This is a genomic window from Flavonifractor sp. An9 (assembly GCF_002161245.1).
Classification (GTDB): domain Bacteria; phylum Bacillota; class Clostridia; order Oscillospirales; family Oscillospiraceae; genus Flavonifractor; species Flavonifractor avicola.
Window position 1 is genome coordinate 1 of record NZ_NFHC01000004.1, and the last position, 163,967, is coordinate 163,967.

The window sequence follows — 163,967 nt, forward strand, 5'->3', positions numbered from 1 at the left end:
TACCATCTGGCTGGCCGCCGTTTTAATTTTGAGATGCTCAGCGGCTTGATTTTGTATTGCATTTTTTCGCCTCCCTAAAAATCTGAAATTTCTACTTGACTTTTATTAGCAGGTCTTTCGCTCACATTGTAGAGAGAATGGCCCATTGCCGCAAGCAACGCAGATTAACATGGTCTATTTCAGCAATTCCTTCCGCAAATCGTCCAGATACCGCTTCTGCTGCCGCTTCAGATAGCCGGGAACAAAGGGGCCCATCCACCAGCGTTTGGCGCGAACTGTCTCGGTACAAGTCAACCAGGTTCCGCCCTCTGCCGCCTGGAAGGCCCCCTCCCAAGCGCCGGACATATTTCCGTTCTCCATGGTAAAAGCCCAAAAATGGAATGGCTCACAGGCCGTGACGGTAAATTCCGTCGCATAGCCACTTTGGGTGTGCTCCACAAAGTGGGTTTCGTCCAGGACTTCCACCCGGGCCAAATCACTGCGCCAGGCGGTATGGGTAAGATCGGTCACTGTGTTCCACACCTGCTCCACAGGGCATGGGAAATGAACCTTTAACCTGGAAGTCGCCATAGGATCACCCCTTCCTCGGTTTCTTGTTCAGTTTCAGACTGATGCTCCGGCGGTCAGCCGCCTCCTGAAGCAATTCCACAGCAACGCGGGCCCGTTCCTTGATCTCCTGCTGCCCCAGTTCCGGTCGGTTGTCCAGCGAAGTCATCACAGATTGCAAATCCTCCAAAGGCAGGCGATAGACGGCTGTATTGAAAAAAGTCTTGCGGCGGCCATCGTTGTAATGGGCCAGAAATTCACCCAGAATCGCCCGTTTTTTCTCCAGCTGAACAAGGTAAGCGTCCAGTCCCAGCGCCTGGATCTGAGCAATATCCTGCTGCCGGTTCCGGTGCGGGACAAAGGAATCCCCATCGTCGAAGCCCTCATAGTAGGGGCAGGGATACTCCGGGCACTCCCAACAGAACGGAACGCCGCCGTGCTCCAGGGAACAGCGGGCTTTCGCGCAGCTCTGGTTTCCGGCTCCTCCGCCGCATCCGGGGCAGTAGCCGCCCAGGTGCATGGAGCATAGAGCACAGTTGAGTCCGCACAGGGAGACACGGGTTTCTGTACGAGTAAAACCTTTCATGGTACCCTCCTGATTGGATGCCGGATGACGGTTTTCAACCGCTCTGGTTTGCACCGCCGCACATCGCTTAAATAGATCTCGTGGTGGAATCGCCCCTCCCCGAAATTCTCCTCATAACCCTGGGCCTTGGCATATTCCTCCATGGCAGCCACGGTGGCAGGCTCGTCGTCATAGGGGCCGATATGCATACACTGGACGCACAGGCCCTCCTCCCAGGAGAAAAACTCCACCGGGGAGAAGTCTTGCTGCTTCTTTTCTGTGGCCTCCCGGATGGCCCAGTCAAACACCTCTTTCGTTACAAACTCCGGCAGGCGGATGAGGGAGATCCATTGGAAGTCTTTCTTATGGCTATAATCCACCCCGTGGATGCCCTCCTGCCACCACAGACCCTCTAGGGGCGGCACCACATAGTCAAAGTAACCCTCCAGCTTGTGCTTGCCCAGCTTACTCATTTTGATGGCGAAGGCTACGGCGTAGAGCATCCCCAGGGCCTGCTTGTAGGCTCCATTCTCCTCGTTGGGATCACCATGGCCCCACACTGCCAGAAAGTTCATGGCGGGCACGGTAACGATGCCCGGCGTCCTGGGCGGCAGATAAAATTCCTTGTATTCTTTCTTATAATCAAAGGCCATGGTCATTTCCTCCGTTTTTTAGGCTGGGCCTGGAGTGCCAGGCAGGTAATACGGGTAAGAGCGGTCATGGTGTCCCGGTCGTCCACATCCTCCATCCAGATGTAGTCCCTGGCTCCCTCGTAGGGTGGAGCCTTGGGCAGGTCGGGAAAGGCCGCTTCCCCCTGAGGGGTGATCTTGACAAAAAGCTGGTCGTCGCAGATGACGGCGAAGAACACATCATCGCAATAGAGGCCGTATTCACCGAACATCTTCCGGCTGCGGATGGTACCGGCTTCCCGCAGCTGTTCGGCCACATAGTCCACAAAATCCTTATGAGAGGCCATGCTAATCCCTCCTGTAACGTTCGGCCAGTGTTTCGGTCAGTTTCCTCAACTGTTCCCGTAATTCTTCCGGTTCCAGTAGTTCCGCCTTGTCTCCGAAGGTCAAAATCCAGCTCAGGACGCTGTCCGCATCGGGGAAACCGCCGGTAAAGCGCAGTTTGCCGTCCGGCTCCACGGTAAAGCGGTCCGCCCCGTACTCCTCCACCAGCCGCCAGCGGCAGGTGGGATCAAAGAGAACGGTGACTTGATATTTTACCGGAAAGACCCTCTCCGGCTCCAAGTCAGGCAGCGGCGCAGAACGAGGGGCAAACGGCTCTCCGGTGGTGAACTCCGTCATGCGGTTGAGCTTAAAGAGGCGGAAATCCTTTCGCATCCGGCACCAGCCCCACACATACCAGGTGGACCAGTGAAACACCAGATAATAGGGCTCTACGGTGCGCACCGATTCTCCTTTGGGGGAGTAATAGATAAAGTGGATGGTGCAGTGCTGCTCGATGGCTCCCTGAATGAGCTCAATCTTGGGCGGCAGGCTGGTTTTGTACCAGGAGGAGAGGTCAATGAGCATATGGGCACCGCCGGGTACCAGTCCGCCCGTTCCCGCGGACAGCTTTTCCATCAGCTGGGCATAGCGCCGGGTGCCGCTGACACTGTCCAGGCTCCGCAGTCCTGCCAGGATTGCCTGCATCTCCGGATCGGTGAGCACAGTGCGGTCCACCCGGTAGCCCTCCATGATGGAGATGCCGCCGCCCGCGCCCTGGGCAGTGGAGATGGGAATTCCCGCCCGGCACAGAGACTCGATGTCCCGCTGAATGGTCCGGCGGGATACCTCAAACTGCTCCGCCAGCTCCGGAGCGGTGACCTTTTCCCGCTGGAGCAGGATGGACAGGATGCCGATGAGCCGCTCCATTTTCATACAGGACTCCCCTTCCCTCTTTTCCTGCATTATATCATAGGAACGCGACAACTGTCTGTCATGTTTCTCGGAGCATTGCAGCGGTACGCATAGTTGTGGTATCATAAGTCCAATCAAGACTGCCCGGCAGAGGTGGACCATCCCATGGAAATCAGAAAAGTGGAAACAGATCAAAAGAGATACCTGGATTTACTGTTGCTGGCGGACGAACAGGAGGACATGATTGACCGCTATCTGGAGCGTGGGACCATGTATGTGCTGGAAGACGGCGGTGTCAAGGCTGAATGCGTGGTGACCGACGAGGGTGATGGCGTTCTGGAGCTGAAAAACATTGCCGTAAAACCGGACTGTCAAGGCAGGGGGTATGGGAAGGCCATGGTGGACTTCCTCATCCGAACCTACACAGGACAGTATACGGTGCTGCAGGTGGGTACCGGGGACAGCCCCTCCACCGTTCCGTTTTATGAATCCTGCGGCTTTTACAGGCATCACCTGGTCAAGAACTTTTTCACCGCCCACTATGACCACCCGATCTATGAGTGCGGTGTTCAGTTGGTGGATATGGTGTACCTTCAAAGAGAGCTATAAAAAGTGGAGTGTCCATTGGGACACTCCACTTTTTCAACATTTGGGATGTATTACAGCTTCAGCCCGTCCACCCAGGTCTTCAGCTCCGCCTCATTCAGGCGGCCCTTGAGCATCCGGCCATCCAGAATCTTGGCGCCGGGGGCGCTGACCTGAAGCCCAGCCGCCGACTTGCCCAAACCACTGCCGCCAGAGGTGGCGAAGAGAACAATGGTTTTTCCGGTGAAGTCATAGGCCTCCAGGAAGGTGTTGAGAATGGTGGGAGCCACATACCACCACACGGGGAAGCCCAGGAAGATCACATCGTGTTCTGCCACCGGGGCGTTGGTGTCGGCCAGAGCAGGGCGCGAGCGGGTGTCCTTCATCTCCACGCTGGAGCGGGAACCTTTGTCCATCCAGTTCAGATCGGCGCTGGTGTAGGGCACAGCAGGTTTGATCTCATAGAGTTCCCCTCCCACGGCGTTTGCCAGAGCCTTTGCCGCTTTGGCGGTAGTGCCGGTAGCGGAAAAATAAGCAACCAATGCGTTCATACGAACAACCTCCTTACGCATCTTCTGCCCTCATTGTAAATCCGACACGCAGGAATGTAAAATGCTCATTTTCTATTTACCGCTATTCTGACAAGGCATTTCTGCTTTTCTGCCGGGAAGCTCCCTGTATTTTCGCTCAAAATCAATAGTGCGTAGAGATCTCATCCGTACCGATACCATAGAGGCGGCAAAATTCCTCCAGGTCGCCGGAGGTGCGGATCAGCATGATCTCGGTAAACTTCCCGGTGTGGATGTCCTGAAATCCTGCTACCTTTTCCCCAGTACAGATGCTGGAGCGGATCACCGGCTTCTGGTTTTCCTGGTCATAGGTGCGCTTCTCCTGCTTTTTCTTGAAAAACATCCGGTGCCCCTCCTCAATTCTGAGCATCAGCCGGCCACAGAAACGCTTTTATGGCAGCTACCGTCTGAGCCTGCTGCTCCTGAGCGGAAATAGTGGCCGGGGGATCGCCTTTCTGGTGTCCGTAGTTGCCGAACTGAGCGTGGTTGCCCCCTTCGATCTCCACAATGTTCTCCGTGTAGTCGATATGGTCCTCCACACTCTGGTTGAGGGAGCCGTAGATGGTGAGCGTCTTTTCGTCGGGATAATCGCCGTAGATATAAGCACCCATCAGAATAAGCCCTTCTACCTGGTCAGGATGGTCCGCGGCAAACTTGGATGCCATAGCGCCGCCCATAGAATGGCCAGCCATATACCAGTGCTGGACCTCAGGAAACCGGGCAATTACGGCTTCTGCCGCATTGGCATCAAATATTGCCATGTTAAAAGGCATATGTACCAAAATACAGGTGACCCCAGTCTCTCGGATTTGATCCAGCAAAGGCAGGTAAGCCTCTGCCTCCACTTTGGCGCCGGGATAGAAAATGATGGCGGTGTCCGTGGGATAAGTCGGGGATAAGATCGTCAGATTATCCTGTACCGTGATGCCGCTGTCCTGGGACATCACCTCCAGGGCAGTTTCGTCCGCTGGATAATAGTCGGACACATACCAGAAAAATAGCCCCGTCAGAATGGCCAGGATCAGAAGAACGATTCCTCCAGCGATGAGCCATTTTTTATGTCGTGGCATTCGCTTTGTTTGCATGGATGAATCACCTCATTGCTCATTCCGGGGCAGATGCGCCCGGATGGTGTAGCGACGTCGCCCAGTTGTGGACTGATCACCTGCTGGGGGCATTCGTTGATACAGCGCAGGCACTGGTACCGGGAGCAAAACGGCCCCAGATCGAGAAAATTCGTTTCATCTGAGTACCTCCAAAAGGTTCGCTGCAAAGGCTCTGTGGCCCTGCTCTGTAAAATGGACTCCATCATAAGCAAGGGAAATATTCCATTCCCCGGCATCGGCAAAGCGGATACCAAGCTGCTGGGCAAGTCTGCGGCAACACCCTGCAAAAGTGCGGGAATGGTCAATCAGCTGCTGACTGGGCACCCACTGCCCCGGAGCCATGGGCGGCGGTACGATCAACAAAATTTGATTCGGTTTCAGCGACAGTTGGGAGAGGACGTGCTTCAGTTTGCCGGCAGCCTGCTCAGGACTGCATCCTTGGAGCAGATCGTTGGTACCCAGCATGAAAATCAGCAGGCCGGTGTCTGCTGGAAGGTCAGGCGCTGACCTGGGAATCTCCCGACCATTCTCTCCCATGTTGCAGACTTCCCAACCGGTTTCCGCGGCCAGGATATCCACCCACCGGCTATCCACATCATACCGCCCGCCCAACCAAGAGCGTGGATCATAGCCATAGGTGTTAGAATCGCCAAAACAGACAATCTTCATCCAAGTTCTCCTCTTTGCATATTACTGAGCGCTTGTAAATGTACACGATAAATGATAGTACGTTATGTTTCCTCGGTCAAATTGATATTCAAGCTTCTCTAAGCAATATGGCATAGCCTCCGTTCCGGAGCCCTGTCAATCAGCTATTTTACCGCGGCAAAGCAGCCTTTGGTACCAGCCAGCCGAGAGAAGTACAAAACATTATGATTTTAATATAGTAAATCTAACATATGACAAAAGCAATAGGTGAAAAAATCCCACCTGCTGAAATCCATAGATCTCAGCAGGTGGGATTTCCATGATACAATGCGTCCCAATCTGAGCGCTAAACAAAGAAAAACCGTCTATAAGACGGTTTTTCTGAGAAAACTGGTCCGAGTGGGGCGACTCGAACGCCCGGTCTCTTGATCCCAAATGTGTGTCTGAACCTTCAGCCGGAACTCTATCGCCCTCTTTGGCCCTTTCCTCTGCTCCGGCAGTTCCTCTTTGACACTCTTTTGACCTGCTTGTTTCAAGAAAACCTTTCGTCTTTTGGGATTTGTGTGGGATTGGATTCTGTGTATTAAAAGATGTTCCGCCCGGTTTGAGGGGGAGATGACAGACCAATCACCTCAGAGGAGCGGCGCAGGAATTGCGCCGCATAAACAAAGAATAAAGCTCTTATAACATCTTTTGTTCACTATCTCAGTCGTATGAGACTTTCGAAAATTAATTGTTATTCACCAGAGCACCATTAGGAGGCGGAACATCATTTGCATCGATGCCATTGATTTTACAGAAGTGCTCGAAAAATCGCTGGGCAAATTCCTTTTCCTTTTGATTGCTCTTGACAGTAACGATGTCCCGTAAGATTTGCGCAGCCTGCTCGTCAGTTAAGTACCGATGAAGCCCAGACCCAAAGACTATTTTTTGTGGAGCGTTTCGGTTGATGTAATAGTTCCAAAAAAGTATTTTATGAGCTTCTGCTGGAACAAGTTCAATTTTCCATTCAGAATTTGTCGTTACATAACCTACATCTCGGTTATCACCTTCATAACTCTCATCAACGAGGAATACTGCAAAAACAAACCGTGATTCGTCTGAAGCGGCATTAGGTTCTCGTGTGGTCAAAACCGCGAGACTGTTTTTCTGTACTTTCAAGAGACGCATTGGTTTTCCTTTGTCGGTCCCAGTCTGGACAACCCCAGCGCTTGCCATCCAGTCTCGCAGCATATGACTCTCATAGCAGACAGAATCCAGGCCATGGCCGCCACTCATCATAGATTCCAATTCTTTTCTGGTAATTTCCCCATCTAAGTACCAACGACAAGGAGAGTCTTCGGAAGAACACCAAACATGGCGGGCTTTCTCAATATTGAATCTTAATATAGAATCAGAACAAACGCCTTGGAATCCTATATGATTCTGCTCTTTCCCTCCATCACAGTAATTGCATTTGAACGCTATATTAGAGCGTTCTACTTTTTTGGCATGCTTCTGTGACCGCATCTGCGGCTGTGTTGGTGTTGCAGATAGGTGATTGGCAGACAGAACAGAATTTGAGTGGGCAGATTTTTTGGATTGGATATCTTTATCAACCTGTTCCATAAGTTCCGGATCTGTACTCGTCAGGTATTTTTCAAATGCATCCGGGTAGACAAATTTCTTTTCGCTATCCCCAAAATTGACGGTGAGATACGCACTTGTGAGTTCAGTAATTGTTCCACATCCAAAAACCTTGTGGTTCACTTTTCGCCCGAGCATATCAGCACCTCCTTTTGTTAGACATTTTATCATCTGCTATCAAAAAAGGCAAATTGCAACAAATGATATCAGCAGTTCAGCATCGTTAGAATGTAGTTAAGGCTTCCACTCCAAAAGAATTCCGTTCTTTCCAGTGGCTATTTCTCTCTTTCTGTGATATTGTTCGTTTGCCAAAAGGAGGCGACGATATGCAGAATGAGAACAATTACACGGTAGGCCAGTGGTGCGACCGCTGGTTCTGCGAGAACCAGGGCAGATGGAGCGGCAGCACCGTGGGCGGATACCGCAACCTGATCTACCGCCACATCCTCCCCGGAATCGGGGATATCCGGCTGGCGGAGCTATCAGAAGGCACCGTCACCAGTTTCTATGATAGCCTGCGGAGCCAGGGACTGAGCACCAGAAGCGTCTGGTGCGTCCATCTGCTCCTGCGGCGCTGCATGGACGAAGTGGCCCGCGACCAGCGTATCCCCTACAATCCGGTGCGGCTTTGTCAGGAGCCACAAGCAGAAGCGTATAAAACTGCTCCCTTGCGCCTGGGGCAGCTCCAGCGGTACCTGAACGCGGCGGAACAACTGGGCGCACTCCCTCTCATCTACACAGGACTATCCAGCGGTCTGCGACAATGTGAACTCATCACCTTGTCGTGGGCCGATTTTCATGTCCGCTGCCGGTACATACTCAAGGGACAGCGCCTGCTGACCCTCAACAGCAGGGCGGAGCATCTTCTGGAACAGATACCGGAAACCGGCTACCATGTGTTTCTCAACCCCAAGACCGGAGCACCGTACCAGCTCCACGAGTTTTACTATCTGCACAAGCGGATTCTAAAACAAGCAAGGCTTCCGTGGGTGGCCTTCCGGAACCTGCAGCGCCAGTGCATGGAGGTGGGGATATGACGCTGAAAGACTATATTCTCCGCTGGCAGGAGGTCTACGACAAGAACCAGAGCCGTCCGACCACATACGCAGCTCATGGCTACCTCTTCAAGAACCACATTCTCCCCGGACTTGGGGAGATCCTGCTCTCTGAATTGACCGTGGAGCAGGTGGGAGATTTCCTGGAGGAGCGAAGGCGCTTTGGCGGTCACCGCCCGAAAAGCCCCGAATACCCAGGGCTGGGGGAGCATACCATGCGGCACATCCACCGGCTGCTCCAGCAATGTCTGGATCAGGCGATCCGAGATGGGCTGATGGCGGATAACCCCGCCCGAGCATTTCACTACTCCAAGCCCAAGAAGATCAGCGCCAATGTACTGACGGCATCAGAAGTGGAGGATTATCTGGACGCGGCGGAACGGCTGGGCCACCTCCCCATGTTCCTGCTGGCGCTGACAGCGGGACTTCGGCAGGGAGAACTGATCGCGCTGAAGTGGAATGACCTGGACGTGGCGGAACGGACGCTGACCATCTCGGAGAACCGCTCGGTGGAACGGCGGGAACTGGTGGAGTACGAAGGTGGCACCAGAATCGTCAGCCTGACCCCGGAAGCGGTTGAACTCCTGCGCCTGGAACACGCCAAACACCCAGGAAGTCCGCTCATGTTCATGCGCCCGGCGACGCAGAAGCCCTACTCCCCCCAGATGGTGCGCCGGATGCATAATGAGATCATCAGAGAGGCGGGGCTGGATCACATTCGGTTCGCTGATCTCCGGCACACCTGCGCCGTCCTATCGCTGCAAAATGGAATGGACACGAAAGAGGTTTCTCAGAAGCTGATGTCCGGTGAGATTGACATTTGCCGTGGGGCTTTGGGTTCTCGACAATGGACAGTCCGTTCTCAATGCAGATGGTGTCGCTCAATCGACGAACGGCTTTTGTGCTGCCCCAAAAGTTGCGGAATTTCCGGTCACAGTCCAGGTTGACCGAACTCCAAATGATATGATTATGGACATGGGCCTTGTCAATGTGGGTACAGACGATAAAGGCGTGTTTGCCCTTGGTGAACCGCTTGGCAAATTCCACGCCCAGCCGGTTGGCTTCCTCCGGGGTGATCTCCCCAGGACAGAAGGACTGGCGAACATGGTAGGCGATTACATCGTCCACGCCACGGACCCGTCCGGTGGCGGCAATATACTGGCGCTTAGCCAGCATGAACTCGGCGTCGGCTACACGGCTATCGCACTCATAACCGGTGATAAGCCTGCCGTGGTCAGTCTTTTGCGGGTTGGCCACATAGTCGATAATCTTGCTGATGGCTCGGCTCTCGGTCCGGCCCTTGCCGATGTGCAGCGGCATGATGCGTGTGGTTGCCATGAAGTTTCCCTCCCTTCAAAAAATGGGCAGCCTCAGCTGCCCATTTCGTCACGGTATGAAATAATCTGTTTCTTTTTCTGTCTGGCGCACCGCAGCGTTGTGGCAGCTCCGCCCCAATCATGGAGGACATACGCTACTACCACATCGGCGGATTCTACCATCCAGCGGTTCCTATGAGAAATCGCAAAACGGCGCGGGACAGTTTCCAACGGCGGATACACGGTGCTGTCGTAACCGGAAGTGTCTCTCCCGGTGTTTAGATAAGCTAAGACAAGGATCAGCTCAATCTGCGGATGCTGCTTTTTCTGCATTCTTAGAACAGATGCTGCCAAGCTGTCAAAAGCTCCATAGCCGCCTAGGTAAAAGGTAGTCGCCCCTTGTTCAATCAGTTTTTGCGTAACATCGTATAACCATTTCTCTATTTTCTCGCTCTGCGAGATCTGTGCATGACCACAAAAGGTTACAGTCATAGATAACACCCCCTGACCCATCATAGCGCAAATAGTGGCATTAGTACAGGTACAGGGACTAATTTTCACACGCCTGCCCATATAATAACTTTAGTACAGGGACAGGGACGGTGAGTGCGATTGAAGCTAAATCAGGCGGTCAGCAGACGCCTTTCAGAATTGCTGGAGGAGCGGAAGATGACGCAGTATCAGCTGTATATGAAAAGCGGCGTTCCCAAGTCCACCATTGGCAATATCATCAACTGTTCTTACGATTCTGTAAAGCTGCGAATCATCCATGAGATGTGCCAGGGGCTGGGAATTGGAATAGACACCTTTTTTGCTTCGCCACTTTTCAAGGAAGATAATCTGGAACCATAAGACCTCCGACGAGCTTCGCCGGAGGTCTTATCATAAGCTGAACACCCTCTCCGCCAATGGGAGAGGGTGTCTTTTTAGCCGTAAACCAAATCCTGAATTGCATATTTCAAATCCTGGACTTTGCCCAGCAGCCAAAAGGCCAGCTTCGGCAGCCCAAAGGGGCTTATGAGAAACGCAATCACCAGCAAAATAAGGCCGTTCTGCGGGGAGTATGTCACCAAGACAGCCACGCCCAGTAGGGCGATTACCGTACTGAGCAGCCCCAGCACCAAGCCGGATACATAGACCAGCCCCACGCAAATCCAGATGGCCAGCGTAAGAAGAAGCACCACCGGCGCAGTCACGATTTTCAAAATCAGCTTTAACAACCCCAATATCGTTCCCACGGAATTGTCACCTCCAGCTTTATTCTAATTCTATTATGAAATATTTTCTGTCAAACAGCAAGGATGCGGGCAAAAGAAAAAGCGGAGGAAGGCGCGGCGAAAAGAACGCCGTTCCTCCCTCCGCAGATGGGGTGTTTATCCCTGTTACGAAAGTTTAGAGAGCTGGGTCAGGATTTCTCTCACGCCCTCCCATAGCTGTTCCTGCCGCTGGGCTATATCTTCCAGGTCAGCGTCGTAAACACGCCCGGTCTCATGCACTCGGCGAGTGAGCTGGTTCAGGTTGTTGCTGCTCCGGCGCAGCAGGGATACCAGTTCCTTCAGCTCCGGCAGGTCCAGCTGCACCACATAACCGTCTAGGGCCATCTTCCGCAGATAGGCTTCCCGGTTCTTCGTCCCAACTTGGGACATTTTCTGCTCAATCAGCGCCAGCTCCTCCGAGGTGACACGGAAATTCACCTGAATATTTCGTTCACGCTTTGGACTGTTCATCGCTGCTGCTCTTGCTTTTTCGGGGCGGCGGCCTTTCGGATCGGCGGTTCTTTCTTGAGCTTTTCTCGTACCGAAGTCCGAGGCAGCCCTGCCTTTTCATCCTTGGTGCAGCTACGCTGCTGTTCTTCCCTCACCAGATCAATGAATCCGTTCAGAACAGCAGGGTGGCTGTTTACTGCATAGCCGCCCCGGACAGAATCTGAGTTGTAGTTAGGGATATCCATGTTGCCGATGATGGTATCGGCGTTGTCCTTGTAGATGGCTTTCAGCTGGGACTGCGCCTGCAATACCAGACAGGCGGAAATCTCACGGCTTCGGATGGTGGCGACCAGTTTTTCCAATTTGGGAATCTGGCCGATGTTGGCGCACTCGTCAATGAGGCACCGCACATGGACCGGCAGCCGCCCACCGTACACATCGTCGGCTTTTTCACACAAAAGATTGAAAAGCTGAGTGTAGCACATGGAGATCAGGAAGTTAAAGCTATCGTCCGTGTCGCTCATAATGAGGAACAGGGCGGTTTTCCGGTCTCCCAGGGTGTCCAGCTCCAGCTCGTCGTAGGAAGTGACCTCCCGCAGCTCCGCAATATCGAACACGGCAAGGCGCGCACCGCAGGAAATCAGGATGGATTTTGCGGTTTTGCCAGCTGCCAGCTTGTACTTTTTGTACTGGCGGACTGCGAAATGGTTGGGCTTCTCCGCCTCCAGCGCGTCAAACATCAGGTCTACGGGGTTCTTGAACTCCTCGTCATCCTCCCGGACCTCCATCGCGTTGATGAACTCGATGAGGGTGGAGAAATTCTGTTCCTCCACCGGGGCCTCGTAGTGGATATACCCGATGAGGGCGCAGTACAGCAGCGTTTCTGCCTTGACCCAGAAATCGTCCCCGGCCTTGCCCTCGCCCTTGGTGTTGGCAATCAGCGTCGTAACCAGTTTCAAGATGTCCTTTTCGGAGTGGATGTAGGCAAAGGGGTTATAGTGCATGGACTTCTTGAAGTTTATGGTATTGAGGACCTTAATCCGGTACGGCTCATAGATGACCTTGCCGTGCTTATCCTTCATGGGCTTGCCGTCCTTGCCCAGTTTGGGTGTGCCGCGCTGGAGCATTTTACCGCACTCCACCAGGATGGTGCCCTTGGGGTCTGTTACCACATAGGACGAGTGCATCTGCATCAGGTTCGGTTTCAGCCAGAACCGGGTTTTTCCGGAACCGGAGCCGCCAATTACCAGTACATTTTTGTTTCGCGCCGTCTTGGGGTCCTTGGGGCGACTGTTCATGGTCAGGCTCTCGGTTTTGGTCAGAATCACATTGTTCTGGAACACCGGGTCAATGTAGGGTGCAATATCCTCATGGGTTCCCCAGCGGGCGGAGCCGTACTCCATGCCATGCCGGTACTTCTTGGCGTTCTTGCTTTTGAGATAGACAGCAAGCCGCAGGCCACCGCCGCAGCACAAGCCCACCACCAGGTCGAGCGGGTGCAGGCTGGGCCACCAGCTGGCCAGCGCCACCGGCAGCGTGGAGAAGAACGAGAGCATTTTTGCCGAAGCATCTGCACCCACGGCCATCCGCCATGCTTCTCCAAAGTTGGTGGCGAACAGCCCCATCAGGATGTAGGGCATATTCAGCAAAAGGAGCTTTTTGATGTCAAGCTGCTTGTTCATCGTTCCAGCTCCTTTCGCTTGATGCGATCCACCACGGCATTTTTGACCAGTTCTTTGAACTGATTGAGCTTTTCCAGCACAGACGGGCGCTCGGTGTTCTGCGCTTTCTGCGCCTTCTTAATCATTTTGTTGGTGTACTCAGTAAAGGCTGAGGTCAGGGCATCCGCATCCCGCCCCTTGAAAAAGATCAGGTACTTGGGCGGGGAGCTGCTGCGGTCTTTCTTCACTGCATAGTCCACACCATACTTCCGGGCAATCTTCTCAAACTCCTTGATGGAGGGGTCGGTGATCTCGATGTTGGACACGCCCTGGTTCTGACCAATCAGCTGTTTCACCGTTTGCTTGCCGTGGGGAATCACGGGAGCATCCCGGCTTTTCTGCTTTTGCAGCTTCTTTTCCTTGCGGTGAGCAAGGTACTTGGTAATAGCAGCTTTCAGCAGCCGTCCGGTGAACTTGGAACCGCTGACTACCAGCGTCAAAGTCCTGTTTTCCACTTCTTCCTGCATTGTTATCGCCTCCTTTTGTGGGATTTAGCAGGGGGTGGTGCTTGATACTAAGGCGGGACCACCAGCCGCCTCAAAAGATAACGGGTCATCATATCATCAGCAGGATGCTGTCACGCAGCTGAGCAAAATACAGCTTGCCCTGGGGCGTTACCAGCGTGTAGGAGCCGATGTGTCCGTGGTTGCAGTAGTCTTTGACACAGAACAGGCCGTCGTTGGAGGGCTTTGCATAGGGAAGTACATTCCCGGATGCCGTGCGATAGACAAACCGCTGTTCCAGCAGGAACCGGACAAATCGGCGCTCCGGCACAAGCAGCTCTTTGGCAGTGGTGCGGAGATTGGTGCTATGCTTCATGTCGATGAACAGGTCAAAAAAGGCGGCCTTGCCTTCCAACAGAGCGTTTTCCTCCCGCAGCACCGCATTTTCTTCACGCTCAGCCAACAGTTCGGAGCAGAGCTTCAGCAGCGCCTCCGGGGAAGTGGCCACTTCCCACAGCTTTTCCCTGGTCATGTAAGCTCCGTGCTTGCGGATGGTGGGCAGCACCTCAGACGTGACCCACCGGCGAAACTGCTTTGCTTTGGGGAGCTTACTGGACAGCACCAGGGAATAGAGGCCGCTCTCGTTGATGAGCGTGATGGCGGTTCCGTTGACGGTGAACGAATCGTTCACCGTCCGATCTTCTGCATCCACATGGTCCCGAATCGCTTTCTGCGGATTGGTGTACCCCAGCGCCAGGGATACGTCCTTGCCCACCAGCCAGGGTTCGCCATCAATCTCTACGGCGCGGATGGCTCCAAACTCCGGGTTCTTAAAAATTTCCATCTGGTTCATGTTGTTCCTCCTTTGGCATGAGAAAAGGCGGCTCTTACCAGCCGCCTGCGTTCATATCGTGATTCACTTGTGCGGTGTAATAATTGCTGATGGTGGTGGGCGCATTGAACAAGACGGTCAGCAGGTATTGCTTCATGTTGCGGACCTCGGTGGTGTTTTTCTGCATACAGTCCATAACAAACCGGATATGCTCACTGGTCAGCTTCAAAAACCGGGAGCGCACGATCTCGTGTGGAAAGTCGCTGCCAGCAATCCGGGTGGTTTTCCGTTTGGCGCAGACGGTCTCCACCATCAGCTCCACAATCTCGTCCAGGTCCTCCCGATAGGTGTCAAACTCTCGGCACAGATAGTCATACTCGATGTTCTCCAGAATCAAATCCCGATAATTTTCTATCTCTGAGACAGGCATCGCATCCCTTCCTTTCCGTTCCGGCGGTCTTGCCGCCGCTGTTTCCCGGAAGGGAATGGAATCGGTACTTGATCTATGAGTAATTGATTTTTGAGTATTTGATTTCTCTATATTTAATTCTGCGGGCTTTTCCGTATCCGGTTTCACCATATCTGGGTTTTCCGTATCTGGTGAAGCCGTATCCGGCTGGGGCGTATCCGGGTTCTTCGGCTGTGGCTGCTCGTAGATGACATACTCGGTGTCGCTGATCCGGCCCTGCCGGTCCCGCAGCTGATGGCGGACAATGTACCCGGCAGTTTCCAGCTCGCGCAGCGCACCGCCGATGGCGTCTACGCCCTCCTTGCAGATTTTCGCAAGTCCTCTGGTGGTATAGTTCCAATCCTCCGGCAAGGACAGCATCATGGAAAGCAGTCCCTTGGCCTTGAGGGACAATTTTTCGTTTCGCAGGTGATGGTTGCTCATCACGGTATAATCTCTGGTTCGCTCAATGCGAAATACGGCCATTGACCTCACTCCTTTCTTGTTTCAGGGCATGAAAAAAGCCACAATCTTTCGTAAAAAGACTGTGGCTTTCAGCTGTTTTTGTTGTTCTGCCAGGGCCGGTAGGGACGCTTATGCTTCGGCGACTGACTGAACGGCGAATCATGCTCCGAAAACGGGAGGGTCTGCAAAACCTGGTCAATGTCGGTAGATTCCATATCATGCTGGGACTGACAGTTTTCCCGGATGGCATCTTTGATGCTCTGGACAGTACACATATTCATTCCTTTCCTTTCGTAGTGATGATGGGGTTACGGGTGGCGGCGCTTGTCCGGCTTGAAGTCGAGGACATGGCCCTCAATGATACGGGCATACCGCTTGATTTTGATTTCCCGGCGCTTCTGGCTGTGAAGAGCGGCCTGATACCCGTCCTCCGTGAGAAACAGCCGCATTTCATCGCCGGGGCTGCCGTAGGAACAGGGACGCTGAACAGAAAACTCGATCATCCAGCGGGTGTTGTCCTGAAAACGCTCCACGGCGAGAATGTTGTGTCCTTTCAGCTCACGGGCTGAAATATCCCTCATAGGCGGCTCCTTTCATCGTTCCTGGTCTCTCTGGCGCTTCTTCTGCCACGCCTCCAACAGTTTGATAATGGTTTCCTGCATCCGCTGGGGCGTGTAGCTCTTGGGAAAATACTTCCGCAGGGTGTCGGATGTGAAAGTTACCCGGTCCAGATCGCTTTTCTTTTCTTCGCCCATGATGACGCGCATCATATCGAGGGTCAGATGCCCTTCCTGGCTGTATTTTTTGAGCCGCTGTGCCTGGGAGAGAGAAGGGGTAGACTGTTCGCTGTCCATCGCGTCCAGCAAGTCCCGCTGTTCCTCTTTTTTGAGAAAGGACAGCTCATAAGCCGGGTTGAAAGCGATTTTTCGTTCATCGACCATATCCAGCAGTTCAGGGATCAGCTCTGTCAGACGGATATAGCGTTGCACCTGGTTCCTACTCGAACCGGCCTGCTGCGCCAACAATTCATCTGCCCGCAACTTCGTCCCAACTTGGGACGAAGTTAAATCGCCACGCGCACCTTGATGCTTCATTGCTTCCAGCTTCATTTTGTAGGCAAAGGCTCGCTCGCTGGGGAGCAGACTTTCCCGCTGTAAGTTGCTGTCCACCATGATGATGGTGGCGGCATCATCGTCCAGGTCTCGGACAATGACAGGCATGGTTTCTTTCTCAGCCAGTTCACTGGCCCTGTGCCGCCTGTGTCCGGCTACCAGCTCATATCCGCCCTCCGGGTCCGGCCGGGCAATCGCCGGAACCAGAATACCGTACTGCCGCACACTGTCGGCGGTCTCCAGCATAGCCTCGTCATCCTTGACTTTGAAGGGATGGTTCTTGAAAGGATGCAGCTCAGACAGCGGGATCTCCCGTACTTTTTCCAGCTTGGCATCCTGGCGGCTTTCCTCGGTGGAAAACAAGTCATCGTATAGAGCCAGCTCTACTTTTTTCGCGCTGCTTTTCAAGTTTTATCACCTCCTTGGTCAGATTTTTATACCCCTCGGCAACCTTGCCATTGGGGTCATGGGCAAAAATGCTTTTGCCCTCGGCGCTAATTTCCTTTGCCCGGACGGAATGGGGAATCTCGGTGCCGAACACCTTGATTTTGCTGCCGTAGGTCTCCCGCAGCAGGGCGGCGATCTCCTTGGCGAAGTTGGTGCGGTTGTCCACCATCGTCAGCAATATGCCGTCAATCTGGAGCTTGGCATTGATCTGCCGCTTCACCTTATTGACCGTCTGGAGCAGCTGTTCCAGGCCCTTGGCGGGCAGATACTCTGCCTGGACGGGGATTATGACCCTGTTGGCGGCGGCCAGGGCATTGACCGTGAGCATACCCAGGGAGGGCTGGCAGTCAATTAGAATATGGGAATACTGCCCCTTGAGCGTGTCCAGATACTGCCTCAGAATGGTCTCTCGGCTCATGGCGTTCACCAGGGAGACCTCCATGCCGGAGAGCTGGATGTCGGCAGGCATCAGGTCAACGCCTTCCGGGTGGTGCAGGATACCCTCGCCGGGGCGCAGCGGCTCGTCCATCAGGATACGGCCCATTGCGTCGGACAGGGTAAAGGGCAGCTTGTCCGGCTGGGGGTGGCCTAGGCTGATGGTCAGGCTGCCTTGCGGGTCCCCATCGATCAGCAGCACTTTCTTTCCGGCCTGCGCCAGCCCAATCCCCAGGTTCGCGCAGGTGGTTGTCTTGCCAACGCCGCCTTTCTGGTTGGCGATGGCGATGATTTGCGTGTTCATAACAATCACCTCGTTTCTGATTGGTGTTGTCATGTGCCTGCACAGCAGTCCTGGAAATGACAAAAGCCGCCACTTGAAACAAGTGACGGCTTCGCATAAATCCAATATTCTACTGTGTTTGAAATCAAAAGGCTTTGAGTTCCTTTCTGCTATTCATTTGTCGTTAATGAAACACCTCCTATAATTCGACTTATTTCAGTATGATTTTTCGGTTTGGAAAAGGATGAAAAACCAGACTGAAAACCTCAAAACCCTTGATCCTACGGGGCTTTTCCGGTTTGTCGTAATTATACCGTAAGGGCATACTTTCGCCACCATGGCACTCTCCAGCGGCGTGGATGTGAAGACATTGTCCAGCATGCTGGGCCACTACAGCGCTGGGTTCACCCTGGACACCTATACGCACATCACCAACGATATGCAGAGAGGTGCGGCGGAGAAGATTGGCGGCTTCATGGAAACGGCCACGGCCAAACCGGAACCGGAGCCTCCCGACCCGCCGGAGGAGAGCCGGTGTAAGGTGATACCGTTCGAGAGAGTAGGGTGAAAGAATTGAAGCCCAAGGGACAGCACCGAGTCCCTTGGGCATCTGTTTTGTTGCGCAGAAAAGCAATGTTTCACAGAGTGAGGCGTTTGCATTACTAATGACAAATAAGACTCTACGCACAGAATAAAAGGAAAGAGCGGGTGGCCACCCGCTCTTTTGTCGTTTACGCAAGAATCTTATTGCTCTTTGTACGGTTGCACTTCCAGCACAGAGTCTGCAGATTTGCCTCTTCCGTGCGGCCACCCTTTGAGACGGGGATGATATGGTCAATCTCCAACAGGAGGTTGGGCTCTTTGTGGGTGGAATTGCCACAGTTGCAACAGGTGAAATCGTCGCGGGTCTTGATGGCTTCCCGCAGTTTCTTGGTCATCATGGTGCGCTGCTCTTTAGCAAAGGCACTTGCTGTGAGTTTGCTCTCAAGAGTTTTAATCAGCTCAGCAATCGTTTCTTCTGTCATAGGAACGGTAAAGGAGCGCTGGGCCATTCCGCCGCCGGAAGTATAGGCAAACTTATACTCAACGGTCAGGACACTCTCGTCAATGTTTGCAAAGCCCAAGCGGGAGTAAAATCCTGCTTCATCATTTTCCATGACATACGCCGGGACATCGCCAAGATACTGCTGATAATCAGCCTTATAGTTTTCAATAATCTGCTTTGCCTCTCGCAGAGTCTGGAGCTCCTCAACCAGATGATAGAGCTTCTGAATCTGGTCAGGATACGCACTTTTGTTGGGGTAGAAGTTCTTGACGATATAGTCAAGAGGATTGTTCTCAGCACTGGCAAAAACAGTGGCAGACACTTCCGCAGTGAAGGGGGTGATGGTCTTCTTATATGGCCGGATGTAGTTGTATTCATCCTCGTTTACCGTCTCATTGCGGACGACCCGAGTTCCAAAGAGCTCGGAAATAGAATGAACTTTCTCATTGATGTACTCGTTGAATTCTCGTTGAGAACTCATAAGCACTTCACAAGTCTCCTTAATCTTTTGGAAGTCAGGGGACGCATAATAATCAAGGATACGCTGATTTGAAGCAACAATCCTCTCGATATCCGCTTTGAGGCGAGTTATGAAGTCTTCAATAAGGCCCCATTCCTCGCTGTCAAGGGATTTAATTTTCTTAATGCTGTTTACCGTGCGGTCGAACAGCTGTCCAATTAAGCTATCCAGCTGTTCCTGGCTTCCTTTGATAATCAGAGAGTCGCGGTTGTTGTTGGCATAGTCAATGATGGCATTGACCTGGTTGTAAAAATCATGCTGCTTCTGGGCAAGAGCTTCTTTTTGCTGCTCCTTAAGGAATTTGTTGTACTCGGTTTTCCCCATCAACAAAGAAGGGTCTTTCTTGAAGCTGTCGATTCGATACTGCCCGACATGGATATCCTTAGAACCAAGGTTGTTGCCGGCGGAGGATATATAGCTGACTCTGATGCGGTAAGAGGCAGCATTATTCAGAACCTCTTCAACCTGCTTTTTCAGTTTCTTGTACTGAGGACGCGATTGAAGTTCGTTGCTTTGGAGAAACTGTGTCAGGCGAGAAGAAATCTCACTCTTGCGCTGTATCATTGCTTCTGCACGGGGTAGCTTCTCCTTATTCTCCTTGAAGAACTTTATATCATCATACTTCTCCAGGGTTTGCCGGCTCTTTACAGTGACATACTCGTCAACATAGGAAATAATATTCCAGCTTGAAAAGCCCAAGGAAAGTAATGCCTCGGCTTCAAGATTCTCGTACTGCTTCTTCCGCATAATCTTGAATGCCACAATGGCAACAACAATTGCGATGAAAACTATCATCTCTAACTCCCTCTCTTTTTGTGTGGCTCACCTCCGAGAGCCGATTTCAGATGTTGCCAGTATAGCATGCTGCCTTATTTTTGACCAGCCTTTTCCGTTTAGAATTTTTGATTTGCAGTCTGGATAGGTGCAACTATGGGGGCCTTTTAACAATGCCCGTACTACAGGAGCTGCACGGAGATAGGGATGGGTTAGGGATTTATCTATTTCTGCCGCTACGCTCACTCAGGCCCCCACCGCTGTTCCGTCCCTGGAGCCACAGCAAAACAGCAATCGTCGAAACTGCAAAAATCGAACCAAAAACGCAGAAAAACCGCCTAAAAAAGCGGTTTTTCTAAGAAAGGTGGTCCGAGTGACAGGATTCGAACCTGCGGCATCCTGCTCCCAAAGCAGGCGCGCTACCAACTGCGCTACACCCGGATATGAAGTTGTGAGGTTGCTGGGCGTCTCCTCCCAAATCAAGCGCGATACCACCTTCGCTACACCCGGATATGTGGTTTACCTGCATAACAGGTATCATTATAATATATGCCGCCAAGGATTGCAAGTATCCAATCAAATATGTTATGATGCCCTTTGTGAGGTGAATAAATCGATGCGAATGAGAAAAAAGCCCAACCTGGCCCCCCGGATGGAGCGGTGTGCCCGTGTTCTGATCTCTGATCCTGCCGCCCTGCGGGGCCGCTGGATGAGCCTGATGCCCCAGGCAAGCGTTCTCTACCTGGAACTGGGCTGCGGTAAGGGCCGTTTTACTGCCGAGACCGCCGCACAAAATCCTCAGGCCCTCTACATTGCGGTGGAACGGGTGCCTGACGCTATGGTCATCGCCATGGAGCGGGTGTGCGCCATGGATCTGCACAATGTCTTCTTTATCGACGGCGACGCCGCCGGCCTGACCGAACTCTTCGCCCCCAGCGAGGTGGATCGCATCTATATCAATTTCTGTGATCCCTGGCCTGGCAACCGGCACGCCAAGCGCCGCCTGACCCATCCTGATTTTCTTCTGCGCTACCGTCAGGTCCTTTCCCGGAAGGGTGAGATCCACTTCAAGACAGACAACCATGACCTGTTTGAGTGGTCCCTGTTCCAATTCCCCAAGGTTGGGTTCCAGCTCTCTCAGGTCACCCGTGATCTCCATGCCAATGGTATCTGCGGCGTCATGACCGACTATGAGGAAAAATTCCACAACCTGGGCACTCCCATCAATCGGTGCGTAGGTTCCATTGCTCCCCTGCCTGTCTCCCACAAAAATGCAGAGTCATAACCATCAGGGCCTGCCGCTTGTTGCGGCAGGCCCTGATTCCTTTATCCACGATAGCGGTGGTAACCACGTCCCTTTTGTCCTCCATAACGGCGGCGGCGTCCTCTGGTGGCAATCCGGTAGACAATAAATACGATCAGAGCCAGCACTACAAGGCAGACTACAAGAGCGATCCAGCCTACCAGGTTCAGCCCTTTCAGCAGGCTCACCGGATTCAGGGACGCCTCCTCCACCTTCCGTCCCTCTGGTGCGGCATAACGCTGGTCCACCGTACCCATGGACTGGAGGTAAGTGGCCAGCGCATACCACTCCTTCAGTTCCGAGCCATTTGGGGTATAAATGATCTGGTCCTCAAAATTGGTCACCGGGTTACCTTGGGCATCCTTGGGCGTTATGGTCAGAATACCAAAGGACTGGTCATTGACGGTACCCAGCATCTGTCCGGTATACAATCCGGTCACCACTCGGTAGAGCTTGTCATCCTCCAGCGGCACGGTAGTACCGTCAGGCAGCACCTGGGCATAGTCATTTACCCGATTGAGGATGATCCGATAGGGGTTCCAGGTCCAGGTCATTCCCGAACCATAGATCTGGGCGGCGGGCATCAAGCCGGTCACAGACGCGTCCACCTCAAAGGCATCCCGCAGTTCCCGGCCGGTGACCCACACCGAGATCAGCGGATAGCCTGGGGTGCCGTCGGCACCGGAGCCCAGAGAGGAGACGTTAAACACATCCGATGTGGTAATCTCTCCCGCAGAGAAGGACTCCCGGATCACGCCCGCTGCCACCACGGCGAAATCCACCGGCACATAGTCCTCCCCCTCTGCCTGCTGCACGGCATAGATATAGGAGTCGGCAATGAGATTGCCCAAAGTATCCTCTTTATGCTCCTTGCCAAACTGGGAGATTGGGGTGAAGTCAAACTCCGACCGGGCCAGCACCTGATCGAAGGTCAGTCCGAACTGGGAGAGGTACTCCTCCTCGATGATGGGCTGGAAGGACTGGGCCAACCGCTCCATCTCAGTATTAGCCGTTACTGTCTCGTCCACCGGCACCAGCCGGTAATCATAGTCCGTGACAGTACCGGCATCGTCCAGCTCCAGAGCCAGCACACCCAGATTGGTGGTATACTCTCCGCAGGAAACAATCAGGGTATCATTGACCTGAATCGGCTCCTCCAGGGTGGAGTGGGTGTGGCCGGAGATGATCACGTCGATGCCGTCCACCGCCTTAGCCAGCTCATAGTCCTCCCCTTTTCCACCATCGGTGCCGGTGTGGGAGAGACACACAATCACAGAGGGACCTTCCAGCTGGGCCAGTTCCTCCTCCAGGGCCGCCACCTCTCGCCGGGCAGCATCGGCCACAGGCTCAAATTCCATGCCCGACATGGGAGCGCAGGCATCCGCGTCCTCCCCCATCAGGCCAAAAATACCGTAGTTGATGCCACCCCGGGTGAGGATCATATGGTCCTGCACTCCATAGGCCTCCATAGCGGCCCGCAATTCCTCGGCGCCTTCCCCGTCCAGCACCGTGCCGTTGGACTGCACAATGGCAGGCACCTGACTGCCGCTGGCGGCTGCCGTCTCCAGCATTTGGGCCAGGCCCGAGGCACGGTAGTCAAACTCATGGTTGCCCAGGGTGGTCACATCATATCCCATAGCCCCCAGTGCCTTCAGCTCCGGCGCCTGGGTGGCATAGATGGTCTGAAACAGCGTTCCCATGGAAAAGTCGCCGCCATCCACCGTGATGGCATCGGGATATTTTACCCGTTCCAGCGCAAGAAGGGTCGCCAGCCGGGTATAGCCACCATATTCCCCGCCATCTTCCGAGGGCGCAGGATAAAAATGGTCATGGGTATCGTGGGTGAACAGAATCACTGCGTCGTGGCTGTTCTCCACCGCTCCCCAGGCCGGACAGACGGAGATCAACAAAATAAGGGTCAGGACTGTTAAAAAGAGCCGTTTCAGGCCATGATGCACCATAATACTCCCTCCTTGCCCCCATTCTGCCATAATTCTAACGAAAAGGAAAGCAAAAAATAGTCTGGATTTTTTCTTCCGTTTTCTACTTGACATTGTATCATTCCTTTGATATACTGTTTGGGCAAAATAAAGCAGGAAGGTACCTCCGTCCTCACCTCCAGCATCAGCAAAGAGGTCAACATGGTCAGCGGCGCGCCGTATGTTCGGCGTGGCTGTTCTGTTGTGGCGCGGGTACCGGAATGCGGTAACCGCGTTTTTGTATGCAGCAAAGAATTGGAGGTGCTTTCGTATCAGCAAACAGGGTCATCAGATCAACGAAGAGATCCGCGACAAAGAAGTCCGGCTCGTTTCCGACAGCGGCGAGCAGCTGGGTATCATGTCCGCCCGTGAGGCGCTGGAGCGCGCCATCGAGCAGAACCTGGACCTGGTGAAGATCTCTCCCAACGCCGTGCCCCCCGTGTGCAAGCTCATGGACTATGGCAAGTACAAGTTCGAGCAGACCAAGCGGGAAAAAGAGGCCCGGAAAAATCAGCACGTCGTGGAGATCAAGGAAGTCCGTATGTCGCCGGGCATTGACGTGAACGATTTTAACGTCAAGCTCCGTAACGCCCAGAAGTTCCTGAGCCAGGGCAATCGGGTGAAGGTCACCGTCCGCTTCCGCGGCCGCGAAATGGCCCACACCGATATCGGCAAGGGCCTGCTGCTCAAGTTTGCGGAACAGTGCAGCGAGGTGGCCGCGTTGGATAAGGACCCCAAGCTGGACGGACGGCATATGTCCATGTTCCTCTCTCCCAAGGTTGCCAAGGACGGCAAGAAATCCTGAGCAATCCCCTGAAATCCAAAGACAAAGGAGTTAACCACCATGCCTAAACTGAAAACTCACTCCGGCGCGAAGAAGAGATTCAGCCTGACCAAGTCCGGCAAGGTCAAGCGCGCCCATGCGTTCAAGTCCCACCTGCTCAACGGCCACGGCAAGGACACCAAGCGTAAGAGAGGCCTCCGCGCCGGCGCTTATGCGGACAAGACCAACGAGCCCGCCATCAAGCGCATGATCCCCTACAAATAAGATAATTCCGATTTTACCTTAACATAGGAGGCTTTTTACAATGGCTAGAGTTAAAGGCGCGATGATGACGCGCAAGAGAAGAAATAAGATCCTCAAGTTGGCCAAGGGCTACTGGGGCGCCAAGAGCAAGCACTTCAAGATGGCCAACGAGCAGGTCATGAAGTCCCTGACCTACGCCTACACTGGCCGTCGGCTGAAGAAGCGTGACTTCCGCTCTCTGTGGATCACCCGTATCTCCGCCGCCTGCAAGATGAACGGCATGAACTACTCCACCTTTATGAACGGCCTGAAGAAGGCTGGTGTGGAGATCAACCGCAAGATGCTGGCCGAGCTGGCTGTCAACGACAAGGCCGCTTTCACCGCTCTGACCGAGATGGCGAAGGCTCAGCTGGCCTGAGTTTGAATCCAAAATTCCTGTGTTCCTCTTTGGAACACAGGAATTTTTTTATGTCCTTGACAAAGCCTGTCTAATAAGATAGACTACAAGCAAGAAGTCTATCCCATTAGACAAAGGAGGTCCCTATGGAGACGCCCAAAATCTTTGAAAGCGAATACCGGTTCTGTCTCATTCTCTGGGAGCACGAACCGGTAACGACCACAGAATTGGTAAAGCTGTGTCAGGCCCAGCTGGGCTGGAAACGCACCACCACCTACACCGTCATCAAGCGGTTGGGGGAACGGGGCGTGCTGAAAAATCAGGACGGGCTGGTGACCGCCCTGATCTCCAGGGAGGACGCCCAGGTGTCCGAGCTGGACGAACTGATGGAGAAGAAGTTCCAGGGCTCCCTGCCCGCCTTTTTGGCTGCCTTCGCCCGCAGGCAGTCTCTGACTGAGAAAGAGGTAGAGGAAATCCGCCGCATCATCGAAAAATAAGGAGGTCCTGCCATGGAAGAGCTGTTCCTGACCCTGGTCAACCTCAGCCTCACCGCCAGCTGGCTGGTGCTGGCTGTTCTGGTGCTGAGACTGCTCCTGCGGAAAGCTCCCAGGTGGAGCTTCTGCCTGCTCTGGGGCCTGGTGGCCCTTCGCCTGATGTTTCCCTTTTCCCTGGAAAGCCCTTTCAGTCTGGTCCCCAGTACCCACCCTCTGCCCCGGGAGATCCTCCACACCGCCACGCCTCAGATCCAAAGCGGCATCCCTGCCGTCAACAGTGCTGTTAATCCCATCCTGCAAGAAGCCCTGGCGCCGGCTGCAGGAGCCAGCGTCAATCCCACCCAGGTCTGGTCCTTCCTGTTGTCCCAGATCTGGCTGGCGGGAATGGTGGTTCTGCTGCTCTATGCGCTGATCAGCTGGCTGCTGTTGAAGCGGCGGCTGGCCACCGCCACCCTGCTGGAGGACAACATCCGGCAGAGTGAGCAGGTGGGTTCCCCCTTTGTACTGGGGCTGTTCCGCCCGGTCATCTATCTGCCTTACCACATTCCGGAGCAGGACCTGACCTATGTACTGACCCACGAACGGGCCCATATCCGCCGTCTGGATCACTGGTGGAAGCTGCTGGGCTTTGTACTGCTTGCAATCTACTGGTTCAATCCCCTGATGTGGGTGGCCTATCTGCTGTTCTGCCGGGATCTGGAGGGAGCCTGCGACGAGAAGGCCGTCCGGGCTTTGAACCAGGAGGAGCGGCGGGGTTATTCCACCGCCCTGCTGAATTGTAGCATCCGCCGCCGGCCCGTGGCGCCCTGCCCCCTGGCCTTTGGAGAAGCGGGGGTAAAGAGCCGGGTGAAGGCGGTGATGCACTACAAAAAGCCCGCTTTCTGGATCGTGGTTATCGCCCTGATTGCCTGCGGGGCTGCCGCTCTCTGCTTTCTGACCAGCCCCAAGGAGCCCACCGTTTACGATGTCTTAACTCAGGACGGCTATGAGGTTCTGAGTCAAAAGCAGGTGGATCTGACCCTGACCATCCCCAAATCCGCCCTGACTGACGACTGCTATACTGGCGAGGGCCACACCTTTGCCGACGGCCAGGTAGTGGTCTGGCAGGATGACGTCACCACCATCTATCTCCACGATGTAATGCTCTCCAACGAGAGCGATGAGCTGCTGTATATGACCTTCGACTGCTCCTACCGTTTCTCCAACTACGGCAGTTTTGTCACCCCGCTGCAGGCCACAGAAGATTCCTCCGTCAGCCCCCAGATCCTTTTGAGAAGCAAGATCCTCAAAGACGGGACCACCACCTACCCAGACGCCCTTAGCCTGCGCGGTTACGGCCCCGACGCCAAGTTTACCTTCTATGTGTCCAAAGATGCCTGCATGGCCGCCCAAGATACTTTGATGATCGACATTATATGCAACCAGGTTCAGTATACGAAAGAAGGCTATGAAACATCCGGGGGTCAGTTCTCCCCCGCCGGGCTCTACCTCTATGAGGGGGATGGGTTCGGAGGTGATTTTACCATCACCCTCCGGGCGGACGGCTCCTTCACCTACTATGAAGGGGGGTTAAGCAGCTATATCGGTGCAGGCAAGTGGTCTGTATCCGGCGATGTTCTTACCCTGGAGGATGAGACCGGCGTCCCCAAAGTCAACCACTTCCGCATGGAGGGGAACAATCTGATCTTCCAGGCAAACGGTTCCACCAATTTCATCTATGTAAAGGTGGCAGATGGGGCGGTCTTCTCCAAAAACAGCCAAATCCCCGTTCCGGCGGCCACCGCCACCAAATGGTTTGACTATACCACCGCCCCCAGCGAAATGGATTGGGATGGGGAACTGACCATCACCCACACGGCCTTCCCCGATGTGACCTTCCGCTATACGCCAGAGGAGATCACGGCACAGCAAAAGCGAGAGGAAACACCGGTCCAGCTGATTTCCGGTATGCCCATCTGGAACGCCTATTTCTGCGACCTGAACGGCGACGGCCTGCCGGAGCTGTGCGCCACCCTCAGCATGGGGTCCGGCATCGTAGATACCCGGATCGCGGTCTGTGACTACGCCAACGGCCGCACCTATGAGCTGGAGGACCGGATGAACTATGACTATGCCCTTCGGTTTGACCCGGACAGCGCCCTGCTGTATGTGGACAGGACGCCGTATGAAGGCCGGGAACCCGATCAGTCCGGCCTGTTGATGCTGGAGGACTCCATCCTCACATATGAGAATCAGGGCCCCAACTAGGGGCAGAAAACGGCCTGCAAGTGATTTTACTCACTTGCAGGCCGTTTTCTTATGCCAAATTCTGTACCCGTGTACACAGCTTCTCCATCAGGGGGCTGTTATGGCTGACGATCACCAGCCCCAGGTTCCGCTTCTCCGCCTGGTCCAGCAGAAAGGTCCAGATCTGGGCCTGGGTGATGAGGTCCAGCATGGCGCTGACCTCGTCGCACAGCAGATAGCGCACCCCGGGCCGCAGGGCACGGGCAATGCAGAACCGCTGAAGCTCACCGCCAGACAGTTCCGTGGGATACCGCTCCAGCCAGGCGGGCTGGATGTGAAGGGCCTCCAGCAGTCCCTCCTCCACGGGCCCACCTTCTTTTAGCGTATCCCCCAGCTTCATCAGCGGGTCCACTGCCGTCTCCGGGTGCTGCCAGATCATCTGTACTGGGCAGATCCCTCGGTACTCCTTCAAAGGCTTGCCGTCCACCAGCACCGTGCCGCTGTCCGGCTTCTCATAGCCCGCCATCAGTTTACATAAGGTTGTCTTACCCCGTCCGCTGGGGCCCAGCAGCCCAAGCCGCTCCCCCGGCTCCAGCGTCAGGTCGATGCGGTCCAGCACCGGCTCTTTTCCTTTCCGGCGATAACCGAAAGTCAGTTGTTTTGCCTCCAGACTCACGGCTGTTCCCCTCCTTCCGGATATAAGCAGCGCACCAGGCCGCCGTCCAGCTCCCGATAGGCTACCGGGCCCAGACACTCAGGCCGCCCCTTGGGGCAGCGGGGGGCAAAGGGGCACCCCTCCCCCACCTCGCCCGGCCCGGGCTGGGCGCCGGGAATGGGGACAAAGCCATTCTGGGGCAGGGCATTCCACAGAGCTTTGGTGTAGGGATGCCGTAGTTTCCCCGCCTCAAAATCGGCGGCGTTGGCCTCCTCCACCGTCTCACCAGCGTAGAACACCGCCACCCGGTCGGCAATGGTGAGGGCCAGCTCCAAGTCGTGGGTGATGAGAAGCACCCCCGCGCCGCTGTCAGCCAGCTCCCGGAAGTGACTCAGTACCCGTTTCGCCGCCCGGGCATCCAAACCGGGAGTGGGCTCGTCGGCGATGACCAGCTTGGGGGTGGCCGCCGCCGCGGTGGCGATGAGTACCCGGCGGGCCATGCCGCCGGACAACTCAAAGGGATAGCGCTCCTCGGTATCCGCCCCCAGGCCGTACCGCTCCAGCACCGCCCGACTGGCCTCCCGGGCACTCTGGTCCCGGCGGCCCTTGCGGATCTGGGGCCCCACCTTCATCAGCGGGTCCAGGTAGGTCACGCCCTGGGGCACCAGGACAATCTCTTTGCCCCTCACCTTCTCCGCCCGTTTGGGGGTAAGGGGCTGGCCCAAGAAGGAGATCTCCCCGGCCATATGGCTGTTATAAGGCAGGATACCCAGGATTCCGTGGGCCAGCAGGCTCTTACCCGAACCGCTGGAGCCCACCACCGCCACCACCTGGCTGGGCCGGATGGTGAGGGACAGATCCTGAATCACCGGCAGCAGCACCTGTTTTGTGCCCCGTCCATACTGGGTGAAGGAGATAGACAGGTCTTTGACTTCCAAAATCGGTTCCAACTCCATCCCTCCTCACATATGTACGCTGGCAGGGTCCAGCAGCTTGCGCAGCTGCTCCCCCATGGCGGCAAAAAGCACTACCACCAGCACCAGGCTCAGGCCGGGGAACACCGCCAGCCACCACTTGCCGGTGGTAAGATAGCTCATGCTCTCCGACAAAATCACGCCGATGGCAGGCTGCTCCGGCGACAGGCCAAAACCAAGGAAGGTGACGCTGGCCTCGTGGAGGATGGCATGGGGAAACTGGAGCACCAGTCCGGTGAGGAACTGGGGCAGCAGATGGGGCAGCAGGTGCCGCCGGGCAATGGTCAGCCGGGACACCCCCAGCTTTTCCGCCGTACGGACATACACCGCGCCTCGCAGCTGGAGCACCTCACCCCGGATGACCCGGGCCAGAGAGGGCCAGTGGCTGAGGGCCACGCCTGCCACCACGCCTACAAATCCCTTGCCAAACGCCAGAGAGATGAGCATGACCAGCAGGATATGGGGGATACCCATGACCAGATCGATGCACCAGGAGATTACCGCATCCACCCAGCCCCCCAGGACGGCGGAAGCCACACCCAGCACCAGGGCAATAACGGCGCTGACGGCGGCGGTCAAAAGGCCGATGCGGATGCTGAGGGACAGGCCGGTGAGGGTGCGGGAGAGCATATCCCGGCCCATCCAGTCGGTACCGAAAAGGAACTGCCCGCTGGGGGCCAGATTCTTGCGGGTAAAATCGGTTACCATGGCCTGCCCGCTGAGCAGACCGCCGGCCACCGCCACAGCGCACAGCACCACAGCAGCGGCAACCAACAGAAAGAGGGCATTTTTTCGCCCGTTCCAATGTCTCATTTCCGGGCCACCCCCCTTCTGATCTTGGGATCCACCACGCCGTAAAGCAGATCGGCAATCAGATTGCCGCCGAACACGATGGCGGCACTCACCACCGTGATGCCCAGCAGTAGGGGCAGGTCGGAACCCAGACCGGCGTTGACGGCAGCCTGGCCCAGGCCGGGGTAGGAGAATACCTGCTCCACCAGCACCGAGCCGCCAAAGATCTCGCTGATGGAGGCAAATTGCAGGGTGATGGCGGGCAGGGCCACGTTGCGCAGACCGTGGCGCAGCACGATGGAGCGCTTGGACTCCCCTCTGGCCCGTGCGAAGAGCACATAGTCGCTCTCCATAATGTCCGCCATCTTCTCCCGGGTGTGCATGGCGATGTTGGCCACGCCGGTGATGCTCAGGGTAAGGGCGGGCAGGAAGGCGTGGTAGAGCCGGTCGGCCAGAGTGACACTGGATGCGTCCGCCCCAATGGGTACCGACAGGCCGATGGGAAACAGTCCCAGCCACACTGAGAAGACCACCAGCAGCACCAGGGCCAGCCAAAAGGCCGGGGTACTGGAGATCAGCCAGCAGTAGCCTCGGATCAACTTATCCACCAGCTTCCCCCGGTTGGCACCGGCAATGACGCCCAGGGTCAGTCCCAGCACGCCGGAGATCACCCAGGCGAAGGCCATGAGCCACAGGGAACTTTGCAGCCGCTGGCCGATGACCTGGCTCACCGGCTGGCGGTAGAGCAGCGAGGTGCCCATGTCCCCTCGGACAAAGTCACTCAGCCAGCCCAGATACCGCTCCACCGGCGGGGTATTGACTCCCCAATATTCCTCCAGCTTGGCAATCTGCTCCTGACTCATGGTACCCAGGGCGGCCTGGCCCACATTGGTCTGGAGAGGGTCCAGAGGAGAGGCCGACATGAGCAAAAAGGCGGCCAGGCTGACCCCCAACAGCAGCAGCACCACGCGGATCAATTTTTTGCCCGTGAACATCAGGCGGTGTTTCAAGGGAATTCCTTCTTTCCAGTGGAATATCAGCTCCAGCTCCACCGGTCCACGTTGTTGACGATGGACCAGCCGTGGCCGTGGGGGTGGATCTTCTGCTCGGCCACCTGGAGGCCATCTTTCACCCAGTACAGGTGACTCACATTCACCAGCCACACCCAGGGGATATCCCCGTCCTGGGTAACGCCGGTGGTACCGTCCCACTGAGCCTTCTGCCACAGCTCATAGGACTCCTCCAGATCGGAGTACTGGAGGGCCTGATCCATGTAGGAATCCACAGTGGAATTGGCATAGGGGGAATACTGAGCGGTGCCGGTATCCCCGATGGTGTGATAGATGTTATAGAGCTCCATGGGAGTATGGGCGCCCCAGCCCCAGATGAGAGGCTCGGTCTGGGCCCGGTCATAGGCGGTGTCCCAGCCAACGCCTTCCATGGTGCAGGAGATACCCAGCTCTCCCAGCTGGTTAGCGAAGTCGGCGCACAGGGCCTGACGCACCGAGTCGCTGGTGGGATAGAGCAGGTTCAAGGTGGCCTTTACGCCGTCCTTCTCCCGGACGCCGTCAGCCCCCATAATCCAGCCAGCCTCATCCAGCAGGGCGGCAGCCCCTTCCGGATCGTACTCTACTTCGGAAGCCAGATTGTACCAGGGCATCTGATCGCACACGCTGTAGGCTGGGGTACCGTAGCCGTTGAGCACGTTGTCGATCATCTCCTGCCGGTCGATGCCGATATTGATGGCACGGCGCACCAGCACATCGCCGGTGAGGGTGCCTTCGATCACCGGCAGGTTGAAGCCCCGGTTATCCACACTGTCGTAGGCCGCCAGCGTATACCCGGTAGGGCTTTGGTCCGCATAGGTAGCGGAGGTATAGGCCAGATCTACCTGACCGGCCTGGACCGCCAGGAATGCGGCGTCCTCCTCCATGAAGAGAATGGTCACCTGCTTCATTTCAGGAGCCTCGCCATAGTAGTCCGGATTGGCCTCCAAAATCACCTGCTGGCCTTTGTCCCACTGCTTCAGGATGTACCGGCCGGAGCCGATGGGGCTCTGGCCGTAGGTGGCGGGATCGTAGGCGTGCTCAGGCACGATGCCCACGATGGCCATGGTGTAGGGCCAGATGGAGAAGGGGGTAGCCATATGGAATACTACGGTGGTGTCGTCCACCGCCTCGGCGTTGTCCAGCATGGTAAAGTCGTTCACCGAGCTGGCCGCCTTGACGGTATTGTAGGTGAAGGCCACGTCGGAGGCGGTCAGGGGCTCCCCATCGGTGAATTTCACATCGTCCCGGATCTTGACCGTCCAGGTGAGGCCATCGTCGCTGACCTGGACGTCGGTGGCCAAGTCGTAGCCGATGGTCAGGTCGGTGTTGGTCACCGTGAGCGTGGACTGGATCAGGGGCTCATGGACGTGCTCGCCGGCTCCCCAGCCGTAGGCGGGGTCGAAGCCGGCCTCCGGCTCGGAGGTGGTGCCCATTGCAATAATCACACTGTCCTTGCTGCCGGTCTGAGGGGTGGTGGTGGCAGCCGTGTTTCCGCCGCCGCAGCCCGCCAGCATACCGGCGGTCAGGGCCAGGCTCAGAATCAGAGTCAGAATTCGTTTCATGGGTGTCTCCTTTCCATTACAGACCCTTTTTCACTTCTTCCAGCACCGCCGCCAGGGGCAGTCCGTTTGCACGGGCCAGAGCGGCGGCATCCTCATACTCCGGCTTGGCATGGGAGATGCCGAAGCCCTCCGCCGTCTTGACCCGGACAGCCCCCCAGGGGGTATCCACCGTCTTACTGCCGGGAGTGAGGAAATACTTCTCGCACCGGCGGACCCGCAGGCCGTTGGTAGTGGTGTGGCGCAGGACAGCCTGAGCCAGTTCCCGCTCTTTGCCTGCATCGCACAGCACGGTGAGCACATGGCCGGGACGGCCCTTCTTCATGGTACCGGGAACGGAATACACATCCAAAGCACCTGCCGCCAGCAGCTGCTCCCCGGCAAAAGCCAGGGCCTCGCCGGTCATATCGTCGATGTTGCATACCAGCTCTACGATCTCCCCGTTGCCGCCCTCCTGGCTCTCACCCCAAAAGGCCCGGACACAGTTTGCCTGCTCAAACTGGCGGGTACCCACACCGTAGCCCACCTTTTCCACATTGAGTACCGGCATGGAGCCGAAGGACTGGGCAAAATGGGTCAGCAGAGCGGCCCCGGTGGGGGTACACAGCTCGCCTTTGATCTCGCCGCCGTAGGTGGGCACACCGGAGAGCAGGGCAGCGGTGGCGGGGGCAGGCACCGGCATGATACCGTGAGCACATTTTACCGTGCCGCTGCCCACATGGATGGGGGACACCACGATCTTGTCAGGCTTCAGCAGATAGAGGGCATAGCACACGCCGGCCACATCGGCCACCGCGTCCAGAGCACCCACCTCATGGTAGTGGACATCGCCTACCGGACAACCGTGGGCCTTGGCCTCCGCCTGGGCGATGGCGTCATACACCGCCTTGGCGTGGGTCTTGACTTCCTCCGGCAGGGGCAGATGGTCGATCAGGTGGGCAATGTGGCCGGGGGTGGCGTGGTGATGGTGGTGGTGCTCATGGTCATGGTCATGGTCGTGATGGTGGTCATGATCGTGCTCGTGATGATGGAGGTGCTCGTCCTCTTCCTCGCCGTGGACGGTAACCTTCATATGGGTGCCGCTGATGCCGCTGGTGACAGCGGAGGCCGCCTCCAGATGAACGCCAGGCAGGCCCAGGCTGTTCATGGTATTCAGGAAGCCCTCCTTGTCCTCCAGCAGTTCGTACAGAGCGGACATGAGCATATCCCCCGCCGCACCCATATTACATTCAATATATAAGCTTTTCATTTTAATCCCTCCATCTGATTGATCATGCTGGCCAAATAGCCCGCGCCGAAGCCGTTATCGATATTGACCACGCTGCACCCGGAAGCGCAGGAATTGAGCATGGCCAGCAGGGCGGACAGACCACCAAAGCTGGCGCCGTAGCCCACGCTGGTGGGCACCGCCACCACCGGGCAGTCCACCAGACCGCCCACCACGGAGGCCAGGGCCCCCTCCATGCCCGCCACCGCGATAACGCACCGGGCGCTCATCATGACGTCCAGGTTGGACAGCAGCCGGTGGAGTCCCGCTACGCCCACGTCATACAGCCGGGTAACCTTGTTGCCCATTACCTCAGCAGTGAGGGCGGCCTCTTCCGCCACCGGCATATCGCTGGTACCACCGGTGGCCACCACGATGTGTCCCAGCTCCTGCCGGGGGCCGGGGAAGGCAATACCCAGTTTGGGGATGGGACGGTAGTCCAGAGGGACCGACTGCTCCACGAAGCGGGCAGCTTCCTCCCCCATGCGGGTGATAAGGATATTTTTACAGCCCCGCTCCCCCATGGCGGCGGCAATCCCGGCAATCTGCTCCGGGGTCTTGCCCGCACCGTAGATCACTTCCGCCGCGCCCTGGCGCACCGAGCGGTGGAAGTCCACCTTGGCGTACCCCAGGTCCTCAAAGGGCTTGGTTTTCAGTTCCAACAGGGCGTCCTCCGGACTGGTGTTTCCCGCCGAAACCGCCCGCAGCAGCTCCAGAATGTCATGCTTGTTGTCCATTTGCTTACCTCCCCTTCAGATCCAACAGGACGGCGGAGAAATCCCTCTCCAGCGCCTTGGCAATGGTATCATGCAGCTGAACGGCTCTCTCCATCTGTGCCTCCGGCAGCTGGATGCGGGCGGCGTCCCCCATCAGCCGCACCCGGAAGTCGGTGAATCCCAGTTTGAAGAGGGCGTCCTCTCCCCGCTCCACCTTCTCCAGGGCCTCCCGGGTAATGGCGGTGCCGGTGGGCACCCGGGTAGCCAGGCAGGCGTAGGCCGGCTTGTCCCAGGTAAACAGCCCCGCCTCTTTGGACATCTGCCGCACCTGATCCTTGGTGATGCCGCACTCCCGCAGGGGGGAGCGCACCTCCAGCTCCCGCAGGGCCTGCATCCCCGGCCGGTCTCCGGCGTCATCCGAAGCGTTGGTGCCGTCCAGCAACACGGTATAGCCGTCCTCTGCCGCCCGCTTCCACAGGGTGGTAAACAGGGCCTTCTTGCAGTAGTAGCACCGCCGGGGTCCGTTGGCCGCCGCCTCAGGCACCGCCAACACGTCGGCCTCCACCACCGTCATGGGCACCTCCAGCTCCTCCGCCAGCTTTTGGGCGTCGGCCAGCTCAAAGGCGGGCTGAAAAACGGTGTTGACGTAATAGGCCCGCGCGTCACAGCCGTAGGTCTTGGCCGCCCACAGCAGCAGGGCCGAGTCCGTCCCGCCGGAAAAGGCCAGAGCCGCCCGGGGGACCTCCTTGAAAAACTGTTCCAGCGTCATATCCGCGCTCCTTTGCAAAAAAAGAAGGTATCCGCTCCCCTTGGGGGAACAGATACCTTCCTAGTATCCCTACACAACAAATCAAATCATGCACCAGGCTCGTTTCTGCGTGTGTCCCGACTCTGGTCGGGTGCTCCGGCTTCCTGCCGGAATATTGGCCGCACTTTCTGGTACCGGTATAGTTTACCATACCAAGGCATTCATTGCAAGCATTTTTTGATCATTCTGCCCCTTCTTCCAGATCAGACGGGGTCAGCTCACCCAGCACCTCCCTCACCAACGGGAAGATATGGGTCCCTTTCAGGTAAACCAGGCTGAATTCCCGGGTTTCATCCAGGCAATCCAGGTGGAAAAAGGCCAGTTCCGGTTGACCTGCCGCTACCGGCTCATAGGCAAAGGTGATGCCGCACCCTTCCGCCACAAACCGGGTAATGAGGGAAAACTGGTTGGCGCAAATTACCCGGGAAAACAGATCCAGGGAATACCCTCGCTCAGCCAGCACATTCTCCAGAATACCCCGGGTCCCCGATCCCTCCTCCCGTACCACCAGGCACTGGCCTTCCAGTGCCGTCAGTGGAATTGTACGGCCAGCAAAGGGATGGTCCCTTCGACATAAACCTACAAATTTGGACCGGCGAAACAGGCGGCTGCCGAACCGACTTCGGTCGAAGGCCCCCTCGATGAGGGCAAAATCCAGCTGTTCATGCTCCAGCTGTCCCAGCAGGGCGGCAGTATTATCCACGGAGATTTTCAGATTGCTGTCAGAATGGCAGATATACCGGCTCAGGGCCTCCGCCACCACAAATTCTCCGATGGTTTTTGTAGTTCCGATCCGTATCTCCCGGACCTTTGTCTCCACCAGCTCCTGCTGGAGGCGCTGCTCATTGTAAAGGGCCGTACGAGCGTACTCCGCTACCCGCTGGGCCTGAGGGGTGGCATGAAGCTGTCGGCCATCATATACAAACAGCTTGCAGCCGTACTTATCCTCCAGGCCCCGGATCTGCTGGCTTACCGCCGGCTGGCTCATGCACAGCTTCTCCCCTGTTTTCCGGTAATTCATGGTCTCGTACAAAGTCAGAAAGGTCCGGATGCGATAGTCCACCATGGTCCGTCACCCCTATAATTTTTTTCGATCAATCAATAAGTTTTAAAAACTTTATTTTATTATACTGGGGTGCTATACTGATTACAAGCGTGACACAAAAATTTGTCAATAAGGACGGGGAACAAAGATGCGTATTCTGGTCATTGGCGGCGTGGCCGCCGGTACGAAGGCCGCTGCTAAAATCAAGCGGGAGGACCGCAGCGCGGAAGTCATCATTCTGAATAAAGGTCAGGACATCTCCTACGCCGGCTGCGGCCTGCCCTACTATGTAGGCGGCGCCATCGGCAGCCGTGAGGAACTGATCGTCAACACTCCCCAGAAATATGCCGGACTCACCGGCGCTCAGGTGATCACCGGCTGCGAGGTCACCCATGTTGACCCCGCCGCCAGGACGGTAAGCGGTCTGCGGGACGGCCAGAATTTTACCGAGCACTACGACAAGCTGATCGTTGCCACCGGCGCTGCTCCTGTGGTGCCCGATATGCCTGGCAAGAATCTGCCCGGCGTGTTTCCCATGCGCACCCCCGACGACGCGGTGGGCCTGCGGGACTATGTGGCCACCAACAACTGCCGCCGGGCCGTGGTGGCGGGCGCAGGCTTTATCGGCCTGGAGATTGCCGAGAACCTGCTCTCCCAGGGCCTGGACGTGACTGTGGTGGATTTTGCCGACCAGATCATGCCCAACGCCTTTGACCCCGAGATGGCCGACTTTGCCCGCCGGAAGCTGAAAGACGCCGGCATTCGCGTGATTACCGGCCAGCGCATCCAGTCCGTTACCGGCGTTGACAAGGCCACCGGCATCGTCACCGACGGCGGCGCCATTGCTGCTGACGTGGTAGTGCTTGCCATCGGCGTGCGCCCCGCCACCGACTTCCTGAAGGACACCGGTATTGAGCTCTTCAAGGGTACCGTGGTGGTAGACAAGGAGATGCGCACCAACCTGCCCGACATCTACGCCGCCGGTGACTGCGCCATGGTGTACAACCGTCTCACCGGCAAGCCCCAGTGGTCGGCCATGGGCTCCACCGCCAACATCACCGCCCGTGCTCTGGCCAAGACCATCACTGGCAGCGACACCCCCTACGGCGGCTGCCTGGGCACCGGCGTGGTGAAGCTGCTGCCGCAGCTCAACGCCGGACGCACTGGTCTCACCGAGGCTCAGGCCAAGGCCGAGGGCTTTGACCCCATTACCGTGGTGTGCGCCTGCGACGACAAGGCCCACTACTATCCCGGCGCCTCCAGCTTCCTCACCAAGCTGATTGCCGACCGCAACACCCGCAAACTGCTGGGTATCCAGGTCCTGGGTGCCGGCGCGGTGGACAAAATGGTGGATATTGCTGTTGTCGGTCTGTCTGCCGGTCTGACCATTGACGCCTTTAACGATCTGGATCTGGCCTATGCGCCCCCCTTCTCCACCGCCATCCACCCCTTTGTCCAGGCCTGCTATGTGCTGGAAAACAAGCTGGCCGGCGTGCTGGAGTCCTTCACTCCCGCCGAGTATCTGGCCGGCGCCGCCAAGGACTACAAGGTGATCGACGTGATGCCCACCTCCTCGATCCCCGGCGCCCACTGGGTGGAGCTGGGCAAGGTCAACGGACCTCTGGAAGGCATCGATAAGGACGAAAAGCTGCTGCTGGTGTGCAACCGTGGCAAGCGTGGCTACTTCCTCCAGAGCAAGCTGAAGTTCTATGGCTACACCAACACCAAGGTTCTGGAAGGCGGCGTCACCTTCAATCAGGTGAAGGTCCCCCGTCCCGCCGGTGCTGCTCTTCCTCCCACCGAGGTCAAGCGCCTCAAGGGTCTGGGCTGCCTGTGGGATAAGCGTACCCCTGACTGCTTCAATGTCCGGGTCATTACCCGCAACGGCAAGCTGACCGGTGCCGAGCACGCCGCCGTGGCCGAGGCCGCCGAGAAGTTCGGCTCCGGCGAGGTCACCATGACCACCCGTTTGACCCTGGAGATCCAGGGTGTGCCCTACGAGAATGTGGAGCCCCTCATCGAGTTCCTCAGCGCCGCCGGTCTGGACGTGGGCGGCACCGGCTCCAAGGTACGTCCGGTGGTTTCCTGCAAGGGTACTACCTGCCAGTACGGCCTGATCGACACCTTCGCTCTTAGCGAGAAGCTCCACGAGCTGTTCTACAAGGGTTACCACGATGTGTCCCTCCCCCACAAGTTCAAGATTGCCGTAGGCGGCTGTCCCAACAACTGCGTCAAGCCCGACCTGAACGACCTGGGCATCATCGGCCAGCGCCTGCCCGAGCCCGATCTGAACAAGTGCAAGGCCTGCAAGGTGTGCCAGGTCGAGAAGGCCTGCCCCATCCACGCCGTGTCCATGAAGGACGGCAAGGCCGTCATTGACACCAGCGAATGCAACCACTGCGGCCGCTGCCTGGAGAAGTGCCCCTTCGGCGCCTACACCGAGAGCACCTACGGCTACAAGATCTATCTGGGCGGCCGCTGGGGCAAGAAGGTTGCCGCCGGCCGGCCCATGTCCAAGATCTTCACCAGCGAGGAGGAGGTCATCGCCCTGGTGGAGAAGGCCATTCTCTTCTTCCGGGATGAGGGTCAGACTGGTGAGCGTTTCTCCGACACCATCGCTCGCCTGGGCTTCGACTATGTGGAGGACAAGCTGCTCCACGGCTCCATTGACAAGGATACTATCATGAACAAGACGGTCATCGGCGGCGCCAGCTGCTAATTGCCACTCTTACAAGGGCCTGTTGCAAAATAGCTGTTTTGCACAAGCCTGTCATTGCGAGCCAGTGCGCACACTGGCGTGGCAATCCGTTTCCCCGGCAAAAGGGGCGGATTCCCACGAAAAACGGCCGCCCACCGGGCGGCCGTTTTTCTCGGAATGACGGGTCTTTGTACGAGCTGCGCATTTTGCAACAGGCCCTTCTGTTTCAGGCAAAAAAATGGGCTGCTGCAGGTTTGCAGCAGCCCATTTTTTACAATCAATAAAGCTTGGCGCCAGCGGGGATGTGGTCGTCCACCATCAGGCAGTGGAGCTTCTCCTGGCCCTCCTCATAGTGGATGGCGGAGATGATCATGCCGCAGGAGTCGATGCCCATCATCTTGCGGGCGGGCAGGTTGGTAATGGCAATCAGGGTCTTGCCCACCAGTTCCTCAGGTTCATAGGTGTCGTGGATACCGCTGAGGATCACGCGGTCGGTGCCGGTGCCGTCATCCAGCACGAACTTGAGCAGCTTCTTGCTCTTGGGCACCGCGGTGCACTCCTTCACCTTGACGGCCCGGAAATCGGACTTGGAGAAGGTGTCGAAATCCACCTCGTCCTTGAACAGGGGCTCGATCTCCACCTTGGAGAAGTCGATAGGACCGGCCTCGGCCCGGGGCACGTCCACAGAAGCGGCGGGAGTAGCGGCGGCCTTGGGAGCCTCCACCTTCTCCAGAGGCTTCATGGTCGGGAACACCCTTCTACCCTCTTCATCCGGTTTCATCACGCCTTGTACGGTCGAAAAAGTGCCGTTTTCACGAGGTTTTTCTAACTTTTTGGATTCCATAGTGTGTCCTCCTGTGCCGTCTGGTTCGGGGCAAAAGTTGTAAAAAAGTTGTGGAAAGTTGTATTGGCACGAAACCGGCTCAATGACGACTCAAAATTGGCACAACGAATGGCTACATTGTTTTCAAAGACGCCATTGTAGAATTGCCCCATTTGTAGTAAAGCCTGTATGAGTCCCGCGCAGGATTATCTTGCGGATTCATACAGAGACAAGTATAGCATAAGCCCCCAAGATGTTCAAGTCAACGATTTTTTCGTTGGCCCTTCCAATTTCATACCTTATATATAAAAAGGAGAAAGCCATGCCAACCTATCAATTACAAATTAAACAGATTGTGGATTACCCACGTTGCCGGATATACCGGCAGTTCGTCCGCTTTCTGATGGAGGACCGGAGCATTCGCGTAAGCGGCGGCTCCGGCCTTTTTTATTTTACGATACTTTGCAGCTACGCAAACTTCCGCACCTCATACCGCCGCATCGACGGCATCAGCTATACCGTCTACCCTGGCGAGTGGGTCTGCACCCTCAAGGAGCTGTCCCAATGGTTCCGCACCCGATTCCAGTGCCAGGCGCTGGCCGTACTGGAACGGCTGCAGAAGCAGAACCTTATTTCCTTTCAGGCCCTGGGCCGCGGAAATGTGGTTCGCTATAAAATCTGCGACTGGGCGCGGCATAACACGGTTCTGGAGTACAATGCCCCCTGCCAGAAGGACACCGGCTTTTTCTTCCTGCCGGTTTCGGTTGCCACTGATCTTATCAGTTCAGACCGCTGCTCCGAGATGGACATTGTGCTGGACCTGTGGATCTCCGCCATCTACAACGACAATCAGGTGCAGGGATCAGACCTGGGGCCAGTGGTCTATTTCCGCAACGGCACCGGCAATCCCCTTGTTACCTACACGGAGCTGGCTGCCCGCTGGGGGCTGTCCCGGGCGACAGTCGGCCGTGTCCTGAAAAAGCTGGCCGCGCTGGACTATCTCTCCCTCATGTCCTTCCCGGGCCGGCATGGCAGCGTGATTTATCTGCAAAAATATCTGTCCACCATGTTTGAGATCTCGGATGTGATGGTAGATAAAGAGGAGGTCGCTATGACGCTTAACATTCGCCTGGAGTTCCCGAAGGAGGATAGTGCAGGTCTTGACGCCCCTGCTTTGGAGCATGAGGTCATCGTTTCAGATGAACTCGCCAGCGTTTCAAAATCGCACATTGAAATTATCCTTCAGAAAATGGCGCAAATCCTGATGGCACAAGGGATTTCGTGCTTTGGCTGCCCGCTCTCTCGCTACAAGTTATATCCCTTATCGGGCGACTGCCGGGAAGATTTACTCCCCCGCGCGCGAGAGCAGTCCCTGATGCGTTTTGGCCTTGCTGTTCTGTGTGGGAACAAGCAGGCCGCCACTTTTGAACTTACACTCTCTCCCTCGGTGGAGAATTGAACAAGGAGGTCTTACCATGAAGAAATTTGTTGAAAAAGATGTCGCAGAGAGCCCTCTGTACCATGATACCTGGAAACTGCTGAAAAAATACCGCGATGTGGTTTGGAGCTTGGAGATTTCCGTCCAGCATGTGCGGGCCAAGTTCGAGATCGAATACGGCACTTCCATCGAGGAATTTCTGGATTCCGTCTACCTGGCCGGCGCAGACCTGAACGGGAGCGACATTGAGCACCATGCCAAGTGCATTGAGCGCAGCCACAAGATGCTGAAGCTCCTGGATTCGGCAGTCGAATTGCTCCGCACCCGCCATAAGAACGGCGAGGCGTATTACTGGCTGCTGTACTACTCCTTCCTCTCCCCTCAGCAGTTGAAGAATGTGGAGGAAATCATCGAGAACCTGCGCCCACATATCCGAGACATCTCCTTCCGCACCTACTACCGTAAGCGGCGGGAGGCCATTGAAGCCCTCAGTTCTGTGCTATGGGGCTATACCTCCAAGGACAGTCTGGATGTGCTGGAACAGTTCTTCCCGGAGCCGAAATTCTCCGGGAAACAGGCGGGCAAGTAATTGGCACAATTCGGGACTGAAATTGGCGCGTTCCTGCCCTTGAGCCGTAAATCCCTATGTGTTAGACTGAATATGCTCAAACTTGCGCCCAAAACTGAATACAGGCAGTGAACAGCACCTTTTTCGAGGTGCTTTTTTGCTGCCCAAACGGTCTTTGGCCTGAGAAGGAGTCCACATCTGCACAACGGATGCGGGCTCCTTCTTTGCTTTTTGAGCAATGAACATCACATTTGGATTGGAGGTCCGCAAAATTGAAAAAACTGAAAATTCCTCAACAGCAGCGGCGGGAAGATGACAGCAGCCCGCCTCGTCGAGTTTCCATCGGCCGGATCGCCTATACGGCGTTCCTCTGTGTGATGATGGCGATGATGTTCTGTCAGCCGGCATTTGCTGCAACCGATGTTTGGACGAAGGCCAAGGAAATTATGCAGGATGTCTACACGCAGATTCTCGCCATCTCCACCATTGCGGCCATCGTGACCGCCTCGGTGGCGCTTCTGCTTATGAACTTTTCGCGCTCCGGCCGGACAGTCGATGAGAGCCGGGCGTGGCTGAAGCGCATCTGCATTACCTGGGCCGTCCTCAATGGTCTCGGATTCATCATGGCTTATGTGACGCCTCTGTTCTCTGGTGGTCAGTGGACAGGCTGATGGCCGCCGCAATATACCCACTGGAAGGAGGCGTAAGCTATGGGTATCCTGGATGGCATCGTTGAATGGATCGCGGAGCAGGTAATGGCCGGCCTTGACCTGGTGACCACTTCGGTTTTGGGCGCTCTGGGCTGTGACATGGCTGTTTTTCTGCGGTACTTTCCCGCTGCCGAAACGATGTATAGCGTCTTTGTGGCGCTGGCTGTCGGCATTATCCTGCTGAATTGGGTCTGGCAGCTGTTCAAAAACTTTGGCCTGGGCGCAGGAATTGAGGCGGAAGATCCGGTCAAGTTGAGCATCCGGTCGGTCATTTTCATCCTGCTGGCGCTCTTTTCCGATGAAATCGTCAACATCGTCCTGACCATCGGCGGCACGCCGTACCGCTGGATCATGGATTCGGAGCTGCCGCCCCTCAGCTTTGCCGATTTTAACTCGGTCATGCTGGTGATCATCGGCGTCTGTGCCAATGGCGCTGTTGCGCTGATCACCCTGATCCTCGTCATCATCTTGGCCTGGAATTATCTGAAATTACTGCTGGAAGCGGCGGAACGGTATGTTCTGCTGGGTGTGCTGGTCTATACGGCGCCGGTCGCTTTTTCGATGGGCGCAAGCCAGACTACATCGAATATTTGGAAATCCTGGTGCCGGATGCTGGGCGGGCAGATTTTTCTGCTGATTATGAACGCCTGGTGCCTGCGCCTGTTCACGAGCATGGTTGGCTCTTTTATTGCCAATCCGCTCTCTTTGTAAGGAGGGGCGTTTTGAAAAAATTCAAGAAAATTTTGTTCCTTGCGCTGATGGTTGCTGCCCTCTCCTGCCTGTTTTGTCAGCCTGCTTTTGCCATCTCCGAGGAAGAGGTGCAGGCTCAAGTGGACGCTGTAGGTAAGGAGACGGTTTCCGGCAATGTCCTGATCTGGTTCATGTGTGCGATAGGCTTCTTGAAGGTATCGCAGAAAATCGACTCGTTCATGGCAAGCCTGGGCGTCAATGTAGGCCACACCGGCGGCAGTATGCTGGCTGAGGCCATGATTGCGGCCAAGGGTATCGGCGGCTTTAAGAACTTTTCCAGCCACCACTTTGGCGGCGGCCGCAGCAGCAGTTCCACCCATGTCAATGCCAATGGCGGCGGTGGAAAAAGCGGTGCCGCCGGATTTGGCGCAGGCTTTGCCAGCGGCGGTCTGGCAGGCGTAATCAAGCGGAATGTCACGAACAACGCCATCAAGACGGCCACAACGCCCTCGGACGCCAAACCTTCAGGTCTCGGCGGTCTTGTGGGTGGTGCTGCTGGCGGTGTCGGCGGCCACATTTATTCTTCCTCGGTAAGCAAGGGCGGCAGTTTCGCCAATAATGTCATCGGTTCCGTGGCTACCGGGAACATCACTCAAATGGGCTCGATCACCGGCGAAAAGGCCGTTGAAGCCCTACACTCCTATATGGGCCACACGGCACTGGGGGCTGGAGCAGAGAATATCCCCACCTATCAGAATGTCGAGATCGGCGGCGGTCGCATCACCGGCACGGAGGTCACTCCGGAACACCCGGAGGGCATTGCCTTCGGTATGTACCATGCGGACCAGTATGTTGCGCCGGAGGGCCAGTACACGACCGTTCATGCAGTAGACGGTACCGCTTGGTATAAGCAGTATGCAGTGGACGCTGTGGACAAGACGCCCTACATGGCGCCGGACGGTTTGATTGCCTACAATGAGTCCATCGTAAAGAAGCTGCCGCCCACCCCCAAACGAAAGGATAAGATCTGATGGCTGAAGAACGCAAGGACAGCTTTGCTGAAACGGTAGACACTGCGGCCTCCGCAGCGCACACGGTCAAGGGCGCCATCAAAGCCGGCAAGGCGATTTCCGGTGCGGCCAAGGGCGCTGCTGCCGGCGGTCCCTATGGGGCTGTGGCCGGGGCAGTCTGGGCCGGACGCAAGCATATCGGCAAGATCGTTGCCGTCATTGTCATTTTGCTTCTGTTGCCGGTCCTGTTTGTTTTGATGCTTCCCGGGCTGATTTTCGGCGGTTTGATCAACGCTTTTTCACCGTCGGACACAGAGCAGCCTGTCCTCAACAGCGAAACTGCAATCGTGGAGAACGCCAACGACATCACTTTTACCATCAACTCCATCTTGGGCGAAGCGCTGGACGATGTGATGGCCCGCATTGAAGCGGACTTTGCTTCTTCCGGCGCTGACCAGATGGAAGTTAAAAATCCCTATTCCTCCGGCCCTGTCTACAACGCCAACCTCATCGTCTCGCAGTATTGCGCTGCCCGGGATGAGGATTTTGAGAGCATTTCGCTGGATGATCTGGCCGCTGTCCTGCGGGAGAACAAAGAGCATCTCTACTCTTATACCAGCGTGCGGGAGAGCCGCGAGGTCACATCCGAAGACCCGGAGACCGGGAAGGAAACCACAACCACCGAGATCTGGATGGTCTACACCATCCGCTACAACGGCGAGTCCTATCTTGCCGACCATGTTTTCGCGCTTACGGATGAGCAGAAAGAGCTTGCCTCCGATTATGCCTCTAACCTGAGCATGTTCCTGGGGGACGGCCTGCTGCAGAACCTGACAGAATGGACTGGAAACAGCATCCCCTCCCTGGGCGATGTGACCTTTACAGACGGCGTGACGCCGGTGGTCTATTTCAACCAGCTGGACGAGCGTTATGCCAGCCAGCCCTACGGCACCGACAATATCGGCGGCTACGGGTGTGGGCCTACCGCCATGTCCATTGTGGTGTCCTCCCTCACGGACGAAACTGTGGACCCGGTTGCGATGGCCCAGTGGTCCTACGAAAACGGCTACTGGTGCAAGAGCAGCGGCTCCTATCACGCATTGATCCCCGCCGCCGCTGAAGCATGGGGCCTGCCGGTATCCGGCTGTACGACTTCCGAACCCCAGCGGATATTGGACGCCCTGGCTGAAGGAAAGCTGGTGGTGGCGATTATGGCAGAGGGCCATTTTACTTCATCCGGGCATTTTATCGTTCTCCGTGGCGTGAAAGACGGTCAGATCATGGTGGCGGACCCGGCCAGCTACAAGCGCAGCGAACAGCTCTGGGATCTATCCATCATCCTAAACGAAGCAAGCCGCCGTGCTGGAGCAGGCGGTCCTTTCTGGATCATAGGCTGACCTGCCCCTCGGCTGCGGAAACGAGGTAATACATGAGCAACAAAAACGACCATGATACTTATATCATACCGCCGAATTTTATAGAAACAGGCACTTTTTTCGGCGGTATGTTCCGTGCGCGGAATGTGATCGAGGCCGGCATCCTGGTGTTTGCCATCGGGGCGCCGGTTTTTCTGTTCCTTCCGTTTGGGCTGACCACCCGCATCATCATTTTGTGCCTGACCGCTCTTCCGGTAGGGCTGGTCGCTTTGATCGGCATATCCGGGGAGAGCCTTTCGCAGTTCCTGGTCACCTTTTTGAAGTACCTGCGGAACCGCCGCGTTGTCGGCGGTGACGGTGAGCAGCCGGAGGATAAGGCGGCGCCCTCCAAATCGGCCGGCAAGCATCTCAAGCAGCGGCCTCCCAAGGAGAAAAAGCCAAAGGCCCCGAAGCGTCGGCGGTCTGGTGAGGCAGATTTTCCGGCCGAGTTTGATGAAGTGCGCAGCTATGAGATCCGTGAAAAGCTGCGGCCCAAGAAAAATGCCAAAAAGGAGCGTCCTGCCAAGGCTAATAAGGCAAAAAAGAAAGCAAAGAAGCGCCCTGAAAAGGGGCGCCTGCCTAAACGCCCCGCCCACATCAAGGAGCAGAAGCCCACCTGCCTCAATCCGGTGGCGGATTATCTGCCCATTGAGAAGGTGGAGAACGGCATTATCTATACCAAAGACCATCGGTTTGTCAAGGTGGTCGAGGTTGTCCCTATCAACTTTATGCTGCGGAGCGCCCGGGAGCAGAGAAATATTATCTACTCCTTCGTTTCGTACTTGAAAATCTCGCCCGTCAAGCTGCAAATCAAGGTCCTGACCCGCCGTGCGGACATCAACCGCCACCTGGACACGGTGCGCCGGGAGATGGCCTATGAGGAAAACGAGCAATGCCGCTTGATGCAGGAGGATTACCTGAATTTTGTGCAGCAGGTCGGCTCCCGTGAGGCTGTTACACGGCGGTTCTTTTTGATTTTCGAGTATGAGCCCTGGGCCAATACCCGGCGGTCGGAGCAGGAAGATGAAGCGATCCAGTCCCTCCAGAGCGCCGTCCATACGGCCTCCAACTACCTGCGCCAGTGTGGGAACGAGGTCATCGTCCCCGAAAACGAGGACGAATTTACCGTTGATGTCCTCTATAACCTGCTGTGCCGGAATGAGAGCGCCGTCAAGCCGCTGTCGGTACGGGCGCAGGAGGTAGTGGCGCAGTATATGGAGCAAGGCCGGGAGAATGAAATAGACCATATCCCGGCGGCGGAGTTTGCCGCCCCCCGAAGCATTGATTTTTCCCATGGACGCTATATCTGCATGGATGGACTGTACTATGCCTATCTGCTGATTCCTTCGGACGGGTACAAAACGCAGGTGCCCGCTGGCTGGCTGAGCCTGATCGTCAACGCCGGCGACGGCATCGACATGGATATGTTCCTTGCCCGCCAACCCAAAGAGCGCATCATCCAGCGGGTGGGCCAGCAGCTCCGTATCAACCGCTCTAAAATCAAAGACGCCAGTGACACAAACACCGATTTTGATGACATTGACGGCGCCATCCGGAGCGGATATTTCTTAAAGGAGGGCCTTGCCAACAACGAAGATTTTTATTACCTGAATCTGCTGATTACTGTGACAGCCCCCTCTGTGGAGGATTTGGAGTGGAAAGTCAGCGAAATGAAAAAGCTCCTGCTTTCGCAGGATATGAATGTCAGCGCCTGCCACTTCCGTGAAGAGCAGGCGTTTCTTTCTGCCCTCCCGCTGGTCTCTATGGAGAAAGGGCTTTATGAGCGCGGAAAGCGCAACCTGCTGACGGGCGGCGCGGCCAGCTGTTATCCTTTCACCTCGTTTGAGATGTGCGATGACAACGGCATCCTTTTGGGAGTCAACAAATATAACAGCTCCCTGATTATCGTGGATATTTTCAATTCCTCGATCTATAAGAACGCCAATATGGCGATCCTGGGCACCAGCGGTGCCGGCAAAACCTTTACCTTGCAATTGATGGGGCTCAGGATGAGGCGCAAGAACATCCCCGTTTTTATCATTGCGCCGCTAAAAGGGCACGAGTTCCACCGGGCCTGTGCCAATGTGGGCGGAGAATTTATCCAGATTTCCCCAGCAAGCCCGCATTGTATCAATGTCATGGAGATCCGCAAGGTGGATCGGTCGGTCAATGAAATGCTGGACGGCCCCGGTATCCAACTCTCGGAACTGGCGGCGAAGATCCAGCAGCTGCACATTTTCTTCAGCTTACTCATTCCCGATATGAGCCATGAGGAGCGGCAGCTTCTGGATGAGGCGCTGATCCGCACCTACAACGCCAAAGGCATTACCCATGACAACGCCTCTCTGGAAGACCCGGCCAATCCGGGCCACTACCGGGAGATGCCGGTGCTGGGCGACCTGTATGAGATTTTGAAGGCCGCCCCGGAAACCACCCGAATGGCCCATATCCTTAACCGCCTGGTGAACGGTTCCGCCAGCACCTTTAACAAGCAGACCAATGTGCGGTTGGATAACAAATACACCGTACTGGACATTTCCTCCCTCACCGGCGACTTGCTGACTGTGGGGATGTTTGTCGTGCTCGACTTCGTGTGGGACCGCGCCAAAGCCGACCGCACCGAGGAAAAAGCCATTTTTATCGACGAGTGCTGGCAGCTTCTTTCCGGCGCCGGCGCCACGGGCACCCGGCTGGCTGGTGATTTCGTGTTGGAAATTTTCAAGACCATCCGCGGCTATGGCGGTTCAGCGGTCTGCGCCAGCCAGGACTTGAACGACTTTTTCAATCTGGACGAGGGCCGTTTTGGGAAAGGCATTATCAACAACAGCAAGACCAAGATCATCCTCAATCTGGAGGATGACGAGGCGGAACGGGTTCAGGAGACTCTACACCTGTCCGACGCGGAAACGATGGAAGTCACCCACTTTGAACGCGGCAACGGCTTGATTTCCACCAATAACAATAACATCATGGTGGAATTTAAGGCCAGCCCGCTGGAAAAAGACCTGATTACCACCGACCGCCGAGAACTGCGTGAAATTTTGGAGCGCAAGCGCCGTGAGCAGGAATCTGCATAGGTTCAAATGATATATGCGAGGTGAATCCCATGTTTTGATGTGCTGCGCTGGGTGTGCGTCTATATGACGCCTTCCATGAAGAAAAACGCCGGTTTGACGCCCGGATGGCGTCTTTCCGGCGTTCCAATATTCGATAAGGCGTTCCGATGACGCCTTGATGACGCCATTTGATAAAGGAGGTGAGCCCCCATGAAGACCAGGGCTGAAATCTATGGAAATGAGGCTGCGGACTTGCTGCGGACGGTAACAATGTACCCTGGCCTCAGTGAACAGCAGCTTCTTTGTTTTCACCCTGGCAAAGAAGATACGGCAAAGGCCCTGCTCTCCCATCTGGAGAGGCAGGGCCGCATTTTTCAAACAGAGAGCGGCGGCTATTTCCCGGCCGGCCAGTCAGCAAAAATTGACCGGGCGCTTGTCCGGGCAGTATGGGTCCTGCTGGACTTCATTCAGCGGGCCGATTACCATGCTCCCGCTGATTTTCCTGTCAAGCTCGTTTTCTTTGCCGATGGCGAACTCTACGAGGTGGCCTGCGTTGAGGACGGGCAGGAGGCGCTTGTCTGCCATGCCCTTCGGGGCAACAAGGGCGGCAGCCGCCGCATTGTTCTGGTCGATTCACCGGCGCAGATCGCCAAAATCGACTGTCCCGGCATTTCCGGGTTCTGCACCGTAGAGGAAAACGGCCAGACACACTATTTCAAGAAAGCAGGAGGCACATGATTGGACCGAAAACTTATATCCCGCCGGATCGGGAGCATTCTTGACGATATTTCCCGGCTGAGCAACGCGCTGTATGCCATGGATACCACCGACATCCAGCGTTATCCCGATAACTATGAGACCCTTTCCACCGATGCCGCACTGCGGGCAGAGCGTATCGCCTGCCGGCTGCGGCATTTGATTTATTCCAGCACGACTATCCGCAAGGGCGATTACCTTAAATCCGCCAGTGTGATGCACGGTATCACCATCACCTATGAAAACGAGGTGCTTGCGGTGACGCTGCCCAGCCTTCTGCCAAAGCGCAGGCAGCGGCAGAGCGCCGAGTTTCTGCTGGACCCCCTCTATTTTGCCCTGGAGCAGTACGCCAAAGAGAACACTTTGCCCCACTACCGGGAATGTGTTGTCTGCTTCGCCCAGGTGTATGACCAGGCGCTCCCCACCAGGCGGGTGCGCGACTATGACAACCTGGAGGAAAAGCAGATTTTAGATCTGCTGTCCTCTTTTGTTATGGCTGATGATACCGGGCTGTTGTGCGATGCCTATAACACTGCCGAGCTGGGCGAGCAGGACTGCACGATGATTTTCGTCATGGAGAAGCACCGCTTTCCCGGGTGGCTTGCAGAGCATAAATCAAGCCTGAAATCCATCTCGGATTTTTGAGCATTTTGGGCCCCTTGCGACCCGACATCCCGCGAAGCCGCTGAAAGTCCCGGATTTTCGGGCTTGCGGCCACTTGGGAGAAGCTTTATTTTACCGAAGTTCTCAGTCATTACGGTAAGAATCCAGCACCGACAAAGGAGGTGATCCCTTGGGAAAAGCAGCCGCACTTTTCCACAGCCGGATACGCTCCCGTTCCGGCTTTTATCGCTGACCGCCATCTCTGGAGAGTTCCCAACCAGCCAGCTGAACCGTCTCCCGGCCAGCCCCTACTATTTGGAGGCGGTCGTGACCTCGCTCAAAAAGAGCGGGCTGTTGCGTACCTACTACCGCGACAGGCTCCGGGGCTATCGGCTGGGGGCAAAGGCCAAGGCCGCCCTGCTGGACGGCTGGCCGGAGCGTTTCTCTCCCTACCTGACCGGCGACACCGACACCAACCGCCTCAAGAGCGAGGTGAACCGGCGGCTCCGGCTCCACCGCCTCGCGGAAACCTATGTCACGATGGACAATGCGGGGATCGGGCTCTTTCAGGATGAAAAGCCGAAGGTTTTTTCACCGCAGGGCTATTGTGGCGAAGCCATCGAGTATCCCGCCTTTTACAGTTCCCGTGAAGTCAAGGAAATGGGGATCGACACCACGCAGGTGCGAAGTTCCCGGTTCGCAGGGGTGCTTCTTGCGCCTACCGGCATTTTTGTCACCTACAACAGCGGCGCTGCTCTGATGAAATGGCGCTGCAAATCCGAGATGCGGGTAAAGGCGCTGATGTGGAGCGTCCTGTGCCAGCAGCGTTTGGCCGGGCAGTACCGCGCCGAAGATGTGCATGGGCTGGTGCTGGGCGACAGCATGGAACTGGCATACCAGATGCTCACCAGCACCGGCGGGGCCAAGCACGACTATTTCATGCTGGACGGCAGCTACGACCATTTTTATTTTCTCACAAATAACCACCAGGGGGAGGTGATCCTTGCTTTACTGTGTGATCCCTTGAAAACCGCAGAACTTAACCGCATTCTGTCCCAGGGCTTGATTGCCGGGAACACCGGAAAGGCCATTGAGCAGGATGCCGCGGAGCAGGACGGAACGCCGGTGCTGTTCGGCTACTCCTGCGACTTGCCCCGGATCACACGCTTCAGCACCTCCCTCGACCTGATGGAGCGCCCCGGCACGCTGATCTGCTTCGACTTCCAGGCAGATGTGCTGCGCCGTTACTGCGGTAGCTGGGTCCGCTTTCAAACCATTGATTTCACAAAATTCGAGGGGAGGTTGTTCCCATAGATAAGAAGAAACTCATTGCAGGCCTGATCGCTGCGCCGTTTGCCATCCTTGCGATTCTCTACGCAGGCGGCTTTCTGGGGCAGATATTGGGCAACTACGCGGCATGGAAACAGGGCGGCGGCATCCCCGGAGACTGCACATCTCCGGCGGCAGCGTCGCCAGATTTTATTACCTGCCTGACCTCTGTGCTCCATCCCCCCTATGGGGTGTACGGAGTGCTGATCTGCATTGGCCTGCTGGCGGTTCTGCTGCTCATGGTCATGCGGATGGGCTACAGTGATACCGGCGAGTATGACACAGACCGGAACTTTGTCTATTCGGCCAAGGGCACCTATGGCACCTCCGGCTGGATGGGCCGCAAGGAAATGAAGGGTGTGCTGGATCTGGTGCCGGATCTGCGCAAGCATAAGGGCATTGTGCTGGGGATGCTGGACGGGAAAGCCGTCTGTATTCCTGAAAATCCCCGCATCAACGGCAACCTCGCCGTGTACGGCTCGTCAGGCAGCATGAAGACCCGCTCATTTTGTATGAACCGCATCCTTCAGGCGGTGATCCGTGGGGAATCGCTGATCATTTCAGATCCGAAAAGTGAACTCTATGAAAAATCCAGCGAATACCTGCGGGAACAGGGCTATTGTGTCAAGGTTTTCAACCTGGTGTTGCCGGAAAATTCAGACAGCTGGAACTGCCTTTCCGAAGTGGAAGGGCAGGAACTGATGGCTCAGCTTTTTGTGGATGTCATTATCAAGAACACCAACAGCACCGGCAAGGGCGACCACTTCTGGGACTCCTGTGAGATGAACCTGCTGAAAGCCCTTGTCCTCTATGTGGACCAGAGCTATGCAAAAGAAAACCGGAATATCGGCGAGGTGTACCGGTTGCTGACGCTGAACGGGGAATCCGACCTGGACAACCTGTTTGATGTTCTGCCGCCCACCCATCCGGCCAAAGCGCCCTACAGCCTGTTCAAGCAAGCCAGCGACACAGTGCGCAGCGGCGTCATCATCGGCCTTGGCTCCCGGCTGCAGGTGTTCCAGTCGGAGCTTATCAAGAAGATCACCGCCCGGGATGAGATTGACCTGGAACTGCCCGGCCAGGAGCGGTGCGCCTACTTCCTCGTTACCAGCGACCAGGACAGCACCTTTGATTTTCTGGCAAGCCTGTTCCTGTCCTTTTGCTTTATTAAGCTGGTGCGGTATGCAGACAAGAACTGTGAGGGCGGCAAGCTGCCGGTTCCCGTCCATATCCTGGGGGAAGAGCTCACTGCCTGCGGGACCATTCCGGACCTCTCCCGCCGTCTCAGTGTGATTCGATCCAGAAACATATCCATGAGCTGCGTCTTCCAAAACCTTGCGGGTCTCCAAAACAGATACCCGCTCAATCTCTGGCAGGAAATTTTGGGAAACTGTGATGCGCAGCTGTTTTTGGGCTGCACAGACAGCCTGACGGCGGAATTCATCTCCGAGCGCACCGGTCTGGCCTCTGTGTCAGTGTCCAGTAAATCCAAGCAGCTGGGCACCTGGCGCATCTCCAATTATACGCCGGAATACCGGGAGACCTCCGGCGTCGGCAAGCGGCCTGTCCTCACCCCGGATGAAGTGCTTCGTCTCCCGATTACACAGGCGCTGGTTATTATCCGCGGCCAAAAGGCCCTGAAGGTAGAGAAGATGGACTACTCCAAGCATCCGGAATCCTCCAAGCTCCGCGACTGCAAAGCCTCCGCGCACATTCCTGAATGGCGCGAGTTGGAGGAACAAGCGCAGCCGAAACCTGCCGCCGCGCCGCCCCCGGCCCCCAAGCCGAAGGAAAGCGCCCCCAAGAAGCCGGCGGCAAAGAGAAAACCGAAATCTTCCGGTACGCCGGCTGCCCCGAAATCGCCCCCGTCACCGCCTGCTTCCGAGGCCCCGGACGGGATCATCACCACAGACAAGGACTCGATCCTTTCTTAAATTCACAACATAAGGAGGTTTTTACTTATGGCAACCAAGAAAAAAGAATTGCTTGAGCAGGAAAATACCGCACCTGAGACCACGGTTACCGTGGAGAACGCTCCGCCCCCTGATGAAGCGCAGGCTGATATGGCGGCACCCGCTGATGGCGGCGATTTGAATGAGCTGCTGGCCTCTATGGACCAGCCGGATGAAGAAGCACCCACCATTGAGGATGACGGCAGCCTCCCGGAACTCACCGAAAGCGAGATGTTTGGTGAGATGGACACCGATGCTACGGTGGCAGACGCCCTTCCCGGCGATGATGACGCCGCTCTGACAGAGGGCTCTGACAGTGATGATGGCGAAGGTGCCTCTGCTGTTCCCGCTGATGATGGTGCAGCCGATGTCCCCAGTGAGCCTGTTTCTGGAGCGGCTGAGGAACCGGAACCGCCCAAGCCCAAGCGGGCCACCCGCAGGAAAAAGACCGCACCGGCTGAGAGTACGGAGCCGGCGGAAGGAGTTCCCGCAGAAGCAGAGCCTCCTGCGCCGATGGCTCCTACTGGGGAAGATGCGCCGTCTGATGACGGTGAGGCGGCTGCGGCAGAAGTTCCTGCCTCGCTGGCCGAACCGCTGGCAGAGGCCGCCCCTGCTCCCACTTCTACTCCCAGGCGCACCGCCGCTCCCCGCCGCAGTGAGCCCTCGATCCTGACCATCCGCAGCCGGGAAGATGTGGAGACGCAGGAAGACCGTGAGGACATCATCTGGCATGAGATCCACAACGCCTACCGCACCCGCCGCATCCTCACCGGCAAGCTGGGCGGCATTGAGCAGCTGGACAACCGAAAGACGGTGGCTGTGGTGGACTACAAGGGATTCCGCATCATCATCCCCCTGAAAGAAATGATGATCAATCTGGGCCGCAGCCCCTCCGGCCAGGAATACACTGACCTGATGCTGCGCCAAAACAAGATCCTGGGGAATATGCTGGGCGCCGACATTGACTTTGTGGTGCGGGGCATCGACTCCAAGACCCGCAGCGTGGTAGCCAGCCGCCGGGAGGCCATGATGCGCAAGCGCCAGACCTTCTATTTCGACCTTGACCCCGATGGGATGTACCGCGTCTACGAGGGCCGCATTGTCCAGGCCAGGGTCATCGCTGTGGCGGAAAAGGTCGTCCGTGTGGAGGTGTTCGGCGTGGAATGCTCCATTCTGGCCCGCGACCTTGCCTGGGACTGGATCGGCGACGCCCATGAGCGGTTTGCTGTGGGCGATGAAGTGCTGGTCCGTATCCTCAGTGTACGGCGCAACAGTCTGGAGGACCTGGGCATCCGGGCCGACATCAAGAGCACTTCGGAAAACACTGACCGGGACAACCTGCAGAAGTGCCGCATCCAGGGCAAGTACGCCGGAAAGGTCACAGATGTTCATAAAGGCGTGGTCTATGTCCGGCTCGCCAATGGCGTCAATGCGGTAGCCCACTCCTGCTACGACTACCGGATGCCCGGAAAGAAGGATGACGTTTCCTTTGCCGTCACCCGTCTGGATATGGAGCGGGGCGTGGCCGTGGGCATCATCACGCGGATCATCCGGCAGAACCTGTAAAAGCAAAAGTGCCTGGAGAGTAGTAACGAACTGCTCTCCAGGTTTCTTTTTTGTCATTATCAGATCTACCGCTGTATATCTTTATCACATAGGCTTCCTTCCAAATTCCCATTTCAAAGAATTTATTTTGCGTTTGCGTTGATTTTTCACAAAATACGGGCTATAATATATAAATGAAAAGGTTTAGGAGGTCGCTTATGCTGATTCAATTTAGTGTGGAGAATTTTCTATCCATCAAAGATAAGGTTGTATTATCCCTGCTGGCCAGCAAGGATAATGAGCATCCAGAGCATCTTATCATGGATGGAAATAAAAGCTATTTGAAGTCTGCTGTCATTTACGGAGCCAATGCTTCGGGGAAGTCCAATGTCCTAAACGCGTTCTGGTTCATGGTAAACTATGTGCTGACCTCACATAACCAGCAGCTTCATAAGACCATTGGCCGTTCGCCTTTCAAGTTTGATCCGGAAACGCCAACGCGCCCCAGCAGCTTTGAGGTCATCTTTACCACTGAAGGTATCCGATATGCGTATGGTTTTTCTGTGACAGATAAGGCTGTTACAGAAGAATACCTATATTACTATCCCAACGGCAGACAGGCGCTTATTTTTGAGAGGAAAAATACCAAAGATTTTCGTTTTACGGTGGATATAGATGAACAAAACACGCTCAAGGAGCGCACTTCTGCGAACAAACTCTACTTGTCAGTTGCATCAAACTGGAGTTACTCTAAAGTGATTCCGGTTTTGGAGTGGTTCGCTTCTTGTCAGATTATCACGAAGAATTCCGTGGCGGACGCTTATGGGCTTGAGGCAGAGCAGCTGAAAGATGATGATTACCGGCGTGTGATCGCATCTATGCTGCGTGTTGCAGATTTGGGAATACAGGCTTTGCAAATGCGCGATGCAGAGCCTGCTCCTTCGCAGCACGGTGACAGCTTTGCAAATATTGAGGCCATTCACACGGTACAGGATACCAATGGAAATGCATTATCCTATGCGTTAAATATGGCAGAGGAATCTGACGGCACCAACAGTTATTTCAAACTGATCGGCGTTGTGAAAAAGGCTTTAGACCAGGGAACGCTTCTTGTGGCTGATGAGATGGACGCACATCTGCATCCTCTATTGACCAGGCATCTGGTATCCTTGTTTGACAGCACAGAATTCAATCCAAAGGGTGCTCAGTTGATCTTCACATCTCACAGCACCAATCTTCTTGATTTGGATTTGTTGAGAAGAGATCAAATTTGGTTCACAGAAAAAGACGAGCAGACAGCAGCCACCGATCTGTTCTCCCTTTACGATTTTTCTGTTCGCAAAGACACTAAAGTAGAAAAGGGTTATTTGATCGGCCGTTTTGGTGCGATTCCCTTTATCAAGGGAGGGCTGTAAAATGGCACGCGGACAAATTGAAAAGCGTGGGCAGCGGCGCAGAAAACTAAAACCTGTCATTCTGATTGTGACGGAGGGTTCTCAAACTGAACCGAAATATTTTGAACATTATCGCAGCCGCCAGACCAATATTGACATTCGTGTAGTCGGCAGCCGCACCAAAGGAGGTGAAACCGATTACCTTGGCCTGATTCGGAAAGCCGTGGAATATCAAAGTAAAAATCAGATTTCTGCATCAAATGGGGATGCGGTGTGGGTCGTTGCTGACGGTGATGTAAACTATAATAATCCTGATCCTATCGCCGCCAAAGACAACTTACTCTCCAGAGCAAGGAAACTGGCAGATGCAAAGGGAATTCACATTGCGATCTCGAATCCTTGCTTTGAGTTTTGGTATCTGCTGCATTTCCAGTACACAACAAAATTTTTCAAAGATTACCCTGCAGTGATGACAGCCTTGACCGCCTACCTCCCGGATTATGAAAAAGCCGGCGATGTGTATGCGCAGTTATCTGAACATACAACTGATGCGATTCAGAACGCCAAGCGTGTAGAACAATACCATATTCAAAATGACTGCAATAAACCGTTTGGGATTGCCGTTAATCCATTCACCGACATCTATCAACTGATAGAATCACTACTGTAACGGTACTCAGGATTTGAATTAAAGGCCGCATGGGATGCAAAAGCCCCACGCGGCCTTTATGTTTTGCCCTTGAAATCAAATCTCTATGAGTCTGATCTCTCGCCCTTGAACATGGGCATCGCGCAGCGTGAACAGCGTCCCCCCTTTGTCCCGTCCATCATACACCGCAATCACACGCTGCGACTGGGCAACCATATAGCGATTGCGGTTCATGTAGCACGAGGGAACATAGTGGTCGGAGATCACTTTCACACCAGCGCAGGCAGCCAGCAGTCTATGAAAGTCTTTGTTCTTCGTCTTCAGCCGGCCGGCATAGGGAATCGCCGCTTCTAAAAACAATCCGTCATTTTCTTTTTTTGCTTCGGCAACGACTGCCGCAAACATAAGATCGGCACCTTCGGCAAATCCGGAAATAAATCGAGTGTAGCCATCCTCAATCGCCGCTGCTACCTCCTTCCGCAATTCTTCTTCCACAAATTTCTTCTTCTCCGCTGGAATATCTCTGTGGCCCGTTATACAGCAGGTTTTCGTTACGACTTCCATCCTGTTTCCTCCCATGCTCTTCACTTTATGCCATTCTTGTATAGGCAATATTGCCTATAACGCTACTCCTCCATTATAGGCAATAATAGAGATATGTAAAGAAGGAAGTGGAGGAAACGACCAGGAATGATCTCATACGAGCCCTTGTGGCAAACCATGAAGCGGCACGGTGCAACCACATATACCTTGCAGGCCAAGGCCGGTATCAGCAGTTCGACCATCCGCCGGATGCAGGCGAACGAATCCGTCTCCACCAATACCCTGGATACGCTCTGCAAGTTTTTTAACTGCGAACTGGATGACATCGTAAAATTCCAACCAGACGAAAAATAGCACGGAGAAATGGTGATTGCCGTTTCTCCGTGCTTTTTTTGACCCTTGGCATACGAAGCAAAGAAATTTTGGAAACCTGCTTCAAGATCTCTACTCATTAGCTCCGCCAGTGGGCGACAAGTATTCGATTTTAAAGGGGTGGATTAGCCTTTAGACTCCTCAATGTCCCTCCCGAGATAAATGCTAAAATCAAATTACAGAATTGGAATACACGATTCACAATAAAAAGCGCCCAAACGGCAAGGAGCAATTTGGGCGCAAAAGTGTAGCATCCGTTATAATGAATCGGTTTGATGAACAGTTTTAGCGGTATCACAAATATCGTTTGAATTTATCAAATACTTGATAAAAGCCCTTACGCCACTCGATGCTTACAATAAGACCGTATCGCCAAAAAGACGAATACAGGAATTTCAATCGCTGCTGAAATAAGAATAATGTAGGGTGTCCAAAAGCTCATATCTCCAACATACAAGAAATTAAAACCGTAAAGCTGATAGAGGAAGTTATTTTGCAGGCCAATACCAGAAGATGGTAAAATCGTGGAAAGCCATACGGAACTGCCCAATGCGGTATAAATGATGGTCGGTAAGAGCATAACGGCAAGTGAAATCAATAACGAACTTAACGAGTCCCTGCACTTTGCAGATAAAAATAGTGTGCAACTAATACTTGCCAATATAGATAAAAGCCCGGCCAATACCAAAATCACTTGTAATTGCCCCAAATTGATATTGGGAAGATTTATGATGGAAAATAGCATTTGGAAAGATGTTTTCAAACACTCTGTCCCAAAAGCAAGGTTGATAATGGACAAATGGATCACCATACCCAAAATGAACACTACCACAAAAATACAGCCAGCAGCAAGTATTCTGGTAACAGCAAATTTCACACGTCCATTTTTTGTGCAGCGCATAATGCTGTCGCTTCCAGTTTGATACTCATTAGCAAATGTAGGTGCCGCAATCGCAACGCACAAAATGGAAAGAATGAAAATATACAGCTCAATATAGTCAAAGGCGTCCCGGCTCAAACCCGGATAAAGCTGGAATGGTTTATCAACTTCGGAATATTTTTCTGTTGCAAATTCTTTTGCTGATGGATAATCTTCTTGTTCAAGGTTCATTATATCGTTTAGGTGGGACGCAAACTGTTCATAAAGGCTTTGCTCTACTACATCTGGGTCAATCTCCATTAGATCAGCACCTATGCCTGTATCGGGATCGGCAAAGGCTTCTGGTAAGCGGTCAAGAAGTGGCCGGATAGCCGTGATATTTTCCGTATAAACATCTAACGGAATATCATCTACTGTACCATATTCCTGCACATATTTCTGATATGTGCGTAAGGCATCTGCGACTTTCTCCGGTGTAACTTCTCCATAAATTTGCTGCCTGTATTCCCGCTTAAATTGAATAGCATCTAAGCCATTCAGTTCTATTACAGTACCGTTTTCGCCGGGACGGTTGATAGACTCAAAGCTGATGGGCAGATAAGCCATAATGACAGCCAGAAATAATGCTACTGCAAGCAATATCAAGGTGCGGCGTGATTTCAAAATCCTTTTTACTTCTAAACAAAATAAGCGCATATCAATTTCCCTCCTTTGAAAGATCGGCTTGAGGGAATAGCCAGAGGTATAAATCCTCAAGGCGCGGTGATATGGTGATCGAACCCTCAATTTCGGATTTATCAGACAGATACCGTATAGATACTTGGTTGTTATCTTCCCCGCGCTGGTTGATTATTCGCAAGCGCATTTCATACTTGTCTAAATCTCTGGCCGGAATAGTGCAAGTCCAGACCTTTCCCTCGATCTGCTTCACCAGTTCGTCTGTTGTACCTACATCAACAATTTTTCCATCTTTCATAATCGCATTTCGTGTTGCAATATACTCTACGTCAGAAACAATGTGCGTGGAGATCAACACAATACGGTCATGGGAAAACTCGGAAATAAAATTACGAAAGCGTACCCGTTCTCCGGGGTCAAGTCCTGCGGTCGGTTCATCCATTACTAAAATTTTCGGATCGTTCAACATGGCTTGGGCAATGCCTACACGCCGTTTCATACCGCCAGATAGTTTTGCTATCTTTTTCCGCTTCACATCCGAAAGCGTAAGAATATCCAGCAGATGATTGATTTTCCTTGATGTTTCTCTTGCCGGAACATCCTTTAATGCTGCCATATATTCGAGATAGTCTTTGACCGTGAAATCACGAGAATATCCAAAATCCTGCGGCAAAAAGCCAAACAACTCTCGATAGGCTTTCCCCATTTCGTGAATGTCTTGGCCATCATAATAAATAGCCCCATTGGTTGGCACCATAATATCAGCAATCATCCGCATGAGAGTTGTTTTCCCTGCTCCGTTTGCACCGAGCAGGCCCCAAACTCCACTTGTCAGTGTCAGGCTTACATCATTGACAGCGGTTTTATCTTTGAACCGCTTACTTAAATGCTCAATTTTCAGTTCCATAATCATCACTCCTTTTCTTCCTCAAAAGCAAAGCCCCTGTTCAGTATCTATTCTACCGAACAGGGGCTTTGCAATCTCTAATTTTAATGTGGAATACTCCTAAGAAATTCCTAAGATTTGTTTGAAAGAGGCAGCGTTACCGTAAATGTAATTTCTTCCGCTTGGCTCTGTGCCGTGATTTCTCCGCCATGTAGGTTTACAATTTCCTTTGCAATCGAAAGACCTAAGCCAGCGCCGCCTGTATCGGATGTTCTGGCTTCATCCAAACGGCTGAATTTATCAAAGATTGTGCTTAATTGGTCTGCCGGAATAGTTGGCCCATGATTTTTGAAGATCACGACAGCATGATTACCTTTCTTAATCGCAATTATGTCAATTTCAGTGTTTGGATAGCAGTAAGATGCTGCATTTCTCAATAAATTGTTGAACACTCTGGCAAGTTTTTCTGGATCACCCGTGACGGTTAAACCATCCTGCATAGATATTTGGGTTGTATTTCCTTTTTCAGAGAGTGCGGGGTAAAAGTCATCAATGACTTGGGATAGTAAGGCATACAGATCAACCGGCAGCTTTTTCACTTGAACGGTATTTGTATGATAACGTGTGATTTCAAAGAGTTCATTGATTAAAGTTTCCAATCGCTCTGATTTATCCAGTGCAATCCCGATATATTTTTCTTTCTGTTCCTCCGGCATATCGGGCGCTTCATTAAGCAGACTCAAATATCCGATTACAGTTGTTAAAGGTGTGCGAATATCGTGGGCCAAATACATCACCAACTCATTCTTCTTTGTTTCCGCCTCCTTTGCGGCCTGCTGGCTCAAAAGGACAGACATTTTAATCTGGTTCATCTGGCTTTCAACTTCCCGTAGTGGTTCAGACAGTTCAATCGCATGGTCGTTCTGCTCATAAACAATCTCCGTTGCGCCGATAACCTCGTTCAAGTATTCCCACGGCTTTTTCCAATAGAAATAAAAAATGCCTACAAAGCCAAAGATAAGATAAAGGGCAAAGATTACATCCAGCCGCTCTAAAATCCATGTGCTAATGGGCGACGGAAATAATGCTAAAACATAATCAGAAAGCAACATAATGACAAAACCGATTACCGTATATAAGGACAGAAGAAGGAACAGCCGCAACCGAAGCCGTTTTTCTATGGAATAGCAGTTATTCTTCAATACTTTTCACCTCCATCAGTTTGCTGCAAGCAAGAGCAGCAGTCCTCCACCAACTATTACTGTTACAATCGCGGCTGAAATAATAATTACTTGATCTACCCGTTTTTTGTTCCGAAACAGTCTGATTGCCGCTTTATATAGAATAATACCGAATAGACCGCCACAAATATTTGTAATAAGGTCTGTAATATCTGACCGGCCAATCGCTAAGACATACTGACAGATTTCCAGTAGCAAACTCACCACGGAAATCAAAAGCAATTTCACGCCAAACCGACTTTTAGGAAGTAATAAACACAGATATATTCCAAAGGGCATAAAGATCAACACATTCTGTAAAACTTCTGTTGCGTGAAAAGTAACCTCATGCTCATAATAAAATGGAATTAGATTGATTTCCCGTACTCGATCTAAGTCGAGGATAGAAAATTGCAGCTTAAATAAGATAATCCATATCAAGAGTGCCAGATATAATAAAAATAGAATTGGCACAGTATAATTTATCTTTTCTTTTTTCTTCATTTCAATCTCCAATCACGGGCGGGCTATATCTTATATCCAACACCCCATATCGTTTTAATGTATTGTGGTTTCTCTGTCGTGTCCTGCAATTTTTCTCTTAAATGCCGGACATGGACAGTGATTGTGCTGCTGTTTTTGCTGTAATATTCGTCTTTCCATACCAAATGAAACAAATCTTCAAGAGTGACAACAGTTCCTTGTCTTTCAAGCAAAATACGCAAAATAGAAAATTCCGTCGGGGTCAAAGATATAGGTGTCCCATTCAATTCACACTCATACGTTTGCGTGTCAAGCATTAGCTTTTTGTATGTGAGTTTGGGTGTAGAATGTTTCTCAATCTGTACTGGTGTGTATTTTTTATATCTTCGCAACTGGGCTTTCACTCTTGCAATCAATTCAAGCGGGCGAAAAGGTTTTGTTACATAATCGTCCGCTCCCAAAGTCAGACCTGTAATTTTATCTGTTTCCTCATCCTTTGCCGTCAACATAATAATGGGATAGGTATATTTCTCCCGTATTTTCTGACAAAGAGAAAAGCCGTTAATGTCCGGCAGCATTATGTCAAGAATAGCCAAATCTATTTCTTGATTTTCAATACACTCTAAGGCTTCTTTTGCCGAATAATATTTATAAACATCATAGTTTTCATTTCGCAGATAGACTTCTAATAAATCTGCAATATCGCGTTCATCGTCTACAACTAAGACTTTTTCAGCCATCTAATCCATTCCTCTCACAAAATATAACTCTTTTATAGCATACCAATATCCTTTAGGAAAATCACAATGAATTGCATCAAATTTTATTAAGATTTTCCTAAGCCCTCCAATAAAAGTGCAGCGCACAACTTGAAATAGGACCAAATGTTTTGTCATCTTCAGGAGTTCAATTACCGATATTTCATTATACTTTGTCTTATTATGACATTGCAAGGCAGAGAATGTGCTTGTGTTGTTATAATATCAAGCAGATACTCAAAAGCAGTCTTTTGTTCTTGATGAAGTCTCTTGGTAGTGATAATACTCTTGGCAGCTTTCCGGTAAATTGGCACAGGATTGCCCATACATTGGCGCAGTCCTGCCCTTTCGCCGTAAATCCAAATCTGCTATACTTGGTACAGTCAAAACTATGTAATGCAGCCGTTCCGGTCGGGACGGCTGTTTTTCATTTGTAAGTAAAGGTGGTGGTTCACATTCATACTTTCCTGCAAAAAGTCCGCAGGACATTGAAGAGCGAACGGGGCGAGGCCAACTATTTCTCTACGGTGGTGTTCATCTTCATCGCCGTCATCCTGCTGGCCTTTATCATTGACCTGTTCGGCATCATCTCCACAAAACAGGAGTTAGACCATGCGGCAGATCAGATGGTCAAGCAGATCCAGCTGTCCGGCGGCATCAACAGCGAGACCGACTCGCTCTTTGACTTCCTGTGCTCGGAGATTGAGGGCGCGGAGAATATCACATACTCCATCGATGCCACATACAAGACGCCTACGCCGTCCGGGATGTCCCGGGCCATCCAGCTGGGGACGCCCTTCTATATCACCATTGAGGGCGAGGCCAAGCTGGGCGGCTTCTGGAACCTGGATCTGGTCAACATCACGGTGGTTGCCCGCGGCTCCGGCGTCAGCGAGCACTACTGGAAGTGAGGTGGCCTATGAAGCGTTTTCTTTCACGGCTGCGCCGGCCGCTTTGCAACGAGCGAGGCGAGATCACTTTCTTTGCCTGCTTTTTTGTAGTCGGGGTCGTCATGCTCATCTCTTTCCTGCTCCTGTACGCCTCGGTGCGGATCACCTGCATCAACATCCGCAACGGCGCCAAAATGGAGCTGAACAACCTGAGCGCCACCATCTATGCGGACACCTACCGCTCCCAGCGAGAAACCAACTTCGAGGAATACCTGCGCACCCTCTATTCCAGCAATGACTATACGGAAATGCTGGAGGCCACTGTCGCCGGCGGCCTGGCTGAGAAGATCCCGCTCTCCACAGAGGACTATGAGGTATCCGACATCAGCCTGGAGTTCAATGTGGTGGGCGACCGGGTGGAGTACATCTTCTATTGTGATGTGGAGTTCTATGTACGCATGTTCGGACACAGTTATCCCACCATCACCCAGCGGGTGGAGCTGACCGGCTACCACAACACCAAATTTTAGCGGCGCTGTTGAAATCCAGTCAGCTCCGCAGTATAGGCTTTATATAACAGCAAAAAGGAGTGTGGACACACATGAAGAAGTTTTTTCAATCCAAAGGCTTTATTGTTTCGGCCCTGGCCGTCCTCTGCGTTGCCATTCTGGGCATCTGCTGGTTCGTGAGCCGGGACCGCACGGAAGAATTCCGGCCGAATGAATCCCCGCCCAGCAGCACCAGCAGCGACTGGTCGGATGGCGGTGTGCAGTCTGGCGACGGGAGCGGGGGCGCAGACGCCTATGCACCCGGCCAGTCTTCCAGCGCCGAAGAGGAATATCCCAAGGTGACCTCGGAATCCGAGGGCGAGGTTGAAATCGACTTTACCGATACGGAAAAGCCGGAAGAAACGCCTCCCCCCGTACCGGAAGGCAAGACGGAAATCGAAGACCCCGGCGAAGAGCATGAGGTCAATCCCGATCCGGCAGTACCGGAAGTCACTGCTCCTCCCGCAGAGGAATCCACTTCCAGCAATGAGCCGGCCCCCGGCTCCAGCAATGGCAGCGGCGCTGTCTATGATCCGGTATTTGGCTGGGTAGTCCCCGGCGATGTGCAGCAGTCCACCGGCGACAGCGACGGCGATCTGAACAAGCAGGTCGGCAACATGGGCGGCTGACCACCTACAACTGAATATGGACCTGAAGGGCCGTCACAGGATTGTGGCGGCCTTCTTATTTTCAAGAAGAACGGAGCGTGATGTATTTGAAACGACTTCTCGCCCTCTTATGCAGCCTCGCCCTGGTGTTCTGTCTCGTCCCTTCCACGGCATTTGCATCAGGAGGCAACGGGAACATTGACGGTGGCGGCGGCGGGATGGGGCAAGGCACATCCTCAAACTTCTGGAATCCCGGCAACGATGGCGTGCGTATCACGGTTGTAGATGCAGCAAGCGGTGCTGCCGTGTCCTCACCGCTGGACTTTTCCAACCGGACGCAGAAAAGCAGCATCCTCCATTTTGGCAAAGTCAACAAACTGCAGTACCTGAGCGGCACTGGCCTCTCCCTCCAGTCCGGGGTGGCCTATTCCTGCATCAAGCCCGCGCAGTCCATGCCCACCATCGTCAGCAGCAAGGGCCAGAGCAACATTGACGCCATCAAACGGTACTTCTGCTCGGAGTACGCCTGCATGATGGTTGCCCAGGCTGCGGGTGTGGACTATGAGCGGATGATCGCTGGAGAATATAAGCTGCTGATCGAGCCCATCGCCTACTTTACCCACAACGGCCAATATTACTGCATGACGGCCACCGAGGCTGGCCTTTACGATCAGATGTCCGGCGGCAATCTGCGCCGGACCATGACCTCGCTGACCCATAAGAACCTGCCGCTGGCAATGTTTTTGGAGTTCAGTGACCTTGGTATTTCCGCCTGGACCGGCAACACCACCGGGACGCAGAACAATTCCGACATCATCAATACACTGGGCGTCGGCATTGTCTGGTTTGATGAAGCCCCGCCCGAGGGGGATATTGAAGCCCCCGATGTGGAGTACCGGGTAGATACCGATGTCATTACCTCTGTCACCCTGCGGACGGATACCGACCTGACGCCGGATAATCCCGCTTCGGTGACCTTCCACATCCTCGGCACCACCTACCGAGTCAACGATGTGGTGATCCCCGCAGGTGACAGCCAGGTGGTCTGGGTCAAGTGGCATACCCCCACCACACCGCAGACAGTCACCATCACGGTATCCGTCAGCGGGGCCTATACCGCCCAGGATACCTTTGTGGCGGAAATTGTGGACCTGAATGAGCATATTCCGCCTGACCCGGTGGCGACTGATACCAACCCCGGTTATACGGTACCGTCCCTGCCCAACGAAACGCAGAAGCTCACCGCTAACTGGGGCGTCTGGAGCTGCTATTGGGTGCCGGTATGGGTCTGGTGCGACCATGGGGAAGACGGCGGGCACTGGGTCGATGAAGGCTATTGGGAATATGAGTACACCGGCTATTCTGCCTCCATCAGTGGCGTTATGTCCCTGATGCCGGACGATATCGTACCGACAGCCTCCGGAAAGTCCATGAAGAGCGGGTACGGCGTCAAGCAAGATGTGACAGCCACGCTCTCCACCGACGCGCCCACCAGCCACATCACCCATCCGCAGACGGCCTTTTCGGTGTTCCCGGAGTTCCAGTATGAAACCTATCTCCGCCTGCTGCAGCGGGTGTCCAGCGGCCGGAGCGCCAAATTCACCTTCCAGCCCAATGAGTTCTCTACTTACAGCCGGGAAGTGCACTTTACCCCCATCTGGTTCCCGGATGCGACGAACTACACCGTCTTCACCCAGGTCTGGGATACCTGGACGCCGGACGGGATGCTGAGTATCAACCTGAATGACTATGTTTCCATTGACGGGAGCCTCTATGATGACTGGTACACCAATCGAGAGTAATGTGTGGATGGCATACCTGCTCACTGTTTTTCTGGTGGTGACGGGTTTTGCCGTCTACGACATCCTATACAGGCGGGTGCCCGACCGGGCGCTCGTCTTTTTTATCCCCCTGGCCGCGCTGGCCCCGCTGATCCAGGTCTGCTTCATTCTGGAGTATGACCGGACGCCCATTTTCATCTGGCCCGTTGTGGCCGAGGCTCTGGTGGGTGCGCTGCTGGGCTTCTGCATTCCGCTGGCCGCTGCTATGGCGACCGGCGGCAGCGGTATGGGAGGCGGGGATATCAAATTCTGCGGGGTACTGGGTCTGGTCTATGGCCCCTCCGGCATGGCCCTGGTATTTTTGGTAGCCGCCGGCTTCGCCATGCCGGTGGTGCTGCTGTATCGGCGGCTCTTGCGGGACAAACAGCCCACCGCGATCCCGTTTTTACCTTTTCTGGCCTGCGGCTGCTCTGTGGCGACGCTGGCTGAACTATTTTTATGACAGGAGAGATGCTTATGAAACTCAACAACCGATTTATCTTCGGCATTCTGTCCCTGGTTCTGGCGGCGGTCATCGCATTTGTGGCACTGCCCACCATTGCCCGGCAGACCAACGGCAAGACGGAGATCGTCCGCATCACCCAGCCGGTGCTGAAGGGCGAAAAGATCACCAGCGACAATGCCGAAGTCGTAGAAGTGGGCGGGTACAATCTCCCGTCCAATGTGGCCCACAGCATGGAGGATGTGGAGGGCCTGTATGTAACAGCCGACCTGGCCGCAGGCGACTATATCCTCACCAGCAAGGTCAGCACCGTACCTGTTTCCTCGGATGTGGCGCTCAACGATATTCCCTCCGGCAAGGTCGCCATCTCGCTGACTGTAAAAACGCTGGCCTCCGGCCTGTCGGATAAGCTGCAGCCGGGCGACATCATCCGCATTTATCACTTCCTGGAGACGGCGGAAGAGGTGCCGGAACTGCGCTTTGTCAAGGTGCTGTCGGTCACCGACTCTGACGGTATCAATGTGGACAACACCAAGGAGCCTACCGAGGACGAAGAGCCGCAGCAGTCTGCCACCATCACTGTGCTGGCAAGCCCGGAGCAGGCCCGTATCATTACCGAGATGGAAAATGACGGCGTGGCCCATGTGGCGCTGATCTCCCGCAACAACGACCAGCTGGCCGAGGAACTGCTGGCTGAGCAGGACAAGACGCTTCAGGAGATCTACTTCCCCGAAACACTGGTTGAAGAAAATGCTGAAAGCCAGGATGGCGGAGAAACTGCTGAAGGCGCCGCAGATAGCGAGTCCACAGGCGAAGCGGGCACCGAAAATACGGAAGGCGGTGTGGAAACAACTCCTGCGGACAGCATCCCGGAAGACGGCGAATAAAAATGGGCGGTGAACAGATTCACCGCCCGATTCCTCACTGCTGGGTAGAAAGATGATCCTCGTTAATCAGGAAAAGCTGTGGATTTTCTTTGCCCAAGTCAACAAGACGCTGGGTAAAACCGCTTTTAGAAAATATCCCAAAAATAGGCTGATAGCCTTTCCATACCTTTTGGATTTCGCCAGAAGCCTGCACCTTATCGCGGAGAGCAAAAAAGACAGGCGCATCCACCGGCTTATTGTGGTATTTGCACTCGCCGGCAAAGAATCGCTTGTTTTGATGGTCCACCGCCATCACATCAATTTCCGTATCGCTGTCCAAATCATTCAGCCAGTAAGCTCCGATCCGCGAGGGAACAAAGTCAATGGCACCTTCCCTGCAAAGGTCTGCAAAAATGGATCTGCAGACATCTTCATAGGCGAAGGCCACAAACTTCTGTACGAAGTCTTTTCGGATTTCATCCAGAACAATCTGCGTATTGTCCAGTTCCAGTTCCCCTTTATATGGATAGACATACCGGAACCAGAAACGCACAAAGTTATCAGAGATGAAATAAAGGCCTTTACGGGACTTCTCCGGATTTTTCTCCGTAACCGGCGTTTCCTTCACGACAAAGCCAAGGTCGCTGAGCGTGGAAAGATATGGCGTCAGCGCGGAAGTTTCTGTCCCCAGAGCTCCCGCAATTTTCCCCAGCTTGTGGTTTCCATCCGCCATCACGCGGATAATGGAAAAATAGTTGACAGCGGATACCACTTCATCTTTCAGCAGAAAGTTTGGTTCTTCATACAGAAAACCGTTCTTCGAGAGAACCGCAGACTCCACCTGTTCCAGCAGTCCTTCCTGATCGTTGAAAAACTCCAGATATTTGGGTACGCCGCCGGTAATCGCATATTGCTCCACCGCACGCTCAAAAGAAAGATGCTGAGCGGCATACACATCCGGGAACGACAAAGGCGCCAACCGGATCTGTGCAGTCCGGCGGCCATACAGGGGGCTGTCATAAGACAGCGCGTGTTTTTGCATCATTCCAATCAAGGAGCCGCAAAGAATCAGCATCACATTGCTGTCCTTGAGAACTTCGTCCCATGCGTTTTGCAGAATAGACGGGAACGCCGGATTGGACTTAACCAGATAGGGAAATTCATCAATAACCAGGACTTTCTTTTCCTCCGGCCGGAATTCCGCAATGATATGGAACAAATCCAGCCAGTCGGAAAAGGCTGCACGCTGCAGCAACGGATTCCGTGTTACCCGGGACACAACACCAGACAGCCGTTTTATGCTTTGTGATTCCACTTCCTCCGTTGCGAGAAAGTAGAATGCCAGCTTACTCTTGATAAATTCTTTAATTAGTGTTGTTTTTCCTACACGCCGCCTGCCGTAAATCACAACAAAGCTGCTGTCTTTTTGGTATTCCCTTTCAAGAGACTCCAGTTCTCGTTGTCTGCCGATAAACTTCATGTTAACGCCTCCTTTATCATAATCTATTTTATGATAATCTACCTTATATTATACATTTGTTTTGCAAAAAGTCAAGGGCATTCCGCCCTTGGGAAAGGAGCTTCCTATGGGAAAAGTCATTACCGTCTGGGGCAGTCCGGGGAGCGGGAAAAGCATGTTTTCCTGTATCCTGGCAAAAGCCCTGACCCGCGACAAGCGGAAAGCCATCATCATCAATGCGGAAATCAGCGTCCCCATGCTCCCGGTCTGGCTGCCGGAGCAGATCATTCAGACCAATGCCTCGGTGGGGCAGGTCCTGAGCAGCGTAGAGATCGACACCTCTCTGGTGGCAAGCCATGTCACGGTGCTCAAAAGCTATCCCTTCATCGGCCTGATGGGTTATTCCGCCGGTGAGAATCCGCTGAGTTATCCGGAAATCAAATACGCCATGGTACTCCAGCTGGTCAACGCTGCCGCAAAGCTGGTGGATTTCGTCATTCTGGACTGCAGTTCCAACATGACCAATGTGTTCACCCCGGCGGCGATTGAGTCCGGTGATCTGGTCATCCGCCTGCTTACCCCCGACTTAAAGGGTGTCAACTATCTGAAAGCCCATCAGCCCCTGCTGGTAGATGGCCGGTTCCATTATGACCGGCACATAACTTTTGCCGGCATGGCCCGCCCCTTCCACGCTCTGGATGAAATGGGCTATATCATTGGCGGCTTTGACGGCCTTCTGCCCTATGGTAAGGAGATCGACCGCTGCGCCACCGAGGGCGGGATGTTCCAGGCCATCAAATACTGCAATCCCAAGTACACCGCCTCACTTAACAAGGTGCTGGACGCCCTGGAGCAGATGGAGCTGGCCGAGCAGGCGGCAGAGGATGCGGACGACGAGGACGAGTTCGAGGAGGATGACGCCGATGAATAATCTCAACGACATATTCTTCACGCCGGCGGCCAACCAGGACCTGACCTATGACCAGGTGCTGGAGGATGTGCAGCGGTATTTTGCTGAAAATCACGCCTCCACCATTGCCGAGGCCGGCGAGGGAAACGCCGAGCGGGCCACCACACTGCTCAAAGAGCTGATGGTACAGTACATCGTCAAGCGGAAATACGCCATTGAAGGGCTGACCACCGAGGAACTGTGTGAAAAACTCTACGAGGATATGGCCGGTTACTCCTTCCTCAAGAAATGGATCTACAAGCCCGGCATTGAGGAAGTCAACATCAACGCCTACAACGACATCGAGGTGATCGAGGCCGGCGGGCGCAGCATCAAGATCCCGGACAAGTTTTCCTCCCCGCAGCACGCCATTGATGTGGTGCGCCGTATGCTCAACGCCTGCGGCATGGTCATTGACGACACCATGCCCAGTGTGGTGGGATTTCTGGACAAAAATATCCGTATCTCTGTGGACAAGACGCCCATTGTGGACCCGGATGTAGGGATCAACGCCTCCATCCGTATCGTCAACCAGCAGACAGTCTCCGAGCAGAAGCTGCTGGATTCCGGCAGCGCCACCGCCGAGATGCTCCACTTCCTGATGGCCTGCATCCGGTATGGCGTCAGCGTGTGTATCGCGGGCTCCACCGGCTCCGGCAAGACCACCATCATGGCATGGCTGCTCTCCAATGTTCCCAACAACCAGCGCCTTATCACCATTGAGGAAGGTAGCCGCGAGTTTGATCTGGTCAAGCGGGATGAAAACGGAAATATCTTGAACTCCGTCATCCACCTTCTGACCCGGCCCAGCGAAAATCCGGCGCTGAACATCAACCAGGACTTCCTTTTGGAGCGGGTGCTGCGCAAACACCCCAATGTCATCGGCGTCGGCGAGATGCGGTCCGCCGCAGAGAGCCTGTCGGCCGCCGAGAGCTCCCGCACCGGCCATACCGTCTGCACCACCATCCACTCCAACTCCTGCAACAGCACTTACCGCAGGATGATGACCCTCGCCAAGCGCAAATACAGCATGGACGACGCCGTGCTCATGGAGATCATGGTGGAGGCCTATCCCATCGTGGTATTTACCAAGCAGCTGGAAGACCGTTCCCGTAAGATCATGGAGATTCTGGAGGGCGAGGACTACCGGGACGGACAGCTCATTTCCCACACGCTCTACAAATTTGAGGTGGAGGACAATGTGACCGATGAAAAAGGAGAGATCCATGTGGTGGGCCATCACCGGAAGGTGGGCCTGATCTCGGATACTTTGAAAAAACGGCTCCTTGACAACGGCATCTCCAATAAGGAGCTGGCGGAGTTCATGGACGCCCCGAAGGAGGTGGATTAAAGGTTGCAGTGGATCTACATCATTTGCTTTGCGCTGATCAGCGCGGGCCTCCTGGCCCTGTTCGGTGTGCGGCCGGGGGATTTTATCGACGCCCTGTTCCGCTCCCAGCGCAAGGCAGCTACCTTGTCTGACGAACTCAATGTCCTGATGGGTACGCCCGCCAAGGGCTTCTTCAACCAGGACTATGAGCTGAAACAGATTTTGAAAGGCACCGGCCGCTCCGACCGCTATGAGGCGGTCAAGCGGCTGTCGCTGATCCTGTTTGCGGTGGGCGCTGTGCTGGCGCTGCTCATCAACAATGTGTATATGGTGCCGATCCTGGGCATTGGCTTTTCGCTGGCCCCCATCTGGTATCTGCGCAGCACAGCCGCCAGCTACAAGAAGCATCTGAACGAGGAACTGGAGACCGCTATCTCCATCATCACCACCTCCTACCTGCGAACAGAGGACCTGATACGGGCGGTCAAGGAAAACCTGCCCTACATCAATGAGCCGGTGAAGGCCAACTTCGAGGCATTTGTGTACGAGGCGGAACTGATCAACGCCAACCTGACCAGCGCCATCAACTCGCTGAAGATGAAGGTCCCCAACCGGGTATTTCATGAGTGGTGCAACATCCTCATTCAGTGCCAGTCTGACCGCTCCATGAAAAACACACTGCCCACCATCGCCCAGAAGTTCAGCGATGTGCGAGTGGTGCAGTCTGAACTGGAGGCCATGATGCAGGGCCCGCGCCGTGAGGCCATCACGATGATGTTCCTGGTGGTCGCCAATGTGCCGCTGCTTTACTTCCTCAATGAAGACTGGTTCCATACGCTCATCTTCACCACACCCGGCAAAATTGCCCTGGCGATCTGCGCAGCCATCATTCTCTTTGCCCTGACGCAGATCATGAAGCTGAGCAAGCCCATTGAATACGGAGGTGACGGCGCATGACCCTTTTGGCACTTGTGGCGATCATCTTCTTTGGTTTTGCCACCTACAACCTGACCTGCGCCTTTGTGGATATTCCCACAAAGAAGACCTCCCGCATGATGATGCTGGCCCGCAAGCAGCAGGGCGTAAAGTCCGAGAAACTGCTGGATGTCTACATCACCAAAATCGCCGGACTGATCGCCCCGTACCTGAAACTGGATAAACTCAAACGGAACAAGCTGCAGCGGGCGCTGGATATTGCCGGTCTGGAACTGACGCCGGAGGTCTACACAGCCCGGGCTTGGGTCACGGCAGGCGCCGTCGGCCTCAGCTCTATCCTGATGGTGTTTCTGGTGCCGCTGATGGTTCCCGTGCTGATCGGGCTTGCGGTGGCGCTGTGGTTCTCGACCTATTACAGCGTCTTCGATTTCGTTAAGAAGCGCCGCAAGCTCATTGAAAGCGAGATCCCCCGGTTCGCCCTGACTATTGGGCAGAACCTGGAGAACGACCGGGATGTGCTGAAGATCCTTACCTCTTACCGCCGGGTAGCGGGCAAGGACTTCGGCGCGGAGCTGGACCAGACCATTGCCGACATGAAAACCGGCAACTATGAGAATGCCCTGATCCGTTTTGAAACCCGCATTGGCAGCCCCATGCTGTCCGATGTAATCCGCGGCCTGATCGGCGTGCTTCGCGGCGACGACCAGCGGATGTACTTCAAGATGATCTGCTTTGACATGAGGCAGATCGAGCAGAACAATCTGAAAAAGGAAGCGGCCAAGCGCCCCAAGAAGATCCAGCGTTACTCCATGATGATGCTCATTTGCATTATGATCATCTATCTGGTGGTCCTCTGCACCGAGGTCATGAGTTCCCTGGGCGCTTTCTTCGGCTGACAGGTATCCGCCCACGCCTCTGGTGTGGGCTTTCCATATACCCGCTCCCATCCGGGGGCGAATCTACGATGGAGGTGATGTTTTGTACCGCAGTGGGTTCCCATAGCAGCCGCTATGCCGGCTGCCTTCCATCCATTTCCCCAGGGCCGACCTGCTCTCAGGCCGGTCCTGAACCTATCGTCTGAACAGGAGAAATCCATGTCGAAGAAAAAATATATTCCGCCTGACGGCGAAGATGTGCGGCGGCGCCGGTTCCGGTGGCTTTTGCGCCAGAAGCCGAAAGCGTATCCGGACAGGCCCCGCTCCAACAAAAACAGCCTGCTCAAGCCTATCCGCCGGTCCTGACCGGCCATAACCATACCCAAATCCAATATCACATTTACAGGAGGTATTTCCATGAAGAAGTTTACCAGCTGCATCTGCAGCAAAGCGAACGGCCTCGCGCTTCGGGCCCGTATGGCGCTCTCCAACCAGCGCGGCGATTTCTACATCTCTGATGCGGTCAAAATCATCATCGCCGTTGTGCTGGGCGCCCTGCTGCTGGCGGCCCTGACCCTCATCTTCAACGATACGGTCATCCCCCGGATCACGCAGGAGATCGAGGGCCTGTTCGGCGCGGCCAACTAAGGGCTTGTTCGCTTAAATGCCGTCAGCGGGGATCAGCTTGTGGACATCCACAGCTGGTCCCCGCTTTTTTATTTTCTCAAAAAACGAATAACGGAGGTAGAGGATGAAAACATCCTGCAAATTTTATTCCTTTCTGCGGGCCGTCCGTGGGAACTGGCGCAATGCCATCTTTGTCAGCTGTGGCTGCGATGCCTGTATGTATGGCCGGGAGAAGCCCTGTTCCGGATTCCTGCTGACAGTGGATGAGTGTGGGCAGGTCATGCTTCTGCCTGCGGAAACCGTACATGAGCTGACCGGTGAGGAAGTAGAGCCCACCGAGTGTAGCGATGTCCTGTCGCACCGCTCTTTTGACGCCGCTTTTTCCAAGTACATCGAATGGCATGCGCCGAACTCTTCCGCATGTACGCTCAGGCAGCTTTGTCTGGACCCCAGCTGCAGCCAGAACAGCTGATTTTTACACAGAAAGACGCCATCGCGCCGCCTTTGGCGCGTCTTTGGAGGTGATGATTTTATGATGAAGCAAAAACAGATCAAATGTCCTTATTGCCATGCCAATGCCTCTCTCCGCCCTGCCAGCGTGGTTTACGGCTTGAACCGCCGGTCCCAGGGGAAATTTCTCTATCTCTGCGACCGCTGGCCCGCCTGCGATGCCTATGTGAGCGCCCATGACAGGACGCACCGGCCTATGGGAACTTTGGCAAATGGAGATCTCCGACACAAGCGCATTTTGGCGCACCGGGCATTGGAGCAGCTGCAGCAGAGCCGGCACATGGAAAAATGGGAGGTCTACATCTGGCTCCAGGCAAAGCTGGGGCTGGATGAACGGCAGGCCCATATCGGCCAGTTTTCCGAATGGATGTGCGATGAGGTCGTCCGCCTCTGTAGGCAGGCCTCAGCTCCTCCCGCCGCCGGACAGGCGGCAGCCTGACGGGAGGTGAGCAAATGACCAGCCTGACAAAACAGCAGCAGGAACTCGTTGCTCAAAACCTGCCAGTGGTGCATTGGGTGATCTGCGACTATATCCATGTGAATCCGACTATCTGCGGCCTGGAGTACAGCGATCTGTTCCAGGAGGGGTGCGTCTGGCTCTGCAAAGCCGCGGCCACCTATAAGGACGATGGGCGGGCACAGTTTGCCACCTACGCCAAAACGGTCGTAAAAAACGGGCTTCTGTCCTATTGCCGGACGATCTGCAACAGGGGCAAGATGTTCAGCCGGCTCATTATTGGGGAGCATGGGGAACTGGCCGCCGACGGTGAGGCCCTGGAGCCGCAGTCCGACGCTTTTGACGCCCAAGTGTCCCTGATGGAAACGCTGTCGCTTCTGGAGACCAGCAAGCAGGACTATGACGGTGTGGCCCGGCTTGGGATTGAGGCTCTGGCGCTCAAGCTCCAGGGGATGCGGGTCACGGATATTGCGGAACTTTACCAGGTTCCGCCCTCCCATGTGGGTGCATGGATCTCGCGCTCGGTCGCCAAGTTGCGCAGTGACCCCCGCTTTCTGGCAAGCCTGCTTTGATTTTGTTGAAAACCACGGCCTTCCCGCAGTAAAGGATATATATAAGGAGGCATTGATCGATGGAACAGAAAAACTTATATACTGCAATCGGCCGTCTGGAGCGGGAAACAAATGGCTGCGGCCGGTCCTGCCCGGTCATCCGCCTTGGCGGTCAGCCCTACATGGTGGATATGCAGGAGCTGGTCGTTTGGACTGCCCTGAATTGGCGGATCTCCAAGTGGGAGGATATTTCTTTTCAGTGCGATAAGCTAGCTTCATCTATGGGCGGTGCTGTCAGCCGGCCCTGGGATGACTGCGTGAACCGTCTGCTTACCCGCGGCCTGCTGGTTTCCGGCTGCGGGGAGACCGAATATGATGCGCTGTATGATCTGTTGAGTTCCCTGGGCATCATCCCCACCAGCGGCTCTGCCCTGGTGCGCGGCGTATCGTTTATGAAGCTGGTATTCAGCCGTCGCGTTTCAGTCGGGCAGGCGCTGAAGCTGTTTCGCAAAGACCGCCGAACCGACTATGAATCCCGCGTCATGCGGCTTTCCCGGCAGGCCCTGCTTTCCACTGCGGAGATCATCAAATGTGTGGAGCAGGATGTCTTCTCCCTCCCCAGCGAGCGGGTCCTGATGGAGAAGGTGTACGGCGACAGCGAAACCACCTGCCAGAATATCGCCAGCCTGATGAAGAACAGCCGGAGCAGCCAGGCGGTAACGCTGGCCGTTGCCAACCTGTATCTGCGCCAGCAAATCATTTTTGAAAGGATCAGTACATGAAATACCAATGGAGCCAATTTCCCTTTGTCCTGCGGCGCAAGATCCTGCTGACATTCCTGGCCGGGATCGCCAGCATAGCAGTCAGCCTTGTGATCTTCACTGTCACCGCAGACCGCATCCTTCTGGTGCTGGGTGGACTTATTTTTGCCGCTTCTCTGGTGCTGGGCAGCAGCCTATGGCGCACCGCCGCCCGGGGCCAGTACGAAGTGGTAGAAGGGATCTGCGCCGGCGTCAGCACCCCTATGCTGCGTCGTTACCGCAAGATCCAGCTGATTGATGAACAGGGTGCGGAGCGCACCTTGCTGTTGAGCAAAACTGCCAAGTTCCAGATCGGCGCCCGCTACCGCTTTTATTTTCAAAAAGGGAGCCGGCCTGCCGTCGGAAACGACTATCTGGACACCGCTCTCTCCACCAACAGTTTCCTTGGATACGAGGTATTGGAGGGCATAGCCTCCTGTGATGAAGAGATGGAAAGCAAGGAGCAAACACCCCATGAGTAAGAAATATGCGGCACCGTAACTAACTCGGTGCCGCATATCGTTTACAGAAACTCAATAGGAGCTACAAATTGATCGTACACATAATTTAACTTTACATCTGTTCAATGAGTTGAATTTAATTCCTGAACTGTACCATAGTCTTTTAATTTGCTTTCTTCAAATGTTGCCTGTACTTCATTTACATCTGCAAACAATATATTGCCGCTTGAGATCAATGGTAGCAAACATGTGTCGATTTTTAGCGTTTCTGAAGGCGTATTCACTAAAATTACCAATGAATTTTGGGCTTCGATTGGCTCCGCCGCTCCCAATGTTACATTGACAGGGAAAGCGAGTAGCCCATCGCCATCATATTTATATAGCTCTATACCAGTGGGTAATGCCTCTCCAGTAACGGTTAATACGCTCATTTGGGCTTCCAAAAATTCCTGCATTCCACTAGATAAATTCTTATATTCAACAGGTTTTAGTTTATCCATATTTCCAAAGCGTTCAATCCATTGAGGATTTGTCATAATTAAGTGTTCATAACTGCCAAGTTCTTCTGAGATTTCAATATTGCTGTCAACTACATAAGAGAGCAAGAGGTTAGTATCTACTGATGATAAAAAATTGTCCCCCTCTTGAATCAGCACTGGATCTTCACAGATTGTATCAATATCTGTGTATGCAATGTATCCAAGACCATCTGTTTCATATGAGCTTAACTGATCAGTTTTCCCACACCCTGATAAACATACCATCAATGCGAAAATGTTTAATATCAACATTTTCTTTAACATAAATCTTTCTCCTCGTTTCTTAAACTTAATGTACCGCCTATTGCCGCCTCAATCCCTTATGGGGCATCTTGGTCTGAGTCTTTATTTACTATTTTATCCTCAGTCGATACCCATGTCCTCGTACCGTCTCAATAGTGTCTGGTCCCAGCTTGCGTCGGAGTTTATAGATCATGCTAGAGATTCCTGTCCAACCGACATCAAAAGAATCTGTTGCGACGGCCTCATAGATTTGCCGGGCGGAAAATACCTGCCCAGGTCGGTGGGCCAGTAAGAGCAGTATATCAAACTCCATCGGGGTTAATTCAATCTTCACGCCCTGTTGATACACCAAACGCTGCCGTGGAACAATTTGCAAAGTTCCATGCAAGAGTGGCGTGTCATCAGAGGCGTTCATTGTTGAGAAATATTTGATAGAAGAGAGTGCTGCTATAGAATCAACAAAGGCATCTTCCTCATCATTATTAAAAGATAAAATTATAAACTTCCCATGTGTACCACAACCTTCCTTCTTCATACTTCAATTACGTTCATCAACCGTTTCAAAAACTTTTAGCCAAAATATCAATAGTCCTTATTTCTTGGTTTTTCTTAACGCAATTGCAATGAAAATCAACAATGCACAGACTACAAAACTGCCTATAATATATGTCCAACCAAAGAATGATAAACTGAATATATTGGGTGCCGCCGGATGAGTGAAGAAATTGGTATAAGGTTCGTTTGACGCAATTCTTTGCAAGGCACTGCTAACATTCGCAGGATCTACGCCATAGAGAAATGCTCCCATAAGATACAGGACGATTTTCTCTATAATGTTTGGCAAAGCAATTCCCAATAGATATATCCAGATATTTGTTGTCCTTGTTGACTTATAAAGATAAATCGTGCTTATAAGGTATGGGACAAAGGCCAAACAACCGCCTAAAAGACCGGCATATAAATGGAAACCAAATATGATAAATATAAGCCGCAGCAAAAAATAGGTGCCTAAAATAATCAACCAGCTTATGGCTAAAGAAAGAACGGGGCTTTTCACCTTTGCTGCGTGTGTATTAGTTATTTGCTGCATCACTACACCTCCTAACAGATGATTTTACTTTCGGGAATATCAAAGATACTGTTGTTCCACACTTCAATTCTGATGTGATTTGTAAATCTATTGCTAAGTCCGTCGCCATTTTCTTTACCAAATACAATCCCATACCTGTTGACCGGCTCATATAGCTGCCTCTGTCGCCGGTAAAACCTTTTTCAAACACAAATAGCAGGTCGGAGTTTGGAATGCCGGGGCCATTGTCGGTAATTGAAAGAACGATTGTTTCCTCTCCAATATTTTCTCTAAGTTGGAACAACAATGTAGGTGACGATGTTTTATCGGCATATTTAACACTGTTATTGATAAGCTGTCCCAAAATAAACATCAGCCCTTTTTTGTCAGAGAAAACATTGCAGTCATGTCCCCCAAAATCAATCGTAAATCCCGCTTCTTCCAACAAAGTCTGATTGTCGGAAATGGCCTCTTTGCAGACAGTGAGAACGGAAAGCGGTTCCCAATAATAATCCTTGTGAGTTGCCCCCAATCGGGAAAAGTAAAGAATTTGTTCCACATCTTGCCGTATGTGGTCGCGTACATGGAGCATACGAGAATAAACAAGGGGCGACAATTCTTCTTTTCGATTATCTAAAACAAGCGTCATCAAGGAAAGCGGCTTTTTGATCTCATGTACCCAGTTTTCGATATAACTTTCATAGTCTACAAGTTGAACACCGCTATTATCAATCTCTGCTTGTCGGGATCTTAAATTATCACCCAATTCATGGATAAAAGGGTGCATAGATATAGGGGCAGCTTCACATAAAGCGTATTCGTTCGCTTCGTCCGGCTCCGTAAGAAAATGGTGAAATACGGTTTGCAGCTTGTGGTGCCGTTTCACTAAAATAAACAGTGGGATAAAGGATGTCCCAACGGAAACGGAAATCATCAACCATATAAGGCTGTAAAATTCTTCTGGATATGCAAACCATGCAAAAAAGATAAACAATACATTGGCACAAGCTAAGGCAATCAACCATATTTTACAGGATGAAATATACGCTAATACTACTTTTAGTGTTTTCATATATCCACCTGCTCTTTCAAACGATACCCCTCTCCGCGCACTGTTTCTATGCGATCATCAAGTCCATAATTCCGCATTGTTTTCCGTAAACGGGTAAAATTAACTTGCAGGGCGTTTTCATCTATAAATTTATCAGTTCCCCATAGCGCATGAAAAAGTTCTTCTTTTGAAACTGTACGGGGATAGTTCATTAAAAGAGTCAGTAAAATTTTCCCCTCATTAGGTGGCAGCACATACGAAGTTTTTCCCACATAAATAGTGAATGTATGAGGATCAAGTAAAAATCCATTCCCCTTTAGCAAATCATGTTGTATCTGCTGCTGTTCTGTCCGCCGCAGCAAGGATTTTATGCGCGCCAGCAGACGTTCCATATTGCAAGGCTTAGTTAAATAATCATCTGCTCCCAAACCTAATGCGTGTATTTCATCCTGTAATTTGTCCCGTGCGGTCAATACCAGCACGCCCCCGATCCCTTTCGCTTTCAATTCCCTGCATATATCAAAACCCGATTTGTAAGGAAGATTGATGTCCAGCAATATGAGATCCGGCGCAATAGCCTGAATTTGGGAAACAACGTCCTCAAATTCCGATATAGGAAATGTATCGTAACCGGATTTACTCAAAAGGTCAATTAGTTCCTCTCGCATATATAAATCATCTTCTACAACAACAATTTGTGCCAATATGACCGCCTCCTTTCTTTCATTTTATTTCCCATCAAGAGTTGGGCTTCCAGTTTAGTTTTGCAATTTCCCGGTCTGCGGTTCTGGCAACCGCAATAGCGTACACTGCCAATATCAAAATGACAATTCCAGCCATGATGCCTGCCAATAAATAAAACGGAGCATCGCTCGCCACCGAAGGGGAAAGGTATTTCTGCATAACGTAAAGGCCAACAGTGCCGCTAACACAAGCCAGCCCCAGAGGTAAAAGAAAATAGTATAGCACTTGCCTGTGCATTGACTTTTTCATTTGTTCACGCCTTGCCCCCAGAAGTGAAAGCGTGAGATACCTTGCTTTTGTTGCCTGCATTTGCGTCAAAAATTGTAACGCGAGTAATGCACAAGCAATAATCAAAAGCATAAAGCCCATATACAGGGTAGTATAACTACTGGACACGATATAAAAGAGCTGCCGCCCGAAATTATTTAGGTAGCTTTCAAAGACTAAACCAGATGGCCGCAAAATATCGTTTACTTCCATAATCGACGCCATTAAACCATCTGCTTCAACTCGATCTTTCGGAATACAAAAATTCCATGATACCGTAATGCTATCTGGGTTTATATAGCTTTCAAATACATTATCAGATACAATGAGCGCAGTAAAAATACGAATGTTTCTATCCGCAGTCAATCCTTTCATCGGCACAGAGGGAACCAGAGTAAATTCCTGCCCATCAATATAGATGAGGGGCTTTTCTTGTGAGGCACCGATTATTTGGTTCAACAATTTTTCCGCCTCTGCTTGCGCACTCCCAAAGAAATCTGGATTGAGATACAAAATAGCCTCGTTATCGTTTAATGTTAAAGTATCTTCCCCCGAAGCCTCCAAAAGCTGATTATAAGAAGAAGCCCGCAGAAGGTAAGGGGCTGATCCACTCGTATCAATCAACGCTAATAGATTAAGGGCTGCCGGATTATCGGCGTCAATCTCATAGCTGACAGCGCCTTGTGTGGCCGGATCTTCCACGTTACTTGGCAGAGCATGAACAATCTCCTTGCGAAGCAGTGACCAATCCATATAAGAGCTTAGTCCACCGTCTGGCCGTTTCATAACCCCCGTTTCCATACGGTTTACATGAGAAACATAGGGGGCCATTTTTTCAGATGTTAAATATTGCTCCACTGTCTGATCTTCACCGGATATAGTAAAGTCATAAACAGAGGCCCCCCGTGTCAGTTGGTCGCTGGATGACATAATACGGACAGAGCCATCCGCGATCAACATAATCGTCAGCATCATCAAAAGAGAAGCAACGGAAATGGATACGAATTTATTTACTATATTTTCCTGCAACTGCCGTAGAGTGAAAGTATAAAGCCCTTGTGTAGATTTCTTTTTATTAGAGCCTGCCAACAAGCTCAATAATCTTGCCAGTCCGCGTATAAAGAGTATTGTCCCCATAATGCCTAAGAGAACCGCCAAAAACAGCATTGCCCCTCCTGCGGCCATAAAATGGTTTAATACGAGCCAATAGGCAAAAAGCAAAAGTACCGTGCCGAGAATAAGAGTGACGATACTGCCGCCGGTTTTTCCTACTTTCTGCTTTTTTGCTATTTCGCCATAAAGAAGCTGATGGATTTCTTGACGGCATAACCGGCCACCCAAAATAAACAGGGCGATTGCCTGAACAAGCATAAATCCCAATACTGTCCAGACAACAGCGCTCACGGAAAAGCTGGACTGGTGAGAAATAATATCCTGACCTACTAATCTGGATGTCGCAAGGCTGATGATCTCTGACAGAAATCCGCCGCCAACAATCCCGCCACAAAGAGCTAAGATAGAAGTAAAAAGCCCTTCCATCAAGAGTTGGAGAAAGAGCCGCCTTCTTTTCATGCCAAAGAGCAGATAAAGCCCCAGCTCTTTACTGCGACACTCAAGTTGATATTTGTTTGCAAAAGTCACAAGAAAAAACACAAATAATAGTGCGCACAGATATACTGCAGGCATCATTGTCGTAAGCAAACGATTGACAGCATCACTCTCAATTTCTGCCAGAAACCGTATTACATCTTGTTTTTCCAAAGAGAGCATAATATAGAAAGCTGCAACGGCAGTTATCATTGTTAGAAAATATATCAAATTTTCGCTGCGATTTCTCTTGGCATTTCTCCATGCAATATTAAAGAACATTCGCACTTCCTCCCCCCATTTGCGCCATTACTTGCAGGATACGTTCATAGAACGCTTCCTGTGTTTCCGTTTGGATTTGTTTCCTGATTTCGTGAAATATCACTCCATCTTGTATAAACAAAATTCTGGTACAAAAGCTGGCAGCATTGGGGTCATGCGTCACCATTAAAATTGTCCGCTGTTGTTTTTGATTGATTTCCTGCAATTTTTCCATGAGCTGACGCGCCGATTTGGTATCTAAAGCCCCCGTAGGCTCGTCAGCCAAAATAATTGAGGGGTTGGAGATCAGGCAGCGGGCCGCAGCGACACGCTGTTTCTGGCCGCCGGACATCTGGGACGGAAACTTTTCAAGTACATCCCTAATTCCCAAAAAATCCGCAAGGTCAAACAATTTCTTTTCGGCAGTAGACGCAGCTACGTTATGAATGGATAAAGGCAGAAGAATATTTTCCTTTCCTGTAAGATTATCCAGCAAGGCGAAGTCCTGAAAAAGATACCCTATTTTAGTGCCACGGTATTCTGCCAAATCACTTCCGCTAAATGCGCTAATATTTTCGCCAGAAAGCATGATTTGGCCGGAAGTTGGTTTTATGATCGTTGCAATGCAATTTAGCAGCGTTGTTTTTCCCGAACCGCTGGCCCCCATTATTCCCAAATACTCACCGGGGAAAACGTCAAAAGTAATGCCATTCAAAGCCTTGGTCGGTACGCCGTCTTTGTTATAAAACTTTTGAAGATTGCGTACTTCTAATAATTTTCCTGTATTCATAGTAAGACACCTCAAATCTTTTTTGCCACCGTCACTGGTTACAAATTTATTATACATAACCGAGGTGAGCGTTACTACTTACATTACTTGTAAGGTTAAAATCCCGCTGTTTGTAGCATGGCGAGTGTTCTTATAGCATTTGAAACGCTGTAAGAACACTCGTCTTTTTTTGTTGTTTTCATCCGGCGATGGTGGATGGGGCGTAGTTGACGACTACGCCCTTTCTTGTGTTTACGGACACCTCCGGGGCGGGCAGCGGGATGAGGTCGGCGATCTCGATGGCGCCCACGCAGTTGTAGTGGATACGGAGCCGTTGCTCCCACACCCCATCTACCTTCTCGGCGTTGAATACCTCGATTTTCTCGATGAGCTCGTTGAGCATTCTGGGCGTTAGCTTGCGGGCGCGGGTGTATTTGCGGACCAGGGAGATGAACATATCCGTGGTCATGGACTGGCTGTTCTGCTTGTCAATCTCGGCGCGGAGCGCCTTGATTTTCTCTGCCAATTCCTTCTGCTCCTCCTCATAACGCCTCGACATTCTGGCGAAACGGTCATCGGAGAGTTTGCCGGAAACATTGTCCTCATAGATCCTCTCGAACAGGCCATCCAGTTCCTCATCGCGGGCTTGCAGGGCTTTCAGCTCCTTCTCCTTCAGTTTTCGGTCGGTGGCCTCCGCCTGCTGGGAATGGCCGATCACAGCCTTCACAAACTCATCCTCAAACTGGCTGGCAAACTTAGTCAGCCGCCGGATCTCGCCTAACACCACCTGCTCCAAGAAGTCCACACGGACATAATGGGTGGAAGTACAGGTCCCACGGTTGCCCTTGTAGTTGGAGCAGTTAAAATACTTGATGTCGGGGTTGCCCTGATTGAAATGAAAGTGTAGGTTGTGTCCGCAATCAGCGCAGACCAGAAGGCCGGAGAACATATTGCGCTCCCCTTCGTGGGTGCGGCGCTTGCGGATCTTGCCGCGCTTCTGCTGGACCTGTTCAAAGACCGCCCGCTCAATGATGGGTTCGTGGACATCCTGGAAGATGACCCAGTTTTCCCGGTCGTTGGCAAGCCGCTTTTTGTTCTTGTATGACTTGGAGTAGGTCTTGAAGTTAAGAATATCACCGCAATACTCCTGTAAAGAAAGAATATGAGTGATGGTGGAGCTGTTCCACATATACGGTCCGCGGAGTTTGCTTTTCCCAGGACGATTGACGCCCTTTTCACGCCAATAGGCGATGGGGGTAAGGATTTTCTCCTCGGAGAATATTGTGGCGATCTGCTCCGTTCCATAACCATCCAAAGTCATTCGGAATACTCGGCGGACTACCTGGGCGGCCTCCTCATCCACGATCCACCGTTTGGGATCGTCGGGGTCTTTCTTGTAGCCATAAGGCGGCGGCCCCATCGGCTCACCGGCATTGCCCTTGATCTTGTTGCTGATCCGGCGCTTCTTGCTGATGTCGCGGGCGTACCACTCATTGAACAGGTTGCGGATAGGCGCCAGCTCGTTCTCGCCCTCGGCGGTGTCGATGTTGTCCGAAACCGCCACCAGGCGGATGTCGTGCTCCGGGAAAAACTCCTCGGTCAGCCGCCCCACCTCAATGTAGTTGCGGCCCAGCCGGGACAGATCCTTCACAAACACGGCGGCGGCCTTGCCGGCAGCAAGCTGCTCCATCATGTCGTTGAAACCGGGGCGGTCCATCGTGACGCCGGAGATGCCGTCGTCCAGGAAGTGGACCAGGTTGGTGTATCCTTTTTCCTTCGCCACCTTGGTCAGCAGTTTCTTTTGGTTGCCGATGCTGTAACTCTCGCCCTCCAGGTTGTCATCGCGGGAAAGCCGCTCATAGAGGAACGCGGTCACATCACGGGATTTGCGGTTGTTCGACTGTCTCATTCAGTCCTCCTTCCTCCGGGACAGCCGAATAGCAAATATAACTTGTCTATGTTCATTATACCGCCGTCCGCCGTCCCTGTCAGCCGGGTCCGGGAGATTTACTTTGCTTCGCTCTCGGACTTCATCAGCCGCAGAAGGATGCTGCCCAGGGTATCCGGGCCATCTTGCCGAAAAACAGGTTCAACGACAAACGACCTATTGCCGAAGCGATAGGTCGTCTTTTCATCTAATGATTTATTGGATGTGCCGGTCTTGCCGGCAGCAGTTTTTTCTTGCATAGAATGCCCCCCCTTTCGCAAGAAAGATCAATACGAAAGAGGCAGAAAACGGACGGCTGCTGGCACAGCTCCACGGGAATTTCACCCCGGCCCATGCTGATGGGTGCGGCGCGCAATGCTTTGTGGGCGTTCAACGCGCGAGTATCTTTAACCTGCCCTGTATGTCATCGCCCGCAGGACGCCACGCCTGCTTTGCGGTCAGTGTTGATCGCTCGCTCCCAGGGGAGGTCATGGCGCACCGGCCGTATGGCTCGATACAGGGCAGAACGTATCCGTCTGCCTTATGCTGCGCCGGCGGCCTCCCGTCGGGCTTTCTTTGTCAAGGTCCGTCAGACTTCATGCCGGACCGTCGGGACAGGGAAAGGGAGAACCTGTCCCAAAGGTTTTAGACCGGCTGTACCTTGAAGCCTGTTACAATGCTGTAGATCAGCTTTGCTTCAAGCCTGAGCCGCATATCTTCATCGACGCACAGATATGTATTACCGTAATCGTCTTTCAGCGGCCTAGTTGCAAGCGCCCGGATGTAACTCTGATAGTGGGCGACTACAGCGGCAAGGGCGTCCTCGTCGCCGTTCACAGCCGCCAGGATCACAGGAACCGGGATGGGCTTTACTCGTCCGGCCATTCAAATCCCTCCTTCACCAGATATTTGCGCAATTCTTTCAGCGTAGCGCGCCGCCGCTTCGATACGGTCTGATGGACGATGTTCAGCTTTTCGCTGATCTCACGGTCCGTCATATCCAGGAAGTAAGACAGCAGGATCACATCCCGCTTGCCTTTCGGCAGCTGCGCTAAGGCGTCGGCCAGAATGTTGCCGTTCACGACAACCGGGAGTCCCTGCACGTCAAAGACATGTTCGTCCATAAAGTGCCTGTCCCATACGGCGGTCTGCTCCAGCTCGGAAGCTGTCAGCTCGCCCAGGGATTTTTCCTGGTCCCGGAGGCGGGCATATTCACGCTGGATATGCCGGGCCTCATTCTTCAAAACCTTGACACAGAAAGCGCCAAACTGATTCTGAATATGCTGCTCATAGGAGTCTTTCATTTTCTCACCTCCCTTCGCAGCCCGCAGGTGCGGGGGTGGTGATCTTCTCCCTTTCGCCTCAGTAATCCAGGGATGGCAATTTTGGCAACCGCGAAAGGAAAAAATTTTTTATGAAAGGCTCCGCAGTATGGCGGAGGCTCGCATAAACAGAAAAAGGCGCCCTCCTGCAGAACGCAGAAAGGCGCTGATGAATTATTCCTGGTATTTACATGATTGTACAGTTCATCATTATGAACATGGTGGCTCCTGGCGGCGGCCGGGCTTTTTTTGACGGCTCAAATCCAGTCTTATTTTGTCGAAACGCTCTTTGCTTCATGGCGGCTCCCTCCGTAAGCCGCCGTTCTCGCCAGCGTCAGGGCGTCGTTCCTATGAGGGCATAAAAAACGGCGGCCTTGATCTCTCAAAACCGCCGATGGGTATAAATGCAAAATGAGCGCACAAAACTACCTGCCCCAGCAACGGTTTTTTTCTTTCCCCGTCAGGCGGGGCAGGATGGTTTCAAATATTCAGTTTAATCTTGCTCCTGTGTGGCTGCCTCTTTCAGCCGTGAAAAGCTCTCATCGCTGATAATGTGTTCAATCCGGCAGGCATCGGCCTCCGCAGTTTTGGGGTCAACGCCTGCGGCGATAAGCTGCTCGGTAAAGAAACAATGGCGCTCATAGATTTTTTCGGCAACCTCGCGGCCCACATCGGTCAAATGGAGAAAGTGATCCTCGTCCATTGTGAGAAAACCACCATCCCGCAGGGTCGCCACCGCATGGCACACGCTGGGCTTTGACACCTCCATGTGCCGGGCCACATCTACGGAGCGTACCATACCGAGTTTCTTTTGGAGAACAAGGATGGTTTCCAGGTAGTCCTCCCCGGACGCATGAAGTTTCATAAATATTTCCCCTAATTGATTTGCCAACCGGCTGTAGTCTGCTGAATATCCCACAAATGCCGGTATAGACCATGATTATCCATCAGTTCCTTATGTGTACCCACTTCTTTTACCTCGCCCTGATCCAATACAATAATTTGATCGGCCCCGGCAATCGTTTTCAATTTATGGGCAATCATTACCACAGTACGGTCTTTCACGAGTTCTTCGATAGCCTGTTGAACTTCTACTTCATTCTCCGGGTCAAGAGAAGAAGTTGCTTCATCTAATAGCAGTACAGGGGCGTCTTTCAAAATTGCGCGGGCGATGGAAATTCGTTGTTTCTCGCCGCCTGACAACGTGGAGCCGCCTTCGCCCACCATTGTGTCATAGCCATCCGGCAGAGCCATGATGAAGTCGTGACAATGAGCCAGTTTTGCGGCTGCTTCAATTTCTTCCTGCGTGGCATTTTCCCGGCCATAGCGGATGTTGTTTCCAATCGTATCTTGAAACAGGTACACATCCTGAAATACAACGGAAATTTTTGACATCAGTTTTTCCGGATCTACGGTTGTTTCATCTATACCGCCAAAACGAACAGTGCCGCTTTGTGGGTCATAGAATCTGGCAATCAGCCGCAGCATTGTACTTTTTCCACTTCCAGACGGGCCAACTATGGCGGTCATGGTGCCGGATGGAAAAGACGCGCTGACATTATGCAAAACCATATCTTTCCCATAGCCAAAGGTCACATTCTCAAAGGATATATCGTGATTTTGGGGGGCTTCCCCATCTCCCTGCATGATAGGTTCATCCAGCAGATCAACAATCCGTTTTCCGGCGGCTGTCTGATAGACAAAAACAGGAAGCTGGATAATTGCGCCAACCAGCGGGTCAAAAATACGGGTTCCAACCAAAAGGAACATAACAAAGATGGTAATATCCAGCGTTCCACCCATAAGCAAATAGACGCCCACCATTGTTATCAAAGACAAGCCGCATTGTAGGAAAGAAACAGCCACCAAATAGAACGGGCCGGAAACACATTCCAACTTGATGCACTCTTTCATAAAGGTGTAAAACGCCCGTTCCAGCCGTTTGAAATTTGTTCCCCTGAGATTATAAGCCTTAATCACTTTCATTCCCGACAGATATTCCTGCAGCCGGTTTGCCTGTTCAATTCTCGCTCTTGTATGCGCCGCGCCGCGCATTTTATCAATCACCTGCACACCAAGCAGAATTAAAAAAGTAATCGGAAATCCTGCAAACATGGCAAGGGACAGCCGCCAGTCAATAAAAGACATCGCTACAAATCCGAGAACGGCGGTAATAAAGCCTCCGATCAACTGCGGCAGAACATGGGTAACAGCTTCCTCGATTTGTGCGAAATCATTCATCATTGTGTTGCCCAATTCGCCGGGGTCTTTGCTCATAAGGAAGCCCAGCGGCAATTTTCTGATATGTTCCGCAAGCTGGACGCGGCCCTTTGCGCTGGCATCATAACCATCGTGATAAGTGGCATGAACCGCTTTCCGTTCAAACAGATACAAAATGATTGCAAGGATAACCATGCCACCCCAGACAAGCCAAAGCTGTTTTGTGTTAAGCGTGTCACTCGTTCCACCAAAGTATAAATAAATGCTGCTTACAACTAAGGTCAGACAGCCAAAAGGGAAAAGGTTGACAAGATCAGCAAGGACAGTCCAGACAACAGGCTTTATCAGCTTTTTCGGGTTTCCTGCGGTTATACAATAAAGGGCATTGGTCTTTTTCATGCCTGCGCCACCTCCTTTTTCTTTGAAATCTGCCAATCAGAGGAAAGCGTATAGGCATCCCACATAGCAGAATAGGTCTTGCTCTTTTGCAAAAGCTCGTCGTGGGTTCCCTCTGCTTCGATTTTTCCCCCGTTGATAACCTCGATCTTATTTGCGTTTTTGATCGTAATAAGCCGGTGTGCAATAATCAGAACGGTTTTATTCTTTATCAGTTCTTGTAGTGCCAACTGCATTTGATATTCATTCTCCGGGTCAGCGTATGCTGTGGCCTCGTCAAGAATCAGGATAGGGGCGTTTTTCAAAATGGCCCTGGCAACGGCTACACGCTGTTCCTCGCCGCCTGAAAGATAAACACCGCCCTCACCAATCAGCGTGTCATAGCCTTTCGGTAGTTTTTCGATGAACTCATGGCACTGGGCAGCTTTCGCAGCAGCATACACTTCTTCTTTTGTCGCGCCGGGTTTTCCTACTGCAATGTTATTATAAAGCGTGTCAGAGAACAGAAAAGAATCCTGAAATACAAAGGACATCGTATTCATTAAGTCCTCGGTTTTTATATCCCGGATGTCAACACCGCCGATCAGGATTTTTCCTTGTGGAACATCCCAAAAGCGGGGAATAAGCTGTGCAATCGTAGATTTTCCCGAACCGGACGGCCCGACTAAAGCGGTGATCTGGCCTTGTCCGGCTTCAAAAGAAACATCTTTCAGAACAAGCGGACTGTCTTTTCCACCATAAGAGAAAGAAACATGATCGAATGAGATTGCATATCCATCCGGTTTTTTAGGGGCGCTCGGCTCTGCAATCGGGACTTCGCTCATAATCTCGTCAATACGAATTACGCCCTCGGTAATGTTGTTCATGCTGGAACCCAAACTGTTAAATTTGAAAACAGGGGTAGCAATTCCTGGCGCAAAGATCAGGAAAAACAGCAGAGTCACGGCAAAAGCCACGTTCTCCGGGTCGCCCGAAAGGAAGAAGATACCGGCTGTCAGAATAAAGGTCGCTAAAGACAGCACCAGCACACGGAAAACACAATACACCGGCTCGTAATTGTCCGCATATTTCGTACTGAAATCCCGATAGCTCATAATGTCCTGGTAGAATTTGCGGAAAGAATGAACCGTCTGCCCGAAAATTTTAATTGAGGGCATCCCACGTACATACTGTACGGACGATGTGCTGATATTTTCCAGCGCGTCGTAGTATTCCTTTAAGCCCTCCTGGGCTTTGGAACCGAACATCATAGAGAATTGGGCTGTAAAGCCTACGATAATAGGAATGATGCAGGCAAGCGCCAGCCACACATTCAGCCGGAACATGATAATTACCATGACGATTAGCATTGCAATGGTATTCACCATATCAGGGAATTGGTGAGCAATAAATTTTTCAATCTGCTCTACATCCTGTTCCGCAATTTGCTTGACTTTCCCGATTGCATTTCGATTAAACCACCCAAGAGGCAATTCGCTGATATGTTCAGACAAACGGACGCGAATACCGTAGAGCGTGCGATAGGCAGCAGTATGGCCTAACATACCGCCAAAATACATAAATACATAACCGATCAGCAGGCCAACAATGCCCTTTACAGCCCATGACACCATAAATCCCGTATCTGCATTTGTGAGATCAGATGCGTTTTTCAGCAATTCAACCATAATGTTATATACGGCCAGGAACGGGACTAACTGAAAGAACACATTTGCGGTTGAGAGAATGCACCCCCACACCATTAAAGTCTTTTTTTCTCCCGCCAGCTCCAACAGCCGGGGAATACCACTCTTTTTCTTATTTTCTTTTGCCATTGTCGGAACCTCCTTTTGCAAGCCTCTTTGCCGCTATCTTTTCGCCCCACAGGTAGCCTAAGATGGCGCAGAGGATCGTAACAATCGTGAGGACAACTACAATAGGCGTGTTAATCAGCTCCATGCTGGCATTTGCCATGTTCCCGGTAATCCGTTCTGCATAAAAAGCCTTGAAAGCGTCCTGCATATAGCACAGCGGTATGTATTCACCGAGCGCAAGGCCAAGCATGGGGCAGACCACACCAATGATTTTACCGGCGTGATTGTTCTTACCCACAGTATCATATAGAATCTCACCGATAATGCCGCCAACGAAAGTGCAGATAAACATAAGGCCGTAGGGGGCCATAGAAAACAGGCAAATACCGAACAGGAATGAAGAAATCAAAATTCCGCCCCGGATGGTGATTTTAGAAAGCATGACAACAAGAATCAGCGCCCCGAAAATCGCGAGAATACAAGGCAGGGCCAGCATGATAGGCGGGAAGAAGCCTACCGTACAACCGATAATCCAGCCCGCTGCAATCCATAAGGCGCTAAAAACGCCCACGCGAATCAGGTCACGAAGTTTTTTACTCCCTTTTGTTTTTGAACTCATACGTTATTCCTCCAATTCAAAGATTTTTGATAGTGTTTCTGATCTATATTCGTCAGGAGATATTCTTTTTATGGAATGATCGTCCTGTACTACTAATAGCGACGTAAATAAGGATGCTGCAAATTCGTAGTCATGGGTAATGACAAATGCGATTTTACCTGCAGCCGCCTGTTCTGTAATTGTTTCACTTACCAGCTTCATGTTTTCGGCATCCAGTCCACTTGTGGGTTCGTCAAAGTAAAGGAAAGGAGCATCACTCATACAGGACAATGCGATAGAAAGCCTCTGCTTTTGTCCCCCTGATAGGGTCGAGGGGTGGACATTTTCGTATCCCTCCAAAGAAAACTTCCTTAAAATCTCTCTGGCCCGTTCATAGGCGGTGGGGTTTTTCTCAAAACCTGTTACCATTTCGGAAATGACACTTCCGGCAAAAAACTGATAATCCACATCCTGCATAACATAAAACGATTTGTGGCGACGCTGCTGTTTAGAAGCATATTTACCGGCGATACTGATTTTTCCGCTTTTCGGCTTTTCCAAGCCCATGAGAACGCGGATTAAAGAGGATTTCCCCGTTCCATTTTTACCGACAATTCCAACAATATCTCCACTCTGGCACTCAAACGAAACATCTTTCCAAAGAAGCTGTTTTGACTGATACCCAAAAGATAGGTTTTCAGCGCGGACAGAAACTTGCTCACGGGTAGCTGCTTTCACAGAGGCGGGATTACAAACAATATCCTTTAGATTTACTTGCCGCAGCCCATTGTCATGAAACCAATTCGTGGACTGTGCTTTGAACTCATTTCCTGACAAAATCGTGTTGATCTGCCCGTCCTTTAGAATCACAACACGATCAGCCAAATCCTTTAAGTAGTACAATTTGTGTTCTGAAATGATGATTGTGCAGCCCTGTTCCTTTAATTGCCCCAACAGCTTTTTGAGCTGCTTAGTTCCCTCCCAATCCAGATTAGCGGATGGCTCGTCAAGGACATATATCTGAACATTCGCTGTATAAATGGACGCAATCGCAACCTTTTGTTTCTCGCCGCTGGATAACTCGAATATGCTTTTCTTTAATAGATTGGATATATTAAGCTGCTTCACGGTATTTCGGAAACGGTCTTGAATGACAGGTGATGGGGTTCCTAAATTTTCACTCGGAAAAGGAATCTCTGTTTTTACATGGAGCGTGAAAAACTGTGAACGCGGGTCTTGAAACACACTACCAACATAAGAGGAATAGTCCCCTGTTTCATGTTCCGATATATCCATGCCGCATACCCGGCAAGAACCTGTGATTGTTCCTTCAAAGAAGTCAGGTATCAATCCGTTTATACAACGGGTCAATGTTGTTTTTCCGCAGCCGCTTTTTCCTGTGAGAACAATAAATTCTCCCTCCTGAATTGTCAGGTCAATGTCGTGGATGCCGAAAGTATTGCTATCATAGGCAAAAGAGAATTTGTTGCATATTACTTTTTCATTCTGCATACATTCACCTCCTAAAAATTCAAGAAATCAAGATACAATAAGCCACAGATCACGACTGCCATGCCTAACAAATAGAGAAAATCAGCAAGAGTTAATTTAACTTCGGTGCAGCAAGAACGGTTACGCTCTACGCTCAATCCCTTGCACAAAGAGGCCGCGGACAATTCTTCCGAAAGTTTTTCACTCCTGAACAGCAATGGCACCATGTAATTTTCAATGGTCGGTATCAGGTGCTTCAAATTCCTGACAGATAGATTTAGCCCCCGCATTTTCAGGCTTTCATTCACATAGCAAAATTCCTGCAATATCGTAGGGACATATCTATATACCACCATCAAGGGAATGGACAACGATTTAGGAATATGCGCTCGCCGTTCTCGTCAATGTCATATTCCTTTTTGGACTTCGCCGCCCATGCGCCGCGCTCGTCAAGGGGGCGCATAGTAAGCATGATATGACAATGGGGGTTGCCGCTGTCGGTGTCGTGAATGGCAAAATCAACGCACATTCCTCTGGAAACAAATTGAGAGGAACAGTATTCCCGGACAAGCCGGATCTGTTCCTCTCTGGATAATTCTATGGGGAGTGCTGCGTCAATCTCTCTGGCAAGCTGGGCGTTCCCGGTTTTCTCGTAAAGCTCCACACTGTTCCATAGGGTAGCGCGGTCAGAGAAAGAGGGCGGGGCATGGGGCGGCAATAGGATTTCCGTATGGACAACGCCGCGCTTGCGGGTGTAGTCATGGGTCATTCCGTCCCACTCGTTTGTGATTTTCTCGCCGCTTCGGTAGGTGGCTGCGGCAACGGCTGACTTGCCTTTTCCTCGGCTCACAATGCCGATGTTACAATGGTAAATAGCTATGGGTATCACCTCCCGGATAGGATAATAAAACCCGCAAAAATAGTACAGACGCGCAAGCGGGTGTACTGTTTTTGTGGGTGTGCAGGGATAGCCGCGAAGCGGCGCAAGGGGTGCAGCCCCTTGTTGCGGCAAAGCCGCCATATCGGAGCGCGGGGAAAGTTCCCTGTGCGGAGATAAGCCCTCGGCAGAGCGCACACGCCCGCAAGGGTGTATAAGTGCGCCCTTTGTTCCAAAGGGATTATTTCGCGTTCCCGTTCTCGGCTCGCTTTTTCAAAAACTCCTGTGCTGGCTCGCTCGTCAAGGCAAGACGTAAAAAGGCTTTCGCGTCCTCGTCCGGCATGGTAATCAGCTCCGGCACAAGGCTCTCCATGAAGCCGCCGCGCTTGCAAAGCCTGTGGTTTCTCGCCTTGCGTTCCTCAACGGATAGCTTCTGCTTGATGATTTTCTCCCGGTTTTCAAACTGCCGGATTTTCTTTTTGTTTTCCTCAATCTCGGCAGTCAATTCCTCGCGGGTTTTCTCTCTTGGTTTCGTCATGGCTGGTCGCTCCTTTCTGCTCATGGGCAAAAGAAAAGAGCAGCCGTTTCTTTGATTGAAAATAGCTGCTCTCGGTTTGTGTATTTAGTTGTGAACTCGGTAGTTATCTGCTTGAAAGTTGTAAATTACCGCAACGGCTTTTCTCTTTCTTGCACTAACTCGCTTTCAAAAGTGATTTCTATTGTAGCTTGGTTGATTTTTGTCCCAGTAAAACATACGACATATTCATCATCTTTTTTAAGGTCTTTTAAGGAAATTGTAAAAGTTTCCGGCTTAACATTTTCCTCCCATGAATTACTCCATAAGACTTCATTTGTTTTATTATTTTTTACTTCCAAAATGCCACTTTCGCCGTCCATTTCAAAAGTTACCTCGGCGGTTAAAGTGTCTAAATCTTCTGATACACAAAACAATCTTTCGTTGATAAAGGGGTCTGTATCGTCGTAGTTTTCATCTAATTTCATTTCAATAGTTACTTTATCTTCTGTATCAGGAACATTAGCATTGGCATTCATGCACGATGTCAAGCTAACCATACCTATAAGCGCAATACATAAAGCTGCTAATTTTTTCACAAAATCGCCTCCGTAAATTTAATGTTCTAAGCGTCTTTTCAAGACTTAAGCAAAAGTATATCACAAGTCTATGAACAAATCTATATCATTTTAGCCTGCTGGCGGAATTATTCTCTCTGGCAAACCGCCGCGCTGCTTCCCGGCGTTCCTCACTGTATGGGGCGGTCAGACGGAAAGAGAAGCGGCCTTTCTCAATATCAAACTCCATGCAGCCCGTTTCCGGGTCTGCGTCGGTCTGCTGGCAGATCGCCGGATAACGGCGGCTGTATGCAAGCAGACGCTTTTTCAAGGCGGTGTTGTGGGTGCGGATATGGATAAGGGGGTCTTTCTCGTCAAACCAAATATCAGTGGTCTTTTCCTGCTTGGTAAGCCCTGTTCTCATGCAAGCTCCTTTCTGCGCCCCTGTTACGCAACAGGGGCATTTTTCGGGTGTTTTCTCCGGCTCTTGACTTGGAGAAAACGGCGTTTTTGACGATAAAAACCGCCCGGACGGGGAATGGTTCGTCGGGGCGGCTGTTATCGCAAGATTTCTGTTTTTTCCGGCTCTTGACCGTCAGACGCGGATAAACGCGAACTGTCGGCAAGTATCGTCTTGAGCAGCTTGTCGCGGAATGTTTCTGTGCTGCTGTGATTGAAAAATAACTCCGCAACAATGGTCTGCCCGTTCCTCTGCGTCGTGATGATACTGTCGGGGTTCCGGGGTTCGGTGGGCGTCCCGTTCTGTTCTGCCATAGTCGGCTCCTTTCTCCGGGCGCGAAAAAGGGGATTCCCCGTAGTTGGAAAATCCCCTCTCGGCTGTCGGTTATTCTGTTTTACTGTGCGGGCTGTGCGGCGGCGGTCTGCGCCTTTCTCCTTGCCCGGTATTCCCGCGCCTTGATACGGTCATACTCCCGCTGCTTTTCAAGGTTTCGCGCCCGGTACTCCCTTGAATACTGCCGGTGGTAGGCGCGGCTCTTTTTCTTTTTGGCTTCTTCGATTTCCTCCCGCATTTGCCGGATTTCCTGCTCGGTCGGCTCTGCAAGCTGCGTTACTTCGTTCTCAAACCTGCCGATATAGTTGAAATATATGCTGATGTGCTGGATTGCGTATCTCGCCCTTTTCTGGTCGCGCTCATGCACTTCAATCCTGCTGATAAACTCGTTGAGAATGGCGGGGGTGAGGTCGGTAAAGGCGGCATGGCGTTCCGTCAGCTTCAAAAACTTCTGCGCCCGCCCTCCCGCGTTCTCATAAGCGGATAGCTGCTCTTGGAGTCCCGCAAGCTCCGTTTTCAGTGTGTAGTATTCTTCCGAATACTTCTGCGACATTTGCTCATAGCGGTCTTGCGGGATAGTGCCGAGGGCGTTGTCCTCATAGAGCTTATTCAGCACCTTGTCAATCTGTTCAAGGCGTGTCGTGATTTGCGGGATACGTTTCTGCTGTTTCTTGGTCTGGTCGGTCTGCTGCATGGCAAGGCTCTTTTTCACTAAGGCTTCAAACTCCGCCCGGTTGCTGATAGAGTAGTCCTCGATTTTCTTCAGCACTTCCGCGACGGTCTGCATAAGCAAGTCAGCGTCAATGATGTGTGGGGAATGGCACTTGGGGTTTTTGGCTTTCCCCTTGTGGTACTCGCTGCAATAGGCAACGTGCCGCTTGCCGCCGTTTCTGTAATCTATGCGGATGTGCATTTTTGCGCCGCAATCCTTACAGAAAAGCAAGCCCGACAAAGGGTGGATTTCCCCGTCCCCGTTGGGGCGTCTGACGGGCGCGTTTTCCAAAATCCGCTGTGCGGTTTCAAAGTCGGCGCGGTCAATAATCGGCTCATGCACATTTTCGGTTATCTGCCATTGGCTCCGGTCTACATAGTGGTTCCGCTTGTCCCGGAAATGCTTTGTAGTCTTGAAGTTGACTACATCGCCGCAATACTCCTGCCGCGTAAGGATATGGGTCAAGGTGGCTTTGTTCCACTTGTAGCGGTTATCCTCATTGAGCGCCTTGTTTTTACACGTTCCCCGTCCCCGGTCTTTCATGTAGAAAGTGGGGGTAGGGATTTGCTCGTTTTTCAGATATACGGCGATTTGGTTGCGGTTCTTCCCGCCGATAAACAAACGGAAAATAAGGCGCACAACCTCGGCGGCTTCCTCGTCGATTATCCAAAAATCCTTGTTGTCCGGGTCTTTGACATAGCCGTAGGGGGCTTCGGTGGCAATCGGCTTTCCGCTCATGCCTTTGGTCTTAATGCCCGTTTTCACTTTCTTGCTGATGTCCTTTGCGTACCACTCCGACATGATGTTGATAAAGGGCGCAAACTCCAATGTGTCGGGCTTCTCGCTGTCAATGCCGTTGTTGACCGCGATAAAACGCACGTTGTTCCGTCTGAATATCTCCATAGCGTTGCCGACTTGGAGATAGTCGCGCCCCCAGCGGGTAAGGTCTTTCATAATGCAAACGCCGATTTTCCCGTTTTCAACGTCCTCCATCATGCGGGAGTAGGCAGAACGGTCAAAAAATCTGCCGCTTTCATCGTCGTCGATGTAGTGCCGGATATTCGTCAGCCGCTGCCCTCTGGCGTAGTTCTCCAAAAAGATTTTCTGGTTCTGTATGCTGTTGCTCTCGCCGCCGTCCCTGTCCTCGTCCCCTACGGAAAGACGGGAGTAAAGGGCTGTGATTTTGTTGTAATCATTCATGTGCATATCCTCCTGTGCGTCCATGTAGAGTTCCTTTACACTTAAGATTATGCACTCCAGCGGGCGCTGCCGTACTCGATCCCCCGGCGGTATTTCTTCGCGTTCTTGCCTTTGGAGTAGACCACCAGCCGAATCAGCACCGCGCCGGCGGCGCCCACACACAGGTCCAGCAGATGGAAACTGGGTGCCAAACTTGCGAAGGCCGCTGAAAAGCCCTGCCTGATATGGAGCAGCTTCTCCGAGGCGTCAGCCCCAGGAGCCAGCCGCACGCCCTGGCAGAGCTTGTCAAAGAGATACACAAAGACGAGATACGGAAGATTGAGGATGAGCTGCTTTTTCAGCTTATCGGTCATCGCGTCACCTCCCGGTCCTTGGTCTTGACCTTCTCCCGTTCCCGATGTTTGGTCTTGGACTGTTCCTGAGCCTGGGCCAGCCTCTCCCGGATGGTGGGGCGCTTCTCCCGATCCAGGGTCATGGCGGTGAACTCCTTGAAGGCCGGCTGGAGCTGGTCTTTATCCTTCGCCTTGAAGAACACATAGTAGTGCGGTGGGTCGGTTGTGGGGTCCTTTTTCAGGGCATAGTCGATGTCATACTTCTTCGCCACCGCCGAAAACGCCTTGATGTTCTGCTCCGTGATCTCAATGTTGGTCAGGGAGGCCCCATGCTGTTTGAGCTGGTGCAGGGTCTGTTTTCCCTGGTGTAAGCTGCGCTGGGAGGGCTTCTTCTGCATCTCCTCCAGCACCTTTTTCACAGCCTTTTGGAGCAGGTCCGCCGTCATCTTGCCGGCCTCCACCGAGAGGGATACCGTCCTCTGCGTGATTTCTTCCTGCACTCACATCACCTCCGTTCTCCGCTGCCGTACATATCGTGGCTCACCAAGGAAGTGTAGTAGCTGTCAATGGTGGCCGGAGCGTTATACAGGGCGGCCAGCAGGTATTTCTTGATATTGCGGACATAGGTGGTGTTCTCCCGCATACGGTCCAGCACATACTCGATATGGGAACTGTTCAGCTTGAGGAACCGGGACTTTACCACCTCCGCCGGGTAGTCATCCCCGGCGATGCGGATCATCTCCCGGTTGGAACACACCGTATCCACCATGAGCTCCACCAGCTCGTCCAGACGGTCCCGGTCAAGGCGGTGGTTCTGGATGAGGCAGTCATACTCGATGTTCTCCAAAATCAATTCCCGATAACTTTCCCGCTCCCGCATCCGGTCCCGTCCTTTCCGGTCCGAGCCCCTGGGGGTTTGGGGGATTGATAGGACAGGATTTGATCCTTCCGTACTGAGTTCATCTTTTTTTGATTTATCAGGATTGCTTTTATCTTTATTTAATTGCGGTCGGTTTTCCAGACCTGGAGTATCCATATCCGGGTTTTCCGTATCTGGATGTTCCGTATCCGGCTCATCCTCACACGGCCCGTCCGGCTCCGGGGGATGGGGCGTTTCGTAGATGACATACTCCACGTCCACGATCTTGCCCTTGCTGTCCCGGAGGCGGTTGCGGACGATGTAGCCGGCCCGCTCCAGCTCCTTCAGGGCAGAGCCGATGCTGTCCGTACCCTCCTTGCAGATCTTCGCAAGGCCCCTGGTGGTGTAGTTCCAGTCCTCAGGCAGGGACAGCATCATAGAGAGCAGCCCCTTGGATTTCAACGACAGGTCCGTATCCCGCAGATGGTGATTGGACATCACCGTGTAATCGCGGGTTTTCTCAATGCGGAATACCGCCATGTTGGATACCTCCTTCCTTCGGTTTTGAAAAAGTGTTCGTTTTGGCAGGTTTACGCCCCTGTACCGCCGCCCGGCCTCCCATGGGGGAAAGGGATATGGGCGGCCTCGTTTGCGCCGCCCACAGGCGAAAAAACAAGGGATTTCCCACCCTAAAACGCACACTAAATTTGGGGATAGAAAAAGGGCGACTGTTAAAAAACAGCCGCCCAAAAGGGGGTCTAATACAAGTTATTTGCTATCCGGCAAGCCCGGAAACCGTTGATATTACGGGATTTTTTGAAAAGTTCTGTATCGCCATTCGTACCAGGGAAATTCCGGGGCAAGACCAACAGACTTTGCAACTGGCATTTTCTTAGGAGATAAGAGTATCAATATAGGTTATTAAGGGGTGCAGTTGCTTCTTTTGAAACATATTTAGCAGTTTGTCCTGATTTACCCATTGCACATCCACGACTTCTGTTTTTTGTAACACCATTTCCTTGATGTCAATATCTGCATGGAATAACCACACGTCATAAAAATCCTGCATATCCTCCCGGCGAAATTGATAGATAGGTTTTCCCTGTTCAGGGGCAAGCGTTATTCCTAATTCTTCTTTTACTTCTCGGACAGCTCCTTGTAAACTATTCTCACCCGAAAGTACAGCGCCGCCCGTACACTCCCAATAAAGAGGGTATTGCTTGTCTGGATGGCGCTGGGACAAAAGATACTGTCCCTGCTGATTAACAATCCATGCACTCACAACCAAATGATACAGCCCTTTGGGGATATTTTCTCCGCGCTGCATAGTAAGCCCTGTTTTTTCGCGTTTTGCATTATATAAGTCCCATTTTTCCATTGTCACACCCCTTTTCGTGGTATGGGAGCCAGTTTGAAATCAAGTAGGTAAATATCTGCAATCTTTTCGATTTCTCTGCGCTGATCCGCAGAATATTTATCATATACACCGCCTGCCAACATCTTAGCCTGTTTTGCACTTCTAATTGCTGGGAGAACATCGTCAAAGACAATACAGCGTTCAGGAGCAACGCTTAACTTCTGGGCGGCATATTCAAAAATATCAGGATATTCTTTCCCACGATGTACTTCATCTGTTGAACATAAGGCGTCAAACAGCCCCAGAATAGAGTTGTTCTTTAAGCATGGGACATATAATTTCTCTGGCAAACCGGTGGCAACTGCAAGTTTTATCCCTTGTGTTTTTAGCTGTGTTAGATAATTCAGCGCATACGGAAGCAGTTTAACGTGATGGGCATATTCATAAAGTGCCATATCGTTCCATTCATCAATGATACTATCTACACTTTCCGGTAAGCCGAAAAGATCAATCGTGTATTGTGCAGCTTCTTCAAAACTCCGAGCGCAGATTTCTGTTACATAACCGTCTGGAACAGGGATATTTCTTTTTTGCAAAAACTGAATGTCTATGTGTTCCCACACATCCATTGAGTCTAAAAGAGTCCCGTCTAAATCAAAAATTGCCGCTTCAAAATCCATTTTTGCTTTCCTTTCCTGAAAATATAGCTTTTAGTTCCTCTGCGGCAACTTTTATATTCGGCTTCGCTAAAATAGCTGAAACAACGGCCAGTCCATCAATCCCTGCGGTCTTAAAGCAATGGGCATTATCCTTGTTGATACCACCAATTACAACGATTGGCAATGATACGGCTGTACGGATTTCTTTTAATTTCTCCATTGATACAAAATCTGCGTCTGTTTTTGTTCCAGTAGGAAACATCGCACCAACGCCTAAATAATCCGCATCGTCCTGTTGTGCCTTTATCGCCTGTTCAACTGTGGAAACAGAAACGCCTAATAACATATCCTTACCGATCATTTTTCGTACAGCCGCCGCAGGAATATCATGCTGCCCAATATGCACCCCATCCGCCTGAACAGCCATTGCAATATCTACACGGTCATTTATGATAAGGGGAATGTGATAGCTGTCCGTGATCTGCTTGATTTTTATTGCCTGCCAATAAAAATCCAATGAGGACAGTTCCTTTTCTCGGAGCTGAACCATTGTGCAGCCTCCTAATATTGCTTGTTCAACTGCTTCTGCAAGTGTTTGCTTGCCCATAAATCGGCGGTCTGTAACAAGATAAAGGGAATAATCCATTTTCACACCTTCCTATTCTTCCGACAAACCGTGTTGATACAGTTCATAAAAATGGTGTGTGGGGCCACAGCCTTTTCCAATAGCAAGGGAATGTTCAATCGCCATTGTGACATAAGTTTTGGCAGCCTTAACAGCGTCGGGGACGCTTTTCCCTTTTGCAAGTTGAGAGGCGATTGCAGAAGAAAAGGTGCATCCTGTACCGTGAGTATTTTTTGTATCAATACGGGCAGTTTCAAAATGATAGAAATTCCTACCGTCAAATAAGACATCGACAGCGTTTCCAATATGATGCCCGCCCTTAACGACAACTGATTTGCAGCCCATAGAATGTATCTTCCTTGCCGCCGTTTCCATATCGGAAACAGTAGAAATCTGCATATCCGCTATTTTTTCCGCTTCTGGAATGTTGGGGGTAAGTACATCTGCAAGCGGAATAATAGTTTCAATCAAAGTAGATACAGCAGTGGGTTCCATAAGAGGACAGCCATTTTTGGCATACATAACAGGATCGATCACAACATTTTCCGGCTTGTACTGTTTGACTTTTGCTGCAACTGCTTTCATACATTCTGGCGTGGAAAGCATACCAATTTTCACAGCGTCCACCTCAATGTCCTCAAAAACAGCGTCTATCTGTTTTTCAATCATATCCGGGGTAACATTTTGAATATCAATCACTCGGCTTGTGTTTTCTGCAACAACCGAAACAATTACACTCATTCCAAATACCCCATGCGCAGAAAATGTTTTCAAATCAGCCTGAATACCAGCACCACCGCTGCAATCTGATCCGGCAATAGACAACACCTTTTTCATTTTTCGTTTTCCTCCATTTCTTCATTTTTATAAGCCATCATCCAGAAATCCAGCTCCAATAAACTTGCCTTTTCAAAAATATCTGCCAGATTTTTTTGCTTCATTTCCGGGATCTCATTACATTTTTGATCTGCAAAAGCGCACCACTCTCGACAACTATCTGCATACTTTTCATCGGCATAATCCCTAATAAAGTCCCAATATCTTGATTGCCTGCTTTCGGGTTCAGCAGCCAATTTGCGGAAAATATAGCTGTAACTAAGCATACATGGAAGAACAGCCATCAGTATTTCCTCGTTTTTCCCATGTTCCGCAACCTCAAACATAAAATCAATATACCTTTGATTTTCTGGAAGGGGAGCGATCCCTTCTATATCATCGTCAGTCATACCAAATTGCTTCAAATAGTCTAACCGCACTTCGGACTCTGTATCGTTCACAAAGTTCAGCATGGAATAGTAAAGTTGAATTTCTTTTAACGTATCCGCATGAAATATTGCCTTTCCGTATATGCGGGCATAGTTTTTTAGATAAATGCTGTCCTGTATCATATAAACCTTGAATTTTTCAAAAGGCAGCATTCCGTTTTGCATTTCCCGCACAAAAGGGGTTGCTGCACATTGCTCCCAGATGGGAATGTTGTGAGCCAATATGTTTTCCATGAATGTCATTTTCATTTCCTCCTAAGATAAAAAAATAGAGCCTCTAAAAATTAGAAGCTCATTCAGACGCAATACAAGCGTAAGAAATTGCTTCCCTACGCCGGTATTAGCCGACAGGTCAAGAGGTCAGGTCTTACCTTTTTCAACTTGTTCAGTTCCCTCGCAAACACATATCATACATATTCAATTAAAAAGGACATTCCCAAAACAGAGAATGTCCTAAAAATACGATACTGTATTCTTAAGCTCCCTGCGTTGGTATTAGCCAACAGGTTCAAAGGGTCAGGTTTTAACCTTCTCAACTACGAGGTAGTCCCCCTGCTCATAGAATATTATAATTTAGCACATCCAGAAAGTCAAGTTCTCACACTTCCATTCAATAATGAAGCGCCAGACAAATAGTACCAAAATCTCGTATTGGCTTCAATAAGCAGCCTATAGCCAAATACCTTGTCTAAATATGAAACAATAATCTTTTGAAGTAGCATCTACTTTGCAGAAAAAAATAAAAAATGCCCTATTTAATAGGCGGAATACTTAAAAGGAGGTCCACCCCAATGTATAAGCCCCATACCATTGAGCAATACAAGATCCAGCGTTTTCTGGACGAAACCTTTGCGATGGAGCATTTCCTGGTCTCACCGCTGTCCCGCACCTCGCTCTTGCTGGAGGATGAAACCGGCGAGCAACTTGCTTTCGGCTTTTTAGATGACGAAGTGCGTGAGATCCCGCTCCCACCGCCGGCCGCCCCGGAAGAAATCAAAGATTTCATCCGGCGTTTCCGGGCCCTCAATCCCAAACCGCGTCTGCGTACCTTTGAAGATATTACCCGCTGGTGGCTGGACCACCCCAATCCTCTGACCTACCAGCAAGCCCTTGGGCTGTCGGACGAGCTCTACCGCCATTTTCTTTCCCACTCCATGATCGAAGAGGAAGACGCTTATCGTCTGGCTTCTTCCGGTCTTATCAGTGAAGATGATTACCGGGATATTCAGCTCTGGTATCTCAACGGCAACACCGCCGCCCGCTGGCTCGGTCCACTCGGCGTAGATGGGACAGGCAATCTCTATGGCCTGACATTCGGCTACGGGACACCGGCAGCCCGTACACTCAGATTCTATCTGCTGGATGATTACTACCGCTACATGAACCATATATTGTGATTCGCCTTGCTCAAATATCTATATATAGTATTATGCTACTTGACAAATACAAGATATAGTGTTACACTTACTTTGTAATTGATTTTTGTGCGTTCCCCATGTGGGATACAGACTAAGCTTCTGTACCGCAGATTAAAAATCTGCATTGCACACGCAGTCAAGGTTGTATGCTGTATCAAGTGTCAGTGGTATTGCCGCGCCCTTTCGGGGCTGGTATCTGCTGGCACTTTTTATATATAGATATGAACGCCAACGGCGAAGAAAGGAAGTGTTATGGCACAAATCGTTGTATTTGGCCGAGTCATGCACGAGCTTGTCCCGAAAGAGGGCCAGTCAAAACAGCAATATGTCTGTTTCGACCTGATGGAGCGTTCCGGCAACACCCCGCCGGACTACTACCAGGTATGGGCCCGCGGTGACGATGTTACCCGGCTCATGCGGCTCAAGGTCAAAAAGGGAAGCATGATCTGGCTCACCGGATCGCAAAAACTGGTGGATGTTCGCCAAAAGGACGGAACCACAGTCAAGAAGCTGAAGATATGGCTGACGGACTTTGGATTTCTCCCCGGGCAGTCCTCCAAAGCAAAATCCGAAAGTGAACAGCATGACCCTGACGAAGCGGCGCCTGTTCCGTCACCTCCCGAGGTGATGAATGGCGACCGCGAACCCCTGCCGGAATAAAATCCGGCGCAGCAGAGGGACCGTATCAAGTTTTCAGAATGATCTGAAGCTTGGTGCGGTCCCTCTTTTTTTGTTTTCAGGCAAAATCTAAAGGAAGGACGGTAAGAAAATGAGTAATGACAAGGGACTTTTGAGCGGCAGCATCACCATCTTGATCGGTGCTGTCATCGCCATCATGGCTCTGGTGCGCGGGCCGTGGCAGGCGTGGCTGCTGATTGGGGTATTCACCCTTTGGGGGCTTTGGGTCGTTTTGATCCTCCTGCTCCCGTATATGCAGCAAGCCAAACGCCGCCGGCAGCGCCAACAGAGAGAACGCCGGCTACTCGCTGAAGGCATTGCCCAGAGCACATTCCAGGTCCCGGAACTGGAGGAACCTGTTTCAGACGACCTGCTGCTCCGCTATGCCAACCACCGGATTCTGACCTATCTGCGCTCGTCGTATTCTGACGCCTGCTTTGAGTGGTGTGAGAAGCGGCCGGCAGAGCTGATCCGCACCAATGGCACTGGGCGCATCCGGCTTCACAATGTAGATGGATTCGACCATGCAGACATCACATTTGGCCAGGACGCAACCATCAAATGTGACCTGCTCAAAATCGTGCCTCTGTCCAAAGCAGGTACAGAACAGGACGATGAGGCCAATATCCCGCCCAACAGGCGCCCCATCGATCCGCGCGTTTGGTATGAAAACTGCGGGCGCGAAATCATGGAAACGCTGATCGCCGACCTGAATTCCCGTGGGCACAGCAAGCTCACACTGCGGGAAAACGGCGACATCTGCATCCAGCAGGACGATGAACTGGTACCGCAGGAACATCTTTCGAACTTTCCCGCGAGGGTCTACTGGCCCTGCTTGGTGGAAGTGTTTGAAAGCACGGGCCTGTCGGCTGAAACCACGGCGCAGGGCATCCAGGTCTCCTGGTGACCGCCATCACCCAGAGAGGGGAGTGAAATAACAATGAAATCAGGGATCAGTCTTGTAGACATGGCAAAGGAGATCCAGCGCCAGGCTGATTTGAAAGCCGACTATATGCTGGACACCCGCAGCCTTCGTCTGGAGCCTTTTGACTCGAAGCTGTACCTCAACGCCTATGACCAATCCGGTGTCCCGGCGCTTGAACCGCTGGAGGTCAATTCCATTGCCCACCGGCAGATTGGCACACACCTGAAGATCCCGGCAGCCTACTATGACAAGATGCTGGAGAAATATCCCCAGCTGCTGGCGCAGAATGTGAACGCCTGGTTCCAGCGGGAGCCCTCTGTCCGTATGATCCGCACCATTGAGGGTACGGCACGGGCATTTTTGAGCAACCGCTACCGGCGCATTGACAACCTTGATATTGCGAGCATCGTCCTTCCTGTCCTTCAGGATATGGAGGGAATGCACTTTGAGAGCTGCCAGCTCACGGAAAGCCGCATGTATATCAAGGTAGTCAACACCCGCCTGGAGGCCGAGGTCGTGCCAGGCGACATCGTTCAGTCCGGCATCATCATCAGCAACAGCGAGGTGGGACTCGGTTCGGTGAACATCCAGCCGCTGGTCTACCGGCTGGTGTGCAGTAACGGAATGGTCGTAAATGATGCTCAGACACGCCGCACTCATGTGGGCCGCGTCAACGAGGCTTCGGAGAACTATCAGCTGTATTCGGAAAAGACGCTGGAAGCAGACGACAAAGCCTTTGCCATGAAGATCCAGGACACGGTGCGGGCCGTGGTAGACGAGGTGCGCTTTACCCGTGTAGTCAACATGATGCGGGAGGCCAAAGATGCCCGCATGAATACCACCGATGTCCCCGGCATTGTCAAGCTGGTCAGCAAGGACTTCCACATAACTGATGAGGAAAGCTCCGGTGTGCTGCAGCGGCTGATCGAGGGCAACGACCTGACGCTCTATGGTTTATCCAACGCGGTGACCCGCCACAGCCAGGATGTCCCGGACTATGACCGGGCGACTGCGCTGGAGGGCATCGGTTACAACATTCTCTCCATGCCGGCAAGGCAGTGGAGCCGTATCAACCAGCTGGCCGCCTGAGTGGCTGCCAACCATCCAATTTTAAGGAGGAACTAACTATGTACGAACAGAACACTTCTATGATGAACACTCCTGAGCGGAACACTTTCCTGCTCCCTGCGATGGTGGAGGGTGATTTCAGCAGCGATGAGATCGCAGAGGATGCGGACGGCCTGCAGATGATGAGTTTCCAGCGGGTGAAAATTCCCGCCGGCGGCGCCCTGCAGTTTGAGATCCCCACGGAAGACCCCGACAATCCGGATTATGCCCGGACCCTGGAAGGAGTCATTCTCTACAATCATTCTGCCTATACCCTGTGGCCGGAAGGCAGCGAGTATGACGAGGACACCAAGCCTCTCTGCTCTTCTGTGGACGGCAAGACCGGCATCGGGGAGCCGGGCGGCGCCTGCGCCACCTGCCCGATGAACGCATACGGTTCGGCCAGAGACGGCGGCCGCGGCAAGGCCTGCAAGAATATGCGGGACATCTACCTGCTGCGCAGCGGCGAGTATATGCCTCTGCTGATTTCTCTGCCGCCTACCAGCATCAAGCCGTTCAAGGAGTTCCTGAACCGGGCCTTTGTCTACCGCCGGCGCGCCACCTATGGCAGCCTGATCCAGATCGGGCTCAAGAAAGAGAACAATGGCAGCAACGACTACAGCGTTGCCACCTTCCGACTTTTACGCGACTTTGAGGGCGAGGAACTGGCTCAGATCCGCGCCTATGCCAATGGCTTTAAGGAGCAGATCAAGGCCATCAACATCCAGCGGGCTCTGATCAACGAGGAGCAGCGTACCAACGACTGTGACTATGTGATCCCGGAGTCCGCCACAGCGCCTGGCAGCCCCGATGGGAGCTATATGGTCGGCGAGATCAACGGCAGCTACGAGAAGCTGCCTGCGTAATTGAGTTTTGTTGCGGCCTCAGCCGCATGACATGTCATCAAGGGATACCTTCGGCTCTCGCCGGGGGTATCCCTTTTTTGCTTTAGACTGGAGGAAATATATATGTTATGTGAAGTACCGTTAACGAAGGAGCAACAGGAGTTTGCCGCTGAACATCACGGCTTGGTCTACAAATTTTTGAACGACAACCATCTGCCGGAAGACGAGTTTTATGATGTGGTCATCTTCCCTTACCTGAAGGCGGTGCGGGATTATTGCGATAATACATCTGCCCAAGAGTATTCTTTTAGCACAATCGCCATAAGGCAAATGAGGTTTCGCCTCTATGACTATTTCCGTAGTCAAGAACGCCGCAAGCGCAACGCTGAAATCCTCAGCATTCACATTGGCCTGTACCCGGACGGAGTGTCCCTGGAGGAACTGCTGCCGGCGCAGGATGATCTGATGCAGGAATTTGAGATGAAGCAGCTGCTCCATGACCTGGCCGTCCGTGTTTCCAGGCAGCAAATGAACATCGTCCGCATGAAGGGCTACGGCTACGGCATCCGTGAGATCGCCAGCCACGAAAAACTCCCCATGAAACGCATCAAGGAGCTTCTGGAAGAGGCCCGCGCGGTGTTTCTGGAGTTGTGCTATGAGTAAATGCCTGCTGTCCCTGGCAGGCCAACAACAAAACTGAATGGAGGCTGATTATTATGACGAAATCGAAAAAATCCATTGTAATGCACGGAACGCTTCTGGCTCCGCTGGTTCTCGGCCACTGTGCCTACCTGCGTGCCAACGGCTCTGACTACCGGACCTCGCCCGTTGTGGCGATCCACGAGCAGTCCGGGGATCTGGTGCATTTTGAAACGCTCAACTCCAACTACTTCCTTTCGATGGACCCTTTCCCGCTGGCGGCCGCCAGCCCGCTCCCGACGGTTCTGGCCGCGTGCGCGTAGAGAAGTCAAAACAATAAGGGGTAATGCCCCATAGGTCCCGGCCGTGGCAGGCACACTTGTCTGCCGCGGCCTTTTTTATGGAGGAATGTATGGAACAATCCAAAACTCTTGCTGTTTCCGTAAGCGCCAAGGAGCTTGTCACATACCAGTGCAGCCAATGCGGCCATTGCTGCCGCCGCATAGAGGGCTGTGTCATGGTGGAAAGCCTGGACGCCTACCGAATCGCAAAATACCTTCGAGTCCAGCATTGCGGCGTCAGCAGCACGGATGATGTGCTTCTCCAATACTGCGAGCCCACACCGCTCACCGATGAAGGGTATCCCATTTACACACTCAAAACGGTTGGATCAGAAGCATCCTGTGTTTTTCTGCAGGGAAACCAGTGCAGTATCTATGCCGCCCGTCCTCGAACCTGCCGCCTTTACCCATTTTCAGTGGGGCCCGGTGAGCGCGGCCGGGATTTTGAATACTGCCTCTGTTTTGATGATAACCAACAGTATCACTTCAACAGCGGGAAGGTGCTTGTCAAAGACTGGCTCTACCGCAACTTCTCCCGGGAAGATAAGGAATTCTTAAAGCTGCAGTATCGGATCATCCCGGAAATCGGCAAGCTGATGCGCCGCATACCAGAGGAACTGCGCCGGGCATCTGTGTTCAAGGTCCTGTTCTATCACTACTACAACTTCGACCTGGATCAGCCGTTCCTGCCCCAGTATGAGCAGAACAACCGCAGCCTGCTGCATGATCTTCGTCAGCTGGCGCTTCTGGACTGAGGAGGCGCCTATGCTGTATGCACTGGAACACTTTTCAGCGCAGGCAACCGGCGGCCGCCCATGTCGATGCTGGGTGCAGTACGCTATCTGCGGAAAACATGAAACTTTAGAAAAAGTCTGCCAAAACCAGCGCCGGCCGGAGGAATGGCGGGTAATTCCTCTGGCAGCAGGCGTACCAGAAGAAAGGAGTGCCGCATGAGTACCAACCAATACCAAGAGATGCGCAACCGCCAGCAGGCGGAAGTAAACGCATTTCCCATGTTCTTTGCTTTTAATAAACAGCAGTTTGCTGAAGGAATGCGCAAGCTGGGCTTGTCCCCCTCGGACACCCGCCAGGTATGCAGCATTTTTGGAGGCGGCTACTGCCGTAAAAGCGATGTCGCAAAACTGAATGAAATGTTCACCCGACACCGAAAAGAGCTGGAAGATGCCATTGCCGGCGACAAAACCGGGCAAGGTTTTATCTGTGATATGTTCCTCCAGGAGTTGGAGAACCATGAGTACAGTTATACCGGCGATGTGCAGGAAACTCTTGATGCTTTGGGCATTACGGCCCAGTATATGGAGGCTGTTCCGCAACTGCTGGATGGCCTGGCTCTGGCCTGTGAAAAGGCTATGCAGCACGATTGTTTCGACTGACCCAGAAAGAAACCATGCCCCACCGGGGTCCGAATCAACAGCCGCCGCAGCTCATATGCCGCCGGCGGGCTTTTCATTGACAGGAGGTGCAATCTTTGAATTTTCACGAAACGATATGCGGCCGCCGCTTTTTTGACGCCCAGCTGCCCCATCTCATCAAGGCTCTGGAACGCATTGCCGATGGCCTTACCCAACCAAAAATGTCTTTGCCGCATGGCATGACTATTGAGCCCAATTTCCTGCATGACCTCTATTACGGCGAGTACGAACCGAGTGTTTTTAAGGAGCAGGACAAAAAGCAGCAGGTACTTAACCACACAGTATCTGCGGCTGAGACCGCCCTACGCGGGGAACTCTCCAAAACTCCTGCAGCTCTGGCAGCTTTCGAGGTGTACCAAACGGCCGCCGGTGAGCGCAACAGCGCTGTGATTGAACAGGCTTTTGAGTCTGGATACCGTACTGCCATGCAAATGCTTTTTGCTGGGCTGGTATCTGCTCCGCCGGAGGACCACGCCAATGGATGAACAGCAGCACAACGCTTTAGAATTGCCAAAAGGATTATACGAGCCTGTGCTCCGGCAGCCGATGGAGTTAGACTTCCTGCTGGGGCAGGAACTCTCCCTTTGCTTTCATGATTTGGACGGCTCCCATGTGTTCAAGACCTGCTATGGCGATATCTGCAAAGCAGTCAATGCCTTACGGGACTATGCACGGCTGCTGGAGATGGCCTGTGAGCAATGGGACCTGACTGGTTTTCATCGTGCCGTTTATGAGTATCATGCGGAAAAAATGAGGGAAATTGCAGGCAAATTTCAGGCCGGCATCGGCTATGACTATGACGCTGCCATGGAAAAATGCCGCAGGAAAAAGAAACGCAAGAAGAAGGAAGATGATTTTGGTGAGGATGCTCTTGTTCTGGCCTTCAAGCGGACAAAGCAACCCGCCGAGCAGATGAAGGAGGCAGATACTGATGTTGATGACTCTCCCTGGGAAGAGGACGAAGACGAACAGGAAAGTGACGACTGATCACAACACGACCCGCCCCAGCGGGTATCGGGATCGCCAGTCTGGTAAGCTGCAAGCCTACCGCTCTTTTGCTGCCACTCATTTGCATGTGTATGAGCGGTGCCGCCATTTTCGTCGCGGATAACTGAACGATTTTTGATCTGCGGGGCTAGGGCATTGTACCCAGCCCCACCCCACAAAAAGGAGGGAGCAATGATGATTTATCATCAGCCTGGAGAAGAATTTTGGCATGAGGGCGTCTGCTACAAAGTCGGCGGGCGCATTGTCGCCAATGGAGCAAGCGATTATGCAGGGCTCTTCGGAAATATCCTTGAAATCCGCACCGAGGATGACCGGGAGACTGACAACGACACGCCGGACATCTACTGCGCGTTTGAAGCGCCGGTGCTCTCTGTGAATTGCCTTGCGCTGGAGCAGACCTTTTCACAGCTTTACCGTGAGCAGAAACACATCGAGGATCTGGACCTGGATATGGTCATTATGGGGCCTGAAATGATTGTTCCCCTTGAGCATCCTGCCCAGGTATATCCCACAGGGACGCTCTATGTAGTCGCCGTCCACTGGGCTACCGATGGGGAGTTTGGTTCCTATGAAGTGATCTTCACGGAGCGCACCGATGCCTTACATCAATTTCACAATGACCTTCGGGAAGAATTTCTGGTTGGAAGCATTCCGCGCTGGAAAGAAAGCAGCCAATTCGTCGAAGAAGAGTCTGCCAGCAGCTATGAGTGCTATCTGGACGGCGAATACTGTGAAAACCATTTTTCGATTACGCTGGAACAGCGGGCGCTGCCTCTTTCCCCTGCATTTTGCCGCAGCACGGCAGAATTGTACCGCGCAGAATGCCTGCGGGATGATTTCAGGGAGCATATTGAGAACTGTGACGATTTTCAAGAGCTCTCTGACACACAGAAAGAAGCACTACTGCGTTCTCCCAATTTGCCGCAGCGGATCGCCAACCAGCTGGAACACAGCTGCGCCTACGGTGAGGCTTACTGGCAGGCGGTGTCCGATGTGGCACGCACTCTGCTGAAAGAGTTGCGCCAGCAATCCGCAGGACATAGCCCCTGCTGACGCTGTGACACATAAATCATAATAGATTGGAGGTTTGACTACATGGACGAAAAAGAAAAGAAACTGCGTGAAGACCTGGAATTCCATCTGGATACGCTCCGGCGCAACCTGGAGGTCGTTTCGATGGAAGATCTGAAAGCGAAATACGCAAAGCCATTCAAAGACCTGAAAGATAACATCTGTAAGACTGCCACCGCATACACTCAGTACATTTCCCTCGGTGGTATCCGCGTCAAGAGCCGCTACGGCGACGAGGCCGTGAAATACATAAATGAGGCAATCAAAGATACTCCCTACCTGAAAAAGATCTCCGAGGCCGCCTTTGAGCGACAGGACATGGATGAGATCGCGGCACTGGCAAGGCAGCTCCGTGAAGTAGTTTTGCAGAGCCTGCATGTGTTCAGCCTGCCGCTTTTCTGCCTGTATGTTCCTACGGAGTGTATGAATGACTACCACACTCCCCCGGAGATCTATAATGATGTCACTTCGCAGGTCTTGCGGAACGGGGAATGGCTGCTTGCGGAGCATATCCGCCCCGGCGAACTGATTCCTGTGCAGATCATTTATGAGGTGCCTGCGCCGTCTGAGGAAGCGGCATGAAGCGGCCGCAAAAATACTTGAGCAGCGAGGCTCACGGCTATTTGCGGGAGGCGGAGGCCTGCTCCCTGGTCCTCAAAGACCTGGAGCGCATATCCGCCAAACTGCAGCGGCGAATCGATAAAGAGGCCGCCGCAAGGCAGGCTGACTTTGAAGCCGCCATGCAGTACCACAGCGAGGCGGAAATTCAGGATGCTTACGGCTGGGAGTTCATCACCGAGGCACAGTATCATGCCTATTTAGATCTGTTCCGCCGTGGCAGAGAAGCGATAGAGGATCATCCTCCCACCATCTCCGAAATGGCGCTCTCCATTGTGCGGAAGGTCATTCGTGATTTAGAGGCGGACAAACGGGAATGTGAGTTTTCCGCTCTCACACCGGAGCAGCAGGTCGTGGAACTGCAGCGTGCAGAACGGGCCCGAAAGGAATGGAAGGCACATATTGCCCAACTGCGGGAAAAACAGGGCCGTGTACTCAAATCCGAGGATTTGGAGGCTTCACAGTCTTAGTTTTCCTGCGCCTGCCAATGGGCAGAGGCCATCACTACAAAGGGATCGGCAAACCGTACCGCTATGGTCTGCCGGGCCCTTTCTTTATAAAGGAGTAGAATATGAAGAAAAAACCATCTCACCCAATGCTGAGGAAATACACCGTAACGATTGAAGAACAGATCGTTCAGGAGTTTCCCGTGGAGGCTTATGACCTTTCCCATGCGCTGGAAACAGCCGAAGCTGCCTACAAGCAAGGGGGATTGGTGGTACAGCCCTCAGCACCGACTACCCGCCTGATCATGGCGCGACACAATAAGACTGGGAAAACGACCGGGTGGAGAGAATTTTAGCCATTACCACAAGGGAGAGATAAGCATGAACTTATGGCATGACAAGTCCTATATTGCGCCTTCAGGCCCGAACTGGGTCGAACGGGGCTACGCTATGTACGATGTTCATTCCGTGCGCTTTCAATTCGTCTATACGGAAGAACAGAAAGAAGCCAACCGCCGTGCGCATACAGTGTCTGATGAGGGCCAAGCCCTGGTTATGGCTGCTGAGGTACGAAATTCTATTATGGAGCCCGTTATGGACGCCATCGCCCAAAATTTCGTCTGCTATCAGTATGAGGATACCGAGCCGGCGCCTTTCGGGAGCTGTCAGTGGGATCTCTTCTTCTGGTGCAATGATTTCAGCAATACGCTCCACGGCTGTGGCCTGTCCGGACGGGATTATTCCTACTTTACATTGAACTTCAACGAGAACCAGACTGTGGAAAAGCGTGCCGAGGTCTGCTGGCGGCTGCTGCAATTTCTGGAACACCGCTGCCGGAAAAACCGCAATCTGGATGTTGCCGTCCAGTACAGCATCTGGTACGACCATGAGAAGATCGAAAAAGATGCTGACCGGATGAAATGTCTGCTGGCGGGCTGCAGCTGCACCTATGGCAGTAAGGACGGGAAATTCCTGTTTGATGATGGCATTTTCTGCTTCCGTCCCAAGTACGCCAAGCGGCAGCTCTATCGTGTTTCTGATTCCGAGGTTCTTGCCCTGTGCTGGAAACTAGGCCTGACAGACGATGCTGCTGATGGCAGCCCTCTCGCAACGGGGAGGCACAGCGCATGAAGTACAGAGAAATCTATGCCGCATTGGCAAAGCAAAGGATGGATGTCCCGGGGTTCCGCTTTTTTGAAAGCACAGTTGATGCGGCCTGATGATTGCATCAAAAGGGCAAGCAATGCCCCAATACCATTTTAGACTTCAAAGAAAACGGGGGCGTTTTGAACGCCTCCTACACACTGCCCTTACAGGCAGGCTTATCACGAGGACCGGCAGGCTGCTCTTTGCGGCCTGCTGGTCTTCGTTCCGGGGGAAATCATGAAACCAATACCATTTAACATGAAAGGAACGGAATATGCCCTGACTCTCAAAGTTTCCACCTATCCGGAAGGCAATCTTGCCATCAAACTCTATCAGGAAAGCTTAGGCCAGTTGGTATTCTGGGACAGCCTCACGGTCAATCTGAGCGGCCTGTGTCCCAAAGATTGTGGATATATCAACACCAGATCTGCAGGCAAACGTTTTTACGCCTGGATCAAGCGCAATGGTCTGGGGGAGCGCACCGGCCAGGTTCGGCTGGAGGACGGCGTGGAATATGTGGAATACCTCTTCAACGCCAAAAAGCTGAAAAAGCTGGACCCAGACGGCTACACCTACTATGAACGGCGCTTGAAGGGAGAACTCGGCCGGCGATATGAGCGGCTATATTTGGCGCTTCGGCGGCTGGCAAACCACATTCCGGATTTCCACTACACAGATTATAGCGGGTGGCGCAGGCTGCAAAATTCCTTTGACATACCCCCGCTGCGGGTCGAGGCCGAAGATCCGGCACATCACCGGCGCTTCACCTTTGAGCACCGCGGGATCATCCTGCGGACTACGATCACAGACTGTGACACCAATATTGCGCTAAGCAGTCTGTATCGCCGCCGGGAAGATATGGCCGCCGATCTGCTGGCGCTGTTCCAGGACGAGCTGCCTACTTTTATGCCCTGGTCTGAAACACGCCGCAGAGAAAGCGACGCAAGGCATGACCCGCCCCTTGCTCAGACATTCAAAGAAACAAGCGAAGTCCGCCAAAAGGCGTCAAAAAAGAAATCCAGAAAAAGGAGCACAAAATCATGAAGATCAAATTATATCCCAAAGACCTGTTGGAAACTACCTGGCGTAAAGACAAGACGCTGTATGCAGACGGCGATGCTGCAGAGCCGCCCCGATGCCTGCGGTGCGGCGCCCCTCTGGCCGCCCACCTGATGGTCAATGCCCTCAGCCGCTATGCGGATGTGCAGATCTGTGAAGCCTGTGGCATGGATGAGGCCCTTCGGGATGCCGTCCACGCCCCTTTGCCCCTCACAGAATGGGATGCGGTGAAGCGCGGCAAACTTCCGGCATCTGAAAAAGGGCGCGTATGCTACCTGAATACTACCTGCACCTTCGAGGAAGTATTCCGGCACACCGATACACCGCCCATGCAGTTCACTGGCCGGCCTGTCAGTGAGATCGCCTACTCCCGCTCGGATTATGACGGCCATCGGTGGTGGACAACCTGGCACGATGGGCCTGAGAAAAAGACAGCGCCGGAACTGGTGAAGGAGATCGACAAGTTCCAGAATGCCCTGTTCAAGCTGCCAGCCTTCAAGACGCTGGACACCATGCGGCGGTTCTGCAGGTATGCGCAGGCCACCAGCGAAACGACGGAGTTCAACCTCTATTCCGAAACCGATCACCTGTATATTTGGATTCGGATGATCACCCGGTTCCGGGATTACAATGTCTATGTTCACTATTACGATAAGGCGGCTGTTGAAGGCAAGTGATGCGGCTGAGATACTACGACAAGCATGGTGCAGAAATTCAAGTCGGAATGCTGCTGCATCATGATGACGGCGCTATCGAGCGCGTTCTGGAGGGCGTCAGCAGCAACGGGGATATTACGCTTGGCTTTGAGGCGTCTGCCTCGGAAATTTATCCGCTGAGTGAGTTCAATTTGAGAGAATGGGAAATTGCGGCAGAGTAATTTTGCCGCAGTGAGGCCGCAGGTTGGGGATTTCCCGGCCTGCGGCTTTTCAGTTCTTTTGTGATTCCTTGTATTCTTGAAAAGGAAAAAATAATACGCTGTAGCCTCCATGACAACAAGCTCTTTTTCGTTCATGGAGTCTAAAAGTACATCAATGTGTTTCCGGCAACTGTCTCCGCCACGGTTGCCCTCCGTATAGAAAAACTGGTCTACGGATATATCGAACAGCGTGACGAGCTTAAAAAACAGGTTGAAGCTGGGGTGCTGGCCTTTGTTCTCAATGTTCATAATGGTTTTGTCAGTCTTGCCGACCAATTCCGCAACATAGGCTTGCGTCCAGCCCTTTGCCTCTCTGGCCTGTTTCAGTGCCAGACCGAGCCCATGAAAGTCAAACCTTCTTTCATCTTGGTACATTTTCATATCACCCTATATCATTGTACATTTCGGGTTGAATTATGAAAATGAAGTGAAATTTGATATGAGGTGATATTTTATTTCCCGTCAGAGGGAGGTTCGCCCTTGTCCTATTTCAGACCAGGAATTATAATAGAAACATCTGATAATTGATTTATAGATTATGTCGGAAAGGAAAACCGATTGGCAAGGAGCATAGACATGGAAAAAATTTTTAGTATTTTAATCATCGAAGATGACGTGCCACTCAACGACATGACAAAGCGACTTCTCACCCAACACGGCTATTATGTAACTTCTGCCTACTCGGGGAGCGAGGCGCTTCTGTTGATGGAGAAAGGCACTTTTGACTTAATTTTACTTGATCTGATGCTGCCCGGCATACCGGGAGAAACAGTATTGGAGAAGATAAAAAGTGCGATGGATATTCCGATTATCGGTGTGTCCGCTAAAACGGATATAGACAGCAAAGTGAACCTCATACGAAACGGCGCAGATGATTACATCACAAAGCCTTTCGACAATCAAGAGCTGCTGGTTCGGATTGAAGCGGTGCTGCGGCGCTTTCAAAAATCCTCCGGCCTCAATAATGGCAAGACGCTTCATTTTAAGGACTTGTCCCTTGATACAGAAGCTATGGAGGCTAAAATCGGGAATACCCCCATTGCTTTGACACGGTATGAATATCTGATTTTACAGCTTTTGATGTCCGCACCCTCAAAAGTATTCACAAAGAACAATATCTTTGAAAGCGTGTGGAATGAAAATTTTATCGGGGACGATAACGCAATCAATGTCCACATTGGAAATCTCCGCAAGAAGTTTGCCAAAGTCAATCCAGAGGAAAAGTATATTCAGACGGTTTGGGGCCTCGGTTTCAAAATGCAGGGCTAATCCTTAGAGAAATCTTATAAAATTTGCACGCCGATCTGCTACAATAAGACGATGTGGAAAGGGGATGATTTTTTGGGGGCTGCTTTGGAAACGGCCGGGTTGACCTATGTTTTCCCGGACGGAAACGGGATTAAAAATATCACATTTCAGGTAAAGCGTGGAGAAATCTATGCACTGTATGGCGGTCATAACGCCGGAAAATCTGTACTGTTGCAGGCCATTATTGGCACACTTCGACCTCAATCTGGTACGCTCAAATTATTTGGCAATATAGACTATCAGCAGGAGCGCCGCCGGATTGGATTTGTACCCCAAAAGCCTGTGACAATCGGCTCTCTGTCACCGGCTGATATGCTGCACTATTTTTCTTCTGCTTTCGGAAGCACAGAAAGCCGTTTTTTAGATATATTGCATCTGAACCTGAAAGAAAAAAAGGCGGTGCGGCGATTGCCATTATCGACCCAGCGTTTAGTGAATTTGGCGGTTGCCCTTTTGGGAAATCCAGATATGATAATTCTGGACGACCCTTTTTCCGGGCTGGATAAGGGGGAATGTGAACACCTGCTTTCTGTTCTGACCTATCTGCATGAAATGAACCATACCACGCTTCTCATCTCTGGACAGGACTATACGCTGCTTTCCCGGCTTGCATCTAAATATGGTGTGATGGCAGATGGCAAGCTGCTTTGTGAGCTTACGACTGGGGAATTGAAAGAGAGCTGCCAGAGGTGCATAAAGATAAGAACCCCGCAATTAGAACGGGTTATTACGATTTTAAGCCAGCAGTTCCCGGATTTTGAAGTGTTGGGCCATGACCTGATTAGAATTTTTCATTGCAATGAGCAATCCGGGGAAATCAATACGCTGCTGGTTCGTTCCGGGATAGAGGTATCGGAAATCTGGCTTGCCGGTATGGAGCCGACCGACTATCTTTTGAAAATGACAGGAGGTGCAAAGAGTGATCCAGACGATGCAAAGTGAGTTATTTCGTATCCGCAAAAACCGCCTGTTTTGGGTCTGCCTCGCACTGGCTGCTTTTTTTGTCTTTGCGCTTGCCCTGACATTTTATCATAATTCGGTAGATGCTATGCTTCCGGCTATATCACTGGTTTCGTTCACGGAGTTTCTATTTTCAGATTACAGCCTGATCTTTCCGTTGACGCTTTTTTTGTGCCTGTACTTTACAGAAGATTTTCATACCGGCACATACAGTATCGCACTTTCTAAAGGAACAAGCAGAGTACATCTATTTTTTGGAAAACTACTGGCCTCATGGATTGGCGTTTTGTTTTTTCTGTTTGTATGTTTTGGTGTTGCATATTTGTCCATTTTGATAATGGGAGCATCCCGGTATGACATAGACTATTCGTTTTCTGCAATCGGAGCCTTTCTTCTGCTTCAATGTCTGTGCTTTTTAGGGTACACCGCATTTCTCAATCTGCTAAGTTACCTGCTCCGGCATCGGATAATTGTCACGATTGCCGCATTTTTTCTGCTGGGGGTTTTGTATCTATATCTCACAAAGATAAGCACAGCATTGGATATGGATTATTCGCTCTACAAGTATTGGGTGGTAGGGCTTTCCCATAGCTTGCAGATCAATACCTTTGGGGAGAATTTAATGCCCATTTTGATTACGCTGGTAGTATATTTGTTTTTACCGACAGCCGTTTCGTTCTCCTTGTTTCAAAGGCTGGATTTGCGCGGTTTGGAAAGGCGGTGATGGCCGCATGATTGTGTTATGTATCTTGCTGGCAATGCTTTCCCTGTTTTTGTTTCTGAAACTGATTTATCAGCGGAAACTGGTTCGGAAAATCAAAAAGCAGATTGATTTTTTGACAGACCGGGATACGCAAACAGAAATCATGGTGGAAAAAACGGATGGGCCAATACAGGATTTGGCTACAAGTATCAATCATCTTCTCGAAAAATATCGCGGTATGAGGCAGGAAATCGAACGGAGCGACGCCCTGTTCCGGGATACTATTACCAGTCTGTCCCACGACTTGCGAACGCCGCTGGCAACAGCAAACGGCTATATCCAGCTCTTACAGGAACAGGATTTAACCGGGGAGCAAAAAGAATATGTAACGATTGCGGGAGAACGAATTTCCGCTGTAAAGCTACTTCTCGACCAACTGTTTGAATTTGCAAGGATTGAGGCCGACGAGCTGAAATTGAATTGCAGGAATACAGATATACACAGTGTACTTCGGGATGTTGTTGCCTCATACTATGGCGATTTTGAACAGAAAAAATGCGTCCCCAATATCGTTATCCCAAATTCACCGGCTATCATTTGGGGCGATCCAGATGCCTTAGCCCGGATCTTCTCAAATGTGGTTTATAATGCGCTTGTTCACGGGGAGGGAAATTATCAGATCACCGCAGCGTTAGAAGAAGCTCAAACGGTTATAACCGTTAAAAATGCGTCGAGCAGTATTCAGCAGGAAGATATTCCCCATTTGTTTGACCGTTTTTACACCACCGACCAGTCACGGGCAAAAAAGACAACCGGGCTGGGGTTGGCAATCGCTCAAAGACTTGTGACCCGTATGGGCGGGCAAATCTCGGCTTCTCTGCAAAACGGTATCTTTGCAATTCAAATCGTGTTTCCCATTGTCAATTTCTAAAGGGCTGCTTCGGCAGCCCTTTTTTCATCCTTAGACTTTCCTTAGACTTTTCTCAAACAAATCCTAAACCTCTTTGGTAAAGTATGAGCCATAGGAGGTACAAACAATGGTTAAGGTAGCTTTAGTAATTTCACTCATCGCTTTGGCAGTGTGCCTGCTCATGGCCTTGCATGGTATATTGAGCGATGGCCTAAAAGGGTTAAAACAGAGAACAAAACCCATTGGGATTTCATTTTTGATTTATGCTGTGGCCTTTTTGCTTTTCATCTTTTTTCAATAACGGAGGAATTTCATGCTGGAAATCAAAAATGTAAATCTGAATGTTGGAAATACCGCCTTGCTGTCCAACATCCACCTGACTTTAGAGCAAGGAAAAATCTATGGTGTTCTGGGGCCGAACGGGGCCGGTAAAACAACACTGTTTAAGTCCATGCTGGGACTGACTGCCTTTTCGGGAGAAATCCTCTCGGATGGACAACCCGTTTCCAGTAGATGTTTTGGAAGTTTGATTGAATACCCGGCTTTTTACCCACGGCTCACCGTAGAGGAAAATTTGAAGCTCCACGCGCAGTATTTAGGTTTGAAACGGCCAAACATCGAAGCAGCGCTCAAACAAGTAAACCTGCTGGATGCCCGGAAAAAGCTGTTCTCTCAACTTTCTTTGGGAATGCGCCAACGGCTGGGAATTGCCCGCGCCTTTTTAGGCAATGTTCAATATTTGCTGCTGGATGAACCTACCAATGGCCTTGATCCGATGGGGATAAAGGAAATCCGGCTGCTTCTGAAAGAACGCCTGAAATCTCCCCAACACTGTATTTTGGTATCAAGCCATAATCTGACGGAGATTGCCGCTGTCACAGATGTTCTTATTTTCATTCGTGGCGGAAAAATCATCAAGGTTGTAGAAAACGACTATAACGAAAAGGAACTGGAAGCACTGTATGAGGATATTATGACTTCCGGCCAGAGGGAGGAAGCATAATGGGAGTGTTGATTAAAAATGAGTTTTACAAGTTGAAGCGGGAATGGTTTATGGTGTTTCTTCTGCTGTTGTCGCTTCTTCCCATCCTTACCGGCGGAGCAGGAGCAGTTTTTAACAACAGCACAAAATCACTTGCTGACCTGTTCTTCTTTATGAATAACCAGTTTTCCATGTTCTTCCCAATGGTGATCTTCATTTTGATAGGTTCGCTATTTTATCAGGAATACAAGAACAAAACTTACATCAACTGGATTACCTACGGTTTTTCAAAGAAGAAGCTCTTTCTATCGAAAGTCGCTGTCAGCATCGTTATCGGCTTCGGCTTCGCGGCCGTCTTATTTATCGCTTTTGGCCTGCTTGTGGCGGTACTCAATGGAGCTGGCAGGTTGACCGGGGGTGTTTCCCTGTTCCTCAATCTGGCAATCGGGTTTGGAATTGAAGCTGGTGTTGTCGTTTTGATAACTACCTGTTTAGGGGCAATCGTTATCAACCTGAGCCGCAATATCATTGTAACAAGCGTCGTAGGGGTTATATATGGCTTTGCATCCTGCCTGTTCATCGGTTCAGAAAGTGGTTTTATCATTCCGGGCAGCTTCGCATATCGTGTGTCCATGTTCTTCTCGGATAAATCTACTTACTATGAAGCCCCTGTACCGGCCACCATCGGCGGATGTATCAGCATTGTACTTTGCCTTATCGTGATGTTTCTGGTTGGATTGATTGTCTTTTCCCATAAGAAAAAAATCGAAAATTAACTGCTGCCGGACGACGGCAAAAGAAAAAAAGCCGTCGTTCAGCAGTCTTTTCCCCTGCGCCTAATACACTACGACGGCTCATAAGGAGGCGTCAGGATGGAAAAGACCATCATTATTCGAATAACGAATCCAACAAAGGCACAAGATGCTTTGCTCCAGCGGCTCGTGCGGGCATTTCGGGCAGAACATATTGAGGTTCAAGAAAACACTGCTTTTACTTTATTGTCTGGAAATCTACAAATCGACCCGCAACGCAGGCTGGTATGGCAGTCCGACCAGACGGTGGACCTGACCCCGATGGAGTTTGACATTCTGCTCCTGCTGGCCCGCCGGCCAGGGCAGGTGTTCTCCGCCCGCCAAATCTATGAGGCTGTCGCTACGGACTCTTTTGATGCCAGCTGGACCGGGATCTCCAGCATGATCTACAAGCTCCGGCGCAAGCTGGGGACTGGCATCATAGAAACAGTGCGGGGACACGGTTACAAATTCATCGTCCCAGGCACCTCACCAAAATGAAGCAAGCGCACAACGGATTTTTCTCCGCTGTGCGCTTCTTTTTGTGATTACTTTCTTTTCTCCATGATAAATTCACAATCCCATGATATACTTCGATTGGGTGATTACAAATGAAACGCATTTTAATTGTGGAAGACGAGCCGGATATTCAGGAGCTGCTGCGCGCCTACCTGGAGGATGCCGGCTACCAGACTGCCGTGGCTGGGGATGGCGTGGCAGCCCTGGCTCTGTTTGGCGGGCAGACCTTCGACCTGGTTCTATTGGACCTGATGCTCCCGAAAATCGACGGCTTTGGGGTCTGCGAGCTGATCCGCCAGCAGTCCCAGGTCCCTATTTTGATGCTCACCGCCCTGGATGGGGAAGAATCGCAGCTCCGGGGTTTCGGTATGGACATCGACGACTATGTGACCAAGCCCTTCTCCATGCCGGTGCTGCTGGAAAAGATCCGGGTCATCCTCCGCCGCCGTGGAACCGCCGGGGAGGACAGCCGCCTGCGGTACCGGGACCTGACTTTGGATCTGGACACGCGGGAGGCCCTGCTGGACGGCCGGCTCCTGGACCTGACCGCCCGGGAGTTTGAACTGCTCCACACCTTTCTGGCCGCGCCGGGCCGGGTGTTCACCCGGGAGATGCTACTGGCAAAACTATGGGGCTATGACTTCTATGGGGACGAACGGGTGGTGGACAGCCACATCAAAAACCTCCGCCACAAGCTGGGGCGGAACTATATTGATACTGTAAGGGGGGTGGGCTACCGTGCTGCGAAAGAGGATCACTGAAAGCCTGACAGCCCGGATCTTTCTCATTACCGCCGGCGTCCTGCTCGCGGCCGGGGCGGTCACCTTCAGCTTTATCGCCTGGGCCTCCCCCAGCACCTATACCGCCGTAGTAAATGATGACCTTACCGCTCAGGTGGATGCCCTGGTGGGGAAACTGGCGGACACGACTCCTGCGGACTGTGGCGAGCTGCTGGATGACTTTGTGCTTACCTCCGGGGCCAACGCCATGCTGGTGGGGCCGGACGGGCGCCTGGTGGACACAGGGGCCAAGCTGACGGTGCAGGCTGTGTATGAGGATGATACCATGATTGTCACCACCTCAGAGCAGGAAAGCACCGTCGGTTATCACAGCCAGGACATCCGGGAAGGCGATACGGTAGCGGTCACCATGTCGGAGCAGGCTACCATTACCGCCGAGGTGGTGTTTGCAGGCCAGAACGAGAGCTATACCCTCTATGTCACCCCGCGGATCGAAGTGGAAAATCTGGCGGTGCGGGCGCTGATCCAGATAGCCCCCTGGCTTTTGATGGTGTTATTGGTATTTTCTCTGCTGTGCGCCTTGATTTACTCCCGATACATCACCCGGCCTATCGTGCGCATGAGCGGGATCGCCGGGAAAATGGCGGAGCTGGACTTCCACTGGGAATGCGGTGAAAAGCGCAAGGACGAGATCGGCAAGCTGGGCCGCAGTCTGGATCAGCTTGCCCGGCGGCTGGACACCGCTCTCACCGACCTGGAGAACGCCAATCGGGCGCTCCGGGGTGAGGTGGAACGGGAACGGGAGCTGGACCGCCAGCGGATGGCCTTCTTCAACGCCGCCTCCCATGAGCTGAAAACTCCGGTGACCATTCTGAAGGGGCAGCTCTCCGGCATGCTGGAGGGGGTTGGCGTCTATCAGGACCGGGACAAGTACCTGCTTCGCTCGCTCCGGGTAACGGGACGGATGGAAAATCTGGTGCAGGAGATGCTGGCGATCTCCCGTATGGAAAGCGGCTCTGTGGCTGTGAAGCGGGAGCCCGTGGAGCTGTCCGCCTTGATCGAGCGCCAGCTTGCCCTGGACGCACCTCTTCTGGAGCAGCGGAACCAGCGGCTGGTAAAGGATCTGACGCCGGGGATCGTTGTCATCGGGGACGCCTCTCTGCTGGGCCGGGTGGCAGGCAATCTGCTCTCTAACGCATCCCTCTACTCGCCGGAGGGGGCGGAGGTGCGGGTGTGGTGCGGCCTGCTGGACGGCCGCCCAGCTCTGACGGTGGAGAACACCGAGGCCCACATCTCGGAAAAAGCCCTGCCTCATCTGTTTGAGGCATTCTACCGGGAAGAAACCTCCCGGAACCGGGCTACAGGTGGCAGCGGCCTGGGGCTGTATCTGGTGAAAATGATTTTGGCCCGGCATGGAGCGGAATGTACCATCGAAAATACAGAGGACGGGGTGCGGGCTGCGGTGCGGTTTGAAACGGACGCTGTTTCTGGACTTGCCGCCGGGAATATGATAGGATAAGCATAGATGATCCAATGAAAGTGAGGGTGCCTGCGGAACAGACGATTTTGATTCACACCTGTGGCTACAAGGCAGATATCTGGAAAAAAACATCTCATTTTTGGATTGCCGGAAAGGGCATCCTGCGCCCGGTTCATTGAGGAGGTGAACGAATGAAGCGCGGACTTGATGCGGCTCCATGCAAGGCTTGAGCTGGATGGCTTGTATGGAGCAAACGGAAATACCCCATCCCAATGGCCTTGCATGATGAAACGGAAAAACAATCATGCAAAGGAGTATTGAGATGAATTACAAAAAGGTTGATTTCAGCACCTGGCCGAGAGGCGATCTGTTTCAGTTTTATATGGACCACATGCGAGTGGTCATGAGCCTGACGGTGGACATGGATGTGACGCCGCTGGTCCGGTTCGTCAAGCAGCGCGGCATGAAGTTCTATCCGGCCATGATCTGGGTGGTATCCCGGGTGATCAACGCCCATGAGGAGTTCAAACTGGGCTGGGACCAGGATGGAAACCTGATCCGCTGGGACTTTGTTTCCCCCAGTTATGCCCACTTCCACCCGGAGGACGGGAACTTCACCAAGCTGGTTACGCCTTACATGGAGGACCTGCCGGCATTCCACGCCCGTTTTCTGGAGGACCGGGAAAAGTACCGGGAACTCCGGGGCGTGGTGGAAGGGCAGCCAACGAATCACTTCGATGTGTCCTGTCTGCCCTGGGTTCGCTACCGCCACTTCGATGTCCATGTGTTTGACCAGGGGGACTTTCTGGCCCCGGTGGTCACCTGGGGCAAGTACGAGGCGGAGGGCAGCAGGCTGGTCATACCGCTGACCATGAACATCCACCACGCGGTGGCGGACGGGTTCCACCTGTCCCGGTTCTTTACCGAGGTACAGGAACGGATGGACCGTATGGCCGCAGACAGTCCACAGGCTGAGGACGGAGGTGAACAGGTTTGAAACGCGCAATTTTATATGTCCACGGCAAAGGCGGCAGCGCCGGGGAGGCAGACCGCTTCCGGGCCGTCTGCCCCAGTTTCGACGTGCTGGGGGTGGACTACCGGGGGGAGCTTCCCTGGGAGGCGGCACCCCAGATCGCGGCCGCCTATGACGAGGCCCGCCGGCAGTATGAGCACATCATTCTCCTGGCCAACAGCATCGGGGCCTATTTCACCATGCTGGCCCTGGGGGATCAGGCGCCGGACAGGGCGCTGTTCGTGTCGCCGGTGCTGGACATGGAACGGCTGATCCTGGACATGATGGCCTGGGCCGGTGTGTCGGAGCAGGCGCTATGCGAACGGGGAGAGGTCCCCACAGACTTCGGGGAGACCCTGTCCTGGGCGTACCTGTGCTATGTGCGGGAGCATCCCATCGCTTGGCAGGTCCCCACGGAAATCCTCTATGCCGGGGCGACCATCTGGTGTCCCGTCAGAGTGTGGAGCAGTTCGCGGCGGAGCACGGCGCCGGTCTCACCGTCCTGGAGGGCGGTGAGCACTGGTTCCACACAGAGGAACAGATGGCCTTACTGGATAGCTGGGTGAAAAAACATCTTTTATAGTGTTAGAACGGGGCAGGCCGGTGGCCTGCCCTGTTTTCTGCCTTTCTCCATACAAATCACAAATTCCCTCCATCTTCGCTCCATATTGCCCTGGTATTCTTTCCTCATCCCAAGCAGAAAGGAATCCAACAATATGGAAATCAAGATTCAAAATGTCAGTATGACCTACCCCAGTGGGAAGCAGGCCTTAAAGGGGCTGAACCTGGAGTTAAAATCCCCCAGCCTCATCGGGCTGCTGGGCCCCAACGGGGCGGGCAAATCCACCCTGATGAAGCTGCTGGTGGCGGCCCTGCAGCCCACCGGAGGGAACATCCTGCTGAACGGGGTGCCGCTGGCCAAGGTCGAGAGCCATCTGAAAGCCAGCCTCGGCTATCTCCCCCAGGACTTCGGTTTGTTCGATGAATTGACGGTCACCCAGTTTTTAGACTACATGGCCGCACTCAAGGGGATTGCGAATCCCAAGGCCGCGATCCAAAAGACAATCCAGGCGGTCAATCTGGAAGAAAAGGCAAAATCCAAGATCCGCACCCTCTCCGGCGGCCAGCGCCAGCGGGTAGGCATCGCCCAGGCCCTATTGGGGAATCCCCCCTTCCTGATCTTTGACGAGCCCACCGTGGGACTGGACCCGGAGGAGCGCATCCACTTCCGCAACCTGTTCTCCCGCACAGCCGAGGAGCATCTGGTGCTTCTCTCTACCCACATCATCGAGGATGTGCAGTCGGTGTGCGACCAGATCGTGGTCATCCACCACGGGACCATCCTGTTCACCGGCACGCCGGAGCAGTTGATCCAGTCGGCTGCCGGCCATGTGGGCATCTTTTGGGAGAAGGATGAGACGCTGGAGCAGGGGCTGCACATCACCGCCCGGGTGAACACCAGTCAGGGCATCCGCTGCCGGGCCGTGGCGGACAAGCTGCCGTCCTATGCCCAGGCGGAGGAGCCCTCTTTGGAGGATGCTTACCTCTATCTGATCTCCAGGGAGGCGGTACAATGAAGACAATGCGGCTCTTTCCCCTGGAACTGAAGCGGCTGCTGCAAAGCCGCCTGACCTGGCTGATGATGGCTTTGGCGGTCCTCTCCCCGGTGCTGGGGCTGGTACTCTACAAGCCCGCCACATCCACCACCATGCTCTCCATGTATCTGGCAAACCCCGCGATTGCCGGCGGTGTGGCCGGCGCCATCCTCTTCGGCCTGCTGACCATCTTTGAGCTGGACCGGGCCTGCCGCAGCCGGGTGGACATTCTCACCGACGCGGTGGTGTCCCCTCTGACCACAGCCCTGACCCGACTGCTGGCCCTGCTGACGGCCGCGGTGCTGACAGTGGGCCTCACGATGCTGGTCTGGCTGCCCATCAGCGCGGGGCTGATCGGCGCCGTGTTCACCGGCGCAAACTATGTGCTGGCCTATCTGCTGTTTATGGGGCTGGCGCTGCCCCTGGGCATCCTGGCGGCGGCCGCAGCCTACCAGTTCACCCGGCGGGCGGATCTGTCCATCGTCCTGTTTATCGCCTTCTGCGCCCTGAGCCTGACGGTGTGGGCAGCGGAATGGCAGTTATGCTGGCTCAACCCCTGCGTGTGGGCTTTGTCCGATGATTTCTCCAACCTCCGTGTGTTCCGGTCGGTGGCCTGGATGCGTTTCACCTGGCTCCTTGCACTGGCCGGGGTCTGGACAATCTCCTATCTCTGCATCCGGCAATATGGGAAGGGCGTGTTCGGCTCCCTGGCCCGGAGCGCCCGGCGGCTCTACCGCCCGGTGATCGCCCTGGCGCTGCTGATCTGTTCCGGCGCCGCCTATGCCGCCCAGCCCTTTATCGACCACAGCAACCCGGATTTAACGGTGATGTCCTTCTATGAGATCCCCTATGCCGAGGGCGTTACCTTTGTCCGCCGCACCGCTCAGGTGTTTCCGGACACCGATGCCGGCACCGTGACGGGCCGGGCCTCCTACCAGTTCCGGAACACCTCCGGCCAGGAGCAGAGCATTTCCTTCGGCGTCAACCCGGGCTACGCCATCTCCAATGTGAAAGCCAACGGCGCTGACGTTCCCTTCACGGTAAGCGACTACCAGGAGTATAACGAGGCTCTGCTGGAAGTCACCATTCCCGCAGAGGAAGAAGTGGAGCTGACCATGGAGTACAGCGGATTCCCCCAGGAGAGCATGCCCACCATGCAGGGCGGCAAGGAGCTGAGCCGCGAATACCTCTGCCTGGAGAACTCGGCCCTCTCGCCCCGTGTGATGAATGTCATGCCCGGAGATGCCGGCTATCCCGCTGAAATTGAGATCACCCTGCCGGAAAATATGCTGGCGATTCCCTTCGGCTCCAGCGCGGCGGAGGTCGTCGCGGAACACGAGGACGGCACCAGAACATGGCGGTATGAACACAACGGCGCCGGCGGCATTCTCTACGCCGGGGACTATATCCGGGAGGACATTGAGGCCGGCGGCATGACCATCCAGTTCTACTACGGTCACAAGCATCAGGCCGTCATGGAGGCCGCCAAAGCCGTGGACGCGGTGAAGGAAGTGGTGGACTACTGCACTGAGCACTATGGTTCCTTGTCCTTTGGTACAGGTGAAACGCTCAAGCTTATCCAGAGCCGGGTGGCCGGCGGCGGCTACGCCACCACCGGGGCCAGCCTGCTGGATGGGGCGGACTTTACCGCCGCCAACCTGGGGAACACCGAAAAGGGCGGGGGCGCAGGCGAAGTGATGATTCACGAATTGGTGCACCAGTGGTGGGGCCTGGGCAACATGTTTGATACCTCCGATCCCACCAGCCCCTGGTCTGCCGAGGGACTGACTGTCTACACCACCTACCGTATCGTCAAGGATCTGTACGGCGAGGAATATGCCCAGGAGCATTATGTGGATCAGTGGCAGAAAGCGGTAGATGACTACTACCTGAACTTCTATGTGCGCAATCCCGAATATCTGGAGATGCTGCCGGCGCAGGTGCAGCTTGCCATCTCCAACAGTCTGTCTCAGGTTCGGCAGTACAATGAGATGCCCCTGAAAATTTGGAAAGCGGAGCAGTTGGTGGGCGGCGAGGAGGCCATGGATCAGATCCTCCATGACCTGTTCAACCGGGAGCTGGACCCCATGTATCCCTATCTGACCTACCAGGAATTTTTGGATGCCTGCGGGCTGACGGAGGAGGATTTGAACCTTGCGTAAGATTTTTCGATATGAATGCCGCAGGCTGCTGTGGAACAAGTTTTTTATCGGGCTGGCGGTTGTGCTGCTTCTCTACGGGGCGCTGGTGCTCCATGCCGTGACCATCCTGGGGGTATCCCACACCGCCCCCTTCTCTCCCTGGAGCTTTGGGGATTATCTCTCCCGCATGCTGCCTTTGCTGTGGATCGGGATGCTGTTCTTTCTGACCTTCTATACCTCGCCCAAGGCCCGGCGGGCGGCAGTTCTCATGGACGCTACGCCGATGCCGCCCAGGCAGTACGCTTTGGCCCGGTGCGCCGCGGCCCTGACGGGCGGCGTGCTGCTGAGCCTGCTGTGCATGGGAGAGGCGGCGGTGTTCTACGGCCGCATGTTCCACTGGTACGGCTGGGGGAGTCTTCTGCTCCCGGCTCTGGCGACCCTTCTGCCCGCCCTTGTGTTCGCACTGGGGAGCGGCTGGCTGCTGGGGCAGATCCGGCCCTGGCTGGTGTATGTGTGGATGGCGGTACCCTTCCTGTGTATGGCCTTGCCGCTGCCCGACGCCCTGGGAATCTGGAACGGACATTTTTTCAGCAAGTACCCTCTAGCACTTGGTACTTTAGACCCCGCCTTCTCTATGCCGGCCGCAGTTCTTATCGTTCAGTGCATACTGTTGGCCGCGGGCATCGTCCTGTTGATGGTTCGCCCCGCACGATCCAAAAGATAATAAGCGGGCGAAGTTTGAATGACTGGAGGTGAGCTGCTTGGGAAGTTTATAATTCTATCGTTTAGGGACGATGAAGAAGCCCTTTTTAGCAAAGCAATATCGGCCTTTGCTTCAGTCGCAGACTTGTCCACGGTGGCCGCCTCCGCAGACGCCCCGCTGCTCTTTGGCTCTCTGCAAATCGACCCGCAGCGCAGGCTGGTCCGGGAGGCCGGCCAGACGGTGGACCTGACGCCGATGGAGTTTGATATTCTGCTCCTGCTGGCCCGCCGGCCAGGGCAGGTGTTCTCTGCCCGCCAGATCTATGAGGCCGTTGCAGCGGACTCCTTTGACGCCAGTTGGACGGGGATCTCCAGCATGGTCTACAAGCTCCGGCGCAAGCTGGGGGCTGGCATCATCGAAACAGTGCGGGGCCACGGCTACAAATTCGTTGCCCCAGGCACCTCACCAAAATGAAGCAAGCGCACAACGGATCTACTTCCGCTGTGCGCTTCTTTCATTCCTCACGCCAGTAATACGGCTCCGGCACACAGGGCTCCTTCTGGTGTTTGTGAATTCGATTTGAAAGATGGGGAATTGCTGTGAAGCAGTTTTTTCTCTTTGCAAAATTCGTATTCCCAATTTATGAATGAAAATTATTCATTGACATTTTCACAAATGGTGCTATACTTATTGATAGAAGGAGGTTGAGCCATGAATACCATAAAAGAAAACTCAAAAGCAGCGTTTAACCAACAGGCCGCCACCTACGATAAAGATATTAAGGGCCAGCACGCCCGCTCCCTTTATCCTATTCTGCTGGAAAAGCTGTCACACATTCCTTTCCACTCTGCTCTGGATTTAGGATGTGGGACTGGTGAAATGCTGAAACTCATTTTTCAGAAGGATACCCATAAAGAATTGTGCGGCATCGACTTGTCGGAGGAAATGCTTGCTGTTGCTAAGTCAAAACTTCCGGAACAAGTCAAGCTGTTACTGGGAGATAGTGAGTCACTCCCTTTCCCGGATAACACTTTTGATGTTGTGTACTGCAATGACTCTTTTCATCATTACCCAGCTCCGCAGAATGTATTAAAGGAAGTGCATCGTGTTTTGAAGCCGGAAGGGACCTTCCTGATGGGGGATTGCTGGCAACCATTTGTAGGGCGCGTGATAATGAATTTCTATATGCGCCATAGCAAAGAAGGCGATGTGAAGATATACTCTGAAACAGAAATCGTTTCGATGCTTTCAGAATATTTTCATAATGTGTCGTGGGAGCAGATTGGAAATACGGCCTGTATTGCTATGGCTCAAAAATGAGTGATATTCAATCATTGATTCTTTAGCGTGGGCGTGCTATTATAAAAAGAAAGGAGGCTCGGACTATGCGGATTACAAAAGAACCAGAAGCACGCAAGCAAGAGATCTTGGATACTGCCCTCAAATTGTTCGGGGAAAATGGATATGAAAAAACCTCGATTACAGATATAGCAAAAGCAATCGGCGTTGCTCAAGGTCTATGCTACCGATACTTTCCGTCCAAAGAGGCGCTATTTGACAGCGCGATTGAACAGTATGCAGATGTTCTGGTGGAACAGCTTGTTGGCTTTGAAAAGGACGATCACAAGTCCCTGCGGCAGATCATCGAAGATATGCCTGCCACGATGGAAGATCGGGACACAAAGTACTATTCAGTTTTTCACCAGGCCGAAAATAAGAAATTCCACGATCAGCTTTCTCTAAAAGTATGTGAGAAGTTGGTTCCGCCTGTGGAAAAGCTGCTACAGCGGGCCCAGCAAAACGGTGAGATCCAGATTGATGATTTGCAGGCTGCTGCGATGTTTTGTGTATATGGACAGCTTGGCATCCTGTTGGCGGACGAACTGACACAAGAAGATAAATCAAAGCGGATTCGAGAATTTCTCATATATGCGCTTCGCCTTTGAAAAATATCCCCTGCTATCGGGCGGGGGATATTCAAAGGTCAATAACTGAATAGTTTTCATTCACATACGGAGGAGCTATAATGAATGACCCTTCATGCTTTACAAACTTACATGAATATTACACTTTCATTTATGCCATAAGCTACATGATGTTAGTAGAAGTTGGAATCTGGATCTACAATTTTAGGGGCTGGTTGAGAAGGCTGGATAAGAAAAATAGTGATTATGGAACGCTTCTGATTGTTATGTTGGGGTGTTGGGGAAGTTTTTACTTCAGCCCTTATTTCAGGAGCCAACAATTTACGCAAATAGCTGGAGAAATACTTCTCCCTCATATTTTTTACTATGTGGGTGTGGCTTTAATTCTAATAGGCACGACATTGCGTGCTTTTGCGGTCTGGAGCCTGCGGCATTCCTTTACGCTTGCTGTCAAAACAGGCAGCAACCAGCAGTTGGTTACAACCGGCGTTTACCGATATATCAGGAATCCCGCTTATGCCGGAACAATGTTGAGTATGCTTGGAAATGCTTTTTGTTTCCGTTCTGCTTTTTCGCCCTTCATTGTGTTACTAATTTTGGCAGTCTGCTATGGAATTCGGATTAAGGTAGAGGAAAAAGCATTATATGAGTGCTTCGGAGAAGATTTCAAAAATTATTGTTTCCGTTCATGGAGACTGATACCTCTTATTTGGTAACTGGCTACTGTTTTAGTAGCCATAAAATATCATTCAAATATGAATGTTCTTCATTCAATTATAGAAAGGAAGTTTTTATCATGCCAACAAAAATTGATTTTGTAGGTGGGAATACAAAGCGTTGCCTTATGGCGATGGCGCTCCCGATGATTGCCGCCATGTTCCTCAATATGATGTATAACCTTGTGGACAGCCTGTGGATCGGGAACTTGCTGGGAGAAACAGCCTATGCCGCATTGACAAACTCCACCCCCATCATCCTGATCTTGACTTCCGTTGCGATGGGCGCAACTAACGGTGTATCAATTCTGATCTCCCAGGCGATTGGCGCGAAGGACAAGAAAAAGACAGAGAGTTTGATTGCCACATCCTTCTGCGTTGCGGTAGCTTTCTCCCTCCTTGTGACGATTCTGCTTGAGGCGTCTCTTCCTGCAATTTTGAAGGCGCTGAATACTCCGGCCGAAACTTATGATATGGCATACAGCTATTTGGCCATCTATGTACTTGGGTATCTTGCAGTTTACCTTTACCTTTACTTCACCGCTGTTTTGCGGAGCTTTGGCAATTCTATGTTTCAAGCAGTAGCCATGCTGGTGTCAACAATTTTGAACGCGATCCTCGATCCTATTTTTATTCACTTTATCGGATTTCACGGTGCGGCGATTGCTACACTTCTTTCTCAGGTCATCTGCCTGCTGTTTATGCTGATCTATCTGAAAAAGAAAAAGCTGTTTGCATTCAAAATTTCTGCGTTTGACAGAAATGCTGTATTACCCCTGATTCAGAAAGCAATCCCTTCTGTCATCCAGCAAAGTATCCCTGCAATTAGCACGACTTTCCTCACGGCGCTTGTCAGCACCTATAGCGTCACCGCAATAGCAGCTTATGGAGTAACGGGAAAACTGGAAACCATTCTTTTCTACCCGGCAATGGCACTGAACATGGTTTTGACCACTATTATTGGACAGTGCGTTGGTGCAAACCGTTATGATCGGGCCAAGGACTATCTAAAGTGCGCTTTGGGATATGGCTGTGGCCTGCTCGTAATTCTTTCCGTTGTGGTGGTCGGTTTTTCGAGACAGCTTTCCGGTCTATTCGTCCGCAGTGAGGATGTGGCCGCTATTGTTGGAACATATTTTTTGATCGTCAGCATTGGGTATATTCTTAACACCGTCACAAATTGCTATTTAGGTTCCCTTAACGGGATGGGGAAACCGTCAAAGAGTATGTTTCTGATGATTTTCTATTACATTGTAGTCCGGATGCCCTTGGCGTACTTACTTTCCTATCTGGGGTTCGGCCTAAATGGAATTTGGGTTGCGGTATTGATCAGTCATGTGGTAGCCAGTGCCGCCGCAAGTATTTCTGGAACTATCTCTTTCAAGAAAAGGCTGACTGCAGAATAGGAAACTTATTATATCGCAGTTCTAACTATAGGGAGGTGATTCGTTTGGGAAGTTGGTAATCCTGTCTTTTGATGATAACGATGATGCTGTCTTTAATAAAGCAATCGCCGCTCTTTCTTCTATTGCAGATTTTTCCACGGTGGCTGCCTCCGCAGACACGCCGCTGCTCTTTGGCTCCCTGCAGATCGACCCGCAGCGCAGGCTGGTATGGCAGGCTGGCCAGACGGTGGAGCTAACGCCGATGGAGTTTGATATTCTTCTCCTGCTGGCCCGCCGGCCAGGGCAGGTGTTCACCGCTCGCCAAATCTATGAAGCTGTTGCGGCGGACTCCTATGACGCCAGCTGGACCGGGATCTCCAGCATGGTCTACAAGCTCCGCCGCAAGCTGGGGGCCGGTATTATCGAAACAGTGCGGGGCCACGGCTACAAATTCGTTGCCCCAGGCACCTCACCAAAATAAAGCAAGCGCACAACGGATCTTCTTCCGCTGTGCGCTTCTTTTATTCCTCACGCCGGTAATGCGGCTCCGGCACATAGGGCTCCTTCTGGTATTTGCGATATTTTTCCGGTACTTCGGCAGGCTCCTCCAGGCTTTCCGCACTGTAATCAATCGGCTCATCACAAACAGCGTCCAGCAAAATGCGCTCCAAATGCTCAAATTCTGAAAACTGATCCAGGGAGGCCATCACAAAGGAGTCGCGGACATAACCGGCACTGGCAGCCATCAGCTCCTGATCCATAAAGTATCCATGATACTCCACAAAAAAGGTCATCATCATTACAACCGTTCGGGTATTTCCCTCCCGGAAGGGATGCACCTGCCAGATTGGCGGAAAGAGGCTGGTAAGCTGATGAACAAATTCTTCCCGGCTGATGCCATCCCAGCGAGTATTTCTCAGCCGCCTAAAAGCCTCGTCGAGATCTTCCTCTATCCTGTCATCGTTGCTGTACCAAACGCTTCGACCTGCCAGCAGTTTCTCCCGCTTTTCGATATTGATGATGCGGTACTGGCCGGCCCATTCGTAAATGTCGCCAAACAGGCATCGGTGGATCTCCCGTAGGCCATTTGGAGAAAAGTCTTGAAAGCCCTGTTCGTATAACAGCATCATATTGGCTCTGGATTGCTCGGCCTCGATGCGATCCAGTGTTTTCTCATTTTTGATGTCCAGCTTGTTTTTCAAGACAGGCACATCTTCATACAGGTATGGATCAGACACGGCTCTGACGCTCCTGCTCCGCGATCCGGCGGTGATGTGCCAGCAATGCCTGCTTCATCTGTTCGCCCGTCAACTCACCGCGTGCCCAGCTGGCAGACAGTGACCGTGCATAGCTGGAAATCGGCGCACCCTCAATGGCGTTGATCGCGTCAGCCGTCTTGACCGCTGCAATCCGTTTCTTTTCCAATGGACTCATCGCGCCTTCACCCCCTTCATTGATTTTAGTATAACACAGAACAGGCCTGTTTCCAATAGGCCAGACCAATGCGAATCTTTCTGAATTAGCAGCGAGCCTCAATGATTTCCTGCTCGGTGGTGCTGCCGGTGGACGGTTGGTACTCAATTTTGAAAGTTTGGATCAGGGTGGCTCGATGAGTATAAAAGCATAACGCTTTTTTGCTATTTCTCTTGATGATTTTTTCCATAATCAATCAATGTACCTATAACAATTCCAATCAACATTCCAATACCCGCACAAATAGGAATAGCAAAAAGATTTTGCAGAAACGCCCATCCCAATACACCCATGCAACCACCGACAATAAATCCTGTTAATAAGCCAATAGTTAAGTATCTATTGTTTTTCATATTGTTATATCCCCCTAAATTGAACTTTATCGTTGGCTCTATTATACTATGACCAGTTGCTTTTTGGAATAGATGAATTGTAAACTTGCTGAACGGGAAAAGCTTGAAACGCAAGGTATTCTCAGGTGGCAAATACATTTTAAGCCCACGGGAAAGACCCTGAGACAGCGATCTCAGGGCCTTTCTCATAGACTTAAATCCGGAACAGGTCAATCGCCCGCATCAGCGTGATGCACAGCTCCTGGTACAGATCCTCGTCCAGTCTGCCGTTAATCACGGCATACTTGAGCAGCAGGGGCCGGTACATGAGCAAAATGCTTGTGCTGGCCTCTTGGTCACCGCCCTTGGCTCGCCGCAGCATCTGTTCAAATGTCATATCCGTTCACCCCCTCGATGTTCTTCTTCAACTTCCGGATAGCCCGGTAATACACCGCGGCCGCGCCCTTATACGACAATCCCAGCTGCATACCGATCACATCGAATGGGCGCTTGTCCAGCACGCGGGCCAGGAACACATACCGTTCCCGCTCGTCCAGCTGTTTCAAGGCATACAGGAGCGCACCGCTCTCAATTTTCTCCCAGAGGGGCAGCCGCTCCATCACTTCCTGCTCCAGCGTCTGGCTCACAGCAAAGATCGTATCCGTCAAGGTCTCCTGATTGCTGTACGCATAAAGGGCCTTCAGATAATCCCGCTGGGTTCGTCTGACTGCCTGGATTAAGTAACCTGTAAACTTGATTTGCAGTTCTTCCTCTGCTCGTCCATTATTTCGTTGCCACATGGCCTTATCCTCCAAATAGTTCAAGAATTTTAAGGGAATTCTTGAACCTTTGGCGGAGACCGGCACCGAACTAACGGGCATCTTGCCTTGCCATATAAAGAAACGCGGCCGGCCGCACACCGCAAAGGTGAGCTGCCGGCCGAGTGATACACATAAAGAAGTCCGTCATGACTTCCGGCGCCCGCAGGAGGAGGCTTATCGCTCGATTTGCGATGTTCCCGCCTACTCCCGTGAAAAGGGCGGCGGAAGAACCGTATTGTAAAGTAAGCTGTGTGTCGAAATGTAAGCAGATGGACGAACCTCTTTATGTGCATGATCCATCTTTCCATCATGCACTTCTGGCTCCCTGCCATCTGGACCACACTTTGCACACGAGCCCGCCGATGCTATGGGCTGGCGGCGGGCCTGCCAATCATCTTAGGTGCAGTGTTGTTCCGAAAACTTTGTTGATTTTTGTCGGATTATAAAAGAAAAGGCGGCCTCATTCTCTCTGGAATAAGACCGCCTGTTGTAACTTGAAATTACCTCTGCTATTTTGATTTCTCCGTCTCATAGACATCCCTCCCGTTCTTTCTACCCATATATGGCTTCAAAATGCCATATTAAGTGTAAAGGGCAAAGATCGCTGGATTTTGACTGAACGGCAATTTTTCCCATCAGGCGGTTATTTCCATCAAAATTTTGCAGCTTTAACACAAAGAAAAAGGGCGGGCAAAGATCTGATTTCTCCGCCCGCCCTTTCTAAACAAGATTTATCCCTGGCGCTTGACCTTCAGGTGCTGAAAGCTGTCCTCGCTGATGGCGTGCTCCATCCGGCAGGCATCTGCCTCAGCCGTTTCTTGATCCACGCCGGCCTCTATGAGCATTTCCGTGAAAAAGCAGTGCTTCTCATAGGTGCGCTCGGCCACCTCGCGGCCCACATCGGTCAGGCGAATGAAGCCGTCCTCGTCCCGCTCGACAAATCCGCCGGTCTGCAGTGTTGTAATGGCGTGGGTGATGCTCGGCTTGGTGAATCCCATGTGTCGGGCAATATCAACTGGACGCACCATGCCCATTTTCTTTTGGAGAACAAGGATAGCCTCCAGGTAATCTTCTCCCGACGCATGGAGTTTCATTACATTGCCTCCCTTATTCCGCAGGTTCCAGAGACAGAATATCGAAGAAGCAAGGTGTTCCTGTGAAGGTATAGCCTGCAATCTTATCAGTGTTATAAACGAGCATATCCTTTTGATAAGTAAGAGGAATATCCAACACATTACCTACATCGTAGTTAAATAAGTAGGTGTAGGTATCCCGAACTTCTTGGTCATCGGACATATTAGTCAATTCTTTGATGGTAGCAAGGAACTCGTCAGAGCCTTCAATGCCAGGCAACGAGGGTGTCTGCGGCACCATGCTGTCCATAGGAGTAAACCAGCAATGGGGAGACGCAAAGGCGTACTGGCAATGCCACAAGGTCAGATCGAACTTGCCTTCCAGATAATCGGCATACCACTGCATCTGCTCAGTCCCGTAAATCGTAATATCAATTCCCACTTCTGCAAGCTGGCTCTTGATGACTTCGGCAGTAGGCATACTAACGGATGTGCTGCCAGTCTCCAGTGTGAGCAAGAGACTCAATGGTTCTCCGTCTTTTTCGCGGATACCAGTGCTTTCATTCATCAACCAGCCAGCCTCATCCAGAAGCTGATTTGCCATATCCGGGTTATAGTCATAAGTTGTTTCTAACTCAACATCCGCATAGGGAGTATCGCGGGTGGCTGGGATGTCTGCCGGAGGTTCATAACCGTTAGAAATAGCTACGGACATTTCCTCTTTATCAATGGCATAGGCTATGGCCTGCCGTACACGAATATCAGACAAATAGGGGCTGGTGGCATTGGTGGTGATTACTTGCACACGGGTATCTTTTTCGGCCATCTGTCCGTCAATCCCGTCCATAGCAAGAGCCTGGTCGTATTCCTCATAGGTCAGAAGCGTGCCCCCGTAGATCATGTCAATCTCGCCGGTCTGGAGAGCCTGGAGGCGGGAGGTCGAGTCAGGAATGTATTTGACGATAATCTCATCCCAATAGGGTGTTTCTCCCCAATAGTCCTCGTTCCGAACAAAGCGAGTGTACTCGCCGGCCACATACTCGTCATAGATATACGGGCCTGTGCCTGCAACACCGGAGATAGTCTGGAAGTCACCGGGGATAATGTACTCCGGCGCGCTCATGGGGTTTACATCCGGCCAGCAAAAATCCTGAAGGTAGGCATAGAACGGATGGTCGTAATGAAGCGTGATTGTGTACTCATCGACAACCTCAATCTCTTGAATGTCAGTAATGCCCTTCAAACTGTAAAAGGATGGGTTAGACTGCTTATGTTCCAGATTTGTCTTGACTGCTTCGGCATTGAAGGGTTCCCCATTGTGGAAGGTGACGCCCTGGCGCAGATGGAATGTAAGCTCCGTCTGGTCATCGTTATACTCCCAGCTCTCTGCCAGGCCGGGGACAATCTCACCATTGTCAAAGTCCACCAGGTTTTCATACACCAGCTTGGATGTGCAATAAAGAGAGTTATTCATGTAAAGGGTAGAGAGGTCTGTGGTTTCTGCTCCAATAGCGTAGGTCAGCACTTTCTTTTCAGAGTCTGCCGTAGTTGATCCATCGCCGCCAGACTCCGCAGATGTCTGATTACTGCTGCAAGCAGTAAGGAGCATGGCGAAACAACAAATGGCCGCAATGAGACGAGCAAGTTTCGATTTTTTCATGGTTTACTTCCTTTCCTGTAAATTTATGTCAATATTAGATTGACCGATATTAACGATTTGCCCGCTTTCCAGCTCATAAATGCGCTGGGACAGGCGATAGGCGAATTTCATATCGTGGGTGATAAGGAAATAACTGCACCGGTATTCCCGATGGTATGCCTCCAGGACCTCCCGAATCGCCTTTTGAGAAATCAGATCAAGTCCGCTGGTTAACTCATCCAAAATAAGATAGTCAGGCCGCACAGCCAGCGCCCGCAGCAGTGCAACGCGCCGCTGCTCACCCCCAGATAGGTTTTTGGTTGGCGTATCCAATAGTTTTCTGCTGGTGGCCGTCAAATCCATCAGTTCTAAAATTCTCTGTTTACGCTCCCCGAAAGATAATTTGGTCAAATTGCGTAATGCTTCCTCCAAGTTATGCCCTACGGAGAGCCTACGGTTCAGGCTGCCAGTGGCATCCTGGAAAACGGCCTGTATCTTTGTGCGATGGCTACGCCACTGTCCATAACTCCATTTGGCAATGTTCTCGCCATCAAGCAAAATCTCGCCACTGGTGGGTCGTTCCAAACCGATTAAGAGGCGGGCCATTGTGCTTTTTCCACTGCCGCTTTCTCCGGTAAAACTGATATTTTCCCCTTTTACCCATGTAAATGAAATGTCTCTTAGCGCACGAAAGGGCTTGCCGGAGGCGTCCAGAAACTCTTTGCTCACATTTCGGACTTGGATTTCTGCCATGTCCAGCCACCTCCTTCCTCAACCATAGCCAAACGCACGAACTCTTTTGTCCACTCCTTATGAGGGGCGGCAAACAAATCTGCTGTTGTGCCATACTCTACAATGATGCCGCTCTGCATCACAAGCAGATCATCACAGAGAGTGCGAATAGCTGCATCATCATGGGACACAAACAGAATTGCTGCCTGTTGTTTCATCCGCATCAATACCTGGATCAGATACTCCTTGTTTTCCTCATCCAAAGCGGAGGTCGGCTCATCTGCAAAAATGTACCGAGGGGAAAGGCCAATTAAAATCGCCATAGTTGCCCTCTGAAGCATCCCTCCGGACAACTGGCTGGGGTAGGAACGATAAACCCGATCCGTATCCAGAAGATTGACCTTTTGCAGAACATCCATACTAAGTTTGCGAGCAGCATTTTTGTCTAATCGAAGCCGTTTCCGAAATGTTTCTGTCATCTGTGTCCCAACTGGCACATGAAGATTAAACGCAGTCATCGGGTTTTGCGGAATAAAGCCCAAAGTTGTCCCGCAGAGATCCCGCCGCACTTTTTCTGGCTTTTTTAGCAGGTCCTCTCCATCCAGCAATATTTGTCCAGAGTTAATGGATACATCCCCATCCGATACCCCCATCAGCGCCTTTAAGAGTGTGGTTTTGCCGGAGCCGCTGGCACCGGTCAATCCAGTACAGACACCGGGGGTCAAGGTAAACTCCACACGATCCAGCAGAACGACTCCTTTTGATGTTTGAACAGACAGGTTTTTGACCTCTATCATGCCGCGTCACCTCCCTCCAACTGTTTTGCCAACAAATTAAAGGCCAAGGTACACAGGAAAATAAATAGTATCGGCAGGAAAAGCAACGATGGATGGGTCATCAGCATACTGCGCCCCTCGGAGAGCATCGAACCCCAGTCAATCACATCATCGCCCAAGGTTAGCCCGATAAAGGAAAACGCCGAAATATTCATAATCATTTCCGCGCAGGATAGGCAGAGGAAATGTACCAAGGGTCGGATAATGTTCGGCAAGATATGGACAAATAACACCCTGCTGCGGGAGGCCCCGGAGGACACCGCGCACAATACATAAGCCTTATCCAGTTCAATCTCTGTCTGTGTTTTGACCAGTTTAATCATCCTCAAAATCAGAGAGACCGTCAGCGCCACCAGCATCGTAGGGATGCTGTTTCCCCATATCCCGACAAAAATGATAAGGTAAGCTAAAGGTGGGATCGCTGTCACAGCGTCCAGCAAGCTACTGAACACCAAACTTCTGGCGGCATTTGCTCTGCCCAGCCATAATCCGATCAGCGTACCAAGAACAAGCACAATGCCTCCGCCCAGCAACACAATACCGAGGGTCACATAACCGCCATACAAAAGTCGGGATAATTCACAGCGACCAAACTGGTCGGTCCCCAAAGGGAACTCTGCACTGAATGGCGCATACTTGTTAACAATATCCATCGCCTCCGGGTCATGTGGTGCGATAAGAAATCCGAGAAAACAAAAAATAATGATGAGGACCGGAATTATCCATTTCAAATGTTTCATTACAGGTCCCCCTTTCGTGTCTGGAGCAGGCGCTGGATAATGTCTGCCAGAATGTTGAAAATCACCAGTGCAAAAGCAAGGAACAGCACCGTTGCGTAAATCACGGGCAGATCACGATTTGTCAGGCTGTTTACAATCCGATACCCCAATCCTGGCAGAGAAAAAATGTTTTCCACTATGGCGGATCCCGCCATACACATTCCCATCATCTGCATAAATGTCGGAACCGTAGAGATGATAGCCTGGGGCATAGCGTAGCGCACTACAATATAAGGATCGCTTAACCCCCTGCAACGGGCGTAGAGAACACTGTCCTCACTCATGGCCTGCTGAATCGCTTTTGAAAGCATTTGCCCGAAAAAGGCAATCCCGCCCACCGCCAAACAGAGTGCCGCCGGAAGGTATCTCATTAAACCTGTATTGCCAGATACACTAATCAGGTTCCATCTCACGGCCACCACATCAATAAATGAAGTTGCCAAATAAAACGCTGGGATTGATATTGCCGCGATGGACGCAAATGCCAGGATTTTGCCGATCACATTCTTTCGTGTCAGATAGAGCAGAACCCCCAATATCAGTGCCCCAACCGCTTGAAGAACCGCAGATAGTAGCACAATACAGGCAGTTTCCTTTAGTGCTGATCCGACAATAAGGAAAACATCCCGATTATCCACATACGAATTTCCCAAGTCAAAATGAAGCAAGTCATTCAGCCAGTCCAGATACTGTACGACAATCGGGCGATTCAATCCCATCTGCTCACGCACTGCTTCAATACGCGTCTCATCGACCGTGAATATACGGCGCGAGTAGGCTTCGGCGGCATCGATGGGCGAAAGCTGCATCAGGATAAAAGTGATCGCCGTTACCAGAAATAAGGTTAAAAAAAGTTGTAAAATTTTTTGGAGTAGAAATCTTTTTGTACTCACACCTCCGCCTCCCTGCACTATGCGTTGATTTTCCAGTCAATCGCAGCTTTACGATTCAAAATGAAATCAGCGTAAATGCCCTTTTGCTGGATGAGTTGGTCGTGGGTGCCGTGTTGAACAATCCTTCCGTGATCCACCACTAAAATCTGGTTTGCATGGCGCACCGTTTTCAGTCGATGGGCGATCATAATAATGGTCTTGCCTCCGGTTAATGCTTCAATGGCCGCTTGAAGTTCCGCCTCATTCTCCGGATCAACATTTGCGGTTGCCTCGTCCAAAATTACGATGGGAGCATCCTTCAGCATGGCTCTGGCTATGGAAAGCCGCTGACGCTCACCGCCGGATATTGTGGCTCCTCCTTCACCAATCACCGTGTCATAGCCGTCAGGCAGCGCCATAATGAAATCATGGCACCGGGCGGCTTTTGCCGCAGCCACCACTTCTTCATGACTGGCCGCCGGCTTACCAAACTTGATGTTATTTTCAATACTGTCGTTGAACAAATACACATTCTGAAAGACCATACTGAAATTGCTCATCAAGCTGTCCAGCGAATAGTCTTTTACATCAATACCGCCCAATTTCACGGAGCCTTTGTTCACATCCCAGAACCGGGCCATAAGGCTGGTAAGCGTTGTTTTGCCGGAACCGGAGGGTCCCACAATAGCGGTAGTCGTGGCTTCTGGAATTGTGAAGCTCACATCATCAATGATTTTCCGATCTCCATAGGAGAAGTCCACATGCTCAAATGAAATGTCATGGCTTTTCGGCACCTGAACAGAGCCGCCCTCATCCATCCTGGGTGCCCGGTCAATTTCCTCTACCCGGTCAATGGAAGTATCAATCATCGGCAGCATAAAGAACATCTCACCAGCCGATTCCAATTCGCTATATACCAGGAACGCAGATACCACCATCATCAAGCAGGTGAACAGCGACATATTCCCTTGCAGGAAAAGCCAGATGGAAAGCAGGATTGCCAATACAGAAGTAACACGCAAAACAACCTGCTCCAGCACATTGTAGGGGATGCGTTTGCGCTCCAATTTGAAGTTTTGATTTTCTGTTTCTTTGATGGTATTGTTTAGAGTTTGTTTTGCCGCTTTATCCCCGTGGAAAGCACGCACCACACTCATGCCCTGTATGTATTCCAGCACAGCATCCACCAATTTAGTCTGTGCAGTCAATCGCCCTGGGGAAAGCTCACGGGATTTCTTAAGCAGTCGGGAATTGACCCAAAGGAACAGCAGCATCCCAACAAAGAACACAAGACCGATTCTCCAGTCGAAGCACATGATCGCCAGAGAAAAGATCGTAGTCCGGATCATACCCACAACTGTCCGGGCGATCACTGCAAAAGACATACTCTCCAAATCGGACATTGTAGAGGTGGCTGCCGCAGTAAGACTGCCAAGGCTCTGTGCGTTGAAATAACCCATCGGCATATATTTCATGCGTTCACCGATGTGAATACGCTTTTCTCCGCACATTCGGTAGTTGGCGTGTCCTTCGCTATTGTGGGCCAGATACCAGCAGAACGCGGCACCAGCCACACTAACCGCCATAATTCCCAAAGCCGTCCATGCGGTGGCCCCGGTCATGTTCTGTCCTACCAACGCCCGCAACACTATCAATAGAGCGACAAATTGTAAAGCCTCAAAGATGCTCCGCAGCAGTTCAAAGGCCATACCTTTATACCAAGTGCCTTTCTCCGCCCCGGAGAACCGAAAGAACCGTTTATATGCGTCAAACATACGCCGCACCTCCTTCCATCTGATCGTTGTCCCGCGCCTGCGTGTGAGCTGCCCACATTTGCTGATAGAGCGGACACCGTTCCAACAGTTCTCCATGTGTCCCGGCATCCAAAATCTTTCCGTGATCCACCACAGCAATTTGTTCCGCTCCGGTAATGGTGGACAGGCGATGGGCAATCACAATGAGTGTCTTTCCGTGAGTCAGCCGCCCTATGGCATCCTGAATGACCGCCTCGTTTTCCGGGTCTGTGTAAGAAGTTGCCTCGTCCAAGATAACAATGGGTGCATTTTTCATCATGGCGCGTGCAATAGCTACTCGTTGCCGCTCGCCGCCGGAAAGATGTCCGCCAGCACCTCCCACAATCGTGTCATAGCCATGTTCCAGTCCCATGATAAACTCATGACAGCCCGCAGCCTTTGCCACCGCTTCGACTTCGGTATCCGTTGCATCCGGCCTTCCCATGCGGATATTCTCGCGGACGGACAAGTTGAACAGAAAATTATCCTGGGATACATAGCCAATCAGATCCATTACCTGCTCTGGAGGAAGTTCTTTTGCGTCAACACCTCCAATGGTGATATGCCCGCCTCCAACATCCCAATAAGAGGCGATAAGTTTCGCAATCGTGGATTTACCAGAGCCGGACGGTCCTACCAATGCCGTTGTGGTTCCTTGCTTGATGTCCAGGGTGATGCCGTTCAGAACTTGCGTATCCTTATAAGCAAAAGTCACATCCCGCAGGGAAATATCCAATCCTTTGAGATTTTTCCGCTGGGACGGACGATCCAGATCAGGCTCGGACAATACGGCAGTAATTTCTCCGGTGATAGTAGCAATTTTAGAAAAATCATCCGTCAGAAAGATAGCTGCAACCAGTGGCCCCATAATGCCAAGAGAAAGAATGGCAATGGTGATAAAGTCCGGAGCAGACAAAGAGCCGTTCATATAGAACAGGCATCCCACAGGCAGCACACCAATCAATACGGCCGGCCAAATCGTCATCATCAGAGCAGAATAGCCCTGGGTGGATTTCATCCAGTCCAGCATGAGATCCACGCTCTGGCGGACAGCCTGTGTAAACTTTCCATAGGAGGCAGCACTTTGATTGAACGCCTTGATGACCTCAATCCCATTGATGTACTCCACAGTGGTGGCGCTCATATACTTACTTGCCTGAACAACAGCACCGTATTTTTTAGGGTATTCCTTCATCTGGGCCATGTAACAGAGCATCCCGATAGGTATCGTAATCAGGGATACCAGTGCCATTCTCCAATCCAACACAAACAGGTAAATAATGATGGCGATGGGGACAAGCAGGTTAGAAGTCATTTCCGGGATGATATGTGCCAGAGGGACTTCCATTTGCTCCACACGCTCTACCATTGTGGTTTTCAGCCGTCCCGAAGGTGTATCCGTCAAATATCCCATAGAAACACGCGTTAATTTATCCGCAACCGCCTGTCGTATTTCTGAAAGCACATGGAATGTCGCTTCATGGGAACATCTGGTTGAGAGGCCGTGAAAAACAGACTTCATCAGGTAAGCAATAAGGGCAACAATCCCCCAAGTCAAATAAGTAGAAAAATTCGTTTCACCTCCGATCAGCAAATTTACAATCCTTGCCACAGCGAAATATGGCACGATACCACTTGTGACGCTGATAACAGCAAGAATGATAGAGAGCAAAAAGCCTGATTGATGCGGTTTAATGAAGGTCATCAAATTTACAGAATCTTTTTGTCGCTGCATACAATTCCCTCCTTTTAGTTAGCAGAACCTAACCATAGATCAAAAGTAAAAGCCGACAATCCACAGGATTTATCCTGTAAATTATCGGCTCTGCGTCTTGGCGTCTGGCTCTGATAATATGATGCTTTGTCCCTGCACATCTACGATGTGTTCTTTTCCGCATTTAGGACAAAATAGCGGAAAGTGTTTGAGAACAGTATCCGGATTTACTTTCGTGCGGGTTTTGTTGCCGCAGGTAGGACAGTGAATCCAACCGTTGCGGTCAATCCAACCACTCATACGACATCACCTCCATCCGTAGAAAAGATGGTCTGCCATCCAGCGGTATAGAAACGCCGCATTTTGCGGATATGCTCCAATGCCTGGGCTTTTGGCATATCGTGAATGATAACCTCAAACATTCCCGTATAGAAAGCACTGGAAAGAAGATGATTTAGTTCCGGCGTAAGTCGGCCGCTTGTTATTGCATCATTTCCAGATGCCTCAATATACTTTGCGGTACATTCTGTATCCAGCTCAACAACACGATGAATGAACTCTTGATAGACACTATTCTCTCCGCTGGTAAGCAACAGCTTAAATTCATCGAAATGATCGTAAAGATAGTCCACTACTTTAGGAAAGCCATCATTGGAATATCGAAGCATCTGCTGTGTCTGCTCATTACCTGGCATCGTGGTAAACCCGGATAATACGGTTTGTAACAATTCACAAAAGCCGTCCGCCGCCGGTTGAACCAGGGACCGATATAGGCTTTCTTTATCAGGGTAGCGAATATAGATTGCGCCTTTACTCGATCCAGCCTTTTCTGCAATTATCCGAAGAGAAGCATTTTCATATCCATTTGCTAAAAACTCCTCTTTAGCACATTCCATGAGCTTTTCAGTCACTCCCGCCACTCTTTTTGCCATAGTTCGCCTCCCTTCATTCAAGACCACCAGTTTCAATCCATCGGTCTTAATATAGCACAAAGCATTTTGGCAGTCAATGGGAAATTTGCTGTGTTCTACACTTTAGCCAAAAATCGCATCCATAAGTTCTCAAAACAGTATAGAAAAAAGAGAAAGGTTACAACAGTAAGTACCAACAAATAGACTCTTGAGTTCAAGTAATATTCATCTGAAAATGTTTGCAGTAGGTAGTTCAAGCCCTTTGTAAAGTAAGATCTGAATATTGAATTTCTCTGGAAGTTGTTCTCATAAGACTATATCAAAGAATAACACATTTCACCTTTCCCGTATCTGGATGGATCAACACCACAGGCAGTTTCCTCGCCTCTGCCATCCGCAGCACCGCCTCCACGCCGCTCGGGCCAGCAGGCTCATCATCACACACGGCCACCAGGCAATCAGCGTGTTCTACCATGTAGGCAGTGCGCTCCCGATACCCTTGGGCCCCCACGATTTTGCTACCCATTACAAACTGGTCGCAGTTTTCCTTCAGATGGCGCAGACGCTCCCGACTCTTTGGGTCCCATCGCTCGTCATGGCCCGGAAACGGGTAGACCAGCACGATCTCCAGCTCCTGGTACTCTTCCTGCCGGCGCATTTCCAGCAGGATCTCGCCGGCCCATAGATCAACGCCAAGGGCCCCACCAACATAGAACCGGCGCACACCGCGCCGGTACAGTTCGGTAAAAACATCGTGCAGCCGTTTCTTCAGGCGCTTGCACGAGGTCATATATTCCTGATACTTGAATTTGAACCGTGTAGGCCGCTGACTGGTAATTGCACACGAGTAAAACTGGGACATCTCATCTCCTCCAGAAACTTTTTTCTCAATATAGCCCATTATACTTGCTATGGCTGATGAAGTTCAACCATGGCCGCTTAATTTTTTATGTTATAGCGGATAAAATATAGCTATAGCATGGAGGGTTACGAATGGGCGAACTTTTGAAAGAAATGGGCCAGCGGATGCTGGACCGGCGCAAACAACTAAAACTGACACAAGAGGCTCTGGCCAAGATGGCACATGTCACGCCCCAGACCGTTTCCACTGCGGAGCTGGGCACAAAAGCCATGCGGCCTGAAACGATGCTGAAGATCTGTGATGCGCTTGATATCAGCACAGACTATCTCCTGCGCGGTCAGGTCATGGAAGGCGACACACGCCTGCTCAATCAAAAGGTCTCGTCGTTGACTCCCTGCCAATACCGACACCTGGAAAATATTATCGACAACTTCATCGCGGCTATACAGGAAGAAAAAGAGGTATGAGCGCCAGCGGCAATGCAGCCCTCATACCTCTTTTTATATCATCTCCCCTGACGAAAAGCTTCCATTGTGCTGGAAATCAGGCCGAGGATCGCATCATCTGCCTCCGGTTCCTCTCCCAGCTCCGGCACATATTCCGGCTCCGGCGTCTGCTCCTGCGGCACCGGGGCCGTTGTTGTTTCTGCATCCGGGCAGGCGGCGGGGGCGGCGGCAGGCTTTTCAGAGTGCCTCGTCTCCTGGAGCAGAATCTCACGCACGATGGCTTCAATGGCGGCCCGGTCTATGGCCGGTGCCGCTGCTCTTAACGGTTGTGGATCATCCGCAAAGTGGGTATCGTAGAAAACGACTGCATTGGCGATATACTGTGCTTTCCCGTGGTCAGGTTGTTTTTCCAGCAGTTCGACCGTTGCTAAATGGATCGGGTCGCTGATATTGAACCGCAGGGAAAAACGCCCCCGTTCTTTCTTGGCCGCCATAGCTGTCACCTGCCCGCAGCTTCAAGGCGGTACAGATACTCATATCCGGCTGCATTGGCGTTGATATTGGAGACGAACAACGGCTTACCCACTTTTCCGGATGCCTCAATCTGCCGGCGCAAAAGAATGGCGCCGCCGCCCACAAAGACCACCGTGCAGTAGCGCAAGTCCAGCATCCGCTCCCGCAGGGTGCTGAACAGGTCGTTGACGAACTCCTGTGCCAGCTGCTCCACCAGCCGGACCACCGACGACGGGTATTGCGTCTGCTTGCCGGTGAGGATGGCGTCCACATCTCCCTCATCCAGCAGCAGATCCAATTCCGCGTTGCCCCTGGACCTGATCTTATTGTAAAGCAGGATCACGCCGTTTTCCAGCGAATCACAGGAGCTGAGGTCGGCTTTTCCATTTTTCATCAGCAGATAGTCTGCCGTGAAGCCGCCAATGTCCACCACTACCGCCTTGGCCTCATTCATCAGCGTGTGGAGCATGGTGGCCGCCGCCGCGTATGCCTGGGGATAGCAGGCCACATCATCAATGCTGATGGCGTAATGCTTGTCCCGGTACTGGAATTCTACGATCCCTTTCTTCTGGAAATAGGCCGTGAACTTTTCCGCCTGGGCGCCGAAGTGGGCGGGCGGCAGCCCCACCGGCAGCTGGATGTGGTACAATTCTTTCTCGTCAACGCCCCGGGCCGTCAATTCCTCCGCAATCGCAATCAGAGTCAGGATAAAGAAGCGGTCATCCCCAGTCTTGTCCTTACGGTAGGGAATACGCTCGTTGGAGAGCGTATAGTAGTTACCGCCGTATTGCAGGCTCGGCCCAAACGGCCGGGTCATGCTCTGCTGCAGGCCGGAAACGAACGGGGCGCAGTGAACCGTCTTGATTTGTTTATTGCCATGATCGACACCAATTAACATAGGTGAATGCCTCCTTTTTTGCTTTATACATATCCTTTACGCCTGGATGACGCCTTTCTCAACAGGCGACGGCATATTTTTTGAAACCCATGTTTATCATGCGGGGCCATGGCTACCGTTTCACACCAGAATAACAAAACAGCGCCGCCTCGGCTCTACCGGGGCGGCGCTGCTGTTATATCGGTATGTTCAACAATTTGGCTCAATAGTGTAATCGACAGCAACCTTTCTTTATTTTAGGGAATGAGGGAGTAAAATTTCGGGCTTTATAACTGCTTTTTATTAAATGCCCGGATTGCTGCCGCTAAAAATACCACAGATAAAACCACTGAAACAATAAATGGAATAAGAAACTCCGTCATTGAAATCTCACCTGAAATCAGGTCAACATTTCGTGAAGTGAGGACAACCGGGTTAAAGGCAGATAACGGTTTTACAACACTTAAAACAGAGAACAGGGCTACAATCCCGCCAGTAAACAGGATGCTTGTAAAAGTCTGCTTGAATAGAACACAACCGAGTATGAGGATGCTAAGATAGAGAAATCCAATCATCCACATAAAAAACGCAGACGGTACAACATTTGAAAGTGAAGCATCTGGCCAAAGGTAATATGTATATCCATAGGCACCTACAAAGCTCACCCAAAAGCTAACCGTCATAGATACTGCTGCTACGGTGTACTTTGCCATAATCACAGATGGCCTTGCCAATCCCTTTGTCACCAGCAGTAGCAATGTCCCTTTGGAATACTCACTGGACATACAGCTTCCAAACAGAATGATAAATGCGCTAAATCCAATGCCGGATATGTTTTTAAAGAATTGCTGCCATGCGTCAAGGGCGACAGGTTCCTCGGTGATTTCTAATCCGGCTCCAAATGCAGCTATAATTTCCGGCGTGAATTTTGCCAGAAAAGCACTGGACATTCCGAAAACCGCAAAGATTGCAAACAGGATTAAAAAGCGGTAGTTTTTTAGATTTTCTACAAACTCTTTTTTTACAAATGCAATATAGCCTTTCATTTTATCACCTCCAAAAATAGGCTTTCAAGCGACGGCTCCATAAGTTCCACCTTGACCGGCACAAGGTCTGCTTCGGCTAAAGTGGAGAAGATGGTATGCTGGGCCTTTTTCATCTCCCGGCTGTGTATTACAATTTCCCGCCCCTTTTCTTCTGATCCGTTCAGGAGCGATTGTCCTGTCATACATTCTTTGAAATGCTGTAAATCGGCCTCGGTTGAAAATTCAATTAACAGGCTGTCATGGCTATGCAACGCTTTGATTTCCGAAAGCGTTCCGCCAACAGCAATATTACCGTCATTCAAGAGTGCCACATGATCGCAAATGCGCTCCACATCGGATAAAATATGCGTTGAAAACAAAACCGTTGTTGTCCCACGGATTTTATAAAGAATGTCCAAGATTTCTTTTCTTCCCACCGGGTCAAGGGCGCTGGTAGGTTCATCACAAATCAGCAGTTTAGGATCAGCCAATAACGCCTGTGCAATTCCAAGGCGCTGTTTCATACCACGCGAATAACCGCCAACACGCTTTTCTACGCCATCAAGACCGACAAGGGAAAGTAGCTTTTTTCCCTTTTGAGAAATGCTTTCTTTGGGAAGGCCAACAATTTCTCCGCACAGTGTAAGATACTGCATTGCAGTCATATAGTTATAAAATTCCGGCACATCCGGCAAATATCCAATATACTGATTTGTTTTGGTCTGCCCAAAGCGAACCGGTTCATTACACACAAGGATTTCTCCCTGATCGGGCTGCAAAAGCCCCAAAACCATTTTCATTGTTGTTGTTTTTCCTGCACCGTTTTGTCCAATGAAGCCAAAAACGCTCCCCTCTGGAACAGACATATTCAGATCTTTTATAATTTGCTGCTGTCCAAAACTTTTAGATAGATTGCGGATAGAAAGCACATTCATTTTTCCTCACCTCTCCCAAAAACAAAATAGATAATCGGGCCAAACATAAGGATAACCAGAGAGATTACAAGCCACATAGCCCTGTTCCCAAAGCGATAATGCGGATGCCGGAGAATATGCCGGACAGCGGCCACGGCAAGGATCACATCAATCACAAAGATGGGAATAAGAAGCGGAAATATTTCCTGCAACAAAGACATACCAATTTACCTCCTATTGTTATAATTCGTATCGATATTTGCGGGGGTTCGACATTTTCGCCTTAATATTCCCGCATAGGTTATATTACCACTATGGAAATAAAAAAGCAATACCTTCCCTTGACTTTTTATTTCCGAAGTGATAATATTTTCAAAAAGGAGGTTGAACATGGGCAGCAAGAATTTGAATGAAAAGATTATGGAATGTATTTCAAATCCGGCCAAGAGCCGCCTGCTGATAGAAATAATGCGTCGAGGGGAAGTTACCGCAAAGTATTTGGCTGAAAAATGCTCAGATATTCCTCAAACTACACTATATCGTAATTTGAAACGAATGACCGATGATGGACTATTGAAAATCGTTAATGAAACACCAATACGCGGAACAGTTGAAAAGACTTACGCATTAACTTTTGACCCGTCTGATCCTCCATCAGTTCTCGGAGAAAATTCCGGTGCCATTTATATGCAGATGTTCTTTCAGTATTTTTTGACCTTCGCCAAGATTTTTCAAGAATACTGCGACACACCGGGAATTGACATAAAAAGGGATCGGTCTGGTCTTAGCCTTTCTCATGTTTATTTGACAGATGAGGAACTGGAAAAAGTGGTATCGGATATTGCTCAAATCTTATATCCACTTCAAGATAATAAACCAGAGCCGGGTCGCAGATTAAGAACGGTTGGATTGATTATCTCCCCGGAACATAAGGCGGATGAATAGAGAAAAACGCCCTATATGCACAGGGCGTTTTCTCTTGACTTAATATTCCCATAATGGTAATATTTTGTTATCGGGAATAATGGAGATACATTATGAAGAATGAACGCGAAAATGCACTGGACAAAAAATTCCATGCGTTATCAAATCCAACCAGACGAGAAATTCTAATGCGGTTAAGCCAAAAACCGCACTCTGCCGGAGAGATTGCAGGATATTTTCAGATAACACCTGCCTCGATTTCTTATCATCTTTCTCTGTTGCAAAGGAGTGGCTTAATTTGCTGTCGTCAAGTAGAAAAACGGAGGATATATAGCATCAATCGCGGCTCATTGGATGAAGTGTATCTGTGGCTAATGGGTCTATATAATGCTAAGTCAAATAAGTGATTGTAAATTATTCGAGCAAAAATTAGGAGGTGGGGGAAAATTGGGAAATTTATAATTCTATCCTTCAGCGACGACGAGGACGCCATCTTTGCAAACACTGTGACGGCTCTTGCTTCTGTTGCGAACTTCTCCACAGTGACCGCCTCCGCAGATGCCCCGCTGCTCTTTGGCTCTCTGCAAATCGACCCGCAGCGCAGGCTGGTATGGCGGTCCGGCCAGGCGGTGGAGCTGACGCCGATGGAGTTCGACATTCTGCTCCTGCTGGCCCGCCGGCCAGGGCAGGTGTTCTCCGCCCGCCAGATCTACGAGGCTGTTGCCGCGGACACCTATGACGCAAGTTGGACGGGAATCTCCAGCATGGTCTACAAGCTCCGCCGTAAGCTGGGCGCCGGTATCATCGAAACGGTGCGGGGCCACGGCTACCGCTTCACACCAAAATAACAGAACAGCGCCGTCCCGGCTCTACCGGGGCGGCGCTGCTTTATCATAGGTCGGTGCAGGTTCCTTAAACAGTATAATTATTAAGTATGGTAGCAATAGCTTCTGGCGCATCTTTGCTAATCTCATGGCCTGCGCCGGGGATGATTTGCAAAGTTGCTTGGGGAAGTAGTCCATTTAACTTTTTCGATGCTTTTAGGTTGGCACTATCTTTTTCACCGCACAAAATAGTGACAGGGCAAGTAATTCCGTTTAATTGTGAGGTAAAATCCAAAGACCGCATAGAGTGAGATAGCTTAATCGTATCCCTTTTTGATAGTCCCATGTTCTCAAAACTCTTGTTGGGCATGCAGCGGAACAAGAAATTTTGAAAATCAATCAGTAATGTTGGTACTTTATATTGTGCGCCGATTAAGATCAATGAATCTACTTTATTCCCATGACGAATAGTAAAATCGAGGGCGAGCAGTGCCCCAAACGATAGGCCACAGATACGAAGCGGCTCTGTAGCGTTAGAATACTGCCGTTCCAAGTCAGCCAAAATCCGGAAATAGGATATTTCATTTCCTGTTGAAGAAAAAAGCTCCGGGCATTCAACATTGGAAGTTGAAAGTTGACAGACTACCTCTTTCCAGTCTTGTGCAGTTTGTCCTAATCCATGTAAAAGAACTGTTTTCATTGTTCGTCTGCTGCATCCCCTTTCCTATGATAAAGCAAATAATCTACCCCAAAGCACACAAGAGAAAGTGCAAGGGTAATCCCGCTGTTGAATATGTCAGATGTAAAATCGAACTGGACTTGTGGCAAAAAATAATCTGAAATATGGGTAATCGCAATCGGCACTGGGATCAAAACCAACAGGGCAAAACCAAATGCTCTCCACATATTTTTCTTGCACTTGCGGAAAATTCCATATATTACCCAGATTGCAGCAATCGCAATTAGCGTTATGCAAATGCCCAGCGTGAATATAACTGACTTTTGCAAAAGCAAGGACAATATTGCCAATAGTGGAATAGGGATAGCACTGATTACAACTAAGGTTTTCAAAACGATCTTTGTTCTGGAAATCAGACTTGGAAGTAACATAAGCCATGCAGCGATGATGGAAACAGCGACAATCAATGACCATGATAACCTGTCCGAAGTAAAGTAGTCGCAGATCAGGCATACGCAGCCAGCAATCAATGCTGCAGCAGAAACGATTACCAAAATAATGCGCTTGCCTCTTTCAGACAAACGATAATTGCGCTTCTTATATGGTAACTCATCCGGCTCGGTCATTTCATCTTTAATAAGATAATCAGAGGACACATTGAAAATGTCGCTGAGCTGGGCTATAAAATCCAAATCAGGGGTCGATTGTCCCAATTCCCATTTTGAAATCGTCTGTCGTGTAACTGTTACCTTTTCAGCGAGTGCCTCTTGTGAAAGTCCTCGCTGCTTTCTCAATTTTTGTATTTTCTCTCCGAGGGTCATATTTTTGTTTCCTCCTGCTATTTGATTTGAGAAAATCATAGCAAATAAGACGCCCTATTTCTACCAACACAAGCGGGAACCGCCGCAACGAACCATTGCGGCGTTGCTTTTTAACGCATAATCAGCTATTTCTTTAATTGTATCAGCGAAAGCAACTTTTTGAAACATGGAAATTGTGAACACGAAGAGAAATAGGTGGGATATGCCCCAACAAGCAAAATATCTGGCCGATATAGCATAAGAGCAGGAAGTCGAATCCCATCCATAAGAAAACCGCCGGGCAGAAGGAAAATCCCTCTGCCCGGCGGCGCTGCGCTTGTTACACGAAATCAGCGTACTGTTTAGGTATGTACGCTGTACTGGGCCTTTGCCAAGTCCTCGGCGCCATGCAGGATGATGCCGCCGCAGATCCCTCTGCCATAAGGCGTGTATTCTTCAAAGAAGAAGCTGTACGGCAGCCCGTCATCATAAATGACGATCTTTTCTGTGCCGCGCCACTGAAAATGCCGCCCCAGGACTCGTCCCAGCTTGCGCCGGAGAACGGGCCTCCGGGCAACCTCATGGAGATTTTTCCGGCTGTGGAACTCATAACGAGGCATGAGCATTTCCGGGACGGAAAGGTGGTGCCACTCTGCGCCATCCATATCCTCGCCATTTTCCACAAAGACATGGAACGGCTCATAGGGTAGCCGAATATTCTCCTGCCAGCCGTGTACTTTACCGGCGCCGATCTCCTGAAGCCAGGTGAACCGGATCTCCAGCATCTTCATGTCACCTGGCCTCTGCGTCAGCCGCAGGACGGCAAAGGAACCGCAGTCACCGGAAATCAGCCGGTTTTGTGGCCGTTGCTCCAGCTGCTGGAGTTCGCTTCTCAAAATGGAAAAACTGTAGGGGGATTTTCGGGTCCAGGATACAGTCCGAATATCCAACATTTCCTTATTGCATCGTAATTTTACCAGAGTACGGTCATTCATAAAATTCATCCTCCTTCTGCGGCGCTGCTGTGCGCATCGCCGCGTGTTCTACGAGGAAAACAGCCCCCGTATATTGCTCTTTGTGGGAAGTCACCGCGGCGCCTCCCATTGAATCCAGATACTGCTGTCCGTTTTTGGATTTTGAGATATACACATAGAACTGGCTGCCAACATACTGATCGCGGTCATAGCAGCCCAGATAGCGCCGCGCCAGCACAGCGATGGCGCCGATGGCCGCCGCTTTCTGCGTCACCAGGGAAACGGCCAGCTTCATTGCGGTTTTCACTTCTTCATCGTTCAATCTGGAAGTATAGATGCGCTCCAAAAACAGAACCAGCATTTCGTCAGCAGCGCGCTTTTTATCCGCCGACTGCACTTGAGCCAGATCAGCAAAAGAAAAATTAAAGTCCGCAGGTCGTTGAAACGCCCCTTTTGTCAGCCGGATGCAGGCGCGGCCCACAATGTCTTCACCTTTCCGAATCAAGATCATCTTCTTGTTGGAATCGAAGTCTGCCAGCAGGCAGTCCCTCTGGTTTCCCGTCCAGCAGGAGAGGCAGGTGCTGTGGGGCAGTTCGCCTAACTGCATCGTAAAGTAGAAATCATCCGCTTCTTCCGCAGAGAACGGCCCCCTATCCAGCGTGAGATTGCGTTTCCATGCTGCCTCCTGCACCTCGCTGATGGGATAGCGAATCTCCCTCTGCAGGTCATCGGCAAAATATTTCAACGCATAGAATTGGCCCATCAGTTCGGCCTGTACGATCCTTCTCAGGGCCTCGATAGCCTTATCGTCACCCTGCAGGTAGCCGTACAGAGCACGCACCATCGCACTGCCGCCGCGCAGCAGGAAATTGGTGACCGGCTCCCTGTGCTGCTCCACAAATTCATCGGTAATGGAAAACCTTTCTTTCAGGTCAAGCCAGTCCCGATCCATCGTCAAAACAGCGGCACGAACCTGCGTCCAGTTTTTCTGTCCGGCAATCACCGCCCCGTTGTTGAGCGCAAAGATCGCGTCCGCCTCGGACTGCATCTCCGGGATAAATACCCGCAGCTGCTCATATTTCCGCAGAAGCCACATGGCCGTCCTCCTGGTCAGGCCGCGGATGTGTCCAAAAGCGCCTCGATACCACTCACTGAACGGCTTTTCCAGCAGACACCGGGCAAGCTGTTCCAGTTCCTGGTCTTCCATGTGGTGGCTGACCAGCCCATGCTTCAATAGCTGGCGCAAAGTGAGCAGCCGTCTGTCCACGGAAAGGGGCGTCAGCATGGCGTAGAGCCGGACATAGATTTCATCCTGCTGCCACAGCAGCCACATCTCTTCAAAGGTGTACTGCCTGCCGTCTTCCAGCAGGTCAAAATGGCTGCTGCCGCGTTCTACTGTATCGCACGCCTGCAGGTTCCTGGCTGTGAGGCTGTTGAGGTTGCAGTGTTCACAGAACTTATCCTCAAACAGCAGCGCATACCGTCCCAGCGAAAGGAACAGCTCGCTGTGCTCACTCACCAGATCCAGAAAATGCTTCTTCCCATGCCGCACTGCATAAGTGAGGATAGGGAATTGATGGCGCCGGATAGAGCTGAAATCCAGATGGAGCCTCCCGGAGTACAGGGCGTTGAGATAGCTCAGGTCATTTCGCAGGATCTCCTGCCGCTGTCCTTTGTCCAGCGGCGCTGTGTGCGAGATAAACCAGTTAAGGTCATACTGCCCCGCATGATTTTCCAGCCACCGCTCAAAAAAGGCATCGAGGTCTTCGGTATCATATTCAAAGGCGGCCAGCAGGCGGCGGAATTTCATCACATCGGCCGTCTCTACCCAGCAAAGGTCTTTGAGCCGTGCCGCGTTCAGATCAAGCGCCACCCCCTGCCGGTAGAGCAGTGTCAGGACCCGCTGAAGAGGCTGGTTCTGTTCCAGCAGCTCCAGCGCCTCGCGCGTATTGTTGTTCCAGTTGAACAGGTACGGGCCGAGAAACGGCTGCCGCATCATGTTCTTCTGTGCGTCCGTCAATGCGGATAATTCCTCCCGTTCTGTGGCCGGGAAGGCATTGATGTTGTCAATGATGGCCTCTCCTTCTTCCTCATACTTGATAAACGGCAGGTAGAATTTCATGTAATAAAATCGCAGGGACAAAGGGATATCCGTTCCCGCTGCCGCCAGCACTTGTTCTTTGGGATACTGCGTCAACTGCTCATCGCAGGTTATAGCCGACTGGAGCATACTTGTGATCGACCGGTCATCCACCCCATCATTGCACAGCGCATGGTAGAGCGCCGCAAATTCCGGCGTCCGTACAAGTTCCTTCTGAATTTGCGCATTGTCATTGCCGGTGCGGAGCCTGTTCTGTAATTGAAAAGACTCCACCCGCTCGCAGGTCTGGTCCAGGGCATCCTCCGGGAATTTTCCCGTCAATCCCAATTTCAGGCCGCTGCTCTCCATGCGGGCGAGCAGGGCTAAATGTTTCAATGTGTTTGTCATGCTGCTTCACCTCCTACGATGGTTTGCACCATTGTCAATATCTCTCTGCGCGGCCGAGGCTCATACATCACAAGACTTCCGCACAGCTCAAAAAATTTCCACATTTCCGCCGCCTCAAGGGTCTGAGCGCAGCCTGCCGGCCATTCCAGCAATTTTTCATAGACCATACCCAGCGCAGCTTTCCTGATCTCACCAAAATGATATCCGTGCATGAACTGGATCAGGGATTCCGCGCTGCCATTATAGCAACTTGCCAGTTTCTCCTGACATTTCATGACCTGCTGCTGCCACTGGCGTTCCTTTTCCTGTTCTTCCTGTTCGGCGGTGGCTTTTCGGTCGGCCTCCATTTCTTCCTTGGAATAGAACCGCTCCTTTAACTGATTTACTTCGTAGCCACCGCAGGCATCGTGTGTCAGAAGCTGCCGCAGCACAGACGCCAGCAGCGGTTTGTCATAGATGCGCTGGATCACCGGGGCCTTCAGGGCACAGAGGACAAACGAATCATAGTATTCCGGCTCTGTCTGAAAGAGCGAGGCATCGATCCAGTCATAAAGCTGGCGGTGCTGCTCCGCTGTCAAGAATGGCCGGACCATAGAGAATGATTGGACTTTTTTGTTATAATAGCTTTCCTTCTTGACAAACTTCTGGTGGAAATAAAAGTTATCTCCGAAAATTTCCTGTAGCTGGGAGAAAGTGTACTGGCTGAACAGCTTTTGCGCGAACCGAAAGCACCGCCAGCTGGAGATTTTCAGCGCATATTCCTCTAAAAGCTCCAGAGGATGGGCACGAGCCCCGTCCCCCTTGTGCTGCTCAAAAAACTGCCACAAATTGATCTCCTTTCGCTCCACCAGCAAAACAAAGCTGCGAAGCGTAAGCCAATGGCGCTTGTTAAAATACTCAATATACTCCACACCAGTCAGGGCCTGATACCGCGTAAGCCAGCGCCGCAGCGGGATCGCCGCACGGGAACGGAGCATCTGCATGGTAAACAGTTCCGCATATTCCTCATTACTCAGCTCGTTTGCCAGAATGTCGTATCGCGGGTCGAAGACATCGAAGCGATAAGGGAACTGTCTTTTAATTGTTTGATTCATCCAGAGGATAGTCTGGGGGGCTGTGGGTGCAAGCCCCGTCTGGATGGCTGCCCAGAGATCCTGATATCCCTCGTACCTGACCTCAAATTTCTTGTAAACCTGGAACAGCCAGCTGATGTACGCATAGATCTCTTCCGGCTGTCCATCCGGGCCGTTCAGCAGCATTCGGACGCAGGCCACCGCGATCTTTTCCGCCACAATGCCTTTGGATGAGAGCCGGTCCGGTATCCGGTCGGCCCACACCGCCAGGGAATTTGCCATTGTGATCTCTTCCATGCTGTACCCGGCAGTATGCAAAACCGAAAATTCCCGGCTGTCCGGCTTCATGTTCATGTAGGGCAGCTTCATCAGCGTCCGCAATACCAGATCGTTTTTTCCCCGATAGCGTTTTGCCTCTTCAGCGTAGAAACGGATGAACCATTCCAGCACGCCGAAATCCCGTGCCATAGAAATCGTCCTTTCTGGTCCAAACAGCCGCGTCAGCTGCGGCCGCATGGCCTGATAGCCGGTCTCCGGATCATTAAACAGGGAGAGCACAAACAGAGCCTCCTCCGTCCTGGCGTATTCCCTGGCGGCCAGTTCATCCAGCCGCGTGCGGCGCCGGAAAGCGTCGGTTTCCAGCAGATAGAGCGCACCTTGCAGGTAAACATCCGTCCCGGCGGTCCTGCGAAGTTTTTGAATAAAATCGTTCCGCTGATTGCCCACAAACATTGTGTCGGCCTGGCATCGGCGGGTGTAGCCCAGGGCCAGCGCCAGCGCGCGCAGGATGCGTATGTCTGTCCCCAGTTTTTCCTCGAAGCGTTCCAGCACTTCGCCGGGATAGCGCAGGCTGTAAGCTTCAAAATAGCTGGAAACATTCTGATCTTCCTGCCAGATTTGTCTCGCTTCCAGCTGACGGTAAAGGATTCTCGCCTCACCGTCCTGGGCTGTCTGTACGACCAATTCAGAAAAGGCGTGATACAGCGTAAGATCTATGTCCTTCTGGAAGGTGCTGTATGCAGGTATAATTTCTTGGGTCACAATATTTCCCTCCTTTTCACTGCGGCCAATGCCCGCCGGTAGAATAGTTCCATTCAATCGTCCCATCTTCGTAAATTTGCGGTCCGTGCGCAGTCAGGCTCCAGCCGTCGGACAGCCTTGTGAAATAGGCTACCGTTTCCCACGGGCGGCTGCTCTCTACAACGCCGGTGCAGCGGTATTGCCTGTCATTGCGGTTGGTGTAAACGCGATTGACAACAGGGATGAAATACTTTCTTTCCATATGGTGTTCCTCCATAAAAATATAGGGAGAGGGCGCAGATCGCCCTCTCCCCATTGTCAAACTCTGATGACCCGGCGTGTTAAGCCACACCGGCCATGCAGAAAAATTCTTCCGGCGTCAGCACCGGGATACCCAGTTCCCGCGCCTTGGACAGCTTGCTGCCGGCTTTCTCGCCGCAGACCAGATAATCGGTCTTGCGGGTCACCGAACTGCCGGCCACTGCCCCCAATGAGGCGATCAGGCTGTTCATCTCGTTGCGGGTGTAAGGCTCGACCTTTCCCGTGACCACAATGGTCTTTCCGGAAAAAGAATTGTCCCTGTTGATAGTCTGGTTGTTGGCCTCCACCGGTTTCTGAATGTTCATCATCAGCTGCAATTCCTCCCAAATACAGAAATTTTCTTCCTCGTTGAACCATTCCTGAATGTTGTTGTGCAGCGTCTCCCCAAAGTCCGGGAGCTGCCGGAAGTCATAGCCTCCATAGACGGCATCCCGGAATTCATCCAGACTGCCGTGAAATTCCCGGCAAAGTGCTCTGCTGGCGGTATTGCCAATCATCGGGATGTCCATAGCGATAACATACCGCTCGAATGTCGTGCTGCGGCTCTGCTGGATGGCGTCCCAAAGACGCTGCCAGGATTTTTCGCCAAAGCCTTCCATTCGGATGATCTCGTCCCTATGCTGGTCCAGGCGGTAAATGTCCAGATAGCTGTGAATCCAGCCGCGGCCAATCAGCTTTTCCAGCGTTCCTTCCGACAGTCCCTCAATGTTCATGGCCTTTTTGCTCACAAAATGGACGAATTGTTTAAGGCGCCGGGTCTCGCAGGCGGCGTTGTCGCAGAACAGGGTCTTGATGACCCGTTCCTCACCGTTTTCACCGCGGCCACTGGTTTCGTGGATTCTGGTCGGCTCTCCGCAGCAGGGGCACTGGTGCGGGATCACGGCATCCATAGAAAAATTGCCCCGGTCCAGGTTTTCCTCCACATGGGGAATGATCATGTTTCGTTTGCTCACCAGGATACGGCAGCCCGGCGCCAATTCCAGATCCTCAATGAAGGACAGGTTGTGCAGGCTGGCTCTGGACACTTCGCATCCGTCGATCTCCACCGGCTCAAAAATGGCAACCGGGGCAATCTCGCCGGTGCGGCCGGGCGTCCATTCAATCGTCTGGAGCTTTGTCTGGAACAAATCATCCTCAAATTTGAAGGCAAGGCCGTCCTTGTAGTGATGGCCCGTGCGCCCGCAGCTTTTGGACAGCGCGATGTCGTTGTAAGTAATAACGATACCGTCGATGGGAATATCAGCGTCCGCCGCATACTCCTTGAGCTGACGGATACCGTCCTCGGTTTCCTTCTGCGTCAAAGGGCGCTTGGTGACCATGTACTTGCAGGGCAGAAAGCCCAGCGGCCGCAGCGCCTTGAGGCGCTCCGACTTGCGAGGCAATTCCTCCATGCCCTCCAGCACATTGAACGGCATGAACATCAGTCGCCGTCCCAGACAGGTCCCGGCGTCAAACAGGCGCACTGAGCCGGCCGCCAGATTGCGGCCGTTCTTGTAGGGTTTCCCATCGCTGTCCACCAGAGTGGTCTTCAGCTGTTCAAAATCGCTGGGGCGGATGAACGCCTCGCCGGTGACCACCAGGCGGTCTTCATATTGGATATTCTCGGGGATGCCGCCAATAGCGCGGGTGTTGTGGGTCACGATTTCGCCCACATCACCGTCGCCCCGGGTAGCTGCCTCCACCAATTTGCCCCCTTCATAGGTCAGCTTGATGGTAAGGCCGTCCAACTTGAGCATGAACATCACCTGATGCTCTCCCATAAAGCGGCACAAATCCTCCGCATTCTTCACTTTATCCAGAGACAGCAGCGGAATCGAGTGATTTGTTTTTTCCAGTTTGCTGACCGCCGGGTATCCCACGGTATTGGTGGGCGAATTTGACATCTGGACGCCCGTTGCACTTTCCAGGTCCTGCAGCTCCTCAAACAATCGGTCATAGACCGCATCGCTGACGCTGGGGCTGTTGAGATTGTAATACTCATTCCGGTAGCGGTTGAGCCGGTCGTTCAGCTCCCGCTGCTTCATTAACAAATTCTGGTCCATCAGGCCGCCTCCTTTTCTAAAACGCGAAAGGCCATAATCAGTGCCTCCGCCGTATGTTTGCCGTAAGTATAAGAACTGCATACGCCGTCCTCAAATTCCCATGTGCCGGCCGGCCCCCACCAAATGAGGGAACCGCGCCCGTCATTTGCCGCATTGATCCGGGGATCAGGCGGGGTCAGTATCTTGGTGTAGAAGCCCTGGGTGTTGACCCATGTGACTTCCCGCAGCTGCCCGATACAGGAAGGGCGGCAATGGCCGGTGACTTCCAGACGAATACCAGGCCGAAGAGCGCGTTTGAGCTGGTTCAGGTTTTTAATCATGCCGCACCATCCTTTCCCTGTCCGGGGCATACCGGCCAAAATTCAGTTCCCGGATGATGTGCTGGATCGCCTCATCATCATCCCATTTTGTGGAGAAGACGGCCCGTTCCGGCCCTTCTCTCACATGAACGCTTACCTCGCTGCCATAAATCTGCATCAGCACATCAGGGCGCTGGGCGCAGACCACAGCCAAATTGCCAAGCTGTTTCATTTTCTCTCCTATTACAATAAATTTGGACAGGAAAGCCGGACAGCCAGTCCGGCTTTCCCTCCATCTCGTGCCTAAGCTACAATGAGAGGAGCAACTGGCTGACCAATCACTCCTTGGGCTTGT

185 protein-coding genes, 1 tRNA gene, 8 pseudogenes and 2 riboswitches are annotated in these 163,967 nt (G+C 52.1%); of the genes and pseudogenes, 90 read left to right on the forward strand and 104 right to left on the reverse strand.

The window, feature by feature from the left end:
- Positions 1-174: 174 nt before the first annotated feature.
- The 5 genes from B5G40_RS03935 to B5G40_RS03955 are packed head-to-tail and all read right to left on the reverse strand — an operon-like array spanning position 175 to position 2,997.
- Positions 175-570, reverse strand: coding sequence for an SRPBCC family protein (locus B5G40_RS03935; protein ID WP_087327491.1), 396 nt, complete (start codon positions 568-570; stop codon positions 175-177).
- 4 nt (positions 571-574) lie between these two features.
- A complete protein-coding gene (locus B5G40_RS03940; protein WP_087398849.1) occupies positions 575-1,132 on the reverse strand; it encodes a DUF3795 domain-containing protein in 558 nt (185 codons plus the stop codon).
- Positions 1,129-1,764 carry a GyrI-like domain-containing protein gene (locus B5G40_RS03945; RefSeq protein WP_087398850.1) on the reverse strand — a complete coding sequence of 212 codons (636 nt, stop codon included), beginning with the start codon at positions 1,762-1,764 and terminating at the stop codon, positions 1,129-1,131. Before B5G40_RS03945 ends, B5G40_RS03940 begins: the two co-directional genes overlap by 4 nt.
- A gap of 2 nt (positions 1,765-1,766) precedes the next feature.
- Positions 1,767-2,087, reverse strand: a complete 321-nt coding sequence (locus tag B5G40_RS03950) for a TfoX/Sxy family protein (RefSeq protein ID WP_087398851.1) — start codon at positions 2,085-2,087, stop codon at positions 1,767-1,769.
- Between the two features lies 1 nt (position 2,088).
- The gene (locus B5G40_RS03955; RefSeq protein WP_087398852.1) at positions 2,089-2,997 is read right to left on the reverse strand and encodes a helix-turn-helix transcriptional regulator; all 909 of its coding nucleotides are present in this window, start codon (positions 2,995-2,997) and stop codon (positions 2,089-2,091) included.
- A 144-nt stretch (positions 2,998-3,141) separates the two neighbouring features.
- Here B5G40_RS03955 and B5G40_RS03960 point away from each other — a divergent pair, with 144 nt between their 5' ends.
- Positions 3,142-3,585 carry a GNAT family N-acetyltransferase gene (locus B5G40_RS03960; protein WP_087398853.1) on the forward strand — a complete coding sequence of 148 codons (444 nt, stop codon included), beginning with the start codon at positions 3,142-3,144 and terminating at the stop codon, positions 3,583-3,585.
- Between the two features lie 50 nt (positions 3,586-3,635).
- Here B5G40_RS03960 and B5G40_RS03965 read toward each other — a convergent pair whose 3' ends face one another.
- The 5 genes from B5G40_RS03965 to B5G40_RS03985 form a co-directional block, all read right to left on the reverse strand.
- Positions 3,636-4,112, reverse strand: a complete 477-nt coding sequence (locus B5G40_RS03965) for a flavodoxin (RefSeq protein ID WP_087398854.1) — start codon at positions 4,110-4,112, stop codon at positions 3,636-3,638.
- 142 nt (positions 4,113-4,254) lie between these two features.
- The gene (locus tag B5G40_RS03970; RefSeq protein ID WP_087327471.1) at positions 4,255-4,473 is read right to left on the reverse strand and encodes an aspartate dehydrogenase; all 219 of its coding nucleotides are present in this window, start codon (positions 4,471-4,473) and stop codon (positions 4,255-4,257) included.
- 13 nt (positions 4,474-4,486) lie between these two features.
- Positions 4,487-5,200, reverse strand: coding sequence for an alpha/beta fold hydrolase (locus tag B5G40_RS03975; RefSeq protein WP_242959210.1), 714 nt, complete (start codon positions 5,198-5,200; stop codon positions 4,487-4,489).
- Positions 5,201-5,371: 171 nt separating this feature from the next.
- A complete protein-coding gene (locus tag B5G40_RS03980; RefSeq protein WP_087327462.1) occupies positions 5,372-5,905 on the reverse strand; it encodes a GDSL-type esterase/lipase family protein in 534 nt (177 codons plus the stop codon).
- Positions 5,906-6,613: 708 nt separating this feature from the next.
- Positions 6,614-7,648: a hypothetical protein gene (locus B5G40_RS03985; protein ID WP_087398856.1), complete on the reverse strand. Its 1,035-nt coding sequence runs from the start codon at positions 7,646-7,648 to the stop codon at positions 6,614-6,616.
- 188 nt (positions 7,649-7,836) lie between these two features.
- Here B5G40_RS03985 and B5G40_RS03990 point away from each other — a divergent pair, with 188 nt between their 5' ends.
- Together B5G40_RS03990 and B5G40_RS03995 are read left to right on the forward strand one after the other, a co-directional pair.
- The gene (locus tag B5G40_RS03990) at positions 7,837-8,547 is read left to right on the forward strand and encodes a tyrosine-type recombinase/integrase (protein WP_087398857.1); all 711 of its coding nucleotides are present in this window, start codon (positions 7,837-7,839) and stop codon (positions 8,545-8,547) included.
- A pseudogene (locus B5G40_RS03995) lies at positions 8,544-9,299 on the forward strand (tyrosine-type recombinase/integrase); the annotation flags it as partial. The gene B5G40_RS03990 and the pseudogene B5G40_RS03995, both read left to right, overlap by 4 nt.
- 85 nt (positions 9,300-9,384) lie before the next feature.
- Here the strand turns inward: B5G40_RS03995 and B5G40_RS04000 are convergent.
- Both B5G40_RS04000 and B5G40_RS04005 read right to left on the reverse strand, forming a co-directional pair.
- Positions 9,385-9,903: pseudogene (locus B5G40_RS04000) on the reverse strand (relaxase/mobilization nuclease domain-containing protein); the annotation flags it as partial.
- A 32-nt stretch (positions 9,904-9,935) separates the two neighbouring features.
- The gene (locus B5G40_RS04005) at positions 9,936-10,373 is read right to left on the reverse strand and encodes a hypothetical protein (RefSeq protein WP_087398858.1); all 438 of its coding nucleotides are present in this window, start codon (positions 10,371-10,373) and stop codon (positions 9,936-9,938) included.
- A gap of 114 nt (positions 10,374-10,487) precedes the next feature.
- Between B5G40_RS04005 and B5G40_RS04010 the strand changes: the two genes are divergently transcribed.
- Positions 10,488-10,733 (forward strand): helix-turn-helix domain-containing protein, encoded by a 246-nt coding sequence (locus B5G40_RS04010; protein WP_275533054.1) that lies wholly within the window; start codon positions 10,488-10,490, stop codon positions 10,731-10,733.
- Positions 10,734-10,807: 74 nt separating this feature from the next.
- On the opposite strand, the gene B5G40_RS04015 is transcribed toward B5G40_RS04010, so the two are convergent.
- The 10 genes and pseudogenes from B5G40_RS04015 to B5G40_RS04065 form a co-directional block, all read right to left on the reverse strand.
- Positions 10,808-11,107 carry a CD1845 family protein gene (locus B5G40_RS04015; RefSeq protein WP_087398930.1) on the reverse strand — a complete coding sequence of 100 codons (300 nt, stop codon included), beginning with the start codon at positions 11,105-11,107 and terminating at the stop codon, positions 10,808-10,810.
- Positions 11,108-11,263: 156 nt separating this feature from the next.
- Positions 11,264-11,608, reverse strand: a complete 345-nt coding sequence (gene mobC / locus B5G40_RS04025) for a plasmid mobilization protein (RefSeq protein ID WP_087398859.1) — start codon at positions 11,606-11,608, stop codon at positions 11,264-11,266.
- A 218-nt stretch (positions 11,609-11,826) separates the two neighbouring features.
- Positions 11,827-13,269: pseudogene (locus B5G40_RS04030) on the reverse strand (type IV secretory system conjugative DNA transfer family protein); the annotation flags it as partial.
- On the reverse strand, positions 13,266-13,775 hold the full coding sequence (locus B5G40_RS04035) for a PcfB family protein (protein WP_087398860.1): 510 nt from the start codon (positions 13,773-13,775) through the stop codon (positions 13,266-13,268). The gene B5G40_RS04035 and the pseudogene B5G40_RS04030, both read right to left, overlap by 4 nt.
- An 88-nt stretch (positions 13,776-13,863) precedes the next feature.
- Entirely contained in the window at positions 13,864-14,604 is a 741-nt protein-coding gene (locus B5G40_RS04040; protein ID WP_087398861.1) for a BRO family protein, read from the reverse strand.
- A gap of 34 nt (positions 14,605-14,638) precedes the next feature.
- The gene (locus B5G40_RS04045; RefSeq protein ID WP_087398862.1) at positions 14,639-15,517 is read right to left on the reverse strand and encodes a DUF6017 domain-containing protein; all 879 of its coding nucleotides are present in this window, start codon (positions 15,515-15,517) and stop codon (positions 14,639-14,641) included.
- Positions 15,518-15,585: 68 nt separating this feature from the next.
- Entirely contained in the window at positions 15,586-15,777 is a 192-nt protein-coding gene (locus tag B5G40_RS04050; RefSeq protein WP_087398863.1) for a hypothetical protein, read from the reverse strand.
- A gap of 27 nt (positions 15,778-15,804) precedes the next feature.
- Complete coding sequence (locus B5G40_RS04055; RefSeq protein WP_087398864.1) at positions 15,805-16,077, reverse strand: DUF5720 family protein; 273 nt, start codon at positions 16,075-16,077, stop codon at positions 15,805-15,807.
- A gap of 12 nt (positions 16,078-16,089) precedes the next feature.
- On the reverse strand, positions 16,090-17,016 hold the full coding sequence (locus B5G40_RS04060; RefSeq protein WP_087398865.1) for a ParB/RepB/Spo0J family partition protein: 927 nt from the start codon (positions 17,014-17,016) through the stop codon (positions 16,090-16,092).
- Positions 16,973-17,794, reverse strand: coding sequence for a ParA family protein (locus tag B5G40_RS04065; RefSeq protein ID WP_087398866.1), 822 nt, complete (start codon positions 17,792-17,794; stop codon positions 16,973-16,975). The genes B5G40_RS04060 and B5G40_RS04065 overlap by 44 nt, the downstream gene beginning before the upstream one ends.
- 301 nt (positions 17,795-18,095) lie before the next feature.
- On the opposite strand from B5G40_RS04065, the pseudogene B5G40_RS04070 reads away from it, so the two are divergent.
- Positions 18,096-18,341: pseudogene (locus B5G40_RS04070) on the forward strand (site-specific integrase); the annotation flags it as partial.
- Between the two features lie 163 nt (positions 18,342-18,504).
- Here the strand turns inward: B5G40_RS04070 and B5G40_RS04075 are convergent.
- Together B5G40_RS04075 and B5G40_RS04080 are read right to left on the reverse strand one after the other, a co-directional pair.
- The gene (locus B5G40_RS04075) at positions 18,505-20,133 is read right to left on the reverse strand and encodes an HNH endonuclease (RefSeq protein WP_087398868.1); all 1,629 of its coding nucleotides are present in this window, start codon (positions 20,131-20,133) and stop codon (positions 18,505-18,507) included.
- A gap of 344 nt (positions 20,134-20,477) precedes the next feature.
- A tRNA-Pro gene (locus B5G40_RS04080) sits at positions 20,478-20,553 on the reverse strand.
- 175 nt (positions 20,554-20,728) lie between these two features.
- Between B5G40_RS04080 and trmB the strand changes: the two genes are divergently transcribed.
- Entirely contained in the window at positions 20,729-21,397 is a 669-nt protein-coding gene (gene trmB, locus B5G40_RS04085) for a tRNA (guanosine(46)-N7)-methyltransferase TrmB (protein WP_087398869.1), read from the forward strand.
- 41 nt (positions 21,398-21,438) lie between these two features.
- On the opposite strand, the gene B5G40_RS04090 is transcribed toward trmB, so the two are convergent.
- A complete protein-coding gene (locus B5G40_RS04090) occupies positions 21,439-23,376 on the reverse strand; it encodes a bifunctional metallophosphatase/5'-nucleotidase (RefSeq protein WP_087398870.1) in 1,938 nt (645 codons plus the stop codon).
- A gap of 256 nt (positions 23,377-23,632) precedes the next feature.
- Between B5G40_RS04090 and infC the strand changes: the two genes are divergently transcribed.
- The 5 genes from infC (at position 23,633) to B5G40_RS04115 (ending at position 27,559) form a co-directional block, all read left to right on the forward strand.
- On the forward strand, positions 23,633-24,199 hold the full coding sequence (gene infC / locus B5G40_RS04095) for a translation initiation factor IF-3 (protein ID WP_087188805.1): 567 nt from the start codon (positions 23,633-23,635) through the stop codon (positions 24,197-24,199).
- Positions 24,200-24,238: 39 nt separating this feature from the next.
- Positions 24,239-24,442 (forward strand): 50S ribosomal protein L35, encoded by a 204-nt coding sequence (gene rpmI, locus B5G40_RS04100; RefSeq protein ID WP_087188806.1) that lies wholly within the window; start codon positions 24,239-24,241, stop codon positions 24,440-24,442.
- A gap of 40 nt (positions 24,443-24,482) precedes the next feature.
- Positions 24,483-24,839, forward strand: a complete 357-nt coding sequence (gene rplT / locus B5G40_RS04105; RefSeq protein ID WP_087188807.1) for a 50S ribosomal protein L20 — start codon at positions 24,483-24,485, stop codon at positions 24,837-24,839.
- A gap of 125 nt (positions 24,840-24,964) precedes the next feature.
- Positions 24,965-25,315 (forward strand): BlaI/MecI/CopY family transcriptional regulator, encoded by a 351-nt coding sequence (locus B5G40_RS04110; protein ID WP_087398871.1) that lies wholly within the window; start codon positions 24,965-24,967, stop codon positions 25,313-25,315.
- Between the two features lie 12 nt (positions 25,316-25,327).
- On the forward strand, positions 25,328-27,559 hold the full coding sequence (locus B5G40_RS04115) for a M56 family metallopeptidase (RefSeq protein ID WP_087398872.1): 2,232 nt from the start codon (positions 25,328-25,330) through the stop codon (positions 27,557-27,559).
- Positions 27,560-27,608: 49 nt separating this feature from the next.
- Here B5G40_RS04115 and B5G40_RS04120 read toward each other — a convergent pair whose 3' ends face one another.
- The 9 genes from B5G40_RS04120 to B5G40_RS04160 form a co-directional block, all read right to left on the reverse strand.
- Positions 27,609-28,214, reverse strand: a complete 606-nt coding sequence (locus tag B5G40_RS04120; RefSeq protein ID WP_087328781.1) for an ABC transporter ATP-binding protein — start codon at positions 28,212-28,214, stop codon at positions 27,609-27,611.
- Positions 28,211-29,149 carry an ABC transporter ATP-binding protein gene (locus B5G40_RS04125; protein ID WP_087328779.1) on the reverse strand — a complete coding sequence of 313 codons (939 nt, stop codon included), beginning with the start codon at positions 29,147-29,149 and terminating at the stop codon, positions 28,211-28,213. Before B5G40_RS04125 ends, B5G40_RS04120 begins: the two co-directional genes overlap by 4 nt.
- Positions 29,150-29,155: 6 nt before the next feature.
- The gene (locus B5G40_RS04130; RefSeq protein ID WP_087328777.1) at positions 29,156-29,980 is read right to left on the reverse strand and encodes an ABC transporter permease; all 825 of its coding nucleotides are present in this window, start codon (positions 29,978-29,980) and stop codon (positions 29,156-29,158) included.
- Positions 29,977-30,954 (reverse strand): ABC transporter permease, encoded by a 978-nt coding sequence (locus B5G40_RS04135; RefSeq protein ID WP_087328795.1) that lies wholly within the window; start codon positions 30,952-30,954, stop codon positions 29,977-29,979. Before B5G40_RS04135 ends, B5G40_RS04130 begins: the two co-directional genes overlap by 4 nt.
- Before the next feature lie 41 nt (positions 30,955-30,995).
- Positions 30,996-32,570 carry an ABC transporter substrate-binding protein gene (locus tag B5G40_RS04140; protein WP_087398873.1) on the reverse strand — a complete coding sequence of 525 codons (1,575 nt, stop codon included), beginning with the start codon at positions 32,568-32,570 and terminating at the stop codon, positions 30,996-30,998.
- Between the two features lie 16 nt (positions 32,571-32,586).
- A complete protein-coding gene (gene larC / locus B5G40_RS04145) occupies positions 32,587-33,816 on the reverse strand; it encodes a nickel pincer cofactor biosynthesis protein LarC (protein WP_087398874.1) in 1,230 nt (409 codons plus the stop codon).
- Complete coding sequence (gene larB / locus B5G40_RS04150) at positions 33,813-34,571, reverse strand: nickel pincer cofactor biosynthesis protein LarB (protein ID WP_087188815.1); 759 nt, start codon at positions 34,569-34,571, stop codon at positions 33,813-33,815. Before larB ends, larC begins: the two co-directional genes overlap by 4 nt.
- Positions 34,572-34,575: 4 nt before the next feature.
- Complete coding sequence (gene larE / locus B5G40_RS04155) at positions 34,576-35,319, reverse strand: ATP-dependent sacrificial sulfur transferase LarE (RefSeq protein ID WP_087398875.1); 744 nt, start codon at positions 35,317-35,319, stop codon at positions 34,576-34,578.
- A gap of 220 nt (positions 35,320-35,539) precedes the next feature.
- Positions 35,540-36,424: a LysR family transcriptional regulator gene (locus B5G40_RS04160; protein ID WP_087188817.1), complete on the reverse strand. Its 885-nt coding sequence runs from the start codon at positions 36,422-36,424 to the stop codon at positions 35,540-35,542.
- 127 nt (positions 36,425-36,551) lie between these two features.
- On the opposite strand from B5G40_RS04160, the gene B5G40_RS04165 reads away from it, so the two are divergent.
- Entirely contained in the window at positions 36,552-39,122 is a 2,571-nt protein-coding gene (locus B5G40_RS04165; protein ID WP_087398876.1) for an FAD-dependent oxidoreductase, read from the forward strand.
- Positions 39,123-39,378: 256 nt separating this feature from the next.
- Here B5G40_RS04165 and B5G40_RS04170 read toward each other — a convergent pair.
- Positions 39,379-39,756 (reverse strand): annotated as a pseudogene (locus B5G40_RS04170) (lysine--tRNA ligase); the annotation flags it as partial.
- Positions 39,757-40,246: 490 nt separating this feature from the next.
- Here B5G40_RS04170 and B5G40_RS04175 point away from each other — a divergent pair.
- The 14 genes from B5G40_RS04175 to B5G40_RS04240 all read left to right on the forward strand — a co-directional run bounded on the left by B5G40_RS04175 (position 40,247) and on the right by B5G40_RS04240 (position 57,060).
- Entirely contained in the window at positions 40,247-41,383 is a 1,137-nt protein-coding gene (locus B5G40_RS04175) for a MarR family transcriptional regulator (protein ID WP_087398878.1), read from the forward strand.
- A gap of 16 nt (positions 41,384-41,399) precedes the next feature.
- On the forward strand, positions 41,400-41,951 hold the full coding sequence (locus B5G40_RS04180; protein ID WP_087398879.1) for a hypothetical protein: 552 nt from the start codon (positions 41,400-41,402) through the stop codon (positions 41,949-41,951).
- A gap of 251 nt (positions 41,952-42,202) precedes the next feature.
- Entirely contained in the window at positions 42,203-42,601 is a 399-nt protein-coding gene (locus B5G40_RS04185) for a fimbrial protein (protein WP_204246187.1), read from the forward strand.
- Between the two features lie 39 nt (positions 42,602-42,640).
- Positions 42,641-43,351, forward strand: a complete 711-nt coding sequence (locus B5G40_RS04190; RefSeq protein WP_006573828.1) for a hypothetical protein — start codon at positions 42,641-42,643, stop codon at positions 43,349-43,351.
- A gap of 11 nt (positions 43,352-43,362) precedes the next feature.
- Complete coding sequence (locus tag B5G40_RS04195) at positions 43,363-44,361, forward strand: hypothetical protein (protein WP_087398881.1); 999 nt, start codon at positions 43,363-43,365, stop codon at positions 44,359-44,361.
- Positions 44,361-45,737, forward strand: coding sequence for a C39 family peptidase (locus B5G40_RS04200; RefSeq protein ID WP_058963690.1), 1,377 nt, complete (start codon positions 44,361-44,363; stop codon positions 45,735-45,737). Before B5G40_RS04195 ends, B5G40_RS04200 begins: the two co-directional genes overlap by 1 nt.
- A gap of 32 nt (positions 45,738-45,769) precedes the next feature.
- On the forward strand, positions 45,770-48,832 hold the full coding sequence (locus tag B5G40_RS04205; RefSeq protein ID WP_058963691.1) for a PrgI family protein: 3,063 nt from the start codon (positions 45,770-45,772) through the stop codon (positions 48,830-48,832).
- 231 nt (positions 48,833-49,063) lie between these two features.
- Positions 49,064-49,549 carry a DUF5697 family protein gene (locus B5G40_RS04210; protein WP_341349304.1) on the forward strand — a complete coding sequence of 162 codons (486 nt, stop codon included), beginning with the start codon at positions 49,064-49,066 and terminating at the stop codon, positions 49,547-49,549.
- Positions 49,550-50,212 carry a DUF6100 family protein gene (locus tag B5G40_RS04215; protein WP_006573834.1) on the forward strand — a complete coding sequence of 221 codons (663 nt, stop codon included), beginning with the start codon at positions 49,550-49,552 and terminating at the stop codon, positions 50,210-50,212.
- Between the two features lie 243 nt (positions 50,213-50,455).
- Positions 50,456-51,484, forward strand: a complete 1,029-nt coding sequence (locus B5G40_RS04220) for a hypothetical protein (protein ID WP_206407210.1) — start codon at positions 50,456-50,458, stop codon at positions 51,482-51,484.
- A gap of 83 nt (positions 51,485-51,567) precedes the next feature.
- Positions 51,568-53,433 (forward strand): VirD4-like conjugal transfer protein, CD1115 family, encoded by a 1,866-nt coding sequence (locus B5G40_RS04225; RefSeq protein WP_343286724.1) that lies wholly within the window; start codon positions 51,568-51,570, stop codon positions 53,431-53,433.
- Positions 53,434-53,460: 27 nt separating this feature from the next.
- The gene (locus B5G40_RS04230; RefSeq protein WP_058963695.1) at positions 53,461-55,017 is read left to right on the forward strand and encodes a S1 RNA-binding domain-containing protein; all 1,557 of its coding nucleotides are present in this window, start codon (positions 53,461-53,463) and stop codon (positions 55,015-55,017) included.
- Positions 55,018-55,214: 197 nt separating this feature from the next.
- Entirely contained in the window at positions 55,215-56,411 is a 1,197-nt protein-coding gene (locus B5G40_RS04235; RefSeq protein ID WP_058963696.1) for an AAA family ATPase, read from the forward strand.
- A gap of 1 nt (position 56,412) precedes the next feature.
- Entirely contained in the window at positions 56,413-57,060 is a 648-nt protein-coding gene (locus tag B5G40_RS04240; protein ID WP_058963697.1) for an RloB family protein, read from the forward strand.
- A 75-nt stretch (positions 57,061-57,135) separates the two neighbouring features.
- On the opposite strand, the gene B5G40_RS04245 is transcribed toward B5G40_RS04240, so the two are convergent.
- Entirely contained in the window at positions 57,136-57,603 is a 468-nt protein-coding gene (locus B5G40_RS04245; protein WP_058963698.1) for an SLOG family protein, read from the reverse strand.
- Between the two features lie 126 nt (positions 57,604-57,729).
- Between B5G40_RS04245 and B5G40_RS04250 the strand changes: the two genes are divergently transcribed.
- A complete protein-coding gene (locus B5G40_RS04250; RefSeq protein WP_058963699.1) occupies positions 57,730-57,936 on the forward strand; it encodes a helix-turn-helix domain-containing protein in 207 nt (68 codons plus the stop codon).
- Positions 57,937-58,291: 355 nt separating this feature from the next.
- On the opposite strand, the gene B5G40_RS04255 is transcribed toward B5G40_RS04250, so the two are convergent.
- From B5G40_RS04255 to vanR, 5 genes are all read right to left on the reverse strand, one after another.
- Positions 58,292-59,530 (reverse strand): ABC transporter permease subunit, encoded by a 1,239-nt coding sequence (locus B5G40_RS04255; RefSeq protein ID WP_058963700.1) that lies wholly within the window; start codon positions 59,528-59,530, stop codon positions 58,292-58,294.
- 1 nt (position 59,531) lies between these two features.
- Complete coding sequence (locus tag B5G40_RS04260; protein ID WP_058963701.1) at positions 59,532-60,419, reverse strand: ABC transporter ATP-binding protein; 888 nt, start codon at positions 60,417-60,419, stop codon at positions 59,532-59,534.
- A gap of 110 nt (positions 60,420-60,529) precedes the next feature.
- On the reverse strand, positions 60,530-61,600 hold the full coding sequence (locus B5G40_RS04265; protein WP_058963702.1) for a sensor histidine kinase: 1,071 nt from the start codon (positions 61,598-61,600) through the stop codon (positions 60,530-60,532).
- A 15-nt stretch (positions 61,601-61,615) separates the two neighbouring features.
- Positions 61,616-62,122, reverse strand: coding sequence for a VanZ family protein (locus B5G40_RS04270; protein ID WP_058963703.1), 507 nt, complete (start codon positions 62,120-62,122; stop codon positions 61,616-61,618).
- A 23-nt stretch (positions 62,123-62,145) separates the two neighbouring features.
- Entirely contained in the window at positions 62,146-62,841 is a 696-nt protein-coding gene (vanR, locus tag B5G40_RS04275; RefSeq protein WP_058963704.1) for a VanR-ABDEGLN family response regulator transcription factor, read from the reverse strand.
- A gap of 506 nt (positions 62,842-63,347) precedes the next feature.
- On the opposite strand from vanR, the gene B5G40_RS04280 reads away from it, so the two are divergent.
- From B5G40_RS04280 to B5G40_RS04305, 6 genes are all read left to right on the forward strand, one after another.
- On the forward strand, positions 63,348-63,770 hold the full coding sequence (locus B5G40_RS04280; RefSeq protein WP_227603392.1) for a DUF4320 family protein: 423 nt from the start codon (positions 63,348-63,350) through the stop codon (positions 63,768-63,770).
- Positions 63,771-63,778: 8 nt separating this feature from the next.
- Positions 63,779-64,279 (forward strand): hypothetical protein, encoded by a 501-nt coding sequence (locus tag B5G40_RS04285; protein WP_058963705.1) that lies wholly within the window; start codon positions 63,779-63,781, stop codon positions 64,277-64,279.
- Between the two features lie 71 nt (positions 64,280-64,350).
- Entirely contained in the window at positions 64,351-64,926 is a 576-nt protein-coding gene (locus B5G40_RS04290; RefSeq protein ID WP_058963706.1) for a DUF6550 family protein, read from the forward strand.
- Positions 64,927-65,006: 80 nt separating this feature from the next.
- Positions 65,007-66,707 carry a hypothetical protein gene (locus B5G40_RS04295; protein ID WP_087398883.1) on the forward strand — a complete coding sequence of 567 codons (1,701 nt, stop codon included), beginning with the start codon at positions 65,007-65,009 and terminating at the stop codon, positions 66,705-66,707.
- Between the two features lie 7 nt (positions 66,708-66,714).
- Positions 66,715-67,188, forward strand: coding sequence for a prepilin peptidase (locus B5G40_RS04300; RefSeq protein WP_242959219.1), 474 nt, complete (start codon positions 66,715-66,717; stop codon positions 67,186-67,188).
- A gap of 14 nt (positions 67,189-67,202) precedes the next feature.
- A complete protein-coding gene (locus tag B5G40_RS04305; protein ID WP_242959222.1) occupies positions 67,203-68,075 on the forward strand; it encodes a Flp pilus assembly protein CpaB in 873 nt (290 codons plus the stop codon).
- Between the two features lie 34 nt (positions 68,076-68,109).
- Here B5G40_RS04305 and B5G40_RS04310 read toward each other — a convergent pair whose 3' ends face one another.
- Positions 68,110-69,534 carry an ATP-binding protein gene (locus B5G40_RS04310; RefSeq protein ID WP_087398884.1) on the reverse strand — a complete coding sequence of 475 codons (1,425 nt, stop codon included), beginning with the start codon at positions 69,532-69,534 and terminating at the stop codon, positions 68,110-68,112.
- 106 nt (positions 69,535-69,640) lie between these two features.
- On the opposite strand from B5G40_RS04310, the gene B5G40_RS04315 reads away from it, so the two are divergent.
- The 11 genes from B5G40_RS04315 to B5G40_RS04360 all read left to right on the forward strand — a co-directional run bounded on the left by B5G40_RS04315 (position 69,641) and on the right by B5G40_RS04360 (position 77,030).
- Complete coding sequence (locus tag B5G40_RS04315) at positions 69,641-70,444, forward strand: hypothetical protein (RefSeq protein WP_087398885.1); 804 nt, start codon at positions 69,641-69,643, stop codon at positions 70,442-70,444.
- A complete protein-coding gene (locus B5G40_RS04320) occupies positions 70,437-71,813 on the forward strand; it encodes a CpaF/VirB11 family protein (protein ID WP_087235930.1) in 1,377 nt (458 codons plus the stop codon). The genes B5G40_RS04315 and B5G40_RS04320 overlap by 8 nt, the downstream gene beginning before the upstream one ends.
- A 3-nt stretch (positions 71,814-71,816) precedes the next feature.
- On the forward strand, positions 71,817-72,749 hold the full coding sequence (locus B5G40_RS04325) for a type II secretion system F family protein (RefSeq protein WP_058963712.1): 933 nt from the start codon (positions 71,817-71,819) through the stop codon (positions 72,747-72,749).
- On the forward strand, positions 72,746-73,624 hold the full coding sequence (locus B5G40_RS04330; protein WP_087235928.1) for a hypothetical protein: 879 nt from the start codon (positions 72,746-72,748) through the stop codon (positions 73,622-73,624). Before B5G40_RS04325 ends, B5G40_RS04330 begins: the two co-directional genes overlap by 4 nt.
- A gap of 198 nt (positions 73,625-73,822) precedes the next feature.
- Positions 73,823-73,969, forward strand: coding sequence for a hypothetical protein (locus B5G40_RS17085; RefSeq protein ID WP_164496941.1), 147 nt, complete (start codon positions 73,823-73,825; stop codon positions 73,967-73,969).
- A 51-nt stretch (positions 73,970-74,020) separates the two neighbouring features.
- Complete coding sequence (locus B5G40_RS04335; RefSeq protein ID WP_087235926.1) at positions 74,021-74,251, forward strand: DUF6133 family protein; 231 nt, start codon at positions 74,021-74,023, stop codon at positions 74,249-74,251.
- A gap of 103 nt (positions 74,252-74,354) precedes the next feature.
- A complete protein-coding gene (locus B5G40_RS04340; protein ID WP_242959225.1) occupies positions 74,355-74,702 on the forward strand; it encodes a hypothetical protein in 348 nt (115 codons plus the stop codon).
- Between the two features lie 60 nt (positions 74,703-74,762).
- Entirely contained in the window at positions 74,763-75,179 is a 417-nt protein-coding gene (locus B5G40_RS04345; RefSeq protein WP_087235924.1) for a zinc-finger-containing protein, read from the forward strand.
- A 14-nt stretch (positions 75,180-75,193) separates the two neighbouring features.
- The gene (locus B5G40_RS04350) at positions 75,194-75,769 is read left to right on the forward strand and encodes a sigma-70 family RNA polymerase sigma factor (protein ID WP_087235922.1); all 576 of its coding nucleotides are present in this window, start codon (positions 75,194-75,196) and stop codon (positions 75,767-75,769) included.
- Between the two features lie 59 nt (positions 75,770-75,828).
- A complete protein-coding gene (locus B5G40_RS04355) occupies positions 75,829-76,530 on the forward strand; it encodes a hypothetical protein (RefSeq protein WP_087398886.1) in 702 nt (233 codons plus the stop codon).
- A complete protein-coding gene (locus B5G40_RS04360; protein WP_087398887.1) occupies positions 76,527-77,030 on the forward strand; it encodes a hypothetical protein in 504 nt (167 codons plus the stop codon). Before B5G40_RS04355 ends, B5G40_RS04360 begins: the two co-directional genes overlap by 4 nt.
- 101 nt (positions 77,031-77,131) lie before the next feature.
- Here the strand turns inward: B5G40_RS04360 and B5G40_RS04365 are convergent, their stop codons facing one another.
- The 26 genes and pseudogenes from B5G40_RS04365 to B5G40_RS04490 all read right to left on the reverse strand — a co-directional run bounded on the left by B5G40_RS04365 (position 77,132) and on the right by B5G40_RS04490 (position 99,670).
- On the reverse strand, positions 77,132-77,812 hold the full coding sequence (locus tag B5G40_RS04365; protein WP_087398888.1) for a DUF6619 domain-containing protein: 681 nt from the start codon (positions 77,810-77,812) through the stop codon (positions 77,132-77,134).
- Positions 77,813-77,900: 88 nt separating this feature from the next.
- Positions 77,901-78,326, reverse strand: coding sequence for a winged helix-turn-helix domain-containing protein (locus tag B5G40_RS04370; protein ID WP_087398889.1), 426 nt, complete (start codon positions 78,324-78,326; stop codon positions 77,901-77,903).
- Between the two features lie 57 nt (positions 78,327-78,383).
- On the reverse strand, positions 78,384-78,881 hold the full coding sequence (locus B5G40_RS04375) for a hypothetical protein (RefSeq protein ID WP_087398890.1): 498 nt from the start codon (positions 78,879-78,881) through the stop codon (positions 78,384-78,386).
- A complete protein-coding gene (locus B5G40_RS04380) occupies positions 78,865-79,932 on the reverse strand; it encodes a sensor histidine kinase (protein WP_087398891.1) in 1,068 nt (355 codons plus the stop codon). Before B5G40_RS04380 ends, B5G40_RS04375 begins: the two co-directional genes overlap by 17 nt.
- Complete coding sequence (locus tag B5G40_RS04385; protein ID WP_087398892.1) at positions 79,929-80,615, reverse strand: response regulator transcription factor; 687 nt, start codon at positions 80,613-80,615, stop codon at positions 79,929-79,931. Before B5G40_RS04385 ends, B5G40_RS04380 begins: the two co-directional genes overlap by 4 nt.
- A 34-nt stretch (positions 80,616-80,649) precedes the next feature.
- Positions 80,650-82,791, reverse strand: a complete 2,142-nt coding sequence (locus tag B5G40_RS04390; RefSeq protein WP_087398893.1) for an ABC transporter permease — start codon at positions 82,789-82,791, stop codon at positions 80,650-80,652.
- Positions 82,781-83,560, reverse strand: coding sequence for an ABC transporter ATP-binding protein (locus tag B5G40_RS04395; protein WP_015573176.1), 780 nt, complete (start codon positions 83,558-83,560; stop codon positions 82,781-82,783). Before B5G40_RS04395 ends, B5G40_RS04390 begins: the two co-directional genes overlap by 11 nt.
- Positions 83,561-83,738: 178 nt before the next feature.
- Positions 83,739-85,448, reverse strand: a complete 1,710-nt coding sequence (locus tag B5G40_RS04400) for a recombinase family protein (protein WP_087398894.1) — start codon at positions 85,446-85,448, stop codon at positions 83,739-83,741.
- A gap of 98 nt (positions 85,449-85,546) precedes the next feature.
- Entirely contained in the window at positions 85,547-85,726 is a 180-nt protein-coding gene (locus tag B5G40_RS04405; protein ID WP_087348854.1) for a hypothetical protein, read from the reverse strand.
- Between the two features lie 385 nt (positions 85,727-86,111).
- On the reverse strand, positions 86,112-86,351 hold the full coding sequence (locus tag B5G40_RS04410; RefSeq protein WP_087398895.1) for a helix-turn-helix domain-containing protein: 240 nt from the start codon (positions 86,349-86,351) through the stop codon (positions 86,112-86,114).
- Complete coding sequence (locus B5G40_RS04415) at positions 86,336-86,770, reverse strand: sigma-70 family RNA polymerase sigma factor (protein WP_087398896.1); 435 nt, start codon at positions 86,768-86,770, stop codon at positions 86,336-86,338. The genes B5G40_RS04410 and B5G40_RS04415 overlap by 16 nt, the downstream gene beginning before the upstream one ends.
- 511 nt (positions 86,771-87,281) lie before the next feature.
- Positions 87,282-87,653, reverse strand: a complete 372-nt coding sequence (locus B5G40_RS04420; RefSeq protein ID WP_087398897.1) for a metal-dependent transcriptional regulator — start codon at positions 87,651-87,653, stop codon at positions 87,282-87,284.
- An 11-nt stretch (positions 87,654-87,664) separates the two neighbouring features.
- On the reverse strand, positions 87,665-89,407 hold the full coding sequence (locus B5G40_RS04425; protein WP_087398898.1) for an ABC transporter ATP-binding protein: 1,743 nt from the start codon (positions 89,405-89,407) through the stop codon (positions 87,665-87,667).
- The gene (locus B5G40_RS04430; protein WP_079545329.1) at positions 89,404-91,218 is read right to left on the reverse strand and encodes an ABC transporter ATP-binding protein; all 1,815 of its coding nucleotides are present in this window, start codon (positions 91,216-91,218) and stop codon (positions 89,404-89,406) included. The genes B5G40_RS04425 and B5G40_RS04430 overlap by 4 nt, the downstream gene beginning before the upstream one ends.
- Positions 91,202-91,816 (reverse strand): MptD family putative ECF transporter S component, encoded by a 615-nt coding sequence (locus B5G40_RS04435; RefSeq protein WP_087398899.1) that lies wholly within the window; start codon positions 91,814-91,816, stop codon positions 91,202-91,204. Before B5G40_RS04435 ends, B5G40_RS04430 begins: the two co-directional genes overlap by 17 nt.
- A 3-nt stretch (positions 91,817-91,819) precedes the next feature.
- The gene (locus tag B5G40_RS04440) at positions 91,820-93,307 is read right to left on the reverse strand and encodes an ABC transporter ATP-binding protein (RefSeq protein WP_079545325.1); all 1,488 of its coding nucleotides are present in this window, start codon (positions 93,305-93,307) and stop codon (positions 91,820-91,822) included.
- Positions 93,308-93,318: 11 nt separating this feature from the next.
- Positions 93,319-93,642, reverse strand: coding sequence for an energy-coupling factor transporter transmembrane component T (locus B5G40_RS04445; protein WP_087398900.1), 324 nt, complete (start codon positions 93,640-93,642; stop codon positions 93,319-93,321).
- Between the two features lie 26 nt (positions 93,643-93,668).
- Positions 93,669-94,175 (reverse strand): annotated as a pseudogene (gene mobQ / locus B5G40_RS04450) (MobQ family relaxase); the annotation flags it as partial.
- A gap of 229 nt (positions 94,176-94,404) precedes the next feature.
- The gene (locus B5G40_RS04455) at positions 94,405-94,701 is read right to left on the reverse strand and encodes a DUF3847 domain-containing protein (protein WP_087300360.1); all 297 of its coding nucleotides are present in this window, start codon (positions 94,699-94,701) and stop codon (positions 94,405-94,407) included.
- Between the two features lie 125 nt (positions 94,702-94,826).
- Positions 94,827-95,276, reverse strand: coding sequence for a DUF4624 family lipoprotein (locus B5G40_RS04460; protein ID WP_087300362.1), 450 nt, complete (start codon positions 95,274-95,276; stop codon positions 94,827-94,829).
- An 85-nt stretch (positions 95,277-95,361) separates the two neighbouring features.
- On the reverse strand, positions 95,362-95,658 hold the full coding sequence (locus tag B5G40_RS04465) for a hypothetical protein (RefSeq protein ID WP_087300364.1): 297 nt from the start codon (positions 95,656-95,658) through the stop codon (positions 95,362-95,364).
- Positions 95,659-95,792: 134 nt separating this feature from the next.
- On the reverse strand, positions 95,793-96,008 hold the full coding sequence (locus B5G40_RS04470) for a transposon-encoded TnpW family protein (protein ID WP_016147291.1): 216 nt from the start codon (positions 96,006-96,008) through the stop codon (positions 95,793-95,795).
- A gap of 80 nt (positions 96,009-96,088) precedes the next feature.
- Positions 96,089-97,939, reverse strand: coding sequence for a recombinase family protein (locus tag B5G40_RS04475; protein ID WP_343286722.1), 1,851 nt, complete (start codon positions 97,937-97,939; stop codon positions 96,089-96,091).
- Between the two features lie 56 nt (positions 97,940-97,995).
- Positions 97,996-98,292, reverse strand: a pseudogene (locus tag B5G40_RS04480) (recombinase); the annotation flags it as partial.
- Positions 98,289-98,771 carry a PcfB family protein gene (locus B5G40_RS04485; RefSeq protein ID WP_087398902.1) on the reverse strand — a complete coding sequence of 161 codons (483 nt, stop codon included), beginning with the start codon at positions 98,769-98,771 and terminating at the stop codon, positions 98,289-98,291. The pseudogene B5G40_RS04480 and the gene B5G40_RS04485, both read right to left, overlap by 4 nt.
- Positions 98,772-98,776: 5 nt before the next feature.
- Positions 98,777-99,670 carry a DUF6017 domain-containing protein gene (locus B5G40_RS04490; protein WP_087398903.1) on the reverse strand — a complete coding sequence of 298 codons (894 nt, stop codon included), beginning with the start codon at positions 99,668-99,670 and terminating at the stop codon, positions 98,777-98,779.
- 95 nt (positions 99,671-99,765) lie between these two features.
- Here B5G40_RS04490 and B5G40_RS16590 point away from each other — a divergent pair, with 95 nt between their 5' ends.
- On the forward strand, positions 99,766-100,026 hold the full coding sequence (locus B5G40_RS16590; protein WP_143383364.1) for a hypothetical protein: 261 nt from the start codon (positions 99,766-99,768) through the stop codon (positions 100,024-100,026).
- On the opposite strand, the gene B5G40_RS04495 is transcribed toward B5G40_RS16590, so the two are convergent.
- The 5 genes from B5G40_RS04495 to B5G40_RS04515 are packed head-to-tail and all read right to left on the reverse strand — an operon-like array spanning position 100,023 to position 103,279.
- Positions 100,023-100,508 carry an NUDIX hydrolase gene (locus B5G40_RS04495; RefSeq protein ID WP_206407208.1) on the reverse strand — a complete coding sequence of 162 codons (486 nt, stop codon included), beginning with the start codon at positions 100,506-100,508 and terminating at the stop codon, positions 100,023-100,025. The genes B5G40_RS16590 and B5G40_RS04495 overlap by 4 nt on opposite strands.
- Before the next feature lie 2 nt (positions 100,509-100,510).
- Positions 100,511-101,167, reverse strand: a complete 657-nt coding sequence (locus B5G40_RS04500; protein WP_087398905.1) for an HAD family hydrolase — start codon at positions 101,165-101,167, stop codon at positions 100,511-100,513.
- Positions 101,157-101,792 carry a thiamine phosphate synthase gene (gene thiE, locus B5G40_RS04505; RefSeq protein ID WP_206407209.1) on the reverse strand — a complete coding sequence of 212 codons (636 nt, stop codon included), beginning with the start codon at positions 101,790-101,792 and terminating at the stop codon, positions 101,157-101,159. The genes B5G40_RS04500 and thiE overlap by 11 nt, the downstream gene beginning before the upstream one ends.
- 12 nt (positions 101,793-101,804) lie before the next feature.
- A complete protein-coding gene (gene thiD / locus B5G40_RS04510; protein WP_087398907.1) occupies positions 101,805-102,608 on the reverse strand; it encodes a bifunctional hydroxymethylpyrimidine kinase/phosphomethylpyrimidine kinase in 804 nt (267 codons plus the stop codon).
- Positions 102,605-103,279 (reverse strand): TenA family protein, encoded by a 675-nt coding sequence (locus B5G40_RS04515; RefSeq protein ID WP_087398908.1) that lies wholly within the window; start codon positions 103,277-103,279, stop codon positions 102,605-102,607. The genes thiD and B5G40_RS04515 overlap by 4 nt, the downstream gene beginning before the upstream one ends.
- Before the next feature lie 65 nt (positions 103,280-103,344).
- Positions 103,345-103,442, reverse strand: a riboswitch (TPP riboswitch).
- A gap of 58 nt (positions 103,443-103,500) precedes the next feature.
- A riboswitch (TPP riboswitch) is annotated at positions 103,501-103,600 on the reverse strand.
- 227 nt (positions 103,601-103,827) lie between these two features.
- On the opposite strand from B5G40_RS04515, the gene B5G40_RS04520 reads away from it, so the two are divergent.
- From B5G40_RS04520 to B5G40_RS04605, 19 genes are all read left to right on the forward strand, one after another.
- Positions 103,828-104,433, forward strand: coding sequence for a hypothetical protein (locus tag B5G40_RS04520; protein ID WP_058963719.1), 606 nt, complete (start codon positions 103,828-103,830; stop codon positions 104,431-104,433).
- Between the two features lie 273 nt (positions 104,434-104,706).
- Positions 104,707-105,114, forward strand: coding sequence for a single-stranded DNA-binding protein (locus tag B5G40_RS04525; protein ID WP_058963720.1), 408 nt, complete (start codon positions 104,707-104,709; stop codon positions 105,112-105,114).
- Between the two features lie 109 nt (positions 105,115-105,223).
- The gene (locus B5G40_RS04530) at positions 105,224-106,039 is read left to right on the forward strand and encodes a hypothetical protein (RefSeq protein ID WP_058963721.1); all 816 of its coding nucleotides are present in this window, start codon (positions 105,224-105,226) and stop codon (positions 106,037-106,039) included.
- Between the two features lie 33 nt (positions 106,040-106,072).
- Complete coding sequence (locus B5G40_RS04535; RefSeq protein WP_058963722.1) at positions 106,073-107,146, forward strand: DUF932 domain-containing protein; 1,074 nt, start codon at positions 106,073-106,075, stop codon at positions 107,144-107,146.
- Positions 107,147-107,184: 38 nt separating this feature from the next.
- Positions 107,185-108,030 (forward strand): hypothetical protein, encoded by an 846-nt coding sequence (locus B5G40_RS04540; protein WP_087398909.1) that lies wholly within the window; start codon positions 107,185-107,187, stop codon positions 108,028-108,030.
- Positions 108,031-108,132: 102 nt separating this feature from the next.
- Positions 108,133-108,672 carry a sigma-70 family RNA polymerase sigma factor gene (locus B5G40_RS04545; RefSeq protein ID WP_087398910.1) on the forward strand — a complete coding sequence of 180 codons (540 nt, stop codon included), beginning with the start codon at positions 108,133-108,135 and terminating at the stop codon, positions 108,670-108,672.
- A 53-nt stretch (positions 108,673-108,725) separates the two neighbouring features.
- Positions 108,726-108,971 (forward strand): hypothetical protein, encoded by a 246-nt coding sequence (locus tag B5G40_RS04550; protein ID WP_087398911.1) that lies wholly within the window; start codon positions 108,726-108,728, stop codon positions 108,969-108,971.
- 89 nt (positions 108,972-109,060) lie between these two features.
- On the forward strand, positions 109,061-109,744 hold the full coding sequence (locus tag B5G40_RS04555; protein WP_087398912.1) for a YkgJ family cysteine cluster protein: 684 nt from the start codon (positions 109,061-109,063) through the stop codon (positions 109,742-109,744).
- Positions 109,745-109,754: 10 nt separating this feature from the next.
- Complete coding sequence (locus tag B5G40_RS16595; protein WP_143383365.1) at positions 109,755-109,943, forward strand: hypothetical protein; 189 nt, start codon at positions 109,755-109,757, stop codon at positions 109,941-109,943.
- Positions 109,940-110,383 carry a DUF7659 family protein gene (locus B5G40_RS04560; RefSeq protein ID WP_087398913.1) on the forward strand — a complete coding sequence of 148 codons (444 nt, stop codon included), beginning with the start codon at positions 109,940-109,942 and terminating at the stop codon, positions 110,381-110,383. The genes B5G40_RS16595 and B5G40_RS04560 overlap by 4 nt, the downstream gene beginning before the upstream one ends.
- A 95-nt stretch (positions 110,384-110,478) precedes the next feature.
- A complete protein-coding gene (locus B5G40_RS04565) occupies positions 110,479-110,907 on the forward strand; it encodes a DUF6809 family protein (protein ID WP_087221816.1) in 429 nt (142 codons plus the stop codon).
- Positions 110,900-111,409, forward strand: coding sequence for a hypothetical protein (locus B5G40_RS04570; protein WP_087398914.1), 510 nt, complete (start codon positions 110,900-110,902; stop codon positions 111,407-111,409). Before B5G40_RS04565 ends, B5G40_RS04570 begins: the two co-directional genes overlap by 8 nt.
- Positions 111,410-111,604: 195 nt before the next feature.
- Positions 111,605-112,483 carry a hypothetical protein gene (locus B5G40_RS04575; protein WP_242959230.1) on the forward strand — a complete coding sequence of 293 codons (879 nt, stop codon included), beginning with the start codon at positions 111,605-111,607 and terminating at the stop codon, positions 112,481-112,483.
- Between the two features lie 42 nt (positions 112,484-112,525).
- The gene (locus B5G40_RS04580) at positions 112,526-113,083 is read left to right on the forward strand and encodes a decarboxylase (protein WP_087398916.1); all 558 of its coding nucleotides are present in this window, start codon (positions 112,526-112,528) and stop codon (positions 113,081-113,083) included.
- Positions 113,080-113,589 (forward strand): adenylosuccinate lyase, encoded by a 510-nt coding sequence (locus B5G40_RS04585; protein ID WP_087398917.1) that lies wholly within the window; start codon positions 113,080-113,082, stop codon positions 113,587-113,589. Before B5G40_RS04580 ends, B5G40_RS04585 begins: the two co-directional genes overlap by 4 nt.
- Positions 113,590-113,690: 101 nt before the next feature.
- Complete coding sequence (locus tag B5G40_RS04590) at positions 113,691-113,921, forward strand: host cell RNA polymerase inhibitor (RefSeq protein ID WP_087398918.1); 231 nt, start codon at positions 113,691-113,693, stop codon at positions 113,919-113,921.
- 25 nt (positions 113,922-113,946) lie between these two features.
- The gene (locus tag B5G40_RS04595; protein ID WP_143383366.1) at positions 113,947-114,696 is read left to right on the forward strand and encodes a hypothetical protein; all 750 of its coding nucleotides are present in this window, start codon (positions 113,947-113,949) and stop codon (positions 114,694-114,696) included.
- Positions 114,697-114,969: 273 nt separating this feature from the next.
- Positions 114,970-115,755: a DUF4313 domain-containing protein gene (locus B5G40_RS04600; protein WP_242959232.1), complete on the forward strand. Its 786-nt coding sequence runs from the start codon at positions 114,970-114,972 to the stop codon at positions 115,753-115,755.
- A complete protein-coding gene (locus B5G40_RS04605; RefSeq protein WP_204248566.1) occupies positions 115,752-116,447 on the forward strand; it encodes a hypothetical protein in 696 nt (231 codons plus the stop codon). Before B5G40_RS04600 ends, B5G40_RS04605 begins: the two co-directional genes overlap by 4 nt.
- Positions 116,448-116,743: 296 nt before the next feature.
- On the opposite strand, the pseudogene B5G40_RS04610 reads toward B5G40_RS04605, so the two are convergent.
- Positions 116,744-117,067, reverse strand: a pseudogene (locus tag B5G40_RS04610) (helix-turn-helix transcriptional regulator); the annotation flags it as partial.
- 195 nt (positions 117,068-117,262) lie between these two features.
- On the opposite strand from B5G40_RS04610, the gene B5G40_RS04615 reads away from it, so the two are divergent.
- From B5G40_RS04615 to B5G40_RS04715, 22 genes are all read left to right on the forward strand, one after another.
- Positions 117,263-117,955, forward strand: a complete 693-nt coding sequence (locus B5G40_RS04615) for a response regulator transcription factor (RefSeq protein ID WP_058963734.1) — start codon at positions 117,263-117,265, stop codon at positions 117,953-117,955.
- 51 nt (positions 117,956-118,006) lie between these two features.
- A complete protein-coding gene (locus B5G40_RS04620) occupies positions 118,007-118,936 on the forward strand; it encodes an ATP-binding cassette domain-containing protein (RefSeq protein ID WP_242959233.1) in 930 nt (309 codons plus the stop codon).
- Entirely contained in the window at positions 118,914-119,678 is a 765-nt protein-coding gene (locus B5G40_RS04625) for an ABC transporter permease (protein ID WP_087398921.1), read from the forward strand. Before B5G40_RS04620 ends, B5G40_RS04625 begins: the two co-directional genes overlap by 23 nt.
- A 34-nt stretch (positions 119,679-119,712) precedes the next feature.
- Positions 119,713-120,588 (forward strand): sensor histidine kinase, encoded by an 876-nt coding sequence (locus tag B5G40_RS04630; protein WP_242959241.1) that lies wholly within the window; start codon positions 119,713-119,715, stop codon positions 120,586-120,588.
- A gap of 106 nt (positions 120,589-120,694) precedes the next feature.
- Positions 120,695-120,868: a receptor gene (locus B5G40_RS04635; RefSeq protein WP_087398923.1), complete on the forward strand. Its 174-nt coding sequence runs from the start codon at positions 120,695-120,697 to the stop codon at positions 120,866-120,868.
- A gap of 12 nt (positions 120,869-120,880) precedes the next feature.
- Entirely contained in the window at positions 120,881-121,570 is a 690-nt protein-coding gene (locus tag B5G40_RS04640; RefSeq protein ID WP_087398924.1) for an ABC transporter ATP-binding protein, read from the forward strand.
- On the forward strand, positions 121,570-122,325 hold the full coding sequence (locus B5G40_RS04645) for an ABC transporter permease (RefSeq protein ID WP_087398925.1): 756 nt from the start codon (positions 121,570-121,572) through the stop codon (positions 122,323-122,325). Before B5G40_RS04640 ends, B5G40_RS04645 begins: the two co-directional genes overlap by 1 nt.
- Before the next feature lie 96 nt (positions 122,326-122,421).
- Positions 122,422-122,841, forward strand: a complete 420-nt coding sequence (locus B5G40_RS04650; RefSeq protein WP_058963740.1) for a winged helix-turn-helix domain-containing protein — start codon at positions 122,422-122,424, stop codon at positions 122,839-122,841.
- Positions 122,842-122,951: 110 nt separating this feature from the next.
- A complete protein-coding gene (locus B5G40_RS04655) occupies positions 122,952-123,620 on the forward strand; it encodes a response regulator transcription factor (protein ID WP_058963741.1) in 669 nt (222 codons plus the stop codon).
- Entirely contained in the window at positions 123,598-125,118 is a 1,521-nt protein-coding gene (locus B5G40_RS04660; protein WP_077138511.1) for a sensor histidine kinase, read from the forward strand. Before B5G40_RS04655 ends, B5G40_RS04660 begins: the two co-directional genes overlap by 23 nt.
- Before the next feature lie 14 nt (positions 125,119-125,132).
- Positions 125,133-125,258: a hypothetical protein gene (locus tag B5G40_RS17450; RefSeq protein WP_275533056.1), complete on the forward strand. Its 126-nt coding sequence runs from the start codon at positions 125,133-125,135 to the stop codon at positions 125,256-125,258.
- A gap of 143 nt (positions 125,259-125,401) precedes the next feature.
- Positions 125,402-126,076 carry a CatA-like O-acetyltransferase gene (locus B5G40_RS04665; RefSeq protein ID WP_077138512.1) on the forward strand — a complete coding sequence of 225 codons (675 nt, stop codon included), beginning with the start codon at positions 125,402-125,404 and terminating at the stop codon, positions 126,074-126,076.
- Positions 126,073-126,657: an alpha/beta hydrolase gene (locus B5G40_RS04670; protein WP_343286723.1), complete on the forward strand. Its 585-nt coding sequence runs from the start codon at positions 126,073-126,075 to the stop codon at positions 126,655-126,657. Before B5G40_RS04665 ends, B5G40_RS04670 begins: the two co-directional genes overlap by 4 nt.
- Before the next feature lie 150 nt (positions 126,658-126,807).
- On the forward strand, positions 126,808-127,668 hold the full coding sequence (locus tag B5G40_RS04675) for an ATP-binding cassette domain-containing protein (RefSeq protein WP_087398926.1): 861 nt from the start codon (positions 126,808-126,810) through the stop codon (positions 127,666-127,668).
- A complete protein-coding gene (locus B5G40_RS04680; RefSeq protein ID WP_087398927.1) occupies positions 127,665-129,848 on the forward strand; it encodes a hypothetical protein in 2,184 nt (727 codons plus the stop codon). The genes B5G40_RS04675 and B5G40_RS04680 overlap by 4 nt, the downstream gene beginning before the upstream one ends.
- Positions 129,841-130,551 (forward strand): hypothetical protein, encoded by a 711-nt coding sequence (locus B5G40_RS04685; protein ID WP_087221851.1) that lies wholly within the window; start codon positions 129,841-129,843, stop codon positions 130,549-130,551. Before B5G40_RS04680 ends, B5G40_RS04685 begins: the two co-directional genes overlap by 8 nt.
- A gap of 132 nt (positions 130,552-130,683) precedes the next feature.
- A complete protein-coding gene (locus B5G40_RS04690) occupies positions 130,684-131,004 on the forward strand; it encodes a winged helix-turn-helix domain-containing protein (RefSeq protein WP_227604696.1) in 321 nt (106 codons plus the stop codon).
- 237 nt (positions 131,005-131,241) lie between these two features.
- The gene (locus B5G40_RS04695; RefSeq protein ID WP_087221855.1) at positions 131,242-131,850 is read left to right on the forward strand and encodes a class I SAM-dependent methyltransferase; all 609 of its coding nucleotides are present in this window, start codon (positions 131,242-131,244) and stop codon (positions 131,848-131,850) included.
- Positions 131,851-131,915: 65 nt separating this feature from the next.
- A complete protein-coding gene (locus tag B5G40_RS04700) occupies positions 131,916-132,476 on the forward strand; it encodes a TetR/AcrR family transcriptional regulator (RefSeq protein ID WP_087398929.1) in 561 nt (186 codons plus the stop codon).
- An 80-nt stretch (positions 132,477-132,556) separates the two neighbouring features.
- Entirely contained in the window at positions 132,557-133,171 is a 615-nt protein-coding gene (locus tag B5G40_RS04705) for a methyltransferase family protein (RefSeq protein WP_087221859.1), read from the forward strand.
- 80 nt (positions 133,172-133,251) lie between these two features.
- A complete protein-coding gene (locus B5G40_RS04710) occupies positions 133,252-134,577 on the forward strand; it encodes an MATE family efflux transporter (RefSeq protein WP_087221861.1) in 1,326 nt (441 codons plus the stop codon).
- A 52-nt stretch (positions 134,578-134,629) separates the two neighbouring features.
- Positions 134,630-135,037: a winged helix-turn-helix domain-containing protein gene (locus B5G40_RS04715; RefSeq protein ID WP_087221862.1), complete on the forward strand. Its 408-nt coding sequence runs from the start codon at positions 134,630-134,632 to the stop codon at positions 135,035-135,037.
- A 40-nt stretch (positions 135,038-135,077) separates the two neighbouring features.
- Here B5G40_RS04715 and B5G40_RS04720 read toward each other — a convergent pair whose 3' ends face one another.
- From B5G40_RS04720 to B5G40_RS04795, 16 genes are all read right to left on the reverse strand, one after another.
- Positions 135,078-135,794: a Fic/DOC family protein gene (locus B5G40_RS04720; protein ID WP_087221864.1), complete on the reverse strand. Its 717-nt coding sequence runs from the start codon at positions 135,792-135,794 to the stop codon at positions 135,078-135,080.
- Positions 135,787-135,990, reverse strand: coding sequence for an antitoxin VbhA family protein (locus B5G40_RS04725; protein ID WP_006573901.1), 204 nt, complete (start codon positions 135,988-135,990; stop codon positions 135,787-135,789). The genes B5G40_RS04720 and B5G40_RS04725 overlap by 8 nt, the downstream gene beginning before the upstream one ends.
- Before the next feature lie 203 nt (positions 135,991-136,193).
- Positions 136,194-136,571, reverse strand: a complete 378-nt coding sequence (locus B5G40_RS17280) for a hypothetical protein (protein ID WP_242959235.1) — start codon at positions 136,569-136,571, stop codon at positions 136,194-136,196.
- Positions 136,572-136,575: 4 nt separating this feature from the next.
- On the reverse strand, positions 136,576-136,758 hold the full coding sequence (locus B5G40_RS04735; RefSeq protein ID WP_087221866.1) for a helix-turn-helix domain-containing protein: 183 nt from the start codon (positions 136,756-136,758) through the stop codon (positions 136,576-136,578).
- A complete protein-coding gene (locus tag B5G40_RS04740; RefSeq protein ID WP_227604679.1) occupies positions 136,748-137,161 on the reverse strand; it encodes a sigma-70 family RNA polymerase sigma factor in 414 nt (137 codons plus the stop codon). The genes B5G40_RS04735 and B5G40_RS04740 overlap by 11 nt, the downstream gene beginning before the upstream one ends.
- Before the next feature lie 752 nt (positions 137,162-137,913).
- Entirely contained in the window at positions 137,914-138,276 is a 363-nt protein-coding gene (locus B5G40_RS04745) for a metal-dependent transcriptional regulator (protein ID WP_087221868.1), read from the reverse strand.
- Positions 138,277-138,289: 13 nt separating this feature from the next.
- Positions 138,290-139,915: an ABC transporter substrate-binding protein gene (locus tag B5G40_RS04750; protein WP_087221870.1), complete on the reverse strand. Its 1,626-nt coding sequence runs from the start codon at positions 139,913-139,915 to the stop codon at positions 138,290-138,292.
- A gap of 3 nt (positions 139,916-139,918) precedes the next feature.
- The gene (locus B5G40_RS04755; RefSeq protein WP_087221872.1) at positions 139,919-140,647 is read right to left on the reverse strand and encodes an ATP-binding cassette domain-containing protein; all 729 of its coding nucleotides are present in this window, start codon (positions 140,645-140,647) and stop codon (positions 139,919-139,921) included.
- Positions 140,620-141,423 carry an ATP-binding cassette domain-containing protein gene (locus B5G40_RS04760; RefSeq protein ID WP_087221874.1) on the reverse strand — a complete coding sequence of 268 codons (804 nt, stop codon included), beginning with the start codon at positions 141,421-141,423 and terminating at the stop codon, positions 140,620-140,622. The genes B5G40_RS04755 and B5G40_RS04760 overlap by 28 nt, the downstream gene beginning before the upstream one ends.
- Positions 141,420-142,202, reverse strand: a complete 783-nt coding sequence (locus B5G40_RS04765) for an ABC transporter permease (RefSeq protein ID WP_087221876.1) — start codon at positions 142,200-142,202, stop codon at positions 141,420-141,422. Before B5G40_RS04765 ends, B5G40_RS04760 begins: the two co-directional genes overlap by 4 nt.
- Positions 142,202-143,134: an ABC transporter permease gene (locus B5G40_RS04770; protein WP_087221878.1), complete on the reverse strand. Its 933-nt coding sequence runs from the start codon at positions 143,132-143,134 to the stop codon at positions 142,202-142,204. The genes B5G40_RS04765 and B5G40_RS04770 overlap by 1 nt, the downstream gene beginning before the upstream one ends.
- A 17-nt stretch (positions 143,135-143,151) precedes the next feature.
- Positions 143,152-144,888: an ABC transporter ATP-binding protein gene (locus B5G40_RS04775; protein ID WP_087221880.1), complete on the reverse strand. Its 1,737-nt coding sequence runs from the start codon at positions 144,886-144,888 to the stop codon at positions 143,152-143,154.
- On the reverse strand, positions 144,881-146,641 hold the full coding sequence (locus B5G40_RS04780; protein WP_087221882.1) for an ABC transporter ATP-binding protein: 1,761 nt from the start codon (positions 146,639-146,641) through the stop codon (positions 144,881-144,883). Before B5G40_RS04780 ends, B5G40_RS04775 begins: the two co-directional genes overlap by 8 nt.
- Positions 146,642-146,722: 81 nt before the next feature.
- Complete coding sequence (locus B5G40_RS04785) at positions 146,723-146,920, reverse strand: cysteine-rich KTR domain-containing protein (protein WP_087221884.1); 198 nt, start codon at positions 146,918-146,920, stop codon at positions 146,723-146,725.
- On the reverse strand, positions 146,917-147,552 hold the full coding sequence (locus B5G40_RS04790) for a TetR/AcrR family transcriptional regulator (protein ID WP_087221886.1): 636 nt from the start codon (positions 147,550-147,552) through the stop codon (positions 146,917-146,919). Before B5G40_RS04790 ends, B5G40_RS04785 begins: the two co-directional genes overlap by 4 nt.
- Before the next feature lie 298 nt (positions 147,553-147,850).
- Complete coding sequence (locus B5G40_RS04795; RefSeq protein ID WP_087221888.1) at positions 147,851-148,432, reverse strand: SLOG family protein; 582 nt, start codon at positions 148,430-148,432, stop codon at positions 147,851-147,853.
- A 92-nt stretch (positions 148,433-148,524) separates the two neighbouring features.
- Here B5G40_RS04795 and B5G40_RS04800 point away from each other — a divergent pair, with 92 nt between their 5' ends.
- Positions 148,525-148,860 (forward strand): helix-turn-helix domain-containing protein, encoded by a 336-nt coding sequence (locus tag B5G40_RS04800; RefSeq protein WP_058963758.1) that lies wholly within the window; start codon positions 148,525-148,527, stop codon positions 148,858-148,860.
- A gap of 38 nt (positions 148,861-148,898) precedes the next feature.
- Here B5G40_RS04800 and B5G40_RS04805 read toward each other — a convergent pair whose 3' ends face one another.
- The 5 genes from B5G40_RS04805 to B5G40_RS04825 form a co-directional block, all read right to left on the reverse strand.
- A complete protein-coding gene (locus B5G40_RS04805; RefSeq protein WP_087221890.1) occupies positions 148,899-149,333 on the reverse strand; it encodes a hypothetical protein in 435 nt (144 codons plus the stop codon).
- A gap of 5 nt (positions 149,334-149,338) precedes the next feature.
- Positions 149,339-150,250 carry a ParM/StbA family protein gene (locus B5G40_RS04810; RefSeq protein ID WP_087221891.1) on the reverse strand — a complete coding sequence of 304 codons (912 nt, stop codon included), beginning with the start codon at positions 150,248-150,250 and terminating at the stop codon, positions 149,339-149,341.
- A 266-nt stretch (positions 150,251-150,516) separates the two neighbouring features.
- Positions 150,517-151,275 carry an ABC transporter permease gene (locus B5G40_RS04815; protein ID WP_058963789.1) on the reverse strand — a complete coding sequence of 253 codons (759 nt, stop codon included), beginning with the start codon at positions 151,273-151,275 and terminating at the stop codon, positions 150,517-150,519.
- The gene (locus B5G40_RS04820) at positions 151,272-152,189 is read right to left on the reverse strand and encodes an ABC transporter ATP-binding protein (RefSeq protein ID WP_058963790.1); all 918 of its coding nucleotides are present in this window, start codon (positions 152,187-152,189) and stop codon (positions 151,272-151,274) included. Before B5G40_RS04820 ends, B5G40_RS04815 begins: the two co-directional genes overlap by 4 nt.
- Entirely contained in the window at positions 152,186-152,389 is a 204-nt protein-coding gene (locus B5G40_RS04825) for a PLDc N-terminal domain-containing protein (protein WP_058963791.1), read from the reverse strand. Before B5G40_RS04825 ends, B5G40_RS04820 begins: the two co-directional genes overlap by 4 nt.
- Before the next feature lie 169 nt (positions 152,390-152,558).
- Here B5G40_RS04825 and B5G40_RS04830 point away from each other — a divergent pair, with 169 nt between their 5' ends.
- The 3 genes from B5G40_RS04830 to B5G40_RS04840 all read left to right on the forward strand — a co-directional run bounded on the left by B5G40_RS04830 (position 152,559) and on the right by B5G40_RS04840 (position 153,940).
- Entirely contained in the window at positions 152,559-153,113 is a 555-nt protein-coding gene (locus B5G40_RS04830) for a helix-turn-helix domain-containing protein (RefSeq protein ID WP_227604675.1), read from the forward strand.
- A 92-nt stretch (positions 153,114-153,205) separates the two neighbouring features.
- Complete coding sequence (locus tag B5G40_RS04835) at positions 153,206-153,499, forward strand: metalloregulator ArsR/SmtB family transcription factor (RefSeq protein ID WP_087221893.1); 294 nt, start codon at positions 153,206-153,208, stop codon at positions 153,497-153,499.
- 99 nt (positions 153,500-153,598) lie between these two features.
- Positions 153,599-153,940, forward strand: a complete 342-nt coding sequence (locus B5G40_RS04840; protein ID WP_227604672.1) for a winged helix-turn-helix domain-containing protein — start codon at positions 153,599-153,601, stop codon at positions 153,938-153,940.
- Between the two features lie 64 nt (positions 153,941-154,004).
- Here the strand turns inward: B5G40_RS04840 and B5G40_RS04845 are convergent, their stop codons facing one another.
- The 9 genes from B5G40_RS04845 to B5G40_RS04885 form a co-directional block, all read right to left on the reverse strand.
- Positions 154,005-154,616 (reverse strand): alpha/beta fold hydrolase, encoded by a 612-nt coding sequence (locus tag B5G40_RS04845; RefSeq protein WP_087221897.1) that lies wholly within the window; start codon positions 154,614-154,616, stop codon positions 154,005-154,007.
- Positions 154,613-155,416, reverse strand: coding sequence for a helix-turn-helix domain-containing protein (locus B5G40_RS04850; protein ID WP_087221899.1), 804 nt, complete (start codon positions 155,414-155,416; stop codon positions 154,613-154,615). Before B5G40_RS04850 ends, B5G40_RS04845 begins: the two co-directional genes overlap by 4 nt.
- 341 nt (positions 155,417-155,757) lie before the next feature.
- The gene (locus B5G40_RS04855; protein WP_087221609.1) at positions 155,758-156,390 is read right to left on the reverse strand and encodes a hypothetical protein; all 633 of its coding nucleotides are present in this window, start codon (positions 156,388-156,390) and stop codon (positions 155,758-155,760) included.
- Complete coding sequence (locus tag B5G40_RS04860) at positions 156,383-158,857, reverse strand: hypothetical protein (RefSeq protein WP_087221607.1); 2,475 nt, start codon at positions 158,855-158,857, stop codon at positions 156,383-156,385. Before B5G40_RS04860 ends, B5G40_RS04855 begins: the two co-directional genes overlap by 8 nt.
- Positions 158,854-160,971, reverse strand: coding sequence for a hypothetical protein (locus tag B5G40_RS04865; RefSeq protein WP_087221605.1), 2,118 nt, complete (start codon positions 160,969-160,971; stop codon positions 158,854-158,856). Before B5G40_RS04865 ends, B5G40_RS04860 begins: the two co-directional genes overlap by 4 nt.
- A gap of 16 nt (positions 160,972-160,987) precedes the next feature.
- Entirely contained in the window at positions 160,988-161,212 is a 225-nt protein-coding gene (locus B5G40_RS04870; protein WP_087221603.1) for a hypothetical protein, read from the reverse strand.
- A gap of 79 nt (positions 161,213-161,291) precedes the next feature.
- Complete coding sequence (ligA, locus tag B5G40_RS04875) at positions 161,292-163,313, reverse strand: NAD-dependent DNA ligase LigA (RefSeq protein WP_087221601.1); 2,022 nt, start codon at positions 163,311-163,313, stop codon at positions 161,292-161,294.
- On the reverse strand, positions 163,313-163,633 hold the full coding sequence (locus B5G40_RS04880; RefSeq protein WP_087221599.1) for a hypothetical protein: 321 nt from the start codon (positions 163,631-163,633) through the stop codon (positions 163,313-163,315). Before B5G40_RS04880 ends, ligA begins: the two co-directional genes overlap by 1 nt.
- Entirely contained in the window at positions 163,626-163,844 is a 219-nt protein-coding gene (locus B5G40_RS04885) for a hypothetical protein (RefSeq protein WP_087221597.1), read from the reverse strand. Before B5G40_RS04885 ends, B5G40_RS04880 begins: the two co-directional genes overlap by 8 nt.
- Positions 163,845-163,967: the final 123 nt, after the last annotated feature.

Excerpts from the sequence above, each read along its gene's own strand:
- B5G40_RS03935 (WP_087327491.1), bottom strand. The coding sequence starts at position 570 with ATGGCGACTTCCAGGTTAAAGGTTCATTTCCCATGCCCTGTGGAGCAG.
- B5G40_RS03940 (WP_087398849.1), bottom strand. The coding sequence starts at position 1,132 with ATGAAAGGTTTTACTCGTACAGAAACCCGTGTCTCCCTGTGCGGACTC.
- B5G40_RS03945 (WP_087398850.1), bottom strand. The coding sequence starts at position 1,764 with ATGGCCTTTGATTATAAGAAAGAATACAAGGAATTTTATCTGCCGCCC.
- B5G40_RS03950 (WP_087398851.1), bottom strand. The coding sequence starts at position 2,087 with ATGGCCTCTCATAAGGATTTTGTGGACTATGTGGCCGAACAGCTGCGG.
- B5G40_RS03955 (WP_087398852.1), bottom strand. The coding sequence starts at position 2,997 with ATGAAAATGGAGCGGCTCATCGGCATCCTGTCCATCCTGCTCCAGCGG.
- B5G40_RS03960 (WP_087398853.1), top strand. The coding sequence starts at position 3,142 with ATGGAAATCAGAAAAGTGGAAACAGATCAAAAGAGATACCTGGATTTA.
- B5G40_RS03965 (WP_087398854.1), bottom strand. The coding sequence starts at position 4,112 with ATGAACGCATTGGTTGCTTATTTTTCCGCTACCGGCACTACCGCCAAA.
- B5G40_RS03970 (WP_087327471.1), bottom strand. The coding sequence starts at position 4,473 with ATGTTTTTCAAGAAAAAGCAGGAGAAGCGCACCTATGACCAGGAAAAC.
- B5G40_RS03975 (WP_242959210.1), bottom strand. The coding sequence starts at position 5,200 with ATGCCACGACATAAAAAATGGCTCATCGCTGGAGGAATCGTTCTTCTG.
- B5G40_RS03980 (WP_087327462.1), bottom strand. The coding sequence starts at position 5,905 with ATGAAGATTGTCTGTTTTGGCGATTCTAACACCTATGGCTATGATCCA.
- B5G40_RS03985 (WP_087398856.1), bottom strand. The coding sequence starts at position 7,648 with ATGCTCGGGCGAAAAGTGAACCACAAGGTTTTTGGATGTGGAACAATT.
- B5G40_RS03990 (WP_087398857.1), top strand. The coding sequence starts at position 7,837 with ATGCAGAATGAGAACAATTACACGGTAGGCCAGTGGTGCGACCGCTGG.
- B5G40_RS04005 (WP_087398858.1), bottom strand. The coding sequence starts at position 10,373 with ATGACTGTAACCTTTTGTGGTCATGCACAGATCTCGCAGAGCGAGAAA.
- mobC (WP_087398859.1), bottom strand. The coding sequence starts at position 11,608 with ATGAACAGTCCAAAGCGTGAACGAAATATTCAGGTGAATTTCCGTGTC.
- B5G40_RS04035 (WP_087398860.1), bottom strand. The coding sequence starts at position 13,775 with ATGCAGGAAGAAGTGGAAAACAGGACTTTGACGCTGGTAGTCAGCGGT.
- B5G40_RS04040 (WP_087398861.1), bottom strand. The coding sequence starts at position 14,604 with ATGAACCAGATGGAAATTTTTAAGAACCCGGAGTTTGGAGCCATCCGC.
- B5G40_RS04045 (WP_087398862.1), bottom strand. The coding sequence starts at position 15,517 with ATGGCCGTATTTCGCATTGAGCGAACCAGAGATTATACCGTGATGAGC.
- B5G40_RS04050 (WP_087398863.1), bottom strand. The coding sequence starts at position 15,777 with ATGAATATGTGTACTGTCCAGAGCATCAAAGATGCCATCCGGGAAAAC.
- B5G40_RS04055 (WP_087398864.1), bottom strand. The coding sequence starts at position 16,077 with ATGAGGGATATTTCAGCCCGTGAGCTGAAAGGACACAACATTCTCGCC.
- B5G40_RS04065 (WP_087398866.1), bottom strand. The coding sequence starts at position 17,794 with ATGAACACGCAAATCATCGCCATCGCCAACCAGAAAGGCGGCGTTGGC.
- B5G40_RS04075 (WP_087398868.1), bottom strand. The coding sequence starts at position 20,133 with ATGATAGTTTTCATCGCAATTGTTGTTGCCATTGTGGCATTCAAGATT.
- trmB (WP_087398869.1), top strand. The coding sequence starts at position 20,729 with ATGCGAATGAGAAAAAAGCCCAACCTGGCCCCCCGGATGGAGCGGTGT.
- B5G40_RS04090 (WP_087398870.1), bottom strand. The coding sequence starts at position 23,376 with ATGGTGCATCATGGCCTGAAACGGCTCTTTTTAACAGTCCTGACCCTT.
- rpmI (WP_087188806.1), top strand. The coding sequence starts at position 24,239 with ATGCCTAAACTGAAAACTCACTCCGGCGCGAAGAAGAGATTCAGCCTG.
- rplT (WP_087188807.1), top strand. The coding sequence starts at position 24,483 with ATGGCTAGAGTTAAAGGCGCGATGATGACGCGCAAGAGAAGAAATAAG.
- B5G40_RS04110 (WP_087398871.1), top strand. The coding sequence starts at position 24,965 with ATGGAGACGCCCAAAATCTTTGAAAGCGAATACCGGTTCTGTCTCATT.
- B5G40_RS04115 (WP_087398872.1), top strand. The coding sequence starts at position 25,328 with ATGGAAGAGCTGTTCCTGACCCTGGTCAACCTCAGCCTCACCGCCAGC.
- B5G40_RS04125 (WP_087328779.1), bottom strand. The coding sequence starts at position 29,149 with ATGGAGTTGGAACCGATTTTGGAAGTCAAAGACCTGTCTATCTCCTTC.
- B5G40_RS04130 (WP_087328777.1), bottom strand. The coding sequence starts at position 29,980 with ATGAGACATTGGAACGGGCGAAAAAATGCCCTCTTTCTGTTGGTTGCC.
- B5G40_RS04135 (WP_087328795.1), bottom strand. The coding sequence starts at position 30,954 with ATGTTCACGGGCAAAAAATTGATCCGCGTGGTGCTGCTGCTGTTGGGG.
- B5G40_RS04140 (WP_087398873.1), bottom strand. The coding sequence starts at position 32,570 with ATGAAACGAATTCTGACTCTGATTCTGAGCCTGGCCCTGACCGCCGGT.
- larC (WP_087398874.1), bottom strand. The coding sequence starts at position 33,816 with ATGAAAAGCTTATATATTGAATGTAATATGGGTGCGGCGGGGGATATG.
- larB (WP_087188815.1), bottom strand. The coding sequence starts at position 34,571 with ATGGACAACAAGCATGACATTCTGGAGCTGCTGCGGGCGGTTTCGGCG.
- larE (WP_087398875.1), bottom strand. The coding sequence starts at position 35,319 with ATGACGCTGGAACAGTTTTTCAAGGAGGTCCCCCGGGCGGCTCTGGCC.
- B5G40_RS04160 (WP_087188817.1), bottom strand. The coding sequence starts at position 36,424 with ATGGTGGACTATCGCATCCGGACCTTTCTGACTTTGTACGAGACCATG.
- B5G40_RS04165 (WP_087398876.1), top strand. The coding sequence starts at position 36,552 with ATGCGTATTCTGGTCATTGGCGGCGTGGCCGCCGGTACGAAGGCCGCT.
- B5G40_RS04175 (WP_087398878.1), top strand. The coding sequence starts at position 40,247 with ATGCCAACCTATCAATTACAAATTAAACAGATTGTGGATTACCCACGT.
- B5G40_RS04180 (WP_087398879.1), top strand. The coding sequence starts at position 41,400 with ATGAAGAAATTTGTTGAAAAAGATGTCGCAGAGAGCCCTCTGTACCAT.
- B5G40_RS04190 (WP_006573828.1), top strand. The coding sequence starts at position 42,641 with ATGGGTATCCTGGATGGCATCGTTGAATGGATCGCGGAGCAGGTAATG.
- B5G40_RS04200 (WP_058963690.1), top strand. The coding sequence starts at position 44,361 with ATGGCTGAAGAACGCAAGGACAGCTTTGCTGAAACGGTAGACACTGCG.
- B5G40_RS04205 (WP_058963691.1), top strand. The coding sequence starts at position 45,770 with ATGAGCAACAAAAACGACCATGATACTTATATCATACCGCCGAATTTT.
- B5G40_RS04230 (WP_058963695.1), top strand. The coding sequence starts at position 53,461 with ATGGCAACCAAGAAAAAAGAATTGCTTGAGCAGGAAAATACCGCACCT.
- B5G40_RS04235 (WP_058963696.1), top strand. The coding sequence starts at position 55,215 with ATGCTGATTCAATTTAGTGTGGAGAATTTTCTATCCATCAAAGATAAG.
- B5G40_RS04240 (WP_058963697.1), top strand. The coding sequence starts at position 56,413 with ATGGCACGCGGACAAATTGAAAAGCGTGGGCAGCGGCGCAGAAAACTA.
- B5G40_RS04245 (WP_058963698.1), bottom strand. The coding sequence starts at position 57,603 with ATGGAAGTCGTAACGAAAACCTGCTGTATAACGGGCCACAGAGATATT.
- B5G40_RS04250 (WP_058963699.1), top strand. The coding sequence starts at position 57,730 with ATGATCTCATACGAGCCCTTGTGGCAAACCATGAAGCGGCACGGTGCA.
- B5G40_RS04255 (WP_058963700.1), bottom strand. The coding sequence starts at position 59,530 with ATGCGCTTATTTTGTTTAGAAGTAAAAAGGATTTTGAAATCACGCCGC.
- B5G40_RS04260 (WP_058963701.1), bottom strand. The coding sequence starts at position 60,419 with ATGGAACTGAAAATTGAGCATTTAAGTAAGCGGTTCAAAGATAAAACC.
- B5G40_RS04270 (WP_058963703.1), bottom strand. The coding sequence starts at position 62,122 with ATGAAGAAAAAAGAAAAGATAAATTATACTGTGCCAATTCTATTTTTA.
- vanR (WP_058963704.1), bottom strand. The coding sequence starts at position 62,841 with ATGGCTGAAAAAGTCTTAGTTGTAGACGATGAACGCGATATTGCAGAT.
- B5G40_RS04285 (WP_058963705.1), top strand. The coding sequence starts at position 63,779 with ATGAAGCGTTTTCTTTCACGGCTGCGCCGGCCGCTTTGCAACGAGCGA.
- B5G40_RS04290 (WP_058963706.1), top strand. The coding sequence starts at position 64,351 with ATGAAGAAGTTTTTTCAATCCAAAGGCTTTATTGTTTCGGCCCTGGCC.
- B5G40_RS04295 (WP_087398883.1), top strand. The coding sequence starts at position 65,007 with ATGTATTTGAAACGACTTCTCGCCCTCTTATGCAGCCTCGCCCTGGTG.
- B5G40_RS04300 (WP_242959219.1), top strand. The coding sequence starts at position 66,715 with ATGGCATACCTGCTCACTGTTTTTCTGGTGGTGACGGGTTTTGCCGTC.
- B5G40_RS04305 (WP_242959222.1), top strand. The coding sequence starts at position 67,203 with ATGAAACTCAACAACCGATTTATCTTCGGCATTCTGTCCCTGGTTCTG.
- B5G40_RS04310 (WP_087398884.1), bottom strand. The coding sequence starts at position 69,534 with ATGAAGTTTATCGGCAGACAACGAGAACTGGAGTCTCTTGAAAGGGAA.
- B5G40_RS04315 (WP_087398885.1), top strand. The coding sequence starts at position 69,641 with ATGGGAAAAGTCATTACCGTCTGGGGCAGTCCGGGGAGCGGGAAAAGC.
- B5G40_RS04320 (WP_087235930.1), top strand. The coding sequence starts at position 70,437 with ATGAATAATCTCAACGACATATTCTTCACGCCGGCGGCCAACCAGGAC.
- B5G40_RS04330 (WP_087235928.1), top strand. The coding sequence starts at position 72,746 with ATGACCCTTTTGGCACTTGTGGCGATCATCTTCTTTGGTTTTGCCACC.
- B5G40_RS17085 (WP_164496941.1), top strand. The coding sequence starts at position 73,823 with ATGTCGAAGAAAAAATATATTCCGCCTGACGGCGAAGATGTGCGGCGG.
- B5G40_RS04335 (WP_087235926.1), top strand. The coding sequence starts at position 74,021 with ATGAAGAAGTTTACCAGCTGCATCTGCAGCAAAGCGAACGGCCTCGCG.
- B5G40_RS04340 (WP_242959225.1), top strand. The coding sequence starts at position 74,355 with ATGAAAACATCCTGCAAATTTTATTCCTTTCTGCGGGCCGTCCGTGGG.
- B5G40_RS04345 (WP_087235924.1), top strand. The coding sequence starts at position 74,763 with ATGATGAAGCAAAAACAGATCAAATGTCCTTATTGCCATGCCAATGCC.
- B5G40_RS04350 (WP_087235922.1), top strand. The coding sequence starts at position 75,194 with ATGACCAGCCTGACAAAACAGCAGCAGGAACTCGTTGCTCAAAACCTG.
- B5G40_RS04355 (WP_087398886.1), top strand. The coding sequence starts at position 75,829 with ATGGAACAGAAAAACTTATATACTGCAATCGGCCGTCTGGAGCGGGAA.
- B5G40_RS04360 (WP_087398887.1), top strand. The coding sequence starts at position 76,527 with ATGAAATACCAATGGAGCCAATTTCCCTTTGTCCTGCGGCGCAAGATC.
- B5G40_RS04365 (WP_087398888.1), bottom strand. The coding sequence starts at position 77,812 with ATGTTAAAGAAAATGTTGATATTAAACATTTTCGCATTGATGGTATGT.
- B5G40_RS04370 (WP_087398889.1), bottom strand. The coding sequence starts at position 78,326 with ATGAAGAAGGAAGGTTGTGGTACACATGGGAAGTTTATAATTTTATCT.
- B5G40_RS04375 (WP_087398890.1), bottom strand. The coding sequence starts at position 78,881 with ATGCAGCAAATAACTAATACACACGCAGCAAAGGTGAAAAGCCCCGTT.
- B5G40_RS04380 (WP_087398891.1), bottom strand. The coding sequence starts at position 79,932 with ATGAAAACACTAAAAGTAGTATTAGCGTATATTTCATCCTGTAAAATA.
- B5G40_RS04390 (WP_087398893.1), bottom strand. The coding sequence starts at position 82,791 with ATGTTCTTTAATATTGCATGGAGAAATGCCAAGAGAAATCGCAGCGAA.
- B5G40_RS04395 (WP_015573176.1), bottom strand. The coding sequence starts at position 83,560 with ATGAATACAGGAAAATTATTAGAAGTACGCAATCTTCAAAAGTTTTAT.
- B5G40_RS04400 (WP_087398894.1), bottom strand. The coding sequence starts at position 85,448 with ATGAGACAGTCGAACAACCGCAAATCCCGTGATGTGACCGCGTTCCTC.
- B5G40_RS04405 (WP_087348854.1), bottom strand. The coding sequence starts at position 85,726 with ATGCAAGAAAAAACTGCTGCCGGCAAGACCGGCACATCCAATAAATCA.
- B5G40_RS04410 (WP_087398895.1), bottom strand. The coding sequence starts at position 86,351 with ATGGCCGGACGAGTAAAGCCCATCCCGGTTCCTGTGATCCTGGCGGCT.
- B5G40_RS04415 (WP_087398896.1), bottom strand. The coding sequence starts at position 86,770 with ATGAAAGACTCCTATGAGCAGCATATTCAGAATCAGTTTGGCGCTTTC.
- B5G40_RS04420 (WP_087398897.1), bottom strand. The coding sequence starts at position 87,653 with ATGAAACTTCATGCGTCCGGGGAGGACTACCTGGAAACCATCCTTGTT.
- B5G40_RS04425 (WP_087398898.1), bottom strand. The coding sequence starts at position 89,407 with ATGAAAAAGACCAATGCCCTTTATTGTATAACCGCAGGAAACCCGAAA.
- B5G40_RS04430 (WP_079545329.1), bottom strand. The coding sequence starts at position 91,218 with ATGGCAAAAGAAAATAAGAAAAAGAGTGGTATTCCCCGGCTGTTGGAG.
- B5G40_RS04435 (WP_087398899.1), bottom strand. The coding sequence starts at position 91,816 with ATGAGTTCAAAAACAAAAGGGAGTAAAAAACTTCGTGACCTGATTCGC.
- B5G40_RS04440 (WP_079545325.1), bottom strand. The coding sequence starts at position 93,307 with ATGCAGAATGAAAAAGTAATATGCAACAAATTCTCTTTTGCCTATGAT.
- B5G40_RS04445 (WP_087398900.1), bottom strand. The coding sequence starts at position 93,642 with ATGGTGGTATATAGATATGTCCCTACGATATTGCAGGAATTTTGCTAT.
- B5G40_RS04455 (WP_087300360.1), bottom strand. The coding sequence starts at position 94,701 with ATGACGAAACCAAGAGAGAAAACCCGCGAGGAATTGACTGCCGAGATT.
- B5G40_RS04465 (WP_087300364.1), bottom strand. The coding sequence starts at position 95,658 with ATGAGAACAGGGCTTACCAAGCAGGAAAAGACCACTGATATTTGGTTT.
- B5G40_RS04470 (WP_016147291.1), bottom strand. The coding sequence starts at position 96,008 with ATGGCAGAACAGAACGGGACGCCCACCGAACCCCGGAACCCCGACAGT.
- B5G40_RS04475 (WP_343286722.1), bottom strand. The coding sequence starts at position 97,939 with ATGAATGATTACAACAAAATCACAGCCCTTTACTCCCGTCTTTCCGTA.
- B5G40_RS04490 (WP_087398903.1), bottom strand. The coding sequence starts at position 99,670 with ATGGCGGTATTCCGCATTGAGAAAACCCGCGATTACACGGTGATGTCC.
- B5G40_RS16590 (WP_143383364.1), top strand. The coding sequence starts at position 99,766 with ATGGGCGGCCTCGTTTGCGCCGCCCACAGGCGAAAAAACAAGGGATTT.
- B5G40_RS04495 (WP_206407208.1), bottom strand. The coding sequence starts at position 100,508 with ATGGAAAAATGGGACTTATATAATGCAAAACGCGAAAAAACAGGGCTT.
- B5G40_RS04500 (WP_087398905.1), bottom strand. The coding sequence starts at position 101,167 with ATGGATTTTGAAGCGGCAATTTTTGATTTAGACGGGACTCTTTTAGAC.
- thiE (WP_206407209.1), bottom strand. The coding sequence starts at position 101,792 with ATGGATTATTCCCTTTATCTTGTTACAGACCGCCGATTTATGGGCAAG.
- thiD (WP_087398907.1), bottom strand. The coding sequence starts at position 102,608 with ATGAAAAAGGTGTTGTCTATTGCCGGATCAGATTGCAGCGGTGGTGCT.
- B5G40_RS04515 (WP_087398908.1), bottom strand. The coding sequence starts at position 103,279 with ATGACATTCATGGAAAACATATTGGCTCACAACATTCCCATCTGGGAG.
- B5G40_RS04520 (WP_058963719.1), top strand. The coding sequence starts at position 103,828 with ATGTATAAGCCCCATACCATTGAGCAATACAAGATCCAGCGTTTTCTG.
- B5G40_RS04525 (WP_058963720.1), top strand. The coding sequence starts at position 104,707 with ATGGCACAAATCGTTGTATTTGGCCGAGTCATGCACGAGCTTGTCCCG.
- B5G40_RS04530 (WP_058963721.1), top strand. The coding sequence starts at position 105,224 with ATGAGTAATGACAAGGGACTTTTGAGCGGCAGCATCACCATCTTGATC.
- B5G40_RS04535 (WP_058963722.1), top strand. The coding sequence starts at position 106,073 with ATGAAATCAGGGATCAGTCTTGTAGACATGGCAAAGGAGATCCAGCGC.
- B5G40_RS04540 (WP_087398909.1), top strand. The coding sequence starts at position 107,185 with ATGTACGAACAGAACACTTCTATGATGAACACTCCTGAGCGGAACACT.
- B5G40_RS04545 (WP_087398910.1), top strand. The coding sequence starts at position 108,133 with ATGTTATGTGAAGTACCGTTAACGAAGGAGCAACAGGAGTTTGCCGCT.
- B5G40_RS04550 (WP_087398911.1), top strand. The coding sequence starts at position 108,726 with ATGACGAAATCGAAAAAATCCATTGTAATGCACGGAACGCTTCTGGCT.
- B5G40_RS04555 (WP_087398912.1), top strand. The coding sequence starts at position 109,061 with ATGGAACAATCCAAAACTCTTGCTGTTTCCGTAAGCGCCAAGGAGCTT.
- B5G40_RS16595 (WP_143383365.1), top strand. The coding sequence starts at position 109,755 with ATGCTGTATGCACTGGAACACTTTTCAGCGCAGGCAACCGGCGGCCGC.
- B5G40_RS04560 (WP_087398913.1), top strand. The coding sequence starts at position 109,940 with ATGAGTACCAACCAATACCAAGAGATGCGCAACCGCCAGCAGGCGGAA.
- B5G40_RS04570 (WP_087398914.1), top strand. The coding sequence starts at position 110,900 with ATGGATGAACAGCAGCACAACGCTTTAGAATTGCCAAAAGGATTATAC.
- B5G40_RS04575 (WP_242959230.1), top strand. The coding sequence starts at position 111,605 with ATGATTTATCATCAGCCTGGAGAAGAATTTTGGCATGAGGGCGTCTGC.
- B5G40_RS04580 (WP_087398916.1), top strand. The coding sequence starts at position 112,526 with ATGGACGAAAAAGAAAAGAAACTGCGTGAAGACCTGGAATTCCATCTG.
- B5G40_RS04585 (WP_087398917.1), top strand. The coding sequence starts at position 113,080 with ATGAAGCGGCCGCAAAAATACTTGAGCAGCGAGGCTCACGGCTATTTG.
- B5G40_RS04590 (WP_087398918.1), top strand. The coding sequence starts at position 113,691 with ATGAAGAAAAAACCATCTCACCCAATGCTGAGGAAATACACCGTAACG.
- B5G40_RS04595 (WP_143383366.1), top strand. The coding sequence starts at position 113,947 with ATGAACTTATGGCATGACAAGTCCTATATTGCGCCTTCAGGCCCGAAC.
- B5G40_RS04600 (WP_242959232.1), top strand. The coding sequence starts at position 114,970 with ATGAAAGGAACGGAATATGCCCTGACTCTCAAAGTTTCCACCTATCCG.
- B5G40_RS04605 (WP_204248566.1), top strand. The coding sequence starts at position 115,752 with ATGAAGATCAAATTATATCCCAAAGACCTGTTGGAAACTACCTGGCGT.
- B5G40_RS04615 (WP_058963734.1), top strand. The coding sequence starts at position 117,263 with ATGGAAAAAATTTTTAGTATTTTAATCATCGAAGATGACGTGCCACTC.
- B5G40_RS04620 (WP_242959233.1), top strand. The coding sequence starts at position 118,007 with ATGTGGAAAGGGGATGATTTTTTGGGGGCTGCTTTGGAAACGGCCGGG.
- B5G40_RS04630 (WP_242959241.1), top strand. The coding sequence starts at position 119,713 with ATGCTTTCCCTGTTTTTGTTTCTGAAACTGATTTATCAGCGGAAACTG.
- B5G40_RS04635 (WP_087398923.1), top strand. The coding sequence starts at position 120,695 with ATGGTTAAGGTAGCTTTAGTAATTTCACTCATCGCTTTGGCAGTGTGC.
- B5G40_RS04640 (WP_087398924.1), top strand. The coding sequence starts at position 120,881 with ATGCTGGAAATCAAAAATGTAAATCTGAATGTTGGAAATACCGCCTTG.
- B5G40_RS04645 (WP_087398925.1), top strand. The coding sequence starts at position 121,570 with ATGGGAGTGTTGATTAAAAATGAGTTTTACAAGTTGAAGCGGGAATGG.
- B5G40_RS04650 (WP_058963740.1), top strand. The coding sequence starts at position 122,422 with ATGGAAAAGACCATCATTATTCGAATAACGAATCCAACAAAGGCACAA.
- B5G40_RS04655 (WP_058963741.1), top strand. The coding sequence starts at position 122,952 with ATGAAACGCATTTTAATTGTGGAAGACGAGCCGGATATTCAGGAGCTG.
- B5G40_RS17450 (WP_275533056.1), top strand. The coding sequence starts at position 125,133 with ATGAAAGTGAGGGTGCCTGCGGAACAGACGATTTTGATTCACACCTGT.
- B5G40_RS04665 (WP_077138512.1), top strand. The coding sequence starts at position 125,402 with ATGAATTACAAAAAGGTTGATTTCAGCACCTGGCCGAGAGGCGATCTG.
- B5G40_RS04675 (WP_087398926.1), top strand. The coding sequence starts at position 126,808 with ATGGAAATCAAGATTCAAAATGTCAGTATGACCTACCCCAGTGGGAAG.
- B5G40_RS04680 (WP_087398927.1), top strand. The coding sequence starts at position 127,665 with ATGAAGACAATGCGGCTCTTTCCCCTGGAACTGAAGCGGCTGCTGCAA.
- B5G40_RS04695 (WP_087221855.1), top strand. The coding sequence starts at position 131,242 with ATGAATACCATAAAAGAAAACTCAAAAGCAGCGTTTAACCAACAGGCC.
- B5G40_RS04700 (WP_087398929.1), top strand. The coding sequence starts at position 131,916 with ATGCGGATTACAAAAGAACCAGAAGCACGCAAGCAAGAGATCTTGGAT.
- B5G40_RS04705 (WP_087221859.1), top strand. The coding sequence starts at position 132,557 with ATGAATGACCCTTCATGCTTTACAAACTTACATGAATATTACACTTTC.
- B5G40_RS04710 (WP_087221861.1), top strand. The coding sequence starts at position 133,252 with ATGCCAACAAAAATTGATTTTGTAGGTGGGAATACAAAGCGTTGCCTT.
- B5G40_RS04725 (WP_006573901.1), bottom strand. The coding sequence starts at position 135,990 with ATGAGTCCATTGGAAAAGAAACGGATTGCAGCGGTCAAGACGGCTGAC.
- B5G40_RS17280 (WP_242959235.1), bottom strand. The coding sequence starts at position 136,571 with ATGAGAAAGGCCCTGAGATCGCTGTCTCAGGGTCTTTCCCGTGGGCTT.
- B5G40_RS04735 (WP_087221866.1), bottom strand. The coding sequence starts at position 136,758 with ATGACATTTGAACAGATGCTGCGGCGAGCCAAGGGCGGTGACCAAGAG.
- B5G40_RS04740 (WP_227604679.1), bottom strand. The coding sequence starts at position 137,161 with ATGTGGCAACGAAATAATGGACGAGCAGAGGAAGAACTGCAAATCAAG.
- B5G40_RS04745 (WP_087221868.1), bottom strand. The coding sequence starts at position 138,276 with ATGAAACTCCATGCGTCGGGAGAAGATTACCTGGAGGCTATCCTTGTT.
- B5G40_RS04750 (WP_087221870.1), bottom strand. The coding sequence starts at position 139,915 with ATGAAAAAATCGAAACTTGCTCGTCTCATTGCGGCCATTTGTTGTTTC.
- B5G40_RS04755 (WP_087221872.1), bottom strand. The coding sequence starts at position 140,647 with ATGGCAGAAATCCAAGTCCGAAATGTGAGCAAAGAGTTTCTGGACGCC.
- B5G40_RS04760 (WP_087221874.1), bottom strand. The coding sequence starts at position 141,423 with ATGATAGAGGTCAAAAACCTGTCTGTTCAAACATCAAAAGGAGTCGTT.
- B5G40_RS04765 (WP_087221876.1), bottom strand. The coding sequence starts at position 142,202 with ATGAAACATTTGAAATGGATAATTCCGGTCCTCATCATTATTTTTTGT.
- B5G40_RS04775 (WP_087221880.1), bottom strand. The coding sequence starts at position 144,888 with ATGTTTGACGCATATAAACGGTTCTTTCGGTTCTCCGGGGCGGAGAAA.
- B5G40_RS04780 (WP_087221882.1), bottom strand. The coding sequence starts at position 146,641 with ATGCAGCGACAAAAAGATTCTGTAAATTTGATGACCTTCATTAAACCG.
- B5G40_RS04785 (WP_087221884.1), bottom strand. The coding sequence starts at position 146,920 with ATGAGTGGTTGGATTGACCGCAACGGTTGGATTCACTGTCCTACCTGC.
- B5G40_RS04790 (WP_087221886.1), bottom strand. The coding sequence starts at position 147,552 with ATGGCAAAAAGAGTGGCGGGAGTGACTGAAAAGCTCATGGAATGTGCT.
- B5G40_RS04795 (WP_087221888.1), bottom strand. The coding sequence starts at position 148,432 with ATGGGCTATATTGAGAAAAAAGTTTCTGGAGGAGATGAGATGTCCCAG.
- B5G40_RS04800 (WP_058963758.1), top strand. The coding sequence starts at position 148,525 with ATGGGCGAACTTTTGAAAGAAATGGGCCAGCGGATGCTGGACCGGCGC.
- B5G40_RS04805 (WP_087221890.1), bottom strand. The coding sequence starts at position 149,333 with ATGGCGGCCAAGAAAGAACGGGGGCGTTTTTCCCTGCGGTTCAATATC.
- B5G40_RS04810 (WP_087221891.1), bottom strand. The coding sequence starts at position 150,250 with ATGTTAATTGGTGTCGATCATGGCAATAAACAAATCAAGACGGTTCAC.
- B5G40_RS04815 (WP_058963789.1), bottom strand. The coding sequence starts at position 151,275 with ATGAAAGGCTATATTGCATTTGTAAAAAAAGAGTTTGTAGAAAATCTA.
- B5G40_RS04820 (WP_058963790.1), bottom strand. The coding sequence starts at position 152,189 with ATGAATGTGCTTTCTATCCGCAATCTATCTAAAAGTTTTGGACAGCAG.
- B5G40_RS04825 (WP_058963791.1), bottom strand. The coding sequence starts at position 152,389 with ATGTCTTTGTTGCAGGAAATATTTCCGCTTCTTATTCCCATCTTTGTG.
- B5G40_RS04830 (WP_227604675.1), top strand. The coding sequence starts at position 152,559 with ATGGGCAGCAAGAATTTGAATGAAAAGATTATGGAATGTATTTCAAAT.
- B5G40_RS04835 (WP_087221893.1), top strand. The coding sequence starts at position 153,206 with ATGAAGAATGAACGCGAAAATGCACTGGACAAAAAATTCCATGCGTTA.
- B5G40_RS04845 (WP_087221897.1), bottom strand. The coding sequence starts at position 154,616 with ATGAAAACAGTTCTTTTACATGGATTAGGACAAACTGCACAAGACTGG.
- B5G40_RS04850 (WP_087221899.1), bottom strand. The coding sequence starts at position 155,416 with ATGACCCTCGGAGAGAAAATACAAAAATTGAGAAAGCAGCGAGGACTT.
- B5G40_RS04855 (WP_087221609.1), bottom strand. The coding sequence starts at position 156,390 with ATGAATGACCGTACTCTGGTAAAATTACGATGCAATAAGGAAATGTTG.
- B5G40_RS04860 (WP_087221607.1), bottom strand. The coding sequence starts at position 158,857 with ATGACAAACACATTGAAACATTTAGCCCTGCTCGCCCGCATGGAGAGC.
- B5G40_RS04870 (WP_087221603.1), bottom strand. The coding sequence starts at position 161,212 with ATGGAAAGAAAGTATTTCATCCCTGTTGTCAATCGCGTTTACACCAAC.
- ligA (WP_087221601.1), bottom strand. The coding sequence starts at position 163,313 with ATGGACCAGAATTTGTTAATGAAGCAGCGGGAGCTGAACGACCGGCTC.
- B5G40_RS04880 (WP_087221599.1), bottom strand. The coding sequence starts at position 163,633 with ATGATTAAAAACCTGAACCAGCTCAAACGCGCTCTTCGGCCTGGTATT.
- B5G40_RS04885 (WP_087221597.1), bottom strand. The coding sequence starts at position 163,844 with ATGAAACAGCTTGGCAATTTGGCTGTGGTCTGCGCCCAGCGCCCTGAT.